At 57.3% G+C, this 230,686-nt stretch carries 198 protein-coding genes and 1 riboswitch (2 of these 199 only partly in view); of the genes, 95 read left to right on the top strand and 103 right to left on the bottom strand.

Annotated features, from left to right (window positions below):
• Together A9Q02_RS07225 and A9Q02_RS07220 are read right to left on the bottom strand one after the other, a co-directional pair.
• Window positions 1-1,764, bottom strand: partial view of an SDR family NAD(P)-dependent oxidoreductase gene (locus tag A9Q02_RS07225; RefSeq protein ID WP_281256876.1) — the 5' end (the start) only. It extends 1,914 nt beyond the left edge of the window; only the first 1,764 of its 3,678 coding nucleotides appear in the window; the start codon lies at window positions 1,762-1,764; its stop codon lies beyond the left edge, outside the window.
• Window positions 1,765-1,906: 142 nt separating this feature from the next.
• Window positions 1,907-3,079 (bottom strand): iron-containing alcohol dehydrogenase, encoded by a 1,173-nt coding sequence (locus A9Q02_RS07220; protein WP_097651660.1) that lies wholly within the window; start codon window positions 3,077-3,079, stop codon window positions 1,907-1,909.
• Window positions 3,080-3,381: 302 nt separating this feature from the next.
• Here A9Q02_RS07220 and A9Q02_RS07215 point away from each other — a divergent pair, with 302 nt between their 5' ends.
• Both A9Q02_RS07215 and A9Q02_RS07210 read left to right on the top strand, forming a co-directional pair.
• Complete coding sequence (locus tag A9Q02_RS07215) at window positions 3,382-3,651, top strand: hypothetical protein (RefSeq protein WP_097651659.1); 270 nt, start codon at window positions 3,382-3,384, stop codon at window positions 3,649-3,651.
• Complete coding sequence (locus A9Q02_RS07210) at window positions 3,648-4,070, top strand: toxin-antitoxin system TumE family protein (protein WP_097651658.1); 423 nt, start codon at window positions 3,648-3,650, stop codon at window positions 4,068-4,070. The genes A9Q02_RS07215 and A9Q02_RS07210 overlap by 4 nt, the downstream gene beginning before the upstream one ends.
• A gap of 112 nt (window positions 4,071-4,182) precedes the next feature.
• Here A9Q02_RS07210 and A9Q02_RS07205 read toward each other — a convergent pair whose 3' ends face one another.
• Together A9Q02_RS07205 and A9Q02_RS24585 are read right to left on the bottom strand one after the other, a co-directional pair.
• Complete coding sequence (locus tag A9Q02_RS07205) at window positions 4,183-4,557, bottom strand: FAD-dependent oxidoreductase (protein ID WP_216361461.1); 375 nt, start codon at window positions 4,555-4,557, stop codon at window positions 4,183-4,185.
• 5 nt (window positions 4,558-4,562) lie between these two features.
• Window positions 4,563-4,688, bottom strand: a complete 126-nt coding sequence (locus A9Q02_RS24585) for a tryptophan 7-halogenase (RefSeq protein ID WP_216361460.1) — start codon at window positions 4,686-4,688, stop codon at window positions 4,563-4,565.
• 528 nt (window positions 4,689-5,216) lie between these two features.
• On the opposite strand from A9Q02_RS24585, the gene A9Q02_RS07200 reads away from it, so the two are divergent.
• Window positions 5,217-7,988 carry a RecQ family ATP-dependent DNA helicase gene (locus A9Q02_RS07200; protein ID WP_141508762.1) on the top strand — a complete coding sequence of 924 codons (2,772 nt, stop codon included), beginning with the start codon at window positions 5,217-5,219 and terminating at the stop codon, window positions 7,986-7,988.
• 188 nt (window positions 7,989-8,176) lie between these two features.
• Here the strand turns inward: A9Q02_RS07200 and A9Q02_RS07195 are convergent, their stop codons facing one another.
• The 4 genes from A9Q02_RS07195 to A9Q02_RS07180 form a co-directional block, all read right to left on the bottom strand.
• Window positions 8,177-9,829, bottom strand: coding sequence for an IS1182 family transposase (locus tag A9Q02_RS07195; protein WP_097651657.1), 1,653 nt, complete (start codon window positions 9,827-9,829; stop codon window positions 8,177-8,179).
• Between the two features lie 415 nt (window positions 9,830-10,244).
• Window positions 10,245-12,437: an HD family phosphohydrolase gene (locus A9Q02_RS07190; protein WP_097651656.1), complete on the bottom strand. Its 2,193-nt coding sequence runs from the start codon at window positions 12,435-12,437 to the stop codon at window positions 10,245-10,247.
• An 84-nt stretch (window positions 12,438-12,521) separates the two neighbouring features.
• Complete coding sequence (locus tag A9Q02_RS07185) at window positions 12,522-13,073, bottom strand: GatB/YqeY domain-containing protein (protein ID WP_097651655.1); 552 nt, start codon at window positions 13,071-13,073, stop codon at window positions 12,522-12,524.
• A gap of 32 nt (window positions 13,074-13,105) precedes the next feature.
• On the bottom strand, window positions 13,106-13,738 hold the full coding sequence (locus A9Q02_RS07180; RefSeq protein WP_097651654.1) for a guanylate kinase: 633 nt from the start codon (window positions 13,736-13,738) through the stop codon (window positions 13,106-13,108).
• Window positions 13,739-13,819: 81 nt separating this feature from the next.
• Between A9Q02_RS07180 and A9Q02_RS07175 the strand changes: the two genes are divergently transcribed.
• From A9Q02_RS07175 to A9Q02_RS07165, 3 genes are read left to right on the top strand one after another with little or no spacing between them, the layout of a single operon-like run.
• Complete coding sequence (locus tag A9Q02_RS07175; RefSeq protein ID WP_097651653.1) at window positions 13,820-15,670, top strand: Rqc2 family fibronectin-binding protein; 1,851 nt, start codon at window positions 13,820-13,822, stop codon at window positions 15,668-15,670.
• Window positions 15,670-15,906, top strand: coding sequence for a hypothetical protein (locus A9Q02_RS07170; protein ID WP_097651652.1), 237 nt, complete (start codon window positions 15,670-15,672; stop codon window positions 15,904-15,906). Before A9Q02_RS07175 ends, A9Q02_RS07170 begins: the two co-directional genes overlap by 1 nt.
• A gap of 6 nt (window positions 15,907-15,912) precedes the next feature.
• Window positions 15,913-16,722, top strand: coding sequence for a hypothetical protein (locus A9Q02_RS07165; RefSeq protein WP_097651651.1), 810 nt, complete (start codon window positions 15,913-15,915; stop codon window positions 16,720-16,722).
• Here the strand turns inward: A9Q02_RS07165 and A9Q02_RS07160 are convergent.
• The 3 genes from A9Q02_RS07160 to A9Q02_RS07150 form a co-directional block, all read right to left on the bottom strand.
• Window positions 16,717-18,186, bottom strand: a complete 1,470-nt coding sequence (locus A9Q02_RS07160) for an NAD-dependent succinate-semialdehyde dehydrogenase (RefSeq protein ID WP_245860432.1) — start codon at window positions 18,184-18,186, stop codon at window positions 16,717-16,719. The genes A9Q02_RS07165 and A9Q02_RS07160 overlap by 6 nt on opposite strands.
• 111 nt (window positions 18,187-18,297) lie before the next feature.
• Complete coding sequence (locus A9Q02_RS07155) at window positions 18,298-18,951, bottom strand: hypothetical protein (RefSeq protein ID WP_097651650.1); 654 nt, start codon at window positions 18,949-18,951, stop codon at window positions 18,298-18,300.
• 129 nt (window positions 18,952-19,080) lie between these two features.
• Window positions 19,081-19,842: an SDR family NAD(P)-dependent oxidoreductase gene (locus A9Q02_RS07150; protein WP_097651649.1), complete on the bottom strand. Its 762-nt coding sequence runs from the start codon at window positions 19,840-19,842 to the stop codon at window positions 19,081-19,083.
• A gap of 295 nt (window positions 19,843-20,137) precedes the next feature.
• On the opposite strand from A9Q02_RS07150, the gene proC reads away from it, so the two are divergent.
• Together proC and A9Q02_RS07140 are read left to right on the top strand one after the other, a co-directional pair.
• Window positions 20,138-20,953 carry a pyrroline-5-carboxylate reductase gene (proC, locus tag A9Q02_RS07145; protein WP_097651648.1) on the top strand — a complete coding sequence of 272 codons (816 nt, stop codon included), beginning with the start codon at window positions 20,138-20,140 and terminating at the stop codon, window positions 20,951-20,953.
• A gap of 130 nt (window positions 20,954-21,083) precedes the next feature.
• Window positions 21,084-22,415, top strand: a complete 1,332-nt coding sequence (locus tag A9Q02_RS07140) for a transposase (RefSeq protein WP_172450748.1) — start codon at window positions 21,084-21,086, stop codon at window positions 22,413-22,415.
• A 92-nt stretch (window positions 22,416-22,507) separates the two neighbouring features.
• On the opposite strand, the gene A9Q02_RS07135 is transcribed toward A9Q02_RS07140, so the two are convergent.
• From A9Q02_RS07135 to A9Q02_RS07110, 6 genes are all read right to left on the bottom strand, one after another.
• Window positions 22,508-23,002 (bottom strand): acyl-CoA carboxylase biotin carboxyl carrier protein subunit, encoded by a 495-nt coding sequence (locus tag A9Q02_RS07135; RefSeq protein WP_097651646.1) that lies wholly within the window; start codon window positions 23,000-23,002, stop codon window positions 22,508-22,510.
• A 12-nt stretch (window positions 23,003-23,014) separates the two neighbouring features.
• The gene (locus tag A9Q02_RS07130) at window positions 23,015-24,496 is read right to left on the bottom strand and encodes an acetyl-CoA carboxylase biotin carboxylase subunit (protein WP_097651645.1); all 1,482 of its coding nucleotides are present in this window, start codon (window positions 24,494-24,496) and stop codon (window positions 23,015-23,017) included.
• A gap of 53 nt (window positions 24,497-24,549) precedes the next feature.
• Window positions 24,550-26,088, bottom strand: a complete 1,539-nt coding sequence (locus A9Q02_RS07125; RefSeq protein ID WP_483862426.1) for an acyl-CoA carboxylase subunit beta — start codon at window positions 26,086-26,088, stop codon at window positions 24,550-24,552.
• 12 nt (window positions 26,089-26,100) lie between these two features.
• Window positions 26,101-26,865 (bottom strand): 4'-phosphopantetheinyl transferase family protein, encoded by a 765-nt coding sequence (locus A9Q02_RS07120; RefSeq protein WP_097651643.1) that lies wholly within the window; start codon window positions 26,863-26,865, stop codon window positions 26,101-26,103.
• Between the two features lie 69 nt (window positions 26,866-26,934).
• Complete coding sequence (locus A9Q02_RS07115; RefSeq protein ID WP_097651642.1) at window positions 26,935-36,525, bottom strand: type I polyketide synthase; 9,591 nt, start codon at window positions 36,523-36,525, stop codon at window positions 26,935-26,937.
• A gap of 42 nt (window positions 36,526-36,567) precedes the next feature.
• A complete protein-coding gene (locus A9Q02_RS07110; RefSeq protein WP_097651641.1) occupies window positions 36,568-38,205 on the bottom strand; it encodes an acyl-CoA dehydrogenase family protein in 1,638 nt (545 codons plus the stop codon).
• A gap of 316 nt (window positions 38,206-38,521) precedes the next feature.
• On the opposite strand from A9Q02_RS07110, the gene A9Q02_RS07105 reads away from it, so the two are divergent.
• The 10 genes from A9Q02_RS07105 to A9Q02_RS07060 all read left to right on the top strand — a co-directional run bounded on the left by A9Q02_RS07105 (window position 38,522) and on the right by A9Q02_RS07060 (window position 50,329).
• Window positions 38,522-39,694 (top strand): Re/Si-specific NAD(P)(+) transhydrogenase subunit alpha, encoded by a 1,173-nt coding sequence (locus A9Q02_RS07105; protein WP_097651640.1) that lies wholly within the window; start codon window positions 38,522-38,524, stop codon window positions 39,692-39,694.
• A gap of 85 nt (window positions 39,695-39,779) precedes the next feature.
• Window positions 39,780-40,061, top strand: a complete 282-nt coding sequence (locus A9Q02_RS07100; RefSeq protein WP_097651639.1) for an NAD(P) transhydrogenase subunit alpha part 2 — start codon at window positions 39,780-39,782, stop codon at window positions 40,059-40,061.
• Between the two features lie 3 nt (window positions 40,062-40,064).
• Window positions 40,065-41,450 (top strand): NAD(P)(+) transhydrogenase (Re/Si-specific) subunit beta, encoded by a 1,386-nt coding sequence (locus tag A9Q02_RS07095; protein ID WP_097651638.1) that lies wholly within the window; start codon window positions 40,065-40,067, stop codon window positions 41,448-41,450.
• Window positions 41,451-41,675: 225 nt separating this feature from the next.
• Window positions 41,676-44,222: an FAD-binding oxidoreductase gene (locus A9Q02_RS07090; RefSeq protein WP_097651637.1), complete on the top strand. Its 2,547-nt coding sequence runs from the start codon at window positions 41,676-41,678 to the stop codon at window positions 44,220-44,222.
• 173 nt (window positions 44,223-44,395) lie between these two features.
• Window positions 44,396-45,100: a LuxR C-terminal-related transcriptional regulator gene (locus A9Q02_RS07085; RefSeq protein WP_172450746.1), complete on the top strand. Its 705-nt coding sequence runs from the start codon at window positions 44,396-44,398 to the stop codon at window positions 45,098-45,100.
• 4 nt (window positions 45,101-45,104) lie between these two features.
• Window positions 45,105-46,112 carry a DUF937 domain-containing protein gene (locus A9Q02_RS07080; RefSeq protein ID WP_097651635.1) on the top strand — a complete coding sequence of 336 codons (1,008 nt, stop codon included), beginning with the start codon at window positions 45,105-45,107 and terminating at the stop codon, window positions 46,110-46,112.
• A gap of 69 nt (window positions 46,113-46,181) precedes the next feature.
• Window positions 46,182-46,670: a DUF1269 domain-containing protein gene (locus A9Q02_RS07075; RefSeq protein WP_097651634.1), complete on the top strand. Its 489-nt coding sequence runs from the start codon at window positions 46,182-46,184 to the stop codon at window positions 46,668-46,670.
• A gap of 147 nt (window positions 46,671-46,817) precedes the next feature.
• Window positions 46,818-47,471, top strand: coding sequence for a hypothetical protein (locus A9Q02_RS07070; protein WP_097651633.1), 654 nt, complete (start codon window positions 46,818-46,820; stop codon window positions 47,469-47,471).
• The gene (locus tag A9Q02_RS07065; protein WP_097651632.1) at window positions 47,471-48,565 is read left to right on the top strand and encodes a hypothetical protein; all 1,095 of its coding nucleotides are present in this window, start codon (window positions 47,471-47,473) and stop codon (window positions 48,563-48,565) included. Before A9Q02_RS07070 ends, A9Q02_RS07065 begins: the two co-directional genes overlap by 1 nt.
• Window positions 48,566-50,329: a hypothetical protein gene (locus A9Q02_RS07060; protein WP_097651631.1), complete on the top strand. Its 1,764-nt coding sequence runs from the start codon at window positions 48,566-48,568 to the stop codon at window positions 50,327-50,329. It abuts the gene before it with no gap.
• Window positions 50,330-50,377: 48 nt separating this feature from the next.
• On the opposite strand, the gene A9Q02_RS07055 is transcribed toward A9Q02_RS07060, so the two are convergent.
• Together A9Q02_RS07055 and A9Q02_RS07050 are read right to left on the bottom strand one after the other, a co-directional pair.
• Window positions 50,378-52,579 (bottom strand): TRAP transporter permease, encoded by a 2,202-nt coding sequence (locus A9Q02_RS07055; RefSeq protein WP_245860430.1) that lies wholly within the window; start codon window positions 52,577-52,579, stop codon window positions 50,378-50,380.
• 109 nt (window positions 52,580-52,688) lie between these two features.
• Window positions 52,689-53,798, bottom strand: a complete 1,110-nt coding sequence (locus tag A9Q02_RS07050) for a TAXI family TRAP transporter solute-binding subunit (protein WP_097651630.1) — start codon at window positions 53,796-53,798, stop codon at window positions 52,689-52,691.
• A 500-nt stretch (window positions 53,799-54,298) separates the two neighbouring features.
• Between A9Q02_RS07050 and A9Q02_RS07045 the strand changes: the two genes are divergently transcribed.
• The 3 genes from A9Q02_RS07045 to metX all read left to right on the top strand — a co-directional run bounded on the left by A9Q02_RS07045 (window position 54,299) and on the right by metX (window position 58,668).
• Window positions 54,299-55,606, top strand: a complete 1,308-nt coding sequence (locus A9Q02_RS07045) for an acyl-CoA dehydrogenase family protein (protein ID WP_097651629.1) — start codon at window positions 54,299-54,301, stop codon at window positions 55,604-55,606.
• A 263-nt stretch (window positions 55,607-55,869) separates the two neighbouring features.
• A riboswitch (SAM riboswitch) is annotated at window positions 55,870-56,037 on the top strand.
• 113 nt (window positions 56,038-56,150) lie between these two features.
• Window positions 56,151-57,437, top strand: a complete 1,287-nt coding sequence (locus tag A9Q02_RS07040; protein ID WP_097651628.1) for a homocysteine synthase — start codon at window positions 56,151-56,153, stop codon at window positions 57,435-57,437.
• A gap of 88 nt (window positions 57,438-57,525) precedes the next feature.
• Entirely contained in the window at window positions 57,526-58,668 is a 1,143-nt protein-coding gene (metX, locus tag A9Q02_RS07035; protein ID WP_097651627.1) for a homoserine O-acetyltransferase MetX, read from the top strand.
• 62 nt (window positions 58,669-58,730) lie between these two features.
• Here metX and A9Q02_RS07030 read toward each other — a convergent pair whose 3' ends face one another.
• Window positions 58,731-59,465 carry an RNA polymerase sigma factor gene (locus tag A9Q02_RS07030; protein WP_097651626.1) on the bottom strand — a complete coding sequence of 245 codons (735 nt, stop codon included), beginning with the start codon at window positions 59,463-59,465 and terminating at the stop codon, window positions 58,731-58,733.
• A 197-nt stretch (window positions 59,466-59,662) separates the two neighbouring features.
• Window positions 59,663-60,622, bottom strand: coding sequence for a glycosyltransferase (locus tag A9Q02_RS07025; RefSeq protein WP_097651625.1), 960 nt, complete (start codon window positions 60,620-60,622; stop codon window positions 59,663-59,665).
• Window positions 60,623-60,720: 98 nt separating this feature from the next.
• On the opposite strand from A9Q02_RS07025, the gene A9Q02_RS07020 reads away from it, so the two are divergent.
• Complete coding sequence (locus A9Q02_RS07020; RefSeq protein ID WP_097651624.1) at window positions 60,721-61,638, top strand: YecA family protein; 918 nt, start codon at window positions 60,721-60,723, stop codon at window positions 61,636-61,638.
• Between the two features lie 69 nt (window positions 61,639-61,707).
• Here A9Q02_RS07020 and A9Q02_RS07015 read toward each other — a convergent pair whose 3' ends face one another.
• From A9Q02_RS07015 to mltG, 3 genes are read right to left on the bottom strand one after another with little or no spacing between them, the layout of a single operon-like run.
• Window positions 61,708-62,466 (bottom strand): prepilin peptidase, encoded by a 759-nt coding sequence (locus A9Q02_RS07015; protein ID WP_097651623.1) that lies wholly within the window; start codon window positions 62,464-62,466, stop codon window positions 61,708-61,710.
• A gap of 2 nt (window positions 62,467-62,468) precedes the next feature.
• On the bottom strand, window positions 62,469-63,320 hold the full coding sequence (aroE, locus tag A9Q02_RS07010; RefSeq protein WP_097651622.1) for a shikimate dehydrogenase: 852 nt from the start codon (window positions 63,318-63,320) through the stop codon (window positions 62,469-62,471).
• Between the two features lie 36 nt (window positions 63,321-63,356).
• Window positions 63,357-64,424, bottom strand: a complete 1,068-nt coding sequence (gene mltG, locus A9Q02_RS07005) for an endolytic transglycosylase MltG (RefSeq protein WP_097651621.1) — start codon at window positions 64,422-64,424, stop codon at window positions 63,357-63,359.
• A 253-nt stretch (window positions 64,425-64,677) separates the two neighbouring features.
• On the opposite strand from mltG, the gene A9Q02_RS07000 reads away from it, so the two are divergent.
• The 10 genes from A9Q02_RS07000 to A9Q02_RS06955 all read left to right on the top strand — a co-directional run bounded on the left by A9Q02_RS07000 (window position 64,678) and on the right by A9Q02_RS06955 (window position 80,070).
• Window positions 64,678-65,340 (top strand): hypothetical protein, encoded by a 663-nt coding sequence (locus tag A9Q02_RS07000; protein WP_097651620.1) that lies wholly within the window; start codon window positions 64,678-64,680, stop codon window positions 65,338-65,340.
• 4 nt (window positions 65,341-65,344) lie between these two features.
• Window positions 65,345-66,706 carry a polysaccharide deacetylase family protein gene (locus A9Q02_RS06995; RefSeq protein ID WP_141508760.1) on the top strand — a complete coding sequence of 454 codons (1,362 nt, stop codon included), beginning with the start codon at window positions 65,345-65,347 and terminating at the stop codon, window positions 66,704-66,706.
• On the top strand, window positions 66,703-68,571 hold the full coding sequence (locus tag A9Q02_RS06990) for an ABC transporter permease (protein WP_097651618.1): 1,869 nt from the start codon (window positions 66,703-66,705) through the stop codon (window positions 68,569-68,571). Before A9Q02_RS06995 ends, A9Q02_RS06990 begins: the two co-directional genes overlap by 4 nt.
• Window positions 68,568-69,818 carry an ABC transporter ATP-binding protein gene (locus tag A9Q02_RS06985; protein WP_097651617.1) on the top strand — a complete coding sequence of 417 codons (1,251 nt, stop codon included), beginning with the start codon at window positions 68,568-68,570 and terminating at the stop codon, window positions 69,816-69,818. Before A9Q02_RS06990 ends, A9Q02_RS06985 begins: the two co-directional genes overlap by 4 nt.
• A gap of 14 nt (window positions 69,819-69,832) precedes the next feature.
• A complete protein-coding gene (locus tag A9Q02_RS06980) occupies window positions 69,833-73,912 on the top strand; it encodes a glycosyltransferase (protein ID WP_097651616.1) in 4,080 nt (1,359 codons plus the stop codon).
• A complete protein-coding gene (locus tag A9Q02_RS06975) occupies window positions 73,909-75,495 on the top strand; it encodes a glycosyltransferase family 4 protein (RefSeq protein ID WP_097651615.1) in 1,587 nt (528 codons plus the stop codon). Before A9Q02_RS06980 ends, A9Q02_RS06975 begins: the two co-directional genes overlap by 4 nt.
• A 5-nt stretch (window positions 75,496-75,500) precedes the next feature.
• Complete coding sequence (locus A9Q02_RS06970; RefSeq protein ID WP_172450744.1) at window positions 75,501-76,502, top strand: glycosyltransferase family 2 protein; 1,002 nt, start codon at window positions 75,501-75,503, stop codon at window positions 76,500-76,502.
• A 142-nt stretch (window positions 76,503-76,644) separates the two neighbouring features.
• Complete coding sequence (locus A9Q02_RS06965; protein WP_141508758.1) at window positions 76,645-78,549, top strand: hypothetical protein; 1,905 nt, start codon at window positions 76,645-76,647, stop codon at window positions 78,547-78,549.
• 61 nt (window positions 78,550-78,610) lie between these two features.
• A complete protein-coding gene (locus A9Q02_RS06960) occupies window positions 78,611-79,000 on the top strand; it encodes a hypothetical protein (RefSeq protein WP_097651612.1) in 390 nt (129 codons plus the stop codon).
• The gene (locus A9Q02_RS06955) at window positions 78,997-80,070 is read left to right on the top strand and encodes a glycosyltransferase (protein ID WP_097651611.1); all 1,074 of its coding nucleotides are present in this window, start codon (window positions 78,997-78,999) and stop codon (window positions 80,068-80,070) included. Before A9Q02_RS06960 ends, A9Q02_RS06955 begins: the two co-directional genes overlap by 4 nt.
• 4 nt (window positions 80,071-80,074) lie before the next feature.
• Here A9Q02_RS06955 and A9Q02_RS06950 read toward each other — a convergent pair whose 3' ends face one another.
• From A9Q02_RS06950 to A9Q02_RS06940, 3 genes are read right to left on the bottom strand one after another with little or no spacing between them, the layout of a single operon-like run.
• Window positions 80,075-81,169, bottom strand: a complete 1,095-nt coding sequence (locus tag A9Q02_RS06950) for a class I SAM-dependent methyltransferase (RefSeq protein ID WP_141508756.1) — start codon at window positions 81,167-81,169, stop codon at window positions 80,075-80,077.
• Window positions 81,166-82,314: an aminotransferase class V-fold PLP-dependent enzyme gene (locus A9Q02_RS06945; protein ID WP_097651610.1), complete on the bottom strand. Its 1,149-nt coding sequence runs from the start codon at window positions 82,312-82,314 to the stop codon at window positions 81,166-81,168. The genes A9Q02_RS06950 and A9Q02_RS06945 overlap by 4 nt, the downstream gene beginning before the upstream one ends.
• A gap of 13 nt (window positions 82,315-82,327) precedes the next feature.
• Window positions 82,328-83,179, bottom strand: a complete 852-nt coding sequence (locus tag A9Q02_RS06940) for an alpha/beta fold hydrolase (RefSeq protein WP_097651609.1) — start codon at window positions 83,177-83,179, stop codon at window positions 82,328-82,330.
• Between the two features lie 225 nt (window positions 83,180-83,404).
• Here A9Q02_RS06940 and A9Q02_RS06935 point away from each other — a divergent pair, with 225 nt between their 5' ends.
• From A9Q02_RS06935 to A9Q02_RS06925, 3 genes are read left to right on the top strand one after another with little or no spacing between them, the layout of a single operon-like run.
• Entirely contained in the window at window positions 83,405-84,472 is a 1,068-nt protein-coding gene (locus A9Q02_RS06935) for a F0F1 ATP synthase subunit B (protein WP_097651608.1), read from the top strand.
• Window positions 84,473-84,486: 14 nt separating this feature from the next.
• Entirely contained in the window at window positions 84,487-85,884 is a 1,398-nt protein-coding gene (locus A9Q02_RS06930; RefSeq protein ID WP_097651607.1) for a hypothetical protein, read from the top strand.
• Window positions 85,865-86,314: a hypothetical protein gene (locus A9Q02_RS06925; RefSeq protein WP_097651606.1), complete on the top strand. Its 450-nt coding sequence runs from the start codon at window positions 85,865-85,867 to the stop codon at window positions 86,312-86,314. The genes A9Q02_RS06930 and A9Q02_RS06925 overlap by 20 nt, the downstream gene beginning before the upstream one ends.
• Window positions 86,315-86,353: 39 nt before the next feature.
• Here the strand turns inward: A9Q02_RS06925 and A9Q02_RS06920 are convergent, their stop codons facing one another.
• A complete protein-coding gene (locus tag A9Q02_RS06920) occupies window positions 86,354-86,827 on the bottom strand; it encodes a hypothetical protein (protein WP_097651605.1) in 474 nt (157 codons plus the stop codon).
• 603 nt (window positions 86,828-87,430) lie between these two features.
• Between A9Q02_RS06920 and glnA the strand changes: the two genes are divergently transcribed.
• Window positions 87,431-88,852 carry a type I glutamate--ammonia ligase gene (glnA, locus tag A9Q02_RS06915; protein WP_097651604.1) on the top strand — a complete coding sequence of 474 codons (1,422 nt, stop codon included), beginning with the start codon at window positions 87,431-87,433 and terminating at the stop codon, window positions 88,850-88,852.
• 81 nt (window positions 88,853-88,933) lie between these two features.
• On the opposite strand, the gene A9Q02_RS06910 is transcribed toward glnA, so the two are convergent.
• Both A9Q02_RS06910 and A9Q02_RS06905 read right to left on the bottom strand, forming a co-directional pair.
• Window positions 88,934-89,212 (bottom strand): hypothetical protein, encoded by a 279-nt coding sequence (locus A9Q02_RS06910; RefSeq protein WP_097651603.1) that lies wholly within the window; start codon window positions 89,210-89,212, stop codon window positions 88,934-88,936.
• Between the two features lie 188 nt (window positions 89,213-89,400).
• Window positions 89,401-90,720: an ammonium transporter gene (locus A9Q02_RS06905; protein WP_097651602.1), complete on the bottom strand. Its 1,320-nt coding sequence runs from the start codon at window positions 90,718-90,720 to the stop codon at window positions 89,401-89,403.
• Window positions 90,721-91,160: 440 nt separating this feature from the next.
• On the opposite strand from A9Q02_RS06905, the gene A9Q02_RS06900 reads away from it, so the two are divergent.
• The 6 genes from A9Q02_RS06900 (at window position 91,161) to A9Q02_RS06875 (ending at window position 97,210) form a co-directional block, all read left to right on the top strand.
• Window positions 91,161-91,721 (top strand): hypothetical protein, encoded by a 561-nt coding sequence (locus tag A9Q02_RS06900; RefSeq protein WP_097651601.1) that lies wholly within the window; start codon window positions 91,161-91,163, stop codon window positions 91,719-91,721.
• A 144-nt stretch (window positions 91,722-91,865) separates the two neighbouring features.
• Window positions 91,866-93,122 carry a glycosyltransferase gene (locus A9Q02_RS06895; RefSeq protein WP_097651600.1) on the top strand — a complete coding sequence of 419 codons (1,257 nt, stop codon included), beginning with the start codon at window positions 91,866-91,868 and terminating at the stop codon, window positions 93,120-93,122.
• Window positions 93,119-95,530, top strand: coding sequence for a transketolase-like TK C-terminal-containing protein (locus A9Q02_RS06890; RefSeq protein WP_097651599.1), 2,412 nt, complete (start codon window positions 93,119-93,121; stop codon window positions 95,528-95,530). The genes A9Q02_RS06895 and A9Q02_RS06890 overlap by 4 nt, the downstream gene beginning before the upstream one ends.
• Before the next feature lie 102 nt (window positions 95,531-95,632).
• Window positions 95,633-96,346, top strand: coding sequence for a sensor histidine kinase (locus A9Q02_RS06885; RefSeq protein WP_097651598.1), 714 nt, complete (start codon window positions 95,633-95,635; stop codon window positions 96,344-96,346).
• The gene (locus A9Q02_RS06880) at window positions 96,321-96,950 is read left to right on the top strand and encodes a response regulator (RefSeq protein WP_097651597.1); all 630 of its coding nucleotides are present in this window, start codon (window positions 96,321-96,323) and stop codon (window positions 96,948-96,950) included. Before A9Q02_RS06885 ends, A9Q02_RS06880 begins: the two co-directional genes overlap by 26 nt.
• A complete protein-coding gene (locus tag A9Q02_RS06875; RefSeq protein ID WP_097651596.1) occupies window positions 96,947-97,210 on the top strand; it encodes a hypothetical protein in 264 nt (87 codons plus the stop codon). The genes A9Q02_RS06880 and A9Q02_RS06875 overlap by 4 nt, the downstream gene beginning before the upstream one ends.
• Before the next feature lie 57 nt (window positions 97,211-97,267).
• Here the strand turns inward: A9Q02_RS06875 and A9Q02_RS06870 are convergent, their stop codons facing one another.
• The 3 genes from A9Q02_RS06870 to A9Q02_RS06860 form a co-directional block, all read right to left on the bottom strand.
• Window positions 97,268-98,623: an MFS transporter gene (locus A9Q02_RS06870; RefSeq protein ID WP_097651595.1), complete on the bottom strand. Its 1,356-nt coding sequence runs from the start codon at window positions 98,621-98,623 to the stop codon at window positions 97,268-97,270.
• Window positions 98,624-98,775: 152 nt separating this feature from the next.
• Window positions 98,776-101,694, bottom strand: coding sequence for an insulinase family protein (locus A9Q02_RS06865; protein WP_097651594.1), 2,919 nt, complete (start codon window positions 101,692-101,694; stop codon window positions 98,776-98,778).
• Between the two features lie 30 nt (window positions 101,695-101,724).
• Window positions 101,725-102,693 carry a DUF2515 family protein gene (locus A9Q02_RS06860; RefSeq protein WP_097651593.1) on the bottom strand — a complete coding sequence of 323 codons (969 nt, stop codon included), beginning with the start codon at window positions 102,691-102,693 and terminating at the stop codon, window positions 101,725-101,727.
• A 116-nt stretch (window positions 102,694-102,809) separates the two neighbouring features.
• Here A9Q02_RS06860 and A9Q02_RS06855 point away from each other — a divergent pair, with 116 nt between their 5' ends.
• From A9Q02_RS06855 to A9Q02_RS06815, 9 genes are all read left to right on the top strand, one after another.
• Entirely contained in the window at window positions 102,810-103,754 is a 945-nt protein-coding gene (locus A9Q02_RS06855) for a hypothetical protein (protein WP_141508754.1), read from the top strand.
• Between the two features lie 66 nt (window positions 103,755-103,820).
• The gene (locus A9Q02_RS06850) at window positions 103,821-105,053 is read left to right on the top strand and encodes a CpXC domain-containing protein (protein ID WP_097651591.1); all 1,233 of its coding nucleotides are present in this window, start codon (window positions 103,821-103,823) and stop codon (window positions 105,051-105,053) included.
• A 15-nt stretch (window positions 105,054-105,068) separates the two neighbouring features.
• A complete protein-coding gene (gcvT, locus tag A9Q02_RS06845; RefSeq protein WP_097651590.1) occupies window positions 105,069-106,166 on the top strand; it encodes a glycine cleavage system aminomethyltransferase GcvT in 1,098 nt (365 codons plus the stop codon).
• Window positions 106,167-106,175: 9 nt separating this feature from the next.
• Entirely contained in the window at window positions 106,176-106,565 is a 390-nt protein-coding gene (gene gcvH / locus A9Q02_RS06840) for a glycine cleavage system protein GcvH (protein ID WP_097651589.1), read from the top strand.
• A gap of 11 nt (window positions 106,566-106,576) precedes the next feature.
• The gene (gcvPA, locus tag A9Q02_RS06835; RefSeq protein WP_172450742.1) at window positions 106,577-107,911 is read left to right on the top strand and encodes an aminomethyl-transferring glycine dehydrogenase subunit GcvPA; all 1,335 of its coding nucleotides are present in this window, start codon (window positions 106,577-106,579) and stop codon (window positions 107,909-107,911) included.
• Window positions 107,912-108,080: 169 nt separating this feature from the next.
• Window positions 108,081-108,623 (top strand): Uma2 family endonuclease, encoded by a 543-nt coding sequence (locus A9Q02_RS06830; RefSeq protein WP_097651587.1) that lies wholly within the window; start codon window positions 108,081-108,083, stop codon window positions 108,621-108,623.
• Between the two features lie 56 nt (window positions 108,624-108,679).
• Complete coding sequence (gene gcvPB, locus A9Q02_RS06825; protein WP_097651586.1) at window positions 108,680-110,155, top strand: aminomethyl-transferring glycine dehydrogenase subunit GcvPB; 1,476 nt, start codon at window positions 108,680-108,682, stop codon at window positions 110,153-110,155.
• Window positions 110,156-110,493: 338 nt separating this feature from the next.
• A complete protein-coding gene (locus A9Q02_RS06820) occupies window positions 110,494-111,189 on the top strand; it encodes a lysophospholipid acyltransferase family protein (protein ID WP_097651585.1) in 696 nt (231 codons plus the stop codon).
• A gap of 18 nt (window positions 111,190-111,207) precedes the next feature.
• Window positions 111,208-111,951: a dihydroxyacetone kinase subunit L gene (locus A9Q02_RS06815; RefSeq protein ID WP_097651584.1), complete on the top strand. Its 744-nt coding sequence runs from the start codon at window positions 111,208-111,210 to the stop codon at window positions 111,949-111,951.
• An 80-nt stretch (window positions 111,952-112,031) separates the two neighbouring features.
• Here the strand turns inward: A9Q02_RS06815 and A9Q02_RS06810 are convergent, their stop codons facing one another.
• The 5 genes from A9Q02_RS06810 to A9Q02_RS06790 all read right to left on the bottom strand — a co-directional run bounded on the left by A9Q02_RS06810 (window position 112,032) and on the right by A9Q02_RS06790 (window position 116,410).
• Window positions 112,032-113,531: a DUF2357 domain-containing protein gene (locus A9Q02_RS06810; protein ID WP_097651583.1), complete on the bottom strand. Its 1,500-nt coding sequence runs from the start codon at window positions 113,529-113,531 to the stop codon at window positions 112,032-112,034.
• Window positions 113,532-113,537: 6 nt separating this feature from the next.
• Window positions 113,538-113,780: a FeoC-like transcriptional regulator gene (locus tag A9Q02_RS06805; protein ID WP_097651582.1), complete on the bottom strand. Its 243-nt coding sequence runs from the start codon at window positions 113,778-113,780 to the stop codon at window positions 113,538-113,540.
• Window positions 113,781-113,889: 109 nt separating this feature from the next.
• Window positions 113,890-115,611, bottom strand: a complete 1,722-nt coding sequence (gene feoB / locus A9Q02_RS06800; protein ID WP_097651581.1) for a ferrous iron transport protein B — start codon at window positions 115,609-115,611, stop codon at window positions 113,890-113,892.
• 11 nt (window positions 115,612-115,622) lie between these two features.
• Window positions 115,623-116,156: a FeoB small GTPase domain-containing protein gene (locus A9Q02_RS06795; protein ID WP_097651580.1), complete on the bottom strand. Its 534-nt coding sequence runs from the start codon at window positions 116,154-116,156 to the stop codon at window positions 115,623-115,625.
• The gene (locus A9Q02_RS06790; protein WP_097651579.1) at window positions 116,156-116,410 is read right to left on the bottom strand and encodes a FeoA family protein; all 255 of its coding nucleotides are present in this window, start codon (window positions 116,408-116,410) and stop codon (window positions 116,156-116,158) included. Before A9Q02_RS06790 ends, A9Q02_RS06795 begins: the two co-directional genes overlap by 1 nt.
• Window positions 116,411-116,812: 402 nt before the next feature.
• Here A9Q02_RS06790 and A9Q02_RS06785 point away from each other — a divergent pair, with 402 nt between their 5' ends.
• Window positions 116,813-117,544 (top strand): metal-dependent transcriptional regulator, encoded by a 732-nt coding sequence (locus A9Q02_RS06785; protein WP_245860429.1) that lies wholly within the window; start codon window positions 116,813-116,815, stop codon window positions 117,542-117,544.
• Here the strand turns inward: A9Q02_RS06785 and A9Q02_RS24845 are convergent.
• The 17 genes from A9Q02_RS24845 to A9Q02_RS06700 all read right to left on the bottom strand — a co-directional run bounded on the left by A9Q02_RS24845 (window position 117,529) and on the right by A9Q02_RS06700 (window position 137,654).
• Window positions 117,529-118,959, bottom strand: coding sequence for a glycosyltransferase family protein (locus A9Q02_RS24845; protein WP_097651577.1), 1,431 nt, complete (start codon window positions 118,957-118,959; stop codon window positions 117,529-117,531). The two genes, A9Q02_RS06785 and A9Q02_RS24845, sit on opposite strands and share 16 nt — an antisense overlap.
• The gene (locus A9Q02_RS06775) at window positions 118,956-119,762 is read right to left on the bottom strand and encodes a glycosyltransferase family 2 protein (protein ID WP_172450740.1); all 807 of its coding nucleotides are present in this window, start codon (window positions 119,760-119,762) and stop codon (window positions 118,956-118,958) included. Before A9Q02_RS06775 ends, A9Q02_RS24845 begins: the two co-directional genes overlap by 4 nt.
• 16 nt (window positions 119,763-119,778) lie before the next feature.
• Window positions 119,779-122,289 carry a YfhO family protein gene (locus tag A9Q02_RS06770; RefSeq protein WP_172450737.1) on the bottom strand — a complete coding sequence of 837 codons (2,511 nt, stop codon included), beginning with the start codon at window positions 122,287-122,289 and terminating at the stop codon, window positions 119,779-119,781.
• Between the two features lie 118 nt (window positions 122,290-122,407).
• Complete coding sequence (locus A9Q02_RS06765; protein ID WP_097651574.1) at window positions 122,408-122,605, bottom strand: glycosyltransferase family 2 protein; 198 nt, start codon at window positions 122,603-122,605, stop codon at window positions 122,408-122,410.
• Entirely contained in the window at window positions 122,598-123,791 is a 1,194-nt protein-coding gene (locus tag A9Q02_RS06760; protein WP_097651573.1) for a glycosyltransferase family 4 protein, read from the bottom strand. Before A9Q02_RS06760 ends, A9Q02_RS06765 begins: the two co-directional genes overlap by 8 nt.
• 9 nt (window positions 123,792-123,800) lie before the next feature.
• Entirely contained in the window at window positions 123,801-124,619 is an 819-nt protein-coding gene (locus tag A9Q02_RS06755) for a class I SAM-dependent methyltransferase (RefSeq protein ID WP_097651572.1), read from the bottom strand.
• 3 nt (window positions 124,620-124,622) lie between these two features.
• Window positions 124,623-125,978 (bottom strand): glycosyltransferase family 4 protein, encoded by a 1,356-nt coding sequence (locus A9Q02_RS23610; RefSeq protein WP_141508750.1) that lies wholly within the window; start codon window positions 125,976-125,978, stop codon window positions 124,623-124,625.
• Between the two features lie 85 nt (window positions 125,979-126,063).
• A complete protein-coding gene (gene wecB / locus A9Q02_RS06745; protein ID WP_216361459.1) occupies window positions 126,064-127,155 on the bottom strand; it encodes a non-hydrolyzing UDP-N-acetylglucosamine 2-epimerase in 1,092 nt (363 codons plus the stop codon).
• A complete protein-coding gene (locus tag A9Q02_RS06740) occupies window positions 127,152-128,546 on the bottom strand; it encodes a flippase (protein ID WP_097651569.1) in 1,395 nt (464 codons plus the stop codon). The genes wecB and A9Q02_RS06740 overlap by 4 nt, the downstream gene beginning before the upstream one ends.
• Window position 128,547: 1 nt before the next feature.
• On the bottom strand, window positions 128,548-129,807 hold the full coding sequence (locus A9Q02_RS06735; RefSeq protein ID WP_097651568.1) for a glycosyltransferase: 1,260 nt from the start codon (window positions 129,805-129,807) through the stop codon (window positions 128,548-128,550).
• Window positions 129,808-129,813: 6 nt separating this feature from the next.
• Complete coding sequence (locus tag A9Q02_RS06730; protein WP_097651567.1) at window positions 129,814-130,488, bottom strand: class I SAM-dependent methyltransferase; 675 nt, start codon at window positions 130,486-130,488, stop codon at window positions 129,814-129,816.
• Window positions 130,489-130,494: 6 nt separating this feature from the next.
• Window positions 130,495-131,619 carry a DegT/DnrJ/EryC1/StrS family aminotransferase gene (locus tag A9Q02_RS06725; protein ID WP_097651566.1) on the bottom strand — a complete coding sequence of 375 codons (1,125 nt, stop codon included), beginning with the start codon at window positions 131,617-131,619 and terminating at the stop codon, window positions 130,495-130,497.
• 81 nt (window positions 131,620-131,700) lie between these two features.
• Entirely contained in the window at window positions 131,701-132,309 is a 609-nt protein-coding gene (locus A9Q02_RS06720) for an acyltransferase (RefSeq protein WP_097651565.1), read from the bottom strand.
• A gap of 70 nt (window positions 132,310-132,379) precedes the next feature.
• Window positions 132,380-133,327 carry a Gfo/Idh/MocA family oxidoreductase gene (locus A9Q02_RS06715; protein WP_097651564.1) on the bottom strand — a complete coding sequence of 316 codons (948 nt, stop codon included), beginning with the start codon at window positions 133,325-133,327 and terminating at the stop codon, window positions 132,380-132,382.
• Window positions 133,320-135,230 carry an asparagine synthase (glutamine-hydrolyzing) gene (gene asnB, locus A9Q02_RS06710; RefSeq protein ID WP_097651563.1) on the bottom strand — a complete coding sequence of 637 codons (1,911 nt, stop codon included), beginning with the start codon at window positions 135,228-135,230 and terminating at the stop codon, window positions 133,320-133,322. The genes A9Q02_RS06715 and asnB overlap by 8 nt, the downstream gene beginning before the upstream one ends.
• Window positions 135,231-135,367: 137 nt before the next feature.
• Entirely contained in the window at window positions 135,368-136,510 is a 1,143-nt protein-coding gene (locus tag A9Q02_RS06705; protein WP_097651562.1) for a glycosyltransferase family 4 protein, read from the bottom strand.
• The gene (locus tag A9Q02_RS06700) at window positions 136,488-137,654 is read right to left on the bottom strand and encodes a glycosyltransferase family 2 protein (RefSeq protein ID WP_097651561.1); all 1,167 of its coding nucleotides are present in this window, start codon (window positions 137,652-137,654) and stop codon (window positions 136,488-136,490) included. The genes A9Q02_RS06705 and A9Q02_RS06700 overlap by 23 nt, the downstream gene beginning before the upstream one ends.
• A 309-nt stretch (window positions 137,655-137,963) precedes the next feature.
• Here A9Q02_RS06700 and rplS point away from each other — a divergent pair, with 309 nt between their 5' ends.
• The 5 genes from rplS to A9Q02_RS06675 are packed head-to-tail and all read left to right on the top strand — an operon-like array spanning window position 137,964 to window position 140,533.
• Window positions 137,964-138,329, top strand: coding sequence for a 50S ribosomal protein L19 (rplS, locus tag A9Q02_RS06695; protein WP_097651560.1), 366 nt, complete (start codon window positions 137,964-137,966; stop codon window positions 138,327-138,329).
• Window positions 138,330-138,333: 4 nt separating this feature from the next.
• The gene (locus tag A9Q02_RS06690; protein WP_245860428.1) at window positions 138,334-139,011 is read left to right on the top strand and encodes a class I SAM-dependent methyltransferase; all 678 of its coding nucleotides are present in this window, start codon (window positions 138,334-138,336) and stop codon (window positions 139,009-139,011) included.
• The gene (locus tag A9Q02_RS06685; RefSeq protein WP_097651559.1) at window positions 138,995-139,627 is read left to right on the top strand and encodes a ribonuclease HII; all 633 of its coding nucleotides are present in this window, start codon (window positions 138,995-138,997) and stop codon (window positions 139,625-139,627) included. The genes A9Q02_RS06690 and A9Q02_RS06685 overlap by 17 nt, the downstream gene beginning before the upstream one ends.
• Window position 139,628: 1 nt before the next feature.
• Window positions 139,629-140,006 (top strand): hypothetical protein, encoded by a 378-nt coding sequence (locus A9Q02_RS06680; protein ID WP_097651558.1) that lies wholly within the window; start codon window positions 139,629-139,631, stop codon window positions 140,004-140,006.
• A gap of 29 nt (window positions 140,007-140,035) precedes the next feature.
• Window positions 140,036-140,533, top strand: a complete 498-nt coding sequence (locus A9Q02_RS06675; RefSeq protein ID WP_097651557.1) for a hypothetical protein — start codon at window positions 140,036-140,038, stop codon at window positions 140,531-140,533.
• A 55-nt stretch (window positions 140,534-140,588) separates the two neighbouring features.
• On the opposite strand, the gene A9Q02_RS06670 is transcribed toward A9Q02_RS06675, so the two are convergent.
• On the bottom strand, window positions 140,589-141,062 hold the full coding sequence (locus A9Q02_RS06670; protein ID WP_097651556.1) for a MarR family winged helix-turn-helix transcriptional regulator: 474 nt from the start codon (window positions 141,060-141,062) through the stop codon (window positions 140,589-140,591).
• Between the two features lie 174 nt (window positions 141,063-141,236).
• On the opposite strand from A9Q02_RS06670, the gene A9Q02_RS06665 reads away from it, so the two are divergent.
• On the top strand, window positions 141,237-142,100 hold the full coding sequence (locus A9Q02_RS06665; RefSeq protein WP_097651555.1) for a DUF5656 family protein: 864 nt from the start codon (window positions 141,237-141,239) through the stop codon (window positions 142,098-142,100).
• Here the strand turns inward: A9Q02_RS06665 and A9Q02_RS06660 are convergent.
• Both A9Q02_RS06660 and A9Q02_RS06655 read right to left on the bottom strand, forming a co-directional pair.
• Complete coding sequence (locus tag A9Q02_RS06660) at window positions 142,089-143,048, bottom strand: CobW family GTP-binding protein (protein WP_097651554.1); 960 nt, start codon at window positions 143,046-143,048, stop codon at window positions 142,089-142,091. The two genes, A9Q02_RS06665 and A9Q02_RS06660, sit on opposite strands and share 12 nt — an antisense overlap.
• 8 nt (window positions 143,049-143,056) lie before the next feature.
• Window positions 143,057-144,202, bottom strand: coding sequence for a lipocalin-like domain-containing protein (locus A9Q02_RS06655; RefSeq protein WP_097651553.1), 1,146 nt, complete (start codon window positions 144,200-144,202; stop codon window positions 143,057-143,059).
• A 65-nt stretch (window positions 144,203-144,267) separates the two neighbouring features.
• On the opposite strand from A9Q02_RS06655, the gene A9Q02_RS06650 reads away from it, so the two are divergent.
• From A9Q02_RS06650 to A9Q02_RS06625, 5 genes are all read left to right on the top strand, one after another.
• Window positions 144,268-144,750 carry a hypothetical protein gene (locus A9Q02_RS06650; RefSeq protein ID WP_097651552.1) on the top strand — a complete coding sequence of 161 codons (483 nt, stop codon included), beginning with the start codon at window positions 144,268-144,270 and terminating at the stop codon, window positions 144,748-144,750.
• A gap of 361 nt (window positions 144,751-145,111) precedes the next feature.
• Window positions 145,112-145,900, top strand: a complete 789-nt coding sequence (gene folE / locus A9Q02_RS06640; protein WP_483862425.1) for a GTP cyclohydrolase I FolE — start codon at window positions 145,112-145,114, stop codon at window positions 145,898-145,900.
• Between the two features lie 243 nt (window positions 145,901-146,143).
• Window positions 146,144-146,989 carry a substrate-binding periplasmic protein gene (locus tag A9Q02_RS06635; RefSeq protein ID WP_097651551.1) on the top strand — a complete coding sequence of 282 codons (846 nt, stop codon included), beginning with the start codon at window positions 146,144-146,146 and terminating at the stop codon, window positions 146,987-146,989.
• Between the two features lie 125 nt (window positions 146,990-147,114).
• The gene (locus tag A9Q02_RS06630; RefSeq protein WP_097651550.1) at window positions 147,115-147,915 is read left to right on the top strand and encodes an amino acid ABC transporter permease; all 801 of its coding nucleotides are present in this window, start codon (window positions 147,115-147,117) and stop codon (window positions 147,913-147,915) included.
• Between the two features lie 4 nt (window positions 147,916-147,919).
• The gene (locus tag A9Q02_RS06625) at window positions 147,920-148,669 is read left to right on the top strand and encodes an amino acid ABC transporter ATP-binding protein (protein WP_097651549.1); all 750 of its coding nucleotides are present in this window, start codon (window positions 147,920-147,922) and stop codon (window positions 148,667-148,669) included.
• Between the two features lie 6 nt (window positions 148,670-148,675).
• Here the strand turns inward: A9Q02_RS06625 and A9Q02_RS06620 are convergent, their stop codons facing one another.
• From A9Q02_RS06620 to A9Q02_RS06555, 14 genes are all read right to left on the bottom strand, one after another.
• On the bottom strand, window positions 148,676-149,401 hold the full coding sequence (locus tag A9Q02_RS06620) for a hypothetical protein (protein WP_097651548.1): 726 nt from the start codon (window positions 149,399-149,401) through the stop codon (window positions 148,676-148,678).
• 61 nt (window positions 149,402-149,462) lie between these two features.
• A complete protein-coding gene (locus A9Q02_RS06615) occupies window positions 149,463-150,380 on the bottom strand; it encodes a bifunctional riboflavin kinase/FAD synthetase (protein ID WP_097651547.1) in 918 nt (305 codons plus the stop codon).
• A 36-nt stretch (window positions 150,381-150,416) separates the two neighbouring features.
• Window positions 150,417-152,942, bottom strand: coding sequence for a PAS domain S-box protein (locus A9Q02_RS06610; protein WP_097651546.1), 2,526 nt, complete (start codon window positions 152,940-152,942; stop codon window positions 150,417-150,419).
• A gap of 24 nt (window positions 152,943-152,966) precedes the next feature.
• Window positions 152,967-153,638, bottom strand: a complete 672-nt coding sequence (locus A9Q02_RS06605; protein ID WP_097651545.1) for a phosphoribosyltransferase family protein — start codon at window positions 153,636-153,638, stop codon at window positions 152,967-152,969.
• Between the two features lie 18 nt (window positions 153,639-153,656).
• A complete protein-coding gene (pyrF, locus tag A9Q02_RS06600) occupies window positions 153,657-154,379 on the bottom strand; it encodes an orotidine-5'-phosphate decarboxylase (protein ID WP_245860427.1) in 723 nt (240 codons plus the stop codon).
• Window positions 154,376-155,434, bottom strand: a complete 1,059-nt coding sequence (locus tag A9Q02_RS06595; protein ID WP_097651543.1) for a quinone-dependent dihydroorotate dehydrogenase — start codon at window positions 155,432-155,434, stop codon at window positions 154,376-154,378. The genes pyrF and A9Q02_RS06595 overlap by 4 nt, the downstream gene beginning before the upstream one ends.
• 4 nt (window positions 155,435-155,438) lie before the next feature.
• Window positions 155,439-155,816 carry a hypothetical protein gene (locus A9Q02_RS06590; protein WP_245860426.1) on the bottom strand — a complete coding sequence of 126 codons (378 nt, stop codon included), beginning with the start codon at window positions 155,814-155,816 and terminating at the stop codon, window positions 155,439-155,441.
• An 11-nt stretch (window positions 155,817-155,827) separates the two neighbouring features.
• On the bottom strand, window positions 155,828-156,898 hold the full coding sequence (locus A9Q02_RS06585) for a phosphotransacetylase family protein (RefSeq protein ID WP_097651542.1): 1,071 nt from the start codon (window positions 156,896-156,898) through the stop codon (window positions 155,828-155,830).
• Window positions 156,899-156,979: 81 nt separating this feature from the next.
• Window positions 156,980-159,070, bottom strand: a complete 2,091-nt coding sequence (gene acs, locus A9Q02_RS06580; protein ID WP_097651541.1) for an acetate--CoA ligase alpha subunit — start codon at window positions 159,068-159,070, stop codon at window positions 156,980-156,982.
• A gap of 133 nt (window positions 159,071-159,203) precedes the next feature.
• Window positions 159,204-159,977 carry a putative photosynthetic complex assembly protein PuhE gene (gene puhE, locus A9Q02_RS06575; RefSeq protein ID WP_097651540.1) on the bottom strand — a complete coding sequence of 258 codons (774 nt, stop codon included), beginning with the start codon at window positions 159,975-159,977 and terminating at the stop codon, window positions 159,204-159,206.
• Window positions 159,978-160,283: 306 nt separating this feature from the next.
• Entirely contained in the window at window positions 160,284-161,549 is a 1,266-nt protein-coding gene (locus A9Q02_RS06570) for an ABC transporter permease (RefSeq protein ID WP_097651539.1), read from the bottom strand.
• A gap of 5 nt (window positions 161,550-161,554) precedes the next feature.
• The gene (locus tag A9Q02_RS06565) at window positions 161,555-162,808 is read right to left on the bottom strand and encodes an ABC transporter permease (protein ID WP_097651538.1); all 1,254 of its coding nucleotides are present in this window, start codon (window positions 162,806-162,808) and stop codon (window positions 161,555-161,557) included.
• Window positions 162,805-163,563: an ABC transporter ATP-binding protein gene (locus A9Q02_RS06560; protein WP_097651537.1), complete on the bottom strand. Its 759-nt coding sequence runs from the start codon at window positions 163,561-163,563 to the stop codon at window positions 162,805-162,807. The genes A9Q02_RS06565 and A9Q02_RS06560 overlap by 4 nt, the downstream gene beginning before the upstream one ends.
• A 121-nt stretch (window positions 163,564-163,684) precedes the next feature.
• Complete coding sequence (locus A9Q02_RS06555; protein WP_097651536.1) at window positions 163,685-165,490, bottom strand: HlyD family efflux transporter periplasmic adaptor subunit; 1,806 nt, start codon at window positions 165,488-165,490, stop codon at window positions 163,685-163,687.
• Window positions 165,491-165,711: 221 nt separating this feature from the next.
• On the opposite strand from A9Q02_RS06555, the gene A9Q02_RS06550 reads away from it, so the two are divergent.
• The 3 genes from A9Q02_RS06550 (at window position 165,712) to serA (ending at window position 169,416) form a co-directional block, all read left to right on the top strand.
• The gene (locus tag A9Q02_RS06550; RefSeq protein ID WP_097651535.1) at window positions 165,712-167,043 is read left to right on the top strand and encodes an Hsp70 family protein; all 1,332 of its coding nucleotides are present in this window, start codon (window positions 165,712-165,714) and stop codon (window positions 167,041-167,043) included.
• A 41-nt stretch (window positions 167,044-167,084) separates the two neighbouring features.
• Entirely contained in the window at window positions 167,085-167,702 is a 618-nt protein-coding gene (locus tag A9Q02_RS06545) for a D-sedoheptulose-7-phosphate isomerase (RefSeq protein WP_245860425.1), read from the top strand.
• 136 nt (window positions 167,703-167,838) lie between these two features.
• The gene (gene serA / locus A9Q02_RS06540; RefSeq protein WP_097651534.1) at window positions 167,839-169,416 is read left to right on the top strand and encodes a phosphoglycerate dehydrogenase; all 1,578 of its coding nucleotides are present in this window, start codon (window positions 167,839-167,841) and stop codon (window positions 169,414-169,416) included.
• Window positions 169,417-169,480: 64 nt separating this feature from the next.
• Here the strand turns inward: serA and A9Q02_RS06535 are convergent, their stop codons facing one another.
• The 3 genes from A9Q02_RS06535 to A9Q02_RS06525 form a co-directional block, all read right to left on the bottom strand.
• On the bottom strand, window positions 169,481-170,287 hold the full coding sequence (locus tag A9Q02_RS06535; protein ID WP_097651533.1) for a LamG domain-containing protein: 807 nt from the start codon (window positions 170,285-170,287) through the stop codon (window positions 169,481-169,483).
• Window positions 170,288-170,330: 43 nt separating this feature from the next.
• A complete protein-coding gene (locus A9Q02_RS06530; RefSeq protein ID WP_097651532.1) occupies window positions 170,331-171,758 on the bottom strand; it encodes a hypothetical protein in 1,428 nt (475 codons plus the stop codon).
• Between the two features lie 107 nt (window positions 171,759-171,865).
• Window positions 171,866-172,903, bottom strand: coding sequence for an inositol monophosphatase (locus A9Q02_RS06525; protein WP_245860424.1), 1,038 nt, complete (start codon window positions 172,901-172,903; stop codon window positions 171,866-171,868).
• 537 nt (window positions 172,904-173,440) lie between these two features.
• Between A9Q02_RS06525 and A9Q02_RS06520 the strand changes: the two genes are divergently transcribed.
• The 6 genes from A9Q02_RS06520 to A9Q02_RS06495 all read left to right on the top strand — a co-directional run bounded on the left by A9Q02_RS06520 (window position 173,441) and on the right by A9Q02_RS06495 (window position 180,591).
• Window positions 173,441-173,953 carry a nuclease A inhibitor family protein gene (locus A9Q02_RS06520; protein WP_172450731.1) on the top strand — a complete coding sequence of 171 codons (513 nt, stop codon included), beginning with the start codon at window positions 173,441-173,443 and terminating at the stop codon, window positions 173,951-173,953.
• 287 nt (window positions 173,954-174,240) lie between these two features.
• Window positions 174,241-175,308 (top strand): deoxyguanosinetriphosphate triphosphohydrolase, encoded by a 1,068-nt coding sequence (locus tag A9Q02_RS06515; protein WP_097651530.1) that lies wholly within the window; start codon window positions 174,241-174,243, stop codon window positions 175,306-175,308.
• A 41-nt stretch (window positions 175,309-175,349) separates the two neighbouring features.
• Window positions 175,350-177,215, top strand: a complete 1,866-nt coding sequence (locus tag A9Q02_RS06510; protein ID WP_097651529.1) for a S8 family peptidase — start codon at window positions 175,350-175,352, stop codon at window positions 177,213-177,215.
• Between the two features lie 390 nt (window positions 177,216-177,605).
• Complete coding sequence (locus A9Q02_RS06505; RefSeq protein ID WP_097651528.1) at window positions 177,606-178,472, top strand: ABC transporter ATP-binding protein; 867 nt, start codon at window positions 177,606-177,608, stop codon at window positions 178,470-178,472.
• Window positions 178,469-179,530, top strand: coding sequence for an ABC transporter permease (locus A9Q02_RS06500; protein WP_097651527.1), 1,062 nt, complete (start codon window positions 178,469-178,471; stop codon window positions 179,528-179,530). The genes A9Q02_RS06505 and A9Q02_RS06500 overlap by 4 nt, the downstream gene beginning before the upstream one ends.
• Entirely contained in the window at window positions 179,527-180,591 is a 1,065-nt protein-coding gene (locus A9Q02_RS06495; RefSeq protein WP_097651526.1) for an ABC transporter permease, read from the top strand. Before A9Q02_RS06500 ends, A9Q02_RS06495 begins: the two co-directional genes overlap by 4 nt.
• Window positions 180,592-180,661: 70 nt before the next feature.
• Here A9Q02_RS06495 and A9Q02_RS06490 read toward each other — a convergent pair whose 3' ends face one another.
• The 11 genes from A9Q02_RS06490 to A9Q02_RS06445 all read right to left on the bottom strand — a co-directional run bounded on the left by A9Q02_RS06490 (window position 180,662) and on the right by A9Q02_RS06445 (window position 191,208).
• Entirely contained in the window at window positions 180,662-181,018 is a 357-nt protein-coding gene (locus tag A9Q02_RS06490; protein ID WP_097651525.1) for a hypothetical protein, read from the bottom strand.
• Between the two features lie 123 nt (window positions 181,019-181,141).
• Window positions 181,142-182,356: a glycosyltransferase gene (locus A9Q02_RS06485; RefSeq protein WP_097651524.1), complete on the bottom strand. Its 1,215-nt coding sequence runs from the start codon at window positions 182,354-182,356 to the stop codon at window positions 181,142-181,144.
• Between the two features lie 16 nt (window positions 182,357-182,372).
• A complete protein-coding gene (gene bchD, locus A9Q02_RS06480; RefSeq protein ID WP_172450728.1) occupies window positions 182,373-184,313 on the bottom strand; it encodes a magnesium chelatase ATPase subunit D in 1,941 nt (646 codons plus the stop codon).
• A 109-nt stretch (window positions 184,314-184,422) separates the two neighbouring features.
• Window positions 184,423-185,532 carry a magnesium chelatase ATPase subunit I gene (gene bchI / locus A9Q02_RS06475; RefSeq protein ID WP_097651523.1) on the bottom strand — a complete coding sequence of 370 codons (1,110 nt, stop codon included), beginning with the start codon at window positions 185,530-185,532 and terminating at the stop codon, window positions 184,423-184,425.
• A gap of 83 nt (window positions 185,533-185,615) precedes the next feature.
• A complete protein-coding gene (locus A9Q02_RS06470; RefSeq protein ID WP_097651522.1) occupies window positions 185,616-185,816 on the bottom strand; it encodes a hypothetical protein in 201 nt (66 codons plus the stop codon).
• A 165-nt stretch (window positions 185,817-185,981) separates the two neighbouring features.
• Complete coding sequence (locus tag A9Q02_RS24140; RefSeq protein ID WP_172450725.1) at window positions 185,982-186,149, bottom strand: hypothetical protein; 168 nt, start codon at window positions 186,147-186,149, stop codon at window positions 185,982-185,984.
• Between the two features lie 15 nt (window positions 186,150-186,164).
• Window positions 186,165-187,391 carry a chlorophyllide a reductase iron protein subunit X gene (locus A9Q02_RS06465; protein ID WP_245860423.1) on the bottom strand — a complete coding sequence of 409 codons (1,227 nt, stop codon included), beginning with the start codon at window positions 187,389-187,391 and terminating at the stop codon, window positions 186,165-186,167.
• A gap of 31 nt (window positions 187,392-187,422) precedes the next feature.
• On the bottom strand, window positions 187,423-188,415 hold the full coding sequence (locus tag A9Q02_RS06460) for a zinc-binding dehydrogenase (RefSeq protein ID WP_097651521.1): 993 nt from the start codon (window positions 188,413-188,415) through the stop codon (window positions 187,423-187,425).
• Between the two features lie 75 nt (window positions 188,416-188,490).
• Complete coding sequence (gene bchF / locus A9Q02_RS06455) at window positions 188,491-188,958, bottom strand: 2-vinyl bacteriochlorophyllide hydratase (protein ID WP_245860422.1); 468 nt, start codon at window positions 188,956-188,958, stop codon at window positions 188,491-188,493.
• A 13-nt stretch (window positions 188,959-188,971) separates the two neighbouring features.
• Window positions 188,972-189,784: a class I SAM-dependent methyltransferase gene (locus A9Q02_RS06450; RefSeq protein WP_097651520.1), complete on the bottom strand. Its 813-nt coding sequence runs from the start codon at window positions 189,782-189,784 to the stop codon at window positions 188,972-188,974.
• A gap of 68 nt (window positions 189,785-189,852) precedes the next feature.
• On the bottom strand, window positions 189,853-191,208 hold the full coding sequence (locus tag A9Q02_RS06445) for a BCD family MFS transporter (RefSeq protein ID WP_097651519.1): 1,356 nt from the start codon (window positions 191,206-191,208) through the stop codon (window positions 189,853-189,855).
• A gap of 379 nt (window positions 191,209-191,587) precedes the next feature.
• Here A9Q02_RS06445 and A9Q02_RS06440 point away from each other — a divergent pair, with 379 nt between their 5' ends.
• The 7 genes from A9Q02_RS06440 (at window position 191,588) to A9Q02_RS06410 (ending at window position 196,911) form a co-directional block, all read left to right on the top strand.
• A complete protein-coding gene (locus tag A9Q02_RS06440) occupies window positions 191,588-192,013 on the top strand; it encodes a hypothetical protein (RefSeq protein WP_097651518.1) in 426 nt (141 codons plus the stop codon).
• Between the two features lie 63 nt (window positions 192,014-192,076).
• Window positions 192,077-193,543 (top strand): response regulator, encoded by a 1,467-nt coding sequence (locus tag A9Q02_RS06435; protein WP_097651517.1) that lies wholly within the window; start codon window positions 192,077-192,079, stop codon window positions 193,541-193,543.
• Between the two features lie 68 nt (window positions 193,544-193,611).
• On the top strand, window positions 193,612-194,445 hold the full coding sequence (gene rfbD, locus A9Q02_RS06430) for a dTDP-4-dehydrorhamnose reductase (protein ID WP_097651516.1): 834 nt from the start codon (window positions 193,612-193,614) through the stop codon (window positions 194,443-194,445).
• 3 nt (window positions 194,446-194,448) lie between these two features.
• Window positions 194,449-195,420: a glycosyltransferase family 2 protein gene (locus A9Q02_RS06425; RefSeq protein ID WP_097651515.1), complete on the top strand. Its 972-nt coding sequence runs from the start codon at window positions 194,449-194,451 to the stop codon at window positions 195,418-195,420.
• Between the two features lie 2 nt (window positions 195,421-195,422).
• Window positions 195,423-196,238, top strand: a complete 816-nt coding sequence (locus A9Q02_RS06420; RefSeq protein ID WP_245860421.1) for a dolichyl-phosphate beta-glucosyltransferase — start codon at window positions 195,423-195,425, stop codon at window positions 196,236-196,238.
• Window positions 196,235-196,549: a ribosome assembly RNA-binding protein YhbY gene (yhbY, locus tag A9Q02_RS06415; protein ID WP_245860420.1), complete on the top strand. Its 315-nt coding sequence runs from the start codon at window positions 196,235-196,237 to the stop codon at window positions 196,547-196,549. Before A9Q02_RS06420 ends, yhbY begins: the two co-directional genes overlap by 4 nt.
• Entirely contained in the window at window positions 196,546-196,911 is a 366-nt protein-coding gene (locus A9Q02_RS06410) for a hypothetical protein (protein WP_097651514.1), read from the top strand. Before yhbY ends, A9Q02_RS06410 begins: the two co-directional genes overlap by 4 nt.
• 103 nt (window positions 196,912-197,014) lie before the next feature.
• Here A9Q02_RS06410 and A9Q02_RS06405 read toward each other — a convergent pair whose 3' ends face one another.
• Window positions 197,015-197,443, bottom strand: coding sequence for a hypothetical protein (locus A9Q02_RS06405; protein ID WP_097651513.1), 429 nt, complete (start codon window positions 197,441-197,443; stop codon window positions 197,015-197,017).
• Between the two features lie 172 nt (window positions 197,444-197,615).
• Here A9Q02_RS06405 and A9Q02_RS06400 point away from each other — a divergent pair, with 172 nt between their 5' ends.
• A complete protein-coding gene (locus A9Q02_RS06400; RefSeq protein WP_097651512.1) occupies window positions 197,616-198,296 on the top strand; it encodes a metal-dependent transcriptional regulator in 681 nt (226 codons plus the stop codon).
• Here the strand turns inward: A9Q02_RS06400 and A9Q02_RS06395 are convergent, their stop codons facing one another.
• The 5 genes from A9Q02_RS06395 to A9Q02_RS06375 form a co-directional block, all read right to left on the bottom strand.
• Window positions 198,297-200,057 carry a M61 family metallopeptidase gene (locus tag A9Q02_RS06395; protein ID WP_097651695.1) on the bottom strand — a complete coding sequence of 587 codons (1,761 nt, stop codon included), beginning with the start codon at window positions 200,055-200,057 and terminating at the stop codon, window positions 198,297-198,299.
• Window positions 200,058-200,062: 5 nt separating this feature from the next.
• Window positions 200,063-201,124 (bottom strand): dipeptidase, encoded by a 1,062-nt coding sequence (locus A9Q02_RS06390; RefSeq protein WP_141508748.1) that lies wholly within the window; start codon window positions 201,122-201,124, stop codon window positions 200,063-200,065.
• 5 nt (window positions 201,125-201,129) lie between these two features.
• Window positions 201,130-202,965 carry a hypothetical protein gene (locus A9Q02_RS06385; protein WP_097651510.1) on the bottom strand — a complete coding sequence of 612 codons (1,836 nt, stop codon included), beginning with the start codon at window positions 202,963-202,965 and terminating at the stop codon, window positions 201,130-201,132.
• A 72-nt stretch (window positions 202,966-203,037) separates the two neighbouring features.
• The gene (gene pyk, locus A9Q02_RS06380) at window positions 203,038-204,465 is read right to left on the bottom strand and encodes a pyruvate kinase (protein WP_097651509.1); all 1,428 of its coding nucleotides are present in this window, start codon (window positions 204,463-204,465) and stop codon (window positions 203,038-203,040) included.
• Window positions 204,466-204,483: 18 nt separating this feature from the next.
• Complete coding sequence (locus tag A9Q02_RS06375) at window positions 204,484-205,137, bottom strand: ComEA family DNA-binding protein (protein WP_172450722.1); 654 nt, start codon at window positions 205,135-205,137, stop codon at window positions 204,484-204,486.
• A 238-nt stretch (window positions 205,138-205,375) separates the two neighbouring features.
• On the opposite strand from A9Q02_RS06375, the gene A9Q02_RS06370 reads away from it, so the two are divergent.
• Window positions 205,376-205,792, top strand: a complete 417-nt coding sequence (locus tag A9Q02_RS06370) for a hypothetical protein (protein ID WP_097651507.1) — start codon at window positions 205,376-205,378, stop codon at window positions 205,790-205,792.
• Here A9Q02_RS06370 and truB read toward each other — a convergent pair.
• The 8 genes from truB to nusA form a co-directional block, all read right to left on the bottom strand.
• Window positions 205,789-206,676, bottom strand: a complete 888-nt coding sequence (truB, locus tag A9Q02_RS06365; RefSeq protein WP_097651506.1) for a tRNA pseudouridine(55) synthase TruB — start codon at window positions 206,674-206,676, stop codon at window positions 205,789-205,791. The genes A9Q02_RS06370 and truB overlap by 4 nt on opposite strands.
• A gap of 8 nt (window positions 206,677-206,684) precedes the next feature.
• Complete coding sequence (locus A9Q02_RS06360) at window positions 206,685-207,686, bottom strand: DHH family phosphoesterase (RefSeq protein ID WP_245860414.1); 1,002 nt, start codon at window positions 207,684-207,686, stop codon at window positions 206,685-206,687.
• Complete coding sequence (locus A9Q02_RS06355) at window positions 207,683-208,273, bottom strand: class I SAM-dependent methyltransferase (RefSeq protein WP_245860412.1); 591 nt, start codon at window positions 208,271-208,273, stop codon at window positions 207,683-207,685. Before A9Q02_RS06355 ends, A9Q02_RS06360 begins: the two co-directional genes overlap by 4 nt.
• Entirely contained in the window at window positions 208,260-208,661 is a 402-nt protein-coding gene (gene rbfA / locus A9Q02_RS06350; protein WP_097651504.1) for a 30S ribosome-binding factor RbfA, read from the bottom strand. The genes A9Q02_RS06355 and rbfA overlap by 14 nt, the downstream gene beginning before the upstream one ends.
• 66 nt (window positions 208,662-208,727) lie before the next feature.
• On the bottom strand, window positions 208,728-210,476 hold the full coding sequence (gene infB / locus A9Q02_RS06345; protein ID WP_216361463.1) for a translation initiation factor IF-2: 1,749 nt from the start codon (window positions 210,474-210,476) through the stop codon (window positions 208,728-208,730).
• Window positions 210,476-211,135, bottom strand: coding sequence for a hypothetical protein (locus tag A9Q02_RS25040; RefSeq protein ID WP_172450719.1), 660 nt, complete (start codon window positions 211,133-211,135; stop codon window positions 210,476-210,478). The genes infB and A9Q02_RS25040 overlap by 1 nt, the downstream gene beginning before the upstream one ends.
• A 132-nt stretch (window positions 211,136-211,267) precedes the next feature.
• The gene (gene rnpM / locus A9Q02_RS06335) at window positions 211,268-211,573 is read right to left on the bottom strand and encodes an RNase P modulator RnpM (RefSeq protein ID WP_097651503.1); all 306 of its coding nucleotides are present in this window, start codon (window positions 211,571-211,573) and stop codon (window positions 211,268-211,270) included.
• 18 nt (window positions 211,574-211,591) lie between these two features.
• Window positions 211,592-212,914, bottom strand: coding sequence for a transcription termination factor NusA (gene nusA, locus A9Q02_RS06330; RefSeq protein WP_097651502.1), 1,323 nt, complete (start codon window positions 212,912-212,914; stop codon window positions 211,592-211,594).
• 425 nt (window positions 212,915-213,339) lie between these two features.
• On the opposite strand from nusA, the gene A9Q02_RS24130 reads away from it, so the two are divergent.
• The 4 genes from A9Q02_RS24130 (at window position 213,340) to A9Q02_RS06315 (ending at window position 218,237) form a co-directional block, all read left to right on the top strand.
• Window positions 213,340-213,480, top strand: coding sequence for a hypothetical protein (locus tag A9Q02_RS24130; protein ID WP_172450716.1), 141 nt, complete (start codon window positions 213,340-213,342; stop codon window positions 213,478-213,480).
• Between the two features lie 284 nt (window positions 213,481-213,764).
• Entirely contained in the window at window positions 213,765-216,185 is a 2,421-nt protein-coding gene (locus A9Q02_RS06325; protein WP_097651501.1) for a hypothetical protein, read from the top strand.
• Entirely contained in the window at window positions 216,182-217,141 is a 960-nt protein-coding gene (locus A9Q02_RS06320) for an ABC transporter ATP-binding protein (RefSeq protein WP_097651500.1), read from the top strand. The genes A9Q02_RS06325 and A9Q02_RS06320 overlap by 4 nt, the downstream gene beginning before the upstream one ends.
• A 43-nt stretch (window positions 217,142-217,184) precedes the next feature.
• Entirely contained in the window at window positions 217,185-218,237 is a 1,053-nt protein-coding gene (locus tag A9Q02_RS06315; RefSeq protein WP_097651499.1) for an ABC transporter permease, read from the top strand.
• 66 nt (window positions 218,238-218,303) lie between these two features.
• On the opposite strand, the gene lexA is transcribed toward A9Q02_RS06315, so the two are convergent.
• Window positions 218,304-218,963 (bottom strand): transcriptional repressor LexA, encoded by a 660-nt coding sequence (lexA, locus tag A9Q02_RS06310; RefSeq protein WP_097651498.1) that lies wholly within the window; start codon window positions 218,961-218,963, stop codon window positions 218,304-218,306.
• Window positions 218,964-219,141: 178 nt separating this feature from the next.
• On the opposite strand from lexA, the gene A9Q02_RS06305 reads away from it, so the two are divergent.
• The 8 genes from A9Q02_RS06305 to A9Q02_RS06270 all read left to right on the top strand — a co-directional run bounded on the left by A9Q02_RS06305 (window position 219,142) and on the right by A9Q02_RS06270 (window position 227,718).
• Window positions 219,142-220,074, top strand: a complete 933-nt coding sequence (locus tag A9Q02_RS06305; RefSeq protein ID WP_097651497.1) for an ROK family protein — start codon at window positions 219,142-219,144, stop codon at window positions 220,072-220,074.
• Between the two features lie 9 nt (window positions 220,075-220,083).
• Window positions 220,084-221,496, top strand: coding sequence for a FecR family protein (locus tag A9Q02_RS06300; protein WP_097651496.1), 1,413 nt, complete (start codon window positions 220,084-220,086; stop codon window positions 221,494-221,496).
• A 3-nt stretch (window positions 221,497-221,499) separates the two neighbouring features.
• The gene (gene acpS / locus A9Q02_RS06295) at window positions 221,500-221,916 is read left to right on the top strand and encodes a holo-ACP synthase (RefSeq protein ID WP_097651495.1); all 417 of its coding nucleotides are present in this window, start codon (window positions 221,500-221,502) and stop codon (window positions 221,914-221,916) included.
• Complete coding sequence (locus A9Q02_RS06290) at window positions 221,913-223,559, top strand: NAD(P)H-hydrate dehydratase (protein ID WP_245860410.1); 1,647 nt, start codon at window positions 221,913-221,915, stop codon at window positions 223,557-223,559. Before acpS ends, A9Q02_RS06290 begins: the two co-directional genes overlap by 4 nt.
• Complete coding sequence (locus tag A9Q02_RS06285) at window positions 223,546-224,850, top strand: pyrimidine-nucleoside phosphorylase (RefSeq protein WP_097651494.1); 1,305 nt, start codon at window positions 223,546-223,548, stop codon at window positions 224,848-224,850. The genes A9Q02_RS06290 and A9Q02_RS06285 overlap by 14 nt, the downstream gene beginning before the upstream one ends.
• Window positions 224,851-224,876: 26 nt before the next feature.
• Window positions 224,877-225,287, top strand: a complete 411-nt coding sequence (locus A9Q02_RS06280) for an FmdB family zinc ribbon protein (RefSeq protein ID WP_097651493.1) — start codon at window positions 224,877-224,879, stop codon at window positions 225,285-225,287.
• 74 nt (window positions 225,288-225,361) lie between these two features.
• Entirely contained in the window at window positions 225,362-226,705 is a 1,344-nt protein-coding gene (locus A9Q02_RS06275) for an acetyl ornithine aminotransferase family protein (RefSeq protein ID WP_097651492.1), read from the top strand.
• Between the two features lie 8 nt (window positions 226,706-226,713).
• Complete coding sequence (locus A9Q02_RS06270) at window positions 226,714-227,718, top strand: ATP-binding protein (RefSeq protein ID WP_097651491.1); 1,005 nt, start codon at window positions 226,714-226,716, stop codon at window positions 227,716-227,718.
• Window positions 227,719-227,732: 14 nt separating this feature from the next.
• On the opposite strand, the gene A9Q02_RS06265 is transcribed toward A9Q02_RS06270, so the two are convergent.
• Window positions 227,733-227,945: a hypothetical protein gene (locus tag A9Q02_RS06265; RefSeq protein WP_097651490.1), complete on the bottom strand. Its 213-nt coding sequence runs from the start codon at window positions 227,943-227,945 to the stop codon at window positions 227,733-227,735.
• A gap of 287 nt (window positions 227,946-228,232) precedes the next feature.
• Here A9Q02_RS06265 and fni point away from each other — a divergent pair, with 287 nt between their 5' ends.
• Window positions 228,233-229,276 (top strand): type 2 isopentenyl-diphosphate Delta-isomerase, encoded by a 1,044-nt coding sequence (gene fni / locus A9Q02_RS06260; protein ID WP_097651489.1) that lies wholly within the window; start codon window positions 228,233-228,235, stop codon window positions 229,274-229,276.
• Between the two features lie 6 nt (window positions 229,277-229,282).
• Complete coding sequence (gene recF / locus A9Q02_RS06255; RefSeq protein WP_097651488.1) at window positions 229,283-230,455, top strand: DNA replication/repair protein RecF; 1,173 nt, start codon at window positions 229,283-229,285, stop codon at window positions 230,453-230,455.
• A gap of 111 nt (window positions 230,456-230,566) precedes the next feature.
• On the opposite strand, the gene malQ is transcribed toward recF, so the two are convergent.
• Window positions 230,567-230,686: the 3' portion of a 4-alpha-glucanotransferase gene (gene malQ / locus A9Q02_RS06250; protein WP_097651487.1), read on the bottom strand. 1,470 nt of this gene lie beyond the right edge of the window; the window shows 120 of its 1,590 coding nt (coding positions 1,471-1,590); its start codon lies beyond the right edge, outside the window; the stop codon is at window positions 230,567-230,569.

Genomic DNA, 230,686 nt, shown 5'->3' with positions numbered 1-230,686 from the left:
CTGCCCGCCGATACCCGCACTGCCACCCGTGATCAGCGCCACCTTGCCCAGATGCAACCCGATCAGGCTCTCGGCCCAGCCAAATGAAGGCCGTCCTGCCCCCGTCGTCGCCGCAATATTGCGCGGCAAATAGAGGCTGATCGCCTCGATCTGCCGGTTGCTCAGAATCAACTGCGCCGTCGCCGCACAGGCAAAGTCAAAGCCATCTTCTTCAATATTGACATAACGAATGATTTGTTTCGCCCAGACAGGGGGTAGGGGGCGGGTTTCGGCCCCAACCTCGGGCTGGCGCTGATCGTGCTGAGCCTCGTGGCGCCAGACACGCACCAGTTCTTCGAGGCCGGCGGTGAGGATCTCGGCGAACACATTGCCCTTGCGGTCATCGCCATTACTCAGATAAACCACGCGAGGCTGATAGAGGTTCGCGCCACCCAGCAGATCGGTCTTCTGCCAGTAGGCCGCGAGGCGCGCACTGAGGGCAATCGTCCCCGCGAGTTCCTCATTGAGGAAGCTTGTCACGGCACTATCATCAGCCGTGATCACCGACACTGCTTTCGTCTTGCCTTGTGCTGGCAGAATAATCGCCCCGTGGGGGCCGCCGGTACTCTCGGCCATCAGGCTCAGTGCGTCATCAATGGTTTCGGGCTCGTGTGGATTGAGATAGACGAGCACCGGTGGCGTGAAATTCGCCCCCGCGAAGCGGCGGCTCTCGGCGAGACTTGCCTCGAGTTCGGCAATCGCTTCACGCGAACGGAAGCCAATCACTACCTCGGCTCCGCACGAGCGCAGCACCCCGGTAAGCCCCATCGCATCTTCGGTCTGGTCGCCGGCGCAGATCAGTACCACGCGTCCCGTGCCATCAACTGCCCGTAGACCAGGGCGCGCCGTAAAGGTGGTCTTGCTTTCATCGCCAACGGCCATCCCATTCGTCACCTCAAGTGACTCGCCGTGGATCGCTGCGGCCTCATCGCTGCCCAGGAAGACCGCTGTATTTGCCACATCAACAGCCGTTGGAAAGTTCATCGCCAACTTGCCATCGCTGCCCGGGCGACTCAGGCGCATCATCGCCTGAACCTCGTTGGCCGTCGTCTTCGCTTTGGCCCCCTTGAGTTCATCCATCCGCTGGAAGACTTCCTGGATCCGTTCGCCCTCGATTGGCCCGGGATAGATCAGGTTCACGCGGATACCCTTTGGCCCCAACTCGCGCGCAGCGGCTTCACTCAGCGCATTGAGGGCCGCCTTGGGCACCACATAGGGAATACGCCCATAATATTCGGCGCGGGAAAAGATCGTGGAAAGATTAATAATGCTGCTCCCAGGGGCCATATAAGGGGCAGCGGCGCGCATAAAATGCCAGGCAATGCCGAGAGTACTGGCGATACTACCCTCCAGCGTCTCTTCGGCCTCGTGCCCACCAGCGGTCAACCCGGTTAGCGGCTGACGTGCCCCTGCGCCCCCGGCATTATTCACTAGGATATCAATCCGGCCCACCTTCTTGGCGACCGCATCAACCCCGGCGCGTACCTCGGCACTCTTGCTGCCATCCATCGTCACCGCAATGACCCGTTCAGCCGCAACCCCCGTCTCACTCACCAGCGTTGTGCGAAACGCCTCCAGCTTCTCGGTATTGCGCCCACTGATGATCACCGTTGCGCCTTCGGCCAGATAGCGTTGGGTAATCACCGCCCCAATCGCGCTTGCACCACCAGTGATCAGGGCGATCTTGCCCTCAAGCCGACCGGCACCTGTAGGTCCACTCATCATCGAGACCCCTCTGTATAGGTAAATGAAGAATCCAACGTCAACGTCTCTCTGTAGGAAAGAAATGCGTATGGTTTCCAGGGCCGAGCCGCTGGAAACCATACCGCCACGTCATAGCTGCTGTGGCCTTGCTCTCAATGTGAGTCTAATCGTCTTCGTCATACGCTAGCGCATACAGCTCGATAATCTCCTGGCGTGTTGGCTTGCGCGGATTATTATTGGGGCTGCCGCTATCAATCGCCGCATCGGCCATCGCTGGGGCGAGTTCCATCAGGCGTTCGCGTTCGACCCCAAGCTGCTTGAGCGATGGGATCTTGATATCCTTGACCAGCCGCCGAATCGCCTTGACCGAGCGATCAGCTGCCTTCATCATCGACAATCCTTCGATTGGCTCGCCCATTGCCCGCGCAACATCTGCATAGCGCACCGGATCGCCGATCAGACTAAACTGCGTCACGACGGCTAGCAACGCGGCATTCGAGACGCCATGGGCAATGTGGAAATTCGCCCCGATCGGGCGCGACATGCCATGCACCAGCGCCACCGACGAGTTGCTAAAGGCGATCCCGGCCTGCATCGCCCCGAGCATCATCTTCTCGCGGGCTTCGATATTATTGCCGTTCGACCAGGCCTGGCGGATATTCTGTGCAATGAGTTCGATCGCCGAGAGACAAAAGATATCGGTCATTGGCTGGCGCTTGACCGAGACATATGCCTCAATCGCATGCACCAGTGCGTCGACACCCGTTGCCGCCGTCACCCCAGGAGGCGACGAAAGCGTCAGCAGCGGATCAACAATCGCCACGGTTGGCATCAGATACGGGCTGCCAATCAGCATCTTCACATCGGTCTTCTGATCGGTAATAACCGTATAGAGCGTTGCTTCACTGCCGGTACCGGCCGTTGTCGGGATGGCCACCAGAGGCACGCCAGGGGTCGTGATCTTGCCGATCCCCTTATACAATTCAATCGAACCAGAGTTGGTAGCCATCACCGCAATCGCCTTGGCCGCATCAATCGGGCTACCGCCGCCCACCGAGACCACGAAATCGCACTCGGCATCCTTGAAAATCTGCAAGCCCTCTTGCACAAATTCAACGACCGGCTCGGTATTGACCCCCGCATAGACAGCGCTGCCAATCTCGCTAGCGGCCAACAACTGCTCGACCCGCGTCACGAGGCCGAGACTCTGCATAATCTTATCCGAGACAATCAACGCCTTGCGCCAACCGCGCTTACGGCACTGCTCTCCCAACTGCTCCAGCGCACCGGAACCGACCACAATCTGCGCGGGCGTGATAAACTCTCGCGGCTGCATGGGCACTATCTCCACAGGCTGTGAAATCTTGAACACACACTATTTAACGCATTGTATCATGGCAGGCACCGTCAAGAAGGGTAGGGTTATGTGGGGGGAATTCCTACCTTGATGGGTAGGACGTTCCTTGACTCCACCAAGTGTGATCTCGAGGTCGGTCGGCACCTTGTCATCATCTACACGATTTCGAGTAGTTTTGCATTGACGCTGACTTTACAGCCGCTTATAATGAACGTAGCTCAATGTAAGCTACCTTGATTGTCGTGTCCCATCGCGACCATATCATCTCAAGGAAAATAACTATGCAGCTAGCTGATCTGCTTACTGATATCCACGCGCTTGAAGAGAGCATCCTGATCTTTGAGCGCAAGTATGGTGTTCGCTCTGAAACCTTCTATGCGGCGTACATTAGTGGTGAAGAACCTGATGATGAACATTGGGTACTTGACTTTAGCGAATGGGCAAGTGTGTATCAGACGTGGCTTGCACGGCAGGCTGCCTATCGGAACGAAGTGCAGCGACTACAACGAGGGACAGCAAGCCTTTCGGGCTTGATCCGAGTGGCCGTATGACGAACCCGCTACGTACAGCAGACGATTATGAGTTGTTTATTTATGCCCTCGAGGATCGTTTTCGCTCCATCCGCCGTTCGACACTCATCTTCGTTCGGACGGGCTCAACGCTAGCTCGCGTCTCCGGTGAGATTATGTTTGATGCTGATATTCGTCTGGTGGTTCGGGAACGTTTGATGTTTGAGCGCTTGCCTGGGGTTATTGATGGGTATGGTTATGAGGTATGGCAAGGTGATGAGAAGTTGTATTGGTACGATCCGCAACCTCATCCCAATGACATGAGTCTAAAAAGTACCCACCCGCATCATAAGCACATACCTCCTGACATCAAACATAATCGGGTTCCCGCACCCGGATTAAGTTTTACAAACCCGAATCTGCCGCTCCTCATCCAGGAAATCGAGTCACGTATCTCCTAGCCGAGGCGTTTACGCCGACGGTGTGGGCATGTGAGGGCGATACGCCAGCCTGGTGGCACGTGCCAAGGCAAGATGCAATTGCCCTGAGTCTCACCCAAGCGCCTCTTGACCTTTACACTTCGGCGCGGTCGCGTACCCGTCGCCGCACAAGATCTTTGTGGATGTTCGAGATGTACTCAAGGGCGGCCCCCTGGCAGGTTGCCCCCGGATGCCCTGTGCCAACGACAAAACGTAGGCGCTCGCCTTTTTCCAGCCGCTGCACTTGCTCCAGGTAGCTGTCACGCGCTTCAATCGCATGATCAAGCGTGCAGATCGAAACGGTGTGGCCCTCGGTATGGCCAAGCCCTGGGGTCGCGGCGAAGTTGAGTTTTGGCCCCGTCGCGATCAGCAGATAGTCGTAGTCGAGCCGCTCCGGTTGCCCCTGCTGGTGCGGTGCGAGGGTGACATACCGCTCGTCCGGGTGGACTTCGGTAACTCTCCCCTGCACAAAGTTCACGTGCATCCGATCATAGACCGGTTGACGACCGTGATCGTGTGCCGTTTGCCGAGTTGCGCCCCTAGATAGAGCGCCGCGGTGTGGCCGGCGAATCCGGCACCAATGATCACAACACGGGCCATCTGACACCTCCTTGTGACAGTCGCTGCAAGTTCTCGCAATACGGCATGTTTCCGCAAGCTCACATGTCTAGTAGGCCTGTGAGGTCTGGTCGAGCGGATTCATTTCTTGAAGACAGTCGTCTGTGAATGAAGTTTCCCGGTCGTGCCGCCGTCCACGAATATTGATAACGAATAAACGAATAGGTTCGTTGCGGTGCGGTATTCGTTTATTCGTGGCCCCACTTCGTGGACGGCGGCGCGACCCCAGAAAACGTAGGTTACCCACTATTCATGCTTACAAACCGTCATGGTAGCGCGGGTTTCCAGCCTGCGTGCGGGCTGGAAGCCCACGCCACCATTGCGCCTGCGTGCGGGCTGGAAGCCCACGCCACCATTACGCCGACATGAACAGTGGTATGAGCAATGCGCCTGGAGGGTAGCTTACTTCTTTTGTTAGATGCACGCTGGTGGCAAAAGGTTACATGATGGTGTCTGAACTATCACCTCGTGGCTAGTCTCAAAGCAGACGGCTGTGGTATCATTAGGCGTATGAAAAGCGTTGAGCATAATCCGTTATTGGTGATCCCTCCTGCGGCTCTCGATCTGGTTGCCGGTGAGGCGCGCAAGCGTCTGGTGAGTTATCTCAATCGCTGGGGCCATTACGATGCGCTGCTCAGCTATTTCGCGACTTGGCTCGAAGTGCAACCGACAGCCGTGATGCTTCGTGAGGGCCGTGCTCGTGTTATGGTTGAGCTGGGGCGCGGTGATGAGGCTCTGGCGATCCTTGATGAGCTTGATGCCGAGCGGGCCGTGAGTCTCAGTCGTCGCCAGTTGCGTCTGCGCGCTTTGTTGACCGCCCGTCGTTTCGCCGATCTCGAGCAACTCCTTGATGAATTGGTGCAGGATGAAGATCACGCTGTCTTTGCCTGGTTAATGCGTGGTGATCTGTTGCGTACCCGTGACGACGCTGAACAAGCTGCCGCTGCCTATGCTCGCGCTGCTGATCTTGATCCCACCGCCATCGCGCCGATCCGTCGGCTCGCTGAACTTGCGCTGGAAGAGGGTGATCCCGAACGGGCGCGCGGTCAGATTGATGCGCTGATGCTCCGCCCTGGGTATGCGTCCGGTATCCCCGATCTCCAGATCCTGCTGCGCGCTGCTCAACTTGCCGAAGATACGCATACTGCGAGTGCGCTGGCCGGTCAACTCGCCGCGATCGAGCAGGCCGAGCGTCTCGCAACCGCCGAGGCCCTTGGCCATCGCCTCGCCATGCGCCCCGAGGCCGAGCGCCTCGCCGAGGTGCCGGTTGAGGCACCCGCTCCCGCGCTCCCCGAAGAGGCCTATCGTGTCTTGCGCGATATCTTTGGTCTCGATGAGTTTCGCCCCAATCAGGCCCGGGTGATCCAGAGTGTGCTCGCTGGTGAGGCGACGCTTGCGGTGATGCCGACGGGGGCCGGTAAGTCTTTGACCTATCAGTTGCCTGCGTTGCTTTTGCCGCAGGCGACCGTTGTAGTCAGCCCACTCATTGCGTTGATGAAAGATCAACTCGATGGCTTGCCCCCGCAGGCGCGCCCTTATGCGACGCTGATCAACTCGTCGCTCAGTACCAGTGAGCTCGCCTCGCGGCTCCGCGGTGTTGCCGCCGGACAATATCGTCTCGTGTATGTCGCCCCTGAACGCTTGCGCCAGCGGGCTTTTCTCCACGCCCTCAAGCGCTGTGGCGTTGCTCGTTTTGTCGTTGACGAGGTTCACTGCCTCAGCCTGTGGGGGCTCAGTTTTCGCCCCGATTACCTCTTTATTGGGCGCGCGCTTGAGGAACTTGAGCGTCCGCCGGTGCTCGCGCTCACCGCGACGGCCTCGCAAGAGACGCAGCACGAGATTGTTCATTCCCTTGGTTCGTGCGAAACGGTTGTGGCTTCGGTCTATCGGCCCAATCTCTATTTTCAGGTGATCCGGGCGGGTAATCGTGACGAGAAGTTGCAAGCCTTGCGCGAGTTGTGTCAGCAGATCGCCGGGCCGATCATTGTCTATGCACGCGCCCGTCAGATGTGCGAAGAACTTGCTGCCGCCCTGCGCCAGATAGGCATTTCGGCCGATCACTACCACGCCCAGATTTCTGACCGCGATGCGACGCAAGAACGGTTTATGCGGGGCAAGACGCGGATCCTCGTGGCGACCGTTGCGTTTGGTATGGGCATTGATAAGGCCGATATTCGCGCCATTATTCACTACAACTTGCCTCAGTCGGTCGAAGCCTATTATCAGGAAGCCGGACGCGCCGGGCGTGATGGCCGTCCCGCCACCTGTGTCTTGCTCTACGCAGGCAGCGATAAGGCGCGGTTGAGTACCTGGCTCGAAGATGAGGCGATCACTCGCGATGATCTGCGGGCACTCTACAAGGCTGTTCGTGGCATGATGCGCGGGAGCTTTGATGCCGTTGATCTCAATCGCTTGCAACGCGCCCTGCCCGGCGATGACGATACCCTTGTCCGGGTTGGCCTGAGTATGCTCGAACGGGTGGGTCTGCTCAAGCGCCACTTTGATACCCCCGAAACGGCAACCCTCACCCTCACCGATATGCCCGCACCTGACCCTCAGGCGACCCTGATCGCCCAGGCTGCCGAGCTTGTTGAAGGCGTTCCGGTTGAAGTGAATCTCCTCGATCTTGCCGAACGCACCGGGTTGAATCCGGCGGAGATCGAGGCGCACGTGCTCGCCTGGCACGACGCAGGCTTCCTCCGTTTCCGCGGGGGCATGCGGCTCCCGTTACTCGAACTGCTCCCCGCCCCGGCAGATGTGGCCGACCGCATCGAGCAGTTGCTCCACGACTATCGAGTACGCCAAGAGCAGCGCATCGAAGCGATGGCGGTGTATGCCCGTTCCTCCGAGTGTCGTCACCGCACGCTTGCGGCCCATTTTGGGCAACGGCTTGCCCCGTGTCGCACTGGCTGCGATATCTGCGCACCGCAAGCCAGCACGGGTGTACGTGTGATCCGCGCTGCCGGGCAAGCGCCGCAACCCCTGCCACCGCGTGACGACGACCCGCGTAGCGACATCCAGCGCCTGCTCGACGGCCTAGCGCACCTCCCCTTTGCCGTTGGGCGGAGCGGCCTCGCCCGCATCCTCAAAGGCAGCCCCAAAAGCCCGATTGGCCCTGACCGCCTCGCTGAACATGGTTCCCTGCGCCACCTGAGTCTCAGCGCGATCGAAGACCTCATCGAACAACTGATCGGCGATGGCCACCTTGCCCGCGACGAACGCGATGAATATCGCCGCCTCAGCCTGACCGAGGTTGGTCAGCAAGCGCGGCGTGTGTCATGATCCTACTCCTCCGTCGCCCAGGTGGCAGGGGGCAGGGGCAGGGGCAAGCCCTGCCCCTACGGTTTCGGATGATAATGTAGGGGCAGGGCTTGCCCCTGCCCTGCCCTACCCTGCCCGGCGCGGCGCGGCCCCGGCCCGGGGTGATGGCTTTTGGGATACTGCTGGTTTATTCCCCACGAGCGGCCCGCTCAGGCACAGGACTCGACAAGACGGGCAAATGCTGACTGGCGGGTGACGGCGCGGGGGATCTCCTGGATCCAGGCGAACACCCGAACGAGATTGATCGCAATCGCAATGAGGATGTGCTGCAGATGCGTCTTCGCTTGCCCTCGATAGCGTGCAGAGCGCAGCCCAAAGGCACGAACCCCTTGCGACAAGGTGCCTTCGATTCCCGACCGGGCCGCATACAACGCCTTGAACGCCTCGGTGACCTGACGCTTCCGCGCGCTTTGCAACGCCTCGTGCTGTTCCTGGGGCCGCAGGCGCATGGTGCGCGGCCCGGTTTTGGCCTGCGTGCAGCGCGGACGCAAGGGGCAGTCGCGGCAATCATCCGGGTCAAACTGCACGGCGATGATGTCTTGGCGCACGCCTTGGGTGTCCACGCCTGGGGTCCAACGCACGCTCACCTTCCCCGCCGGGCAGATCACCTGCTGCGCCTCCCAATTGATGGCAAAACAGCGCAGATCCAAGCCCTCCGGCTGGCGGGCTTGCCAACTGTTGTCGCTCAGCGCGGGGCCGACCAGATCGATGTCCTGCTGCTGGCTGGCGACCAGCACCTCGGACGCCACATAGCCCGTATCCACCAGATGTTCGGTCGGCAGCAGATCCCGCGCCGCCAAATGGGCATGGATCGTCTCGGTCACGCCGACATCATTCGTGGTGGACGGGGTGGTCTCCACGTTGGTCATCAGATGGGGCTGGTCATCGTCACAGGTCTCGCTCAGATGCACCTTGTCGCCGGTCCACGAGGTTTCGCGCTTCGTGGCAAAGCGGGCTTCGGTCTCGTACGGCGAGGTGAGCAGCAGCGCATGGGGCGGCAGATCCTCGCGGCTCCGCCAGCGCACATCGTGCGGGCCGTCGTACTGCTGGAGCCAGATCTGCCGCAGGATCTGCACCGCTGGGCGTTGCCACCGATCCGCAGGGGCATCTGCGGCAAAGACCGCGTCCAACAGGGCGTAGCCATCCTCGCCAATGGCGACCTCCAGGAGTGTCCGGTCTGCGGTCGCTTTGGGCAAGCGGTCTTCCTCGACGCGCACCGCAGAGCGTTCCGCCCAGGCCGGGTCAAGGTGGGCAAGCAACCAGTCGGGGGCGACCTCGGCCAGATCGTTCAGCGCATGGCGCATCGTTTCGCCGACCAGAGCCAGCCGGCTCAGGGTGCGCAACTGGCCGAGGACGTGGGTCGAATCGCTGCGCTGGCGTCCCCGTGCGTGCAGCAAGCCTGCGTCGACCAAGGTATCGAGGACGATGGTCAACAGCCGTTCTTCGGCCCCAGCAGCCAGCAGGCGGGTGCGAACATCGCTCAGGATGCTCGCATCAAAGCCCGGGTCATCAAGGTCAAGGGCGAGGGCATATTTCCAATCCAAGCGGGCACGTACCGCCTCGGCCGCGTCGGCATCGGACAAGCGCTCAAGATGTTGGAAGACCAAAACCAGGGCCAGCCGAGCCGGAGCCTCTGCCGGCCGTCCACGATGGACAGACAAGTCGGCGAAGTCTGGGTTGGTGAAGATCGGCCCCAGCGTCTGGGCAATCGTCAGATAGAGGTTGCCCTTGGGGAAGGCCCGCTCGGCGGCGGTGGCCGTTGCCGCTGGAACAAGATACCACAAGGTCTGGTGGCAAGTCATCGTTCACCTCTCTCTTTCTATCCTGATATGGTGGTTCGTGTTTCATCCTTCGCAGATGGGGCCATGGTACACCACAGGCCCGCGGAGTACGAATAAACCAGCAGTATCCCAAAAGCGGGGTGATGGGGGCAGGGGCAAGCCCTGCCCCTACGGTTTCGACCAATGACGGTGGTTCCGTAGGGGCAACCCTTGCGGTTGCCCTGCCCCTACGGTTTGGACCAATGACGGTGGTTCCGTAGGGGCAACCCTTGCGGTTGCCCTGCCCCTACGGTTTCGGATGATAATGTAGGGGCAGGGCTTGCCCCTGCCCTGCCCGGCCCGGCCCCTGCCCGACCCGGCACGGCCCCTGCCCGGCCCGGCCCGGCCCCTGCCCCGCCCCTGCCCCGCCCCTGCCCCGCCCTCCGCCGAGACGGTGCTACCGCCCCGTCTGCGGCGAATAATCGACGCGGGGATGGTAGATTGACTGCAAACTCGTCACGAACGCCTGCTTGATCAGGGTCAGATCGTGCATCGTCAGCGGGGCCAGATCAAGCTCGCCTTCACGCACCCGTGTCTCGATAATGCTCTTCACCAGTTCGTCCAGGGCCATTGCACCATTCAGTCCCCCCGAGACTTGACCATCAGCAGTTCGTGATGGGGCCAGTTTGCCATTCTGTGCCTTCGAGCGCACTGTTGCCTCGACTGAGTCGGCTAACATCATGATCGCCTGTTCGCGGGTGTGGGGGCGCGGTCCTGGATAACGAAAATCAGCTTCGTTGACGCTATCCTGTTGTTGCAGGGCTTGCTGGTAAAAATGGCGAATCACGCCAGTGCCATGGTGGGTCGCAATGAAATCCACGATCTGCGACGGCAACCCCTCGGCCTGCGCCATCTTCACCCCTTCGCGCACATGATCCACAATGATCTGCGCACTTGTCACCGGATCGAGATCGTTATGCACATTTTCGCGCCCCATCTGATTGTCGGTAAAGAAATAGGGCCTGATCGTCTTGCCGATGTCGTGATAATAGGCCCCCACGCGCAGCAAGAGCGCATCGGCCCCGACCGCCTCGGCGGCCGCTTCGGCCAGGTTGCCAACGGCAACACTGTGGTAGTAGGTGCCCGGTGCCTCCCGGATCAACTTGCGCAACAACGGCCGCGATGGGTGCGCCAGTTCCATCAATTGAAGCGGCGTAACCTGTCCTGCGGCCCGGCTGACCAGGTTGAAGACCCCCAGCGCGAGGATCGTCGAGATGCCGCCATTCATACCGGCAAAGAGCAGCATTGGAATGAGGGCCGTTGCGATTGTTGCGCTCTGGAATGAGGGACTATCCATCAGCCAGAAGGCCAGGGTCATCCCAAAGGCAGTCACGGCAACACTCATACCTGCAACGACGAAGGTCAAGATTCGATCGGCCGAGCGCACCGCCAGCACCGCAACGACGCACGTGGCAATAAGCGTGATCGCCAGCGGCAGCGCATCCTGTTCCATCACCCCGATCACCGCTGCCATCAGCGCCGATGCCGTGATACTGATGCGTCCGCTAAAAACAACCGCGAAGATGATCGCCATGGTTGCGAGGGGAAAATAGTGCGGCCACGCTGGTACCAGCGGCAAGAGCAGGCGTGCGGCGATCAGGGTTGCGTTGATCAAGATGATCAAGACCACCAGCGAGCGTGGCCGCATGGCAAGCGGTGCCTCGTAGATCACCGCGTAGGCCATGAATCCGGCCGCAAGCAGGGCCGCAAAGAGCCCTCGCCCCACAATATCACTCCAACTAAGCGGTCGTGGCATCGCGCCAGTGCGTTGCAGTTTCTCGATAATCTCAGGGGTGATAATTTCGCCGGTGCTTATAATGCGTTCACCCGCCAGCACACGGACAGACTGCGGCGGTACATTGTTGTAGGCCTCTTCGCGGCGTTGCGCTGTGGCGGCCTCGTCGAGGGTACGGTTGACCCGCAGAAACGACTCGGTAAAGAAGGTTGCCAGTTCGCGCTGGGTCGGCGACAGATTCGTTGTGGCGAGCCAGTACGTTAACCAGCGTTCACGCAGTTGCAACAAGGCCCGCTCGTCAATCGCAAAATCGTAACGCTCAATCGCTCGATCATAAAGGGCAAGCGTCTGCGTGCGCAACTGATCCCAGCGCATTTCGTCGAGTGTCAAAATGACATCCGCCTGGGCCTCACTAATCTGCAAGGCCGCATTGGGCAATGCCGCGAGCGTCGCCAGGCGTTGCGCCCGGGTCAGCGACGGGTCTTCACGGACACTCGTGATGGTATCGAGCAAGGCAACGAGATTCTGGCGCTGTTGCACCGGAATCTGCGGATCATACACGTAGATCAGATTGTCGGGGCTGTTGGAGGCCTGCGCCTGACGCTCGGCCGTCAACACCTCACTGACATAACTCACTTCGTTGGGGGCCCAGATGCTGATTGGGCTTGGTACGCCAACCTCAAGTTGCCCATATTGTCCAGGTAAACTCACGGTGAGCGCGGCCCAGATGCCAAGCATCAATAATAACCCTTCAAGCAAGAGGGTTATCCAGAGACGTCTTGGCTCAGCCACGGTCTGACGTTGTGGTCGAACATGGGGAAGGCTGGCAAGCCAGCGTGGTCGCGTAGTATTCATATGCACAGAGCGCCGGCTTGGGGCCGCAGCCTCTTTCCGACGTATGTTGACTTCACGGTGGCGAAGTCGCAGGAGGGGCGTGACTTACCCGTTGACAAGTAATTCACGCGCTACCTGGCTCAAGGCGCGTCCGTCGGCGCGCCCTTTGAAACGCTCCATCAGAGTTGGCATCAGTTTGCCCATTGCCGCCGGGCCACTCAGCCCCAATTCGGCAATCATGGCCGCAACTTCAGGCCGTAACTCTTCAACACTGAGCATACGGGGCAGATATGATTGCAAAATGGCAAGCTCAGCCTCTTCAAGGGCGGCTAATTCCATGCGTCCAGCTTTGCGGTACATCTCGGCCGCTTCATAGCGCCGTTTGACCTCTTTGGAGAGCACGGCTTCTTGTTCTTCGGCGGTCAAGCTCACGCGTCCTTGGGCATCAATCGCGGCTAGGGCCGCTTCACGCGCCGCTGGATCATGGGCATGCTCTGTCTCTATTTCCCGCGCTGCAGCATCAAAACGCTGTTTCGCTGCCTCAAGTTGGGCACTCTGCAAGGCGGCCCGCGCACTGCGAATGGTCTCCACCTTGGTGCGCTCCCCCGCCTTCATCGCAACTTTCAAATCGGCTTCTAACCGCTCACTAATCATCATTGCTGCTTTCCTTTACCCCCAAACCCCCAACCCTACAACGCTACCTGACGCGGAAAAACCCGTTGCTTTTCGGCGATCATAATCGAATGAATCTGATTCACGGCTTCGTCGAGCTGATCTTCACGATTGAGCACGACATAATCAAAGAGCTCAAGCCGCGCCATTTCGTCGGCGGCGACCTCAAGGCGGCGCTCAAGGGCAGCAGGGTCTTCGGTGCGCCGCAGCATCAACCGCCGCCGGAGTTCTTCCGGCGAGCCGGGCGCGAGAAAGATAAAGATCGCTTCGGGCGCAAGCGCTTTGATGGTCGCTGCGCCATCAACATTGATGCGTAACACGACATCGCGCCCGCTTGCCATTGCTTCCCGAATCTCAAAACGCGGGATGCCTTTGTATTGCCCATAGACTTCTGCCCATTCGAGCAGTTCTTCGTTGGCGATCATCTCGCGAAACCGTTCCTCACTCACAAAATGATAATCGTAGCCGTCAAGTTCGCCAGGCCGACGTGCTCGACTCGTGGCCGTAACAACAAAATGGAAGGGTAAACCTAGTTTCCGCATGCGCATCAAGACCGAGTCTTTGCCGACCCCCGATGGCCCCGAGATGACAATGAGCAATGGCTGGGGCTGCGCTCCTGCCAGCAGTGGATTATAATGGTACTCGGTCATGGTTCTGCTCTCATGTTTGTGGTATCCTACTTTTGGGCCTCACGAGGGTTCGGCACGATACAAGAGGAGCCAGGCGTAGCGATGTATTTTGATGCGTTGACCCTTGCCGCAGTCGCCGAAGAGTTGCGGGCGACAATTCTGCATGGTCGTGTTCAACGGGTCTTGCTGACGGGGCCGCTGAGCCTCGGGCTTGAGGTGTATGCCCATGGCCGTCGCTATCAGGTGCTTGCTTCAGCTCACCCGCAATTGGCTCGGGTGCATCTTGTCGAGGGGCGTCTGACCCGTGGTGTTCAGCAAGAGACACCACTCTTGCTCCTCTTGCGCAAGTATGTGCTCGGTGGGCGGATCACGGCTATTGAACAACCACCTCTCGAACGAGTGCTCCTCCTTAGTATAGTCAAAGCTGAGGAGATCCGCAACACTGATTCCGCCCCCGCTAGCCCTGAGCCCTCGGATCGGCCCCCCGACGACGATGCTGATGCGCTACCCGACTTTGATGATGAGACGGGTGAGGACGACGAGTTGGCGGCGTCGCCACGCCCGCGCCCTCGGCGCACCGGCAAGTTGCTGACCTGTGAGTTGATTATTGAGCCGCAGGATCGGCGCAGCAATATTCTTCTGGTTGACGATAATAATCTGATCCTCGACAGCATCAAGCGCGTGACGCCACGGATGAGTAGCCGTGTGGTGATGCCCCGCCGTGTCTACGAGTTGCCACCGCCGCTCGACCGCCGCGATCCGACTCTTGCTACGGCGGCTGGCCTCGCTGCCCTCGCCGAGACCGGTCAGGCGGACCTGGTTCGCGCCCTTGTTGCCGGGTATCGCGGAGTTTCGCCCCAGCTTGCGCGTGAAGTCGTCTTCCGGGCGCTCGGACGTACCCAGGCGCGGCTTGATGAGCCGTTGCCCCACTATTTGCTCGCAGCGCGTTTACGTGAGCTGCTGGGGGAGGAAGCCGCCCCCTCGCTCGCCACTGGCCCCGAAGGGCCGGTTGCCTATGCGCCCTACACGTTGACCCACCTTAACCCGGTTGCGCCTATGCCGTCGATCAGCGCGGCCCTCGAGCAGTTCTACGCCTCTCGTGAGACGGTGACCGGTCATACGCAGCGCCGCGAGGCGCTCGTGCAAGCGCTTGGCACGACCCGTGAACGCCTGGCGCGCCGCTATGACCAGCTTGCAACGGAACTCGAACGTGCCCGCGAGCTCGATCAGTTGCGCTGGGAAGGCGAGATGATCTTTGCGTTTCTCCATAGTCTGCGCCCCGGCCAGACCAGCCTTGAGGTCGAAGGGCAGGTGATTCAGCTTGATCCGCAGCGTTCGCCGGTTGAAGAGGCCCGCGAGCGCTTTCGCCAGTATGAGAAGGCCCGTAGCGCGGTCGCCGGTCTGCCCGAACGCCTTGCCGAAGCGGAAACCCAACTCACTGCACTCGATCAATTGGTGGTGCTGCTTCACCTCAGCGATACGTATGAAGAGGTTGAACAGATCGCCCGCGAAGCCGAAGAATTCGGTTTTATCCGTGAGCATCCCGATCCCACCACGTCCCGGCGACGTCAACGCCCTGCTGCCACCCGCCCCTTGCACCTGGTCTCTCGTGATGGCTTTGATCTCTATATCGGGCGCAGCGCCCGCCAGAATGAGGAGGTGACGTTTCGGATCGGACGAAGTGACGATCTCTGGGTGCATGTACGTACCCTGCATGGATCGCATGTCTTGGTGCGTTCGGGCGGTCGCGAAGTGCCTGAACCTACGTTGCACGAAGCAGCCTGCCTGGCCGCCTATTTCAGCCAGGCCCGCAATGAAGCCGCCGTTGAGGTCGACTTCTGTCGGCGCGCCCTTGTGCGCAAAATACCGGGGGGCCCGCCGGGCCTCGTGACCTATCGCGCTGAACGTACGCTGCGTGTTGCCCCCTGTCCGCCTAGTTTGGAGGCCTCATAATGGAAGCATCGTCTGGTGAAAATCTGTCGCGTTGGCAAAGGGAGATCAATAATATTCTTGAAGTTCAGATCTCACGCTACCCGTTTCTCGTGCAAATGCGGGCCTTGATGCGGCAACTTCAGGATGAACGGGCCAACTGGCCGGTCTTGTTGCCACTGTTGCTCGTCTTCTTTGTGATCGTCTATCGCAATGAACGCAAGAAGGTCAAGCGTCTTCTGCGTCACCTAGCTGAATAAGGTTGTATGCGCTCTCTGATCTTCGTTCTGGGCCTGCTCTTGCTGGTCGCCTGTGGTTCGCCAGGGGCCTCTGCCGAACCGACTCCTACCCCCGCGCCGGTACGTGCCATTGCTAATCAAGGGGCCTATGCCGCCCTGGTCGATGAAGTCTTTAGTATGAACCTGCTGCTCGAGTTCTCGCGCCTCGATGCCTTCGAGCGCGATGCCGTCGAGGCCGTCGAGTTGACTCCGGCTTCACCGTTGGTTGAGATCGTGAATGCTCAGACCTTTTCTCAGGCGATCGGCGGGTTGCGGTCGCGCCGCAATCTCACCCTCGACGTGCGCGCTCTTGCCCCTGGTGAGCATACCTTCACCGGGATGCAGATCCGCACCTCGACCCGTAGCTACGAGGTGCCTGTCGGCGAGTTGCGCGTCGCCATTCTGACAGGTCAGACCCCCGGCTTCTTCACGGTGTTTCAGACCCGTGGTGTCTTTGAAGAGCCGCAGCCACTTGTGACCACCCTGGTGAATCCGACGCGGACGACCTACCAGTTTCGCGGTATTATTCCGCCTAATCCAGCCTTGAGCTATGGCCCCGAGGATCTCAAACAGCTTGCCGCTGATGGAACGGCGACGCCCGTGCCCCGCGAAGGCCTGATCCTAGAACCTGGCGCACGCATCGAGATACGGATTGACTGGACGCTCGATATGCCCGACGATCAGGGGCGTAGTGTGGAACTACGCCCCCTGGCGCTGCTCGAAGGCCCCGACGGGCCGGTCTACATCCCGATGGCGAATCTTGTCTTTCGCAACGCCCAGGCAGTGCGGCGTCTATAAGACCATCGAGACATATTTCTCTTCGAGATACTCGTCAATCCCACTCGGCCCGCCCTCGCGCCCAAGCCCGCTCTGCTTGAATCCGCCAAAAGGGGCTTGGGCGGTCGAGGGGATGGCATCGTTGATGCCGACGATGCCATACTCTAGCCCCTCGGCCATCCGCCAGGCTCGGCTGAGATCGCGGGTGTAGCAGTAGGCTGCCAGGCCAAAGGGTGTTGCATTGGCATACCCGAGCACCTCGGCCTCGTCATCGAAGCCGATCAGTGGCGCTACTGGGCCAAAGGTCTCTTCGCGGGCCACCAGCATGGTTGGGGTCGCATGCGCCAGTACCGTTGGTGTCCAGAACTGCGTCTCGGGCGTAGCAGCGCTACCGCCAGTCAAGATCGAAGCGCCACCAGCCAGCGCATCGGCGACGTGGCGTTCGACTTTGGTGCGCGCCTGCTGATCAATCAGCGGCCCAATCACCGTCGCCGGGTCGAGCCCGTTGCCGACCTGCATCGCCGCCACCCTGACCGTAAAGCGCTCGGCAAACGCCTCATAGATCGAGCGTTGCACAAAGATCCGATTGGCACAGACACAGGTCTGACCAGCATTGCGAAACTTCGACGCAAGCGCCCCGCTCACCGCCGCATCAAGATCCGCATCGGCAAAAACAATGAACGGCGCATTGCCCCCAAGCTCCAGTGAGAGGCGTTTGACGGTGGCGGCTGACTGCTGAATCAGCAGCTTGCCAACCTCGGTTGAGCCGGTGAAACTCACCTTGCGCACCCGCTCATCGTCAAAAATCGTCGTGCTGAAGGGGATCGGATCTTGGCACGTCACGATATTGCAGACCCCATCAGGCAACCCGGCCTGGCGCAAGATTCGCCCCAACTCAAGCGCCGAGAGCGGCGTCTGCTCGGCTGGCTTGATCACCGCTGTGCATCCCGCAGCGAGGGCCGGCCCGAGCTTGCGTGTAATCATCGCACTCGGGAAATTCCAGGGTGTAATCATTGCACAGACCCCAACGGGTTGTCGCAAGACAAGCAAGCGCTTGTTCGCGATACTCGCCGGGATCGTCATGCCATAGATCCGCTCGGCTTCACCAGCAAACCAGGTCAAAAAACTCGCCGCATAGGCAATCTCGCCACGGGCTTCGGCGAGCGGCTTGCCCTGTTCAAGCGTCATCACGGTTGCCAGACGTTCCTGTTCTTCCAGCATCAGCCCCGCCGCCCGACGGAGGATTGCCGCCCGTGCCGGTGCAGGCACAATAGACCAGCTTGGCAGGGCCGTCGCTGCGGCATCAATCGCTGCCTGCACATCAGATGCATCTGCATCAGCCACCTCAGCGAGATGATCACCCGTCGCCGGATTCGTCACCGTAAACCGACCACCACCGGTAGCCGGACGCCATCCTTCACCAATCAACAACCCATATGGTTCGTTCCCAAGCATGGTCTGGGCAAGTATACGTGCATCTGTCATCACTTTTCCTTATGGTATATTCTTGCTTGTGCTGGTGACAACGGCCAGCTTAGCTGCCCGTTGTCACCAGCACAAGCGAGCTTGCTGGGGGCCACCAGGCCCCCAGCAAGCTCACAACGACGCCTCAGGATTGATGCGATAGCTATTGATCATCACATTCGTCACCTCGACATACTCATCAAACCGCTCATCCGGGATCAGGGTCGTCAGAATCGAGATCTTATTGCCCCGTTGCTCAACGAAACTATTGCCCAGCAAGAGAAACTGCTCACCCGAAGCCGCTGTCGCAACATAGGCCCATGCTAACAAGATGCTTCCATCATTCTGCATTTCTGGCGTGTCAGCTTCAAATTCCGGCTGACCACTAAAATTATTACTGAGAAATGCATCAAGAATACTCAATAATTCCTCTTCGTTATAGGCCGTCTCGTCCTCGAAGAGATTAATAATCACGCCACCCTTGCGGGTCGTATCAGTCCAGGTCATAAAGAGCTCATCAGGCCTGCTCTGATCAATCAAGACCCAATTTGCGGGCACATCAATTGAAAAGACGCCCGAGGGATGCTCATAGGGGACAAGTTCGCCAAACTCAACGAAGAGCGGATCAGCTTCGGCCGTTGCGTCAAGGCTTGCTTGCTCAGAGAAGGTCGCGGTCGGCTCTTCAAGTGGGGCGGGAGCCCCGTTCTGCCCAACCGTGCATGCGGTCAGCAGCAGCATCACAAGGAGCGCCGCTGCAAGCGTGAGCCGTCGTAGGAAGTTTGCCATGATCGTTCTTTCTATGCTTGTCTCTTCATGATCATGCTATTTTACCATTGACGATCCACCGCAAGCTTGGGTTCACGCACCAAAAAAGCCAGCTATGCTGGCTTTCTGGTGCGTGACTGAAGATGGGGTTCAACGGGTGCAGAGCATCCCGCCATCAACCACCAGGGTGGTGCCGTGGATGTAGCTTGCTTCGTCGCTGCAAAGGAAGAGGATTGGCCCAGCAATATCTTCGGGTTGCCCAATGCGGCGCTTCGGAATGCGTTCGACAAAATAGCGCTCGCGTTCTTTGTCGCCAAACATGCGCTGGGTCATATTGGTGACCACCATGCCTGGTGCGACCGCATTGACATTAATATTGCGCCCTGCCACATCAACCGCAATGCCCTGGGTCATCAACTTGGCTGCTCCCTTGCTTGCATTGTAGATGCTCTGCCCCATGGCGGCAATCTCGCCCATAATCGACGTGACATTGACAATTTTGCCATAGTCGTGCTCGAGCATAATCGGCAGCACTGCACGGCAGAAGTAGAACGTGCCACGCAGGTTGATATCCATCACGCGGTCATACTCATCATTTGACATCATCGGAAACGGGCTGAATTGCCCGGTACCGGCATTATTGACGAGAATATCAATCGTGCCAAAGCGCTCGCGGGTCTGTTGCACGCAACTCTCGACGGCTGCCTGGCTCCGTACATCAACCTGTAAGGCCAGACACTCGGCCCCGAGGGCCTCAAGCTCTTGACGTGTCTCCTCTAGCCCCTCAACATTGCGATCGGCACAGATTGTCACCTTCGCTCCCTCGCGGGCCAGACCGACTGCCGTTGCTCGCCCGATCCCCGATGATGCGCCCGTTACAATGGCGACTTTGTCTTGAAAGCGCTGTGTCATGCTTTTTCTCCGCAGCCAACCGGGTGTCCGCACATCCCCTGCAAGCTGGCTGTTTGCTGTACATATGAACAGACATCGTTGCTTATAGATAATAACATAGTCTCACTGGTTGTGCTGTGTTGCACTGCACCAGTTGCCATTGCACGTAATCTGCGGTAGACTTCTCGCTGGTGTGATCCAAAGGCGCAGCTTTGCGCCTTTGCGTCAAAAAAGGATTGCTTCTAGGGCCAAAGCGGGCGGGCCGCCCGCGCTCCTGGGTGAGGTTCGGGGGCCACAGGCCCAGTGGAGAGAAAAGATGCTTCATCACCTTCCAATTGCTGTGATCGGGCCTGGTGCGATGGGCGAGGCCGTTATTGGTGGTCTGCTGCGCAAGGAACTGGTCACCCCCGACCAGATTCTGGTCAGCCATCCGCGGGAAGAGCGACGCCGTGAATTGGCCGCTACCTATGGGGTGCATACCAGCCCTGATAATGCCGTGGCGGCACGCTGGGGCCGCATTGTGATTCTTGCGGTCAAACCCCAGCAACTTCAGCGCGTGTTGCCGCCGCTGCAACATACGTTACGCGACGATGATCTGGCCATTTCGGTCGTGGCCGGGGCGACCATCCAGAGTATTGCCGAGGCGCTTGACCATCCGGCGGTGGTGCGCAGTATGCCCAATACTCCCGCAGTGATCGGTGAGGGCATGACGGTCTGGACGGCAGCCCACGAGGTGAGCCTTCAGCAGCGTGAGTGGGCCGAGACCGTGCTCGGGGCGCTGGGTCATGCGTTGTTTGTCGATACCGAGGTGTACCTGGATATGGCGACGGCGATCAATGGTACCGGGCCAGCCTACTTCTTCTTGATGATGGAGGCGATGGTTGATGCCGGGGTTCACCTCGGGTTGTCACGGCGCATTGCCGAAGAACTGGTGCAACAGACGATGCTCGGCTCGGTGCGTTATGCGCAGCAGAGTGGGTTGCACCCGGCGCAACTACGCAATGCGGTGACGTCGCCAGGTGGGACAAGTGCCGCCGCCATTTCTGAACTCGAACGCGGTGGGATGCGTACCGTGCTGTCTGATGCGATCTGGGCGGCCTACCGTCGCTCGGTCGAGCTTGGAAAACGGTAGTGATGGTCTGAGGGAGGGCAAGCCCTATAAGCGCGAACTTAAGCTGAAATCGAACAAATGAGCAAACCGACACGGGAAACTTTCTGTTATGGTAGGTATCAACATAACCACCCTACCCAGGAGGTTCCCTATGTCGGTTCGTTCCCAGGATACCGCGACTACGCCTTCCGCACAACTGCCCGCCATCACGGATGACGCGTGGGCGCAGGAAATCGTGCCTCAGTTGCCCGCCGAACTGTCGGCGCAGGCCCGCACGCTCAAGGCCTTTGTGCGGGCCCGCTGCCTCCCGTCGGCGCTGCACCTCTTGCGCGCCTTGCTGGTGATGGCGCTCAGCGACTACTCGGTACGCGCCCTGGGCACGTGGGGGGTCTTGAGCGACGTGGCGGACATGTCCGAAGCGGCGTGGCGCAAACGCATGGCCCGCAGTTCCGTGTGGCTGGACTGGCTGCTCAGTGCGTTGCTGATGGTCAGCCCGGTGCAGCCTCTGCCGACCACACGCCGCGTGCGCCTCATTGATGCCACCCGCTTGGGTGAGGTTGGTGGGCGCGGCGATGCCTGGCGCGTCCATTGGGAGTATGACTTCACGGCCGGTCAATTGGGCAGTGTCGTGGTGACCGATCGCTCCCAGGGCGAACATTTGGGCCACTTCGTCTTGGCTGAGGGCGACATCATCGTGGCCGATAGCGGCTACGGCTATCGGCGGAGCATCAACCTGCTGCATGCGGCGAAGGCCGATGGGGTGTTGCGCTTTCATCCCCGTACCTGCCCGTTGGAAGATGATGCCGGCATGCCGTGGGACGCCATCGCCTGGTTGCGCACCCCCGGTCCGGCGACCCGCACCTGGGAGGGGTGGGTGCGGGTCAATGGCGAACGCATTGCGGTGCGGGTAGTCGCCGCACCGCTGCCCCCCGAGGCGGCGAAACGCGCTCAGAAGCAGAAGGAGCGGCGGGCCAAGGGCCGCAAGCGCACGCCCGCGGCGAGTACCAAGCTGTTGGCGGGATGGCTGCTGTTGCTGACGACCTTGGAGGCACAGGCATGGCCCGCCGAGGCCGTCACCCGCTTGTATCGCGCCCGGTGGCAAGTGGAACTGGTGTTTAAGCGGCTGAAGCAATTGCTGCGGGTGCGCCCCCTGCGCTGCAAGCGACGGGACATGGCCGAAGCGACCGTGCGCGCGCTCTTGATCGCATGGGTGCTGCAAGAACGGTTGGCCGCAAGCTTGCGTGAGGCGCTGGCGGGCGATGGCCAATGGCCCGTCAGTAGTTGGCGGGTCTGCCAATTGAGCCTGGAATTGATGCGTCAAGAAGTCCTGGGAACCTGGACCCGTGAGCGCGTGCGGGCATGCTTGCCCCGGCTGATCCGCTTCCTCTGCAATAGTCCGCGCGAGCGTATCCAGCAGGAAACGCAGATCCGCACGTGGTTGGCGTCGTTTCCCGGTATGCATGTCAGCCATGAGGCGTCCTAATGCGGAATCGTGTCGTATCATCACGGTAAGTTCGCGCCTATAGGGCAAGCCCTCCCTCAGACCATTAGTTGCCCTATCGGTATGACGCGCTCTCAGCTGATCTCGATTAGCAGTTCGTGCAGTTTGACGCTCTGACCGGGCTGGATGTTGAGCATGCTGATCGTTCCGCTGCGGGGGGCCGTGATCTCGTTCTGCATCTTCATTGCTTCCAGTACCAGCACAGGTTGACCTATTTCGACATGCTGGCCTGGTTCAACCAGGATGCGGGCGATCAGGCCGGGGATGGGGGCTTTGATCCGCCCGTCGCCACTCCGTGGCCGGGCAAGCGCCGTGTCACGGTCACGGATCTGCACACTGTGCCGTCCACGCGATGTCTGGAGCCAGTGCAGATCGTGATCAAGCTGGATCTCGTGCGGTCGATGGTTGACCATTGCCCATGCGCTCTGGTCAGCGGTTGTTGACCAGGGGAGCAGCACGCGCATTGGTTCGCCATTCACTTGCACTTCGATCCACCCTTCTGCTTGGGTGCTCCCCATGACTTCAACTTCAAACTCGATCTCATCAATTGTGACCATGAAACGACGCATAGTTCCTCCTCGTCACTGTGGCAAACGCCGACTATCACGGTGCCAGCCACTCGTGAAGGCTTCGGGGATCGCCGGATGCGCCGCCTGGGTGCGCCGTAGATAGGCGAGCGCCACAATCGCGGCCAGATCGCTCGTGTCATCGCTGACCGGTGGCATCTCCATCAAACGGCGTCGGCTAAATTCGGTTGTATAGGTTCCCGCGATGAAGGCGTGATCATTCAGGATGAGCCGTAGCAGCGCGAGGTTTGTCTGGATACCGGTAATCTGAAATTCTTGCAGTGCCCGATGCACCCGGTTCAGACACTCCTCGCGGGTTGGCCCCCACACAACCAGTTTGGCCAGCAGTGAATCGTAGCGCACAGGGACTTCGGCCCCCGCATAGGCATAGGTGTCGACCCGGACATTTGGGCCGCCTGGGACACGAAAACTAGTGATATGCCCCGGGCTTGGGAGATAGCCACGCCACGGATCTTCGGCGTTGATGCGGCAGAAGATCGCATGCCCACGCAGATGGATCTCTTCTTGCGTAAATTCGAGCGGTAGCCCTGCCGCAATGCGCAACTGTTCACGCACCACATCAATGCGCGTGACCATTTCGCTGACCAGGTGTTCGACCTGGAGGCGCGGCTTGACCTCGGTGAAGAAGTGGCGGCCTTCGCCGTCAAGCACAAACTCGATCGTACATGCACTGCGACACGAAAAGAGCCGTGCTACCTGGAGTGCCGTTGCCCAGATCGCTTCGCGTTGCGCCTGACTCAGGTTTGGCGCTGGGGTCTCCTCGATGACTTTGCGCGTATTGCGCTGGATCGAGCCGTCACGTTCACCCAGATGGATCAGGTTGCCGTGATGATCGCCCAGCATCGGCACCTCGATATAGCGTGAAGGCAGCACCGCCTCTTCGAGGTAAACCTGCGGATCGAGGTAGACCGCCTGCGCCGCCGCTGATGAACGCCGCACCACGTCGAGCAGATCATCCGGGCCGCGCGCCACCGAGGTACCTCGCCCCCGTCCGCCGGCACATGCCTTGACGACCAGGGGATATCCAATCAAATCGGCCTCGTTCAACAGCGCTGCGGTCTCGTCAGGCATAAAGCTCCGGCTTGACGGTCGGGTTGTGGGAATACCGGCGGCTCTGGCGAGGGCCACTGCCCCAACCTTATCACGCACGGTAGCCAGTACGCTGCTCCCTGGCCCGACCACGGCGATCCCAGCCGCTTCACATGCCTGCGCAAACCCTGGATGCTCGGAAATAAGCCCATACCCCGGATGTACCGCGTCAACCTTGCTTGCCCGCGCCACCGCGAGCATTGCTTCAGGGTCACGGTAGCCGAGGGGTGACGTAATAGGATACGCCTCATCGGCCAGGCGCACATGCAGCGCCCCTTCATCGCCAGGCTCATAGACTGCGATCGCCGCTAGGCCCAGGTCGCGACAGGCGCGCACCATGCGTACGGCAATTTCGCCTCGGTTGGCGATCAATACTCGTTTGAACATACAAGCACCTTCGTGCATACCAATGCAACTTGCATTGTCGTGCGAAACTCTTCCTACATCGGTGAAATGCCATGCTTCTTGGGCAGGTGCCGGTCACGTTTCGAGAGCGTCACGTGCAGCGCCCGCACGAGCACACGGCGGCTGTCGCGTGGCTCGATTACGTCGTCAATGAGACCACGTGCCGCCGCAACATAGGGGTTGTTGAACTTCTCTTGATACTCGCTTACCAGTTCCCGACTCCGTGCCTTCGGATCCTCAGCCGCCTTGACCTCGTTGCGGAAGAGGATATTGACTGCCCCTGCCGCCCCCATCACCGCTAGTTCGGCGTTCGGCCAGGCATATAGCAAGTCGCCCCGGAGCCCTTTGCTACTCATGACGCAGTAGGCCCCACCATAGCTCTTGCGCAGGATCAACATCAGTTTGGGCACCGTTGCCTCTGAATAGGCATAAATGAGCCGCGCACCGTTGCGGATGATCCCTCCATATTCCTGACTCGTGCCAGGCAAAAAGCCGGGGACATCTTGCAAAGTGATGATCGGAATATTATAAGCATCACAGATGCGAATAAAGTGCGTCGCTTTGATCGAAGCTTTGATGTCAATCGTGCCTGCGAGATGGATCGGCTGATTCGCTACCAACCCGACCACATATCCATCCAGGCGCGCAAAGCCCACGACCATATTCTGCGCCCAGAGCTCGTGAACCTCCAGGAAACGCCCGTCATCCACGATGCTGGCAATGACTTCCCGCACATCGTAGGGCTTCTGCGGATCGACCGGTACCAGTTCCTCAAGCTCAGGACAGCGGCGCTCGGGGTCATCACGGGGCGGCACATACGGCGGGTCGCTCATATTATTCGAGGGCAGGTAGCTCAGCAATTCCCGCACCTTCAACAGACACTCCTGGTCATCGCGTGAGAGAAAGTGTGCCACCCCACTCTCGGTCGCGTGGATCCGCCCGCCACCCAGTTCTTCCTGGCTGACTTGTTCTTGCATCACCGAGCGCACGACTTCCGGGCCAGTGATGAACATGTAGCTGTTTTCGGTCATGAAAATAAAATCAGTGAGCCCAGGCGAATAGACGGCGCCGCCAGCGCATGGCCCGAGGATCACCGAGAGTTGCGGGATCACCCCCGAGGCTTCACAGTTGGCATCAAAGATCCGGGCATACCCCCCCAGACTATCAACGCCCTCTTGAATGCGTGCCCCACCCGAGTCATTCAGCGCCACAAAAGGACAGCCATAACTCAGGGCCATCCGCATTGCCTTGACGATTTTGTTCGCATGCATCTCGCCGAGTGAGCCGCCCATCACGCTGGCATCCTGAGCCGCCGCAAAGACCTGGCGCCCATTGATCAAGCCAAAGCCAGTGACGACGCCATCACCAAAGCGCGACCCCTTGCCGCCCATATAGCTCTCGTAGCGCGGGGTCACCAGCGTATCAATCTCATTGAAACTATCGGGGTCGAACAATAACTCGATTCGCTCACGTGCCGTCAGGCGACCCTTCTGATGCTGCGCAGCTGCATCTTTTTCTGTGCCAGCCGCAATGGCTTTGCGTTCACGGAGCTTACGAACAAAATCTTCCATCATAAGTCTCGACTCTCATCTTCCATACAGCGGTGACTGGATAACCGGTCTGTTACCCACCTGTTCAGTGACGAGACGTGGGGTAATGGCGGCAATCGTCAGCACAACATTGTGATCCTGGCGCCACCAGCAGCGTACGCCAGCCGGTGGTGCGCCAAGCGACGGATCGCAGTGGGCGAGAAATGGTCGCCAGTCAGCCTCTTGATCGGTTGCGTCGGGCAGGGGTACCAGGCATTCGACAAGACGTGTATCAACCCGTAAGCCGTGTCGTAAGGCTTTCAGTACAGCCTCTTTCGTGCTCCAGATTGCATTGAGTAAGAGGTTGTAGTGGGTGGGCGCTGTGGCTTCGAGCAACGCGATCTCGCCAGGCGTATAGTAGGTTTCGGCAAAGTTGCTATGGCGTGGGGCAATCTGCTCGATATCAGCGCCCACCGGCGCTCCCGCAGGGGCCAGCGCACAAAAGGCCTGCCCCACACTATGGCTGATCGTGAGGCGTACCGTCCCGAGGGCCATCCGCAAGGCGGGATCAAGCGCATGGATTTCGGGTGCGCCATCAGGCGCCGGCAGAATCATCAGTTCAGTCGGGTGGGGCGCGAAGCCAAGCTCGCGTTGTGCCCAGGCCTGGATGAGCCGCCGCGCTGTCCAACGTCCGATCAACCACTCTTCACGTCGTTTTTCCATGCGGAGTGTCCGCATCCGATCACGTTCGGGCACACTTAGCCATAGGTCTGGTGCTACGGCCGGTAGATCGGACCGTTGTTGGATCAGCCAGTCAATCATGTCTTTCCTATGCGCCTGGTTGGCCGTTGGGCAAGCAGGATCTTCCTGCTTGCCCAACGCTATTCTTTCCTACAGGTGCGCCGTCCCCGGCAAGCGTGCTGTTCGATAGCCGTGCAGATCAAGATAGACGTTCCCCAGGTCGTCAACAACCCGTGCGTCAAAGCTCGTGCCGTTCTCGACCGGGGTGACGATGGCGTAGATCTGCGCGTCGCCAGCCTCTTCCAGATGCCGATAGACCTCAAGCGTGTCGAGTGAGGATGGCAAGGCCATCGCCTCGGTCTGGACGATCTCCCACACGCCCGCTGTCTGGAAGCAGAGCTCTAGCAAACGTGGGTCAACCAGGTGTTCGGCGTTGACCGGGGTGCTATCGGGTGGCAGGTCGCCCGCTAGCATGCCAATCGCCATCTTGTCGCTCAGCATGACCTTCTCGAGCACCTGGTACGCCGGGCCGTGGAAGTAGACTTTGTAGATCTCACTTCGTTCGATTACCCGGGCATGCTCGTCCGCAATCGGTCGTTCGGTCTGTGCCGGGGTGATTTCCCCCCGCGTGAGGCGAACCTCGGCTCGGAAGTGTACTGTCTCTTGCGCTGGTGGCGGGGTCTGCCCCGGGGCCACCACCGGTTGAAACATCGAGCTCAATGTGGTCTGGGCCAGCAGATCACCACCAGCGGCAGGCCGAATGACTGCCCGCAGCGTCAGCGTGCGTGGCTGGCTGCGATGGAATTTGACCGGGCTATCGAGCCGTTCATGCTCGATCCGCGCCAGACGGAAGTCAGGGGCAAAGAGTCCCGCCACCTCCGCAAAGCCTTCGGTGCCCATCACACCTGGCAACACCGGTGTCCCTTCGATCTGATGATCGTAGAGGAATGGTTGCTCGTGCGGGTCAAGTGAGGTCTGGGCAATGATGCCACCATACAGCTTGGCTGCTTCGACTGTGCCGACCATCAGGTACGGACGCTCACGTGCAGCCAGCGTTGCTGCGATCTTCGCCGGGTCAAGGCCGCCTGTCGGATCAAACTCTTCGGTGAGTACCCCCAGGCGCAACCCGACGACGATTTCGTCGCGGGTATCGCCCGCCGTCAATTCACGCCTGATCGTCGGGATCCCAACCTCGGGTGGCAGCATATCAATCCCTGCCATCTCCATGATCCGTGGGATCGATCCACGAGTCGCCATCCCAATTCCGCCCCAGGCTGTCCAGTCAATCACAATGGCGCGCGTGTCGGGGCGCCAGCGCCGCATGCTGCTGCTGATTTTGCAGAGCAGGTCGTTGGCCGCGCTGTAGTCGGTCTGGCCACTGTTGCCGAACCGCCCAGCTACGGAACTGAAGGCGACGGTTGCGCCAATCGGCAGGCCCTTGGCCGCTCGCAGCATGTTGAAGAAGCCATCAGCCTTGATGTCAAAGACTCGGCTGAATTCGTCGTGCGTTTTTTCATTCAACGCTCGACTGATCTCGATGCCGCCTGCGTGCAGCAGTACATCAATGTGGCCTTCGCGTTCACGAATGGTGTCAATGACGCCGCTAACCGCCGCTGTATCACGTAGGTCGAGGCTGTAGTAGTTGGCTGTGCCGCCCGCTGCTTCGATCACTTCAATGACCCGCAACGCCGCCTCTGACCGTTCTATCGCCATGATGCCCCGGTCAATCTGCACTGGTGTTGGCCGTTCGCCGCGTGCCTGCGCTTCCGCGATCAGCGCCGCCTTCAGCGCGGCCCGGTCTTGACGGAAGAGCCGAATGTGCTCGTCGGCTGGATCAGGATGCGGCGTCAGATCGAGCAGGTAGAACGTCCCACCCATCCCGGCTGCCGCCAGGTCGCCAATGATCGCACTCGTGATGCCACCCGCTGCCCCGGTCACCAGATAGACCGTCTCGGGCGTCAGCACCATCCCCGAGTTGCCATTGTAGGCGTGGCGCTCTTCCAGGCTTACGCTGAGCCGTAGCCCGTCACTGTAGCCGACTTCAACGATGCCTGGATCGCTCAGTGTTTCGGCGATCAGGCTCTCGGCTGGTTCGACACTCTTGCGCCCAGTCTCGAAGTCGACCGCTTTGACCAGCACCGACGGGTATTCGCGTTTGTAGGCTTTGGCAAACCCGGTCACCGCACCGCCAAGTGGTGCCGCCGCCCCGTCGTCGTCGTAGCCATGCCGCCCGCCCATCCGCGTTCCCACCACGAGGAAGGGAATGCGCTCGGGTTGCGCCCCGACGAGCGTGTGCGTCGCCAGATGCAGATTCTTGACCCGTGTACGGTTCAGTTCGTGCCACTCTTCTAGGTCAAGTTCTTCCAGATCTGGCTCAACATCAAGCGCTGGGAGCCAATAGAGCCCGTCAATTGGCCCTTCGGCAAGCATGCCCTGGATCATCGCGCCAATCGCTCCCTCTTCCGGAGGTACCTCGATCGGGAGCACGCTGACGCCGCGCTTCTCAAGCCGCGTTACCAGTGCTTTGCCGACGCCACTCCGGTCAAGCATGACGATGACGCGGGTTCCTTCGCTGAGTTGCACGTTCGTCGCTTTGCAGAGATCCAGTGGTGGCCGGAGCACTGGTGTGGCGACGCGCCGTGGCGCTCGGTTTGCTTCGCTCAAGTTGTAGGCCCCCGCAGGCACCGCTGTGGTTGTCTGCGTTGACTCAGCCGTTGCCGTCGTGCCTGTCCCTTCGCTTCCCACGGCCGTGCCATTCCTGGTCTCGGGGCGCTGCGTATACACAAAGCCGATCACAGCACGCAGTGTCGGATAGTCACGCAGCTTGAGGTCTTCGATGCGGGGGATGTTGAAGGCTTCGCGCACTGCCGCAAAGGTTTCGGCCTGCTTGACCGTGTCGACGCCCAGGTCAGCCTCAAGGTCGAGGTCGAGATCGAGCATCTCAATCGGGTAGCCGGTCTTGTCAGCGACGAGGTTGAGCACCGTTGTCGTGACGTGATCGCTCGCTGGTGCGAGCCCTTCCTCAGTTGATTGTGCCACTGGGGCGGCACCGTTCGTCCCGGTGGCTGCAGCCGCCGCTGCTGCCGCCAGATCGGGGCGCTGCGTATGGACAAAGCCAATCACGTCGCGTAGTGTCGGATAATCGCGCAGCTTCAGGTCTTCGATGCGGGGGATGTTGAAGGCTTCGCGCACTGCCGCAAAGGTTTCGGCCTGCTTGACCGTGTCGACGCCCAGGTCGGCCTCGAGATCGAGGTCAAGATCGAGCATTTCGGTCGGGTAGCCGGTCTTGTCGGCAACTAGACCAAGCACCGTTTCGGTGATTGGATCGATAGCTGGTTGCGCTACCGGTGTCGCCGCCGGTGCGACTGCCCCCGTCGGTTGCGGGGCCACCGCTGCCGGGGCCGCCACTGGTGCGGCGAGATCGGGCCGCTGCGTGCGCACAAAGCCGATCACATGGCGCATCGTCGGGTAATCGCGCAGCTTGAGGTCTTCGATGCGGGGAATGTTGAAGGCTTCGCGCACTGCCGCAAAAGTCTCGGCCTGCTTGACCGTGTCCACGCCCAGGTCGGCCTCAAGGTCGAGGTCGAGATCGAGCATCTCAATCGGGTAGCCGGTCTTGTCAGCGACCAGGTTGAGCACCGTGTCAGCCACGGGATCGCTCACGGCTGCTGGCGCACTGACGGTGACCGGTTGGGGCGCTGCGGCGACCGGTGCTGTCACCGGGGCCGCCACTGGCGCGGCGAGATCGGGCCGCTGCGTACGCACAAAGCCGATGACGTGCCGCATCGTCGGATAATCGCGCAGCTTCAGGTCTTCGATGCGGGGAATGTTGAAAGCTTCGCGCACCGCCGCAAAGGTCTCGGCCTGCTTGACCGTGTCGACGCCCAGGTCGGCCTCGAGGTCGAGGTCAAGATCGAGCATCTCGCTCGGGTAGCCAGTCTTGTCGGCAACCAGGTTGAGCACCGTGTCAGCCACGGGATCGCTCACGACGGCTGACGCACTGACGGCGACCGGTTGCGGCGCTGTGGCGACGGGCGCTGCCGCCGGGGCCGCCACTGGTGCGGCGAGATCGGGCCGCTGCGTGCGCACAAAGCCGATCACATGGCGCATCGTCGGGTAGTCGCGGAGCTTGAGGTCTTCGATACGGGGGATGTTGAAGGCTTCGCGCACTGCCGCAAAGGTCTCGGCCTGCTTGACCGTGTCCACGCCCAGGTCGGCCTCGAGGTCGAGGTCAAGATCGAGCATCTCGCTCGGGTAGCCGGTCTTGTCGGCGACCAGCGCAAGTACCGTGTCTGCCACCGGATCGCTCACGGTTGCTGGTGCTACTGGCGCAACTGGTTGAGGCGCTGGCGCGACGGGTGTTGCCACCGGGGTCGCCGCGGGTGTGGCGAGATCGGGCCGCTGCTCACGGACAAAGCCGATCACATGGCGCATCGTCGGGTAATCACGCAGCCTCAGGTTCTCGATGCGGGGAATGTTGAAGGCTTCGCGCACTGCCGCAAAGGTCTCGGCCTGCTTGACCGTGTCCACGCCCAGGTCGGCCTCGAGGTCGAGGTCAAGATCGAGCATCTCGCTCGGGTAGCCGGTCTTGTCGGCGACCAGCGCAAGTACCGTGTCAGCCACCGGATCGCTCACCGGTGCTGGAGCCACTGGTGCGACTGGTGCCACCGGTGCTGGAGCCACTGGTGCGACCGGGGCCGCCGGTGCTGGGGCAACCGGGGTTGGCGCAACAACCGGTTTGGGCGCAACTGGTGCGGGTGTTACCGCTTCCACTGGCCTCGTCGCAACCGGGGTTGGCACCGGTGCGACCGGAGCCGGGGTTGCTGGGCGGCTCACCAATGCTGGCGCACTCGAACGCCCATTGCTTGCTGGCGTAACCGTCATGTGATGTCCGGTCACATCAGGCGCAAACGCCGCCCGTTGCACCGGCCCGGTGCCAGGAACCCAGTCACTTGGTGCTGGCACGCGCTTTGGCGCCCCCTGGGCCTTGATCCGCAAGACACGTTTCACCACCTCGGTCTCGGCCCGGTCATAGCCACTCACCTGCGCCAACCAGTAATCATAGCGCTGACGCTGATCAATCCGCTCGATTGACCCTGGAATGCGCCGCAGCAAGGTCAGCGCGATCTGCGAACCAAAGCCTGCCGCCAGGTGGATCGCATAGCGCACTGGGTAACGCCCCCCGCGGCTCAGGTTCAACTGGCCGAGTTCGGGGTCGGGCTCGCGGTAGTTCGGTACCGGCGGCACAATGCCATGCTCCAGGATCTTGACCGCGATCACATCTTCGATGCCCACCCCCATCGGATGGCCGGTGAAGCCCTTGGTGTTGGCGATGACAATGTCGCTTGCCGCTGGCCCAAAGGTGTGCCGCAAGGCGGCGATTTCGGCGGAAGCACTGCCGCCCCGGGCCGGCGTAAAGGTCTCGTGCGAGATAAAGACCGTCTGTGCGGCCATGGTGCGCCGATCCAACCCAAAGCGCTGCTCGGCGGCCCGCACCAGATTGTCAACAATCTGGCTGATGTGTTGCACATCCAGGCGTGTTCCGTGGAAGGCGCTGTTATTCGTCTCACTCGAGAGCACCTCGACAATGCCGCGCATACCACGCTCGCGGACGGCATCCTCGCTCTCGACCAGCAAGGCACACGCGCCCATGCCGAGCAAGGTGCCATGCCGACGCCGATCAAACGGCAACGCAGCCTCTTCGACCGCATCATCAGTTGCCGCTGCCCCTGTTGCGAGGAAGCCGGCCCCGACCCATTCGAGCATATGCTCGCTTGTGACATCGTCGCCGCCCACCACCAGCACCCGCCGACAGCGCCCACTGCGGATCCAGTCTTCGGCAATGGCAACGGCCTGTGCAGTCGAGGCACATGCCGCGTTGACATGCGTATTTGGCCCGCGTGCGCCGATATACTCGGCCAACTGGCTGTGGCCCATCGCCAGGATGCGGAAGATGAAGCGTCGGTCGAACGTGTACGGATTGCGTTCGATCTCGTCGCGTACTTCGTTTATGCGCTGCATCAGGCGCATCAGCGTCGCCTCGTCACTCGTCACGTTGCGCAGCGCTTCCAGTTCTTGCAGCAGCGCCAATCGCCCCTCGTGCTCGTAGTAGCGCTGCAATTCGCCACTCAACTGGTCATAGCCGGGGAAGGCGCTCGCAAAGATGACACCGGTCTCGTCACGCAACGCCTCGGGCAGCATCCAGCGCTCGGGCAAGAAGGTGCCCTTGCTCGTCTTTTTGTAGGTCTGTACCAGCGGAAGGCCGGCCTCACGCAATGCATCAAGCCCTGCCGCCATCGCCAACTGGCTGGTGATGTCCAGCGCCTCCACGAGATTGGCCGCGACGCCGTATTCCGCTGTGAGGTCAAAACTCCCTGAACGCCCCGCCAGCCGGATCACATCGTCGGCGTGATCGATCTCTTGAAAGCTGCCGCCGCCGTCTTCACCCTTGACCACCCGGGTCACATGCTTCTTGACCATCAACCGGCGGAAGCGCTCGGGGATCAGATCAATCAGTTGCTCGCCACGCAGGATGCGCTCGGCATTGTCCGCTGCCATCAGCGGTTTCGCCGCCCCTGGTAGACCCAGGCCGGTGCCGCTGATCACGATTGACCCGGTTGGCGGCACGTTCCGGTCATAGGCTGCCGATTGACCTGCCGGGCTTGTGCCCCCTTGCCGAAGGGCCTGGGTCAACAGGGCACTCAAGGCTTCGAACCCGTTCCCGTTGCCATGCTGCGCTCCGTGATAGTCGCCCTGGTTCATCTCGCGGGTATCCTCAATCGGGCTCGCCTGCCCCATTTCGGCCTCAAGCGCTGGCAAATGCGTGACATTCGTTGTCAAACGATGGGATACCACCGGTGCCTCGTGGGCATAGGCTGCGGCGACCCGTTGGGCGGACGAGACACGTGTCGCGACTGCGACTGGCTCGGCTGCATCCAGGCCCGCTGCATAGAGCCCGCAGAGCGCCTGGTTAAAGCTGGCAATTTCACCCGTTTTGGGATGGTTGGTAAAGAGCGCAACAGCATCGCCTTTGTCACCAAGCACATCATCAACAAAGCCCTTCAACGCTTTCTTGGGGCCGCACTCGATGAAAATCCGGCATCCCTCGCGATAGAGCGTTTCGAGACCCTTCACCCACTGCACGGGCGAGGCAATCTGGCGCTCTAGAATATCCTTGATGCCCTCAACTGTGGTCGGATAGAGTTCGCCGGTCACATTGGCGACCAGCGGCAGTTCTGGCTCACGGATGTGCAGGCGGTCGAGCACCTTGCGCAACGGCCCTGACGCCGGGGCGACAATGCTCGTATGGAAGGCATGACTCACCGGGATGCGCTGGGCCTGGAACCCACGGCTAACAAAGAGGTCGATCGCTTGCTCGACGGCCCGGCTCGCGCCACCGATGACGGCCTGGCTGTAGCTGTTGAGGTTGGCTGCAACCACATAGCCATCAACCTCTTTGAGCGTGCTCTCGATCACCTCAAGCGGGGCCATGACGGCGGCCATCCAGCCATTATCTTCCACGCTCACCCTGGTCATCTCGGCTCCACGGGCGGCGGCCGCCTCGAGCGCCTGGGCAAAGGGCATAATGCCCGCTGCCACCAGTGCTCCATACTCCCCAAGCGAATGGCCCATCACCATATCGGGACGAATGCCATACTCCGAGAGCAGCGTTAGCAGCGCGATATCGAGCGTCAGCATCGCCGGCTGGGTAATCGCCGTCTGCATCAGCGCCCGCTCGGCCTGCTTGATCACCGCCGGATCGTTGCTATCGACAAAGAGATAGCTCGTCAACGGTTGCCCAAGGATCGGCGTCATCACCGCATCGGCCTCGGCAAAGACGGCGGCGACTGCCGCTGACTGCTGGGCAAGCTCACGCCCCATATTGAGGTACTGGCTGCCCTGGCCGGGGAAGAGAAAAGCTACCTTCCCGGAAACCGTTCCACTGCCCCGGAAGACGCCCTGGGCGGCAAGGGGACGCCAGGCAGCCGGATTATTCAACCCCGCAGCGCGCGCTGCTTTGCCCAGTTTCTCGGCCAGATCACTTGCCTCGCCAAAATCAACGACGAGCCGCTCGGGTTGACGCAGTTCGGCCCGATCCGGCGCGGCCAGCGGCGGTGTCCAGCCGCCCTTTACGCGCTCAAGGGTCGCCGTGATCCGCGCTGCCAGTTCAGCGCCCGTCGCTGCGCCGAGCGCCAGCATGCCCCGCAACGGTGGCTTCTGATCCACTTGAGCGGGGGCAGCATAATGTTTGCTCACACTCTTCGCCTCTCCGCCTCCGGCATCACCAGGAACCGCAGCACTCTGATAGCGGCGTGGGCCAGTGGTGATCATCCCGGGCACATATTCTTCAAGCACCAGGTGAAAATTGGTTCCCCCAAACCCATACGCACTCACCCCGGCACGGCGGGGGAAGGCGGCTGACCGTTCCCACTCACGTCCTTCGTGAAGGAGGCTAAACGGCGTTGATGTGAAATCAACACTCGGGTTTGACGGCATCGCATTGAGCGTTGGCGGCAAAATCTTCTCGTGAACCGCGAAGGTCGCCTTGAGCAACCCGGCGGCTCCGGCCCCAGCCTTGAGGTGACCAATATTGCTCTTGGCTGACCCGAGGCCAATGCGCCCGCGTTCTGCGCTCGCAAAGACTTTGCTCAGGCTTTCGACTTCGACGACATCGCCAACCCGGGTACTTGTGCCATGCGCTTCGAGCAACGTACAGGTCGCAGGATCAAGCCCGGCATTCTTCCACGCCCGCTCGATCGCATAGATCTGCCCGATCGGATTGGGTGCCGTAATGCCTTTGCCCTTGCCATCCGACGAAGCCCCAACCCCACGGATCACGGCATAGATCGTATCGCCATCGCGTTCGGCATCCGCCAGACGTTTCAGCAAGAAGGCCGCAGCGCCTTCACCCATCACAAAACCATCGGCTCCATCGCCAAATGGCCGTGTCCCGGTCGCTGAAAGCGCCCCGATCTTGCAGAACTTCACGTAGGTTGAAATGCCCATGTTGCGGTCGACGCCACCGGTGATCACCGCATCAACATGGCCTTCACTCAACATTTCGACCGCAGACGCGACGGCGGCAAAGGTCGAAGCACACGCTGCATCGGTAATGAAGTTTGGCCCGCGCAGGTTAAGCACATTCGCCACCCGCCCGGCGACGATATTTGGCAGTTCACCCGGCATCGAGTCTTCGCTGATGGCGGGCAACTTCCGCCCTACTTCAGCATAAAACTGAGCCAGCATCGCCGCCTGTGCCTCAGCGGGAAGTGCCTTGAAGGCATCGGTACTCGCGAGATAGTTGGCAAAATCGGGGGCCACGATGCGCTGATTGGTCAGATAATGCAACTCGCCGCCCATCGCCGTGCCGAGGATAACCCCGGTATTATCGGTATTGAGCGCACGATCAGGGAAGCCATAATCGGCCAGTGCTTCGGCGGCAACGGTGACCGCCCACTGCTGGCCCTGATCCATCGCATTCGCCACGCGGGGCGGAATACGAAAACGTTGCCAATCAAACTGGAAATCCTGTACCCACCCACCGATCTTGCTATAGGTCTTGTCGGGGGCCGCAGGATCGGGATCGTAATAATCAGCCAGGCTCCAGCGATCAGCCGGTGTCTCGCTGATACTGTAGCGCCTGGAAAGAATATTTTGCCAGAATGCTCGTGCATTGGGAGCATCCGGTAAGATGGCGCCAACGCCCACGATGGCGATGGCGCACGAGGCCGAAGTATCCATGGAAATAGCTCCTCCGGAGCACACCCCCCACGCAGGGGGGCACTACTCTGCCGGGAATGCGGCATTCAGCCGCTCGGCAACGATATTCATATCCTCAATTTGTCCAGCCTGAGCCTGATAAATCGCCGGTAGCCCGAGGCTCCCCGCCAGGTTGGGATCGGTCTGCCCTGCACTGATGCACCAGCGCAGCCCATCGGTGGCGACCTTGAGTGCCGCTTCGCGGGCGTGGATGCGCGCCATGATGCGCAGGGTTTCGGGGCTAAAGGGTACCGCATGGCTTGGATGCGTGGCGGCACGCTCGCTAAAGATCGCGGCCGTTTCGGCCCACGCAATCAACTCACCGAGCCGGAAGAGAATATGTTGGTTGCGGGTCAACCGATCAATTCGGCACCGCTCTAGCACGACCGCCAGCGCACGCAATGCCAGCGCAGTCGTGGCTGCCCCGGTGTCGGGGTTGGCACGGGCCAGTTGCTCGAGTTTCGCCGCCCAATCGTTGTAGTAGGCCCCACGAGTCTTCAGATGCAACTGCCACCGATCACGCGCAATCGTCCACTCCATAATCTCCGAGGTACCCTCGTAGATACAGGTAATGCGCACATCGCGCTTGACCTTCTCGACCATATACTCTTTGGTGTAGCCATAGCCACCGTGGGCCTGGATCGCATCTTCAGCCGCTTTATTGCCGCTCTCGGTGGCGAAATACTTGGCTACGGCCCCCTCGGTCTGCTGCCCGGGGTCGCCCGCATCAATATTCTCCGCAACCCACTCGATATAGGCACGTGCGGCTTCCAGGCGTACCGCATTCGGTACCAGCAGTTTGTGGGTGTAGGCCTGTTTCGTCGCAAGCAGCGCCCCACCTTGAATGCGCGTCTGCCCATACTGAATCGCCCGCTCAAGTGCGCTCCAGCCTCCACCCAACCCAAAGGCCGCGACCATCAGTCGGGTATAGCCAAAGACCGCCTGCGCCTGGGCAAGCCCCTGCCCTTCGACGCCGCCGACCAGGTTTTCGACTGGCACAAAGACCTCATCCAGGAAGAGCGCGGCTGTATTCGAGGCCCGAATGCCATGCTTGTCTTCGGGCTTGCCCCAGCTAAAGCCAGGCGCACCCCGCTCAACGACAAACCAGGTCGGCCCACCCTCGGTATTGGCAAGAATGGTATAGAGCGTCGCTACCCCACCATTCGAGATCCACTGCTTGCGCCCCGAGATCTTGTAACCAGTCAACTGCCCATCTTCATAGACCGGTGTTGCCCGGGTCGTCAGGCTGCCAAGATCACTGCCTGCCTGTGGCTCGGTCGCCCCATAGGCCACCAGCAAACCCTCTTCGGCAATGCGCCCCATCCAGAGCGCCTTTTGCTCGTCGGTGCCGCCCACCACGATCGGATCCGTGCCGAGAAAGGTTGCCAGTACTCCCGTCGCGACCCCAAGGTCAATGCGCGCCATCTGCTCGGAAACCCGGTAAATATCGTAGGCACCCCCACCGAGTCCGCCGAACTCTTCGGGGATGAAAATAAGGTGCAGGCCAAATTTCTCAGGGTCGTAGAGATCCTTCAGCACCTCGTGCGGAAACTCGTCGCGTTCGTCCAACTCCCTCAGAAACTCGGGTTTCAGTTGCCGGTCGGCATAATCCCGCAGCGTCGTCAGTACCATTTCCAGCGTATCGGTATCCAGGGTCGTCATTACCTGATCCTCCGAACTAGACCCGTAACATAAGGGTATGAAACAGGCTCTAGTGTACACTATTGCAACACGCTCGCGCCAATAAGTTGCAGAAGTAATAGATAAGAGATATTTATTATGCGGGAAATTTCGTTCACCGTTATGTTTCTGGGGGTATCAATTTATGTCGTTGCCTTGTCTGTGAAAACATTCTCAATTGTGTCAATTCATGGTATACTAACCCCGGACTGCCCAGGTTTCGCTCAGTGCATGGACGTATGTTGCACAGAATAGGGCAGCCCTGCAGCGCACTCAGGAGTTCCAACAGGGAGAGTGTATGATCGTCGGCATTCCGGCTGAATTGGTGTCGGGTGAAGATCGCGTAGCGATCGTCCCCGCAGATGTGCCAGCCCTGATGAAAATGGGGTTGCAAGTCGTTGTTGAGGCAGGTGCTGGGATGCGTGCCGGGTTTCCTGACGCTGCCTATGTCGAACGTGGGGCGCGTACCGTGGCGTCGCGTACCGAAGTCTATGCGCAGGCTGATATCGTGCTCAAGGTGCGGGCGGCCGGCGCAGATCCAGGTCACGCCGATAAAGAACGGGCGATGTTACGTCCTCAACAGTTGTTGATCGCGTTTCTTGAACCGCTGTGGGAACCAAGGTTGGCGGCGAGTCTGGCTGAGCGAGGCGTGACCGCGATTGCGATGGAGTTGATTCCTCGCATCAGTCGTGCGCAGAGTATGGACGCGCTCTCTTCAATGGCGACGGTGGCCGGCTACAAAGCAGTCCTGATTGCGGCTGCGAGTATGCCGCGGATGTTTCCGATGTTGATGACGGCCGCTGGTACGGTGACGCCCGCTCGGGTCTTTGTCATTGGTGCCGGTGTGGCTGGGCTTCAGGCATGTGCTACCGCCAAACGCCTCGGGGCGCGCGTTGAGGCCTATGATGTCCGCGCTGCGGTCAAAGAACAGGTCGAGAGCGTTGGTGCCAAGTTTGTTGAGTTGCCCCTTGAAGCAGGCAGCAGCGAAGACAAAGGTGGCTATGCTAAAGCGCTTGGCGATGATTTCTATCAGCGGCAGCGCAAGTTGATGGCTGAAGTGGTGGCCCGTAATGATCTTGTTATTACAACGGCGGCCATTCCAGGTAAACCATCACCGGTCTTGATTACGGCTGAGATGGTTGCTGGCATGCAGCCTGGTTCGCTTATTGTCGATCTCGCCGCCGAACGTGGGGGGAATTGTGCCTTGACCCGGTCTGATCAGATTATCGTCGCACATAATGTCACGATCATTGGGCCAGGTAATTTGCCCGCAACGGTGCCTAATCACGCGAGCCAGCTCTATAGCCGTAATCTGATCAATCTGCTCCGCCTGATGGTCAAGGATGGCAAACTGACGGTCAATATGGATGATGAGATTATCCGTGAGTCTACCGTCGTTCACGATGGCAAAGTTGTCAGCGCCCGGATCAATGATCTGATTGGCGCGGGTACGCCTGTTGCTTCATCATAGCCGATCGCTCAATGCATCGAGGCATCGGTTAGACCAGCAGCGGTCGTTCTGATCGCTTGCCCCTGGATAACAAAGGAATCTTCGCATGGAAATGCTCGTGGTCTCCTTGACCGTCTTTGTTTTGGCGCTGTTTGTTGGTGTCGAGATTATCACCAAGGTGCCACCGAATTTACACACGCCTTTGATGTCGGGTTCTAATGCTATTTCAGGTATTACACTTGTGGGCGCGATTCTCTCGGCAGGCTCGCTCGGTCCCCAGGTGGCGACGATCCTGGGTTTTCTGGCGGTGATTTTTGCCACCATTAATGTGGTTGGCGGTTTTATGGTCACCAATCGTATGCTTGGCATGTTTCGCCGGAAGGATTGAGCAATGGGCAGTGCGCTGATTAATCTGGCTTACCTTGCGGCGGCAACCCTCTTTATTCTGGGGATCAAGGGCCTTACCCATCCACGTACCGCCGTGCGTGGCAATCAACTCGGTGCGATCGGGATGCTCATCGCGGTGGTAACCGCTTTGGTCGATCAGCAGGTCGTCAATTATGTCTGGATCATCGCTGGCTTGGTCATTGGTTCGGGCATCGGTGCCCTGATGGCAACCCGCGTCCAGATGACCGATATGCCCCAGATGGTTGCGTTGCTCAATGGCTTCGGTGGCATTGCTTCAACGCTGGTCGCCGGGGCAGCCCTTTTGGATGCTCTCCAGATCGATCTGTCTTTGGTTACGATCCAGTTTGCTATCGCGACCGCTGCCTCTGGCCTCATTGGTACGGTGACGTTCTGGGGCAGTATGGTCGCCTTTGGCAAGCTTCAGGGCATTGTCAAAGATGTTCGCCTCTCGGGGGCGCAAATCATTAATGCGATCTTGCTCGTGATCGCTCTTGCCCTCTCTGGCTGGCTCGTCGTTGATCCAACGGCTACCTGGATCTATTGGGCGATTGTGCTTGTCTCGACCTTGCTCGGGCTCTCGCTTGTCTTCCCAATTGGTGGCGCTGATATGCCGGTGGTGATTTCACTGCTGAATTCATATTCGGGAATCGCTGCTTCCGCCGCTGGTTTTGTACTTAATAATAACGCGCTTATTATTACTGGGTCGCTTGTCGGTGCCTCCGGTATTATTCTGACCAGCATTATGTGTCGGGCGATGAATCGCTCGCTCACCAATGTGCTCTTTGGGATCTGGGTCGCCAGCGATGAGGCCCAGAGCAGCGATGAGGTCTATGGCGGGCGCGTCAAGTCGGCCAATGCTGAAGAACTGGCCATGTTGATGGAGGCAGCGCGCCGGGTGGTGATTGTTCCCGGTTATGGTATGGCTGTCTCGCAGGCTCAGCACGCGGTGCGTGACCTCGTCAATCTCCTCGAAGAACGTGGTGCTGAGGTCGAGTTCGCGATCCATCCGGTTGCTGGTCGTATGCCCGGCCATATGAATGTGTTGCTCGCCGAGGCCGATATTCCCTACGATAAGATGAAGGAGATGGATGAGATCAATCCTTCCTTCGATCAGACTGATGTGGTTATTGTCATTGGGGCTAATGATGTGGTGAATCCGCTCGCTCGTACGGATCCGGGTAGCCCCATCGCCGGGATGCCTATCCTTAATGTCGATAAGGCCCGCAGCATTATTGTGATTAAGCGCAGCCTCAGCCCTGGTTTTGCTGGTATCCCCAACCCGCTCTTTGCGGCCGATAATACGCTGATGCTCTTCGCCGATGCGAAGAAGGGTGCCCTCGATATTATGAATGCCCTCAAAGCGGTGTGAACATGTAGCCTTTACATATGTGTTTCGCTCAATGGAAAAAGCCAGCTTTGCTGGCTTTTTCCATTGAGCAAAGCACGGGCCTGAGGGTCTCCCGGCCTTCAATGGGTTTCTGTGTCGAGATGTACTGTGGCCGAGATGATGTGGTTCTGGTATGATACCCAGAACCGCATTCTCGTCTCTGGCTGTTGTGCTGCTTCCGTCCAATGTTGTATGTCAGGAGCCTCAATGATTGCCCGTGAGCTTGCGCTTACTGCGCTGACAAGTCTGTTGCCGCCTGGACGTGTTGTGACTGATCCCGTCGCGTTGCTGACCTATGAAGGCGATGCGAGCCTCGATCGCGGTCTTCCCGATGCGGTGGTCTTGCCCCAGACGACCGAAGAGGTCGCTCGTCTGGTTGACTGGGCCTCACGTTATCGGATTCCGCTGGTGGCGCGTGGCGCTGGTACTGGTCTCTCGGGTGGCGCTGTCGCTGAACACGGTGGGGTCATTGTTGCCTTTGCCCGCATGGAACGCCTTGTTGACCTCGATCCGGTGGGCCGGAGTGCCGTCGTTGAACCTGGGTTGACCAATCTGTTGCTCGATACCGTTACCCGTGAGCACGGGCTCTATTTTCCTCCTGATCCTTCCAGTGGCCGTGCTTCGACGCTCGGCGGCAATCTCGCTGAGAATGCCGGTGGCCCCCACTGTTTCAAGTATGGGGTTACGTCCAATTATGTGACGGGCCTCGAGGTTGTGTTGCCCGATGGTCGTCCTCTGCACCTCGGTGGCGCGGCCCTCGATTATCCTGAGTATGATCTCGCCGGGTTGCTCGTTGGCAGTGAGGGTACCCTTGGCTTGATTACCAGCGCGACGGTGCGTTTGATGCGCTATCCACCTGCCGTCAAGACGATGATGGCCGCCTTTGACTCGGTTGAGACCGCTGGTGAAGCTGTTTCCGCTGTTATCGCCCGTGGCCTTGTTCCCGCCACGATGGAGATGATGAACCAGGCGATGATGGAGATTATCGAGGCCTTTGTGCCCGCCGGTCTCCCTACTACTGCCGGGGCAGCGCTGATTATCGAGGCTGATGGCTACCCCGAGAGTGTCGGCCCTCAGATTGATGAGATCGCGACGATTCTGCGTGAGTATGGCGGCTTCAATCTCCGCATTGCGCAGAGTTCTGAAGAGCGTGACCGGATCTGGTATGGGCGCAAGAGTGCCGCTGGCGCGATGGCGCGCCTCGCCCCGGCCTTCTATCTCGTGGATGGCACGGTGCCGCGCAGCAAGCTCGCTGCAACGCTCGGTGGCGTCAATGCGATCTGCGCCCGCGCTGGGCTCGAGGTGGCCTATGTCTTCCATGCCGGCGATGGCAACCTTCACCCCTTTATCCCGCTCAAAAATCCTAATGATCCCGCCCTGGTACGCCACGTCATCGAAGTTGGCCGTGAAATCCTTGAACTCTGCGTGGGCTACGGTGGCAGTATCACCGGTGAACACGGCGTCGGCATCGAGAAACGTGATTTTATGCCGATGATGTATACCGCCGATGAACTGGCCGTCATGCGCGAGATCCGCGATCTCTTTGATCCACAGGCAATCTATAACCCAGGCAAGATTTTTCCGCCTGCTTCGCCCACGCCGGCCCCGGTGGTTCCGGTTGACCATCCGGCCCTCACCGCAGCCCCTGAAGATCTTCTTGCCCCCACCACTGCCGCCGATGCCGCCGCAAGCCTGCATGCGTTGACGGCGACTGGGCGTTCGGTGCGCCTGGTCGGTGGTAATGCGCAAGCGTCTTCGCCGGGTTTGGCTGAGGTGACGGTGAGTAGTCGTGGCCTTGCCGGTATTACGACCTATGCTCGTGACGACCTCTATGTTGTCGCCGGTGCCGGAACCACTCTTGCGACCTTGCAGTCCGAGTTGGCACAGGATGGGATGTGGGTGCCCCTCGTGTCGCCCTGGCCTGAGGCAACCCTTGGGGGCATTGTGGCGACCAACTTCAATGCGCCCTTGCGCATGCGTTATGGGGGCGTCCGTGATCTCTTGCTCGCCACGACCGTCGCGTTGCCCGATGGTCGGGTCATCGGCGCTGGGCGTCCAGTCGTCAAAAATGTCGCTGGCTACGATCTCCCCAAGCTCTATGTTGGCTCGCACGGGACACTTGGCATGCTCACCGATGTGACCCTCAAGCTCTCGCCGCGCCCACGTGCCTCGGTGACCCTGCGCGCTCGTTTCGCCAGCCTTGCAGACGCCCTTGCGGCTGGCGCGCGTCTGCTGCCGATCTGTTTGGTGGCATCGTCACTGCTGATCATTGCCGAGCCTGGCTCGACCGCGCTTGTCTATACGGCCGAAGGGTATCCCGAAGATGTACAGGCTGAAAGTGCGCAGGTTCAGGGGTTGCTCGCCGGGGCAACTGCGCTTGAAACACTGACTGAGACGACCGGGTCGGCGCAATGGGCGGCATGGCTCGCCGCTAGCCAGCCAGCCTTGACGCTCCGTCTGGGCCTTCCTTCCCAGCGCCTGCCCGAGGTGACCCGCCTCGTCGCCCCGTCGTCTGCTGGTCTGCTCGCCGATCTTGCCAATGGGTTGCTCTATGTTCGCGATCCGGCGCAACCCCTCGCGCTTGCTCAGGCTGCACGGCAGGCCGGTGGCTATGCTGTTAGCGTGCCAGGTTGTTTGCCTCCCCCCGCTGATCTTGATATCCAGGGCTATGTGTCTGAAGCGCGGGCGATCCAGCAGGCGTTGCGGAACCATTTCGGTGCTGGGGGACTTCTGAACCCCGGTGTATGGTCATAAATACTACATTTTGAGTGATGCTATTGGTGTCTGCTACCAACTATACTAGCAATACACTTGATCGCGACAACAGTGCATTGCTGTATGCCATTTGTGCATGATAAATGACGAGGCGGTACTCTCATGTAGTGCCGCTTTTGGCGGGTAGGTACCATGTCTTTTGTGCAGACACTATGACTATCAAACACCAGATTCGGATAGTGACGGCTGATCCACAGTCAATCTATCGTGCTGGAATACGCCATATCCTTTCGGCACTGCCGAATATTGCTGTTGTGGGTGAGGCGGGCTTTGCCGCCGATGCTTTTATGCTCTGCGAGCGTCATCGTCCTACTCTGTTGCTGCTTGATCTGACGATGCCAGGGGCACTGGATTTGCTGCGTGACCTTCAGCACCATCAGTCGCCTGTGCGTGTGGTTGCCTTGACTGAGCGGGTTGAAGCGATGTTGCTGCCTGCCGCATTGCAGTATGGCATCACCGGGTATCTGCTCAAGCATGTTGAGGCCTTTGAACTGGCTCAGGCTCTGCGCAATGCGGCGAATGGGGTGCTGACCCTGGCTCCCGAAGTTGCCGCCTTGCTTGCTGGCGATGATCAGCAACAAGTTGCTGATCCGGATCGCCTGTCTCAACGCGAACAGGCAGTCTTTTCGCTTTTGTTGTACGGCCTCTCGAATGATGCGATCGCGGAACGCCTGCATATTAGCCGTACAACGGTTAAGTTTCATCTGCGGAATATCTATGGTAAACTTGGTGTACGCACGCGTGTAGAAGCAATCAGCAAGTCCTACCGCCAGTATCACGCTGGTGGGACGTCGCTGCATGATCGGCTGCCTCCTTTGTCCCGCCAGCCGTTAAAGCTCTCGATGAAAGGAATTTGAATCTATGCCATCGGTGATTGACACAATTTCGAATCTGATCAGTCCGGCGGTGATTGAACGTGTCGGTAAGCAGGTGGGCCTTAGTGACGAAATGACTCGCCAGGGTATCGCCTTGACCACTGCTGTCCTGGCTGGTGGTCTTGCTCGTATGGGCAATACGCCTGAGGGTGTCGAGGCCCTTGATAAGATTATTCAGGGGGCCGATACCGGTGTGCTCGGCAATCTCCAGGGTGTGCTCGGTAATATTACCGGTGGAACCCCCGAGGTCGTCCAGCAGATGTTTGGCAATAATCTTGAATTGGTTACGGGCGGGATCAAGAAGGCGAGCAGCATTGATATTACCCCCTTCCTTGCGATCGTTACCCCGGTGTTGATGGGTGTGATCAAGAATATGACGACCCAGCAGGGTATGGATGCCGCCGCCCTTACCAAGACGTTGCAGACTGAACTGCGTGGCCTGAGCCGCCGCGATAGTACTACCAACCAGGTGATCAAAGAGGTCTTCAAGCCGCTCGAGGCGCAGGATAAGCTGCGGGCCAAGTTCACCGATGAAGAATGGGTGGCCTTGCGGCAGGGTCCTGTCTATGCCGCAACGCTGATTATTCTTGCCGATCTTTCGGGCAAGGGTGGCCGCGATAAAGAACTTGATGCGATGTATGCCGCTATTGATGAGGCGGTTACTAGTGCCGGACCCACCGAATTGCTCAACATTCTCTTCAGTGACGATGTGACCGCTGATGAGGTCGAGGCAATGGTCAAGACCCATAAGAAGTCTGAGCAGGCTGAGATCCAGGCGACCCTCCTTCCTCTCGTGCTCGAGTCAGTTGGTGTCGCTCGTGCCAAGGCGCCTCGCTCTGATGCGGTTGCCTATCAGGGTTTGATGCTCGCCGTTGCCCAGCAGGTTGCCGCTGCGGTCAAAGAGGGTGGCTTCCTCGGGATGGGTGGTACTTCGGTGAGCGCCGAAGAGAAGGCCGCCATCGATGCCCTCGCTGCTGCCCTTGCCTCAAGTTAGGCTCTGTTTATTCCTGAGTTTTTTCTCGTTTGCTCGCTTGTGTCGTTTGAAACCTGAGGAGGTTCTTGTATGTCCGCTTTGACCGTGCTGAAGTTCTCGACCGTGGACGGTGCCGAGAAGATGCTCGATACGCTGGATAGTCTGCAGAAGCAGCAGTTGATTACCATTATTGATGCGGCTACCGTCGTCTGGGCTGCCGATAAGAAGAAACCCAAGACCCGCCAGCTCCATAATCTGGCCGGCATGGGTGCCCTCAATGGGATGTTCTGGGGCATGCTCTTTGGCTTGCTCTTCTTCATTCCGTTTGTCGGGGCGGCTATCGGTGCCGCAACCGGCGCCCTCACCGGTACCTTCGCTGATGTCGGCATTGATGATCGCTTCATCAAAGAAGTTCAGGCCAAGGTGACCCCCGGTACCTCTGCCCTCTTCTTGATGAGCACCGGTGCGGTTCTCGACCGGATCAGTGAGGCCGTCAAGGGCCAGGAGTTTGAGTTGATCGCGAGTAACCTCTCGACTGAGCAGGAAGCCCGGCTCAAAGAGTACTTCAGCGAGGAGTAAATTCGTTCGCTGCGGCGTTCTTGATCGCATTGCAACAAGAGCATGCATAGGCTGCGGCCTACGTATGCTCTTGTTTACGTAGCGCCAGTCGTTGCACACAAGCCTAGTTCAGAACTATCAGTTGTCAAACCACAAAAAGGCAGTGCCGTGTTTGAATTTCTTGGCAATGTGCTCCAGGGTATTGGTGAAGCGCTCCGCTTGAATCCTCGGGTCTTTGAAATCGTCGAGCGCTATCCCAATACCAACTGGGTTATTCTGATGATTGCGATCCTTGGTGGCGCCTCGATGCTCGTTGGGCAGAGTGTCATTCTCTTTGTTAATCGGGTGCGCCCTGGGCGTTTTGTCTTGAGCCTGGTGGTCAATGGCATTATTTTTGCGACCTCACTGCTGATCTGGGCCATTGCGATCTGGGCCACCGGTCAGGTGCTCTTTCCGAATGATATTTCGTTCCGTACGGTGATGCGTATGGTTGGCCTCGGTGCTACGCCCTATCTCTTTGGTTTCCTCGTGCTGATCCCTTACCTCGGTACCTTCATTGGTCGTGTCCTCTCGGTCTGGAGCTTTCTGGTCGTGCTCGCTGGCATTACGTTCCTCGCTAATGGGGCCCTCTGGCCCGCCCTTGTCTGTGTTGGCCTCGGCTATCTCCTCGTGACAGTTGGTAGTGCGACCATTGGTCGCCCCATTCTTGCTGTCCGTAACTGGCTCTTCAAGACGGCTGCGGGGACAACCTTTGATCTGGCACTTGATGATGTCCTTGATCACTTTGCCAATGAGAAATCACCCCCCAAAGGAGGTCGCTGATGCTCTCAGTACTCTGGTTGCTCTTCATTGGCGCCATTGTTTTGCTCTTCCTGTCGGCTGCCGTTGCTCCGTTCGAGAGCCTTGGTTGGTGGGCCGGTTGGTTTGGTGAAAGCAAAGCACCTCCCGTCCCCGGTCACGTCACGCCTCAGTTGGCCGATATTCCTGAGAGCAAAGAACCCCATTTTCTCGTCTATCTCTCGGGGATCGGGGCGATTGATGCAGCTGGTATTCCCCAGGAAGAGATCGATTGGGGCAAGATGGCGATCAAGCGCCTTTCGAATACGACGGTGGTGCCTGATGTCTATCCCTATTCGGTCACCAATGCCGGTCTCACCAACGAACGCGCCTTTGCTCGTATGTGGGGATATCTCGAAAAGCGTCGTTTAAAAAATCCGTATGACTTGCTGCAATTTCTTATTAACATTCGCAATATGTTCCAGGTGGCCATTTCGGCTGATCGACGCTATGGGCCGATCTATAACCTGGGGGTTGCCAATGAAATTGTTGAGGCCCTGCAGTTGCGCGGCTATCGCATTGGTAGTGGCAAGCCTGTGACGATTATTGGCTTCTCTGGTGGGGCCCAGATTGCCATTGGGGCCGCGACGTTTCTCAAGCCCTTGCTTCGCCAGGCTCCGATCCGAGTTATCTCGATCGGCGGTGTGATGAGTGATGACATCGGCATTAAAAATCTGACCAAACTCTACCATCTCTGGGGTGACGATGATCCGCTCCACGGTCTCGGTGAGAAACTCTATGCCGGGCGCTGGAAGTGGTTTCCGCAGAGCATCTGGAACCAGGCGCTCTACAATGGGGTCATTGAGTTTGTCCCGATGGGCAAGATGCATCACAATGGTTCGACCAACTATTTCTCGTGGGTGGCTTTTACCCCCGATGGCCGTTCCCACGCCATTGCAACCATTGATGTGATCGGCGATCTGCTGGTGCGCGAGAAGCTCGTTGATGCGACCGATCTCGCTGCCGCCCGTGAGGCAACTGATCCCGAGGCTCGCGCCTATGCCGATGCCCGCGTGGCTGAGGTTGCTGAAGCCAGGGCTGAACGCGAGGCGAAAAAGAAGAAGCAAAAGGTGGCCTAAATGACGACCGTGAGCAATTATCAGCGTTATCAAGCAGCACCCTTCAATCAACCCGCTTTCTATCCGCTTCAGCAACGCCCCAATCCTGTTCGCTACCAACCCCTTGGTGCCTGGCTCGGCCGCTTGATCTTGCCGTCGCTCGCTGAACGTGAATTGGTGCTTGGGTGTTGGATCGAGCTCGAACACGTACCCGCAACCGATCAGGATCTCCTGGGTGCACGGGTGCGCCTGCGCTGGCTCCCCAACCTGACGCTTAATGCGCGTTTTTGGGGGGCCACCCGCAGTGTCCATATGAGCGAAGATTCGCTCAAGGCGATCGCGGCGGGTACGGTGCTTGCCGAACGAGTCAATGGCTGGGAGTATGTTAATCCACTTGAGTCACTCGCTGGGGCGCATCCGTTTGATGATCTCACGGTGCGCCTTGAAGGCGATGTAATCCTCGAACGCCAACCCGCCGATGGCGGCCCGCCAATCATCTTTGTGACGACCGAACCAGTTCAGGTCACCGGTCGTTTCTATGCGTTGGTGCAGTTTCTTGGGCCTTCCGGTGATGGTGATACTTATCGTGTGCGGCACTATGCGTCGGCGACCAGTGACTTCACCGGCCCCGAAGAATTGGTGCGGATGCCCGAGGTTGTGCCCGATAGCTTCGGTGTAACCAATAGTACCGCCTCTGGCATCGAGCACTCGCCCCTCAATGCGCAGGGTTGGTATATCTATGGTGCCCAGGATGCCGAAGGTGCCTTTGTCGTGCGGGCCCTCGCCCCTCGCTTGATGCTGCGTCTCGAACCCCAGAGCTATGCCGATCGTACGTCGGAGTGTATGGAGTATTTGAAGCCTAAACAGTGGAAGCAGACCGCCGTCAAGGGCCAGGCCACAACGGTGTTGCTTGCCGGGGATGGCATTACTCCTCACGCGGCCCGTGATGCCTGGCAAGTCGGGGATCGTGCGCTGCTGATCCATCTCTTTGGCGGCATCGGGGGCGAAAAACGCGAACCCGCCGCCCGCACGCCGCTCTACTGGGGCCACGTGGCTTTTGGCCGTGCGACGGTGATCCTTGAGCCACTCGCGAATGAATTGAGCTTTGATCTGGTCTATAATCAGGTCTATGCGCACAATGTTGATGGCCTGACCGCAGGTTCGATGCACTATAGTCGTTATAGCGGCGATCGCCAGTTTGGCTGGGCCGGCGTGCGCCCGATCCAGGATGTGCTGATCAAGCATCCTGCCATGACTGATCCGTTTGAACTCCGCGGTCAACCTCTCGCCGCGCTCGATCTGATCTTGCGCCAACTAGAGGTGATGACGGCCCGGTATCGCATTGCCGATGGCCGTGGCGGTACCAGTGTCGGGGCGGCCAATAATTGTGCCCAGGACTCGGCCCAGGCGCTTTATGCGGCGATCCGCAATACCGGCCGTCTTTTGCGTGATCGTCCCGATCTCCAGGCCGCTCTTGCCAATACGCCTGAAAATGCCCGGCGCCTCGAAGCGCTCTTGTCGCTCGGCAGTGATGTCCGTGAAGTCCTCACGCCCTGGGGTGCCCGCGAAGATTGGGAATACGACCTGCCTGTTCTTGGCAGCGGTGGTACACCGTTCAAAAGCTTTGGCAAAGCCGTAAAGAGCTGGCGCACGGTTCTGCCGCCAGTCATTGCCCGTGCCCTGATCGAGGTCTTTCTCAAACGCGGTGCGTCGGCCTGGGTCTTGCGTAGCAGCCAAATCGGTGGTTATGACCCAACCATCGAGCCAATTGTCCCGAACGTATAACGAAAAAGCCAGCATTGCTGGCTTTTTCGTTATACGTTCTTCCTCATCTCACGTTGCGGGTTGAGCTGGTGCAACCGACTTGCCACGGCGCTTCACGTCATAGTACTGCCAGAACCAGACCGAAGCGAAAATCGCGATCCCGACCAGATCAGTCGCTAGGTTGGGCCAGAAACAGAGGAAAGCCCCAATGGCGGCAATGATCCACTCCCACCAGGTTGTTTGCCGTACCAGATAGAACATCGAAACCGCCGAGAAGGCGATCGTGCCCATAAAGCCTGAGAAGAAGGCGAGCGCTACTTCCCCCCACATCATCTCTTGCAATGGCTGACCGCTGTGCCCAATCAGCAGAATCGCCGGGCTGAAGGCAAAGAGGAACGGCATCACATAGAGTAACTTGGCAAACTTAAAGGCTGTCCATCCTGTCTTCCAGGGATCCGCCCCGGCAATCGCCGCACCGGCATAGGCCGCCACACACACCGGGGGCGTAATGTTGCTGTCCTGGCTAAACCAGTAGACAATCATATGCGCCGCGATCAGGGCGATCCCAAGATCGGTCAGCGCAGGTACCATAATCACCGCCGTGATCAGGTAAGCCGCCGTCACCGGCACGCCCATGCCCAGCACCAGTGAGGCTAGCCCAATCAGCATGATGGCCAGCACCACGTTGCCGCCCGCTAGGTCGGTAATAATTTTGGCAAAACGCCCACCGATACCAGTGGCATAAATGGTACCGACAATCATCCCGATCACACCCACCGTGGCCCCGATCACCAGGGTATCACGCACACCCTCTTCCATTGCCTCAATCACACTGCGCACGACGCGTACCGTACTCCGTCCAGCCGCTTGCAGCAGATTGCCGCCCAGCGCCGCTGGATTCTTGAAGTCAGCGGCATTGTTGGGCATCGTGTACATCAGCGCCACACACGAGAGGATCGACCAGAAGGCCGAATATCCTGGCGAGAAACCCGACATCATCATAATGACCAGCACCAGCAGCGGCACCGACATATACCATTCTTTACGGATGATATCCATCGCGCTGACCCCGGTCTCAATCCCACGCAGGTTGTACTTCTTGGCCTCAAAGTGAACCATGGTCAGCACCGAGAGGAAGTAGAGAATCGCGGGAAAGATCGAAATAAGCACAATCGTCGGATAGGGGATCGCGGTCAATTCGGCCATCAGGAAGGCACCCGCCCCCATCACCGGGGGCATAAAAGCACCACCGATCGAGGCCGAAGGTTCAATCGCACCAGCCACATGGGGGCGAAAGCCCGAGCGCTTCATCAAAGGGATCGTAAACGAGCCAGTACTTACCGTATTGGCAATCGCACTTCCAGAGATCGAGCCAAAGAGAGCCGAAGAGATCACCGACACTTTCGCTGGACCACCCGTTGAACGTCCTGCCAGCGCGAGCGGCAAATCAATAAAGAAGCGACTGGCCCCCGACTTACGCAGGAAAGCCCCAAAAAAGATGAAGAGAATAACATACGAGACCAGGACGTTGGCCATGATGCCAAAGACGCCCTCTTGGTCAAAGAAGAGCGTGGTTGCTGCACGTTCGGCTGAGCGGCCACGATGGGCAAACGTGTTCAGAATTGGCACATCATAGAGCACACTGCCAAAGCGTAGGTAGAGAATGAACATTCCGCCGATGATCGTCATTGACCAACCAAGCACACGACGGGCAATCTCAAGCGAGATCAGCAACCCGATGGAACCAACAATATAGTCGTTATAGTTGTAAGCCCCGGCGCGAAATTGGAGGGCGCGGAAATCACGGATGTAATAGCTAACCACCCCCACCGTCAGGGCAATGAGGATCAGGTCGATCAGGCTAGGCCCAGATTTGGGTGCAAGTACCATCCGCAGCCAACCGGGCAGACGCTCAAGGATGTTCTCCATCCAGGGGCGAACACTGCTTTTACGCGGAATGGCAGGATAGAGCAGCAGGATCAAAATATAGGTCAGCATGACATAGAGGCCACGCTGCCATTGCACCGGTGCAGGGAGGGTTCCCGCAGTATAAATATAAAAACCAGCCATTCCAACCGAGATGGTCGAGACGACCATTGCCCAGAATCGATTGAGTTGACGCGTGGCGGGCTCTTCTTTCTCGACAATCGCACGCAGTTTTTCCTCTTCCGCCGCATCCATGGCCCCCGGAGTGCTCAAAGCATCCAGCATTGCTTGCGGGTCTTCGTCAGGTTTTTTCTTCTCAGGGTTGGGGGTGGACTCTCCTGCCATCACTCCTCCTCATCGAGTTGGCCATTAGATTGCGCAATGGTGTTATCCACTCATCTTTGTGGATAACACCATTGCGCTGTTTACACGAAGATACCTGCGACCGTGCGTACTACTTCAATTCATCCGGGATGGTCACACCCTGCTCTTCCCAGAAGCGTACCGCTCCGGGATGCAACCGGCTGCCGATGCCGGTAATGCCATTTTCAAGGGCGACTTCACTGGCCGAGGGGTGAGCGGCTCGCAGGCGGCTCATGCCTTCATCGCCAAACACCGTCTTCAGTGCATTGTAGACAACATCATCCGGCACATCGACATTGGTAACCCACAGCGCTGTGTCCTGGAAGCTTGGCACATCCTCATCAACACCGGTGTACGCTCCCCCAACCAGACTGCGCGCCGAGTAGAAGGGGTAGGCCTCGAAGAAGCCACCCTCAACGCCAGGATTGTAGACATCAATCAGGCGAATGCTGGTGATGGTCGTTGCCTCAGTCACCGAGGCATTGGGGAAGCCAGCCAAGATCCAGAAGCCATCAAGCTGGCCGTCGCCCATCGCCGACGCAGCCTGCGAGTAGCCCAGATACTCAACCTGCACCTGATCAATCAGACCCATATGGGTAAAGTAGCGCTCGGCAGAGAGCGCCGCACCCGAACCCGCGTTGCCCAGCGCAATGCGCTTGCCAGGCAGATCGGCCACACTCTGAATGCCACTGCGCTCAGAGACGACCAGGTGAATGACACCACCATAAAGGGGGGCTACCGCCAGGACGTTCGTGTACTGCGTCGGATCCTGAGGCAATTCGCCAGCCGCACCAAGGGCAACGTCGCCAGCATAGACAATGCCAAACTGGAAGTCACCCGAGTTGGTGCTGCGCAGGTTCTCGGCTGAACCACCTGTACCTTCAGCCGTGATCTCCAGGTTAGGATCAGCATCGGCGACAATAATCGCCAGCGTGTCGGCATACACCTGGAAGACGCCACCGACTGGCCCACCACCAAACGAAAGCCGCAATCGCTCGGTTGAAACTGGTGGCGCTTCAGTTGGTGTCGTCTCGGCTGGGGCCGTCTCCTCGGTTGCTTCTGTGGGAACATCTGTCGCTTCAGGGGCGGGGGCAGCCGTTGGGGCAGCGGCTGGGGTTGAACCACAGGCCGCGAGCACCAGGGCCATGACCATCATCAAAACAAGAACCATCAACCCACGTGGCGAACGAAAGCTTCTCATCTACACTACCTCCTTGTCAAATTCCTACGACCGCGTCACTGCGATAACGAGTTGGGCCGGTCTGAGCGCGAATCGATCAGACCCGATGAGAAAAAGCTGTTTTGCTTGGGAGGGGCTTATCAAAACAATTGATTATAGAGACTTTGTGAGTGTGTGCGGAGTATAACCCGCATCAAGTTCGCTTGTCAAGCGATGACATAATGTTGGGTGCTTGCTGGAGGTGTCAGCCCTCCCAAGAACCTTGGTTGTACTGGCAAAAACGGCTAGCGAAGCTAGCCGTTTTTGCCAGTACAACCAAGAATTGTCGGGCGTCAGCCCTGGCCATATAATTCCTCTCATTGACAGTTGTTATGCCGGTGTGCTATAACATGTATAACGCATTGCGTTAAATGTGTTGTCGACGCGTGATCGGCGCCTCCCAGTTTATGGCGGAGCGACGATGATCCGCCGACCGACGACAGTGTTGTCGCCGGCGGCACGCTACTTATCGGAGGAGATCTATGGCTCCCGTCACGCTACCCTTTGCTGGTCTCTCACGTCTGTTTCAACAAGTGAAATTCCCTGGTGGAGTCAGTCCGCAGGAGATCGGCCTGCTGCTCAAGAGCATTACGAGTAAACGTCGTCCAAAACATTTGCCGCCGGTCAATGGTGACTTCTACGATATTCTTGATGTGCTGTCCGATGAAGAACGTGCGATCCAGTTGGCAATCCGTACGTATATGGATGAGCGAGTTCGCCCGGTGATTGGTTCCTATTGGGAACGGGGTGATTTTCCGCACGAACTCGTGCCTTCGTTTGCCGCGATGATCCAGAATACCTTTGGCTCGCGCCCCTATTCGCTTGATGCCCTCGGCCCGGTCTTGACTGGCATTGCTGCGATGGAACTCGCACGGGTCGATCCTTCGATGTACACCTTCTGGGGTGTCCATTGGGGCCTCTCGATGGGCTCGATCTGGATGTTTGGCTCGGATGAGCAAAAACAGCGCTGGCTGCCCGCGATGGAACGCTTTGAAAAGATTGGGACTTGGTCGCTCACCGAGCCCGAGGTTGGCTCGGCGACGGCTGCCGGTCTGCTGACGACGGCCCGTCGCGAAGATGATGTCTGGATTATCAATGGTGCCAAAAAGTGGTGCGGCAATGCACCGATCGCTGATCTGAATGTGGTCTTTGCCCGTGATGTGGCTGATAATCAGGTCAAGGGCTTTGTGGTCGAACGTGGCACGCCCGGCTACCATGTCGAGAAACTTGAAGGCAAAATTGCGCTCCGGGTGGTGCAGAATGCGAATATTCAGCTCCAGAATGTGCGCGTTCCCGAGGCCAACCGGCTCCCCGGGGTCACTGCGTTCCGCGATGTTGCCCGTCAGTTGGCAATGGCCCGTGCTATTGTCGCTTGGGCAATGACTGGTACCGCCATGGGTGCGTATGAACGTACCCTTGCCTATGCCAATGAGCGCATTCAGTTTGGCCGCCCGATCACCGGTTTCCAACTCGTGCAGAGTGGCCTCGTTTCGATGCTCGGCAACCTGACCGCGATGCAGTCGCTCTGTCTGCGCCTCAGTCAGATCGCTGCCCGCGATGGCAAGCTTAGCCACGAACGGGCCTCGCTCGCCAAGGCCTTCTGTGGCGAAAAGATGCGCGAAGTTGTCGCCACTGGTCGGGGTCTGCTCGGTGGCAATGGCATTTTGCTCGAACACGATGTCGCCCGCTATTTCGCCGACGCCGAGGCACTCTATTCCTACGAGGGTACCCACGAAATGAATACCCTCATCGTTGGTCGGGCTATTACCGGCATGAGTGCCTTTATTTAGGCGCGGAGCTCTGTGCGCGGGGCTCGGTCGCTAGACCGAGCCCCGCCAAGGCACCCGCAAGGGCACCCGCAAGGGGTGCCCCTACACCGGATGCGGCCTCGCCCCGGTACGGGCACCCCTTGCGGGTGCCCCGCCCCGGTACGGGTGCCCCGTTGTATCCGCTTTCGTATGATGCAATCGCCCTATCCCACAAAAAATTCCCTCTTGACAATCTCGCGTCAAACTGTTATATTTGAACCCAGCACACAAACAACTAGACGCGCGGCTCATCCAGAGCGGTGGAGGGAACGGCCCTATGAAACCGCGGCAACCACCTGGAAGTCTGACGCTTGGTAGACGCTCACTTGCCTATAGCAGGTAGCGTATGATATCCAAAGCGTTCTGCCCAGGCTCGGTGCCAATTCCGACAGAAAACATCTGGAAGATGAGCGGCACGCTGCGCCGATCTTCTACCTGAATCGCGAGTGTCTGCCCTCATCGAATACCGATGAGGGTTTTTTTGTGTGTTGTTTTGTTCGCAATCTATGCTATAAGGGGGCTTCCTATGGCCGATGATCAGCAGTTTACCGGTTTTGAGACGCTGGCTTTGCATGGCGGGCAGGTTCCTGATCCGACAACGGGCGCACGCGCAGTGCCGATTTATCAGACGACATCGTATCAGTTCCAGGATACCGATCACGCTGCTCGCCTCTTTGGTCTGCAAGAGTTTGGTAATATCTATACCCGGATTATGAACCCAACGACCGATGTCTTCGAGAAGCGTCTCGCGCTCCTCGAGGGTGGCGTCGGTGCCCTTGCCCTCGCTTCCGGTCAGGCTGCTGAAACCCTCGCGATCCTTAATCTCGCCGGGACTGGTGATAATCTTGTTGCGTCAACCGATCTGTATGGTGGTACCTATAATCTCTTCCGCCATACCTTGCCCAAACTTGGCATTACAACCCGTTTTGTTGATGGCCGTGATTATGAGGGTTTTCGTCAGGCGATTGATGGGCGTACCAAAGCCTTCTTTCTCGAACTCGTCGGTAATCCGAAGCTCGATGTGCTCGATCTCGAGCGCATTGCCGCCATTGCCCACGAGGCCGGCGTTGCGGTGATTGTTGATGCGACCACCGTAACCCCCTATCTCTGGAAGCCGATCGAACACGGGGCCGATATTGTGATCCATTCGGCTACCAAGTTTATTGGCGGCCACGGTACGAGCATCGGTGGGGTGATCGTTGATAGCGGCAAGTTCGATTGGGCCAATGGCCGCTATCCCGAGTTTACCGAACCCGATCCTAGCTACCACGGGCTTGTCTATACCCAGGCCCTCGGCAATCTCGCCTATATCATCAAGGCTCGCGTCCAGGGTCTCCGTGATCTCGGTGCGGCGATCAGTCCCTTCAATGCCTTCCTCTTGCTCCAGGGCCTCGAGACGTTGCCCCTCCGTATGGAGCGCCATAGCCAGAATGCGCTCGGTGTCGCCCGTTGGCTCGGCGAGCACCAGAAAGTGGCTTGGGTCAACTACCCTGGCCTCCCCACCCATCCGAGCTATGAACTGACCCGTAAGTATCTGCCGAAAGGTCAGAGTGGCATTCTTGGCTTTGGTATCAAAGGCGGGCGCGAGGCAGGCCGGACTTTCATCAATAACCTGCGCCTCTTCTCGCATCTGGCGAATATCGGTGATGCCCGTAGCCTCGCCATTCATCCCGCCAGTACCACCCATAGTCAACTTACCGCTGAAGAGCAACAACTGACCGGCGTCACGGATGACTATATTCGTCTTTCGATTGGCATCGAGACCCTGGATGATATCCTCGCCGATCTCGACCAGGCGCTCGCCAAGGTGTAGGTGGAATTGGGGGAACCAGTGGCGACCGACAGGCCACTGGTTTCCCCTTCAAGCAAGTAGTGTAAGCCAGTATCGTTGAGGTGTCTCTATGACTGCTGTGGCAACTGAGCGTGTCTTTGATGGTGTTGGTCTTGTCCAACGGCAATATTTTACCTGGACTGAGCCGCTCACGCTCGAGAGTGGCAAGATGCTTGGGCCTGTAACGCTTGCCTATGAGACCTATGGACAGCTCAATGCTGAGCGCAGCAATGCGATTCTCTTGCTCCATGCCCTTTCAGGTGATGCGCACGCCGCCGGTTTTTATGCTCCTGCTGAACGCAAGCCGGGTTGGTGGGACATGATGGTCGGCCCGGGCCGCCCCTTTGATACTGATCGTTACTATATTATTTGCTCGAATGTCATTGGTGGTTGCATGGGCTCGACTGGCCCTTCTAGCCGTGATCCGCGTACGGGTCGTCCTTATGCGACTCGTTTTCCTGTGATTACCATTGGCGATATGGTGCGCGCCCAGGCCCGCCTGATCGATGCGCTCGGTATCGATCAGTTGATGGCCGTCGCCGGTGGCTCGATGGGTGGCTTTCAGGCGCTCGAGTGGATGACTAGTAACCCTGAGCGCGTTCGTAGCGCGATCTTGATTGCTACCGCTGCGCGCTCAGGTACCCAGACCATCGCCTGGAATAGCATTGCCCGCCGGGCTATTATGAGCGATCCACGCTGGCGCAATGGCGACTATTACGGCTACGAGTCTCCCGTGGATGGTCTTGCCCTCGCCCGTATGCTTGGCCATGTCACGTACCTGAGTGAACCCGCGCTTGAGCAGAAGTTTGGGCGCCGTCTGCAGCATAATGATGATCTTGCTTTTAGTCTCGAACGCGAATTTGCGGTCGAAAGCTATCTCGATTATCAGGGTGAAGCTTTTAATCAGCGTTTTGATGCCAATTCATACCTCTATATCACCAAAGCGATGGATTACTGGGACTTGCCGGGACGCTATGGCAACCTCGATGTCGCTTTCAATCGGGTGACTGGCAGCACGCTGCTCATCTCGTTCAGTAGTGACTGGCTCTATCCTACCGCTGAGTCACAGGCGATTGCCGATGCCCTCACCCGCCGTGGCCGTTTCGTCGAACACGTTGACCTCCCCGGGATTGCCGGCCACGATGCCTTTTTGCTTGATGCTGAAGCGCAGGAGCCGATCATCAACGCGTTTCTTGATGATGTTGGTTGTTAGAGATACATAGCACAAACGGCGAGCGAAGCTCGCCGTTTGTGCATGCATGTGGGAGATCCTTGCTAGTAGAGTTCACGGAGCATCGCGTGCCGCCGCAGGCGGTTCAGTACCACGCGCTTGATCGCGTAGATCTCGTGAACATCACTGAAAAGGTTTTGCCAGCGTTCGTAGATGTCACCCGGTTTCATCCCGAGTTGGTACGAACAACGCACGACTAGGCGCTCGGTTTCACTGGTGAGTTGAGCCTCGATTAGTTGCCAGAATTCTTCTCGCCCCACGCGTTCGGTGGCCTCTTCATCGGCGTGCGCCATGCGCTGATCGTTCCAGTTCACCGCTTCTTCGGGTAGCAAATCGGCATACGCCTGGCTTCGCGCTGCATCAATCACCACACACGAGGCACACCGGCGGAGATAGTTGAGCAGCGCCGCAAGATTTGGAAAGGCCTCAAACCGTTCGGCTGGAATGGCCCGCCAGAAACGGGTAAAAGCTTCGCTGACAAAAAAATCACTCGTCTCGCCACTGACGGTGAAGGCTCCGGTACGACGCACCCAGTGCTCGACCAGGGGGGCATAATGTTCAAAGAGAAATGTCCATGCCAGTTCATCACGCTCGACCAGGGCGCGTCGGAAGAGTTCATAGGCAAAGCGTGCATCATACTCTTCGTGGTTGTAAAAACGTCGCCCTTCCGTCTGGGCGCGGCGGGCGAGACTCGTCAAATCCATCTGCCGTGGGTCACTTGCCACGGTTGAAGGCGGGCTATACGTTGCGTTTGTGGTTGGTATCAGCTGCGCGTTCATTCCTGGCCTCCTCTTCGGCATTCCTGCGTGTGAGTTCTAAGACCAGTGTAGTTTGTTGGCGCAGCGATGTAGAGGTCGAAAGCCTCCTGTTTACCTGACGAAAAAGGGGGGAAGCCTACGTTTATTCCCCCTTGGACTATTCAGAGCTCACAGGTCTTCAAGATCAGTGAGCTCTGATGGCCGCATCTGCAATCGTACTAGCGTTTGAGCCTTCGCCTCCTCAGTCGCCCTACCGGGTAGCCCACCATTTTGGCGATGTCGCCAACCACCCGTATCACTGGCACCAGGGCCAGGGCCGCCACCTGTTCGAGCCCTGGTCGTCCCTTCACGCGCCTGATCAGCCGACGGTACGGACTATACGTGTACGCACCGAGCCCCAGGGCCACCAGTGCTGCGCTCGGCCCGCGGAGCCTAGGCACGTAGCGGGCCGCCGTGAGCATCAGGGCAGTGCTGCTATAGACCAGGTAGCGGATCGCGTGGCGTTTGGGCCAGAGCTCCGCCATGCCGTCGCCGCGCGCATAGAAGTAGTATTGGCGGGCAAAGGCGCCCAGCGAACTACGCGGGCGAAAATAGACCAGCGCCGAAGGTGCAAAGGAGCGCCTGAACCCTGCTTGCTCGGCAGATTGGGCAAAGACCAGGTCTTCGCAGTGACTCAGCCATTCGGGAAAGCCGCCAATGTGCTCCCACATGCTCCGGCGAAAGGCCATTGATTTGCCAAAGGGCATAAAACGGGCTGGATCGATCTCGTTCAGATCACGATAATTGACGGCCCCTAGGGTCAACTCAAAGAGCGATTGCGGATCGGCCTGAAAGAATCCGCCGACAAGGTCTGCTTCATCGCGCTCGATTGGTGCTACAATCGCCTCAAGCCAGCCAGGATCGAGGCGTAGGCCGGCGTCGGTGCAGGCAATGATCGTGCCACGGGCCTCGCGGATGGCATGATTGCGTCCTGATGAAATCGAATTTCCGCCTGCCACCAGGCGGATGCGTGGCTCGCGGGCGGCATAGGCACGGACAATTTCTGGCGTTGGGTCACGACTCAGGCAATCATTGATCACGATCTCATCCGGAAGACGGTGTTGTGCCAGCATCGAGTCGATCAAGGCACCGATCGTTTCTGCTTCGTCACGTACGGTACAAATGAGTGAGATAGACATAACGTATTGCTCCGTGCGAGGGCCACAGCCCTCAAGTTTCTTTCTTTGGCTGGTACTAACCAGCTATGCTGGTTGGTACCAGCGCAAAAGGAGATGGTATGAGCAACCAACCAAAGCGCAAAGCCGCTAAACTTGGTCGCAATGATCCGTGTCATTGTGGCAGTGGCAAGAAGTACAAAGATTGCCACCTACCGCTTGAGCAAGTCGAACGGACTGAGCAGATGCGTTTGCATCAGGCGCAGGATACCCTCTTGCCACGCATTATCGAAGCGGCGCAGGCGTTGCCGATGCAGTTTCCCTCGGCGCTTGAGCGTTTCTGGCAGGGCAAATATCAGGTCGAGCAACTCGACGAGCTCGATACGCTGGAAGATCGGGGCGCCGAGCGCTTTCTGACCTGGTTTGCCTTTGATCTGCGCCAGGAAGATGGCCGTACCCTGGTTGAACAACTCGTGGCTGATGAGGCATTTGAGCTTGACCCTTATGAGCGCCGTCTCTTGCAGACATGGACAACCGTCCGCTTACGTCCGTATCTTATCGAAATGATCAAGAAGGGCAAAGGCGTCATCGCCCGCGACCTATTGAGTGACGCGACCTACGAACTTGCTGATCACAAAGCCTCGCGCCGCCTGGAGAGTGGCGAAGTTCTCGTTGGCCACCTGGTGCCCGTGGAAACCCCCGTTGGGGCTGAAGCGCCCAACTACTACCTGGCCGGTGCTGCGGCGCAACTCACCGATGATACCGCTGCAACGCTGGTGGCCTTTGCCGAATTGCACCTGGCCGACCTCCGTCGGACGCTCCCCGATGCTGGCTGGGCCGACCTGATCAAGGAACGGAGCGAAATCTTCAACCACTTTGTCACCGCCCTACCGACCGAAGAGCGCGATCCAACCATCTTCGACCGTATCATCAGCGACGGCCAGATTGCCCTCAAACTGACTGCCGCCAGTCTTGCCGAACTCCTCGGACGCAAACCACCCGACGAAGAAGAAGAAGCTGACTCCTCACCCTCCTCCTAACGGGGGTTTGCGTATGCTGACAAACATGGCTAGCGAAGCTAGCCATGTTTGTCAGCATACGCATGAACTTTAGGGCGTCAGCCCTGCCCCCATGCCGCCGGAGGCAATAAAGAGAATCACCCCCAGACAAAGATAACTCCCGTAGGCAATGTAGGTTGGCGTTGGCCGCCCGGTTGCCCGCACGACCAGAATGCCCGCCGAGACGATGCCTGCCAGGATCATCCCTGCAAACAGCGCTGCACCAAGGTGCAAGAAGCCGACGGCGGTGCCAATAAAGATTGCCAGATAGACATCACCAAGGCCAAAGGGCACGCCTGCCGAGGGAAAGAGCATGCGAGCAAGGAGATAGAAGAGGAGGAAGACGAAGCCGCCCGCCAGCGCACCGAGGATCATTAGACGCCAATCGATCATGCCCGTCACCAGGCTGAAAAGAAACGCGACGATGACCCCGCCAAAGATTACCGCAGTATAAATATACCGGTAGAGCCAGTCAATTGCCCCGGTGACAAGCAGAATCGTGCACACAAAGGTCAGATAATAAAACGCTGGCCCCAGCCCATAGAGTTGATAGAGCCGCAAGAGCATTACGCCACAGACGATCTCAACAAATGGGTAGATCCAGTGCAGTGGTTGCCCGTTGCGTGCGCGACCACGCTGCAGCACCCAGCCCACAACCGGGATGAACTGCCACCATGTCAGCGCTTCACCGGTGCGTGTACAGCGCGGCCATCCGAGCAGCCTGCCTTCGCGTGGAATGCGCACAATCAGCACATTCAACAGGCCACCCAGAATCAGCCCACTTAGCATGACCAGGAGTGGGGTGCCCATACCTAACGCAACGCCGCCCACATAACCTCCAACGGTGCCTCACGTCCCGTCCAGAGGGTAAAGCCGATCGTGCCCTGATGTACCAGCATGCCCAACCCATCACGGATCTGGGCTCCACGGGTTGCCGCTTCTTGCAGCAAACATGTCTGACGATAGACCATATCATAGACAAGGGTGTGCGTCCCAACAGGCGGATCGGGCAACGGTGTTTCGTCACCATGCCAGCCCTGTGAGGTGGCATTGAGCAGCAGATCGCAGGTGCTCAGGTATTCGGTTAACTCGGAATCGTCTAGACCCAAGGCGATCAGCGAGGGGGGCGGTTCACCGGTTGCCGTCAGGCCTTCATCATCGGTGATCGTCAGTAACAGATCAGCCAACAATTCTTCGGCGCGCTCGGGCGTACGGTTCGCGACCACGAGCGTCTCTACGCGGGCTTCTGCGAGACCGAAGGCTGCCGCACGGGCGGCCCCGCTGGCCCCCAGGATGACCGCTATGCGCCCCTCGGGTGCAAACCCGGCCTCGGCGAGATCGGCCATCAGCCCGGGGGCGTCGGTATTTGTGCCGATCAACTCACCGGCTGAACTCTTATAAATCGTATTGACCGCCCCGATCTGCGCCGCGAGTTCATCAATCCCGTCTAGGAAAGGTATCACCGCCTGTTTGTGGGGCAGCGTAATATTCGCCCCGAGGTACTCAGCGCCCCGGAGGGCCGCAATCCGGGCGGCAAGCTCGGCGGCAGGCGTATGCACCGCCTCATAGCGCATCGCGAGGCCCAGGTGCGTCAGGGCTGCATTGTGCATCAGATGGGAGCGACTGTGCGCGACCGGGTCGCCAATTAAGATAATTTTCTGCATTCTCGATCCTTTGCCCTGAACAGAAGCCGGACAGGGCTACTGACAGGCCAACCACTCGGCCTCGTACTGCAAGAATTCTGTGAATGAGGCCGCAAAATTGTGTGAACCATCAAGTTCGCAACTGGCGACAAAAAAGAGATAACCATTTGCATCATCGGGTTGCGCGGTTGCTCGTAGCGCATCAAGCCCCGGTGAGGCAATCGGGCCTGGCGGGAGACCGGGGCGCAACCGTGTATTGTACGGACTCTCAATCTGCAGGTCGGTCATCGTCAGATTTTTGCGCCACCACGTTTGTTCAACGGTACTATAGCCTACCGCATATTGGATCGTTGCATCAGCCCCAAGTAACCCGCCACCGACAATCGGTGCATTCTCGGGCTTGAGCCGGTTCCAGAAGACCCCGGCGATCAACGGCATCTCATCAACCAGGGCCGACTCGCGCTGCACAATCGAAGCCATCGTAACCAGTTGATGCACATTCACATTAGGCACCTGGACACTGCGCTCGATCGTTGCATACTGCTCGACAAAACGATTGAGCATGCGGCGGATCACGTCATTGGGATTTGCCTGTTGCGGAAAACGATAGGTATCAGGGAAGAGATACCCTTCAAGGCTCGCCCCATCAGGCAAGCTATTCAGCAAGAAGAATTCGTTACGAAAGCGAGCGCCATCACGGGCCGCTTCCAGAAAAGCGGTCGCTTCGACTATTTCCGCCGCTTCGAGCGTGTCGGCGATCTCTTCGAGGCGCATCCCTTCGACGAACGTTACCTGCACATCCTCGATTCGTGCGGTTTGCAAGGCAATGGTGATCTGACTCATCGTCATCGTCGGACTCAGCACATAACGCCCAGCCTGCAGGCGCCCATCGAGATCCTGGCTACGACTGAGCCATGTAAACAGTATCGGCTGGCGGATCAGCCCTTGACTCCGCAACTGGGTAGCTATTTCCGATGTACTTGCTCCTGGCCTGATCACAAATTCAACCGGTTCACCACGCGGGTCAGCCGGGGCACGTAGTTCATTCAACGCGGCGTAGCCAACGCCAGCCACTACGAGCGCGATCAGGGCGACGCCCAGCATAAGGGCGCGCACGTGTCGCATCACAATAGATCCTCCTCATACCTGTCTTGTTCGCTTTCACCACGTCATTATACCACTGACGTTTAGGGCTGATACCTTTCAAGCGAGTTTCTTGGGGGCCGCAGGTTCCCTGCGTAAACCCTACGCACAGGCAAGCGATGCCAGCAAAGCTGGCATCGCTTGCCTGTCCTACAAACTATGCTACAATCACGTGTTGGCACTTGATCCTTAGCGATATGCCGTGCGTCGGTGGATGCCGATGCCGGAAAGAGTGATGGTTTCACGACGACTCCTGCTTGGCGCGACAATCTTTTGCCTCGCAGTTGGTGCGCTGGGTGCGCTGCTCTATCTTCAGCAACGGGTCGCTCGTTGCAACCCGCTTGTTGCCCGTGAGTTGTTGCCTAATGCTGACTTTGCCCTTGTGAGTCTGCCTGGTACACTCCCTGATGGCTGGAACCGCCGTGCCGGTGGCGTCGAGTTGCGTGGCCCGGCGGTTGATGGTCAGGGCTTTGATCTTGATGGCGATGGCCGTGCGATGCAGTTGATCGGCATTGGCAATTATCTCCAGACACCCGCTGTGCCGGTGCAACCCGGGGTGCGCTACTGTGTGTCGGGGTTTGCCCTGACCGATTCGATCCAGCGCTCGCCGACCCGCCTGCGCGTTGCGTTTCACTGGTACGATGAGGCCGACCAGCCTATCCAGACCGACCGCACCTTCTGGCAGTCGGTGGTGCTCTGGACCCCTGAACAACCTCCACGGGCTTGGTCGCCGATCCTGGGGAGTTTTGAGGCCCCTGCTGAGGCAGCGAGCCTGACCATCCGATTTGCGCCAGCCTCAGATGATCGCATCTACCTTGATCGCGTGCGTGTTCGGCAGGGCGGGGTTGCCCTGGCGCAATTGGTTGCCACGCCCGATCCGCGCTGTTGTGACCAGTAAGCCTATGAAACAAACCAGACCAGACCAGCAAGGAGGGATCCTCTCACGGCGTCGCTTTTTGCGGCTCGCCGGGGCACTCGCTGGCGGCTCCTTGCTGGCTGCCTGTGCCTCACGTCTGCCTCCTGCGCCCACCGAGACCTCCGTCCTCCCTCGGCTTGCAACCTGGCCGGCAGGCCGCCGAGCGGCTGTTGCTTTTACCTTCGATTGGGAAACGGCGATGGGGGGCCTGGTACATTCGCGTTCGATTGGCGACCCAAATGTCGATCAAGACTATTTGCTGCGCGCCCGGCGGATGCGCGAGGGCCTTGCGACAACTATGGCCGTCTTTGCCCCACTCGCGATCCGGGCGACCTATTATGCGACGGGCTACAATTTTTTGCTCGGCAATCGCGAGCAGCGTCAGTTCCTTGGCAATCCGATCTTTCCCTGGGCGACCCAGGCCAATGGCTGGACTTCGGATCGGTGGACGACAACGCCCTGGTTTGCCGATGACCCTTTTGGTACGGTTGAGTCCCATCCCGAGTGGTATTTTGGGGATCTGATTGAGCCGTTGCGTGAAGCCGGACATACGATTGAGAGTCATACCTTTAGTCATTTCCACGGCGGCCTCGTTGATCCAGTTACCTGGCGCCTCGATCTCCAGACCTGGAATAACCTCGCGGCAGAACGGGGGGTGCCCCCCGCTCGTTCGCTCGCGTTTCCCTGGAGTAGTAGCGCAGGTATGAGCGATGCTTCGTGGGATGAATTGGAATTGGCAGGTATCACCAGTGTGACTCGTCTCAGTAACCAGGCCCAGTATAGTCTCTGGGAGGTTGATCAAGACGGGGTTGTCCTCTATCCGCGTCCATGTTGGTTACCTGGACGCGAGGGTCGCATGATGGCGTGCCCCGATTTTTACCTGACGGTACCGCGTACAAGCCTCGCCCTGGTACAAATTGAACGAGCCGTCGAGACTGGTGGTATGATAGACTTCTGGGCGCATACCGAAGAGGTGGTTAGTCCTGAACAGATTGCCTCCTGGCAACGGGTCGCTGCCCGCGTGGCGAATGATATCCGCCTCTGGGTTGCTCCATTAGATGAGCTTACGACATGGTATGCGGCGATTGCTGAGGTGCGCGTTGAAGCTGATGCCCTTGATGCGCAGCGTGGCGAACTTCATCTGCAACTCACCAATCCAACGCGTACCGCTTTACCTGGCCTGACGCTGCATGTGCCAGCGGCAACGCGACAGGTTTTTCTAGAAGATGTCGAGCTTGAAACTTTGCGTGGGCGGTTGTCGTGGCGTACGGCCTGGTGGCCTGCCGTAGCTCTGGTAACCCTTGATCTTCCTGCTGAAACAGCACTACGTATGCGGATAGTAATGTGAATTTCTTTGATCGTCTTGCTCTGCTCAATCGAGTTGTCCTGGGCTTGCGGCTCTATCAATGGTTCTGGGTGCTGTTGTCTGTTGTGGGCGCTCTTGCCATTGCCGTGCCGCGGGTACTCGCTCAGCCGGTTGTCTATTATGCGACGGCGCAGACCCATTTTGATCTCGAGCGCTATGGCGCGATCTATAATCCGGTTGGCCCGAATGTGACTGGCCTGAGCATTGCGATCGGCGATGCGACTGAGGTCTTGCGTCAGCGTTCCTTCGCCCGTGGTGATGTGCGCTTTGGGCTTCCCAATTATCGGGTTGATTTCATTCCTGATGAGCCTGGCGTGGTGCTGGTGCGTGGCGTTGCTTCAACCGCAGGTGAGGCACAAGCGCTTGCGCATGCTGGGGCCGAAGAACTGGTGCGCCAGATCCGTGCCGCAGGTGGCCGCGAGGTTCTGCGCAATATGCTGGGTTGGGAGCTCTGGTTGTCTACCTCGCCTGAGGCTACACCTAGTCAGCCTGATGCGTTTGCGCAATTCCTGCGCCAGATCATTCGCTCTCAGGCCTTCCCGATGTCACGCGAGCTTGAACCGGTTGCCACGCCCCGCGATCTTGCGACCCTCCCTGAAGAGGAACTCCAGGATGTGGCCCGTGCGCTCGAAGCCCGCTACGATCTCTGGCGTTTTGCGATCAATACGCGCAATGCGACCCTCGATGCCCTCTGTGATACCGTCGGGATCAATGTCACTGAGGCTCGCGAAACAGCGTTGGTGACCTGTGCAGCAACGAATCCCGCCGCCGCCGCTGAACTCGCCGAGCGAGATCGCGCCATTGTGCGCCTGCGTATCATTGAGGCGACGCTCAACTATGTCGTCGTGACCTATGATGTCCGGTTTGATCCAACGCCCCCCGCTAGTGTCTGGGCTGTTCCGGCTCCCCTGCCAGCAGCCGCTGAGCCGCGGTATGTCCCCCACTTGATCGCCCTTGCCACGGTCTTTGGCCTTACTTTTGGATTCACAGGGGTTGCTTTTGAGCGGAGTGCCGGGATTACCACCAAAGCTGTTGAACTCTGGAGCTATCGTGAACTGATCCGTAACCTTGCCCTCCGTGATCTTCGCACGCGCTATAAAGGCAGTGCACTTGGCTATCTGTGGACGCAACTGGCTCCCCTAGGCATGATGCTGGTCTATGTGATTGTCTTTAGCCTGCTGTTGCCGAGTGGCATCGCTATGTTTCCAGTCTTTATTATTGTTGCGCTTTTGCCCTGGAACTATACCGCCGAGTCGATTATTGGCGGTACCCGCAGCATTATTGACAACGCTGCGCTGATCAAGAAGGTCTATTTTCCTCGTGAGGTTTTGCCGCTGGTGACAGTCTTTTCGAGCCTGATCAACTTTGTGCTCTCGTTGCCGATGATGTTTGTGGTGATGGCGGTGGTGCAGTTGACGACGATCGGGCGACTCAATTTTTCCTGGTCGTTTGCCTATTTGCCCGTACTAATGCTGATCCAGACGATCATGCTTGCGGGTTTTGCCATGCTGCTCGGCTCAGCAGCGGTCTTCTATCGTGATGTTGTCCATCTCATTGGCATCATTATGAATATCTGGTTCTTCCTGACCCCGATTATCTATCCGCTTGGGGTTTTTGGCGAAGGATTGACTGTGCGTCTGGTGCGCTGGTTCAATCCGATGGCGTCATTGATTGAATTTTATCGTGAAATCCTCTATGGTAATGTCGTTGCGGTCGGGCAGATCCCGACGCCCGCGTTGCCCGCGTTGAGCAGCGTGCTACGCGTCAGTGTCACGGCACTCGTTATCCTGGTCGTTGGCTATTGGGTGTTTCAGCGCGTCAGCCGCAATTTTGGGGAAGAAATTTGAGCCCTGTCATTGAATTCAACCAGGTTAGCAAGCGCTTTGTCTTGCATAAAGATCAGCGCAAGACGGTGCAAGAGCGGGTGATTGGTCTGGTGCGCCCGCGCCCACCCGGTGATGTCTTCTGGGCCTTGCGCGATGTCGATTTTACGGTGGAAGAAGGACAGTCGTTGGGCCTGGTTGGGCATAATGGGGCCGGTAAGAGTACGGCGCTTAAGTTGATTACCCGTATCCTTGAGCCCACAAGTGGGCGCGTGCGTACCCGTGGGCGCATTGCGGCGCTGCTTGAATTGGGTAGTGGCTTCCATCCCGAGTTGAATGGGCGCGAAAATGTCTTCCTCTACGGGTCGTTGATGGGGATCGGGCGGCGCGAGATGGAACGCAAGCTCGAAGAGATTGTTGATTTTGCTGATATCGGCCCCTTCATTGATACCGAGATCAAGCACTATTCTTCGGGCATGTATACGCGCCTGGCTTTTGCCGTTGCGACCGCAGTTGATCCTGATATCCTCATCACCGACGAGGTGCTGGCCGTGGGCGACGAGGCGTTCCAGCGCAAATGCATGGAACGCATTTATGGTTTTCGCCGGGCTGGCAAGACGATCATCTTTGTCTCGCATGCCCTCGAAGTCGTGCGTTCGCTCTGCGATGTGGCCGTCTGGCTTGACCACGGCCAACAGCGCGCCGATGGCCCCGCAGGCACAGTCATTGATGCCTATCTCGCTGAGGTCAACCGGAAAGAAAAAATTCGCCTCGAAAACGAACGAACGCGTGAGGGTGAGGAGAGCGAGGATGCTTCACCAGCGACCGAGAGCCTCTTTCGGCGGGGAACACGCGAAGTTGAGGTTGTCCGCGTTCAATTGCTTGACGAGACCGGTGAAGAACGGGCGGTCTTTCACACCGGAAAATCTCTGACAATACGTATACATTACGAGGCCCACGAGCCGATCACCGAGCCGGTGTTTGGGGTGGGTATCTACCACGAGAGCGGCATCTGGATCAGTGGCCCCAATACCGGGTTTGACAGTGTTGCAATCCCACGTATCATGGGCCAGGGTTTTCTTGATTATACCGTCAACGATCTACCGCTCCTGACAGGGCGCTATAGCCTTAGTGTTGCGGTGGTGGATAGTACCCAGTTGCATGTCTTTGACCTGCATGACCGGCTCTATCAGATTGTTGTGCATAATGATGCCGGACGTGAGCGTTATGGGATGCTGGCGTTGCGCGGCACCTGGCGTTGTGATGCGTGAGAAGGAGCAGCGGGATGGCGGAACATAATCCGCAGAGCCTGTACGATAAGTTCTATTTTGCGACAGGCTGCGGAAGACCGTATGAGCGTGATGAGCACTGGACGCGTTTTTTTGGCGGGATTGCCGACGAAATCGTTGCCACGATTGCCCCCAGCGATGCTCTCGATGCAGGCTGTGCCCTCGGGTTGCTGGTGGAACAATTGCGTGAGCGTGGGGTCGCCGCCGAGGGAATTGATATTTCGGAGTTTGCGATTGCCAATGCTCCCGAAGCAGTCAAGTCTTATGTTCGGGTTGGTTCGGTGGCTGATCCCTTTGACCGTAGCTATGATCTGATCATCTGCATCGAAGTCCTCGAGCATATGCCAAAAGAAGCGTCCGAGCGTGCGGTAGCGAATTTCTGCGCCCACAGCGACGATATCCTCTTCTCCTCTTCGCCGTTTGATTATAAAGAGGTCACTCACTTCAACGTCAATCCCCCTGAATACTGGGCTTCCCTCTTTGCGCGGCACGGTTTCTACCGCGACGTCGATTTTGATGCGTCCTTCATTACGCCCTGGGCGGTACGCTTCCGCCGTCGCAATGAACCGACAGCACGCATTGTGCGTGATTATGAGCGCCGTTTCTGGGAATTGTGGAAAGAGACTTCCGACCTGCGGGCGTTAAGCCTGGAGCAGCGCGATCTCGCTCAGCGTCACCAGCAGGCCGAGCAGCGCTTGGCCGAAGAACACCAGCAGCATCTCTTGACCCACCAACGCTATGCTGAAGAGCAGCAGCAGATGCTCCAGCAAACCCAACAATTTTATGAGCAGCAAACCCTTGCGTTGCAGCAGCAGATAGACGCCCTGACCCATACCACTAGGGTTGTTCAACAACAACGCGATCTGGTTCGTGATCTTGCTCGCCGTGACGCCGCTGATCTGTTGTCCGGTTCGATGCTTGCTGAGACGCAGACATATGCTCGCCACCTTGAAACAGAACTTGCGCATCGCGATGAACATATTGCCTGGCTCGAAAGCGTTATTCGTGCTTTTGAGCGGGGCCGTTTGATGTCTCTGGCCCGACGCATCCAACGGAGTGGCACGATCCTTCCACCGCTGCAGCCTCCTGATGCTCCTGTTCCCGTGACTCCTGCTGTACTTGCTTTGCCCTCTGATCCTGCCTCGGTCTATGCACGCTGGATCGCGGCCAATGAGCCAGATGCAGCCGCGTTGATCGCTCAGCGTCGGCAGGTGTCTCAGTTGGCCGAGCGTCCATTGCTTAGCATTGTTACCCCAGTCTACAATCCCGCACCAGCGGCTCTCAAGGCGATGCTGGCATCGCTTTTTGTGCAGACCTATGATCACTGGGAGTTGTGTGTCGCTGATGCTTCGACCGAGCCAGAGGTGACCGCGTTGCTCCAGCGCGTTGCTTCGACTGATTCCCGCGTGCGCCTGACGATCCTTGAACAGAATGAGGGCATTAGTGCCAATTCGAACGCCGCCCTTGCGCTCGCGACAGGTGAGTTTATCCTGCTCCTCGATCACGATGATACCCTGGCCCCCGAGGCGCTCTTTCAGGTTGTTCAGACGCTCAAGGCCCATCCAGAGGCTGATATCGTCTACTATGATGAAGATAAGTTGAGTGAGGACGCAACAACACGCCATAGTCCCTGGTTCAAACCGTCGGCCTGGTCGCCGGATCTGTTGCTCTCGACCAACTATTTGATGCACGGCGTCTTCCGGCGGCGTCTCGTTGAAGCGGCAGGGTGCTTCAATCCGGCCACCGACGGTGCCCAGGATTGGGATCTGGCGTTGCGTTGCAGCGAGCGTACCAGGGCGATCTACCATATTCCGCGGGTGCTCTACCACTGGCGTCAGATGCCTGGTTCAGCTTCGCGTGATGCCAATGCCAAGCCGTGGGCGCTGGCCGGCCAGGAACGTGCGCTGCGCGATCATCTCGCACGTGGCCTCGGTTCTTCCGCCGAGGTGGTGCGGCTCAATGCGAGTGACCTGCGGGTGGTCTGGCCGGTGTCAGATAAACTTGTTTCGATCATTATTCCGAATCGCAATCGCTACGAGTTGCTCCACGCCTGTCTCAGTTCACTCTTTGCCACCACAACCTATCCCAACTATGAGGTGATCATTGTTGATAATGGCTCGGTTGATGCGCGCACGCTGGCCTATTATGAGCAACTCAAGGCCGATGCTCGGGTGCGCGTTGTTCCATTCGCGGAACCATTCAACTGGTCGCGGGCCAACAATCTTGGTGTAGCCGAGGCGCGTGGCGAGTTGCTGCTCTTCCTCAATAATGATACCGAGATACGTACCGGTGATTGGTTGCACGAACTGGTTGGTTGGGCCGAGCGCCCCGAGGTTGGGGTGGTTGGCTGTAAATTGGTGCGCCCTGATGGTACGACGCAGCACGCCGGTGTCGCCATTGGCGTCGAAGGCCACGGGAGCCACCTCTTTGATGGGGATGTGACCCCGACCTATGGCCCCTTTGGTTCCTCCGAGTGGTATCGTGATCTGCTGGCACTTACGGGTGCCTGTATGATGATGCGCCGCGAGGTCTTTACAGCCATTGGGGGCTTTGATGAACGCTATCGTGTGGGGTATAGTGATCTGACCTTCTGCCTGGCGGCTCATCAGCACGGTTTGCGGGTTGTCTATACACCCTACGCAACGCTGCTTCACCATGAAGGTGGTTCGCGTGGTTATACGTTGCCTCCTGCTGATGTCTTGCGTGCAACGATCGAGATGCTGCCCCAGATGATGGCGGGCGATCCCTATTTTAGTCCCCACCTTTCGCCAGTGCATCGTCGCCCTACGATTGCTGATCCTGCCGGGGAAAGCTTGCTTGAGCGGATGGCTTCGATCATGGCGGGCTTTAAGCTTACTGAAGCGTATGCTCCTCAACAGATGGCAGAAATGGCTGCCCTTCTGCTCAAGCCACGACCACGTCGTGCGCCTGTGCCCGATCGTCAGCCCCGTGTGTTGCTCTGCGCCCACGAGCTTTCGCTCACAGGGGCACCGTTGATGTTGGTGCAATTGGCAAGCTCTCTGTTGGCGCGGGGCTATGCCGTAACGATTGCTTCGCCTTCGGCAGGTCCGCTTGAACCAATGATTGAAGCTGCTGGTATTGGTCTCCGTTTGATTGATGACCTCTATGCTGATGCGTTGCTGGCGGCAACCATTGTTCGCGATTACGATCTCGTGCTTGTCAATACCATCCTCGGGCGTCGTGTGGTGCTTGCCGCCCACGTGATGAGTGTTCCATGTGCCTGGTGGCTCCACGAGTCGCGGTTTGGGCGCGAGTTGATCCAGAGCGAAGTAGTTGCCCACGAAGCTTTGGTTGTTGCTGATCGGTTGATCTTTCCTGCTGCCGCAACGGTTGCGCTCTATGCGGATCTTGTGCCACGCCAAATGCCTGCCCCAATTCCCTATGGGATTCAAGCCCCTGCTTTGATCCCGAGCTTGCCTAAAACGCAAGACCGTCCGCTTGCCGTGGTGGTGATGGCCAGTATCGAGCCGCGTAAAGGCCAGGATTTGGTTGCCAAAGCATTGCTTGCTTTGCCGGGCGCTTTGCGTAGTCAATTTGAGCTCTATTTCGTGGGAAGTGTGTTGGATCGGGTGTTTTATCGTCAGCTTCGTGCCGAACTTGCTTCGGTCGATAATATCTATTTTACTGGTCTGGTCTCCCATGCTGAGGCACTGACCTATCTCGCCCAGGCTGATATTTTTGTCTTGCCGTCGCGTGATGAGGTCTTGCCGGTATCTATTCTTGAGGCCATGGCCTATGGCAAGGCGATCCTGGTAACGGATGTTGGAGGTGTGACCGAAGCTGTACGCCATGGACAGGAGGGCTTGGTTGTTCCGGCTGATGATGCCGAGACGCTTGCTTCGGATCTCGCGATGTTGGTGACGACACCCAGATTGCGCCAGCGTCTAGGGGTTGCTGCGCGTGCTCGTTATGAGGCCTGTTTTACTGCCGATGCGTTCGGTACGGCTATGGAACAACTTCTCCATGAGTTGTTACCTCCAGAGCTTGTGCGCTCACTGCAGGATCATGACGATCAATCTCTTTCGCCAGAGCCTCCGTCAGGATCGCTCTCATGAGCATAGATGCGCCGCATCTGTTGATCGTTTGCCACGATGTGGTTGGTTCGCGCATGGCTGGGCCGGGTATCCGCGCTTGGGAGCTTGCCCGTGCCCTGGCAGGCCATGTGCCAACGACTCTGGTTGCCCCCAATCAGATTGATCTGCCCCCACCGCCTGGTTTGCAACTCGGTTCCTATACACCGGGCAAGCCAGCTAGTTTTGCTCCCTGGCTTGCTGGTACGACCGTTGTGTTGCTCAACGGGCATCTGCTTGAGGCGCATCCTGAACTGGCTGAGCTCGATGTGCCTTTGCTCATCGATCTCTACGATCCCACCATGCTTGAAAATCTTGAGCTCTTCCGCACTGCCTCTGCGGCGGAACGCTCATTGCGCCACCAGCGTGATGTGGCGCTTTTCCAGTGTCAGTTAGCCGCTGGAGACGGTTTTCTCTGCGCTACCGAGCGTCAACGGGACCTCTATATCGGTGCTTTGCTCCTCGCTGGCCGGGTGACGCCCACCTTGACTGACCACGATCCCGATCTTCGTCGTCTTATTGATGTGGTGCCGTTTGGTCTTCCTGCGGCTCCTCCTGTTCGCCAGGGGCCAGGGTTGCGCGGTGTGGTGCCTGGCATTGGCCCGGATGATCTGCTCGTGCTCTGGAGTGGTGGCTTGTGGGATTGGCTGGATCCGCAGACGTTAGTAGCGGCGATGCCGGCGGTTGTCGAGGCCCTGCCTCAGGTGCGGTTGGTCTTTCTGGCAGGGCGGCACCCTGGACATGCGCTGCCGATGCAGGCCGGGGCGCAGGCCCGTACGCTTGCCGCAAGCTTTGGTCTGCTTGATCGCCACGTCTTTTTCTACGACGAATGGGTGCCCTATGCCCAACGCGCCGATCTGCTGCTTGAGGCCGATCTCTTTGTTTCGTTGCATCGTGACCACCTCGAGACCCGTTATGCGGCGGTGCGTTCGCGGGTGCTTGATCATTTCTGGGTGGGCCGCCCGAGTCTCTTGAGCGACGGCGATCCAGCGGCAGAGTTGATCCGTGCCGAAGGCGTTGGTCTGGTTGTTCCCCCTGAAGATCCGACTGCCGTCAGTGCGGCACTTGTACAGTTGCTTGAGGATGCTGAACTGCGGTCACAACAGGCGCTCCGGGCGCGCGCCCTGGCGTCACGGTTGCAATGGGCGCACCTGATTGAGCCGATCCTGCGTTTTGTCCGTGAGCCTCTGCGTACCCGATCCCTCGCTCCCCTTCTCCGTGAGCCTGTACGCCCAACGCAGCCATCGCCAGTTGCGCAACGCAATGAAGCGGTGCGGTTGCTGGAAGAACGCTGGCATCAGCTTCAGAAGCCCGCCCCGGATACACCGTTGTTGGCGCAACTCGGCAGACGTTTGGCTCACCTGCTGGTGCGCCCCGTCATGCCTCTGCTCGCCGCGCATATTCAGGTTGTCTATGCCCAGGCTGAAGTAACTGATCACATGGCTCGCATTGGCAAAACCCAGATCGAGGCTTTTGCGATGCAGTTACAAGGGCTCGAAGATGCTGTGTTGCGCCTGGAGGTGCGGCAACGCGGCGAGGTGCCAGTTCCTCCGTCCAGCAAGGAGTAATGCCGGTGCGCGTGGCTGTCATTGTCTTGAGTTGGAATGCTGCCGATGCGCTGCTTCCTTGTCTTGCTGCCGTGTTGCGCCAGAGCCGCCCGTCCGACAAACTCCTTGTTGTGGATAATGCCTCTGCCGATGCGAGCATCGCTCAGGTTGCCGCCACCTTGCCCGAGGTCGAAATTCTGGCCAATTCGCGCAATCTTGGTTTTGCCGGGGGGATGAATGTGGGCCTGCGCCATATCATCGCTGCCTCGCCTTCGTTTGATGTTGCCGTCCTGCTCAACCAGGATACGCTGGTTGATCCAGGCTGGTTGGCCGGTTTGCTGGCTCAGTTCGACGAGCCTCAGGTTGCGGCCGTTGGCAGCAAGATCCGTTACCCTGACGGACGCCTTCAGCATGCCGGGGCGCGGCTGGAATGGCCGTTGGGCCTGGTGCGCCATGTAGGTTGGGGCGAGACTGATCAGGGCCAATATGAGTCGCCGCGTGACTATGCGTTGCTAACCGGCGCGGCGTTGGCGCTGCGCCTGGCGGCCCTTGTTGAGGTTGGTCTGTTTGATGAAGGCTTCTGGCCCGCGTATTACGAAGACGTCGATCTCTGCTGGCGACTCGTCCGGGCGGGCTATCGACTGGTGTATGCACCAGCGGCAACCCTCGCCCATCAAGAGTCCCACTCGACACGTGACGAAGTTACCCGCATGGCTTACTATCATCAAGGCCGTTTGCGCTATCTGCTCAAGCGCTTGAGTCTGACCGAACTGAGCGAGGCGTTTGCTCCTGCTGAGGCTTCGTATTGTGCAGCGCGTCGTGCAACCCCCGAGGAACGTGCCTTGCGTTGGGCTTATGCACAAACGCTGGCTCACATGCATGATATCGTGGCTGCTCGTATGCCTCTTCACCTGAATGAGGATGCTGCCCATGCCCACATTGTCTCAGTGTTGCATCGCCTGCAGCAAGTGCCTGGACAAACCCATTACCACGCGGCGCTGACCTCTGCCCAGCAGTTGCTTGGTTAACAGAAAAGCCGCCAGACCTGTTACAATATGCCCACTGACAACGGTTTGCCGGTACACGCATGTCAGATCTTGGAGAAAGGGTTGGATCATGCGCTCTGCTCTACGCCTTCTGCTTCCCATCTTAGGCACACTTGCTGTTGTTATGATCCTCATTACCCCCGGTACTGCTCAGACAATCCAACAATCTGGGGTTCAAGTGCCAACGAATCTCATTGCCGAGAGCCTTGACTATGCGACCCATCTTTTCGGCAATCCATGGGATATGGATCAGTATGGCGATATTTCTCACTATCTTAACGAATCAGGTCAGCGTCGTCTCATCAGAGATCCGCAAGTCAGCAATGGTGTCTTTCGAGGTTCCTCGTATAGCGATGCGATCAGTGGTGATGGCAATGCGGCTTTCTTTCCTCTTTTTCCTGGTTATATTCGCGAGTCGGCGAGTGATCTCCTTGTCTTACCGATCAATGATCTGGTTGGGGCGAATGCACCGATTCCTAGCAACCTGCGCTGCCTCTACGTTGCCTTGCGGAGTGAGTCGCCGGCGGCAAATCGCCTTGGCCCTGACGTGATGCGGATCTTCTGGTTTGCTGATCGTTATCTGAATCGTCCCGAAGGGGCGTTTGGCATGACCTATATGCAGCTCTATCCGGAAGCTTTTGCCAATCTTCCAACTCCACGCTGGCAAGTGATTCAGGTCGATCTTGCCAATCCACCCAACGGGGTTACCGTCGGTGAAGCCTGGACCTCACGTGGTCAGTGGCAAGGGTTGCGGATTGATCCGACTGCGATTGCCGCCAATGTAGGTTTTGAAGTGGATTGGATTCGCTTGACTGATTGTACGCCTTCTGAGCATACAATTACCTGGGCACCTGATGCCGCCGTGCAGGCACTGTGGCTCCGTCCTGTGGGAACAACCCGCGATATCCGTTTGACGCCAGTGAATGGCATCAATGGGCGCGCCTCGGTTGATCTGCAAGGTGTGCCGCCTGGTCGTTATCAGGTGGGGGTTGGCACGCTGACCACCTGTTGTTCGCAGCGCAGTGACCAGGCTCTTCAGATCAATCAGACGCCAATTGGTACGTTTGCTGTGCCATCGCCTGCGAGCGGCAATGATTATGCGACCCTCGCTGGCAATGCGTGGGATTTTCGTCCTGGTGATGGCGATGCCACTGTGATACATTTTCAATTGGAAAGCCCACCTCCAACCGCGACCTATGATGGCGATGGTATGCTGCTCGTAACACCTTCTGGTCCGTTGCCTGCCGGTATTGATGTAGCCATCAAATTGAATACACCGCTTCCCCTTGATCCAAATGTCTATCGCTATCTTACCATTGACATGGAGACGAGTTGGCTTGTTCCGTGGTCTAATATTCCACATGGCATGATTGGCCGTTGGATCTGGTCGATTCAGGGGACGAGTGGCCGCCCTGGTTTTCGTTGCACCATAGTTGGCCCCGATATCCCCTATGACATTGGCCGCCAGCAGATCATGATTGATCTGTGGGATCCTGAAAGTGGCATGGCTGAGGAATGGCAAGGCGAGTGCCCCACTGGGCCGTTGAATTGGCGAACGGCACCAATTCTTGAGCTACGTTTTGATCCCAATGAGAATATCACCGAGGTGGCGGATCGCATCACAGGCGGTGGCCCCTTCACCCAACGGATCCGCTCGATTCGTTTGACCAATAGCAATACGGTTGCTGCCGGTACGCCCTACAAAGTCATTATGAGTCTGAATAAAGCACCAGCGGCAGTCCAGGCAACCTTCTATTACACGACTGATCGCGCCAATCCGCGCCAGAATCTGGCTGCTCGTGTTGGTGGAGGTGCCGTTCCGCTTCCAGATCCAACGAAGTCCCAGGTCTTTCTGCCGGTTCTGTCACGACCGTCAACGTCGTCACCGCCGATCCCTGTCGAGAATCAGCTTGACTTCACCTGGGATACGACAGGAGTCAATCGTGGTACCTACTACCTGTGTGCTGATCTCTTCGATGCAACGAATGGGAGTGTCCAGTGTAGTCTGGTGCCTGTTATTGTTCAATAAAGAACCGAAGGCGTAATACAGGGAGCGGCTTTTCCCTGCTTCCTGGCCCAACGTGACTGATATGTCTGAGCTAAACTCACTCTTTGTGGTTCCTGTTGGTGATGATGAGCCCCTGCTCGCCGCTGTTGAACGTGCTTTGCACGCTGATCACCCTGCGCTCGCGTCGTTGCCGACGCTGACTGAGCTTGCACTGCGCGATCCGTTTCTTGCCCGTGAGTTGATTACGCTGCGTGAGCAGTACGAGCTCCGCCCGCCTCCGGCGCACGGTTTTGTTGCCCGCCTCCGTACCCGTCTGGCCTGGTGGTTGCTTGGCCCCGAGTTGGCCCAGACGAGTGCGTTTCATGCTTCGCTGGTGCGGGTTGTTGATAGTTTGACGTCTCATCTTGATGAAGAACGGGCCGCCCGGGCGCGCCTCGAGGCGCGTGTGCAGGCATTGGAGCGTGAGGCGTGACTGAATTCGTCTGGCATTCGTCGTTTACGTCGCTCACCGGCTATAGTGGCTCGTCCCGGGCACTTGTGCTTGCACTACGTGATCAGGGGCGGGCCGTGCGCCCGCTCTATCTCTTCGACTCTGATGACCGCGAGGCCACCCTCTTTGGGGTCGGTGATCCGCAGATTACGGCCCTGCAGGCGCTGCCTCTGCGCCTCGATGTCCCCCAGGTTGTCTATGGACGCGGTGATCTCTTTGCCAAAAATAGTGGCCGCTATCGCATTGGCTTCACGATGCTTGAGGTTGATCGCTTGCCGTCAACCTGGGTGGCCCAGGCCAATCTGATGGACGAGGTCTGGACGCCGACGGCGTGGGGGGCGGCAATGTTTCGCGAGAGTGGCGTGACGCGCCCGGTACATGTCGTGCCGCTCGGTGTCGATCTGGCGACGTTTCGCCCCGGGCCTGCTCGTGAACGTCTTGCCGAGCGTACAATCTTTCTTTCCGTCTTCGAGTGGGGGCGGCGCAAGGGGTGGGATCTCCTCTTGTCGGCCTATCGGGCGGCCTTTCGCCCTGATGATCCGGTGCTGTTGCTCCTGAAACTTGACTGTCGCACACCCGCGACCAATCCCCTCCGTGAGTTACACGCTGCCTTGCCCGCGCCTGCTCCGCCTGTAGGTATTCTTTACAACCGTGCCATGACTGTGCCGCAACTCGTTGAACTCTATCAGAGTGCCGATTGTTTTGTGCTGCCGAGTCGCGGCGAGGGCTGGTGCATGCCTGCCCTTGAAGCAATGGCCTGTGGGGTGCCCGCGATCGTCACCGACTGGAGCGGCTCGACTGCCTTTCTCACGGAGACCTGTGGTTATCCACTCGCCGTGCGTCGCCTGGTGCCTGCTGATCCACACGAGCCACTCTATCGTGGTGCGCAGTGGGCCGAGCCGGACCATGACCACCTAGTCGCCCTCTTGCGCCACGTCCATACGCATCGCGAAGAAGCCCGCGCCAGAGGGAGCGCTGCTGCCAGTGAAGCGCAACGCTGGAGCTGGGACGCAGCGGCCAAGCGCATTGGAGCAAGAATACACTCCGCTTAGCAGTTCATTGATTGCGGCGCAATGCCTTCATCAAGCGCATGATGCGCCCATTTTCAAGTCGCTCAACATGTTTCTTCAGTTCACGAATATGACGCTCTTTGTTTTGCACCACCTGCTCAAGATGGATGATATAGGTTTGTTGCTCGTTTAGCAGCTGTTGCATTGCTTCTATCTGAACGCTGACAATGTTCTCGGTTTCGGGTTGCCGTATTTCAGGCTGTATTATTTCAGGTTCGTGCGCCTCTTTCGCAAGCAAATGTTCAGCAATTGTATATTCCAATACGGTGGCGCTATAAGACGATGGTCGGATACTGTTGGGCGTGCGGGTTGCCGCAATCGCAAAGCTTGGCCCTCCATGGTGATCATCAGTCGTCTCGAAGCTGATTTCCAACTGGTCGAACCCAAAGTATTCGAGACATGCAATAATATCCGATCGACTTAGCCAGTAGCTAAATGGAGCACTCCCACCGCAAAAACCTTCCCAATTTAGTGTCGTCTGATATTCTTGTCGATATAGTGTGTGCTTGAATCCTGCGAATTCTGCTTCACCAGAACCCTGAAACCTCTCACGCAAGTGCTCTCTCGGATGAATTAACGCCTCATCATAATAGTGTGTCCATATAAATAACCTATCACTTACTTGTGAGAGCAGATAAAGCAATTCAACAGGGCGCTTCATGTGATACAAAACCCCACTAGCAAACGCCACATCGTACTGATCCTGCGTCTCTTTAAGGTAAGAGACGAAATCACCACATAAAAGTTCCAATCCCTTTATGTTATAGAGTTCTTTTACTAAGAGACACTTTAAATAGGAAATCGTATTGGCTTCGATCGCGACTATTCTTGCTGCACCTTGCTTTTCTAATAGATATGACTGTGCAGACTCAAGAGGGCCTAACTCTAGAATTGTTTTATTGGTAAATCCTCCTAGTTTTTCTGCAGCCCAGGCTACGCGAGCGTCAGTAAAACATGGGATGGTACCAGCCTCGAGGTGTTCGTATGGGTGAATAAAGCTTGCTGACCAGGCATGCTCAAAAATATTCACCGCATTTTGTGCGCTAGGGGCCGTTGTGATATATTGGTCGAGAATGTTCATAATAGAAATTCCTTATCCCCCAGAACTTCGCCGACCTTCAGCACCTCTTCAGTCGTATTGTAGAAGTGGGGCGCAAAGCGCAGCCCGCCTCGTACCGTCGCAATCACCCCGGCTTCATCGAGGCGCTTGCTGGCTGCATCGGGGTCGGGCAGGTTGTTAATGACCACAATGCCACTGCGATGCGCTGGCGATGGATCGGCGGCAAAGGTATACCCGCGCTCGCTCAAGTCGTTGATCAGCGTATCCACATGGGTCAGCACCTGGCGCTGAATCCGCTCGATGCCAACCTCTTGCAGCAACATCACTGACTCGCGCAGTGCCACGGCCCCGTAAATATTCGGTGTGCCAAGCGTAAAGCGGTCTGCGCTGGCCGGGAAGGTTAGGTTGTAATCGAGGTAGTTCATCGCGTCAACCACACTCGATGCCCCCACATACGCCCCTGGCTCAAGCTCATCAAGCAGTTCTTGACGGACATAGAGAAAGCCCGCCCCCGGTGCCGAGAGCATCCACTTTTGCGAGCCAGCCGCCAGGAAATCAATGTTGCATGCCTGCACATCCATCGGGAACGCCCCCAGCGTCTGGATGCCATCAACGACAAAATAGATCCCCCGCTCTTTGCAGAGCTTGCCAACCGCCTCGATATCATTGCGAAACCCGGTGGCAAACATTGCGGTGCTCAGGGCGATGACACGTGTGTGGCGATCAATCCGGGCGGCGAGCATATCGAGATCGAGGCCACCCTTGTGCTGCGGCACAACTTTCGTCAGAACGCCCTTGTAGGCCAGTTGTTGCCACGGGTAGACATTCGCCGGATAATCGCCTTCGAGAATCAAGACATTATCGCCGCGCCGCAACGGCAGACTCACCGCCGCCGTATTGAGCCCCATCGCCGTATTGGGCATCAACACCACTTCAGAGGCCTCGCGGGCATTGATCAGCGTCGCCAGGCGCTGGCGCAGATCGCCCATAAGTTGAAAGACCTGCCCCAGAAAACGCATCGGCGGTTCAGTCGAGGCGAGCTGATTGTGGGCGGCAACGGCCTGCACAATCCGCGTATTGAGTGGCGAGACAGCCGCATGGCTCAAAAAAGCATACTTCTCCGTAATCGGAAATTCGGCTCGGTAACGTACGAGATCTTCGCTCATTCCATCCTCTTGCTCAATCAAGAAACTCACGCAACACGCGATGATAGACCTTCGGGCGCTCGATCATCGGCAAATGCCCACACCGCTCCATCCAGACGAGTCGGCTATCGGGGATCAGCCGTGCCACCTCGGGGGTGCCTGGGGGCGGCATAATATTATCCTGGCGCGCCCCGAGCACCAAGGTTGGATTGCGTACTGACGCCATGGCTGGATTGATGGCCGGATGCCCGGCACTCGACGCGGTTTCAAGGGCTGTACGCTGATCCATCTTCATAAAATCAATGAAACTCTCGTAGAGAACCTGATCATCACTGGGCGTTCGGTAAAAAAACCGTGATGCAACTGTACGATAGAAGGGGCGAACCCGTCCCATCCACGGTCGTCGCAACGCCATCCAGAGCGCCAGGATATGATGTACTTGCTCGACAATGCGCCGTTCGCCCTCGCTTCGAAACGTACTCACACAGGTGAGTACTAGGCGACGTACGCGGTGCGGATACCGTACCGCGAGATGGACGGCGACACTTGCACAGAATGAGTGCCCGTTAAGGTCAAACTGTTCCAGCCCCATCGTATCGGCAAACGCAATCACCATCTCAGCCAGATTCTCGGCGGTAGCAGTCCCCTTGAGTGGTGGCGACTCACCGAACCCAGGCAAATCAGGGGCGATCACCATACGATCGTTGCCCAGATCAGCCATCGTGGGCCGCCAGTAGCGTGACGATCCGCCCCATCCGTGCAAGAGCAAGAGGGGTGGGTGAACTGCTGGCTCCCCACACGTTTCACGGTAAAAGACAGGCCCATCCCAGATCTGAACCGGCCCACGGAGTGGATACTCATCAACGGGCAGGACGTTTGCCTGCATAAGGCCTCCGCGAACTAAACCGACCACATAATGCGTGCTATTATACACCACGCTTGACAATCATCAGCGCAATGCGCTATACTTCCCCCGAAAGCGGTGCGTAAAATTGCGCAGTCTGATGCCGCAAATGTGCCTAAGCAATCTTGTTCATAGTGCTGTTCAGCGTCTCTCCTCCCCGGTGTTTGTACAGCATGCACCAGTTTGCACAACCACGAGGTTTGTCCTATGGCTCAAGGCTCTGCCTGGCCTCCTGAACCTGATCTCCCGCCGTCTTCAGCCCAGGAAAGTTCGTTTGATGACGAGCAGCGCTTCAGTGAGTGGATTCAGAAGCGTTTAGCGATCTATCAAACACTTGAGCAGCAAATCCAAACGAGTATTCAGCAGACGGTGGAGTTTGGTGGTGAGTTTACCCGTCAGCTTGAGCAGGAGACCGAGCGCTTCATTGCGCGCTATCGGCGTCAGCGTCAGGAGCAAATCCAGATGCGCGATGCTCTGCGCCAGGAACTTGCCGATCTCCGCGTGGCGCTCGCTGAGGAACGTCGCCAGCACGACCAGGCTCTGAACCAGGCTCGTCATCAGGCCGAGCAAGAGCGCGCCCAGACACGCCAACAGGTGGCCGCCGAGGTTGCCCAGCAACGCGCTGCCGCTAAAGCTGATTGCGAACGCATGATCCGTGAGGCCCAGGCCGAGCGTGAGCAGATCCTTGCTGAAACGCAGCAGATGTCGGCCCAGTTGATGGATCTCCAGCGCTCGCTCAGCAATATGCTGAAGCCAATGTCTTCGGTCGGTTTACCCCCGTCATCCACCTCTGAAGCAAAAAAAAACGTTGAGTTAGCTGAACGCTCCTATGCGCGTGTCAGTGAGTCACCGTCGACTGGCGCTCTTCCCCCTGTTCAGGCGAATTGGCCCGAGCCATCGGTGCGTCCGTTTGCGCCCGATGCTCCTCCGTCCCAGCCAGATCCTGAGTCTCAGCGGATGGTCGAAGCGACAGTGCCCGGTGAGCCTGCGGTGGTGGTTGAATCTGCGCCACCCGCCGAACCTGCACCGCCCGCTGCCCACCCTGAACAAACCGAATATACGGTGCATTTCAAAGATGTGCAGAGTTTTATCATTGCCTCGGATCTGCTTGATCGCATCGGTAACCTCAACGGGATTGAAAGTACGCGTCTGGTAGAGTACGAGCATCAGCAGCTCTCGGTTGCGGTAAGCTACCGAGGTGCCATTCCTCTTGAGCGTATGCTCAAAGAACGCCTGTCAGAAGTCGCCGTAGTGGTTGACGTAGTTGGTCAGTAGCCTTCGCAACGCTGATGACACGTCACCCTCAGCCATCAGACGCCTTTCTTATTGATGTTGCCAGTGATGGTCAGCCATTTCTTGTTGAGACTCTCACCAGTGTTGGCTATCAGGTGACATTGCTCACCCATGATCAGGTGCCGTTCCATCCTCTGGTGGAAATGGCTGCGCTGGTTGTGGTTGGCAGTGCCGGTGGCGATACGAATGTCCTGATCAGCTATCGCCATTTTCATCATCATCCCCCGCTGATCATTGTTGATCCCGATCAGGTGCGCTTGGCCGTCGGCTTCGAACCTCTTTCTCCCGGGCCACATCCCCTTGCCACGTTGCCTGCGTTGCTCCGTCAACATCGTGGCCTCCCTGAGCTTGAGCCTGCGCTTTTCGCCGGGGTTGGTGGTGATGCTCCTCGTTCTGAGGAGTTCGTGGGGCCGGAAGCGCCGTCTGCGCCCGCCGAGGTAGTGGCCGAAGCGCCGCCCACGTCCACCGAGGTGGCAGAGGAGGATGCTGAAGCGCCGCCCACGCCCGCCGGGGTGGCTGAGGTTGATGATGGAGAGCCTCTCGTTGGCCCGGGAAGTGAAGCCCCGCCCGTGTCCGAAGAAGACCCGCGAGCTTCCTGGGAGCATCAGCCTCGCCAGTCCCCGTTCCGCAGTCCGCTCGAAGAGGCTCTTGGTACATATGGCAAGCCCACTGCTTCTTCGCCCGTAACACCTGATGAGGGGGCTGAGGAAGAACGTTCTGGCCCGGTTCTATGGGTCTGGTTGCTCTTTTTGCTTGGTGTGGTGATGTTGGTCGTCTTTGTGGTGGGCAACCTCATTGCGCGTCAAGACCCGCTTGCTGGGCAAACACCGGTGGCGACCGCTGTTCCAACGTTGCCGACCAGCATGGCCGAGGCTACTGTCCCTCCTTTGCCACTTGAGCCATCGATGACCGTCAATCCTCCGACCCGCGTTGTGCCACCGACGCCGACCTCGGTGTCTGCTATGGCGCAGATCGAGATCGCGATCGTTGCCGTCACGCCTTCACAACCGCAGGTTGGTGAAAACGTCAATATTCTCGTTCAGGTGCGCAATGTTGGTACCAGGCCAATCAATCAACCCTTCTGGGTGGATCTCTATATTGCGCCTGTTTTGCCGCCGGCGCTGGCCGTTGCCTGGCCCGAGATTGCCGAGTATGGCTCAACCTGGCGGGTTGATCGACTGGCACCGGGTGAAGTCCGCGATCTTAATACCCTCAATGCCGACCCCGAGCGCTCGAACTTCCTTGCGTTCTCCATAGCCCAGGAGTACGAGATCTATGCACTGGCCGACACATTTGATGAGTTGTCAACTGACCCCTCCTTTGATCAAGGTGATCTGTTGCCCCTAGCAATGATCACCGTGAACGTGGTAGAGAATGTCTCAACACAGCCGTAGTCTCTTCCTCCCCCTTCTGCTGATCCTCCTGGTATTGATGATCGCCTCGGGAGGATACGCTGATGCAACAGGGGTCGTGCAGGCATATGTCAGTCCGCCTCGCGAGGCATATGGCGCCATGGTTAGCCTCCGCCCGACGCTTGATCCGACCCGGAAGCCGCTCACTACGCAGCCAGTTGAGACGATTCGCGCCGAATTGACGGCTACCGCACTGGCTCCTTCGCCGACTCCGTCACCGACTCCTACTGCAATGCGACCAACCGTCACACGCACGCCTAGTGCCATTGCCACGGTCACCCCGACCAGTCCCCACGTTCCCCATGTAGGGGCCTCGCGTTCGCCTGGAGGCTCGCTCTCTTTGCTCTGGATCGGGTTGTTCTTCTGTGCCGTAGGGCTTGTCTTCAAGTGGCTCAGCTCACAGCGTTCGTAGCACGAGGCGCGTGCTGTGTAGCAGGCTGAAGCGCAGCGGTCAATGCGAAGATACGTGCGCAGCAAGTTCGGTACTTGTGGCCGTAGGTTCAGCCGACGTTTTAGCGTGCGAAGAGATACTTGATTGGCGCAGGGACTCTTGTGATCGCTTATAGGGCACGGCCAGTGGCCACTTGCCCCAGATCAGCAATGAGTCGAGGCCAGCAGCATTTTTGTTTGCCGAACGTCGCCAGCGATAGCCACGCCCATTAAAAGCTGTCAGGTTCTCTTCACCCCAGACGATAACGCACACACGGCCATTCATCCGCAGTTCATGAAAAAGCCTCAAAATGTGCGTATCAGAATGGCTAAGGGGCAGAATAACATAATCAGACATCTTTTCTGTCACCTGATAATAGGCATCTTTACTGTTTTCTATGATCTTGAACTCAACCAGAACATGTACAGCCTCAAGTAATGATCTGTCATCATTGCTTAATTCACCAACAAAAATAGCTGTGTAGGCACTGTTCATCAAGATACTCTTTTGCTTTCTTCTGTCACCCACATACGTATTATAGCATATGATATTCCGAGAAAAGAAGCTTTTTGCGTTGGTCAAGTATGAGGGTTCTCGGGAAACCTCCTCGCCTCCCTAGCGATAGAAGCGCCTCTAGGGAGGCTTACTCGGTCGCGGACGTAGCCTGCAACCGAGTCAGGCGGGCATTTGTTTATTTTATACAATCAGGCCGTGCTGACATTGGATCTTCTCACTCTGGCACGAGGGTCAAGAGTCGCTTATGATGGAATGTAATGTGCATGGGCAAATTGCTTGTCCAGACCCGCGCAAGGAGAGATCGACATCGTGGTGCGCCAGGTACGCGTGATAGTTGTCGACATTGCAATGGCGCAGACAGTCGCAATCAACGGTTCAGCCCTTTCTGTATCTCGGAAGATATACAGAGTCCCCGGGGTTGACGTTTTCTCGTATCTTCTCCCGTCCATCGCCCATCAGGGCTTTTCGTCAGTGCATTCGCGCCGTGTCGCGCCCCAGTATTGTCGCGCCGCCGCGTTGCGCAGGTTGGATCGCGTCCGCAGGACCCTGTCCGTTCTGTAGCTACACAAGGAGATTGGCTGTATGAGTATGACCGCTAAGGACGTTCTCAAACTGATTAAAGACCATGACATCAAGATTGTCGACACCCGTTTTACCGATCTTTTCGGCGGATGGCAGCACTATTCACTGCCTGCCTCGCGGTTGACCGAAGACATGATGGAAGAGGGTCTGGGCTTTGACGGTTCTTCCATCAAGGGTTTTCAGGTGATCAACGAGAGCGATATGCTCATGGTGCCTGATCCCAGTTCGGCCTTTGTTGATACGACGCTCGGGGTGCCGACGCTGGTGCTAATCTGTGACATTATTGATCCGATTGTCCGCGAACCCTATTCGCGTGACCCGCGTAATGTTGCGAAGAAGGCCGAAGCTTATCTCAAGAGTACTGGCCTTGCTGATACGGCCTACTTTGGCCCCGAGGCTGAGTTTTTCCTCTTTAGCGATGTGCGCTTTAGCCAGGCGGCGAATCACGGCTACTACTTCGTGGATAGCCCCGAGGCGGTGTGGAATACCGGCGCAGAGGTTCCTGGCGGTAATAAGGGCTATCGCATTCGCCACAAAGAGGGTTATTTCCCCGTGCCGCCCACCGATACCCTTCAGGATATTCGTTCCAAGATGATCTTGAAGATGATGGAGTTTGGGATCGATATCGAACTGCACCATCACGAAGTGGCGACAGCCGGGCAGTGCGAAATTGATATGCGCTTTGATACGCTGGTTAAGATGGCTGACCAGTTGCAGAAATACAAGTATGTGGTGCGTCAGATCGCACGTGATCATGGCTATAGCGCGACCTTTATGCCCAAACCCCTCTTTGGCGACAATGGCTCGGGCATGCATTGTCACCAGAGTCTCTGGAAAGATGGTGAGCCGCTCTTCTTTGATGAGACGCAGTATGCGCTGCTTTCGAAGATGGCCCAGTATTACATTGGTGGCATTCTCAAGCACGCCCCGGCCCTGTTGGCAATCTGTGCACCTTCAACCAACAGCTACCGGCGGTTGGTTCCAGGCTTCGAGGCCCCGATTAACCTGGTCTACTCAGTGCGCAACCGTTCGGCGGCCATTCGTATCCCGACCTATTCGTCGTCGCCCAAGTCGCGCCGCATCGAGTTCCGTGCCCCCGATGCGATGTGCAACCCCTATCTGGCCTTTGCTGCGATGATGATGGCTGGCGTGGATGGCATTATGAACAAGATCGAGCCGCCTGCGCCGCTTGATGTTGATATCTACGAGCTGTCGCCCGAAGAGAAGGCCGATATCCGTGGCACGCCTGGTTCACTGGGTGAAGCACTGGATGCCCTTGAGGCTGACTACGAGTTCTTGCTGCAGGGTGGCGTCTTTACACCTGACCTGCTCGAGGCGTACATTGATGCCAAGCGCCGTGAGGCCGTCTCCATTGCCCTGCGCCCGCATCCTTATGAGTTCTCGATGTACTACGACTCATAAGCCTTGGTGACAGACGAACACAAAAAAGGCCAGCATTGCTGGCCTTTTTTGTGTTCGTCTGTCACCGAGATTTATCTTACTTCAAGAGCGGGTGTGTGTCCGACGCGACACGCCAATCACCATAATCACGCCAAGGGCAAGCGTCGTGATGCATACATACAGCACGGCGGTGTAGGTGGTGAGCAAGCCTTGTAACACCAAGGCCCCAAATGCGGGGATCATCCAGATCGTCCAGCTAAAGACACTCATCACTCGACGGTCGGTAACGGTCAAGCGTGATGCATTCTCAAGCATCAACGTGGTGGCTGCCCAGCCGATCAACCCGATCAGGATACTTTGCAGGTCAGATATAATTTCCATGGTTGAACCTCCGCTGCATCGTTGCAGTTTCTTTTCCTGTTCAATCATACCAGACCAACTGGATCATTTCAACAAATACAAGCCCCATGAAGTGTACAAAATGCACAACTTAATGATCCTCTAAACAACGCGTGAGGCGACAGGCTTGAGCCTGTCGCCTCACGCGTTGTTTAGATGGTGAAGAAAGGTTACTTGGCTGGAGCGCGGCTGACACCACCGGAAGGGGGCGCAGGCGGGGCCATACCCGGGGTCGGGGTCGGGATAAAGTCAGGATAGGCTGCGACACCGTGCTCGCCAAGGTCGAGGCCGAGTTCCTCTTCCTCTTTGCTGACGCGCAGACCGATGGTGGCCTTGAGTGCATAGAACAGCGCACCCGAGAGCACCACCGTCCAGACGCCAACCGCGACCACCCCAATCGCCTGGGCGATCAGAAGGGCCATGCCACCACCGTAGAAGAGGCCAAGCGTGCCGGTGTTGCCCTCGATGGCGGCAAAGAGACCAAGTGCCAGGGTGCCCCAGACACCATTGACCAGGTGGGCAGGCACTGCGCCGACCGGGTCGTCAATCTTCAGCGACTCAAGCCACGAGGTCGAGAAGACCAGGAGCGGGCCAGCGACCAGGCCGATAATCACGGCGCCCACCGGGGTGACAAAGGCACATGGGGCAGTAATCGCCACCAGACCACCGATGACACTGTTGAGGGTCAGATTGGGATCAGGCTTGCCCGTACGAATCCAGGTGAAGATAATGGTTGCAACAGCAGCAGCAGCGGCCGCAAGGGTTGTATTGACGGCAACCAGTGCTACCGCATTGGCATCAGCCTGTGACGAGAGTGCCAGCTGGCTCCCAGGATTGAAGCCGAACCAGCCGAGCCAGAGAATGAAGACACCAAGACCGACCAGCGAGATGTTGTGTCCAGGAATCGGCTGGGATTTGCCATCCTTCGAGAAGCGACCGATGCGTGCGCCGAGCACAATCGCACCCATCAAGGCAGCCCACCCGCCGACGCTGTGAACGACCGTACTGCCGGCGAAATCGGTGAACCCAAGATCACTCAGCCAGCCTGCGCCACTCCAGACCCAGTGAACCACCACCGGATAGATGAGCACGGCCATCACCGCGCTGACAATCAGGTAGGACGAGAACTTTGTGCGCTCGGCCAGGGCCCCAGAGACAATCGTTGCCGCAGTGCCAGCAAAGACCACCTGGAAGAGCCAGCTTGCCAGGATTGGTACGCCACCAGCCTCAGCTGCATCATAACCGAGGAAGAACTGATCGACACCGATAAAACCACCTGCTGAGGCACCATAGGCAAAACCCCAGCCGATCATCCAGAAGGTCAGCGCTGCGATGCAGAAGTCCATCAAGTTTTTCATCAAAATGTTGACAGCATTTTTTGAGCGCGTCGCCCCGGCTTCCAGCAAGGCAAACCCGGCCTGCATGAAGAAGACAAGGAACGCTGCCAACAACAACCACATCGTATCAAGCGCAACTACCATCTCTTCCATTCTGAACACTCCTTAACAACATATGCAGCTTGTGACCAGTTCGGATGCGTGAAACTTATGAGACATACGAGAGAAATCCATCCGGTCGACTTCGGAAGTACGCTACTCAGCGATAGTTGTGTCTCGTTAGAGCAGCTCACCCCCGGCGCTGCGACGTTGCAGAGCGGGTAGCGAACGTAGTACTCACCCCCTTACGCATGTTGGCGCACATGGCCTGAAATATCTGTCTTGTTTGGTTGCTAGATAATAACTATGTTAACAGAATGCCCTGTTGTATCAAGAGTCAAGGCATCCAAAATCATTCGAACGAAAGCTGGATCTTTTGTACAAGTCGTTCATGTTGGCTGCACACAACCGTATCCAGACGCGGTACAATAGAGGCAATGGTGGCGAGCTACGTCTGCTTGCCGGCAAGCCCGTATGGGCAAGGAGCACGTGCCATGGCAATGGTGATGGCAACCTTTACTGACCAGGCGCAAGCCCAACTGGCGGCGTCCCGTTTGCGAGAGGCTGGTTTTGGTGAGGTGACGGTCGGGATGAGTGACGATGGTGCTGGTGCGTACCTTGGTCTTGGCGAGACAGTTGAATGGTTTCGCATCAAGACCATTCTGGTCTCGACCCTGGGTGGGATGGTGACCATCGGTGCGCTCGGTGGTTTGCTTGGGTTGATTTATGGGGTCTTTCCCGAAAACCGGAATATGGGTATGCTGGCAAACTTTCCGACGACCCTTGCTGTCGCGCTGACCTGGCTCGGGGTTGCCCTGGTCATTGGCATTGTCCTCGGTTTTCTGGCTGGCATTCCGGTTGCGTATCTGCTGGGCAGTGCGGCTGAGAAGGCCGCTGCGCGTGGTGAAATTCAGCGCCGACCGCAGGTGTCGACCAGTGCGTCGACCCCCGCAGCCGTTGATACGGCGTTTGCTATCATCAAAACCTGCAGTCCTTTTGAAATTGCTCGGGTCGATCCTCCGGCTGGTCTGCGTCGGATGACTGCACGAGCGTAGGCTCCCAGGGGGCTGTTTTAAGTTGGTCAAAAACGCCAGCGTAGCTGGCGTTTTTGACCAACTTGAATCTCCCCTGTTTGGGCAATCACGCTAGCTATGGTATGATCATGCTGGTTCCGGCTGACCCCAGACAGAAGGGTAGCGATGAAGATTTTACTGCTTGCCCCGTATCCTCCTTTCCCGCCGCGTAGTGGTGGGGCCTTGCGGGTTTTTCATCTGGCCCGCGGTCTTGCGATGCATCATGATCTGACCTTGTTGACGTTTGCCCCCAATGCGGCTGCGGCTGCGGCACTGGCACCGTTGCGCGAACGTTATAGTGTGGTGACCGTGCATGGCCCGCCCCCGCGCTCGATGCTGCGTCGTGCTGTGACTACGCTGGCTGCGCCGTTGCCCGATATGGCCCTACGGAATCGTAGCCAGCCGTATGCAGAGGCGCTGAGCCGGTTGCTGGCGGCGGAACATTATGATGTGGTGCAGGCCGAGAGTATCGAGATGGCTCATTATGCGCTGATGGCACGCGATCTGACGCAGCGGATCGTGCTTGATCAGTTCAATGCTGAATATTTGTTGCAGCGCCGCGCTGCGCTTGCTGATTTGAAGGGTGGTTTCGCGCTTCCACCTGGCAGGCTCGTTGCGGGGATCTATTCGTTGGTGCAGTGGCGTAAGTTGTCGCGCTATGAACGACGCCTGCTGCGGGCGTTTGACCATGTGCTTGTTGTCTCAGAGCAGGATCGTGCTGCGTTGCAACGCCTGGTGCCTGCGGCTGCGTCGAAACTGGCGGTTGTGCCCAATGGCGTTGATACGGCGCGCATCCGTCCTGGGGCTGTACGGGGCGATCTCGGTTCCTCGACTATGGTCTTTGTGGGTGCGCTTGACTATCGACCAAATCTTGATGCCCTGCGCTGGTTTACGGCTGAAGTTCTGCCTCTGCTGCGGCAGAAACGCCGCGGGGTGCGCCTTCTGGTTGTTGGCCGCGCCCCAGGGCGCGTTGTGCAGACGCTGGCAAGCGATGAGGTGGAATTAATTGGTGAGGTGCCCAGTGTCGCCCCTTATATTGATGGGGCTGCGGTCTTTGTTGTCCCGATGCGCATTGGCGGCGGCTCGCGTCTCAAGTTGCTCGAGGCACTGTCTATGGAGGCTCCGGTGGTGGCGACCTCTATGGCGGTCGAGGGCATTGCCGGGCTGCGCAATGGCAAGCATCTCTTGATTGCGGATCGACCCCAGGCCTTTGCCGAGGCGGTGATCCGCTTGATGCACGATCCCGAACTGGGACGGACACTCGGGGCCGCCGGGCGGGCTCATGTGGTCGATCACTATGATTGGGACGCAAGCATTGCCTCGCTCAATCAATTGTATCAGCAGGTGAGTGAACCAGTAGCCAACGAACGGAAACGACGATGACAACTTCCAGGCAGCGCCGCCCGGCAGATGCGGTGTCAGTGGATACGCCACTGGCTCCGGTTGTATCCGCAGATGAGCTTGCGACCCTTGAACGGGTGCAGCAACGGATTCTCTGGTTGTCTACGTGCATTGTCCATCATGCCAATTATGTACGCCCAAATCATGATGGCACCAAGGTTGGTGGTCATCAGGCTTCCTCAGCTTCGATGATTTCGATCTTGACGGCACTCTATTTCCACTATTTGCGTCCTGGTGATCGGGTGGCGGTCAAGCCCCATGCTTCACCGGTCTTTCATGCGATCCAGTATCTGCTTGGTCAGTTGCCCGAACACTATCTGCCGACGCTGCGCTCTTTCGGTGGGTTACAGGCCTATCCATCGCGGACCAAAGATCCTGACCACGTCGATTTTTCAACGGGTTCGGTTGGGCTTGGTGCGGTCGCGCCTGCATTTGCGGCCCTCGCTGGGCGCTATGCGGCCGCCCATTTTGGCGCACCTGATACCCGTCGTTTTGTGGCCCTTGTTGGTGATGCGGAACTCGATGAGGGCAATGTCTGGGAAGCGATTCTTGATCCGGCCCTCGCCGGTCTTGAGCATTTGCTCTGGATCGTTGATCTCAATCGACAGAGCCTCGATCGGGTTGTGCCCGGGATTCGGGCGGCTCATCTCAAACGTCTCTTTGCCGAGAGTGGCTGGCGTGTGCTCGAGGCGAAGTATGGACGTCGCTTGCAGGCGCTCTTTGCCCGTGAGGGTGGCGCGGCGCTTCGGCAACGCATTGATGAGATGCGCAATGAGGAGTATCAGGCGCTGATTCGCTTGCCGGGGGCGGAACTTCGCCCGCGTTTGCTTGGCGATGATCCGGCGCTGGCGACGTTGCTGGCTGATATTCCTGATGCTGAATTGCCGCAGATTCTGGCGAATCTGGGCGGTCACGATCTCGAAGAACTGCTGGCAACACTGGCCCAGGCTGATGAAGCACCGCGTCGCCCGACGATCATTTTTGCCTATACGATCAAGGGGTGGGGGTTGCCGATTGCCGGGCATCCGTTGAATCACTCGCAGTTGCTGACAACTGAGCAGATCGAGACGCTTCGTGAAGACCTTGGCATCAAGGCTGAGGCGCTCTGGGCCGGTTTTGAGCCTGCTAGCCCCGAAGGGCAGTTGTGTGCTGCCGTTGCGCAGCGTCTGTATGGGCCACACGCGGCGTCTTCGGGGGCGCGTGAGCGGCTGACAGCCGTTGCGGCAACAATTCCTGATGATCTTGAGGTGCTGGCGACTGGACAGACAAGTACGCAGGAGAGTTTTGGGCGTGCGTTAATGCGTCTGAGCGAGGTGCCAGGGCTGCGTGAACGCATTGTGACGACCTCGCCGGATGTCTCGGTGTCAACGAATCTTTCGGGTTGGATCAATAAGACCGGGGTCTATGCGCCCACCGAAGAACCTGATTTCGAGAGCGCCGAGGTTTATCGGTTGCTCCGCTGGAAACGTGGCCCTTCGGGTCAGCACATTGAACTGGGCATCTCCGAGATGAACCTGTTTATGCTGCTAGGCATGTTTGGCTTGAGCCACGAGTTGCTTGACGAGATCCTGTTGCCGATTGGTACCGTCTATGACCCATTTGTGTGTCGGGGGCTTGATGCCTTGATTTACGGGCTCTATACGGGGGCAAAGTTTGTCGTGGCCGGCACCCCCTCGGGCATTACGCTTGCCCCCGAGGGTGGTGCGCACCAGTCAACCGTCACGCCTTCGCTCGGCATCGAGTTGCCCAATTTGCATAGTTTTGAGCCTTGCTTTGCGGTCGAGTTGGTCTGGACGCTGCTGGAAGGACTCAAGCAGTGTTGTGATCGCGAGCAGGGTCGGGCGACCTATTTACGTCTTTCGACGCGACCACTTGATCAGGGGTTGCTTGAACCAGCGCTACAACGGCTTGGGCGAGCCGAGTTGCGGCGTCAGGTGCTGGCGGGCGGGTATCGACTGATTGACCGCCGTGATCATGCGGATCACCCTGAGGCCCCGGTCTTGCAACTGGCGGCAGCGGGCGCGGTGATGCCCGAAGTGGTGGCTGCAGCTGACTACCTGCGTCGCGAGGGCGTTGCGGTCAATGTGCTCAACCTGCCGAGTCCGCGGCGGCTCTATGAAGCCTGGCGTGCTGGAGATGACCTGACCTGGCTGATTCCGCCCGATGAAGCGACGGCACCGTTTGTGACTGTGCATGATGCTGCGTCACACGCACTGGCCTGGCTCGGTAGCATCTATGGTGCGCCGGTGCTTGCGCTGGGCGTGGATGCCTTTGGTCAGTCGGGTACACGTGATGAACTCTATCGAGCGTTTGGGCTTGATGTCGAAGGCATTATCAAGGCGGGGTTTGCGGCCGTTGATCGTATGCTGGTGCCCACAGCAGGGTGGTAGCCATTTCTCAACACCCTGTAGAGCGCATGAAACCATTTTCTTGATCGTGGCTGTGACTGCCGGGTGTATACTACATGGCATCCAGTGAAAGGCAGTGCGGCCATGAGCATTGATCACTATCCTAATCGCATTCAGGAACCATCGGGGCGCTTTCTCGAAATTGCCGAGCGTGAGGTAGGCCGGATCATTCTTGACATTCATGATGGCCCGGTGCAAAATATTTTTGCCGCGCTCTCACAACTCTATGTTGTGCAACGCCGGATGGTGCAAAGCCCTGATCCCGCTTTAGATGAACTCGAACGGATCAGGCGCAGTGTTACTCTGCTTGAGAATGCGCTCAATGAGATCCGTACCTTTATGGGTGCGTTTCGTCCGCCTGAATTTGAACGCCGTGACCTGGTTGCCATCCTTGAAGGGTTAGTGATCCAGCACGAGGAATTGACGGGTAATCCAGTCTGTCTTAAGCTTGAGGGTGAACTGCCTGCGGTACCTTTGCCCGTAAAGATCAGCTTCTATCGTATCTTGCAAGAGGCGCTTTCGAATGCGGTACGCCATGGCGAAGCCGATCATCATACGGTGAGTCTGCGTTGCAAGGGTCACAATGTGATCATGGAAGTACGCGACAATGGCTGTGGCTTTGATGCTTCGTCGGTGTTGCAGCAGGCGCTTACTGGTCATTTTGGGCTGCAAGGGATGCGTGAACGGGTGAGTCTGCTCGGGGGTACCTTTATGATCGAGAGTAGCCCTGGTCTTGGGACGTGTGTGCGGGTTATCGTGCCATGTGGTGACAATGATCAAAGTCTTTCTTGCGGATGACCATGCGCTTGTCCTTGAAGGTCTGCGTTCGCTGATCGAGAGTGAAGGCGACATGGAGGTTGTGGGGACGGCCAGTGACGGCGATCAGGTGCTCGAACGAGTTCGTGCGCTTGCGCCGGATGTGGTGGTGCTCGATCTTCAGATGCCGACCGTTGGTGGGATTGCGTGTCTGCAGAGTATCCGGGCGGCGAATGTGCCTGCGAAGGTGTTGATTCTCTCGGCCTTCTATGACGGCGATACGATGCAATCGGCACTTGAGGCCGAAGCCGATGGCTTTGCGCTCAAAACCGAGGCCCCACAACAGACCTTGGCCTGTATTCGTCAGGTCTACCAGGGTCAGCTTGTCTTTCCGCAGGCAGCCAAGCGCTGGTTACGGCAACACCGCCAGCGCCCGAGCCCGGCCTCTGATCTCTCCGATCGCGAAGCCGAGGTCTTGAACCTGGTGGCTCAGGGGTTGACGAATACGCAGATCGCCCAGCGCCTGCAGGTCAGCGATAATACGGTCAAATTCCATCTGCAGAATATCTACCAGAAGCTGGGTGTGAGCAATCGCACCGAAGCAGCCGGGATCTTCTTCAAGCTGCGTCAGGAAGGTCGGCGGTGAGTGCGTATGTGTTCTTCTTCGGTGCTGCCGTGTTGCTCATCGGCCTGATTGGCCTCGTCTGGTATGCCTGGTTCACGTTTGTGCGCCGGAGCCCTGCTGAGCAAGAGCATGAGCGGGCGCTGGCGTCGCTCAATGATGCCCAGGCCAACCGGTTCAGTGATGAGCAACTGACGCAGGTTCCCGACACGGATACCGCCTGGCAGACGATGGTGCAACGAGGGAACGCACCGCCACGTCGCACCAAACGACGACGGCGTTGAGTTCATTCTTCGTGCCCCCCAAACCCGCGCAGCGGGTTTGGGGGGCACGAAAGATTCTTACACCAGGGCTGGGGCTTCATTGCCCACTTCTTCGATCGCACGACGGACATTGACAAAGAAGAGCAAGACAATGCCGGCAATGAAGAAGACCATCAGCGAGATGAGCGCAATGCGGTAACTGCCCGTCATTTGGAAGGCGAGGCCAAACAAGAGCGGGGCGAGCCAGCTCGTGCCACGTTCGCTGATCTCGTAAATGCTGAAATATTCGGCTTCCTGCCCCTTCGGGATCATGAGCGAAAAGAGCGAACGACTGAGCGCCTGACTGCCCCCGAGAACGACGGCAATCGCTGCGGCAAGCAAGAAAAATTGAGCTGGCACCCCTGCGGGCATCACATAACTATAGGTGACCACCACCGTCCAGATTACAAGACTGAGCATAATCGCCCTCTTGGTGCCGATCCGCTGCGCCAGCCAGCCAAAAGCGAGGGCACCAAAAAAGGCGACAAACTGCACCATCAGGATCGCCTGAATGATCACGCCCTGGGGCATACCGAGCTCTTCGGCTCCAAAGAGGGCAGCCAGCGCAATGACGGCCTGAATGCCATCGTTATAGAGCAGGTAGGCCAGCAAAAAGAGCAGTGTCTGGCGATAGTGCCGCATCTGGCTAAACGTATGGGCCAGTTGCTTGAAGCCAATCGTCAGGTAGCGCTCGCCCGGGGGCAGGCGCTTGATGGCACCCCGGGTACGCAAGCGAATCAGAGGCAAAATCGTAAAGATAGCCCACCAGAGACCTGCGGAGGTGATACAGATGCGGACTGCTGTGCCTTCATCGATACCCAGAGCCGCGGCATTGGTAAAGAGGATCAGATTCAGGAACAAGAGCAAGCCGCCGCCAAGGTAGCCCATGGCCCAACCCCGTGACGAGGCCCGGTCGCGGTTATCGGGGCTAGCAATTTCGGGCAAGAAGGCATTGTAGAAGACAATGGAAGCACCAAAAGCGAGATTGGCGATCAAAAAGAGCGAGCCGCCAAGGATATAGCGTTCGCCCTGAAGAAAAAACATGCCCATCGTGGCAAAGGCCCCGATATAGGCAAAGATCCCGAGCATGAGCTTTTTGGCACGCGAGTAGTCAGCAATAGCCCCGAGGATGGGCAGGAAGAAGACCTGGAGGAGCACTGAGAGCGAGACGATATAGGCGAAATAGGAACCTGCTGCGACTGGAATACCGAGCGGATAGATCATTCCATCGGCATCGGCTGCGGCCCGAGCAATCGAGGTAAGATAGGGGCCAAGAAAGACTGTCACCACCGTGGTCGAAAAGGTCGAGTTGGCCCAGTCATAAAAATACCAGCCAACCAGTTCACGTCGATCATCAATGGGATACTCGGTTGTGGCCGTTTGCTCGGCACTCATAGCGACTCTTTCTGCTCAGATGCATGAACCCCCAGCACGAGCGACATCCTTGGGAGGCTACGACCCCATCATGTTTCTGGCGCAAGATGCCAGCAACGTTGGCATCTTGCGCCAGATCTTTCCGCGGGGCCGCAGGACCCCAGAAAGCACCCCTAGCCCATCACGTTCACCGGATTGAGTAATCCGGGGTGCTCGCGGTTAGCGGTGGCGATCGCCTCGGCGGAACCAACGACGGCAATGATACCATGATCTCGCACGGTGTCGAGGATCTCGGCGAAGGCACGGAAGTCGGCTTCGGTCGCGTCGAGGATCTGTTCGCGCAGATTTTGACGGTAGGCGTCGGTAATGCCGTTGAGGTGGCGCATCATAGCGGTGTAGCCTTTGGCGTCGGGCAGTTGGTAGCCGTCGATGTCGCCAATGGTTCCGATGATGCTGCGTTCGATCGCCGTTGCATCCATTGCTACCGTGCGCAGATAGTCGCCGGCCCGGTCATAGACGGCAAGGGTTTTGAGCAGATGCGGGTCACGATATGAGACAGCCCCGAAGATGCCCGTACTCCGTTCAAAACTGGCTCCGACCCCATAGGCACCGCCTTGAACACGCACTTTTTCGAGGTAGTAGCCGATATTCAAGAAGCGGGTGATGGCACTTGCGGCCCCACTAACCTTGAGACCCAACGGGTAGAGGCTTGCAGCTTTGGCGACATAATTGACTTTCGCGGGGACGATCAGGCCTTCACCGGGGCCTGGCTCGGTGATCGGCCACGGGGATGGTTCGTACGGGGTGGAAGGCAATGCGCCGAGGAAGGCGGCGAGGGCCGGTGCCACCTGGCGCTGATTGGCTTCGTCGAGCGTCAGATTCGCCACCATCGTGCTGCGATTGATCAGGCTGGTGCGGATCAGTTCGAGATCGGCGAGGACACCCGGCCAGTCCTCGTCGATGCGTTGCACCAGTTGACGGACAAAGAAGAGGGCGCTGATGCCACCGAGTTGCTCGTCGGCCCATTCGGCGGGGGCGAGTCGAGCGAGGATGCGCTTGCGGGCGAAGGCATTGCCACTTGGCACAAGGGCTGATTCACGCATAGCCCGGCTGCGGGTGGCGATCTGGCGGAACCGCTCACGGTCATTGAGGTTGACGGTCAGCAGGATGTCGCGCATCAGGGCGAGCATCGCCTCGGTCTGGGCGACGGTCGCCTTGCCCCGGATCACGAAGTGCCCCAGTGGTTCGCCGGTCTGGAGATGGGTGGAGGTGCTTGTTGAGGCATAGATGCCACCGGTGTCGCGCCCGATGCGCTGCACAAGGCGCACAAAATCCTCGTTGGCGGTGCCCATCTCGGTCAGGGCGCGGGCGAAGAGCGGAACATAGCCGAGCAGGTGCGCCGGAACGGCCCGCAGATCAAAGACGAGATCGAGATAGACGATGCCGTTGGTAAAGAGATCGTGATAGAGCAGGGGCACTTCACCGCTGATCAGTTGTACCGTTGGAAGTGTCTTGCCCTGACGATCGAGGTCGCCCAGGGTCAGCGTAGGAATCCGGGCGAGATCTTCGGGGCGATCCGGGGTCTCTTGCATGATCTTCAAGGCCTGGGTGTCGGCAATAATTTGTTCAAGCTCCTGGTCGTTCAGGGTCGCTTGGACGGCATCGAGCCGAGCGCGTTCTTCGGCCGCATCGCGGGCTGCCTGTTCGGGATCGGGGCGCAGCATCACGCGTACCCGGTGCGTATTTTCGAGCAGGGTGCGCCGGATCAGATCTTCGAAAATTCGTTCGCCGTTGGTCAGGGCAGCCTTGATCGTTGCCAGCGGTGTCTCGAAGCGCAGCGGGGCCAGCGGGTCGCCATCGTAGAGCCAGGTATCGAGCGCCCGGAGCATGATGCTCAGCCCGCGAGGGAAGCCGCCGGTATTATTCTCACGCAGCGAAAACTCGACCGTGTTGAGTGCAGAGGCCAATTGGTCGGCATCAAAGCCTTCGTCGGCCAGGCGCTGCAACGTGGTCAGAACGAGATCCTCGATGGCCGGTGCATCGGTCGGATCAATGCCTTTGAGCCCCACCGAAAAGGTGTGTTGCCGTAGCCCATCGTTATAGCCGCCGCCGGTCAGGCTATCACCGAGGCCCGAGTCAGTTAGCGCCTTGTAGAGCGGTGCGGCTGGCGTGCCGAGCAACAGATAGCTCAGGATTGCCATCGCGAGGACACGGGTTTCGTCGTCTTCTTCACCGATCATCCAGTTGATCGTCACCATCCCCTTCTTGCCACTCTCTTCAGAGGGCGCCGTATAGGTCTCTTCGACAATGCGAGGCTCGGGGAAGCGAGGTTGCAGGGCCACGTCGGATGGGATCGGCAGAGCGTCGAACTGCGCGAGGTACTCGTCAAGCAGTTCGAGGCGGCGCTCGGGATCGTCATCACCATAAAAATAGATCCGTGCATTGGAAGGATGGTAGAGCGTCGTGTGGAAGTTTTGGAATGCCTCAAAGGTGAGATCGGGAATGTATTTTGGATCGCCTCCCGAGGCCATGCCATAGGTTGTCGCGGGGAAGAGCGCGGCCTGACTGGTGCGATAGAGCAGATAATCAGGTGACGAATACTGCCCCTTCATCTCGTTAAAGACCACCCCGTGGAAAGAGAGCGGCTCATCTTTGCGGGTCAGTTCGTAGTGCCAACCCTCCTGCTTGAGCACTTCGGGCGTGATGCGCGGGAAAAAGACCGCATCAAGATAGACATCAACGAGATGATAAAAATCGGCAAGATTCGTTGATGCGACGGGATAGGTCGTCTTATCCGGGTAGGTCATCGCATTGAGGAAGGTCTTGACTGAACTCTTGATTAACTCAAAGAAGGGCTTCTTGACGGGATACTTGCGTGAGCCACAGAGCACAGAATGTTCGAGGATATGGGCAATGCCGGTATGATCGGAGGGCGGCGTACGAAAGGTGATACCAAAACATTTATTTTCATCATCGCACTCGAGCGAGAGCAGTTCGGCCCCGGTGCGCGTGTGGCGATACAGCCGGGCGCGGGTATTCAGTTCGGTGATCTGCTCATCGCGGAGCAATTCAAAATCGTGGCTACGCGTCATTGCAACCTCCATCAAACACAAGAATCAGTTTCACGCGACTGGTGACGATGCTTGTAACGTGAGCGCCGGATAGAACCGGTTCATCAAGCCAGCCGTCTGCTGGAGCATGGTCGGGGTTTCGTGGGCAAGGCTGATCAGGCGGTTGTGCATCGGTGTGCCTTCGTCATAGGTCGCATTAACCTTGGCCCATTTAGGCAAGACATCCTGCTCGATCCACTGCCAGCGGTCGGCGGCATTGGTGACACTGCGTGTTCCGGTGAGCACCGCGAGCGGCCCATAATAGAACGTGAACGAGGCCTGGCTTTCCAGACTGGTGCCGCCTTCAAAGTCGAGCCACGAACCAAGTGAAGCAATGCGTCGCCCCAGATCCGACATCTTTTCCATATACCGGGGCAAGACGGTCATTTGCTCGTGGCGCAGCATTGTCACCGCCGCCTGGTTGATCAGGGCGAGGCCTGCCTGATACTCCTCTGGTTTGCAGAGCAAGTGAACCCCTGCATCGAGCATCCGGAACGCCTCGCGCAACCCGGATTGATCACTTGACGTAAGATTCGCCTCCACGGTATCCAGGCCCCCGTAGAGATAGGCCAGGTGGGCCCAGCCAATATCGTTGAAGATGGCGTCGTTAGCCTGCTTGACCAGTTCGAGGTCAGCGAGCAGCAGGGGGCGGGTGGCGGCATCGTGGAGAGCCAGCGGAAGTGAGAGCATCAGCTTGAAGACCCGTGCTGCCATCTCGTTATTGGCTCCTGACTGGCCGCTCGCGAGCGCCTCTTCGACGCGCACAGCCTTGTGTGGGGCAAGGAGCAACTCGACCATTGCGAGGCCGACACCTACCTGGAAGGAGGCAAACGCTGCCATACCAGCCCATTTGAAGAGCCACGGCTCTTGCAGATACCACCCGGCATAACAGGCAGTAATGGCTCGATTACGGGCAATATAGGTTGATTGCGGAGGAAGTTCGTGCTCGAGAATGGCATTCCACTCATCGCGTGTAGGCATAGTATGGATCTCCAGACAAAGACGATCAGCAGGGCAGAACGACACCGAAGCTGTCATCGATACAGAATGTTATAATTCATTATACGTCAGTTCAGATAGGCTTGGATATCATTTTGATGCAACAATTCCTGCGGCTACAACAGCATATTACCCCTCTTCTTGAGTTGCTTGACGCGGGGTTGCGGCTCTACCGGCGTCATTTGACGCGGTTTCTCTTGCTGGTTGGCATGCTTGCTTTGCCCCTGGGGGCGGCGCTGTTTGGCCTGTTCTTGTTAGCGGATCGCGTGAGTGAGTCGGTTGTCGTGTTGCTCATTCTTGGCGGCCTTCTTCTCACCCTCCCGCTGAGCTTTTATATTATGGGGGCCCTGAGTCGTGCGGCGGTGATGGCGGTTGCAGGTGAGCCGGTACGTCTGCGTGCTGCGCTGACGATTAAGCCGCGGCATCTGGCCGGGATGGGCTGTTATGGCACGCTTTTTCTGGTGGTCGCGAGTACGATGATGAGCATTGCAAGCCTGGCGTGCATCTTTCTTGCCTACCTTGTCGTCTTTGTTGGCATTATCGCGGCGACGGCCTTGCCGCTTGGCGGGGGAGCTATTGAGCAGGCGACGGCTGGGTTGCTAGTGATTGTGGTTGTGCTCATCTTTATCGCCAGTTATGTGGTGAGCCTCGTTGCGAACGGGGCGGTCTATAGCAGTGCGATCTATGCCTTGCAGCCGTTTGTGCAGGATCAGATTGGGGTACGTGCCGCGATGCAGCGGAGCCTCGATCTGGTGACCTATCGGTTGGGGCAGAACCTGTTGATGTTTTTCTGTGCGAGCTTGGTCTTTGGGGCGGCCGCGTTGGCGACCACCCTGGCGATCGGGGTGTTGGTTCCCTTGCCGACCTTCTTTTTACTGGGCGAAGAGTCGGCGGTGGCCCAGGCGATCACGGCGGCGGCCTGGGTCACGGGTCTGGCGGCGGCGATGCCGCTGTTGCCGATCTGGATGGCCCTCTTTTACCAGCAGCGGCGCATTGCGCGACGTGGCGAAGACCTCGCTGCTCAGCTTAACAGAGTCGTCTGAGTGATGGTACAATAGAACATCATACAGGCGTGCTCCAGTTGTTCTATGTGTTTAGCGTAGAGTTCTATGCCCATTGCTTATCAAGAGCCTGAAGCGTTTGTGTGCCCCGACTGTGGTGCCGATTTCGAGGCACCAGTCTGGCTCATCCTAGATGCGCAGGAAGAGCCCGCAGCGGTCGAGGCGTTGCTTGAGGGTACCCTCAATCTGGTGACCTGTCCGGCGTGCCAGCGGCGTGGTCCGGCCGGTGCGCCGTTACTTTTTCACGATGGTCTGGCGCGCCGCGTAATCTTTGCGCCTGCACCGGGCTTGCCCGAGCATGCTTGGGGTGAGCAGGCACGTGAGTTGCATGCGGTGCTTGTTGGCTCGATGCCTGAAGAAGCGCGCCGCCCCTATCTGGCGGATGTTGATATTGCTCAGGATCTGGCCGGTATTGCCCACCTGTTGCGCCGGATGCAGCGTCGTCCGGTTAGGCCAGCGCCCGCAGATTCAGATGTGCCTGCGGCACCTGTTGTGCCGTCTGTGCATGAACCTGTTGAGGCGGCGCAGGTTCGCCCGCCAGCCGATGAGGAAGAAGTTCCTCCGTTGTTAATGGCGGTCGAGGCGTTGTTGGGGGCTAATAGCGCCGAAGAACTTGAGCAGGTCGTGGCACAGTACCCCATCCTCTTTGAGCCGACAACTGATGCGGTGCTCAACGAACTTGCTGAGGTCGCCGTCAATCAACGCGCCTTCGAAATCGCCGAGAGCCTGCGTGAAGCGCGGGCTTTGCTCGCCCGGATGAGTCAGCGCCTCAGCGTTGCTCCGCCGCCTTCTCTGGTTGCCGGTGAGCCTGTCCTCCCTGCTCTGCTCACCTACGTGCCTGATGAGGTGCTCCAGGCGTTATTGCAAACCCAGAGTGCCGCAGAAGTTGCGCAGGTTGCCGCGCAGTATCCGCTGTTGTTGCAGCCAGAGGTTGATCAATTGCTGGCAGAGCGAGTAGAGCAGGCCCTTGATGATCAGCACGAGCGCCTGGCGCAGCTGCTCGAAGATCGTCGTGAGGCGCTTGCCCAGGTGCGTGAGCAGGCTGCTGGTGGATCCGGAGAGCTTGATGAAGCGCTGGAAGCACTCTTGCTGGCCGATGGGGCTGACGGTCTTTCGCAGGTACTGGATCGCTACCCGATTTTGCTCGAAGAGATTGCGTTGCAGGCGCTCTGGCAATTTGCCGCCGAGGCGCGTGCCGTTGATGATCAAGACCTGGCCCGTTATGCCGTCGAGTGTCGTGAGATGTTGCTTCGTGTTCGTAAGGGACTGAATTCGTCGTAAGCAAGGAAAGATGCCATGCTCAAACGCACGCCGCTTTTTGCAACCCATGTTGGCATGGGCGCCCGCATGGTCGAGTTTGGCGGCTGGGAGATGCCGGTACAGTATAGCGGGATTATTGATGAACATAGGGCAGTACGTCAGGGGGCGGGTCTCTTTGATATCAGCCATATGGGGCGTTTTATGGTGCGCGGGCCGCAGGCCGAGGCCTTTTTGCAATATGTGGCGACGTGCAATGTCGCCGCGATTACGCTGGGCCAGGCCAATTATGGCTTGCTCTGTCAGCCCGACGGTGGCATTGTCGATGATATTTTCATCTACCACCTGCTTGACGAATATATGGTGGTGGTGAATGCGTCGAACCGCGACAAGGATTGGGCCTGGTTGCAGCAGCATAGTGCCGGGTTTGATGTTGAGCTTGAAGATCGTTCCGAGCGCTGGGCGATGCTCGCGCTGCAGGGGCCTGCCGCCGAGCAGTTGCTTGCTCAGGCTGAAGACTCAACCACCCACGATCTGACCCATCTGCCGTTTCACGGGGTGGCGCTGACGACGGTCTTTGGTCAGACGGCGCTGATTGCGCGTACCGGTTATACGGGTGAAGATGGCTTCGAACTCTTTTTTGCGGCGGGTGCAGCGCCTGAGATGTGGCAGCGCCTGCTGGCCCTTGGTGACGTCAAGCCGTGTGGCCTTGGGTCGCGTGATAGCCTGCGTTTTGAGCCGTGTCTTGCGCTCTATGGGCACGAGATTAGCGCGACGATCAACCCGTACGAGGCCCGCCTTGGTTGGGTCGTCAAGCTTGATAAGGGTGATTTTGTGGGGCGTGAGGCGCTGGCCGCGATCAAGCAAGCCGGACCATCTCGTCGTTTAACCGGGTTTGAGCTTGTTGGCAAGGGCATTGCCCGTGGTGACTATGCCGTGCATTCGGTGGAAGGGGAACCTGTCGGTGTTGTGACCACTGGCATGCCTTCACCAACGCTCGGCAAGCCATTGGGCATCGCTCTGGTGCCGACAGCGCTCAGCAGTGAAGGTAGTGCCTTCGAGGTTATTATTCGCGACCGACCGGTTCGTGCGCGTGCCGTGAAAATGCCGTTCTATAAGCCGCGCTATAAGAAATAAGAGGAGTCCATGAGCATCAGTATCCCAGGCGATCTTCGCTACAGCACGTCTGACGAGTGGGTGCGCACCGAGGGTGAGGAAGTGGTGATTGGGATCACCGATTATGCCCAGGATGCGCTTGGCGATGTGGTCTATATCGAACTGCCTGCTGTAGGTACGGTATTGACCCCGGGGGAATCGTTTGGTGTCATCGAGTCGGTCAAAGCCAGTTCTGATCTCTATGCGCCAATCGGCGGTGAGGTTGTGGCGGTGAATAGTGACCTTGAAGCCAATCAAGAGCCGATTAATCAGGATCCCTATGGTGCCGGATGGCTGTTGCGCATCCGCCCGTCAGGTGAAGAAGAGCCGTTGATGGATGCGACGGCCTATGCCGCCTATTGTGAAGAACGAGCCCACTAGTGGAGCAGAGCATGTCCCATTATATTTCGATTACCGCGACGGAACGCGCCGAGATGCTCAAGGCGATCGGAATTGCGTCAACTGATGATATGTTTGTTGATGTGCCGGAAGCATGGCGCTTCCCGGCCCTTGATCTACCCGCGCCAATGTCTGAACCAGAATTGGTACGGGCGTTGCTCGAGCGGAGTAATAAGAATGCGCATGCCCATACCCACAGCATCTTTCTGGGGGCCGGGGCGTACAACCATTTTGTGCCGACGGCGGTTGACCAGATCCTGCGTCGTGGTGAATATTACACCTCGTATACCCCCTATCAACCTGAAATTAGTCAGGGAACGCTCCAGGCGATTTTTGAGTACCAGAGCATGATCTGCTCGCTGACCGGGATGGAGATTGCCAATGCGTCGCACTACGATGGTGCGACGGCGCTGGCCGAGGCGGCGATCATGGCGCTTAACGTGACCCGCAATCGGCGCAAGATCGTCGTGGCTCGTGGTGTCAATCCGCAGTACCGGGCGGTGTTGCGTACGTACCTGCAGGGGCTTGAGATTGAGGTTGTCGGTGATGAGACGCCGGGCAGCAGTATCGACGATGCGCTGGCGCTCGTGGATAACCAGACGGCCCTGTTGATCGTGCAGAGTCCTGATTTCCTTGGGCGGATGCATGATCTGCGTGGTCTGGCCGACAAAGTCCAGGCTCATGGTGCCCTGCTGTGTGTCCATTTCGACCCGCTTGCGTTGGGGCTCTTTCAGACGCCCGCTGAAGTGGGGGCCGATATCGCGACCGCTGAAGGGCAACCGCTGGGTCTTGGGCTGAATTTTGGTGGGCCGTACCTCGGGATCTTTACCACGCGCCAGAAGCATGTCCATAAGATTGCCGGACGCATTGTTGGTGTTACCAAAGATGTTGATGGGCAACTGGCCTATGTGTTGACCCTGCGCGCGCGTGAGCAGGATATTCGGCGTGAGCGGGCGACGAGCAATATCTGTACCAACCAGGGCCTGATGGCGCTTGCCGCGACGGTCTATATGAGCCTGATGGGGCGCCAGGGGATGCGCAAAGTGGCCGAGCTTTGTTATCATCGGGCGCACTATGCTGCCGAGGCGATTGCCCGCTTGCCCGGGTATCAGGTTGAGCCGGGGACGTTCTTCAAGGAGTTTGTGGTGCATTGCCCACGACCGGTGGCCGAGATTAATGCGGCGTTGCGTGAGCATCAGATGATTGGCGGCTATGATCTGGCTGAGGATGAACCGACGCTTGGCAACGCGATGCTGCTCGCCGTAACTGAGATGAATAGCAAAGCTGAGATTGATCGCCTGGTGGAACTGCTTGGTCAGTTTGATTGATGCCGACGAACGTTGGGTGTCTGGACAGGCCTCATGCTTGTGCACAGAGGCCGAACTCAGGTCAATCGTTGCCCATGCCTTGCCGGGGGCAGGGCTGCTGAGCACGCAGCCCTTTGGTGAGCGAACCCACTCTTGCGATGGCACTACTGAGAGGTGAAGAGGTGACACGATGAGTACGCTCACGCGCTTACTGACAGCTGAAACCTTTGCCCTTGTACCTGGTTCACGACATCAGGAACTTGTAGCTGGAGAGGTTATTGATCATGTGCCGCCTGGTGGTGTGCATGGGGTTGTGGCCGCTATGCTTGCGGCCCTTTTGATCCAGTGGAACAGGCAAACGAACCAGGGTTTTATTGGCGTTGAGTCGGGGTTTGTGCTTGCGCACGATCCGGACACGGTGCGCAGCCCTGATGTCTATTACGTTCGTGCCGAGCGACTGCCCAAGAATGGCCTTCCCGAGGGCTTCTGGCCTTTTGCGCCTGACCTTGCCGTCGAGATTGTGTCACCTCATGATACAGCCGATGAAGTACAAGCCAAAGTGGGTGCATACCTGCACGCTGGTACGCTTGCCGTCTGGATGGTCTATCCGACCACGCGCCTGCTGGTGGTACATACGCCAGATGGTCTGGCGCGTACCTATGGCCTTGAGGCAACGCTAGAGTCCGTTGCGTTTTTGCCGGGTTTTGTGTTGCCGATTAAAGATTTGTTTTAACGGGGCATGTATCGAGGGCTTTGCGGCAACGATACGTGTGAAATAAGGAGAGCTACGTGGATACGTACGAACCACATATTTATGAACTTTCGGCTCCGGGCAAGCATGGCACCAACCTGCCGCGCCTGGATGTTCCGGAAGCAGCGTTGCCGACCGCATTGCTGCGGCAGGACGGGATGAATGACTTTCCCGAACTGACCGAGCCTGAGGTCATGCGTCACTACACGCGGATCAGCCAGCGCAATGCTTCACCAGATACGATGATGTATCCGCTGGGCTCGTGTACGATGAAAGCGACGCCCAAGCTGCACGAGGAAGTGGCCCGTTATGCCGGGTTTGCGGCGGTACACCCGTTGCAAGACGAGAGCCTAAGCCAGGGTGCGTTGCAATTGATGTACGAATTGCAAGACTACCTTGGTGAAATCTCGGGGTTCGAGGCCGTCTCGTTGCAACCGGCGGCGGGCGCACAGGGTGAGCTTACGGGCATTCTGGCGTTTCGGGCGTATCACCTCGATCGCGGCGACCCTGATCGCACCGAAGTGCTGGTGCCCAACGCTGCGCACGGAACCAACCCTGCGACGGCGGCGATGGTCGGGCTGAAGGTTGTCGAGTTGAAGAGTGACGCCCGGGGCAACGTGGATATGGACGATCTGCGGGCGAAACTTTCGCCACGTACGGCTGGTATGATGCTGACAAACCCCAATACGCTCGGGCTCTTTGAAGACCAGATTGTCGAGATCTGTCAGCTTGTCCACGAGGCGGGTGGCTTGATGTACGGGGATGGTGCTAATTTCAACGCAATTCTTGGTATTGCAAAACCAGGTAAGCTTGGTTTTGATTTTATGCACTATAACTTGCACAAGACCTTTACGACCCCGCACGGTGGCGGTGGTCCTGGCTCAGGGGCCGTCGGTTGCACGGCAGAACTTGCGCCCTTTTTACCCGGGCCGCGGGTACGCCAGACGGCGAGTGGCAGCTACGAACTCTTTACCCCCGAGAAGAGCATCGGGCGCATGAAAGCCTTTCATGGTAACTTTGCGATGCTGGTGCGGGCGTGGACCTATATTCGCACCCTAGGGGCGGCAGGGTTGCGCGAAGTGAGTGAAATCGCCGTCCTCAACGCCAACTACGTTCGGGTCAAACTGAAAGACCTCTACCCGCAGGCTATTGACCGGATCTGCATGCACGAGACCGTGCTCAGAGGGCAGATTGCCGGTGCGCAGGGCATTCGCACGCTCGACATCGCCAAGCGGTTGATTGACTACGGGTTTCACCCACCAACGGTCTACTTCCCCCTGATCGTGCCCGAAGCACTAATGATCGAGCCGACCGAAACGGAAGGCAAACGCACCCTGGACATTTTCATTCAGGCCATGCGCGACATTGCCCGCGAAGCCGTTGAGACTCCCGACGTCCTGCATGACGCTCCGACGACCGCACCAGTGCGTCGGCTCGACGAAGTGCGGGCCGCTCGTCAGCCAATTTTGCGCTACAACGCCGAAGCCTTTGCGCAGATCCTCAACGAGCGGTAGTGAATGTAGGTGCAAGCGTGCCTGGACACGGGGCTCTATGCCCCGTGCCCAGGCACTTGCCTTTGTAGGCAAAAAGGGTTTGGGGACCGTAGGCCCCCAAGCATCGCGCTTATGCTGGTACAAACGGCCAGCGAAGCTGGCCGTTTGCACCAGCATAAGCCTGGGCGTTAGGGCGATCGCCCTAACGCCCCCCATCCCCCACTTTCTCAACTTAGCGGTATAATAACTCAAGCGTATCTGGACGATGAGTTCTCCCGGCAGATACCATTCATGCCAGAAACAAAGTTGAGCCAGGGATTAGCCGTGATTCACCTGATGAACGGCGTGCGGAGCACGCGATGAGCCTCTATCGGAGCCGCCATGCTGCGGCGCGTTTTCTGCCCGGCATGTTTGTGCGTTTTGTACAAATGTATGTGCGGCCGCGCATCAGTGGGCTTGAATATCTTCCTCACGAGGGTGGGTTTGTCATTGCTGCCAACCACCAGAGTCACGCCGATACGGCTGTCATCTTTGCAAGTCTTCCCCTCGCTATTCGCGACCATTTTGTGGCGGCAGCGGCTCAGGACTATTTTTTTCAGGGGGGGCCGCAGCAATATTTTTCCCGTGTCTTGTTTAATGCAATTCCAATTGCCCGCGATCGCCGCGGTGGGCAAGATCCACTGCGCCATGCGGCGCGGGCGCTGCGCGAAGGGTATGCGCTCTTGCTCTTTCCCGAAGGGACGCGCAGCAAGGATGGCTCGCTGGGGCCGTTTCGGGCAGGCATTGGCAAGTTGCTAGCTGATTTTCCTCAGATTCCAGTGATCCCAACCTGGATCGGCGGTACAACGAGGGTGATGCCCAAGGGCAAGTTTGTGCCCCGCCCGGTGCAGGTGACGGTTCGGTTTGGTGAACCGCTGCACGTCGAGGCGCATCCACGGATGCGGCGTTCGTGGCAGACTGCTGCTGACCAGATTCGCAATGCGATCCTTGCGCTGGGTGAGTATCCGCCCGAAACGCCCGATCAAACCGATGATTTTGTCCAGGATGATGAATAAGCGAGAGGAGTTTGCAGTATGGCTGATGCAAAAAGTTTGGTTGCCCTATTTGAGGCGATGACCGAGAATCTTGAGCGCGATCGCCCCGATCTCAACCAGCTTGATCGCGATGATGGCGATAGCGGCGACAATATGGTCAATAATTTTCGTCTCGTCACGAATGCCTTGCAGCAACAGATCAATACTGGCGCTGGCAGTGACCTCGGTGCCGCGCTGGCTCAGGCGGCTCAGGTCTTGCGTGACAATGGCAAAGGGGCGACGGCACCGATCTATGCTCAAGGGCTTGATCAGGCCGCATCGAATCTGTCCGGGCGCTCGGATTTTAGTCTCAATGATCTCCAACCGATGCTTGAAGGTCTCCTGGGTGGTGCTCAGCAGTCGAGTGGTGCGGCTCCCGGCCAGGGTACCCTGCTTGATGTCTTGTTGCCCGCGATTGGGGCCTTCAGTCAGGCGAAGAAGAAGGGCGATGGCGATCTCGATGCGATCCTCACGGCGCTGCTCGAGGCGCGCCGGGCGGCGAATCATACGGCTCAGTCATCCCAGGGGCATGGGCGTGGTTCGGGTCGCAATACCCAGGGCGAAATCGATCCAGGTGCTGCTGGTGCGGCCTCGTTGCTCGAAGGGCTCTTTGGGGCTTTGCTCAAAGGTGCCCTGAATCAGGGCGGCAATGCGGCAGGCTCCAATGAACCTGCCGCACAGCCTGCTGCGAGCGGCAACCCGATTTTTGAGATGATTGGCAGCCTTTTTCGTCCGAAGGGATGATTTTGGGGCTGCGCCGCCATACCCAACCTCTTGCCGTGAAAAAAGCCAGCGCAGCTGGCTTTTTTTACGGCAAGAGAGGCTCATCCTGCATATGCAAGCCATGCCCGCAGTGCATCATCATTTCCTGGCAAGAGCGGTAGAGCGGCGATGCCACTGGCATAGTGTTCCGCTTTGCCGTGCCCTGGATAGAGCAACGCGACGCGTTCGACGAGGCGTCGCCCTGCGCTGTTCCCGATGGCGCCCAGATAGCTGTATCCGTCGGCCAGGGCGTCGGCAGGCACTCCGCCACTGGGATCAAGGCGATATTTGGCGTCGAGCAGGCTGATCCGCGGCGAGCCGTCAGGCGGGAGCATTTCAAGCGCAAGATCGGGGATGCGTGTGTGCCGGTCGAGTGAGCGCACGTTGTCACCGTCAGGTGGGTAGCGGGGATGATAGCGCAAGGTCAAGATGCTCCCATCTTCGTGCGTCAGACCAAGGAGCGCCGTTCCCTCCGTCAACGTCAGTCCCTGCTCGGCGGCGTCGTCGTTCCACAGTGCCTGGCTGATCAGCGTATACCCTGGCCTTTCAAGCAAGGTGAGGGCGACACGCACAGCGCACCAGCGCTCGTAGAGGCGGGGTAACTGGCTGATGGGCAAGGTCAGGGTCGCGGCGTCCCAGGTGATCAGTGGGTGTCGCCGGAGCCATTGCCAGACCCGGGCGACAATGCGGTAGTCGGGGTCGCGCTGCATACGCGATGTGATGCCGCGATAGGCTTGCAGCGGAGGCACCTCGGTAAGCAGGGGTAGTGACCTCAGTTCGCGCAGGCGCTGCCGGGTTGCCTCCAGTTCTGGCGTCGGGTTGGTCAGGTTCGCCAGTTGCCCAAGGCGATGCAGCAGCACTTCGATGAGTCGTCGCAACAGACGTGCCTCATAGCTATCATAGCTGGCCTCGGTTGTCTCTTCCGGTATGCTACTCAAGGACGCTGGCGACGGATGCTCCGATTCAGGCGACGGCGCTGGTGATAGATTGATCAACTCGCCCCGGTGAAGGGCCGGTCGCTGCGCTGTGCCTGGATCGACCGCGATGGTACGCGTCTGTAGGCGCTCGGGGGGGCGTTGGGCGAGGCGTTCCACTGCCGCCACGAGGCGCGGGATTTCGTCGCGACAGAGGGCGTCGAGCATCGCGGTGGCATGCGCACTCGGTGAAGCTGGATCAGGTTTTACCCCGTGCCGTCCACCAGTGAGCGCAAAGACCAAGCGGGGGGCCACTGCTTGCAGATCCTCAAGGAGCAGCGCATAGTGTTCAACATCGAGCTTACGTGGCGCAACCACGATCTGCGTACGCACCTCCTCGGTGCGACCATCAGGCCAGTGGGTGCTCAGCACCACCTCGTACGCACCTGTACTTGCTGGAGCAGGCCAGTGCCAGCGCCAGGCCGGATCGCCAGGCCGCAAAAATGGCTCTAGAGGTACCCCGTTGATGAACAGGCTAAGGGAAGCGGCCCCGGTTGGTGGCACCGCGTGCAACTCAACTGATGTTCCCTCAACGACGGAAGAGGGTTCAGGGTACAACTGTCCATCAAGCAACAGATCGATCGGCATACGGCTTCAGGTGAGGGTAATCGATCGTGGTCTACCGCGGTCAAACGTACAGCCTTGCGCACCGGGGTTGCAATTTCCGCATCCTCCGGCACATGCAGCTAGGCGGCTATCTTTCAGTTTGCCTTTGCGCACCCAGAAATCAATCATTCCCTCGAGTACCCCCACATCAAGCTCAAGTTGGCGACTCAACTCATCAAGTGACACCGGGCCTTGCGTCTCTTCGAGGGCTTGTAAGACTTTTTGAAGCATGTGATTCTTTTCTTTCTTTGCCTGGCATAAACGGTTCGTTTCGCTGGAAAAAAGCCAGCTACGCTGGCTTTTTTCCAGCGAAGGAAGCCGGGTTTGGGGGCCGCAGGCCCTACAAAAAGAAACGTCCCCCCTGGAAGACGATCAACGCCGCGAGCCAGGCAATCACAAACTGGCCGATAATGCTGACCCACATCCAGCGCGAGCCAAATTCCTGGCGGGCAGCCGCGACGGCGACCATACAGGGCGTATAAAGCAAGACAAAGACCAGGAAGGCGAGCGCCGCGAGCGCCCCGTGCCCACCGCTACTGGCGTCAAAACCCTGGCGAATCGCCCCGGTGAGGCCATCTGGGGCTTGCTCGTCCTCTTCTGCAGCGAGATTGATCCCGATGATCGAGGGAAGTGCTTTGAGTGCGTCGCCGGTGGCGCTGAGAAAACCGCCGCCGATTGCCAGCAGATCTTCGCCAATGGTTGTTGCCCCAACCTCTTCTTCCTCTGCCCCAGGCACATTATAGACCTGGATCATCGTGCTCACCACGACTTCTTTGGCGACAAAGCCGGTCAACAGCGCCCCACTCGTCTCCCAACTACCAAAGCCAAGGGGGGCAAAGACGGGCGTCATAACCCCTGAAACGGCTGCGAAGGCACTCTGGTCAACGTCAGTGTCAGCGAAACTGCCTTCGCCGCTGACGGGAAGTGCGAGCAGCAGCCAGACGACCATACTGGTACCCAGAATAATTGTCCAGGCATGCTGGAGAAAAGCCGAAGTTCGTTCCCACATTTGGTGCCAGATATTGCGCAAGGTTGGCAGGCGGTACGGTGGCAACTCGATCACAAACGGTGTCGGTAGTTCATTGCCAAAAAGGGTACGCTTGAGCAGCATCCCCAGGCCGATCGCCACCAGGATCCCCGTTAGATAAAGCCCGAAGATGACCAGGCCCGCCATCGTTGGAAAAAAGATCGCCGCAACGAGGACATACACCGGCAAACGAGCACTACAACTCATAAAGGGCACCAACAACCCTGTCAGGATGCGGTCACGTTCATTTTCGAGCGTACGGGTGGCATAGATCGCAGGAACCGAACAACCAAAACCCACAACCATCGGCAAGAAACTCTTGCCATGCAGCCCGAGGCGATGCATCAAGCGATCCATCACAAAGGCTGAGCGGGCCATATAGCCTGAGTCCTCAAGGATCGCCAACGCAAAATAGAGGGAAAAGAGCACAGGAATAAAGACGAGCACCCCGCCCACACCGGCGATAACACCATCAATGAGGAGCGATTCGAGCCAACCTCCGCTGAGCCCGGTGATTGACAACAAGCTGGTAATCCAGTGGCTGACTGGCCCGGTCAAAACTGCATCAATCCAGTCAACAAAGGGTGCGGCAACATCAGTGGTCAGTTTGAAAACCACCCACATGAGCCCGAGAAAGATCGGAATGCCTAACCAGCGATTGGTGACAATGCGATCAACGCGGTCGGACATGGTCAGGGAGGGTGTCTTGGGGCGGGTCAGGGCCTGTGCGGCAAGATCGTGGACAAAGCGATAGCGCTGGTCAACCATGGCAACATCAAGATCCTCGCCATAGTGTGTTTCCAGGCGCATCCGACTCGCTGCGAGCGCCTCGCTTGCCACTGATCCCCCAAGGCGTTCAACCTCGGCCTGCAGCAACGTATCACCTTCCAGCAACTGGATCGCCAGCCAGCGCATCGGATACCGCGCAACAAGGTCTGGGCAATGCCCGAGGGCTTCACTCAACCTGGTCAGTTCAACTTCAATCGGTGACGCATAGGTCATCCGCAGTGACGGCGTGAGCGCAAAACTCGTCATTGCCTCGCCTCCTATGCACATACCGAGCTACCAAGCATCGCCTCACGAGGGGTACGTGCGATGGTTGCCAGCAAGCGTTTCAGTTCACCCAAGCCCTGTCCGCGACTAGCGGCCATCGTAATGACTGGAATCCCAAGCCGTGTACTGAGCACTTCGGGATGGATCTGGAGGCCACGTGCCGTTGCCACATCGGTCATATTGAGGACAAGGATCATAGGTACCCCAGTTTCAAGAATCTGGGCGGAGAGATAGAGATTGCGCTCAAGATTTGCCGCATCGAGGACATTGACCACTGCATCGGGGCGTCCACAGACAATGAAATTGCGGGCGATCTCTTCCTCAGGCGAATGCGCTGAAAGGCTGTAGGTTCCTGGCAGATCGATGATCGTCAGGTGTTTTCCCTCAATCATCAGCTTGCCCTCTTGTTTGGCGACCGTCTTCCCCGGCCAGTTCCCTACATGTTGGTGTCTGCCAGTCAGGGCATTAAAGAGGGTACTTTTGCCCACATTGGGATTGCCGGCAAGGGCAATGGTTAGATCAGCCATTACTGCTTCCTCTCCAGGAACGTTACCAGTACCTTATGCGCCAGGCCACGCCCAAGAGCTAAGCGTGTATCCCCAATTCCGATGACCATCCCGCCGCCATGGGTAGTAATGATCGTCAGTTCTGTGCCAGGAATCACCCCAAGTTCTGCCAACCGATGAGCGCTACGCATCCCACCATTGAACCGAACGATACGGACATACGCACCGACCTCGACAAGCGAGAGTGGGAGCGTTGTTTCATCTGCGATGTGCATTGCTAGCCTTTGCCCTGGGCCTCTCTCTTGATGACACTGGTCGTTCCCGGAGGGTATAGTATGCATGGGACTCTTTCATTGTTGATGTGGCACCTCCCTTGCGATCACAATGAGAGCGGATCGGCCGGCGATCTTTGGGCGTGCCTGTACATTAGAGGTATATCACTTTGGGTAAGGCTGAACAAGTAGTGGCAACACAACTACCAGGAGAGAAAAATTCACTATCTACCCTCCCGAAAGTACGGTATACTACTTTTGTCTCACTCGATAGTATAGGTTTACCTTATTTTTCTTCTACTGGTGGAAAATGTCAGTGGAACTGACATTTTCCACCAGTAGAAGAGCGGATGTTGAACGCCTTGCTGCAGAGATATCGTATAGCATGCTCCAGGGTAGGAGTGGATGATGAGTGAAAGTATTGAGATGTACCTGGTGATGACGGCGCTGCTCCGCAGCGAGCCGCAGCAGCCAGTACCAGTATCGTTATTGGCGAATAAGCTTGGCGTCTCGCAGGTCTCGGCCAACGAGATGTGTCACAAACTCGATGAGCGCGGCCTTCTTGCCTATCAACCCTACAAAGGGGTGACATTGACCGAACATGGCGAGACGCAGGCCCAGCAGATCCTTTCGCGTCGCCGTCTCTGGGTGATGTTTTTGGTCGAAAATCTGGGGATTGAACCGGAAGAGGCCGATGACCTCGCCTGTCAGCTTGAACATATTACGTCGGAACGGCTGGTGACGGCGCTTAAGGCCTTTCTCGAGCACGCGCCCGGTGCGGGGCAGCGTGAGTTTGAGGCAGTGCCGACCCAGGAACTTGCCCATTGCACAGCGGGAACCCGTGGCATCGTGGCGTCGGTCGCCACCGAGCCGATGGTGGCTGCGTTTCTGCGTGCCCAGGGGGTCGTACCTGGTACGATGGTCGAGGTGCTCGCGATCAGCGCCGAAGGTGCTGTTCTCGTCGGACTTGGCGACCGCCACGTTGCCCTTGCCCCTTCGATGGCGACGCAGATTGTGCTTGCCCCACCTTCAACTGATCAGAGCTCACGTCATCGTGCCTGGGCCCGTTGCAGTGCCTACTGGTCGTGTCCACACAGTGACGCTTGTGATTGCGTCCTCGACTACCAGGTGCAATGATAGATCTGGAGCGGGGTGGCAAACCGTGGATCGGGCAGGGCGGCAACTTCTTCACATGCTGCAGCCAGCGTAGGATCATGTGTGATTAGTGGGAAGGCTTCTTCGTGGTTGACGACGTACGCTGGCCGGTGGTGCCCAAGGGCAGCGAGCGCCGCGTCGCGGTAGCCGCCCCCCTCGCGAAAGATCGCGTTCACCTCGGGCTGGATCAGTCCGGCGAAATCAATCATGGGGCGTTGACTATAGTAGCCAATGACCCCGATTTCGAGGGTGCCAACACGGGCGTCGGGCTCGGTATTGGCGGCGAGCCACTCGCCAGCCTCACGGTATGCCGGGATACGGAGATCCGGGTTGCGAGCCGCAAAGGTGACGATGCTGCCATAGCCAGCCAGGGCGAGCACGATCAACCCCGTTGCCACGCTCAGCCCCGCTCTTCGCCCGCCGACACGCTCCCCAAGATCAGCCAGCAACTGGATGCCCAGCGCCCCCAGGATGGTCAGGCCGGTCATCACCGGCCCAAAGTACCAGAAATAGTCGGTCACCCCCAGCAGACTATAGGCCAGCGCGTGAGCCAGTGACCATCCGGCAACCAGCGCCAACGGGCCACGTTTCCAGAGTGCCTGGACGCACCCGATGACGATGAGGACGGCAAAAGGACGCCACGGTATCCAGTTCCAGAGGTTGCCCAGGCGCAACACCAGGCCCGCCAGATAGCTGCGCCCACCTGGAATATCGGCCTGGCTCTGCTTAGCCCCCAGCGTCACCGGCAAAGGCGAGCCAAAATACCACCAGGCCGCCGCCACAAAAGGCAGGGCGGTCAGCGCCACAACCGCCCCAAAAGTCAGCGCCGGACGCAAACCATTGCGTTTGAGCAAGAGCAGACCGGCCATCACCACGGCCAACCCCGCATCGGCGCGAGTCAGCGTGGCTGCTGCGAGCAGCACCCCGGCGAGCCAGGGCCGTTCGTGCCAGGCCGCCTCGAACCCCCAGAACACCAGGGCCAGAAAGAGCATCGTTTCAGCCCCGAGCGTATTGATCAGCAGCGGCGTCAACGGAAAGAGCAGTGCTGCCGCTGCACCGGCGACGGGCATCCCCCCCATCCGGCCCATCCGCCAGAGCGCCACCGAACCTGCGCCGAGACTCATTGTGCCGATCAGATTGCTCACGAGCGGCAGATCTGCCCCGACCATTGCAAACGGCACCAGCAGCAACGCATAGAGCGGCGCTGTTGTACTGAGCACCCGTTCACCAGGATTATAGACAAACCCGTTGCCGTTCGCGAGATTGACCGCGTAGCGATAGGTAATGAAAGGATCATCAAAGCCGGTATCGCGGAAGAGCACAAAGAGCACCGCAGCGCTTAGGATCGCCCAGGCGAGGATCAGCCGATCAGGGAAGGTAGACTTCACAGTGCTCATGGCAACGCTTTCATCCGCTGATAGATCATCAAACCGAGCACGAGCCACAGCCGGAACGACGGTGGATAATGCCGTCCATAAAAGGAGCGCAGGCTTTCATAATACACGTCTTGCGCCGCCGGATTCTGTTGCAAACTCTGCCCACCGAGATGGGTAATTGCAACGGTAGGCACATAACAGATCTTCCAGCCATGATGCCTGATCCGCCGACAGAGATCAACATCCTCAAAATACATAAAAAACGCCTCATCGAAACCCTTGACCCTGGCCAGGGCCTCGCGCCGGAGCATTAGACAGGTTCCGGCAACCCAAGCCACTTCAAGCACCTGCGCGACACCCCAGTCATGGAGCGGGCGCTTCAAGAGCAAGCGCCACAGACCGCGACGCAGCAGATAGGCAGGCGTTGGATCATCACCGAACGCAAACGCCTGAGGCTGACCCTCAGCGGTCAACAGACGCGGACTGCAAGCCCCCACCGCTGGATGCGTATCCATAAAATGCAGCAACCCCTCGATTGCCCCGGGCGGCACGAGCGTATCAGTATTGAGCAAGAGCAGATAGCGCCCCTGGGCAACTGTGAGCGCCTGATTATTTGCACGGGCAAACCCCACATTCTGCGCATTCTGGATCAGCGTCACCTCCGGAAAATCAGCGGCCACCATCGCCGCGCTCCCATCCTCTGACGCATTATCAACAACAATGATCTCAGCCTGATCCTGTTGAAGATGTGGCACAAGCGTAGTCAAAAGCGCGTGCAGCAGGGCGTGGGTATTCCAGTTGACGATAATGATGGAGAGTATCATGTTGATAACCGCCATCTTAGTGCAAGATTCGCTTCAGCGTCTTCTCATTGCGAGACACGAAGAGTGTTGCAGCTAGAAGCACCAATACGCCTAAGGAAGAAATAGTAATCAAAAAACCTATCTTAAAACTGATTGGATTATAGATAAATATTACGTTATGAACACCAGCAGAAACAGGAACTCCTCGAAATGCATAGTTTGTACGCAGGATGGGTGTTTCTACACCATCTACCAAAGCTCGCCAACCTGGAAAGTAGGCATCGGACAACACCAATAAGGCTGGTGCTGATGTCTCCACAGCTATCTCTACTTTATCAGGTTGGTAGTCGATGATCTGCGCCGTACCAACAGTGAGCCTGGTTGTAACCAGTGGAAATGGCGGTGGTTCTTCGAGCAACACCCGCTGACCAGCAGCCACATCTTCGGCCAATAGAGCGTTTAGCAGCGCCTCGTCATCGTTGAACACGCTTGCAGACGAAACAAGATAGGCTCTTGGCAGGGGGGTTGTACGTTCATAGACTTTGATCTCTCCATCGTAAACCAGCGTCATCTTAGTATTTGCTTCCACTGCACCGGTAGTAAGCAGGTAGCGTACCCCAACCAGATCAAAAAACCGATCATTGCGTTCCGACCACACAACCCCGAGTGGTTCTCGATCCAATGCGTCCAGGATTTGCGTGTACCGTCCAATGGTCACATCATAGCCCCTCGCATCAGGCAGGTTGTAGGGCATAAGTGTGTTAGGTGGGAGGAGATTACTCAATGCCAAGATCCGCGAATAATTTGGATCTTTGGCCATCGCTTCGTTTAGAAACGATAGCGCTGGCGTTGGTGGAAAGACCTTGGTTGCGGGGATGACCGGGTTGAAGCCTGCACCAAAAGCCCACAGATCGACAAAAACCAGCAATCCAATCAACCTTTGGACACTGATTGTGCTCACCTTGCCTTTGTTCCAGCCCCATAGCAACACGGCAATCGTCAATGCGACCAGCACCGGCGCATATAACCAGACCTGCAGGGGATCCAAGTTTGCTGTTATTTGCTGATAGCGGGTTTCCAACTGATCAAGGTAGTATGGCAACGGAAAGGGATGCGGGGGATGACTGACGACTCGCTCCTCGACATAGATTCGTCCCAGGTTTAGAAAGAAGTCTTTAAAAAGGCGTAGCATCGCATAAAACACGAGCAATCCACCACCGGTGAGAAGCCCAAAGATCAGAAGTGCGCGTCTCAGGGTTCGAATCTGGCTATTTCCAGTGGTTAATCCAAAGACTGCATCGAATCCATAGCCAGCCAGAATGGCAAGCGATGCACTGAAGACAACAATACTCATTGCTGCAATATTGAACAGAGGTAGATGTTGCAGCAGATCTAGAATCGGTAGACGCATGAGAACACCCAGCCAGATCAGACCAAAAATTGTGAAGAAACGAACTCGCCATTCCACCTCCGTTCGTCGTATCTCTAGTGCTGCTATTCCAGCGAGGAAGAGAGGCGCAATCCCCATATATAAAACTTGTGTATAATTTCCAAATCCAGTTCCAATCCACCAACCACTGCGGGTAGGGTTGCCGAAAAAGTCGGGAAGGAAAAGGGTGATAGCCATCGCCACATTGCGCCAGAAACCCGTATATAGCCACGGGTGCGTCTCAGTTGCTGCTGAACGAGCGAGATAATAGTTGGTGAGGGGTAATAATTCCAGAAAAGGGATGAGTTGAACTGCTGCAATGCCAGAGCCAATGAGGAATGAAATGGCTAACATTGCAAATCGGCTGATCTGCCCTTCAAGTGAATGCTCTGAAACAATAAGCGCAGCGAGACTATAGATTCCCCACAACATCAGACTAAAAAAGGAGGTCTCTGCATGGCCCCCCAAGAATTGGACGCTGATGACCACTGCTCCCCAGCCAACCCAGCGCCAGGGGTGCGCCGAGAAAACGACCTTATCAGCAGTGAGCAGCATCCAGGGGAGCCATACACCTACGTTGGTGTGGGGATGACCGAGTAGCGGCATCGTGAAGGCTCCCAGTGCAAAGCTCATCCCGCCAACAAAGCTTGCGGGAGGTGTCTGTTTCCAGTGGCGTAATAAGATGTACATTCCGCCGAAGGCTGTCCATAGCCGGAACAGCGCACTCCATCCTGATACCATATGTGGCGGCATCCAGGCGAGAAGAAGGTTTATGGGATAGAAGACAGCGGATTGATCATTAGCCACGAGAGGTGTGCCTGCGTAGATCAGCGGATTCCAGAGAGGCCAACGTCCGGCATGTAACTCATCTATAGCCAAGAGGCGCCATGGGTAAAACTGAAAGACCTGATCCACCAGAAGATTGTTGCCAGGCGTATGAAAGCTCGTTGGGGCAACCGCTTGCCAAGGAGATTGATCGAACAACAAATCTGCAGGTAACAATGCATTATCTGGCAATAGAGATGGGAGCATGAGCACCAAGATCAACAAAATACCTAGCAGGGCGAACATATTCCTGCGCACACGGCCAAACTCTCTTGAAACGAGCGACTTTGGCATTGCACTTTCTTCCATTCTTCAATAAGCCTCGCTGTCGGTTAACAGGGTGTCTCCCATTTGACCTTTTATCGTATGTTTTTGAAAAGAATTTGGGCTTTTTTTGAGTTAAATTTCGTCGCTAAAAAAGATGTCGTTTTTTCTGAAAACCAGCGGCCACCATCGCCCCACTGCCATCATCTGACGCATTATCAACAACAATGATCTCAGCCTGATCCTGTTGAAGATGTGGCACAAGCGTAGTCAAAAGCGCGTGCAGCAGGGAGCGGGTATTCCAGTTGACGATAATGATGGAGAGTTGAGGCATGGCATCAGGCACGATCGCAGACCTTCTGGTAGATCGATTCGAGAGTTGCAATCGTTGAGGGCCAGGCATGGTCACGCAGCACACGTTCTCGACCTGCGCGGGCTAATTGCAGCCACAACAGATCATCGTGCAGCAAGCGTACTACCGCACGCCCAAAGGCTGCGGCATCGTCAGCAACAAGCACTTCTTGTTCGTCGCGTACCGCAATGCCTTCCACCCCAATGCTTGTCGTAACGATTGGACATCCGGCTGCCAGCGCATCAATTGCCTTCTTGATAATGCCGCCCCCAACAAAAAGAGGGACGATGGCGAGCCGCGATGAAGCATAAAAGCCCTCGATTCGTTCAACTGAACCTGTCACAACAACACCTGGATCCTTTGTCAGGCTTGTAATGGTATGCGGAGGATCTGCGCCGACCACCAATAAACGGGCCTCAGGCACCTGCTGGCGTACATACGGAAAGACCTGGTGATAAAACCATAAAACAGAACTTACATTGAATGGCCGTTGCATATGGCCAACAAACACAATATCTTTGGATTGATGCAACTGGAGTGACAGTTGCAGAAGGGCCTCATCAACACCAGGCAGCAAGGCACTTGCTTGCACATGACGCATATGGGTCATCAGATAGTTGTGATCTTTCTGCGACAGCGTGATGATATGGTCTATCTGAGGATAGATCTTATTTTCATAGCGCTTGGCATCCTTGGCATACCAATATAGCCAGAGCTTACGCACAAAATTCTTCTCGTTGACACAGTCCCGTTCAAGCGTCGTCGACAATACATCAATTGCACATAACACCGTCGCACTTTTTCGCTTGAATAAGCCTACGTACTGGCCCAGTTCACTCCAATTAAGTTGCACAACGTCAAAGGTTTCCTGATTCATCAGGTTTTGCAAGACCATTGCCAGCTTCGGATGCCAGCCTGGAAAGGTTGCCGGAGCGAGCACGTGGCGTGGCAAATACTGCACCGCATGGCGCCAGTGCGGATCGGTAGGAATCGAAACAACACGGCTACAGATCGCCTTCATTGCTGCCAGATGGCATGCTTCGGCCTCAGTAACAAGGGAAAGCAAGGCAACGTGATGACCACGTTCGGTCAATCCCTTGATCATCTGAAACACATACACGCCACCTGCATGGGCCACCGTTGGATAGGGAAAATAGGGTGTAACAAAAAGGATCTTCACAGCAATGGGCTATTTTCTACCGACAATAATGATTTGACTGCCGATTGATGTGTAATGCAGGAAGCGATCATACAACGGTCGCAGTCCTTGTCCCAGCAGAGGCATCTGTGTTATTGCTACGACCATGCGATGAACCCAATGCTGGGGTTGTCCACGCACAATTGGCTTGACCGCAATCTTGCGCAGACCAGCCTTCCGCAGGGTCTGCACATACTCAGACTCGAGATAACTATGTTCATTTACCCCAAACGGAACGGCGGGATGGCGTTGACGAAACTGTTCATCGCTACTCCACCATGGGCGACGATGATCGCCGTAGGCGTAGAATGTCCCACCATATTTTAATGTTTGAGTCAGATTTATTACGAGTTTTCCGAGATCAAATGCATGGTGGAGCGCTTCACGACAGTAGACAATATCGAAAGTGTTACTTGCAAGTGGAAGGTATTCACCGTCGGTAACAACAGCGTGAATTCTATCTCTGTACGGTTCAAATGCCCGAGACGTATGCAGCAGACCAAGTCCCACGTCTTCACTCGAGTTGATGTCAATGGCCGTGACTTGGCATCCCTCTTTGGCAAAGGCAGCCGAAGCAAGGCAACGCCCTGCTCCATAGTCAAGAACTTTCATTCCTGATTTTACTTTCAATTCAGCCAAGGTGTTGTGCCATTCCTGACTCTGGCAGAACTGCTCAAGCGCAAGGTCAACATCCTCATAAAGGAAATTTTCTGTGATTATGCTTTCCCCATTCGGCAAAGACCGCAGAAATGCAATAGCATCACCGTAGCCACTTCGTTCGTTTTGTTTTACCTGAAGCTCATGGTTCATAGTTTACTCCCTATCCAGTATCTTTTGGGCACACACCTCGTCTAGGATATTGGCCAATTCCCTTGTGAGATTTTTTCTGTTGTAATTAGGATAAGTCCCCAGTACGATATCACGGTGTGGATTATGCTCAAAACGATTAAAGAGATCAACTATGCCATAGCATATCTCGTTAGGATTATCGGGATCTACTACAATCCCTGCCCTCTCTTGCCGAATCAGTTGCGCAGCTTCACCGTCTATAGGGGCAATAGCCAAAATTGGTTTGCCACTACCTAGATACTCGAACAATTTATTGGAATGGTTTAATTTCAACTCAAATAGATTTGACTCAATAAGGATAACCACATCAGCGTTAAGCACTTCAGATAGCGCTTCTCGATGTGTTACTTGAGGTCGAAACACTATAAAACCAGTGTCAGCAAGAGGTGCTAATTGTTTCTGAATATCTGCAGAAATATTGCCCACAAATCTAAACTGGATACGTTGTAAAAAGTTAGAATTGGTGGCTAATTGATATAGTGCAGAGATAAACGAATTTTCACTGCGCGCCTTATACCATGATCCTATAAATGTTAGTGTGAATTTTTTGTTGATAAATTTAACTTTAATATCACGAAAATCATCAACGTCGTAGCCATTGGTTAGTGTGAATACCTTGTCTTCTCGCAATTCCGGAAACTTTTTCAAGGTCAATCTGCGAATACCCTCGGTCACAACTAAGGTCTTGTCTGCGGAGCGTAGATACTCCTGCTCTTGGAGATATGTTTTGTTGTACGAAGACGTACCAACAATCAAGTGACTCTGGCTCCACAGATCCCGCAAATCCATGATCCAGGGTAGATGTGGGTATCGTTTTGCCAATCGATATCCAACAGATTGAAGCAAATGAGGAGGAGAGGTGGTAAAAATCGCGTTGATCTTACCTTGTTCAATCACCGAACATGCTTTGTGGTATGCAGAAAAACGCCAAGACCTAACATTAACCTCTAGGTTAATTATATTTTGTATGGATGGTTTTATTCCAGAAATGAGTAATCTTTTGATAACTGAAATCAATTCTGAAGATGTGGATATTTTCTGGATATTATTTAGATTACTTGAAGATCGTCCAAATATTTTAATGATACCTAGTCTGCTCAAGGTTAAATATAGGTCATAAGTGCGATAAATCTCTAGATTTTTATTCAAATCATGCAGCAACCCCCAATCATAGTGGGAAATAAATGAAGTGGTGATTACGACTGGTTCCCAACCATATTCCTGCAAGTATTTACAGAATTTTGCCACTCGAAGAGTGCCTGAACCTCCTTGCGGCGGGAAATAGTAAGCCAAGATCAAAACCTTTCGCATTTCACTCATTTATGATTCCTATATTGTCTACAGTTTGCTTTTCGGATCTGAAAATTTTTCGTTCTTGAAATGAGATTAACTTCTGAATATATATCTAGTGCGATCTGTTATGTTGATCCTCAAGGGTTTCCATTATCTTTCTACTCGCATTGCCTGCCCCGTAATAGCCAAATGAGTATTCAGCCGGCAGACTACGAGTAAGCGCTTCCAATACTTTCTCTGTATGTGCCCCAACCACCACATTCCACCCCGCCTCGACCGTCTCCACCCACTCTGTCTCTGGCCGCAGGGTCACACATGGTACCGCAAAAAAATAGGCTTCCTTTTGCATCCCACCCGAATCGGTCAGGATCATTCGAGCGTTCTGCTCTAGCATCAACATATCCAGGTAGCCCACCGGCTCGATCAATCGAACCTGCGGTGAATCTTTGAGCATCTCCATCACGTCAGCCTCTACCATCCGCGCCTGTGTGCGCGGGTGCACCGGAAAAATCACCGTTTCGCCGCATGTGACAAAGGCCGATATGATGGAGCGTAGATTCTCTGGGTTATCGGTGTTGTAGGGCCGATGCGCGGTCGCCAGCAGATACTGTTTGGGCGTCAGGTCAAGAGTTTCCAGGATGCGCGAGCGATGGCGGGCAAGCTCGCCGAACTGCAAGACAGCGTCATACATCGTATCACCGACCAAGTGAACACCCTGGGTGATCCCTTCCCGTGCCAGGTTATCCACCGCAGTCTGGGTGGGGCAGAAGAGCAGGTCGGCGCAGTGGTCGGTCAAGATTCGATTGTGCTCCTCGGGCATCGTGCGGTTGAAAGAGCGCAGCCCGGACTCTACGTGGGCGACGGGCACGTGCAATTTGATCGCAGCCAGTGCGCCAGCCAGCGTGGAATTTGTATCGCCATAGACGAGCACCCAATCCGGCCGTTGCTCAAGGATCACCTCTTCCAGCCGCATCAGCATCGCGCCGGTCTGTTTGCCATGCCCACCCGAACCAACCCCCAGGTTGACGTCCGGCTGCGGAATGCCAAGCTCATCAAAGAAGATCTGTGACATCGCGTGGTCGTAGTGCTGACCGGTATGCACCAGGTATTCATGGTGACCGGCCTCGCGCAGCGCCTTGCTGACGGGCGCGGCTTTGATGAATTGCGGGCGAGCGCCGAGGACGGTGAGGATATGCATAATCATGGATTCACTGATTTCGGGCGGGTGATTTTAGCTAAGACAAGGTGTAATTGATGAATAATCTGTGCATCATATGCATTGAAAAGGAAAACTTCATACCAAGAGTTTTTACTCACCTGTGCATACATCGAAACTTGAATAACACAAGCTACAAGATATGCAATAGTCGTCGCAAGGGCGGCACCTGTGATGCCCATGCGTGGTATCAAAACAATGTTTCCTACGATATTAATCACCACAACAACTGCCATATTGTACATATTTAATTCAGGGCGTCCACGTGATGCCAGGTCATTCGCTAAAATCCGCACGAGACTCCAACTTACAATGCCCGGTAGTAAAAAAAGAAGAGGCTTGAGGGTTTCTCTATAGGCTGGGCCAAATAAGATCATAATCAAAGATGGGGCGATAATGGCAAGCACAATAGCTCCTGCGGTTGTGAAGATGAGCGTCCAACGGGCAATTAAGGGGGTTAGTTGCTTGCGAATCTCGTCATCATGATGTAGTTCTGCTAGGCGCGGGAGCAGGACAGTGCTGATCGACTGTGAAAGAAACCATAACTTTTCACTGAGCGATATTGCAATCACATAAATACCCGCTGTAGCTGGATTTAGGATTAAATTAACCAGGAATAGGTCTGCTCGGTAATTGATAAAAGTCAAAATTCCACTTCCGTGGGCTTTTATGCCATACTTTGCGGCTTGGATTGTATATTGTTTATGATTGATGTCTTGTTCTGTCTTCAGCATCTCATTTACATCAGATCTCAGATGATGGCGAACTAACAGATAATGGATGATGACGTTGACAATCTGAACAAGCACGAGAGCAACCATAACGGAGGTAATCCCTCCCCCGATGACAAAGAGTAATGATACGACGCCAAACATCATGGCAGGTAAGGAAATGGTTGCGAGATTATAACGACGAAAATCTTGTACTGCTTGCAGCAAACTGCCAAGATAAAATTGTAGTAGTCCTGATGGGAAGGAGAGGATGGCTAACCAGAGGAGTAGGGTTGGCATCCCAGGAAAGAGGATATCAGCATAGAATATGACTGATAAACTCCCAAGAAGCATACCAATACATGTAAGGCCTATCCATATATAGAGACTAGCCTTAAAAGCAGTATGCAGTCTTACTACTTGACCACCTACATAATACACATTTGCTGCCCCAATGCCTAATTCTAACATGGTCAAGAGAAATGTTGGGAGGAGCAGAGCAATGGCATACTGTCCATTGCCTTCAGGACCAAGTACCCGGGCTATAACGACAACGGTTCCAAGACCAAACAGAAAGCCAAGCAATTGACGCCCAAGAGTATGCCCAATATTTGTCGCTATTTTGCTCAGACCCAGTTGACGTGGTGGCTTGTCGTCCTTGGAACCCATGTTATTCTTTCCCCGCCACCGGTTTCATATCATCAATAACCTGCTGTACGAATGATGTGTAATTGCTCTCGGCGTTGAAGTGTTTGATGATCCATTGTTTTGCTGCCTGACGTGTCTGGTTATCTTTATAGTGATCATAGGCACACACGGCGCAAGCTATCTCTTCTATTGAGGGTTGCGCTGATAATAACCATCCATGTTCCGGTCGTACCAGTTCTGGAATACCACCTACAGCCGGTGCAATGCTTGGAATGCCGTGCGCCATTGCTTCCATAATTGAAACAGGTATACCTTCAGACTCACTTGTATTGATTAGCACATCAATAGAATGTGTTTTGAGGTAACGTAAGACTTCTTGATTTTCAAGATGACCCATAAATGTAAACCTGACTTTGCTGCGTTTTCCAAGAATCTTTTGGGCATATGTCCTCAGTTCATCCTGAAGATCTCCACCCCCAAGATGCACCCAATCTATATCTATTTCTTGTCCGATCTGTTCTGATGCAAAAGCAAGCGCATCAATGATGCGATCAATTCGTTTGATAGGTGTACAGAAGGCAATGGATGCAATCGCCACCTTGCCATCTGGTGATGGTGGCGTTAGCTCCTGCGCAATGCGAACACCAAGCCGCGCAATGGTAAGCCGATCCTGGGATATAGCATATTCCTTGTGCAGATAATCGTAACTTGCTTGCGAAATGGCGAAAATCTTATCAACTTTATCTCTGAATTGTCTTTTAAGAGCCATATAATGCTCTTTTTGACGCTCTTGATACACATCTGAACTGTGTGCTCGTGTGACAACTTTTTGTAATAAATTTTGCTGTTTTAACAACGCAGATCCATACGTTGCAATGTCAAACCAGTAGCTATAACAAACTACGGACTCGGCGTCTGTTTTTTTGCGCTTGTGCTTTAAGCTTGTATATATGCGTATGACTGTTGCTGTCATGCGCCAGGCAAGCAAGATACTATGGAGCGAGCAAGCTCTGTTTTGTTGTAACCAGATAACTTCACGTAGAAAGATTACAGAAAATAGCGCTTGAAAAAGTGAAAGAATTTTTGTTGAGGGATTGTTGTGAGCAATGCAGCGATCGATTGAGATATTTGTTGGAACCGGTCGTATCTCCCCCTTCGCAAGTATTGGAAGACAAGTGACTTTAACTCCCTCTAATTGACACCAATATCCAATCTCTGTCTCTAAGAATTGTTCGCCGGATCCATAAGGAAATGAACTCGTCAGAATCCAGATCTCTTTCATAGGTCGTTAAGCCTGTTTCGTTGCAATGATGAGCAGGCCATCCTGAAGTAAAGGATATTTTTTGAGGAGTACGTTGCGGTATAATCTAAATTTTGATGGGTAATCGGTGAATTCGATCGCTTCGACTTGGTATTGTGCGTCTGTTACTGCTTTTGCTAACGTAAAAGGCGAAAACCAGTACCGATGATCGGTGTTGATGATTTCTGCTTTGTATTGTCTTCGGTTTATTCTTCGGTAGGCATTCGGGGTTGTAATAATCAGTCTGTCAAAGTTGTATCGTTTCAGATCGGTCAAAAAAACATTGACATTTGGTACATGTTCAATGACATCAGCAGCAATGAGAAGATCGTATTTTCCTTCTGGTACCATTGAGGGATGGTAAATATGTGGAAAACCTAGCTTTTGCATCACCTCTATACCTTCAGGATTTATATCTACTCCTACGAGTTTGCTGCTGCTATGTTGTAATAACTCATGCAGGTACGTGCCCTCTTTGATTTTGCGCTGAATTAAAATGGTATGATCAGCACATCCGATGTGAAGAACGGATTTGTTCTGGGCAAGCTCAACCAGACGCTTGTTGCGCGAAACGATGCGCTGTTGCTTGGGTATCGCAAGCGACCATCCGTTTGAAAAATGCTCTCCACGAAGGTACTTGTGCGCTTCTTCAGAAATCAACATGATTTTTTAGATCCAGGTATGAATGGTATCGACAATCCTGGCTTGTCGCTCCTCCCCCAGTTCCGGATACACCGGGATCGCTAGGGTCTCCTCGGCCGCGTCTTCGCTCGCCGGGAAGTTGCCTACTTCGTAGCCTAGCCTGCTAAAGCATTCTTGTAGGTGGATCGGTACCGGGTAGTAGATTTCACATCCGATCTGGTGTGCCTTTAGGTGGGCCATGAGGTCGTCGCGGCGCTCGCTCCGAATCACAAACTGGTTGTAGATGTGGCGCCCGTAGCCCGCATCCTCTGGTAGCCCGATGTTCGCTCCGGCTGCGCTGAAGAGTTGGCGGTAGCGCTCGGCGTTCTGCTGTCGCGCTGCTGTCCACTCGTCGAGATAGGTGAGCTTGACCCGCAAGACGGCCGCTTGCAGCGCGTCGAGCCGGAAGTTGCCGCCGATGATGCGGTGGTAGTATTTTGGGTGCGCACCATGGCCGCGTAGCAGTCTGATCCGTTCGGCGAGTTTGGGGTCGTTCGTTGTTACCATGCCCCCGTCGCCAAAGCCGCCTAGGTTTTTTGAGGGGAAGAAGCTGAAACAGCCCATGTGCCCAATCGATCCGGCTCGCCGCCCGCGGTATTCCGCGCCGATCGCCTGCGCTGCATCCTCGATGACATAGAGGCCGTGATATTCTGCGAGGCCCATGATCGGTTCCATGTCGGCCATTTGCCCAAAGAGATGCACCGGCATGATCGCTCTGGTGCGCGAGGTGATCGCTGCCTCGATGCCCGCCGGGTCGATGTTGTAGGTTATGGGGTCAATGTCAACAAAGACTGGGTGCCCGCCGAGACGCGCGATCGAGCCGGCTGTGGCAAAGAAGGTGTACGGCGTGGTGATGATTTCGTCGCCCGGTTGCAAGTCAATTGCCATCAGGGCAACCAGCAGCGCGTCGGTGCCCGAAGAGACGCCAATGCCATAGGTACACTGGCTGTACGCAGCGACTTCCTGTTCGAAGGCTTCAACCTCTGGCCCCAGGATGAACTGTTGACTCGCAACGACCCGTTCGATCGCTGCCGCGATCTCTTCACGCAGTGTTGCATACTGGGCCTTCAGGTCGAGCAGTGGGATTGGCTCTTGATGTGATCCTGTTGTCATGGGCTTGTTCCTGGTTTCAGCCGCAGGCAGCGGTTGGGGCGTGTGTGGACACCTGACTGCGATGCGCACACGCCTGGTTCTTTATCCCGTCAGGGCCTGGTCTTCGGGCCAGTCGAGGCAGCGTACGAGGCTCGGTTGTTCTTCACGATAACGCCAACCGCTTATCTGGCACGTCATGATACCATTCTCGTCTGGCAGTGGCAAGCGTTGCCCGTGGCGACTCATCCAGCCTCGTTGTTTGCCAGGGACGCCGACGATCAGGGCATAGTCGGGGACGTTGCCACGTATGACGGCTCCTGCACCTATGAAGGCGTAACGCCCGATGGTCGCTCCGCAGACGATCGTCGCGTTGGCTCCGATGGTGGCCCCGCGCCGGACAAGCGTTGGCTGGTACTCGCGCTGGCGGTTGATCTGTGCACGTGGGTTGACCACGTTGGTGAAGACACACGATGGCCCGCAAAAGACGTCGTCTTCGAGTTCGACGCCGGTGTAGAGGCTGACGTTGTTCTGGATTTTGACGTTGTTGCCAATTTGTACGTGTGACGCAACCATGACATTTTGCCCCAGGGTGCAGTGTGCGCCGATGCTTGCGTGGGGCATGATGTGGCAGAAATGCCAGATTTTTGTGCCTTCCCCTATCGTGCAGGGTTGATCAAGATAGGCACTTTCGTGGGCGAAATATAGAGTCATATGGTTTTCTTCTTTGCTGGAACAAGCCAGCTACGCTGGCTTGTTCCAGCAAAGAAAAGCCAGCTCCCTGTCACGGTAACAATGGATGCCGCAGTGGTGGTTCGTCGGTGACGATCGGGGCGTTACGTAGTTGATGCACCAGTTCAATCGATGGTCGCACCTCGTCAATGCCAAAGCCCCCGCCAGCCAGGATGTCTTCGTAGACGCGGGTGTGCAGGTCGGTAAATCCTGCGGTGAATTCAACCTCTTGTTCGTCAATGGTGATCGAGCGGTAGGTTGTTTTGCTTCCGGCCTGGGCCGTAAAGGGCAGGTCGCGATGATCCACCGAGAGAAACCAGCGCACGCGGGCGCGTTCGAGTTCGAGGATGCCCCCCATTCGCTGTGGATCGTTGTGATGCACCCGCTGCTCAAGCACATCGCCAAAAAGCCAGATCAGCAGATCAAAGAAGTGGATGCCAATGTTGGTGGCGATCCCCCCCGATTTTTCGCTGATCCCTTTCCATGAGATGTGGTACCAGAAGCCGCGTGCGGTAATGTAGGTGAGTACCACGTCGTGACGGTGACCTCGTGGTGCTTGCTGTAGCTGTTCACGCAGGGCGATGAGCCGTGGATGGAGCCGAAGCTGCAGGATCGTGTAGATGCGTTTGCCGCTCTCTTGCTCAAGTTCTTGCAGTGGATCAAGGTTCCACGGGTTGATCACCAGCGGTTTTTCGCAGATGGCGTCGGCACCAATGCGCAGTGCCGCCCGGCAGTGCGCGTCGTGCAGGTAGTTTGGTGCGCAGATGCTTAGGTAGTGAACCCGTTGCTCTGCCGGGCCGCGCCGTAGTTTTTCGAGGTGACGATCAAAACGCTCAAATTCAGTAAAGAATCTGACATCAAAAGCATATTGATCAAGAATGCCAACCGCATCATTCGGGTCGATCGCCGCCACCAGGCGGTTACCCGTCTCTTTGATGGCCTTGAGGTGACGTGGGGCAATGTACCCCGCCACGCCCGTCATGGCGAAGTTTTTAGGCATGGACACCTCCCTGCATGCGTTGTTCGGCCCAGAGTCCGAACATCAAGAGCGCCCAGAGCTTTTTGCCGTGGTTGGCCCGCCCTGCGCAGTGGTCTTCAAAGAGGGTCTGGACGGCCATCGGTTGAAACCATTCGTCAAGCGCTGGATTGCCAAGTAGTCGTTCGCGGGCCCAGGTGCAGAGATCGTTGCGTAGCCAGTGACTGATTGGTACGCCAAAGCCCTGTTTGCCGCGGGCAGCAATTGCCGGTGGTAGTGTAGCGCCAAAAGCGGCTTTGAGCAACCATTTGGTGGTGCCTCCACGGATTTTGTAGCGCCTCGGTAACTGCGCCGTCCAGGTGACCCAGTCCACATCCAGAAACGGTGCGCGTGCTTCGATCGAGTGCGCCATCGTCATGCGGTCAGTTTTGGGGAGAAGGTCGCCCGCGAGATAGGTGGCATGATCTGCGGCCAGGGTGCGGTCGAGTTGGCTGCGTGCCTGCGCCGCATCATACGCTGCCGCCAGCCAAGCCGCGCTGTCGCGTGCGCCCGGCTCTTCCCGCCATCGTTCGTGGTACAAGGCCAGTTTTTCGGCGTGGTTGAAGTACGAGCCCCAGCGTACCAACGAGGCTTTGTGGGTGACAGAAGCGAAATGACCAAGACGCTTCAAGCCCGTGATCGGGTTGCGATCTTCTGGGAGCCACGCGGGTTCTGGGATCATTGCGGCCATCCCAGGTATTGCCTGCTGGGTAATCCAGTTTGGAAGGGCGGCATAAGGCCGCAGCCACCCGTCAAGCAGGTAGCGCCGGTACCCGGCAAGGGTTTCGTCGCCGCCGTCGCCACTCAGGGCAACCGTGACATGCTGGCTGGTCTGACGGGCCAACTCGTAGAGCGGCAGGGCGGCCGGGTCGGCAAAAGGCTCGTCAGCGGCAGCGGCCACACCTTCAATCACGCGCACGAGATCCTCGGGCCGAAAGATAAATTCGTAGTGATGGGTGCCGTACCGTTCGGCCAATTGGCGCGCATAGCCGACCTCGGAAAAGTGGCGTTCGACAAAGCCAATCGAAAAGGTGCGCACTGGCTCGCGGGTGCGTTCGGCCATCAGTGCGACAATGATCGACGAGTCGATCCCGCCACTGAGAAACGCCCCGAGCGGTACTTCGCTGATCAACTGACGCTCGACTGCCGCAGTCAACAATGCACGTGCTTGCTCAATCGCGTCGGCGTCGCTCAGTTCCTCTTTTGGCTCAAACTGGAGTTGCCACCAGCGCTCGATTCGCGGCGGTTTGCCATCTTCTACCACTAATTTGTGTGCCGCCGGCAATTGCTTGATATCGGCGTAAATCGTCAGCGGGTCAGGGGTGTACTGCAAACTCAAATAGTGATGCAGCGCCACCGGGTCAATGCGCCGTTCCACCCAGGGCGCCGCCAGCACCGCCTTGGCCTCAGAACCCCAGACGAGGCCGTGGTCGCTGTCGTGCCAATAGAGCGGCTTTTCGCCCATACGGTCACGCGCCAGCAGTAATCTGCGCCGCCGCCCATCCCAGAGCGCAACCGCAAACATGCCCTTGAGTCGCAGCAGCATCGCGTCGCCCCACTCTTCATAGGCATGCACGATCACCTCGGTATCGCTGTCGCTCGCAAAACGATGCCCACAAGTGCGCAATGCTTCACGTAACTCCTGAAAATTGTAGATCTCGCCGTTAAAGACCAGCGCAATGGTGCCATCCTCATTGAAGACCGGCTGGTGCCCACCGCGTACATCAATGATCGCCAGGCGCCGCATCGCCATGCCCAGCGCCCCTTGCACCAGGAAACCAGCGCTATCAGGGCCACGATGGTTCAGCGTCGCATTGAGTCGCTCGAGCAACGCCTGCTCGACAGGGCGTTCAGGATCACGATAGAGCACGCCGCAAATTCCACACATGCGTTTCTCCACCCCAGATAAGCTTCGTAGGCACTTGACAGTTTGCTGCCCTACGTAGTGCCGACTTTAGTCGGCCTCAGCCGACTGAAGTCGGCACTACAAAGGTCACGCTCAAAGGCTCTTTCTGCAACCTTGGCTTAGCGTGACAGTCCTCGCTCAAAGATCGCCAGATAGCGTGCCGCCGCATGTTCCCAGGTAAAAGCGCGGGCACGCATCCGGGCAGCGTCCCCCATCTGGCGCGCCAGGGTGCGGTCGTTCGCAAAATGGCGCAAGTACTCAGTCAGGGCCTCAAGATCCGCCCAGGCGAACCGGAAACCCGAAACACCGTCGTCAATCAATTCGTCAGTCCCACTCGTCTTTGTCACCACAGCGGGCAAGCCAGCCGCCATCGACTCAAGCGTCGCAACGCTCATCCCCTCGTTGAACGACGCAAGCACAAAGACATGCGCCGCTGCATAGCGCCCAGGAATCGCTTCACGCGGCACATAACCAGCAAATTGAACGCGCTGACTCACCCCGGCCTGCTCTGCCTGCTCGCGCAGCGCTGGTTCGGCATCGCCGGTACCAACGAGTTCCAGGACAACATCATACCCTTCGGCGACCAGACGGCGCACGGCTTCAATGAGATGGTGCTGGCCTTTCCGCTCAATGAGCCGCGCCACGCTTAGCAGGTGCAGCGGGCCATCATCATGGATCGGGGCCTGGGGGAACTGGGCCAGATCAACCCCATTGGGAATCAGATCAATCGTCAGCCCAGGCGCAACCGCCAGCATCATTTCAGCCTCGCCCTGACATTTAGCCACCAGATGCGACGCCCCAAGCCAGATCGCCTTGATCACCGGCGTCAGCACCGGATAGAGTGGCCCATACCGTCGTTCGAAACCAGGAATATCGGGGCCACAGACCCGCACCAGGTACGGTAAACCCGTAAGTTTACGCAGGGCCAGCGCGACCCCCCCGGCAGGCACGGCACTCCACGCAAAAACGGCATCGTAGGGATGCCTGCGCTGCAAACGCAACGCCAGGGGCAGCGCACGTGCCGCATACGTCAGCAACTCGCGGTTACTGGAATGGTGCAAATTCCGGTTTCTCACCGGCACCTTATAGATCCGCACGCGTTCGGCAAACTGCTCATGCTCAACCGCTCGCCCGAGCGCCGACGTCACCAGGTCAATCTGCAACCCTGGCACATCCGCCAGGCGCGCCAGAATCGCCCGGTTCACCGTCCCCGTCCCCCCACCCAACGGAGGGAACTCATTATTGAGCATGAGAATGCGCATAATTTCGAAATACTTTTCTAACAACGTAGAGTGGCCGGTGCTTCACTTCTTCAAAGATACGCCCGACGTATTCACCGATGACGCCGATGGTGATGAGTTGGATGCCGGCAAAGAAGAAGACGGCGACGACGAGCGTGGCAAAGCCGGGTGGCGAGAGGCCGATGGTGAGGCGTTGGATGGCGTAGCCAATGGCGATGAGGATCGAGAGCAGCGAGACGATGAGGCCGGCGACTGAGATCATGCGCAACGGAATGTAACTGAATGAGACGAGGCCATCGAGGGCGAGGTAGATCAGTTTGCTGATCGTATATTTGGGCTTGCCAGCATAACGAGCGTGCCGTTCATAGGCGAGTCCGGTTTGCCGAAAGCCAACCCAGCTCCGGATGCCGCGAACAAACCGGTTGCGTTCGGGCATCCCGTTGAGGATGTCAACGACCCGGCGATCCATCACGCAGAAGTCGCCCGCATCAAGGGGGATGTCAATTTGGGCGATGCGCTTCAGGATGCGGTAAAAACTCAGGTAGGCGAGTTGCTTGAGCATGCATTCTTTGCGTTGTTCGCGGATGGCATAGACCACCTCGTAGCCTTCGCGCCATTTGGCGATAAAAGCCGGCAATATCTCGGGTGGATCTTGCAGATCAGCGTCCATAATGGCGACTGCCTGCCCATGACTATAGTCCATCCCGGCACTGATGGCCACCTGATGCCCAAAGTTACGAGCCAGATCAACGACTAATACACGCTCATCCTGGCGGGCCAGATCTTGCAATAGCGCGAGCGTCTGGTCGCGGCTGCCATCGTTGACAAAGATGATCTCGTAGCTAAGATCCAGCGGGTCAAGGGCTGCGATGATCCGTTGATAGAGCGTTGGCAGATTCTGTGCTTCGTTGAAGGCCGGGATCACCAGCGAGAGTTCAACGGTTGGTGGTCGTCGCGGGGGCAATTGAGGGGCAAGAATGCTTGTTTGCGCCAGCCCTATGCTCGAGTTGTTGGCCCCTGTCAAAGCTGCCAGGGTGCGGCAAAAGTGGAGAGCCGCTTCTGGATCATCAGTCGGAATAGGTGCAAAGGCGAGTGGGGCTTCGGAGCCTGGTGATGTTGGTCTCCTCGTGGCAGTTTCATTGACCGTTGCGGTTTTGCTCGCCATATCCCATTTCCTTCCAGGTCTTTTCTCTCTTTGCCTTGTTCTATTATACGTACCTGGAAGAACCAGGGTTGTACCAGAATGCTACCCGTGCTTGTGCTGGCCGTTTGCCCCAGCACAAGCACGGGTTTTTAGGGCGACAGCCTCTAAGGCTAAAAAGTTGTCTTGGATGAAACCCTATGGTATACTGAACGCTTGTGAACTGCACTGGCAGCGTCTTATGCTGCTCTGCTTGCTTATTCTGTTGCCTCATCAGTCCCGCGTTGGTGCGGGCGCCTGGTGGAGGTTGATGCTGAAAGGAACGACATCGTCATGTCGCAGCAAACCCTGGACGATTTGGCCCAACGCTATCTCAAGCCTGCTCTTCCTGAGTTTCAGGTTGGTGATACGGTTCGCGTTGGGGTGAAGGTGGTTGAAGGAACTCGTGAGCGTGTGCAGGATTTTGAGGGTGTGGTGATTCGCCGCCGCAGTGGTGGCTTGAATGAGAATTTTACGGTGCGCCGCATTGCTTCCCACGGGATCGGTGTTGAGCGTACCTTTTTGGTGCATGCTCCTCGGGTTGATTCGATCAAGGTGATTCGGCGTGGTAAGGTGCGTCGGGCCAAGCTCTACTATCTGCGTGGGCGTTCGGGCAAAGCGGCGCGGATCAAAGAGCGTCGCGATACGGTGCGTCGCTAATCTGGTGTTGTTCTATCGCCAGGTGGTGCGCTGGGCCTTTCATATGCTCTACCACGAGTTTGCGTGGAGTTATGATGCTGTAGCGGCGCTGGTGTCACGTGGGTATTGGCAGCGCTGGACAGCAGCAGCGCTGCCAGAGTTGCAGGGTGTTACGCTTGAGCTTGGTGTGGGGCCGGGCCACATGCAACTGGCTCTGTCCAACCGCGTCGCGACTTTTGGGTTGGATCGCTCGCCCACGATGCTTGCCCTTGCTGCCAGACGTCTGCGTCGGGCAGGGATACCCCCCCGTTTGATGCGTGCTGATGCCGCTGCGCTGCCTGTGTGCTCGGCGGCTTGTGCAACGGTTTTTGCCACCTTTCCCTCGGAATATATCGTTGATCCCGCAACGCAGGCTGAAATTCGCCGCGTGTTGATGCCCGGCGGACGGTTGGTGCTGGTGCCGTTTGCCGAACTGGATGCCGGTTGGTATCAACGGTTGATGGCGCTGGCGTACCGCCTGACGCTTCAGTTCCGCCCGCGTGCCGATCACCAATCCGACCAGGAATCCTCCTTGACTGGGACGCCCGAGCGCCTCGAACTGGCCGGGATCGTGCTTCATGGCCGCTGGGTGAGGGTCGGGGCGAGTCGGGTGATGGTGATGGTTGGTACTCACGGTCAGGAGGCATATGGCACCGACCTGTGAATACGAACGCGATCTCGTGGCGCAGGGCTATCAGGTGATTGCTGGTCTTGACGAGGCCGGTCGTGGGTGCTGGGCCGGGCCGGTCGTGGCGGCTGCGGTCGTCTTTCCGCGTGATCTGTTGATGAACTCGGAGACTCTGCGCGGCATTGACGACTCCAAGCAACTCTCTGCTCTTGCGCGTGAGCAGGGCTATGCGCAGGTGCGGCGATGGGCCTCAGGTGTTGGCGTTGGCATTGTCCCGGCCTACCTGATTGATGCCTATGGCATCATTGCTGCGACGAGGCTGGCAATGACAGTTGCGTTGTTGCAGTTGCCCTGTCAACCTCATGCCCTTTTGCTTGATGCCCTGGTCTTGCCAACGCTCCGCGTGCCACAGCAGCCGTTGATCAAAGGTGACGCCCGCTCACTCTCGATTGCTGCTGCCTCGCTGGTCGCCAAAGTGACCCGCGATCGCCTGATGCAGACTGCGGATCGGGCCTTTCCGGTGTACGGTTTTGCCGCGCACAAAGGCTATGGCACGGCTCGCCATCAACGCATGCTGGATCAGCACGGCGCATGTGTGTTGCATCGGCGTACCTTTGCCCCGTTGCTTGCCCTGCACGCCGAGGGAGCCTGACATGCGCTTTCGTACCCACCTGATCACTTCGTTGCTTCTCGGTGCGGTCTGCTATCCTCGGCAGCCTGTTCAATTTGCGTCTGTCGTGGTTGGGGGGACGTTGATTGATCTTGATCATCTGGTGATCTATGCGCTGCGTACTGGTGATTGGAGCATCGTTGGGGCACTGCGGTATGATCGCTATCGTCACCTACCGTTGCAGCCAGGTGATCATCGCCCGCGCTATGGCTTTTTGCGTTCGTGGTTGCATCGCCCCCTCTTGAGCCTGCCCCTCTGCTGGGGGCTCGCCTGGCGGTATCCTGCCTTGCGCCCAGTGGCCCTGGGAGTGACCCTCCATTTGATCCTTGATCGTCGCTGGAAGGGTTCTGTGGTACACTGAAGATCAAGCAATCAAGAAGGGAGGCCAGGATGGATGAATTCCTTGATCCGCTGGATTCCCAGCAGGAAGATCCCAGTGGTGAATTAGAGCGGCTTGCTCGTGAAGCACTGGAGGCACAAGCAGAGACGAATGATCCTATTGCGACCCGCCAACGTTGCCAGCGTGTCATTGATCTCTATGCTGGTGGCTGGGTTCAGAATGAACGTGACAATTTTCATGCCGCATGGGTGATGATCTGCGGTGAAAGTCAGGGTCATTTTAGCCTGGCGCAACTCTTTGCGCGCCGGTCGGCTGAACTTGGTGAAGATCGGGCCTGGACGTTGTGGGCGATGGCGTGGGATCGCTGGCTGGTAGCCGGAGGGAAACCACAACGCTTTGGTACCCAAATTATTAAACAGCACGGACGTTGGTCACTCGGGGTTGTTGATCCGGCTATTAGTGATCTCGAGCGTGCCCTATTTGCTGTGCCCCCACTTTATGTGCAACTTCAGCGCGCCGAACAGTTGCAGCGCCAGGAGAATAACTGAATCGCCAAAAGGCTGCTCGGACTTCTGTCCAGCAGCGTTTTGGCGGGCCATCAGGTCAGACGGTATCAGGAGGCACTTCCTGGAGACCGGTGAAGAGTTGTTGCAAAAGATTACGCAATTCCTGAACCTGTGGCTGCGAGAGAGTTCGCATGCGCCGATGCACACCCGCATGATGGCGTGGTCGGATATGGCGGAGCTTTTCCGCCCCAGCTTCGGTGAGACAGATCAGGCTCACCCGACGATCCTGCGGGTCGGGACGACGTTCAACGAACCCTTTGCTGATCAGGCGGTCGACGATGCCAGTCAAATTGCTGTTGTCACAGAGCATGCGACTGCTGATTTCGCTCAGCGGAACCCCCTGGGCGTTGGCGTAGGTCAAAATCATGAACTGAGGTACCGTCAGAGCCTCGCTACGTAAATCGTACCGATTGTAGGTCTCCATCATCGAACTAATCTGGCGGATCAGAGTGTACGCCTCAAGTTCAGGAGTGAGCAGTTCTGGTGAGGGTAGCTCAGAAGGCAGACTCATAACATGACTTTCGTGTACTGTTTCGAATGAGACAATTTGGGGATCACTCTTTTGATAGCTCAAACTATAACATGTTTTACCGCACAATGTCAATAAGTCATACATGTTTTGCACAGCAAACCTGTGCAAAATGTGGGACAAGCATGAAACCTTTCCGGGGTGAGGAGGACGTGTATGCTCTCGGCGAGTTCACCAGTGCCGCGTTTTGATCGCATTGTTTCGCTGATCTTTGTGATCTTGATCGGCCTGGGGGTGATTTTTCTTATTGATGGGAATCCTGACACCCTGCGGATTGTGCCGGGAGGTGATCTGCCAACGATTACCCTGTCGTGGTTTCTGGTTGCGTTGCTGACCATCATTACGAGTGCTGCTGCCGATCTGTTGGCTCGGGCGCATCCACAGTTGCAGACACGTACGCTGCCCGAGGTCAACCTTGGCTTTGTGCGTTTTGAAGTGGTGCCCAACTTCTGGGTGTTGCCCTCGTTGAGTGTGGTTGGTTCGTTTGCGTTTTTCAGGCTCTTTAGCAATGCCTTCGAGGGCCTGGCTTTTGTGCTGGCCCTGGTTGCTGCTGGCAGTTCGCTTTTGATTGTCTTGCTTGCCCAGCATTATGTGCTTGATCGTACGCCCAGGGTCAGTCAGCTTGCGCAGGTGGTCTTGCAAGCGGTGGGCTATCTGCTGGCGTTTGGTATCTTTAGTGCAGTGAGTTATACGGGCTATCGTACGCTCTATTCAGCCTCGATGATTGGGTTGACTGGTGCGCTGCTTGCCTATGCGTTGCTGGCGTATCATCCGCGTACGAGTACGGTGCTCCTCGCGCTGCTGGTTGGTCTCGTGCTTGCTGAAGCGACGTGGGCGCTGAATTACTGGGCTACCTCTTTTTTGATCGCCGGAACAGTGCTCCTGGTGCTCTTTTATGTGGTGGTCAGTCTGTTGCAACATCAGGCTGCCGGTCGCCTGCAGCGCCGGATGTTGCTGGAGTACGGCGTGCTGGGCGGGGCTCTTTTTGTGACGATTGCCTATGTTGCGTTATTGATCTAGCAGTTCGTCGTGCCGCTGGCGCCAATGGCTGGCCCGCTCGGTCGTGTCCGCACAGCGATCCAGGTTGGCAACGATGTGCGGGGCAAGCGTTTCGAGGTCAGGCCCAATCAGGATGAGCCGGTTGAGCGGTTGCTGGTGTCTTTGTGGCCGTACGCTCGTGAGGCTGTGCCGTCCAAAGACGTGGTGGACTTCGTTGGGCCAAGGGGCATCAGTGCAGTGGACGAGGCCCTTCGCTCGGTAGACCCGATCGGGCAGGCTCGCTAGGGTTTGCTCGAATGCACTGCGTATCAAGGGCGTGTCGTTGCTCCAGGTGAGCGCACTGAACCCGTCTTGCGTGCGGTGCCCGGGGTACGCGGGCGGGTCTTCCCCTTCCATCTGAAGGCTAAAGAGCAGATCAGCAGGAACGTGGCCCTGGATCGTTGCGACAAGCGCGGCACGGGCATTGATGCGTTGCACCTCTTCGCTGACCTGTTTGCATCTTTCTGTAGAAATAAGGTCGGTTTTGTTGAGGATGATCAGATCGGCTGCCCGCAGTTGCCAGGCAGTGACTGGCGAGGCGGCGAGCGCCGCTGCCAGATTGGCGGCATCAACCACCGTCACAATCGCATCGAGAGGCAGTTCGGCGGCTCGGATGCGGCGCACCAGGCCCCCTGGTTCAGCGAGGCCACTGGTTTCGACCAGAATTTGCTCGGGATGGTAGTCAAGCAACTCTTCGACGGCCAGCAGGAAATCCGAGCCTGCTTCGCAACAGACGCAGCCTCCGGCGAGTTCAACGATCGGGGCGTGACCGCTGCGGGCGAGCGTTGCGCCATCCAGGCCGATCTGGCCAAATTCGTTGACAATTACGCCCAGCCGCCGACGCGGGCTTCCCTCTGCCACCAGTCTGCGCACGAGCGTTGTTTTGCCACTGCCCAGAAAGCCTGTCACGAGTGTCAAAGGTGTTTGCATAGTTCAACCTACCAGCGACAATCAACCGAACGACAATCGTCGCCTGCATAGCCGGTCAATTCGACATAGCCGCGCCCGCTAAGGGGTTGCCCGCCCTGTGAACCGCGAACATCCACTGCGCCTTCCCAGTAGATGATCGTGACGGGTAACTCCTGGTCACGCAACACGGGTTGGATGGTGAGTTCGAGGTCAAGCTCAGGAAGGGTCATACGCCAGCCCGATGGGTAGACGGCCCCGCTACGCGGGCTACGCCAGGTGTCGAGAACCTCGAGCGTCACTGGGGCTTGATCCAGGATGCGTATCGTGCCGTCCGCCTCGACGAGTGAGCCGAGGCGGTAGCTGATGGCATCGGCGGTTCGCACCTGTGCGTACATTATTTCGCGTCCATCATCAAGCTGAATGCTGAACCAGTCCCACCCGACGGCCCCATCTTCAAGGGCACTGGTGCCCCATTCGTGGTCCATCCAACTGAACCCGGTGACCGCATACTGTGCGTCACCGATGCGCACGGTGCCGTTTGTCTCCATCCGGGTCAGCGAATAGTAGAACGACGCATTGCCGAGGGTCGAACCCTTCTGGCTCAAGCCTTGGTCGCCCTGAAGCGCCGGAGCTTTGCGGCTCACGAGGGTCAAATCGAGAGCAACATCCGCTTCGGCGGCGCGGAGGCGCATTGTCATTCCCTCGGGGCCACTTCCCTCGGCTGACCAATCTTCGAGGAAGACCCGAAACGGCTCACCCGACGCCCCGGCGAGGCCGACTGCATCGCGGCTGAAGCGTTCGAAGGCATAAAAGCGCCCATTCGCCACATCACTGAGCGCCAGATGAGCCATATAGATCGCACTGGTTCCCCAGGGCGAAGCCCGTTCGGGCGGCTCAGGCGTCAGCGCACTACGAAAAAAAGTCAACTGATAACCGAAATGGCGCTCACCGGCGTCAAGGTTGCCTGTATAGTACCACCATTCAATCGCATACTCAGGGTGAGGGCCGTGATCCTGTGGGAAGACAAAGGGACGTGGTTCGAGCACCCGGGCAAACCCACTGTCACTTCCACGGTTGATGGCCTCAACCGCATCGAGGCGCGCCGTAATTGAGGGTGGCGGAGCGGTGCAGCCTGTGATCAGCAGGATACCAATCAAAATGAGCCAATAGGGCATATCTTTCACGCTCTTCTAGCGGTATATGATTGTGTCAACCTAATTCATTGTACCTGGATTTTGTTATGCTTGACGACCAACCTGAAGATCAGGCGCGTGTGCTTGTGGTCATTGTGCCACAGCCACGTGATCTGGCGCTTGCTCGTGACGAGGGCTGGTATCGTGTGCCCTTGGCCCATACACCGGCGCAGTTTGCCGCCGACTACCTGGCCTTTTACCAGACGGCGGCCTTTGGCGACGAGCGCTGGTCAGTTCGCTTCTATGCCGAAGTCTTGCGCTACACGATCCAGACGCGGCGCGAATTGTTACCCGACGAACCGGAGCACCCGCGGGCCAACGAGCGCTACTATCGTGTCACCCTGGGGCCGTTGCGCGAACTGCCGTTGCCCATTCCATCGGCGCGCCTGCGTCGGGTCGTCTTTATTGCGACCACCTTTGGGCAACTACGTCGGGCAAGCGATCTGCGTGACCTCTATCACCCGGATGAAGATGACCTGCCTGATGATGATCTTTGGGGGGCAGGCTTGGCAGGCCGAACCTTGCGTTAAAGAGATGCAATCATTCTCTTTAATCCTGTGCAAGTACTTGACAAATTCTGTGCAAGTGGTATTGTTAATACCAGCGCTGTGATAAAAGAATGGTTTGTGGCACCGCATTTTAGCGCCGGGACTGGCGCAAAGATCCTGTAGAGAAAGAAGAGACTATGGTTCAGGCGACGCGTCGTTTTGATTTTTCCTCTGCGCACCGGTACTGGTATAATGATGGGAGTGCTGAAGAGAATAAGTGTGTTTTTGGGGCTTCCACGAGTACGTATGGGCATGAGGAGTTCGCCCCCCTTTCGAAGGCCGTTTGCGCCACCTGAAACTGTGGGAGACGCGCAAGAATATCTTTGAGTACGCTGTTGCGTAAATGACTGAAGTAATTGCTGGCAATGGTTGCCAGGATATCGCCGCGAAGATTGAAGAGGAAACAAACCTAATGGGCATGCATAACGGAAATGGACACAACGGGAACGGACACAATGGCAATGGGCAACATCATCAGAGTGTTGCTGAACTTGATGGACACGACTATGATTTGTTGATTGTGCCGGGGCGTGGCAAGCTTGAGGGTGTGACCTACACCTCTGACCCGCAGATCGAGGGGGCAGTGCGCGAAATCCTCGACGGGATCGGTGAGCAGCCGGATCGTGAGGGTCTGCTCAAGACGCCTTCGCGGGTCGCCAAGATGTATGCCGAGTTGACCGCTGGCTATCACATCGATCCTGCCGCGTTAATCAACGACGCGATCTTTACGGTTGGCTATGACGAGATGGTGGTGGTCAAGAATATTGATTTCTACAGCCTGTGTGAGCACCACATGCTGCCGTTTATGGGTCAGGTGCATGTTGCCTACATTCCCAATGGCAAAGTGGTTGGCTTGAGCAAGATTCCGCGCATTGTCGAAATGTTTGCCCGGCGTTTGCAGGTGCAAGAGCGGATGACCGTGCAGATCGCTGACTTCATCAACGAGCACCTCGAGCCGCAGGGTGTCGCGGTGGTCGCCGAAGGGGTGCATATGTGCTCGGTAATGCGTGGCGTCAAGAAGGCCAACGCGAGCATGGTCACCTCGGCGATGCGCGGCGTCTTCCGCGATGACTCCAAGACCCGCGGAGAATTCATGGCTCACGTTGGGCGTTCGCGTTCATTTGAAGCGTAATGTACTCTATCGGCCACGTTGTTGGCCGCCTCTAAAACCTCTCCATCAGCTTCCTGAAATTGACCTTCCTGGGGCCGCAGGCCTCAGGAAGGTTTCCCGCACCTTAAATTCGGGATGACTCATGTTGCAACAAATCCCCTCATCAACCAAGATCAAATATGTTATCCTATGCACATGCCAGCGAATCGTAGCCTGTGGCAGGGTTCGGTGGTTCGTTTCAGGTTAGTGTAAGGAGAATGACCTATGCGACGGTTGGCGGTGGTGGCTCTTGTGAGCCTGTTGCTTGTGCTGGTTGCGGCGTGTGGTGGGCAAGCTCCCGCTGCTCAAGTGCCGACAAGTGTGCCAGAAACAGATTCCTCTACTCAGACGGAAGGTGGCTTGCCCGATCTCGGGGGCCGCAGTGTGACGGTTGCAGTTGAAAATGCGTATCCTCCCTTCAACTATATCAATCCCCAGACGGGGCAGGGTGAAGGGTGGGATTACGATGCCTGGAATGAGATCTGCCGCCTTTTGAACTGTACGCCAGTGTATCAAGAGGCCTCATGGGAGGGGATGATCCAGGCGGTTAGCAACGGGCAGTTTGATGCGGCTGCCGATGGCATTACGATCACGGAAGATCGTGCGCAGCAGGTCGATTTCTCGGATGGCTACATTCAGATCAGCCAGCGCTTGCTTGCCCTGGTTGGCGAGGATCGCTTTGCGAGCATGGATGATTTCATTGCTAATGAGAGCCTCTTGCTCGGGACGCAGACTGGCACGACCAACTATGAGACGGCGCGGAACCTGTTGCCCGAGAATCGCATCCAGGCCTTTGAGCAGTTCCCCTTTGCGGTTGCCGCGCTGCTCAATGGCGATGTTGCTGCCGTCATTATGGACGAAACCGCCGGGCAGGGCTACGTTGGCACCAATGCCGAGCGCCTCGAGTTGATCGGCCCGTCGATCTCGAGTGATGAGCTCGGTTTCATCTTCCCCAGGGGCAGCGATCTCGTTGAGCCAGTCAATTTGGCCCTCGCCGAGATGCGCAGCAGTGGCAAGCTCGATGAGTTGGCGGCGCGCTACTTTAGCGATGACTTCAAGTTGCCCGAGTAGGGTCTTTCTGGTGACGCGCAGCATGTAGTTGATGGTTGGTCAGCGTCGGGAACCCATGCATGGTTTCCGACGCTGACGATAGTCACCACTCGCAACACATGCTCTTGAGACAGAGGAAATGCTGTATGGCGGTTGACCACGAGCGTCCCGAGATCCAGCCCCGTCCGCGTGACCTGCGTGCTCATTTGAATGAGTTTCCCTGGTGGTTGCTGATCATTCTGTCGGTCATTGGGTATATGGTGGTTCGGATTATTGTTGATCCGATTTATCGTAATATTTTCAACACGATCCTCCAGGGCCTCTCCACGACCCTCTACGTAACGGCTGTCTCGTTTGTCTTTGCCCTTGTCTTTGGCCTCTTTCTTGGGCTTGGCCGGGTCTCGACAAACGTGATTTTGCGCAACCTCTCGATTACCTATATTGAGTTCATTCGCGGCGTGCCAATGCTCGTGCTGATCTTTACGATCTCGTATGCCGTTGTGCCGCTCCTCGCACGTACCTTTGGTTTGCCCAATAATGCCATCTCGTTGACGGCGCGAGCGATTATTGCGCTGGTCTTGATCTATGGGGCCTATATCGCCGAGGTCTTTCGGGCCGGGATCGAGGCAATTGGGCGTGGGCAGATGGAGGCTGGTCGCTCGCTTGGGATGTCGCGCTGGCAGACGATGCTCTATGTCATTTTGCCTCAGGCGACACGTAATATGTTGCCAGCCCTTGGCAATGATCTGATTGCCTTGCTCAAAGACACGTCCCTGGTCTCGGTGCTTGGTGTCCGCGAAATTACGCAGGTCTCGCGGCTCTCAGTCAGTACGTCGTTTCGTTATGAAGAGACCTATTTCATTTTGACGCTCTTTTATCTGAGCATGACGCTCATCCTCTCGTTGCTGCTCCAGTGGATCCAGCGTCGCGCTAAAATCAAAAGGTAGTGTAATGGTAGCAACTTCAGCCGACCCGATGATCAGGATCGAGAACGTCTCGAAGTTTTATGGTCATTTTCGGGCGCTTGACCAGGTCAGTCTTGATGTGCAGGCGGGTGAGGTGTTGATGATTGTTGGCCCGTCGGGGTCAGGTAAATCAACGCTGTTACGCTGTATCAATCACCTCGAGGTTCCCGACGCTGGACGCATTGTGGTTGATGGTATTCTGGTCGATAATGATGAGAAGCATATCAATGCGGTTCGCGCCGAGGTGGGCATGGTTTTTCAGCGCTTCGAACTCTTTCCCCACCTCACGGTTATCGAGAATATTTGTTTGGCGCAGCAGAAGGTACGTCGTCGCTCACGGGCCGAGAGTCAGACGATTGCGCGTACCTTGCTCGAAAAGGTTGGCATTCCCGAACAGGCGCAGAAGTATCCCGAGCAGCTCTCGGGTGGTCAACAGCAGCGTGTAGCGATTGCGAGGGCGCTGGCGATGCAGCCCAAGATTATGCTCTTTGATGAGCCGACGTCGGCCCTTGATCCCGAGATGATCAAAGAGGTTCTTGATGTGATGCTTGCCCTCGCCCACGAGGGGATGACGATGGTTGTCGTTTCGCACGAGATGGGGTTTGCCCGCAATGCGGCACACCGGGTCGCTTTTATGGATCAGGGCCGGATTGTTGAACAGGGCCCCCCCGACAAGATTTTTAGCACGCCGCAACACGATCGCACGCAACTCTTTTTGTCACGTATTTTGCACTGAGGTCTGCTACCGTACCTCGATGATGAGCGGGTAGAGGGTTGTGTTGCGCCAGATGCCGAGGATTTCGACTGAGCCAAAGACGATGCGTCCGTCGTTGCTGGTGGCGAGTTGCTGTTGTACCGCGTCGTCGCGCAAGGGGGCGCTTAGTTTGATCTGGCGTGTGTTGTCGGCAGGAACGCCACCTGGTCCGAGCCGCTCGACCAGCAGGGCGCTTTGCGGCGAGGCGAGCAGTTCGCCACTGAGACGTACTGATTGTCCACTATAGAGCGCACTGTTGCGCAAGAGCAGATCGATGGTGAGATCGCGTGATGAACGTGAGATCAGAGTTGGTGAGGTCAGGCGGTACGCATATGCCCCCGCAGGCCCGAAGGCGCCCGGGCCTTCGAGGATACCGCGAGCTTCAACGACCAGATAGCTGATTGCGCCAAGCGCCACTGGAGTTGGTTCGGGGGGCAACGGCGGAACCTCCTCAAGCCAGATCACTGCGGAGCCAACTGGCTGCGGTGTTGCCCCACTGATACTCAGTCCGTCGGTGAGTAGCGCCCCTTCTGCGCTCAGCACAAGCAAGCCAATGGTCTGGATCGCCCCTGGTTGTGGCTGAGCCAGGATTTCGCCAACGACGGGCACTGTTGGCGCTGGCAGTATCGTTGGGGCCGGTGTAGGCTCGCTGCTGCAGGCAGCGAGCAGAAGCAGTAGCCCACAGAACAACAAAGACGCGAGTCGTGCAAGCATAGCTCAGAAAGATAGCGGGATCGCCATCTGCTAATCTGCGGTGTTCCACGGGGAGGCCTGGTTACCCAAGGAGGGCGCGCGTGCGTGCTACATCTTGGGCAATCTGGGTTACCAGGGCCTCAATGCCACTGAACTTCTGCTCGCCGCGCAGATAGTGGCGAAATTCAAGGCGTAACGTCTGCCCATAGAGATCTCCACTCCAGTCGAGCAGGTGGGCCTCGATGGTGCGTCGCACGCCATCAAAGGTTGGACGCAACCCGATGTTGGTTACGGCAGGCCACCGCATCTGCTCGGTGATCACGTGGCAGGCATAGACCCCATCGGCAGGCAGCATGCGCCCTTCCGCAAGTTGCAAGTTGGCGGTAGGAAAACCGATCGTGCGGCCACGTTGATCACCCTGGATCACCGTTCCCCGTAGTGCAAAGGGCCGCCCTAGCAATTGACCAGCTATGCCTACCTCGCCCTGGTCAAGCAGTTCACGTATGCGTGAGGCACTGACTGGGGTTCCCTCGATCACGAGTTGACGAACAGTGCCCACGGCAAACCCCAGATTGGCCCCGATCTGCATCAGACTGGCTATGTCACCACTGCGCCCGCGGCCCATCGCAAAACCTTCACCCACCCAGAGCTCGCGCAGTTGCACCGCTTCAGCAATGGTTCCCATATATATCTCGGCACTGGTACGCCGGGTCTCTTCGGTAAAAGGGGCGATAATGAGCAGATCGGGTGCATACTGTTCAATCAGGGCGATCTTTTCATCAAGGGTGGTAAGCAAACGAACCGGTTGATCCGGGCGGAGCACCGTGTTCGGGTGGGGTTCCCAGGTCAACACGGCACTACAAAAATCGAGGCTTCTGGCTCGTTCGACCGTGGTTTTGATCAGTTGCTGGTGGCCCAGATGCAACCCATCAAACTTGCCCATCGTAAGAATTGTTGAACGCCTGGTAAGGCCAGGTTTGAGCGTACGGACAACTTCCACAGTGATGCTCCGGACCAGGAACGACTTACAATCATCTTAGTGTACCATAACTGGTGCCCCGGCTTGATCAAGCATCGCCAGGAAGGTCTTGACGATCCACGGATCAAATATGCTGCCTGCCTGAGCTTCAATATACTCACGGGCTGCCTCGTGGCTTAAGGCTGCACGATAGGGTCGATCCGACGTGAGGGCGTCCCAGACATCAACAATGGTAAAGATCCGTGCGGCCAGGGGGATCTCGTCACCCTTTAGCCCTCGTGGATAGCCGCTGCCGTCCCAGTGTTCGTGATGGCAGTAGGGAATCGCGAGGGCGGGCCTCAGAAAAGCGATTGGTTGCAAGAGTTGATAGGCATATTCAGGGTGGCGGCGCATGATCCGCCATTCGTGGTCGGTCAGTGGCCCGGGTTTGTGCAGGATGGCATCGGGAATGCCAATCTTGCCAATATCGTGCAAGAGCGCCCCGCGTCGCACATGCTCTAATTCGTCTTCATTGAAACCGAGTACCCGGGCAAGTTGGAGGGTCAACAGGGTCACGCGACTGCTATGGCCTTCGGTCTCGCGGTCACGGAGGTCGAGCGCCTGTGACCAGCCTGCCAGCGTGCTATCGTATGATGCGATCAAGGCATCGTGAGCAGTACGCAACGCCGCCTCTGCTTCTTTGCGTTCGGTGATATCCTGCTTGATGGCTACAAAATGGGTGATACCATTGCCATGCATCTGCACTGGGGTAATGACCTGCTCTTCGGTATAGATCGTGCCGTCACGCCGCCGATTGATTGTTTCACCCTGCCAGACCTTGCCGTCGACAATCGTTGCCCAGAGTTGGGCATAGTAGTGGCGATCCTGATGGCCTGACGCGAAGATTCTGGGATTCTGGCCCAACACTTCTTCGGCGGGGTAGCCGGTCAGCGTTGTAAAAGCCGGGTTCACCCATTGGATGATTCCCTTCGTATCGGTAATCACAATCGCGTTGGCGACCGCTGCCAGCACTTCGCCCTGAAGCCGGATCTGGGCTTCAGCGGCGCGACGTTGACTCAGATCACGAATGACGCTGAGCAGCACCGATTCGCCTCCGTATCTCATGCTCGTGGTGCTCACCTCGACGGGAAAGGTTGAACCATCAGAGCGCTGATGCTCTGTTTCAAAGATGAGCCCACCTGAGGCGGCGGCGGCCAACTGGCCTCCAATGGTTGGACGCGTACTCGGAGCACGCAGGTCGTCGAGGGTGCATTGCAGCAACCTCGTGCGACTGTAGCCATACACTTCTTCGGCGGCTGCATTGGCTTCGATGATCCGTCGGTCGGCTTTGCGCACAAAGAGCACAATGTCGTGCATGTTTTCCGAGAGCAGCCGATAGCGCTCGAGGATCGCCTGGGCTTCGATGCGGGCGGTGATGTCGCGGGCGACGCCTTCAAGCGCCACGAAATGTCCTTGCTTATCGTAGATCCGTGTATGATGCTGTTCGATCCAGATGATTGCGCCATTTTTGTGCAACCAGCGCAAGGTCAGTGGGCCATCTGTGCGCGCCTGACTATTCAGCAGGGCCTCGAAGTGGGGGCGGTCGTCGGGATGCACAATGTCGATGCAGAGGTTCGGGTCGCGGTAATAGTCTTCTGGTGCATAGCCGGTGATGCTCGTGATGGCAGGGCTGATGTATTCGGTGAAGCGGTGAGGATGCAGGCCAAGGCGATAGATGGCGTCAGGTGCATATTCGGCCAGGGTGCGGAAGCGCCGCTCACTCCTTTCCAGGGCGTCGACGGCATTACGTCGCTCGCGCTCGCGGTAGGCTGACTCGATGGCAAAGGCTAGGTCATCGGTAAAGGCCGTGAGTAGGCTTATTTCCTCTGGGCTAAAGGTGCGTGGTTGGTCGGCATAACAGCAGAAGGCCCCGACGATCTTCTCCTCGATCCATAATGGAAAGGCGGCTGATGACCGTAGCCCCTGGGCTTCGTACCGCGTTCGCCAGATCGCCATGTAGTCGGCTGTTTGCACATCAACACAGATGCGAGGTTCACCACTGCGTAACGCCGTCCCAAGGGGGCTGGTCATATGTGCATCATCGGTTGTGTCAAGGACGAGGTGATCGAGAAACGCTGTCCGCCCCCAGGCCGCCAGTGGGTAGATGCGGCTGGTTTCACCATCGATCAGCGCCACCCAGGCGAGTTGAAAGCCGCCCCGTTCGGCGGCAATGCGACATGCTTGCTGCGCAATCGTGGTCGGATTGCGTTCGTAGATGATCGCCCGGTTGACCGCAAAGAGTAGTTCGTAGAGCCGCGTGGTCTGTTTGATCGTTCTGGTAAGGCGTAGAGCGAGAAAAGTGATCAGAATGGTGGTGACGCTAATGAAGCCGAGCCCTTTGAACATGCTGACCTGGATTAGAGTCTGTTCGTTTAGTACCAAACGGAGCAGGATCCAGTCTGAGAGGATGATCCAGGCAAAGGAGAGCAGAAAGTAGATGCCTCCTATCCAGAGGGCTTGATGCCAGAGTGGCGGCCCCCGGTCTTGATCGAAGCGATGATGTTCATGTGCTTCCTGGGTTGGCTTTTCTTTTCTACCCGCCATAGCTTTTATCCATCTGTGCCTGTGTTATTCAACCCTAAGACGTTCTGGTTTCTCAACGTTTGCTACGTGCTGGTTGGCAAGGAAAGCGGCACCTTTGCCGAGGCGTGTATTGATGGGCTGGCCTGCTGCGCAGAGCGGGCATGCCTCAGCGTCAAAACTCTCAAGTGGTACGCTCGTTAGGCAAAAAAGGTCGGGTGCATCGATGGCGGCGGCGGTGATGCCCCCGCGATTGCAAAGTGCTCCAACGCCTACGACGCTGCCTCCGACGGCCCTGACTGCTTCGATCACCATGCGTACCGAACCGCCAGTTGTCAGGATATCTTCGACGACCAGTACCCGCTGAGCGCGAATGAGCTCGGCGTACCCCCGCCGAAAAATTCGTTGTTTGCTCCCTCCGCTCACTTCTTCTTCGGCATAAACCGCCAGGATATCGCGGTTGTTTAGCTTGCTCAGATGATGCGCCGTCCACTGGGCCATAATGACGCCACCAACGGTTGGCCCGGCCACCACATCAATCGCTGCGTCCGCAAAATGGTGTGCTAGCCGCGCACATACTGCGCTCGTTGCCCCCGTATGCGGATAGAGTGCGTCTTTGTTGACATAACTGCTGCCGTGGCGGCCCGAGGTATAGACCAGGTGGTCATTGGTGATCAAGGCACCGACATCGGCGAGGGTGACGAGAAGATCCTGTTCCATGAGCTATCGTTTCTTTGTTCAACGGGCGAGTTCAGCGACGATACGGGCGGCAGCGGCGACAGGATCATCTGCTGCCGTGATTGGTCGTCCCACCACGAGATAGTCAGCTCCGGCTGCAATGGCCTCGGTAGGCGTCATGATCCGACGCTGGTCATCCCGTGCAGCCCAGGTCGGGCGTACTCCTGGGGTCACAATCAGTAACTCGGGGCCACAGGCTGCGCGAATGGCTGCGACTTCGTGCGGTGAAGCGACGACGCCGTCGAGACCACACGCTTGCGCGAGGCGGGCCAGGTGGACAACATGGGCTTCGAGGTCGGCCCCAACGCCGAGTTCATTGTGGAGGGCCTCTCCATCGATGCTCGTCAGCACCGTGACGCCAAGCAAGAGCGGGCGTTGGGGCGCGGTGTGGGCCGCAGCGACGGCGGCGCGCAGCATAGCGGCCCCGCCCTGGCAATGCAAGGTCAACATGCGCACGGCTGAGCCCAGTTCACAGACGGCGCGCACACTTGCTGCCACGGTGTTTGGGATATCGTGGAGTTTCAGATCAAGAAAGAGGTTGCCCCCCGCCTGTCCCACGGCTTCGACCACTTGCGGGGTGCCCATCGCAGTGCAGAGTTCGAGGCCCACCTTGAAACCGCCAACATATGGTTGAAGCAGGCCGACCAGAGCGAGGGCCGTTTCGATCGTCGCTACATCCAGCGCTACAAGGATGGGTTGTTCAATGCTGCGCACACTCATCATACTCTCCTCGCGAGGGTCTGTTTGATCTGGCGGGGCAATCCCGGACCCTGATAGACGAGTCCCGTGTAGACCTGGACGAGGCTTGCTCCGGCCTCAAGCATGCGGAGGGCATCCTCGCCACATGCAATACCCCCTACCCCGATAATCGGCAGTGCGCCCCCGGTTTCACGGGCAATAAAGCGCACGACCGCGAGCGCCTTTGCGGCGAGTGGTCGCCCACTCAGCCCCCCGGTTTCACCTCGCAGCGAAGCATCTTGCTCAGACAGGCCCTCGCGACTCAGCGTGGTATTCGTGGCAATGACGCCACTGATCGCGTGGGTTGTGCAGACGTCCAGCACTTCACCCAGGGCCGACTCACTCAGATCTGGTGCGATCTTGACCAGGATTGGCCGGGGTTGGCTGGCCTCACGTGCGGCCAGTTGGCGATTCTCGTCCGTGAGCGTGGCGAGCAACGCATCCAGCTGCGCGCGATCCTGCAGGCTCCGTAGTCCGGGTGTATTGGGTGAACTGACGTTGACCGCAACATAGCTTGCATAGGGAAAGAGCGTCGTGAAAGAGGCGACATAATCTTCAATCGCGTGCTCAAGCGGGGTCTGTTTCGACTTGCCAATGCTAATACCAAGCGGAATAGAGAGCGTACCGACTTGCTTGAGGCGCAGGGCGAGTGCATCGGCCCCGTGATTATTGAACCCCATCCGATTAATAATGGCTTCATCTTTGATAAGACGGAAGAGCCGCGGACGTGGATTACCGGGTTGGGCCTGGTGCGTGACGGTTCCGATCTCAACAAAACCAAAACCGAGCGCATCCCAGGCAGGCAACGCAACCCCATCTTTATCCATACCGGCAGCGAGGCCGACAGGGTTGGGAAACCGCACCCCGAAAAGCGTACGGGCCAATGATGGGGGTTGATCGGCATACAAACGCCGCATCAGGTGCAGAAGCATCCGCCGACGCGCAACCATTGCCAGCAATGCAAGCGTTCGTTCGTGCGCGCCTTCGGCATCACCGCGATACAGGCGAAAGAGAGCCGGACGTAACACATACTGATACATAAGGTCAGAAAGGCTCAACACCTGCCTCTGAGAGACTATCAGCCAGGCGCTCGAGGTCGCCGATAGTCCGTACGCGCCCAATACGGTCAAGCAGCCGTGAGCGCATCGCATCTTCCGCGATAACCGCCCGTTCGAGATACTGGCGCAAATAGATCTGGATCAACTCAAGTTGCGCTGGTGCGAGTTTCTCACCGCGCATATAGACTTCAATGGCAGCCGCCAGTGCCCCGGTTGTCTCCTCCATCCAGAAGCGAGGTGGCTGTTCCACCGCAAAAGGATAAGGATACTCAAGATTTTCCACAAAGACCAGCGGCCCAATCTGTTCTTCCATACGCTCAAAGACCCCACAACTTGTATAGAGCGCCGACCAAAGCCCGTCCACGCAGGCTTTCCTCAGCGCAATCTCATTCCCATCGCATCATACAAACGGTCAAAATCAAAACTTGCCTCCAACAACTCGGCAAACCGTTGCAGCTTGGCGGCCTGATGAAAGCGCACGCGCCCAAAGAGCCGTTCGGCCCGGTCGACGGTTGTCAGGGTATCGTCAGGGACAAGCACAATGGGCACCTGCCGCTCGTTGGCGCGGTCGAGCACCTGGGGACTGGGGCGGAAATTCCCTGTCAACACGAGGGCCGTCGTACTTGTCTCAAGTGCAGCGAGTTGCAGGTCACTGCGATCACCGCCGGTAATCACGGCCTTATTGGCGCGGCGGCGGAAAAACGAAATACTCGCATCTGCCCCCATCGCCCCGATCATCAGCGCCTCGATCGTACGGGCACACCATGCTGGTTGCCCAATCAACTGCCCCCCGAGATGTTCGAGCAGTTCATTGACCGTCACACCGCCGAGGGTTGAATCGCGTGGCATCAAGCCAAAGACAGGGATGCCGCGTCGTTCGAGAAAGGGCATCACGCGACTCTGCACAAAGTCGAGATGCGGCTCTTCAATCTGATTGATCAACACACCGAGCAGGCGATCACCGACATACCGTTGCACCGACAGGATCGTATCAACATTGAGGGTCGAGCGATAGCGCGTCACCAGGAGTGTTGGGGCCTGCAACAGATCGGTCACCTGGTCAGAGGTCAAATCAACCAGGGCTCCTTCCGACCAGGTATTGGTGCCTTCAAGCACCACGATATCTTTATCGCGAGCAATTGTCAGATACGCATCACGGAGTGTGCGCGCATAGGTTGCCGACTGCCCACGCAAAATCGACTCGACCACACCTGGTGTAATCAAGACAGGCGCGATATGTTCCAGGGAGGCTTCCAACCCGAGGGTACCGCGAATAAAGGCAGCATCCTCATCGATTGCTGCCTCGCGGGTATGCGCTACCGCGACGCTGACCGGCTTCATATACCCAATTCTGAAGCCATCCTGCTGCATCCGGCGCAGTAACCCGATACAGACAGCGCTTTTGCCCACAAACGTCTCTGTTGAGGCGACATAGAGCGTTGCCATACAAACCTCCGCAGGAGAGATGTCGTTCCTCCTGCTATTATAGACCCTCTTTTCACTTTTCGGGAGGGGCAAAGAGGGCGCTTATTGGATCAAGATCCGTGCATCAAGCACCACGGCACCTTCGCCTTCGTGGTGGATCACGAGCGGATTAATATCGAGTTCAACAATTTCGGTAAAATCGGTCACGAGTTGACTAATCCTGAGTACACAATCTTCGACGGCGAGCACATCAACCGGTGGATTGCCACCGGCCCCACGTAGCAGCGGATAAGCGCGGAGCGAACGGATCTGGTCGCGAACATCCTGTTCGCTGATCGGGGCGAGCCGATACGCGACATCCTTCATGACTTCGACATACATCCCGCCGAGTCCAATGGCAACGAGGGGGCCAAACTGCGGATCGCGATGGACGGTGATCAAAAACTCTTGACCGGGTTTAATCATCTCCTGGACAAAGACCCCATGCACGCGCGCTTCGGGCCAATATTTGCGAGTGCGATACTCGATCAACTCAAAGCTATCGCGGGCGGCTTCTTCACCGGTAATGCCCAATTTTACCCCACCGATCTCGGTCTTGAGCAGAATATCGGGGCTGGCGATCTTCATCACGACCGGAAAACCTAGCATAGCAGCTTGTTGCACCGCTTCCTCGGTTGACAGGGCGAGATGACTCTCGGGGAGGCGCAGGCCATAGGCAGAGAGAACCGCACGGACTTCGCCTTCACTCAATTCAACGCGCCCAGAAGCGTGTGCATCGGCAAAAATCTGGCGCACCTGCTCCTGGTCAGCCTCAAAGGTTCGATAGATCCGTTGAGGGCGACGGCGACGCTCATAATAGTGGTGCATGCCGGCAATGGATTGCACCGCTCGTTCGGGGAACGTATAGTTGGGAATATGGGCGCGACTCAAGGCCGCCAAGGCCGGCCCGAGGCTATAACCACCCATAAAACATGTCACAACTGGCTTCTTGTACGATGCAACTGTCTCTCCAATCGTCTCGGCAATCTCAACGAGGGCACTCTGTGCCTGTGGGGTTAACATAATAATCAGGCCATCAACCCCCGGATCTTCAAGCACGGCGGTAATGGCTGTCTGATAGCGATTGCTCCGCGCATCGCCGAGGATATCAACAGGATTATAGACACTTGCCGAAGGGGGCAGATCATGATTCAGCCGCTCGATCGTTGCTGGCGCAAAGAGGGCCATCGCCAGGCCACTGCGTTCAACAGCATCGGCGGCAATAATGCCCATCCCGCCTGAATTGGTCACCACGGCAACGCGATTACCCTGAATCAAGGGCTGATACGAAAAGATCAAAGCCAGATCAAAGAGCTCGCTCACCGTGCGGGCACGCAGAATGCCACTCTGCGCAAAGGCGGCTTCGTAGGCTTGTTCCGAGCCCGCGAGGGAACCTGTATGTGATGATGCAGCGCGTGAACCGGCTGCCGTTGTGCCACTCTTAATCGCAATCACGGGAACCTGACGAGTCACCTCGCGTGCCGTCGCGATAAATGACGCCCCATCGCTAATATCTTCGAGATAGGCCAGAATCACCTTGCTTTCGGGATCGCTACCCCATGCCCGCAGCAGCGTGACCTCATTAATATCGGTCTTATTGCCGAGTGACACAAACCGTGAAAAGCCAATGCCGCGATTCTTGCTCCAGTCAAGAATCGCCGCGCAGATAGCCCCCGACTGCGACATCAGGGCAATATTGCCCTGATTGGGCATGACTCCGGCAAACGAAGCATTAAGTTTGCTGAACGTGTCAATCACGCCGAGGCTATTTGGCCCGATCATATCCATACCATAGCTACGCACCAGGGCCAACAATTTGCGTTCAAGCTCGTTGCCTTCACTGCCAGCCTCTTTGAAGCCAGCGGTGATGACAACCAGACCGCGCACGCCCTTCTGCCCGCATTGTTCAACCACAGGCAAGACCTGACCGATGGGAACCACCAGCACAGCCAGTTCAATGGGATCAGGCACATCCAGCACGCTTGCATATGCTTGACACCCCAGAATCTCGGGGATGTGTGGATTGATTGGGTAGACCGCACCAGGATATCCATTGTCCAGGATATTCTTGAGCACGGCATAACCTACGCGTTCAGGATTGGGCGACGCCCCAATCACTGCGACTGACTCTGGCGTAAAGATCGCCTCGAACATCCCTCCCTCCTTGCGCTGCGCCTTTCATCATACTCCAATGCGCCTGTCTGCGCAAAAAGTGAAAGCCAGGCCAGCATAGCAAGCCCGGTTACAGCCTCTTCTTGTATGTTGTGAGCCCATCTGGTCGCACCAGTTAATCAACGCTGGAAGCAACGGCCACTGTGCGTCGTGCGGGCAAGGCGAGCATCCAGTGCTCGATCGCTCCGAGGGTCACCAGTGAGGCGAGCAAGGCGAGTCGTACGCCTGATGGATCGAGGCGGTGGGCCCATGTTGCGAGCCACAGCATGATGGCAAGCATGGTTGCAATCGAGACCGAGGGAATGAAGAATCCGCTTGGCATCCGCGGTGCCCAGTAACTCCCCAGGTAACGCAGATGTGGCGGAAAGAGTTCGACATTCAACCGTGGTACCCCAAGCAAGACATTGAGTTTGGCGCTATGTTGCATTGCCCAGCTTAAAGCAAAGACCAGAAGCCCAAGGGTATTTGTTCCACCACCTAGCAGCCACAGCATCAACACAACTTCGGCAAGGACGGCCAGTTCGTGATAAAGATGGGTGCCAAGTGCATAGCCAAAGCGTTTGATGCCTCGTGCCTCGGGTGGGCAGGGCTTGCGCCATGGCCCAGTTAAGACCCCGCTATAAAAAGCTAGTTCGTGCCATGCCCAGATAAACGTCCCCGCCACAAAGGCGCGGTAGGCTCCGGCAATGCTTGCATCGTGTGCCACGACCCAGAGTTCGTGGTGGGCCATTGCCAGCAAGGGCAGCACCGCAACGAGCGCAACCCTGCCCGGCCATGGGCTGCGTCGGTTCAAACTGCCCACGATCACCGTCAAGCCAACCCAGAGCAGCATCGCCGCGAGCAGTGGGTAGAGCAAAACATCGGGCCAAGCGGGCAATGGGCTGAGCATGGTGCCTACTTTGTCAGCTTATCTGAGAGTGGATAAACTGATGACAATTTCTTTGGGTGACATGGATGTCACATTCTCATATATGCGATGGTAGCATACATGCTCTTGCCGAGTCAACTCTGGAGGGGCCTTGGAAGAGGGCGATGGCATCATACGAAATCGGATACAACGGGGCACCCGCAAGGGGTGCCCGTACCGGGGCGGGGCCGCATCCGGTGTAGGGGCACCCCTTGCGGGTGCCCGTGCGGGTGCATACACGGAAGATGCCATCGCCCTAGGCCTTGGAAGAGGGCGATGGCATCTTCTTCACTCATTGCGCAGGGCACGGATTGGGTCAAGCCGCGCCGCACGGATCGCTGGGAAAAGTCCGAAAAAGATCCCGATGCTCGCCGAGATGGAAGTCGCCAGGATGATCGAGAAGAGCGAGACACTGGCACGGATATTGGGGTCTTGCGAAATCGCGTAGAGTACAAAGGTTCCCCCGAACGAGAGCAGATACCCCAGGCCGATCCCGATTGCGCCACCGGCGAGGCAGAGTACCAGGGCTTCGATCAAGAATTGGAGCAGGATATCACGTCGTTTGGCCCCGACTGCCTTGCGCAGGCCGATTTCGCGGGTGCGCTGGGCGACACTGACGAGCATAATATTCATGATGCCAATGCCTCCAACAAGCAGCGAGATCCCCCCGATGGTGCCCAGAAAAGCACTGAAGCCCACGGTGATCGCTTGAAACTGCGCCGAGAGTTGCGCGGGATTGGTGATTCGAAAATCGTTGGCCTGGTAGGTCAGCCGATGCTCTTCGCGCAACACTTCGGTCACCTGCCGGATCGCTTCATCAATCAGATCGACATCACGTGCGCGTACCGTCAGGCTCGAGACATCAACCCGTGTTGTGACGTCGTTGCGGAAGAGCCGGTCACGGGCGGTGCGATATGGCAGATAGACCTGCTCACCTGGGTCACTGAACCGTCCGAACGCGCCAGAGATCTGGCTCTGTTGCGCGACCGAGACCCCGATGACCTCGAATTGTACCCCGTTGACGGTGATGCGTTGGCCGACCGACCCTTCAATGCCTCCAAAGAGCGTGGTGGCGACATTTTGCCCGATGACGGCAACTCGTGCGCTAGCGAGATCTTCCTCGTCGGTAAAGTAACGCCCATCACCAAGTTCTTGGGCACCGATGGTAAAGAATCCGGGTGTCACCCCTTTGACCCCAAAGAGGAAGCGTTCACCTCCCGCACTCACAACCCCGTTCCGGTTCAGTTCGATTACCACCAGATCGATCGCTGGTGCTCGTCCCGGCTCCATCAGCGCCGCAGCGTTGGCCGCGGTCAACTGTGGCCTCAGCGTCTCGTCGTCGGCGTCGCGGTCGACTGATGGATTGACATAAAATGTGCCAACCCCAAGCGAATTGAACTCGGCATCAATGTAGCGAGCGTAGCCTTCGCCAATCGCGAGCATGCCGACTACTGCTCCGACACCGATAATGATGCCAAGCATCGTCAACAACGAACGTAGTTTGTGGGTAAGCATTGCGCCCCAGGCAATGCGAAAGGATTCTAAAAGCGCCATAGTCTCTATTCGGTACGAAGGGCTTCAATCGGGTTCAGACGGGAGGCCTGGAGAGCCGGAAAGAAGCCAAAGATAATGCCGATGATGGCTGCAATGCTGCTTGCCAGCATGATATTGCTCATATTGACCGTAGCTTCAGCGCCTTCGGCATTGAACAGACTAACCAGGACAAAGGTTCCGATGAACGAGAGCCCATAGCCTAAGACTGTGCCTATTGCTGCTCCGATCAGACAAAGCACCAACGCCTCGATCAAAAATTGCCAAAGAATATCACGCTGTTTCGCTCCAACAGCACGACGAAGCCCAATCTCACGCGTGCGTTCAGTCACACTGACGAGCATGATATTCATAATCCCAATACCCCCAACGACGAGCGAAATACCGGCCACGAGCCCGAGAAAAGAGTTGAAGGCTCCGATCACGCTATTGAGTTGGGCGGCGATCTGTTCGGGGTTGATGATCGAAAAATCATTATCTTGATAGGTCAGACGGTGCTGCTCGCGCAGAATCGCGGTCACCTGACGAATCGCCTCATCAACCTCATTCACACTCCGGGCTTTGATCGTGATAATTGAAACGTCAATACGATCATTGACCTGATTCCGATAGAGTCGGGCGACCCCAGTATGATAGGGAATGAAGATCGCTTCGGCAGGATCGGCCCCGATACTGAAGGTGCCTTCAGGGGTCGTCAAAACACCGATCACATCGAAGCCGACGCCATTGAGATCGAGCCGCTGACCAACCGCACTATTGATATCACCAAACATGCGTTCAGCCACAATGCTGCCAAGCACGGCGACCCGTGCGCGATCCTGGTTCTCGTCGCTCGTGAAGAGACGGCCCGGCCCGAGATCCTGAGGGGTCACTTCGAACCACTCGGGGTTGACCGCTCGCACGCTGTAGGTGCGCCGCTGACCGCCGGCACTTACCTGGGCGTTACCACTGAACTCGATCGCAACCTGGCTGACTGCCGGGGCGCGGCCTGGTTGCATGATGGCCCGTGCATCACTCGCCGTCAAGCGTGCCGAGGTGAGCACATCAATCCGGTTGCTATCAATAAAGGGGGCTACATAGAAGTTACCCGCCCCAAGTTGCGCAAACTGACTATTCAGAAAGCCCTGAAACCCGTTGCCCATCGCCAACATGCCAATGACAGCCCCAACGCCAATAATGATGCCGAGCATCGTCAACAAGGCCCGGAGTTTGTTGCTGAGCAGAGCCTGCAGGGCGATGCGAAAGGATTCGATCAGATTCACGATGCGACCTCATCCATTGCTTCGGCCTCGGTTCCAATCGCAGCGACCGGGGTCCCTGCGAGAATGCGACCTTGTACGGGTTCGTCGCCGGCAATAACCCCGTCGCGCACGCTAATAATGCGTGCGGCGTGTTGGGCAACATCGTGTTCATGGGTGACGAGGATCACCGTAATGCCCTGATCGCGGTTGAGTTTTTGAAAAATGCCCATAATCTCTTCGCCGGTGCGGGTGTCGAGGGCCCCTGTGGGTTCGTCGGCCATGATAATGCGCGGTTCGTTGACGAGGGCACGGGCAATTGCCACACGTTGCTGTTGCCCACCCGAGAGCTCGTTGGGTTTGTGGTGCATGCGTTCGTCCATGCCGACGGCTGCCAGGGCCGCCATGGCGCGTTCGTGGCGACTGCCCCCTTTGCCGCCATAGAGCATCGGCAGTTCAACGTTGCGCAGCGCGGTTGTGCGTTGTAGCAGCATATACTGCTGAAAGACAAAGCCGATCTTCTGGTTGCGGATCTCGGCTAACTGGTTGTCGTTGAGATCTGCCACGCTGACCCCGTCGAGGTAGTATTCGCCATCGCTCGGCTGGTCAAGGCAGCCAATGATATTCATCAGGGTACTTTTGCCACTGCCCGATGGCCCCATAATGGCGACCATCTCACCCTCACGAATGGTCAGTGAAACCCCACGCAGGGCGTGAACCTCGACATCACCCATACGGTACACTTTGGTGAGGTTCTTGACGACAATCAAATCAGTCATGGCATCGCTTCCTGTTGACTCTTGTTGCCAGCAAGCACAAGAGTCAGGATAATTCGTAGGTTGTGAACGAAGTTTGTTGACCTCCTGAGCACGCGAGCGGCCCGCCCGCGCGCTCAGCGACTTAATTCGGCGGGCCAGCTGGATTGAAGGTGCTCACCACATCCTGTACCAGGACGCGCTCTCCCGGGGTAATCCCCTCAACGATTTCAACAAACTCACTGCTGCTTAGGCCAATGGTCACCGGTCGGCGATCACCAGGTAGCGCTGCAGGTTGCCCCGGTATCGCTGGTTGCGGCACAAGCGCAGGATTGGGCACCAGGACAAAGCTCTGCCCGCCCTCGGCACGCACCGCACGTCGTGGCACAAGGACAACATCCTCTTTTTCCTCGGTAATGATCGCGACGACCGCCGTCATCCCAGACCGTACGCCCGGGCTCTCCTCGTCAAAGGTGACCGTGACTTCGTAGGTCGTGGTTCCCGTTTCGCTACGTGTGGCGAGCGGGGCAATCGCCGTTACAACGCCGCCGAGCCGTGCACCAGGTAGGGCATCGAGTTCAATCGTTGCCCGCTGCTCAAGCTGCACTTCGGCGATATCGAGTTCATCGACGGGCAAATCGACGTGAAAGCTGCTCAGATCGGCTAGGGCAATCACGGCTGATGCGTCGGCAGGTTCACCTACGCGCATATCAACGCGGGCAACCGTCGCCGCAAAGGGGGCCACCAGGGTGCCTTGACCCAGGTCACGCTGGGCACTCTTGAGGGCCACTTCGGCGCGGATCAATCCGGCTTCGCGAGCGGTGAGGGCGGCGCTGCTCGGCTCGGCAAGCAGACGATCGAGTGACGCCTGCGCAATTTCGATACCCGATTGTTGGGTCGCGAGCTCACTCTGGCGTTGCGCCCCGGTCAATTGATCAAGGCGAGCGCGGGCACGTTGCACGGCGGCGCGAGCCTCGGCGATGGTCTCGGTTTCAGTGCCACGGAGCAGGCGATCACGCGCTGCGATGGCACTGTTCAACTCGGCTTCGCGGGCGGCAAGGCTGTTAATCTCTTCTTGTTGCGCCTGTTCGTAGGCCGTCTGGGCATTGCGCAAGGCTGTTTCGGCATCAGTCACATTGCGTGCCGCTTGCTCTTCGCGATCGCGCCGCTCTTGGGGGAGATCCGTTGGCAAGCGTTCAAGTTCACGGTTTTCCCAGTAGATCCGGCTATACTCATCCTGGACGTTGCGCAAGGCGTTGGCGCGTGTTTCCAGATCGTTGCGGGCGCGTTCTTTTGCTGCACTCAGATTTGTGCGTGCGTTGGCGAGATTCGTCTGGGCACTCTGCACCCGTTCGTTGGCGCTTGCCAGTTCGTCGGTCGCGGGGCCTGCTTCCAGCCGGGCCAGCCGGGCCTGAGCACTCTCAAGCTCGGCACGGGCTGCGCTCACGTCAGCTGCACTGACACTTCCTGCCGCTTGGGCATACTGGCGCCGTGCCTGCTCGACGCGTGCGTTTGCCTCGGCAAGTTCTTCTTCCGTCGAACCCGCCAGCAGGGCTTCAAGATCCGCCTGGGCCTGCGTAAGATCCGCCTGGGCCTGCTGTACGCGCAACTCAAGCGTAGTCGTGTCAATGCGGGCAAGGGGCTGACCGGCTTCAATAACGTCACCAGGTTGCACCATGATTTCGGTGACGGTGCCACTGGTTTCAAACCGTACCTGCGCCTCGGCCTGTGGCTCGACATTTCCTGTGGCGCGTACCGACGATGTGATGCTTCCGCTGGTAACTTCGACTTCCTGCCAACCCGCAGGCAAGGTGCCGGGTGTGGCCCCTTGATTCAGGAAGGTCATGACCACGCCAGTTAGCGCAGCAATGCCCAACACGATGACGACGAGTCCAATGATCCAGCGCCGTCCATTGCGGTTGCGTTTCTGAGGTGTGGCTGTTGCAGCCATCGTTGATAACTCCTTGCGTTGTAGGGCCTTGCCCTACCCACCCACATGAATCTTGTCGCGGTTGCTATGTGCAAACTTTTCTCATTATGCCTGATCTGACGTTCGTTTGCATCAGTCTGTTGCAGGATATGCACTCGTACTTCAGTCGATCGTCGCATTGACACCCTCTTTCCTGTCAGGTATCCTTCGTCTGGTACCCCTCGCATGATGAGGAGAATGCAATGCGTATCGGGCTGGATTTTGGGACAACAAATTCGAGCGCAGCCATCTATGATGGCAGTCAGGTTCGGCTCTTGCCACTTGATCCGGTGAATGCCAATCCAGGCATTCTGCGCTCAACGCTCTTTATGACTCGCGAAGGGGCTGCCTATCTTGGTCGTGAGGCGATCAATCGGTTTACCGAGGGCAATGTTGGGCGCGAAGTTGAGTATGAATGGAAGTATATTGGCGATGCCGAGGTAACCTTCGCTGATTTTGGGACGATTCAACAGGCCCTGTATGTGAAAGTTGATGCGAATGCACCGGGGCGGCTCTTTCAATCGCTCAAGACAGGGCTGCGCGACCGCAGTTTTTCGCGTACCAATGTGTTTGGTACCTTGTATACGCTCGAGGAATTGATCGCGATTGCCCTACGGATGATCCTTGAACGGGCCGAGGCTGCGCTGGGTACCCAGGTGACCAGCATGGTGATTGGGCGTCCGGTCTTCTATAGCCTCGATCCGGCTAGCAATGAACTTGCGTTTCAACGTATGCAGGCTGCCTGCAAGCTCGCCGGTTTGCCCGAGGTGACCTTTCTCGAAGAACCGACGGCTGCGGCCCTGGCGTATGCCCGTACTGTCCGACGCGCCGAGCATGTGCTTGTCTTTGACTTTGGCGGCGGTACGCTTGATGTCACGGTGATGCGCCTCGATGGTTCCGGTAGTCGGCAGATTCTGGCGATCGATGGGGTGCCCGTGGGCGGCGATCTGCTTGATCAGCGCCTGGTGATGGGTCGCCTCTTGCCCCATTTTGGCGAAGGTGCCACCCTCGGTTCTCGTCGCTTGCCCTTCCCGACCCATGTGCTCGATCATCTCTGCGAGTGGCAGCAGATCATCGATCTCACTCAACCCCACTATCTTGAGATTATTGATGAGGCCATTGCAATTGGCGACCGCCCACGCGAATTGCGTGCGCTCCGCTCGCTTGTGCGCCAGAATTATGGTTTGCCCCTCTACGAGGCCGTCGAAGCTGCCAAGGTGCGGCTCAGTGAGGCCCGCGAGACGGTGCTCGGTATGCACATGGGCGAGATTGCCTTTGATGAAGTGATTCCACGCTGGGATTTTGACCGCCTGATTGGCCCTGATGTGCGGGCTGTTGAGCAGTGCATTGATCGGGCGCTTGCCGCTGCCGATCTCTTGCCCGACGATATTGATGTCGTCTTGCGTACCGGCGGCTCGTCACGCGTGCCGCGCTTTGTCAAAATGCTTGCCAACAAATTCGGGGCCGACCGTCTCCAGGAGATGGATGTTTTTACGGGCGTAGCTTCGGGGTTGGCGCTTGCTGCGGCCGACTGAAGTTGGCACTACTATCGTGGCTGGCTTGAACGTATGCTACAATGCCAAAGATTTTGCCGCCGTATAGTATGGTTACTCTTGTGATGCATAGCTCTTTTACTGATCAATGCGATGAACTCGTTGCCGTGCTCCAGCGTTTTGCGGCGCAGTCAGCGGCGGTCGATGCGTTCGTTGAGCGCATTGCCGAGGCGGTGTTGGCCGGGCAGACGCTCTTTACGTGTGGCAATGGTGGCAGTGCCGCTGATGCGATCCATCTTGCCGAGGAACTGGTCGGGCGCTATCGGAGCGATCGCCGCCCGCTCGCTGGGATTTGCCTCAATACCGATGTTGGGGCGCTGACCTGCATCGCCAATGATTTTGGTTACGAACAGGTCTTTGCCCGTCAGATCCAGGCGCTTGGCCGGCCCGGCGATCTGCTGGTTATCTTCAGTACCTCTGGTGGTTCGCCCAATCTTCTGGCCGCGCTACATGCGGCCCGTGAGGCGGGTCTCATCACGTTTGCCCTGCTTGGCAAAGATGGCGGTTTGGCACTGAACCTCGCCGATCATAGCCTCGTGGTGCCGAGCGACAACAGCGCCCGCATCCAGGAAGTCCACGGTCTGCTCCTTCACGCGATCTGCGAAGAGCTTGAACAGCGCTTGCATCGTGCGCAGGGCTAACCTTGGCATGCCCGCGCACGCGGGCATCCAGCGGTATTACTCTGCTTGAAACTCGCTCTGGTATGATAAAGTGTGGGCTGATTTGCGCATCGGCCTCTTTCGTGTTGGCTGATGTCTATAGCTGGAGAATGTTTTCATGGATCGGATTCTTGTCACAGAGAAGATTGCGGCTGAGGGCCTCGACGTTCTCAGGCGGGCGGGCGCGGTTGATGTTAAGCTCGATCTTGATAAGGCAGCGCTGCTTGCGCAGGTTGCCGAGTATGATGCCCTGGTCGTGCGTTCGGCCACCAAAGTGACCGCCGAGGTCATTGCGGCAGGCAAGCAGTTGAAGGTGATCGGGCGCGCTGGAACCGGTGTCGATAACATTGATGTTGAGGCGGCTACCCGCAATGGCATTATTGTCGTCAATGCGCCTGCCTCCAATAATGTTGCCGTGGCCGAGCTTGCGATAGGCTTGCTCATCAGCCTTGCCCGCTCGATTCCTCAGGCCCACGCTTCTCTCCAGAGTGGCAAGTGGGAGCGGACGAAGTTCGTCGGTTGGGAAGTTCGGGGCAAGACGCTTGGCCTCGTTGGCCTCGGGCGGATCGGTTCCGAAGTCGCCATCCGTGCCCGTGCCCTCGAGATGACGATTCTTGCCTATGATCCGGTGGTCTCGCTTGACCGCGCTGAGCAGATCGGGGTCGAGTTGGTTTCGATGGACGATCTGCTCGCCCGGAGTGATGTTGTTTCGTTGCATATTCCTCTTGTTGAGGGAACCCGCAATCTCTTTGATGCCAGCCGTATTGCGCGCATGAAGCGTGGGGCGTGTTTGATCAATGCTAGCCGTGGTGGCATTGTTGATGAGGCAGCTTTGATGGAAGCGCTTGATAGCGGCCAGTTGACCGCTGCTGCGCTTGATGTGTTTAGTCAAGAGCCGCCCGCGCCTGATGCGCTGGTGACCCATCACCCCAAGATCATTACGGTGCCCCATATTGGTGCGTCAACCGCCGAAGCCCAGATCTCTGCCGGAAGCGAGGTCGCCGAGGGTGTTGCGGCTGCGCTTGGCGGCGAAACGCCACGTTATGCCGTCAATGCACCGTTTGTGGCCCCTGAATCGTGGGGTGTCTTGCAGCCCTATATGACCCTTGGTCGTCAACTCGGGCGCCTGATCTCCCAGATGATTGTTGATCCGGTGCGTAGCTATGACCTCGAATTTCGCGGTGAACTGGCCGAAGTAGATACCCACCCGGTGCGCCTCGCGGTGCTGCAAGGTCTGCTTGAAGCCAATAGCCCCATGCGCATTACGCCTGTCAATGCGCCGCTCATCGCCCGCGAGCGCGGTGTGCGTCTCACCGAGCGTACTGATCCTGATGCGCAGAGCTATACTGGCCTGCTGGTTGTCAATGTCCAGACGGCAGAGAATCTCCATTGTTTCAGTGGCAGTGTCTTGCGCGGCGAGTCACATATCATTCAGGCTGATGGCTATTTTGTTGACTTTGTGCCCAACGGTCCGCTGCTCTTTACCTATCACCGTGACCGCCCCGGTATGATCGGCCGTGTCGGTACGTTGCTCGGTACCAGTGACGTCAATATCTCGGGTATGTATGTCGGTCGCCTTGCGCCCCGCGAGCAGGCGATGATGGTCTTGACCCTCGATGAGCCAGCCTCAGCCGAGGTGCTGGCGAAGATCGAAGAGGAAGAAGATATTCAGCGGGCCATTGGCGTGGTGTTGTAAGGTTGCGCATGGTTCCTTCGCCGCAAGGCCAGTTATGCTGGTTTTCTAGCGAAGGAACCTACACTTACTCCGGCAAGCTCCAGATCGCAAAGCGATCCAACCAGACTTCGACCTTGTCAACGTCGCTGTATGAGTTGGTCGAGACGCCAACTTTGCCGCCAGGGTAGGTGTTATCGTTGACCCTGGCAAGCATGACGTTGTTCAGTTCAATTTGGATGCGGGTGCCTTCACGGATGATGCGTAGCTGGTTGAGTTCCCCAGGTGCGCTGATCACCGATGACGGATCGCCTTCGGCCAGGATCCCTGGCTCAGCATTGCTCTGAATGATGAAGAGCCTGTAGTAATCCTCAAAGAGCTCGTATTTGTAAAACCCCAACTCACCCTGATGCCCAAAAACGAGGCTGCAGCTCCCCTTGCGATCACCTTCGTGAATGCGGCAGTCGAGTTCAGCAATGAAATTATTGAGCTCGCGTACCTCATAGAGTTCGTACGAGGCCCCTGAGGCTGTCCAGGCTATTTTGAAAAAGCCATCCTCGATGGTATTTGTTTCAACCTCATTGAACACCCCGGTAAACCAGGCGTTGCGATTATCGACAAAATCGTCACGAAAGACCTGTTGCGCAACCTCTTGCCGCTGCGCCGCAAGGGTGGTTGCCTCTATCCGGGCTTCTTCAGCCTGGGTGGTTGCCATCAGTTCACGTGCTGTTGGCGTTGGTGTCCCGACGATCGTTGGGGTCATCATAATCATCGTTGGCGTCAGCGTTGCCTCGAAGGTAGGTAGCGCGGTGATGCTTGGCTGATCCGTCGCATGGTTGCTGCATCCAGTGGTTAGCAGACTTATCAGCAGAATGACCATCAAGCGTGGCATCATCTCTTTACCTCACACGAAATTTCGTTGCAGATGTTGCAGGCTATCACACCTCGCGTACCCCGGATGCGTGCGCTCCCGATGATGTGCCGCCAGTTATTCGCATATGCAATCCCGACTCCTGGACAACCTTGTCAACGAGGGTTTGTAGCGCAGCTTCGGCATCGTTATGGCCCAGCACGACCAGGCTTGCCCCCGACGCCGCTGCGGTTGCCCGTGCCCCATAGAGACCGAGGCTGCCCCCGTCGAGGGCAATGACTTCGACGAGCCGGTCGGCCCGCGGATCGCCCAAGCCTGCGGCACGCTGGCCGCCGTGTGAGCGCGCCAGTAATTCGCCGACTAGATGCAGATCTTCGTCGCGCTGAGCTTTGCTTGCCGCCGCCCGTAATAGCGCCGCGATCATGCGTGCGCGTAGATGTTCTTCAACGGCGAGGGCTGCGGCTGCTCGCACCGGATAGGATACCGCAGGATCAATAGATATGCCGGCAGGTACGTCTGCGCGTTCCAGAAACGCGGCCCCACTCAGGCTCACCGGCAACGTGGCACGCACCCGTGCTTCATAGCGGGCTGTTCCAAGGTTGCTCAGATACCCGCGCCAGTAGCTGTTTGCGTCGTTTGGCGCTGTCGCGGTCACCTCAGCGACGAGATGGTAGGCCATCGCCGTTGCCACCTGCAATTGATGCTGGGGTTCTATCGGCGGTCCATCTCCGATCGCCACCGCCCACAGTGCGGTGCCCGGCGGGAGATGCAATTCGCCCCAGAGCCAGGCTGGTTGTTGATGCACGAGCAGCAGTGACCCAGCGTGGCTACAGACACTGACGAGTGGCCCAAGCACGCCCGGATTCGTGCCACTGCTCCGATGCAGTGCCGTCTGAACCAGCAGACCCAGTTCACGCGGGGCCAGCTGTACCTGAAACGCCGCGACAAGTGCCTGCGCTATGGCCGCCCCAAGGCCCATTGTTGCGCCAGGGCCGCTGTTCGGCTGCACCAGCACCCTCACCCCGCCTGGAAAACGCACAAACTCTTCACGCATCAGGGCGAGCCAGATCCCACCGACGATCTGCACCATCGCCGGGAATTCGCTCAGCACCTTTCTCCCCTCGCCATAGCTGGATGGTGTACCATCGAGGGTCGCTAATTGATGACACTGCACCCTGTATGACGCAACGTCGGCAAGAGGAGTGCGATTCTTGTCTCTTTGGCGTTGTCCCGAGCGAGGGTGAACCTCCCCAGTTGCGTGTGGGTCAGGCAGGATACGTATCTCGATCACGGGTTCGCTCTGTGGTTGCACAGCCACAAATGTCCCGGTTCCAAGTGGCCAGCCTAGCGCAAGTGTGCCGCCATCAAAAGCCGCGCCGCCAACCAGATCAACCCAACCTGGCCCACGACTCGCGTAGATAGAACCCTCGGTATGCCCAAAAAAATCTCGTTCCGCCCGGACAACCTGCAGAAAACGCTCAAACTCATGTGGCACGTAGGGACTCCTCTGCGGAACGATGCCAACGAAGTTGGCATCGTTCCGCAGAACATGAAGGGCTGAAGGTTATTAAAGCTTGAATTGGGTGTACCGGAGTGCCGACTTCAGTTGGCACTCCCTGATTTCAACCGCCTGCGTAACTCAGCCAGGAGCACAGGCTCGATCTGGCTCCGAATGGCTGCATTCGCATAGCCAATCCAGCCCACGTCAGCATCAAGTGTGAAAGGAGCATCGAATGGGTTGCCATACTCATCCGTGAGGAGCACCCCGGCTTGTTCGGCCAGCAGTGCCGTACAGAGATCATACGGATGACAACAGATTCCCAGGGCTTCGCCGCGGGCTGCCATATATTGGTCAAGCAGCGGGCGTAGGTCAGCGACAAACCGGTCGTGCCCAGCGATCAACTCGTAGAGTTGGCCTCCCGAGCAGATATACTGATCCTCAAAACAGTGGGCCTTGCCCGCCTGGGGTGGGCCGAGTACCGCCCGTACCATCGCTTCATCAATCGCCGCGAGTTCTTCCCGTGCCCCCGGAAAGAAGCGGCTGATCATGGCAAAGCCGTGGGCAATCGTGGTCGCTCGTGATGGACGCAGTGTGATCGGCCACCGTTCACCACTCAGTCGATTGAGTCGTTCCGCGTGCAGCGGCCCGCCAGCCACCGCCCAGAGCGTATCGCAGAGATGCTGCTTGACCAGAGGAATCTCGGTCTGCACCGCCAGCACAATGTCACGCAGGCGGGTTGCCGGGCCATGATTGGGGGCCACGCCGGTCAGTATCCAGGCCGGGCGTTTCTGATACATCAAGCCGCGGGTGCCGTCAATCGGATCAACGAGCACACGGATCACGGCTTTGTCAGGTGGCATCCCCACCGGCAGCGTGATACCATCGGGCGGCAATCCCTCAGCGAACAACACCAGCGGCCAGCGTGGGGCCACATGCTCACCAAAAAAATCCACGAGCAGCGCCTCACTTACCCGGTCGATTGCATAGATCGTATCGCCGGCCTGCCCATCTTCGGCCACGCCAGCCAGTTCTTCGACTGCCGACTGTTCGCAGGCTGTCACCACTGCATCACGAATCTGCTCGTGCAGTACGCGCAGCAACGCTAATAACGCTTCAGGATGATCGATTGGAATCTGCATAGAGATGATCGGGGTTGTCTCAAACAGCAACTACATCGATGACAAGGATACTCTGGTGTCAGCCGCAACAGTGGCGACCCTCGGTCCGGATGTTTGGAAACGCCAGCATACCACAGAAAGAATCTCATCACAAGCGCATAATCAAGCGTATCCTTTGCCGCCTCTCAACGGTCTATTAGGCGTAAGCCTCTCCCCCCGCTGGGTTGAGGAGCCGGATGCCTCCCTCGCAGGTGAGGGTTGGCTCAATGGGTTTCACTTGTCCTATGCAAGGGTGCCTGATGAAGCCTCCCACCGCAGTAGTGTGTGCCACGCCGTGGTTGGCGCAGGCTGGCCCAAACCTGGGTTCCCGCGTGCGTGGGAACGACAGGGCGGGGCGCACCCATGTCATGCCCGCGCACGCGGGCATCCAGCGGATGGTCGCCGGTGTCCAGGCTGTTCCGTGGGTGTACGTGGGGAGAAACCCTTTGACGGGAGGGTTGATGTGGCGGCGAGGGGCTTATGTGGCACGTATTAGTCCTACACCACAGAGAGGTTGTTATGCGTGTTCTTGTATGGATGGTTGTTGTGTTGACCTGTACGCTCGCTTTCGCACATCCACCAGTCGGTGCTCGTCCGAGTTCTGCCCCCAGCCAGGTCTTTCTCCCGTTGATCCGCCGTCCCTATCCGCATCCTGATCTTGCTGCGCTTGCCCAGGCCGCCGAAGGCTTGCTCTATCCCAGTGAAATTGATGCACCCCTCGATCCTTTTGTGCCCCCTGCATACTCCGGTCTGACCCCCTCGCAGGTTTGCCACACCCTTGCCGATGGTGCTCCAATGCGCATGCTTGACGCCGATGCCTTCCTGGCGGCCCCTGCTCGTGCCGAGCCTTGGATGTCGCCAGAGCAACGTGCTCAGGCGGCCCGCTTTGCGACGCTGCGCGAGGTCTTTCGGCAGCGTCTTGCCAATCCGGTTGCCTGTCGCATCGGCGGCTATCAGGCCGATGTCTTTCTGCTGGGGATCTCATCAACAGGCCAGATTGTGGGCCTGCATACCGTTGTGGTCGAAACATGATCCGTCGAATGCGCTCTGGTGATAACGAAAGCGGCCTGTGCTGGGGGACAGCACAGGCCGCTTTGACCATAGAGGATGTGAGAGAGAGGTATCAGATGTGGCGGTTGCTCCGCCTGCACCATCATTCTAGCACTGGAATGATCATTATTGAGAAAAGATTCGTTTGCGTAGTGAGGTAAAATAATAACGGAAGGACTGCACGAAAAACTGCCCTTATCGCAAGGCCTGGTCTGCTGGCACGAGGTGCTAGCGTAACTGGCATCGCGTGCCACCAGAATGGAAGGCGTATGGTCTCTGCACATGTACGTGAGTATCAAGAAGAACTTGAACGCCGGACGCTTTCGCCTCTGGCGGCTTTTAGCGCCGATGCGGTGCGTGAACATCCTGAACCTCCCTGTCCCATCCGTCCGGCGTTTCAACGTGATCGCGATCGTATTTTGCACTCGAAGCCATTTCGCCGTTTGAAGCATAAAACCCAGGTTTTTATTGCGCCCCTTGGCGATCACTATCGTACCCGCCTGACTCATACCCTCGAGGTGACGCAGGTCTCGCGGACGGTGGCGCGGGCCTTGCATCTCAATGAGGATCTGACCGAGGCGATTGGTTTGGGCCACGATCTCGGCCATGCTCCGTTTGGTCACGCCGGTGAGACGGCCCTCACCCGCATCTTCCCTGACCACTTCCGCCATAATGAACAGTCGCGTCGGATCATCGAGGTGCTCGAACGCGATGGCCGTGGTCTCAATCTCACTTATGACGTTCGCGAGGGTATTTATCTCCACTCTAAAGCGCGCCGTGATATCATGATGACAGCCTGGGGTACCGCCCATACCCTGGAGGGGCAGATCATTAAGATCTGTGATAGCGTCGCCTATATCAATCACGATATTGATGATGCTCTTCGTGCTGGTGTTTTGCATAAAGAGGATTTGCCCGCCGATCTGCTCGATCGGCTCGGTCATACTCACGGTGAACGCCTCAATACGATGGTTGGTGACCTGATTACCCATAACTGGTGGGCCACCGGTGAAGGAACGCCCCCCGATCCTCCCTTGATTGCGATGAGCGCTCCTATTCTCGAGGCCACCAACCGACTGCGCGAGTTTATGTATCGCGAGGTCTATTTGAACCGGAAGGCGAAGGCTGATGATGAGAAGGTTCGCTTTGTGATCGAGACGCTCTATGCCTACTTTGTCAAATATCCTGAACAACTTCCCCCTGATTTGCTACGCATTAACCGGGAACGCGATGAACCGATCGAACGGGCCGTCGTGGATTATATCGCGGGCATGACTGATCGCTATGCCCTCGAAATCTTTAAGCGGATCTTTGTGCCGCGTACCTGGGGGGCTTGATGCCATAAGCGGATCTTTGTGCCGCGTACCTGGGGGATCTGATGCCATGTTTTTCATCGTTAGTACCGTTGCCGCGCCGTCGCCGCTATGCTGTGCATGCGCTGGTTCTCTTTGTATTGCTGCTGCTCACGCTTGTTCAGTTTCCCACTGGTGATGCTGCCCAGGCCCGTTTTGCTGAGCAGTCTGGTTCACATGCCGCCCATGTTGCCTCGCAGCGCGATCCTGACTTTGTCAAGCGTCTCGCTGAATTGAGCAGAGTCGCCCAGGCAGATGGCAGTGTACAGGTTATCGTGACGCTTGGTGTTCCCACGGTTCCCGAAGGCTCGTTGACGACTGCGACTGACGTCGCTGACCAGCGCGGCCGCATTGAACAGGCGCAGGATGCCGTCCAGTCTCGGCTTGCTGGGCACGTTGCCACCATTCGCCATCGCTATACTCTGACCCCGGCTATGGCCCTCGACGTTGATGCTGCCGCGCTCCAGGTACTCGCTGCCTCCCCCGAGGTGGTGCGCCTTCAGTCTGATCTGATGTTGCAAGCTAACCTCCACGAGAGTACCGCACTGATCGGTGCAACGACGGCCTGGGCGCAAGGCTTTACTGGTGATGGGTACGTGGTCGCCGTGCTCGATACGGGTGTCCAGACAACGCATCCCTTTCTTGCCGGTCAGACGGTCGCCGAAGCCTGTTTCTCTTCCAATACTTCGAGTACAACAAGCCTCTGTCCCGGTGGGGTCAGTTCCTCAACGCAACCTGGTTCAGGTCAGGCATGTGATGCCTCAATTACGGGATGTGCGCACGGGACGCACGTGGCTGGCATTGTGGCCGGCAAGCCGATCACTCTCTCGATCGGTGGCGTGCCCCAGACGGTCGCCGGGGTTGCCCCTGAGGCTGGTCTGATTGCGGTGCAGGTCTTTTCCCGCGTTGCGTGTGGCTCTTCATATTGTGTGACGGCTTGGTCAAGCGATCTTATGGCGGCACTTGAGCATGTCTATGGCCTACGCGATACCTATGCGCTGGCTGCTGTGAATATGAGTCTCGGCGGTGGTCGCTATACGACGACGTGTGATAATGATCCGATGAAGCAAATTATCGACTCGTTGCGCAGTGTTGGCATTGCGACCGTCGTTGCTTCAGGCAATACAAGCTATAGTGACGCAATCTCGTTTCCGGCCTGTATCTCGACGGCAATCAGCGTTGGTGCAACGACGACCAGTTCCTCGGGCCTGCCCGTTGATCAGGTGGCAAGTTTCTCGAATAGTGCCTCGTTTCTGAGTTTACTTGCTCCAGGTCATTTTACCCTCTCGTCCGTCCCAGCTACTACCTATGCCTGGTATTCGGGCACCTCAATGGCGGCACCTCATGTCGCCGGGGCCTGGGCCGTCTTGAAGCAGGCTGCTCCTACCGCAAGCGTTACCTTGCTCTTGAACACCCTGCAAATCACCGGCAAACCAATCGCTGCGCAACGCTCCGGTTTTCCTACCATTATCAAGCCGCGCATGCAACTTGATGCGGCCCTGACTGCACTGAGCGCCAACAACCCAACGGCTACGGCTACCCCTGCCCCGCCAACCGCTTCACCAACACGCACCGCCACGGCGACGCGCACCGCCACGCCGACGCCCACCGGCACCACCACGGCGACGCCGACGCGCACCGTCACGCCGACGCCCACTGGCACGGCAACGGGCACCGCGACGTCAACGCCCACCGGTACGGCGACGGGTACGGCAACGGGCACCGCGACGTCAACGCCCACCGGTACGGCGACGGGTACGGCGACGCCCACCGGCACGCTAACAGCCACACCGACCGGCACGGCCACCGTAACACGTATGCCCACGATCACACCGACCACCACACCGCTTGCGCCGCTGTCGCGGGTCTACTTGCCCCTCATACGCCATTAAATTCTTTGCCACCTTGCCTTGCTCAGTTGACGCAAAGCCGCAGAGGCGCAAAGCTGCGCATGTACAATCATCAAACCTCCGCGCCTTTGCGCCGTTGCGTCACACAACCCGAATGGTCTTGCCGCAATGCATCTGCTCAATCCCGCGGGCAGGCCTCGCTTCACCGCGCCGAGGTGTTTGCACCCACGCTCAGGGCGCGCATGGGGTGATCAGTAGGTTGGTCCTACGACCATAGACCTATTGACACCCAACGTACAATCAAGGTAATTTAGATAAGGTTCACAGTGACTGAACCGCACACCGACACACATTGCATCCTTGATGTTCTCACCCTACGCTCTCCCTTCCCTTTTCATCTTTCATCTTTCATCTTTCCCTACGAGGCTTCTGATGCCTATTCCTTCAATTATTGCCGAGCAGTTGGTCTATCGTTATGGCTCGTTGCTTGCTGTTGACCAGATCAGTTTCCAGGTTGCTTCCGGCGAGATCTTTGGGTTCCTTGGCCCCAATGGTGCTGGCAAATCGACAACGGTGAAGATGCTCACTGGCCAGTTGCGTCCGCAGGCCGGCCAGATTAAGATCCTGGGCATTGACGTTGCCCGTCATCCCAAACAGGTACAAGCGCGGATCGGGGTCTGTTTCGAGTTGACGAATCTCTACGAGACGATGAGTGGTGTCGAAAATCTGCATCTCTTTGCCCGTCTCTTCGGGGTGCGCGGTTTTGATGCCGATGCACTGTTGCGTCGGGTTGGCCTCGATGGCCGCGGCAAAGATAAGGTTGAAGGCTATTCCAAAGGGATGAAGCAGCGTCTGATGGTTGCACGTGCCCTCGTCAATCAACCCGATGTGCTCTTTCTCGACGAACCAACCGAGGGCCTTGATCCGACGTCGGCGCAGGCGATTCGTCATGTGATCCGTGAGGAACAGGCCCGCGGGGCGACGATTTTTTTGACGACCCATGATATGCACGAGGCCGATCTGCTCTGTGATCGGGTTGCCTTTCTTGATCGCGGTACCATCGTCGCCCTCGATACGCCGCATACGCTCAAGCAGCAGTATGGCGAGCGTATGGTGTACGTCGAAGTGCTCGCCCCCGATGGCACTCTGCAGCGCCGTGAGGTTATGCTCGATCGCGCTGATACCCCCGCCGAGGTCGCTGCCTTGCTCCAGGGTGAACAGGTCGTCACCTTGCATAGCGCCGAGGCGACCCTTGAAGATATCTTCATTCGCATTACTGGCCGGGGGCTTGCGTCATGACCACGATGATGCTGACCGCGCTCATTGCCAAGGATTTCAAGGGCTATTTTGCCAATCGCTTCTTTGCCCTTGTGACCGTTTTGTCGCTGGTGGCTTTTACCGGCCTCTACTTTCTTCTTCCCAAAACGGTTGATGAGACGCTTGCGCTCGGGTTGGTGCTCGCCGAGGCTCCTCCTGCGCTTGAGGCTGAGTTGAGCAGTGCTGATGAGGTGCGCATCGCTCGTTTTGCTACCTCAGAAGAGTTACAGGCTGCCATCCTTGCCGGCGATCTTCCCGTTGGCTTTGTCTTTCCTGATGATCTCGCCGCTCAGTTGCAGGCTGGTACGCAACCTCAGGTGACCCTCTTCCTTGCCCCCGATGTTCCCCCCGAGTTTGTGTCCATCTACCAGGTGGCGTTGCAAGAGTTTGTCTTTCTCATTCTTGGACAGGAATTGCCAATTGAGGTCACCGAGACGGTGCTTGGCCCTGATATGGCCGGGGCGCAGATTGCCCCTCGCCAGCGCATGCTGCCACTACTGGTGGTCTTTATCTTGATGGTGGAATGCCTCGGTCTCGCCAGTCTGATTGCGAGTGAGGTCGAGGGTGGTACCATCCGGGCGTTGCTGGTGACCCCTTTGACGATGCGCGGGCTCTTTCTTGCGAAAGGGATCTTTGGGTCGCTCTTTGCTTTTGCGCAGGCTGCGTTGCTCTTGCTGGTTACCGGGGGCCTCACGGCTCAGCCCTTGTTGAATTTGCTCGCCCTTCTCGCTGGGGCGGCCATGGTGACCGGGGTGGCGTTCCTGATTGCTTCCGTCGGGCGCGATTTGATGTCGGTGATGGGTTGGGGCATCCTCGCGATGCTCTTGCTCGCGTTGCCGACGCTGAGCCTCTTGATCCCCGGTCTGACTTCCAACTGGATGCGGCTGATCCCGTCGTATTATCTCGTTGATACCCTCTTTCGTACCCTTAATTTTGCGGCCGGCTGGCGCGAGGTTGGTGCCAATCTGCTGGTCTTGCTGGCGTATGCAGCGGTACTGATGACCATTGGTACGCTGACGCTGCAAAGGAGATTCCGATGAGTCTCTATCGAGTGGGGGTTTTGCTCTATCGTGAATTGGTGCAGGGCCCCAAGAATATTATTTTTATCTTTGCTGTGGTGGTTCCTCTTGTCCTCAGCCTCGCCCTTGCGCTGCTCTTTGGGACGCTCTTTAGTGGCAAGCCCCGCCTTGGTATCGTTGATGAGGGATCCTCGCGGTTGAGCCAATCAGCCGCTGCGATGACCTCGATCCGGCTGACGATCTTTGCTACGCAGGTTGAACTCGAGGCAGCAACTCGTCGGGGGGCCATTGATATGGGCGTGGTCGTACCGGCAGATTTTGATGCGCAGCTTGCCGCAGGCCAACCAACAACGATGATCGCTTATGTCTGGGGCGAGAGTCTGCTGAAGGATCGCGCTCTGCTCAGTACAGCCCTTGTTGCCTGGACGCGTCAGATCGCGGGACAGGAGCTACCTGTAACTTTGACGACCACGATACTTGGCGATACCGTCGCCTTGCCTTGGCAAGATCGCATCTTGCCGCTGCTCATCTTGATGAGTGTCGTCTTTGGGGCAATGATGCTCCCTGCTTCATCGCTGGTCAGCGAAAAACAGCACCGGACGCTGACGGCGTTGGCGATCACGCCGGCGACCACCGCTGATGTGTACCTTGCCAAGGGCTTGCTTGGCGTTGGCTTGAGTACCGTCATGGCGCTGGTTGTGCTTGCGCTCAATGGTGCCCTTAACGAGCGCACTGGCCTTGTCGCGGGGGTCTTGCTCTTGGGGGCGATCTTCTCCGCCGAACTGGGGATTGTGATGGGAGTGCTTGTCAAGGATGTCAATTCGCTCTTTGCCACGATCAAGGCCATCGGTTTGCTTTTGTATGCGCCCGCCTTGATTGCCCTCTTTCCCGACATTCCGCAGTGGATCGCACGTATCTTTCCAACCTACTATCTTGTGCAACCCGTCATCGAGATCGTTCAGCACAATGCGCGTCTCGCTGATATTGCCGGTTTGCTCGGTGTCCTGCTTGCGCTGATTGCCGTGACCGGCGCTATCCTTGCTGGCTTGACCCGCCGTAATTATCGCCTTGGGACAGTCTAGGTGCTGTGTGCTGGCACGCAAAAAAAGGCCAGTGTCGCTGGCCTTTTTTTGCCCCAGCATCGGTTTCCCGCTAATCCTCCAACAACTTCATGCCTGTCATCCGCTCCACGGCCCAGAAGCCAAGTGGTAGTACGCTGAAGAAGGCCATGATGAGGTTCGAGAAGGTTGCCGCATTCAGGCCGACCCCGCCTGCCCCAGCCAGACGCCCGACATTGGCGAGCGCCGCAATGGTCCCCAGCGCTGCGATCCCCAACGCGATGAGCGTCATTAGCCTGGTACGCGCTGGATTGCGTGCCAGCCAGCCTAAAACGATCAGAACTAGCCCAAAGAGGGCCGGAATAAAGGCGGTTGTGGCAGTGGTGGCAATGCCTCCCCCCACACCGAGGACAACCAGACCGACGCCCGCCCAGATGATAATGGTGATCATACGTGACTCCTGGTGGTTTACAGGTACTTGCTCGCCTGCAAACTCGCAAACGTCTGCATGGAGAGGCGACCAATTCTGCCTCTCCATGACGTATGGTACACGCTTTTAGCACATTGCGTCAAATCAGGGCTCGTTGTTCTTGATGCGGTTCACAACCGCGAGAATGCGTTCGGCGCGTTTGCCATAGGTGTGTTCGGCCGCGATTACCCGGCGTGCCATCGCCCGCCTCCTATCCGGTGCCCGTGCCAGCGCGTCCCCCAAGGCCTTCGTCAGACCTGCTTGATCGCGTCGGGCAAAGGTGTGACTCAGGTGCAGGGGCACAATCTCTTGCAATGCAGGCAAGATGGGCAGTACAATCGGTTGACCCAGGGCAAGATATTCAAAGAGTTTCAGCGGCGAGGCTGTAATGTCTGTTACCGTGTCTGGTATCGCCAGGACATCGGCTGCCTGCAGGTAGGTGACAATCTCGGTCTGGGGCCGTGGTGGGATGAGCAGGCAGACGCCCTGTCCTTGCTGCTGCCCACCATCACCAAAACCAAGATCATAGGCCTGCTTGCGCAAAGCCTCGCGTTCGTGATCCCGCCCGCCTGCCAGGATGAGCACCAGATCTGGGCATTTTTGCCGCAGTTCCGCGCACGCGGCCAGCAGACCCTCAAGCCACCGATGCGCGAACGTCATGCCTGCGTACGCGATGATCGGTGCTTCGGCGGGGAGCCCCAGGGTTTGCCGGGCTTCCTGCCGATTCCCTTGCGCAAAAATCTGCTCGTCATAGGCGTCGGGAACGACAAATACTTCGTCCAGGTTGCGCCAGCCAAGCGTTGCCAGCAACTGCCGAAAATCGTCGGTCAGCGACACAACCGCCGAAGACTGCGTCAGTGCGATGCGATCAATCAGGTGCAAAAGTCCCTCGGCCCACGGTTCCCGTGCCCGCGATGGATTCCTCGCCTCCAGGTCGTGTGCCTCGTAGATCACTGGTATCCCCAGGCGTGGCCCGAGCACGCCGGCCCACCAGGCGGCACAGATCACCTGCCGTACGTAGACAGCTTCAACCTCGTGTCGTCGTGGTGCGATCAGTGCCGCTGTCATAAACGCAAAGGCTGTGTGCTCAAGGTAGTAGAGCAACGTTGATTTGTAGAGACGTGAGAGCTTCCCAATCGCCGGGCGGGGCAGATGCACGGCCCCTACCTCCTCAAACCGACTCGCTTCGCGCCCCCAGCGTGGGATCAATGCCAGCGTGTCAGGTCGACGAACCCGCAGTTCACGCAGGGTGGTATACGTTTGCAACGCATTGGCCGACTGCAACGTCAGACTGGTGGGGTAAGCAATGTAGACCAGCATAGATGTACACCACTGCTCAACTTTCCGTGCTGGCATCGAGCACAGCCTGGGCGATCTGTTCACCACGACCTTGCGGTAGATAGACATAACGCCCGCCCAGCCAGGCAGCCAGTTGTTGCGCTTCGCCTCGACTGATAAAGCTGCGTTGGGTATCAATCACCACGGCACCGATCCCGGCTGCGTGCAAACGCGCACTCAGGGTCTGGACTTCCCGGCGCGCAACTTCCAGACGAGTCTGCTTATCATGGCTCGGGTCGGGGCGTAATGGCACATTGGGCCGCCCATCGGTAATAATCACCATGGTGGTTCGATGAATACCCCGTGCACGGGCCTGCTCGGCGACCTGATAGGCCGCGAGCAACGCCGCCGCCAGGGGTGTTCCACCGCCTGTGGGCAGCACATCAAGGGCTCGTTTCGCCAGTTCGACACTCTGCGACGGTGGCAAGAGCACTTCGGCCTCTTCCCCACGAAACGCCAGCAGCGCCACCTGGTCCCGATGCACATACGCCTGTTGCAACAGCGCATTGACGGCCCCTTTTGCCTGACGCATTCGGTGCAGCGCCATCGATCCACTGGCATCTACCAGAAAGCAGAAGAGTGTCCCCGCTTTGCTGCGATATTTCTTGATATGGAGATCGTCGGCTTTGAGCCGAATGTGGCGTTTGTGTACCTCAGCGCGTGGTCGTTGAATGGCTTCTTCGTGCCGTACCCGTTGCCACGGTGCCGCCGCGCGCAGCGTTGCCACAACATCCAGCCGCCCCTGTGAGGGAAGACCGGGGATCGAGCGAATATGCCGCCCACGCAAGCCAGAGGTTGTCCCACGTGACCCACTCCGCCCGTTGCGGCGCACCGTAAAGGGTGTCTCTAGCACATCAGGCGGGATCTCGCTATCGAGAGCCGCCAGGATCAGATCTTCCACTGTCAATTCTTCAGGCGGGGGCGGGGGCTTCTCTTCTTCATCTTCATTATTCTCTTCGCTCTGCGAGGGCGGTGGCGGCTCCTCGGGCGGTGGGGGTTCTTCGGGTGGCGGCGGTGGTGCCTCCATCTGTGGGGTACGGGTGGCACGTGGCAACAGCACAAAACGCACGGCGCGCTCTAGATCCTCATCAGCGACCTTTTCGCGTCCAGCGAGTGCTGCCGAGGCCAGGGCCACACGGGTCGCAAAAATATCAGCCCGATGACCTTCGACGCCGAGCGCCAGCGCGGCCTGAATTAGCTGCGTAACTTGAGGCTCATCGATCGTGACTTCTTTCAGCGCTTCGCGTGCTGCCATCACCATCGCCTGCAAGAGCGCATCTTCATCTTCGAAATCGCCACTGAGGCCTTCGAGGAGCAAAGAGGTCTTCTTTGACCGTTTCAGGGTCACCAGACGTTCACGGTCAAGCGTGAGATTACGGCGCACGACCTCGGCGCGGGCAGGTGCCGGGGCCTGGGAAATCGGGGCGGCAATCAAGCCAATGCGATCCATCAGGTGACGCCGGGGCGGGCCTTCATCGGGATCATAGGTCGCGATCAACGCAAATCGTGAGGGTTCAACCACACTCAACCCTTCGCGTTCTACGCGCACCACCCCGCTATCGAGCGCAGCGAGCAGATGGTTAATCGTGCTATCGTCAAGCAGATTCACCCCATCGGCATAGAGTAGGCCACCGTGAGCACGGGCTAGCACCCCACTACGATGCACCCGTTCGCCACGGGCAAGCGTGGCCTCGAGATCGAGGCCACCTAGCAAACGATCTTCTGTCACCCCGACGGGCAGTTCTACAAAAATCTGCTCATCAATCAGTTGCGCAAACGCACGTACCAGCGTGCTTTTGCCCGTGCCAACCCCGGCGGCAATGACCGCCCCACCAAGACCGGGATCGACGGCGAGGAGGAGCAGCGCCTGGCGCGCCGCATCAAGCCCGACGAGAGCCGAGAAGGGCATCCCACGTTGGGCAACCGTAACCAGAGGCATAGCGTTCACCTTACGCACCTAGAGCAGGAACAGACGAGCGCTCACGCCCATAGTCAGCGGGCAGCGCCTGAGCCGGCGCTGCCGATGGTCTGTCTGCTGCAAGCGTCAACTACGTCAGCACCTCTTCGACCGCACGTTCAATGCGCACCGAGTCGTCTTGGGTCTCGAGGGGGTCTTTGCGGAGGCGATGACGCAGCGCAAGATTGGCAATGCGCCGGACATCCTCCATGCGCACCTCGTTATGACCCTCAAATGCCGCCAGTGAACTGGCTGCCCGGCTCAATGTCAACTCACCCCGATGCCCATCAATTTCGAGTTTGACACAGAGTTCAGCGATCTTGTAAAGAATCGGGTCAGGCAACGTGACTTCAGGCAACCGTTTCTGGGCACCCTTGATTTTACGCTGCACTTTGGCCGTCTCTTTCGCCCACTCCTCGACAAAGGCAAAGGGATCGGTATCATAGGCACGACGGCGCTTCACAATTTCGACACGCTCTTCGACACACGTGATCGTTGTGATGCGCGCGTGCAAGCCAAAGCGGTCAAGCAACTGCGGTCGCAGATCACCTTCTTCAGGGTTGCCGCTACCTACCAGGACAAAACGTGCCGGGTGACGGATACTGATGCCTTCACGCTCAACCACATTGGTACCACTGGCAGCCACGTCGAGCAACACATCCACGAGGTGATCCTCGAGCAGGTTTACCTCGTCGATGTAGAGGAAGCCACGATTGGCGCGGGCCAGCAACCCTGGGGCAAACGCCTGCACACCCTGCGTCAGAGCGCGTTCAATATCAAGCGTACCACAGACGCGGTCTTCAGTCGCGCCCAATGGGAGATCGACCACTGGCACTGCAATGGTCACTGCTGATGGATGCCGCGCTGCTTTCCTTCCCCCAGGCTCATTATGCGTTGTACAGCGCTCACATAGCCCAGCCGTACGATCAGGGGAACATGAATACGGACAACCAGGCACAGCCTTGATTGGTGGCAACATCGCCGCCAGCGCACGGACAGCTGTTGATTTGGCGGTACCGCGATGGCCCATCACCATCACCCCGCCAATCGTTGGATTCACAACACAAAGCAGCAGAGCTAGTTTGAGCTCGGCCTGACCAACAATTGCAGCGAACGGGTACGGAGGAACAGGTGCAGAAGATGGGGGGACAGCACCATTAGACAGCGTCTGAGGAAGCTCAGGCTCAGTAGCCGTGGGCACAGTTTTCACCTCATTGAAATGCGAAGTGCAACATGTAGCGAGCACACCTTGCACTTCGCATCACACACGTTACCGAAATGACGTCAGCGTTCGGAGCGTTTCACCACCGAACCGGCCGTAGGAACACGCTGGCCATTGCGCGCACGCCGTGCAAAGGCCGTGATATTGGTCCAGAAAAAGGTCAAACCGAGTGCAAGTACCGTAATAATCAAACTTGCCCAGCACATGAGCGCCGGGGTGATCGGGCCAATCATTTGCGTGGCCTCACCAAGACCTGCTGGCATACCCCTACTCCTATCATTTGTCGCGTACGGTTTGACGCGAAGAATGGCACCATGGAACTGTAGCTATGAGCTTCCGAAGGACTGTCCTTCATGTTCTATTGTACCATATTGCTGCAAGTATGCTTCATCACCAAGGTGCCATATAACCCGTTATGATGAGCTATCTTACCGACGCCACAGGGGATTGGCCTGTTCTGGCGATGTCACATGGTGGGCTTCAAAACCCTGGCACCAGCTCCAAAAGAACCCACAGGCCCACCAGCGTAGGCGCAAATGCCAGGGTGCCAACACGTACTCGGTCAAGGCGACTTTCGAAGGGGTTTCTAGCTTCATCGGGCCTTCCTTCGCTTAACGATACAACGGGCTTGCCGGTCTTCTCAGGTCAACATAACGGTAGGGTTCCCCTGAGCGTTGCAAAGCGATCAAGATCGCCAGTTTGCTCTCAAGTTCATCCTCGTTGCCAAAGCAAATGGTTGTATTGCCATCAATCGTGAGGGTCATGCCCTTTTTCGGATCCTGGTTGGCTTCGGTCACATACATGCCAAGATCGGTGAGCAATCTGCCGACAACCCGGCGTGTCGCCGGATCAAGTTCAGGCTGATCGCCAACCGCCTGTTGCATCAAGCCCAGTTCGAAGGTCGGAATAGCCCTGGCCTCACGCCCGCCCATTAGTTCTTCGACCCCTGCCCCTTCGGGCACCAGATCGGGCTCGATGGCCCCGAAGACCTTCAAAAACTCGGCATACTCAAGGGGATGCACATCTTCCATGGCGACTTCGGGGATACTCCGGGTCATAATCTGGCGTGCCAGGCGGTCAAAGATAACCTCAAAACGTGGTTCGGTGAGCGCCAGTTGGCATGCGTCGGCGAGTTCGCGCACGCCACGGTCAAGCGGAAGACTTGCCAGTACCGGCAGATTGATCCGCTCGGCAAAGCGCTCGGCGACACCGCTCCCATCATCCCGATTGACAATTAACCCAATCAGGCGTGTGCGCCCACCCATCTGGGCAAAATAGCGGGCCGCACTCGCAATATTATTGGCCGCATAGAGGCTCTGGCGGTCATTGCCACAGAGGATGATCACCTCTTCGGCCAGTGAACGTGAGAGCGGCGTGGCAAAGCCTCCACAGACCACATCACCCAGGAAATCCATCACAATATAATCAAGTGCCCACTGGCTCATCCCGAACTTTTCGAGCAGATCAAAGCCAAAGGTAATGCCACGCCCACCACAGCCGCGCCCGACCTCGGGGCCACCAATCTCGCACCCATAGACGGTTGCCTGATCCATTACCCGTGTCTTGAAGATAACATCCTCGGCGCGCAGCTGGTCTTCACGCCCAGCCTCTTTCAACTCACGCCAGACATCGCCGAGCGTCGGCAGGCTGACCCCGCCAAACAGGGCATTGCAGCTGTCGTGCTTGGGATCGCAGCCGAGTTGCATGACTCGATTGCCCAGCAGGGCCAGTTTGCTTACCAGATTTGTCGTGAAAAAGGACTTGCCCATGCCACCTTTGCCATAGACGGCCAGCATCCGGGCATGGTTCGTTCCATTTTGTCGCATCTTCGCAGGCATGAACGCCTCTCTTTGCGCGTCTGACTTTGAGTCAGACTTCGCTCGTTGCTTCGTCCTGCGGCCATTCCACGACGACTTTGAGACAACTCGGATCTTCAAGAGCGAGCCGATAGGCAGCCTGAATACGATCAAGGGGCACCCGGTGCGTTAGCAGGCCATTGACATTCAGATCCCCCGAGGCGAGCATATCGCGCACGCGGGGCAGGTCGCCATCGGCCCCAAATTGCCATTCGCGGGCCACCAGAATCTGCGCCTCACGCATAAAGACCGGGGCATACGGAATATTGATATGGTCATAATAGCCGAGCAGCAAAACGCGCCCATGGTTGGCGAGCAGCGGCAGTGCCCCGACAAGTGCAGGCATCGAGCCAGTTGCCTCAATGATGACATTGATATTGGCTTCGCCGAGGGCTTCGTCCAGTGACTCGCGGGTAATATCAATGACCTGATCCGCCTCGGCCACGGCCAGACGTACGCCCACCCGGTCGGCGACTGCCACATGCTGTGCCCCCTGAATACGAGCGAGGCGGGCGGCCAGTTGCCCAACGATCCCCTGTCCAAGTACTAGTACGCGGTCAGTCTTACGGATCTGGGCGATATTGAGCCCATGCAGCGCGGTTGCAGCAAGGGCGAGCACTACCCCGGTCGCCGGGTCAATCGAACCGAGCGGCACGACGCGGTCGGCCTCGGCACTAATATACTCGCTCTGCCCACCCCAGGCCGGGTTGACCCCACGGAAACAGCGTGCGCCACCAACATATACCCATTGCCCCAGCAATTCCTGAGGGGCTTTGGCTCCCACCTTCACGACCTGGCCTACCGTTTCATAGCCGGGTACTACCGGAAAGAGCAGTGCGGGATGCGGCATACGGCCATCAAGCAGCATCCGCTCTGTTCCAGCGCTAATCGAGGTAAAGGCAGTGCGGAGTAGCACATCACCCGCTTGTGGTTCAAGGACTTGAACCGTGCGCAATTCAATGGTATTGCGGCGAGGGATGACTACGGCGCGAGATTTGATCGGCATGTGGGCCATCGCTTTCTAGCGAATGTCGAAAAAAGGGATCCGCAACTGGTGCAGATCATCAGGCCTCCAGGCACACTACATTTGTGAGGCTGCCTGGCGGAGCGAACGGCGTTGGCGAGCTGAATTCACTCCTCGTACCACAAATTGAACCGCGTTAAAGAGGTAGGTGACATAGGCAAAGACCATCACCCACATCACGGTGCGCGTGTCGGCCCCCATCCATTGCGCTACAAAGTAGAGGTTATGCGTGATAATCGCAATCAGATTGCCGACATCTTCCCAGAAAAACTCTTTTGCCATGAAATAATGATCAAACATATCATATTCCCAGAGCATTCCGGTAATGGTGAGCGCCCAGATCAAGGCGATTTTGAGCCAGATGCTGATGGTCGTAATCAAGTAACCTTCGCCAGTGGCAAGATACCGCAGTACCAGGGCAAAACTGATCAAAAAGACCACAAACTGGATCGGGGCCAGAATAATTTGCACTTTTGTCCAGCGTGAGCGTTCACGACGGCGTAGTTGGTCTTCAGTATACATCATAACAATCACCAGGTTAGCTATGCATCACTTCCGGTTCAGCGGTGCCAAGGTGCGTAACATTCAAGATAAACCGGTGTTCTACCATTTCGGGTTCGGTCAGATCTGACCACGTTGCTTCCGCCCAGGCATGCACGCGCTCCATAACGGTAGCGAGCATCGCATCGCTGAGTACCCATGTTTCGGCATCAAAGCGTGCCGCCATGCTAGCCAGGACGTCGGCTGGGCTAACCGAGGTTACCCACGTCGCTGCGACGAATGGTTCGCTCGTCGTGCCGCCAGAGCGCGCCAGGGCTTGCGCAAGCGCTGCTCCCGCTCCCGGTGGGCGGCTTCCAGGCATGGACTCGATAGCGGCTAGGCGCAGTTGCGTCCGCAGGCGTCCGACACACGAATCAGGATCACGCCAATCACTGCCTTGCACAAAGAGACCACCCGGTTTGAGGACACGTACGATTTCGCTCAGGGCTGAGCGCCAATCAGACAAGAGGTGCAACACATGTACCGCGAGCACGGCCTCAAAGCTCTGATCCGGAAATGGTAATTGCTGGGCGTCACCACAAATCAGCGCAAGCTCTACGTCGGTAGCTTTGGCTCGTTGTGCTGCCAGAGCCAACATCTCGGCTGAAATATCCAGTCCGACCACCAACCCACCGGCCTGAGCTGTCGGCACCGCAATGCGCCCCGTGCCTACCCCCAGTTCGAGCAGCGAAGCACACGAACCGCTCAGACCTACAATCGCCTGACCGATCTGTGCTGCTGCCTCGGGTGGATGGGCTCGTTGCGCATCATAGACCGAAGCTATATTCTCAAAACTAAACGCAAGCGCCATAACAATCTTCTCCGCAGCGAGCGTCTATCTGCATCTGCTCGCTGCGGCATTCCCTCTAGCTCAACGGACTAGCTCGCGGTATCCATCGCCAGCACCGTTCCGATATCCTGCTTGGTCAGGCCCTTGAACTCTTGCACACTCACATTGCGCAGGATGCCAATGGCGACGACCATCACGATGGCCTCGAAGCCAAAGATGAGTGAGTACCCGAGGGTCGGGCTGAACAAACCCGTGCCAATCATCGCCGTGACGAGACCGCCACTAAAGACGTTGGCAAACCCATTGCCCAGACCCTGAGCCATACCCCAGATCCCCATATAGAGGCCCGTCTGCCCTTCGATCGTCATTTCCATCATCATCGAGAGCGCACCGACGTTGAAGAAGCCGATCCCAACCCCCATGACCAGCAGCGCCGGATAGACCAGACCAGGCTGATACGTGATGGAAGAGAACGCAATCGTTGCCAACGCAGCGGCAATGCCGAGCCCACCCAGGCTCGCGATGAATTTCTTGGAAATCGGGAAGATCGAGGAGATCACCCCAATCGAAAACATCCCGAGCAGCGCTCCGGCTCCCCAGGCCTGCTGATAGGCGGCAGTCTCGGCCTGAGTTTTTCCGAAGACCTGAGCACCAAATGGTTCAAGGATCGCATCTTGCAGGAAGATGCCCATAATGGCCAGTAGGACAAAGAAGAAGAAGGCACGCACGTGGGTATTGGTTCCCATCAGTTGACGAGCCACGCGGAAGGTACCCAGGGGCGAAACGCTCTCTTGCGGCTGGGCAGCCAGCAGGGCTGCATGCTCTTCTTTGGTGATCCGGCGCTCCATCCCGACCGCGCCGAGCAGAATTGTCACGACGGCAATGATCGGCGTCAGGTTGTAGAGTTGCCGCATAGCCTCATGTGAGTATTCGGGCATAATCACCCGCGAGACCCCTGCCGAGACAATGCCGCTGATGATGATCGCAGCCCAGATCACGGCTACCACGCCGCCACGCTCTTTGGGGGTGGTGACTTCTGCAACCAGCGAGTTTGATGCACTGCCGTTCATCGCCATAAAGACACCAAACACAGCCATCAAGAGGAAGGCTTCAACGGTTGCAACCAGATCCCGCGAACCAAGCCCGACCGCAATATAGGGCAGAAACAGAAAAATCAGTGAGGCTCCAACACCACTAATGAAGATATAGGGGGTGCGGCGATAGCCAAAAATGGGATAACGATCAGCAAAGCGCCCCCAGTAGACCTGGAAGAACGAGATGAAGTGGTGCATCCCGATCAGCGAGGTGACAATGACGGCGATGGCCCCGAGATCGGCAATCGCAACTCGATTGAAGTTAAACGTCACGAGGGCGAACATCCAGCCAATGCCCAGGCGCATTGTCGCCAAGCGGAGTGTTTTAATGACGAGACGCAGGAAACCCATGCGACTTGCCCCTTTCCGGATCTAGAAAAGCGAATACTGTATAAAGTACTACAGACTTAGAACTACATTATTAGGTGGGTATGCAGGATACGATAGAAACCTCTACATAGTTGGTTAGTGAAGAGGCGCGATCCCGCTGATATACTTGGTTGTGGCTACTCTCCTAATCCAGTTCAGCTAGATCAGTTGTAGAAAGGACGGGGCCAAAAGACGCCTAGAGGGCATATTCTTAATGAGCGAAAGTATAGCATATGCTCAAAAAGGTTGCAATATGTGCAAAATTATGGCAAAACCTAGACATTTTGTTTGTGACATTTATTCAAAAATTTGACTTGTTGTGCTATACTAGAACAACAACAAATTATTTGAGGTTACACATATGTATGTACGCTGGGTGGTCAGGCGCCACAAAAACGCCACGATCGCGGATACCAGCTTTTATGATGCGTATCTCGTTGCCAGTTATCGTGACGAGCGGGGTGTTCCGCGTCAGCGCACCATTTGCTATCTGGGCAACATTCGTCAGATCGCTGACGAGTTTCCTATGATTGAGCGCGAGTTGTTTCTCCTCCGTGCCGAACGCATCCTTCTCTCGATTGAGGAATTGGGAGAAGTTGACCGTGAAGAAGCTCTCGATGCGCTTCGTCAGAAGGTGCCTCCGCTGACCCGTGAGGAAGTGATGACGGCCTTTGTCGAGAATTTACGCTGGTATCGTCGGTGGTGGGAACAGAATGGTGGTGGCCCGACCGATGATGAGTTGATCAAGATTGTCCAGTTAGCTCGTGGGCGTCTCGGGCCTGTTTGATGGCGCGGTGGCGTTGTTTCACTCTTTACAGGTTCGGCCCATATCTGTTATGATCAGAGGGCTATGGAAAACGGGACAATTCTTGCTATTGACGATAATCCACAGATGTTGAGTATCCTGGCGGATCTCTTGCAGCCGCTCGGCCATACAGTGGTGTGTGCTGCCAATGGGCCTGATGCGCTGGCTCTGGCGGCGGCGAATCCCCCGGATCTGGTGCTGCTTGATGTGATGATGCCAGGGATGGACGGGTTTGAGGTCTGTCGCCATATGCGCGCCGATCCTGCGCTGGCTCACGTGCCTGTTGTGCTCGTGACGGCACTTGATGATCGTGAATCACGGGTTGAAGGCTTTCAGGCTGGCGCTGATGAGTTTGTGACCAAGCCGTTTGACTATGTCGAGTTGCGGGCTCGTGTGACGACGATCCTGCGCCTGAATCGCTATCGAACCCTTGTTGAACAGCAACGCCGTACGGCAACGGAACGAGCGCGGTTTGTTTGGGCCGTGGAACATAGTGATGACGGTATTTTGCTCCTCGATGAGGCTGATCAAGTTCACTATGCCAATCCGCACGCGCGCACGATCCTGGCGCTTGCCCCCGATGCGCCTCTCGATCATATGTTTTTGCCCCTCGCTCTCCAGCAGTATCGGTTGACCCCACCTGAAGCATGGGCCGATTGGCCCCATGTCCCCGCTCAGGATGATCAACCTCGTTTCTTGGTCAGCCCAGAACGTGCGAGTAGTCTCGAACGCTGGCTCCGCGTTGACTTGTTGCCGCCCGCTGAGAATGATGTGACCCGCGTTTTGCGGCTGCGTGATGTGACCGAACAGATGATTACGCAGCGCGAGATGTGGACGTTTCATACCATGCTGGCGCACAAGCTCCGTACGCCGCTCGTAGGCATTCTCGGTGGATTGAATATTTTGAGTGGTGGCGGCGCGACGATGGATCGCGAGAGTATCGTCCGTATTGCTGAGGTGGCCCTTGCCGGTGCACGACGTTTGCGCTCGGAAATCGAGGACATTCTGCATTATCTGCGCTCACCCTCTGATGTCTATGGGCTCGATAGCATTATTGTTTCGGAGGTTCCGCTATTGCTCGATCAGATTGCCCGTGATCTCGAGCTCAAGCGGGTGACGATCGAAGCTTTGTCCCCCGAGTCAGCCAATGATCGCATTGCGCTGACGCAGCATAGCCTTGAAGTGCTGCTGCGTGAAGTGCTGGAAAATTGTGTCAAATTCCATCCTCAGCGTGACCCCGCGGTTCAGATCAAGCTTTCATTGCTGGAACCTAAGATGCTGCGGCTGGAGATTATTGATGATGGCCCTGGGATGAGTAGTGAACAACGTCAGCGGGCGTGGTATCCGTATTATCAGGGTGAACGCAATTTTACTGGTCAGGTTGAGGGTATGGGGCTTGGGTTGGCGCTGGTTGCTCGTATTGTTCATGCCGTCGGTGGCCGGTGTGCGCTTGCCAATCGCACTGATAGCCATGGAACTATCGTGACGCTTACGCTTCCACTTGTGAGTTGACGTTGCTAGCGGCTTCTGCTACCATCCACCCGGGGTGAAGATTGCTGCGTACGCACGGGAAGGCTTGCATGAAGGTGGCGATTACTGGGGCACGTGGGCAACTCGGCAGTGAGTTGTGTGCGGTGCTGGGTGCTGAACATACGATTATTCCGCTTGACCATACCAACCTCGAACTTGGTTCGCCCGAGGCTGTCGCGCAGGTTGTCGCTACGGGGGCCGATCTGGTGGTGCATCCAGCGGCGTTTACTAATGTTGATGCCTGTGCCCGTGATCCCGAGATGGCCTATCGGATCAATGGGCTAGGTACGCGCTTTGTTGCGCTTGCCTGTCGCAAGCTCAAGGTGCCCCTCGTCTATATCAGTACCAATGAGGTCTTTGCCGGTGATGCGTTGACCCCGTACTACGAGTACGATCAGCCTCGCCCCGTCAATGCCTATGGTCGCTCGAAGCTAGCCGGGGAATTGGCGGTGCGTGAGTTGCTTGATGCTTTCTATATTGTGCGGGTGGCGTGGCTCTTTGGTGGGACACGCAATTTTGTCCGTACGGTCCTTCGTCTTGCTGAGCAGTCACCTTCTGGGGGCTTGCGGATGGTTGATGATGAGTTTGGTAGCCCGACCTATACCTTTGATGTGGCCCTCGCGCTGCGTGAGCTTATTACCAGTGAGCAGTATGGGACATACCACATGGTCAATGGTGGGGTTGCTTCACGCTATAGCTTTGCAACGACGATCTTGCGTCTTGCTGGTTACGAAGATGTGGTGCTGACGCCGATCAAACTGGCTGATTTTGTGCGTGATAGTACCCCGCCCCCGTATACGCCGCTTGCCAATCTGGCTGGTGCTGCGTTGGGCTTGTCCTTGCGCCCCTGGGAAGATGCCGTGGCCGCTTTTTTGCAACGCTAGACGATGATTGATATTATTATTCCCAATTATAATGGCGCTGATCTGCTGCCGACTTGCCTTGATGCGCTGCGTGCCCAGACTCGGCGTGATTGGCTTGTGACCGTCGTTGATGATGGCAGTACCGATCATTCGCTGGCCTTGCTTGCCACAGCCTATCCCGAGGTTCACGTCGTTGCCCTTGAACGTAATCGTGGCCTCGCCGCCGCCGTCAATGCTGGGCTCGCTGCAACAAATGCTCCGTATGTGGTGCTGTTGAATAATGATACCGAGGCCACGCCGCACTGGCTTGCCGAGTTGATTGGAGCGCTTGAACGCTATCCGGCCTATGGTTTTGCCGCGAGCAAGTTGCGCCTCTTTGATCGCCGCGATATGCTCCATTCGGCTGGTGATTATTATCAGTTTGATGGTGAACCAGGGAGCCGTGGCGTCTGGGAACGTGATCGCGGGCAGTATGATGCCCTCACCGAAGTCTTTGGCCCTTGCGCCGGTGCTGCGGCCTATCGTCGTGCGATCCTTGAAACGCTGGCGCAGTCAGGCCGGGTCTTTGATGAAGATCTTGTGATGTATTGTGAAGATGTTGACCTGAATTTACGCGCCAGACATCATGGTGTGCGCACGCTCTTTGTGCCTACCGCTGTTGTCTACCATCGGCTTAGTGCTACCGGTGGTGGTGTCCTGGCAAGTTATTACTGTGGACGTAATTTTTTGCTGGTCTGGATCAAAAATATGCCGCTGCCACTGGTTCGCCGTCATTGGGGCGCGCTGTGTGTTTCCCAGTTGCGCTTTGTCTTCGCTAGCCTGCGGCATCTCCGCGAGCCTGCCGCCCGCGCTCGCCTCAGAGGGCAGTGGGCGGCTCTCCGTGCCTTGCCTCTCTTTGTCGGTAAACGTCGGCAGCAGTCACATTTGACTGACACAACCCTCGCTGGCTTTGCGACCGCACTGAACCTCGGTCTTACCGCGAAAGCGAGGATGTAGTCGTGTCTGATACGATGCCCTGGCTTTCGATTGTGATTCCGGCTTATAATGAGGCAGGCCGGTTGCCGCACACCTTGACCGTGATCCAGCGCTATTTGGCGACCCAGCCATTTACGAGTGAAGTGCTGGTGGTTGATGATGGAAGCTCTGATGCAACGGCCGATCTTGCTGCCGCGATGCCGGGTGTAGAGGTCTTGCGGCTTGACCATCGGGGCAAGGGGTTTGCGGTACGTGCCGGTGCGCTCGCTGCACGCGGGCACTATGTTCTCTTGTCTGATGCTGATCTCGCAGTGCCGGTTGAAGAGTGGGTGCGCCTCGAACAGATGCTGCAGGATGGCTATGAAGTTGTCATTGGCTCACGTGAGGGTGTCGGCGCAACGCGTGATGGTGAACCCTGGTATCGCCATGTGATGGGGCGTGTCTTCAATGGCTTGATTGCCTTGATTGCCCTGCGTGGGATTAATGATACGCAGTGTGGTTTCAAAGCTATGCCTCGTCACGTGGCCCATGATCTGTTTCGGCGGGTGCGTATTTATGGCGATGATGCGCCGGTGCTTCAGGGGGCTGCCGTGACGGCGTATGATGTTGAATTGCTCTTTCTCGCCCGGAAAATGGGCTATCGCATCGCCGAAGTTCCCGTGCGCTGGCACTATGGTACCGAGACGAAAGTCAATCCTCTCCGTGATTCGTGGCGTAATTTGCGTGATGTGGTGACGGTTCGGCTTAATGATCTGCGTGGGCGCTATCGTGCCGCCCCAATAACGCTTGACTCTTCCGAAGAGGGTTGGCGTGATACGGTTCCTCCAAAAAACTTATGACACAACTGACAAATGCCCAACGTGCCTTTCTGCGCAAAATGGCGCATCCACTCAAGCCCACGGTGATGCTTGGCAAGCAAGGGTTGACGGAACAACTGTTTGCTAAGCTTGACCAGGAGTTGAATGCACACGAGTTGATCAAGGTGCGTTTGATCGATGGCAAAGACCAGAAGCACGAACTTGCCGAGACGATAGTGGCCGCAACCGAAGCTACACTGGTCAGCATGGTTGGCTATGTGCTGGTGCTTTATCGTGAGCAAGCTGACCCTGAACGGCGTACGATCATCTTGCCCCTAGGAGCAGACGGGTGAGCCTTGATGCGTTTGTGATGCGCTGCTGGTTCCTCTGGTGGGGGAGCGTGGCCCTTGTGCTGGCCCGTAAGAGTTTGGTGCCTGCACGCATCATCGGGGTTGACTGGGAGTATCTGTGTGGCGGTAACCCTGCACTCCTGCATGTTCGCTGGATCTATAGTGAAGGTGTGCGCCCGCGTAGTGTAATTGTTGACTTGGTACACTCGGGAGGGCGAGCCAGTGCCACGGTGGGCTATGGGATATGCGCCGCAGTGCTGCCGCTGGCTACCCCGCTTGAAGGCACTTGCGAGGTGTCTTTGAGCGCGACCTATCGCAGCGTTGGGCCTGCGTATACCCTGATTACCCGTGTCAGCATGATTTGACGCAACGGCGCAACGGCGCAATGCTGCGTATGCAGATCCATCAAACCTTGGCGCCTCTGCGGCTTTGCATCAAATACCCCGACGTGTGTGCAAGGTATTGTCCCTAAGCCGAGGACGCCTGGTGGAGCGCAGCGATCTGAGCACGAACTTGCCGTGCAAGCCGTTCCAGTTCGCGGTTGACGACATATTGCCATTCTTCGGCCTCTTTGTCATCGAGGGCTCCCCCTCCATAACGTAGCTCCATCGCCAGATGCCAGCCTTTACGGGCGGCAAATTGCTCAAGTTCTTGCTGGCGGCTCGGCAACCAGCGGCGTTTGATAAACGCACGAAATGCACGCTCCATACGGTGTGAGCCATCGGGGTTGAGTGATGGCAGGGCGAAAAACGGTTCGGCATCACGTGGATCTGGATCGGTTGCTTTGCTAAAATAGAGGGTTTGATGGGGAATAGAGTAGCGCCATTCGCCATCACCGTCATAGTGGGACGGATTATTCGCAATGGCACCAGTGAGCATACGGTCAGTAATTGTCATAATAGCTATCCTCAAGAGTACGACAATGCCTCTACGGGGCGCATGATCGCGCTGCTTCTGCCAGGATAGCATGCTCTGGCGTTGCTGGCAATGTCGGCTTACTGGCGTTTGAGCGAGCTTTATGATACATTGTACGTGCATGTCTGGCCTTGCGGGAAAGGAGCGGAAAGGAATGGCAGAACAGGAAGATCACACCCGTATTACTCCCGCAGTGGAAGACTATCTGAAGTCTATTTATCATCTACAACAGCATCAACCAGTGGTTACGACGTCGTTGCTTGGTGAAGAGCGCGGCTCTCGCCCCGGCTCGGTGACGGGCATGATCAAGAAACTGGCCGAGATGAACCTGGTGCAGCATACACCCTATCAGGGGGTTCAGTTGACCCCGGCTGGTGAGCGGATTGCGCTTGAGGTGATCCGACATCATCGTCTCCTTGAACTCTATCTGGTGGAAGCCCTGGGCTATAGCTGGGACGAGGTACATGAAGAGGCTGAAAAGCTTGAGCATCACATCAGCGAGAAGCTTGAGGCGCGGATTGCTGCTCACCTTGGTCATCCCACCCTCGATCCCCATGGCGATCCCATCCCAAGCCTCGAAGGTACCTTGCCGACGAGTCTCGATCTGCGTCTCGCTGATATGAAAGTGGAAGAGTGCGCTCGGGTGATCCGTATGCGTGATCAGAGCGCTGAACGCCTGCGTTATCTGGCCGACCTGGGCTTGGTGCCCGGTGCATTGGTTGAGATTACCGCAAGTGCTCCCTTCGACGGACCAATTACGGTACGCCTGGGGGCGGTGGTCTATGCCCTTGATCGCCGTATGGCTCGTACGATCGAAGTTGAACGGGTCGAATAATCAGGCCTCTAGCCCAAGCCAGTTGCGGTAGGCTTGCTGTTGCGCTGAACTTTGCTCTTTCATTGGCACGAGTTCCAGCCCGTCGGGTGGGGCCTCGGCCAGGGTGAGTGGCAGGTCGATGAGTTGGTCACCACGGAAAAGCGTGAACCGGACGACCTGACCTGGCTGATGTTCGGCGAGCCGGGCTTGCAGTTTTGTTTCGTTGATCCGCCAACCGTTGATCGCGAGTAGTTCATCGTCGGGGTAGATCCCGGCTGCATACCCTGGGCTATCACTGCGTACGGTTGCCACGATCGTGCGTTGTCCCTCAGACCGCAGCGTTAAGCCTGTCCAGGCGCGTGGGCCATGACGTTTCCACACCAGCACCAGGCCAACCACCGCCAGCGCCGCATGATAGTCGAGCTCGCTTGTCCCAGCAATCGCGTTGGCAAAAAAATCGCGGAAGCGCCCATCGCATCCTCCCGCCACCTCTTCGACCGCAGCAAGGATCGCCCCATCCTCGGGAAGCCCCGTTCCATTGAGGGGATACCGCGCAAAGAGAAGCCGCATAACGTCATCAAATGAGGCCTCTCCGTGGGTTACTTCACGTATCGCAAGATCGAGCAAGAGGCAGACGAGGCTCCCCTTCAGGTAGTATGAAATACTGGAATTGGCGCTGTTTTCATCAGGCCGGTAGAGCTTGATCCAGGCATCGAAGCTACTTGCTTCGAGACTCTGCACATGACGCCCCGGCTGGCTCTGGAGATTGAAGATAGTTTCGCTGAGGCGGGCAAGGTAGCGTTCTGGTTTTATCAGGCCAGCACGCACCAGCAGCAAGTGGTCATAGTAGCTTGTCGCACCTTCAACAAACCAGAGGAGCCGCGTATAATTTTCGGTCTGATAGTCAAATGGGCCAAGTGCGGCTGGTCGCAGGCGCTTCACATTCCAGACGTGAAACAACTCGTGGCTAGTCAGCGCCAGGTAGCGCTCGTAGCTGCGTTCTGGTTGAAATGTCCAGCGATCAACCTGATTGCTCACACTATTGCGGTGTTCGAGCCCACCCCCGCGCCCGTCGGTCAGGTGCAAAATAAACGTATAGCTGGTGTAGGGCAGGTGCCCAAAAAAATCACGCTGAATTTCGACAATACGGCGGGTATCTGCGATCAGGCGGGGCTCTTGTTCATTGCCCTGACCCCAGAGCGCAATCTGATGCGGGATGCCGTCCACGTCAAAAGTCAGGAGCCGGTGTGTGCCACATTCGATGGGACAATCAACTAATTCGTCGTAGTCATTTGCCGTGTAGAGATTGATTTTGGGGCGAGGATCAGGCATCAGGGCATCGCCAACCAGGGGGCGCAGCCCTGTCGTGACGAGCCAACCACTAGGGACATCAATGAGTACCCGCAATTGTTCATTGGTACGCTCGGGGACATACATAAAGACGGTCGCCCCATTGATGTACCCGTGGCTCGCATCGAGATGACTGGTGCGTACGGTGAGCTCATGCGCATACACCTGATAGCGGGCAATGACCTTTGAGGAAGCCTCGGTTGCAATGCGCCAGGTTGATTTGGTTACTTTCTGCCAGGTGAGGGGCTGACCATGATCCGTAGACGCCGAAAAAGACTGGACATGGCGGGCATACTCACGGATCATATATGACCCGGGTGTCCAGACTGGTAATTTCAGGTCTACATAATCATCGGTTACATTGTCAACTTCAACTGACACATGGAACAGATGCGTATGCGGCGCGGGCATCGCAATGGTATAGGTCAACATAGACATCACTCCGGGAGCGCCTGTGCCAGCATCCGCAGCCAGTTATCACCCATGATCAACTGAATATCGGCATCGGCAAAACCGGCACGACTGAGGGCTTCGGCGACACGTGGGAGATCAGCGATGGTGTCAATTTCACGGGGGATCTGCTGACGGCCCAGTCCTCCATCGAGATCGGTTCCAAGGCCTGTGTGGCGGGCATTACCGGCGAGTTGACACACATGGTCAATATGGCGCACGACGAGATCAAGCCCATAGCGTTCTTTCGGCGTACCGCGCTGGTAGTCACGAGCAAGAAAGCCATTGAAAAAGACCGTCCCAATCACGGCACCGTGGGTGATCAACTCTTTGATCATAGCATCGCTGAGGTGACGGTCGGCGTTGAACTGAGGGGCGAGTGAGCGACAGTTGCTGTGTGATGCGATGACCGGGCCATCCCAGCGATCCATTGCCTGCCAGAAACTCTCCTCGGCCATATGGCTCACATCGAGCACGATCTGATTGCGGGCGAGTTCAGGCAAGAGCGCTCGTCCGAGGGGAGTCAGCGGACCTGGCTGTTTCGTACCACCGCAATAGCGTGTGGCTTGCCAGGCTGGTCCGACAAGGCGTACACCCTGTTCTGCCCACCAGGCGCTCTCGGCGGGTTCAGTAATCGGATCGGCATTCTCCATCAACAGCACCAGTCCTAGGGGACTGGTGGCCTGCTTCCAGGTCGCCTGATGGCGGGCGAGATCGGTCTTGGTACGTATAATGCGCACCAGGTCACGCGCTTCGAGTTCTTGATAATACGCGAGTTGGGCCCGGGCCAGCGCGTGGGCTTCGGCAGGCGTCGCATAACTCGCTTCCTGGGCGAGGTCAGTCTCAAGCGCTGAGGCAGGTAGGGTGAAGAGCGTGGCAAAGACCAACCCAACCCCACCGGTACGTAATTCAGGCAACGCAACCGTTGCCTCGCCCTGAGTTTGTGAAGGCGGCTGTTCGTGGGTACGGATTGCCGCAACACCTGCCAAAAGATCACGCTCAAACGTGAGCGCGTTATAGGCGAGATCGAGATGCCCATCAACCAGCATATTGTTCACTCGATATAAGGAAAAAAGAGGTTGGTAACCAGCACTTCGCTTCCTGGCGAGTCATCTGGAATGCGTTCATAAAGGGCAATGACCCTCGCCGCCTGGTCACGTCGTCGCCAGAGGGCTTCCGCGAAACGATTATCAAAGATGACGCCGCGTTCTTTGAGAAAGGCATACAATTGCTTGATCGCGGTACAAAGCTCACGTACCTGTCGTTCTGAGGTATGCGCACTCGATTGAGGATAGTAGAAAAAGAGGCACTCATCCAGGGTGGCATAATCGCCTTCGGCGAGCGTACGTCCATAGAAAGTAGCCAGAAATTCGGCATACACATAGAGCGCCCGGCTGCGCACGCGCGCTGTGGTATCGCGCTTGCCCATCTCACGCAGGTAGTCATAGAATTGACCAATCAGATCGCTACTCTGATCGAGAGCCGCAAGCGTTGTCTGATCTTCAAACTCATCATCTGGATCGTCATAGAGATCCGATTCTTCGTCATCGGCATCATCATCCCAGGCCTCATGCCAATCCTCATCATCATCAAACGCGGTAACGGCGTGATCGACATAATCCACGGGTGCGATGTGATCGATGCGCGGAAAGAGCTCGGGTGCTTGTACGAGCAGCCTATTGAGGTGGCTTGCCACAATAACCTCGGCCTCTTCTGGGCGTGCCTCGCGGAGTCGTTCAACATCACGCGGTGGGAGGATCGCAAAGAGCCGTTCCTGGATTTCTTCGAGTGTATAGGTGTGCGTGTCGACCAAGCGGGCTGGATCTGGCTCATACTCTTCACCCAGCCAGGGATCGTCTAGTTCCCATATACCATCATACAGCGCATCATCGAGCCCCCCAAGGAGGCCATGTTGCCCTGGTTCAGTGTGCTCGAACCGTCCGAAACGGGCCGAAGCGCGCTGGATTTGTCCACTCCAGAGTCCCGCTTCAGCATCGTGTTGACGTGCGTAGCGTAATTCTTTCTGAAGTGCGTCAATTTCGGCGAGTAAGGCGGCATCAACGGCGTGCAGGGCCTGTTCGCTTTGCGGAGGTGCTTCAAAGACCTCATCATGCCCAAAGAGTGACAATACGGGCAAATGCTGAGTTGTCAGAAAGATATCATCGACCAGGTGGAGGCGTCGGTCATTCAGTACGAGGTACTGCCATGGCGTACCAGGATACGTTGTGCGCCACGAGGCCGTCGCAAAAATGGGCAGCACAATCTCATCACAAGGTACGAGCGCCACCTGTGAGCGCCGTACACGTTCAACGATGGCGTCGATTAATTCAGTATCCTGGGCCTGCACTGCGTCATTGCGCAAGGCTGTACAGGGTTCATGCTCAAGGCGCATCGTCACTGGTTGTGCCCTGATCACAGTGACAATGATACTATCACCGGGGCTGAAACCCGTCCGCTCATACCATGCACGGAGATCAACGGCAGGCAAAGAGGGATGGCGAAATTCCTCTTGTTCAATCCCAAGCAACGGAAGCAACTCGCCATCCGTATCTTGCACCAGGCAATCATAGGCGCGCAGACCGGCAAATGGTTGCAGATGCACAACTGGTAGTAATCCGTCCATCAGATCACAGTCACGGGGCTGACAACGAAACGTCAGATCCTGCAAGGCAATGCGGAGAGGGATCAACTGGGTACGGCTGAGCCGTAACCATCCCAACGTCAAGCCATCCCAGCGCAGGCGATCACGAATGGTTGCATATGGATTCTTGGCACTACTTGGACGCCGAGTTAGTACCTGATCAAGCAGGGTGCGTTCATCCACGGAACCCTGGTGCTCTTCAGCAAGGAGACGTAGAATGCTTGCAATTGTAGGCTCGTGGTAGGTCATAAGCCGACTCCATACGTGTGATCACCCCCACGGTTACAGGGTAGCATCAGGTGATGGGGGTGTCAAGCCGTTTTACTGTAACACCAGCACCTTCAGAAAATTAGTTGGCCCAAAGCGGTAGATTGGATGGCCGCCGGTCAGAATCAAAAGATCGCCGTGTTGCACCATCCCGCGCTCGTAGAGTTCTTGCTGGATCCGCTGTTCCAGTTCATCAAGGCGATCTGCCGCCTGAATAAACAGCGGGGTGACGCCCCAGTAGAGGGCTGTACGCCGTGCTATCTCATCACCGGGGCAAATCGCAATAATTGGCACGTGCGGGCGGTAGTGTGAGACCAGGCGTGCGCTGGAGCCTGTCTGGGTCAGGACGGCAATGCCGCGCACAGGCTGACCGCGCGCAATCGTGCATGCTGCATCGGCAATGGCGCGTGGGATCGAAGGCGTCTGCGCAATGGCCCAGCGTGGAATGGCAAGGTCACTTCCGTGATAGGCCGTGCTCCCCTCGATCGAGTCGGCGATCAGCGCCATCATCTGGACGGCTTCGATTGGATAGGCTCCCGCCGCGGTTTCACCACTGAGCATCACCGCATCCGAGCCGTCAAGAATCGCATTCGCAATATCGCTGGCCTCGGCGCGGGTGGGACGTGGATTGGTAATCATCGACTCAAGCATCTGGGTCGCGGTAATGACCGGGATCAAGGCCCGGTTGGCTGCATCAATGATCTGTTTCTGCACCAGGGGAACCCGTTCAGGTGGCATTTCAACCCCAAGGTCTCCCCGTGCAACCATCACCCCATCGGCGACACTCAAGATAGCTGGCAGGACATCGAGGGCTTCAGGCCGCTCGATTTTCGCAATGACGGGCGTGGTTTTGCCAGCCTGCTGAATGATCTCTTTGATCTTGACCACATCAGCGGCGTGACGTACAAAGGAGAGGGCGACATAATCGACCCCGTGCGCAAGCCCAAACTGGAGGTCTTCGAGATCCTTGGCGGTTGCGGCAGGCGCACTGACCCGAACATTAGGCAGATTGATGCCCTGTTTCTCTTTGAGCCGTCCGCCATGCACAACTCGTGTAATGACCTCGGTGGTGCTGTGATCGACGACAACCAGTTCGATCAAACCATCTGAGAGCAAGATACGATCTCGTGGACGAACATCTTGAGGCATGAGTTCATACGTGGTTGTTACACGGGCTGCATTGCCTTCAATGGGCTCGGTGGTAAGGGTGAAGGTCTGACCTGCAACAAGTTCCACGGGGCGACCGCCTTCAAGTTTGCCGGTACGGATCTTGGGTCCCTGAAGATCTTGCAAAATCGCGATATGCTTCCCGGTTTGGGCTGCGGCCTGACGTACCATTGCAATGTGGGCGGCGTGTTCTTCGTGGGTTCCGTGTGAAAAGTTGAGCCGTGCAACATTCATCCCGGCGCGGATAAGCCCCGTAATTCGTTCAGGGGTACTGCTTGATGGCCCCAGTGTCGCGACAATTTTTGTCCGCCGCATTGACTCTCCTATCCTCAATTAGCGTCCCACTGTGACGAGCGCTTCAAGTTGCCCAAAGAGTTTGTCGCCAATCCCAGTCACATCACGCAGTTGTTCAACGGAGGTATATGGTCCCTGCTCTGTTCGGCGTCCGACGATACGTTGAGCCAGAACGGGTCCAACGCCAGGTAACGTTTCGAGTTCGGCAGAGGTGGCTCGATTCAGGTCGATCAGATGTGTCCCTCCTGCCGTATGCGTCGTCTCACCTGGATCTGCACGAGAAGCCTGCCCATCATGTTGATAGGGCACATGAATATGATCTGCATCGAGGAGGGGTTGGGCCAGATTGATAGCTTCGGTAGCCGCATCGGGTGTAAAGCCGCCAGCGGCCATCACCACATCTTTGATCCGCGCCTCGGCAGGAAGGCGGTAGACATCAGGTCTGAGGACGGCTCCTGAGATATAGATCACGAGTTCGACTGGTTCAGCCGCTTCTAGGGCTTCAACCGGCGCATCAAGCGGGACAACATCAGCGAAGAGATCGGATGGTTGACTCAAGCTCGATGTGAACGCTACCGGTTGCGGTTGCGACCAGCGATTGCCAAGGCCTACTCCTGCCACAATGATCCCCAGCGCAAAACAGACGACAGCTGCAATCAGGCGAGGTTGACGTAACCAAAATTCACGATCCATGCGGTATGGTTCCATTTTCAGTCATCGTTCTTTCAGCGAGTCAACCGTGTGTCTGAGGTCAGGCGTGGGGTAGACTCACCTATTTATACCGTTTGTGACTGGAAAATGGTGCGTGTGTGGTTTTATTATACCAAACCACTCCGTGGTTGTTGTTCAGAAGCCGCAGGCCCCCCAAATCCTTGTCAGAAATGGTACAATGAGTATACTGCTCGTCGCTACCACAGAGTATGGAACAATTATGCATAAACCAGACCAACCGGATCCTGATATGCAGTTATCAGACCAACCAGATCCCACGCATGAATCTGAGTTACCGACCTATCAGATCGATCTTGATCCCAGCCTGATCGGGCAGATTCTTGCCTCGTATAATCTCCTCGGGGTTGCCTATGGCGAAGCTGATGCTCAGACCATCGCTGAAAATCGTTTTGCCGGTTATAACTTCCGTGTTGATCTTATGCACGAGCCGCCACAGTGGTCGCTGGTGGTGAAGGTTCAGCCGCTCCTTGACGCAGGAGTTCGGCTTCGCTTGCCTGATCGGATGCTTCGGGGTATGTTTGACCATCAGGGTCTCATCGTCTTTCGTGATCTGCCCGTTGAGGGCTTGAAAGAGCACGTTGAACTTACGGTTGAGTTCGAGGCGGGCTCTAACTAGTCTGGGCCTGGGCGAAAGACTTTGACCGGCTGCCATACGTGGTGATCAGCTTCCTGCCGTTTCAACAGGGCCAACAAGCTCTGATCAGAGCAATGAGCACGTAGATACATATCAGGCATTGGCGGCAAGGTGACTGGCATGCCATGCGCGATCCGTTGGGCCTGTTCATCTTCTACGATGATGGCTGTCCAGTCGGCAAGCGCTGTTTCTGGGGGCAGCAAGGCAGCGGTCAGGAGATCAGGGTTGTCGCGCAACTTGCTCAGCGGAACGGCGTTGGCAAGGGTGAAATGACCGACAAATGTTCGCTCGAGGTTGGCGAGATGTGCGCCACACCCGAGGGACGCCCCAAGGTCACGGGCAAGTGCACGAATATAGGTTCCCTTGCCGCATGTCACCTCCAGACTGAGGGTATCTTCACGCGAGCGATGCCAGGCCAAGTGATGAATCATCACTGGACGTGGCGGCAAGGTTACCGTCTCACCCGCTCGTGCCAGATCATAGAGGCGTCGTCCCTGATGATGAAGCGCCGAATAGTGTGGTGGTACTTGCATAATAGCCCCGCGAAGGGGCGCGACTGCGGCCTCAATCTCTGTATCGGTGAGAGGTGGTACGGGTTGCTGGCTAAGTATGTCGCCCTCAGCATCGTCGGTTGTTGTCGTTATCCCCAGGCGCACCAACCCGCGGTAGCCCTTGTGCGCATCACTCAGGTACTCGATCAGCCGGGTTGCCTGTCCGAGGGCGATCGGTAACACTCCTGTTGCTGCTGGATCGAGCGTACCTGCGTGGCCCACCTTGATGCCTCGGCCAACCATTCGGCGAACGCTGGCGACAACATCATGAGACGTCATTCCCGTCGGCTTATTTAGATTCAAAAAGCCATGCATTGGGATGTTCACTGTGCCTGCTCAATGGCTGCCCGTAGCAGGGGTAACACCGTGGCCTGAGCCTCCTCAAGCTTCATTGGCAAGGTGGCCCCGGCAGCCTGTTTGTGTCCACCTCCACCCCAGGTACGGGCAATGGCGGCTACATCAATCCCTGGTATCGAACGAAGACTGAGCTTGACCGTGCCATCAAAGCGTTCTTTGAAGAGGGCCGCAATCTGCATGCCCTCGACGCGTTGCAATTGCCTGATCGCATCGTCGGGGGCCTCGTCACCTGCCCGCGTGCTTGCCATCTGCTGTTGCGTCACCGTTGTCCAGATCAACCCGTCTTCACGTTGCATGCCACTGAGCGTCAGGGCACTGAGGCGCACTACACTTTCGGGGACGCTGAAGTAGATCGCCGAGATGACGGTGCGTTGATCAGCGCCTGCTTCGAGCATATCTGCTGCAATGCGCAGCGAACGAGGTGACGTACTACTTGTTTGGAAACTCTGCGTATCAGTTGTCAGGCCAAGCAGCATGCTCGTGGCCGCAGCTGGTCGGATGGGCAACTCCATCGCCTGGAGCAACCGGAAGAGCAATTCGGCAGTTGAAGCCGCAGAAGGATCGATCAAATTGACGACCCCGCCGCCGTCATTGGTGACATGGTGATCGGTAATGATCAATGGTCGTGCGGCAAGGGCAGCTTCGTGATCGTCAAATACTGCCCCAACCCGACTCAGGGCTGCGGTATCAAGCATCCAGATCAAATCGACCTCAGGGAAGGCGCTGCCCCGCTGATAGATCTGCACCTCATCGATCCCTGCGAGGCACCTGGTATAGTCGGGGATCGCCGATGACGCCAGGGCCGTCACCTGTTTACCAACATCGCGCAGCGCGTGGAAAGCACCGAGCATCGAACCAATCGCATCGCCATCAGGATTGACGTGCGTGAGCAAGAGAATATGCTGTGCCTGATCGATCTGGGCGCGAAAGGCTGGCGCGGCACGTGTAGGGTCAGAATAGATCATCATAGTGATAGCGAAGGATAGATGCGATAAACAGTATAACCAGAGCGCTTCTTCATCTCTTTCAGGCGCAACTGATGGCGTGGCCCGAGCCGAGGGATCAGGTGATTCAAGCCGCTCACTACCACAAACCAGTAAACACCATCGGGAGCGAGGAGGGTCAGCGGTTTGAGGATAAACTCCTCTTCAATGGCCGCATCACCGATCTTCGCGGGAATGTTCGAGACGATCAGATCGTAGGGGCCAGGTGGCACCTGTTCGAGCCCAACACTCCCGATCACGGTCGCATTGGTTACGGCATTAAGGGTCAGATTATGGCGGGCATAACGCACCGCGAGCAGATCCTTATCGGCCATCACCACCTCGGCATCGGGGAAGCGCCGGGCCAGGGTAATCCCGATCACCCCACAACCACAGCCCAGATCGAGAATCCGGGTTGGCGGGTTGGGCATAGCAATCGTACGGAGCAGCAAATCGGTGCCATCGTCAACCTGAAACGACGAAAAGAGCGTATGGCCCACATCAAACGCAAAAGGCTGATGGTGGAGGGTATAGGTAATGCGCTTTTTATAATAAGCGTCAGGCCCGTCCATGATCCTCGGGTTCATCATCAAGTTTTGGCGGATTAGCCTTGCGTTCAGCTTCTACTTCATGCAGCACTTCGTCGATACGCATGGTATAGGCAAGCGATGTATCGTGTACCAGACGTAATTCAGGCACAAAGCGCATATGGTTCATCTCTTCGGCGACACGCTTGCGCAAAAAGCCACGTGCGCGTTGCAAGCCTTCCATGGTTGCGGCTTGTTCATCGGGCTCGCCCATCACCGAGACACGCACCGTGGCGCGTTGCAGATCGGCACTCACCTCGACACCCGTAACCGTGGCAAAACCGACGCGTGGGTCTTTCAACTCGTACTGGATCACCTGACCGAGGATCTGCTGCATCGTATCGGCGACCTGTTGTAAGCGTTGTTTGGACATACATGTTCCGACTTGTTGTGCAGTCTGGAGTGGTGAAAACCACTCCAGACCTCATCACGAACGGATCTAGAGCGTTGCCTCGACCCGTTCTTCGCGATAGAACTCCATATTATCGCCGACCTGAACATCGCCGAAGCCATCAACAATCAAGCCACACTCATAGCCTGAGGTCACCTCACGGACATCGTCCTTAAAGCGCTTGAGGCTACTAATGCGCCCATCGTGGATAACCGCGCCATTGCGGAGGACGCGCACCTTCTGGCCTGTGCGCGTGATCTTGCCATCAGTCACATAGAGACCAGCGACGACCTCACGCGAGGGCAAGCGGAACGTATTGCGCACATCAGCGAAGCCTTCGACAACCTCCTTAAAGGTTGGCGCGAGCATACCCACCATCGCCTTTTTGATATCATCGGTCAGTTGATAGATGATATTGTAGAACCGAATATCAATGCCTTGATGTTCGGCTGCCCGGCGGGCAGCGGGGTCAGGGCGGACATTAAAACCAATAATGATCGCCTGCGATGCCATTGCGAGGTTCACATCGCCCTCACTGATGGCACCGGTGGCGCGATGGATCACCCGGATCTGCACCTCATCTTGCGACTCACTGAGTTGCTTGAACTGGTGCTCGATCGCTCCGAGCGAGCCTTGCACATCAGCTTTCAAGATCACATTCAGATCTTTGACCTGTCCCTGTTGTACTTTACTGAAGAGATCCTCGAGAGTCGTACCTCGTGTTGATGCAATAGCCTCCATCCGGGTCTGGCGTGTTCGTTGGAGGGCTACCTCGCGGGCGATGCTGAGGTCATCAATGACCTGGAGAATATCGCCGGCCTGGGGTACGCCTTCAAGCCCAAGGATTTCCACAGGGGTGGAAGGCTCAGCGTGACGGAGGCGTTTGCCACTATCGCTAAACATCGACTTGATCTTGCCCGAGACCCCACCGACGAGCACATTATCTTCGGGGCGGAGCGTGCCATTCTGGATCAAGACAGTTGCAACCGACCCTCGATTCTTATCGAGTTCGGCTTCAATAATTGTCCCGATAGCAGGTGCATCAGGATTCGCTTTAAACTCTTCGATATCGGCCACGAGCAAAATCATCTCGAGAAGGCCGTCGATATTCAAGCGAGACTTTGCCGAGACTTCTACCGAGGGCACCTCACCGCCATAGGCCTCAACCACCACATCGTGGGCAGCGAGTTGTTGCTTGATACGATCAATATTTGCGGTTGGCAGATCGATCTTATTAATCGCGACAATCATCGGCACGCCGGCTGCTTTCACGTGACTAATAGCTTCAAGCGTCTGAGGCATCACACCATCATCGGCTGCGACGACCAGCACAACAATATCGGTGGCCTGGGCTCCACGCGCACGCATCGCGGTAAAGGCTTCGTGGCCAGGCGTATCGAGAAACGTGATCTTGCGATGATTGACCTCGATCTGATACGCACCGATATGTTGGGTGATACCGCCGGCTTCACCTTCGGCAACGCGAGCGGAGCGGATCGCATCAAGCAATTTTGTCTTGCCGTGATCGACGTGGCCCATAATGGTCACCACTGGTGGCCGTGGGCGAAGTTCACCTGGTGCCTGGGCATTGAGCACATCTTTAACATTATCCACAATGCCTATCAGTTGTTCGGGCACTTTCTCGGTGGTTTCGATGGTGAAGTCTGCCGCAATCAACGCAGCGGTCTCGTAATCAATTTGCTGATTAATGGTTGCCAGCACCCCACCTTTCATCAGCGCCTTCAGGATTTCAGATGCTCCGATCCCGGTGGCCTCAGAAAGCTCACGTACTGTCATCACACTCGGCAATTCAACGGGGCCACGCGGGCGCGCTGGCACGACAGGCCCTGTACGTCCCCCAGGCCCAGGCCGTCCAGAGGGGCGGCCACGACCACCGCCGAAATTACCCTCACGTTCATCACTGCCAGGCCGACTGCCACTCGGTCGACCACCGCGGCTCCCGCCAGTGCCGCCTCCTGGTCGACTATTGCGATTTGCATTTCCGCCGGGGCCACGATTACTGCCGCCGCCGGGGCCACCGGGGCCGCCAGGGCCACGGCTACCGCCGCCGGGGCCACCGGGGCCACGATTACTGCCGCCGCCGGGGCCACCGGGGCCACGGCTACTACCGCCGGGGCCACCGGGGCCACGGCTACTGCCGCCGGGGCCACCGGGGCCACGATTACTGCCGCCGCCGGGGCCACCGGGGCCACCGGGGCCACGGCTACCGCCGCCGGGGCCGCCAGGGCCACGGCTACTCCCGCCACCGGGGCCACGCCCCCCGGAGCCACCAGGCCCTCCGGAGCCACCAGGCCCTCCAGAGCCACGGTTACTCGGGCCACCGGGGCCACGTCCACCGGAGTCACCGGGGCCACGCCCTCCGCCACTACCAGATCCGCGGTTGCCACCACCTGGCCCACCCGAGTCACGACTGCCAGTAGCAGAAAGATCGGCATCACGGGAAGAGACGCCTGTAGTAGGTTTCATTTCTTGTTATCCTTTCACTTCCCTGAGCCGTTCAGGTGGCCGAATGCCACCCCAACCGACCAATGGAGCTAATTTTTGTCTGTACTTACATTATCAGCGCTTCATATCTTCGTTGTTTCTAGATCGCGCACATATGCCAGTAACAGAGCACTCACGTCAGGTTCAATACTTGCCACTCGTAGGGCTCGTTCGAGGTGATGCCGCTTGAGGGCGACCTCCCAGCAGGTTATCTCAGGGCAGAGATAGGCCCCACGTCCATTGAGGCGGCCCGTTGGATCAACCACTACCTGCCCCTCAGCGTTACGCACGACGCGAACAAGGCCTTGTTTTGCGTCGGTACGTCGACAGGCAACGCAGGTACGTTGAGGAACGGGCCTAGTTTTACGTAATCCTGACGGATGTGCCATCTTCACCTCACGGGCAAGCTATTCTTCTTCTTCGCTATCACCCTCACCTTCAATCAGGATATAGGATGCGATCAAGCGATCACGGTCATAGATATACAACTTTTGTGATGTTGTGCGAAGTTGTACAGTCTCACCGAGCAGTTCATTCCCGAGCGGTCCATAGCGATGGTTTTGATACATCACGGTACCATCAGGCCGCACCTTGCGATTTTCAACCCGAGCGTGTGAAAGCTCAGCTTCGGTTTGCATCTGTTCAGCCTCGGCAAAGCCGCGCGCTTCTGAGGATGCCCGTTCTTCTTCCAAGAGGGTAGTTGCGCTCTTGATATCAATACGCCAGCCGGTTAATTTTGCGGCGAGGCGAACATTCTGCCCCTCTTTGCCAATTGCCAGGGAGAGTTGCTTATCGGGGACGATCACGAGGGCTGCGTGTTCATCTTCATTCAGATGAACCTCAACCACTTGAGCTGGTGAAAGGGCATTGGCGATGAAATCTTTGGGATCAACTGACCATTGCACCACGTCAATTTTTTCGCCGTTCAGCTCATTGACAATATTCTGAATACGGATACCCCGCATTCCAACGCACGAGCCTACGGGATCAATCCCTTCTTGACGGGCGGCCACGGCCACCTTCGTGCGTAAACCTGGCTCACGGGCAATTGACTTAATCTCCACCGTGCCATTGTAAATTTCAGGCACTTCCATCTCAAAGAGGCGCATGATCAACTGTTTGTGCGTACGTGAAGCAATCAGACGAGGGCCACGATCCTCACGTCGGATCTCCATCAAGTAGACTTTCAGGCGTTGACCGTGATAATAGCGGTCGTTATCCACCTGCTCTTTCGGTGGGAGGATGGCCTCGGCTTTGCCCATTTCGAGGATGACATTGCCTTTGGCCATACGTTGAACTGTCGCAGTGATCAGTTCCCCCTCACGATCCATATATTCGCCATAGATATACTCACGCTCAACTTCTTTGATTCCCTGGAGCACAACCTGTTTCGCCGTTTGTGCGGCGATGCGCCCGAAGTCATGCGGCGTACTCTCTACCATGATCGTTTCGCCGAGTTGTGCATCTGCCTTGACTTTCTGGGCATCGGCGATATCTATTTCAAAGCGCTCATCGAGTACATCATCAACAACCTGTTTTTCGGCATAGACCACGGCCGCCCCGGATTGTGGGTCAAGGCGGACCGTAACCTCCATAGGGGGGAGGTTTGTTCCCAGGGTGCGCTTATAGGCTGTGATGAGGGCTTTTTCCATCACGTCTAAAATTGCCTCTTTGGGAATGCCCCGTTCTGCCGCAATCTGTGAAATCGCTGTATAAAAATCGCTCTTCATTGGTTTACTTCTCGCCTACAATTAAGAAAAGTGGGGGCTACCCACTTTTCCAGAACCTCACAACTCAGGCCGCAATGCTAATAGATTGGCACGCGCAACCACTTCTGGTTGGGCGATACCTTTGCCTGGACGCAAACTCAGCGATACTTCATCGCAGTGTTCCTGAACGGGCTAATGCGGCGTGACCGAACGGTTTTTTGAAATAACATGCACAGCAAGGCAGCAAGATGCTGCGCACGCAACCGTGTCGCGGTGACAGTATAACATCTCTAGATCGCTTTGGCAAACCTGTGGTTTGCCAAAATTGTGAGTAAAAACTCACAATTTTGGTATGGACGTGGTGCCTAATCTTAGGTATACTTATTACATAGACAACCACGTCGCCTGGCGACGATGGTAGTGTCATAGTCGAAAGGATTGCTGCTATGGCTCTTTTCTTCATGCTGGTTGTGATGGCCGCCCTCTTGGCGCTGCTCTTCGTAGTCTCCTTCGTGTCTTTGCAGCGTGAGCCTGTGCTGCTTCCGATTGAGCGTTCATCTCGTCATGTACGACGTCGCGATATGTAGGTCGATCCTGGCAAGGTACGAGAAGGTTTGACGAATACCGTCAAGCTTTCCGCGTGCCTTGCCAACTTCTCTCTTCTTGCCACCTTCGGCTGGTTGCCCCGTCTGCCCTTCCGAGTGTTTGCCTAGTTTGCATGTAGTTTTTTGCGTTATAGCGCTTGCTATCACGCTTTTTTCAGTTTGCTCCTGGCAGTTCAGTATTATACTGTGGGCGGTAGTGGTTGAGAGGTCACTCCCGCCTTGTTGCGTTGGCCCCGGTAGGTTTGCTTGTCTGAAGGCACGCATCTATGAAGTCGCGCTCACTGCACTGGTTGCCTGTGCTGCTGGCATTGGTGGTGCTCGTTGCACCTATGCCAGCGCTTCGTGCTGCTCAAGTCGAGACGTTGTCGTTGCAAGCCAGGCCGTTGTTTGGCGATCTCTTTCGCACGGCGACCTGGTTTCCTGTGGTTGTTGAGGTCGAAAACCGTGGTGTCGATCGCACGGTGCAAGTGCAGGTTGGTACGCGTGACGGGGCACAGTATGCAGTATTGCTTGAGTTGCCTCGTGAGGCACGCAAGGCGGTGACGCTCTATGCATATATGACTCCTTCGTCACGGCGTCTTTTTGTCCGCGTGCTGGAAGACGGGCGCGAACTGGCAACCCAGCCACTGCAGTTGATGCCAGCGAATGCACGGGCGCATGTGATTGGTGTTGTTTCTGATCGTGATCGTCCGCTGCGCTTGCCCGAGCGGTTACCTGATGGTCAACCTTTGCTGGTTATGCCGGTCATATCTGCCGATCTCCCTTCCCATCCCCTTGGTCTGACGATGTTTCATACGCTCCTCCTCGATGAGATCACGGCTAACGAGTTGCGCGACGACCAACAGATGGCTTTGCATGAATGGGTTGTGCGGGGGGGGCGCCTGATGATTGGTGGCGGCGATCAGCTTCCGGGTTTGCTTGCCAGCCTCTCCGCTTCGCTTCGTGCAGCGCACGTGGTTGAAGTGAGGCCGTTGTCGGCGGCAGCATTGGTGGGTACGCCAGGGGTTGCCGTTGCGGATGTGCCGTTTGCGCGGCTTGAGCCGGTTGCAGATCAAGCGGGTCGCTTGTCCTATCGCTTGCCACTCACATTGCCAGGAATTGATGATTCCATTGCTGTGGAACAGACGCTGGGGCAGGGTTTAATTACCGTCCTTGCCGTGCCGCCCGGTCACCCGACCTTGCTCGCCTGGGATGGGTGGAGTTTCTTTTGGGGTGAGTTGTTGCGCTCGGCTAGTCCGCTTCCTCCGGGTTTTGTACCGGAACAGACGAGTGTGGATAGTTTTCTCGAGAGCAATATGGCGGCGAGTCTGACCAGTTTGCCTGCCCTCGAGTTTCCTCCACTTGGTTTGTTGATGGTGCTGGTGGCGACCTATATTCTGCTGGTTGGGCCGGGTACCTTTCTGCTGCTGCGTCATCTCGACCGTCAGGCGCTTGGTTGGATCGTGGTTCCGCTGATTACCCTGGTCTTTGCAGGCTTGACCTATGGGGTCGGGTTCTGGCAGCGGGGCAATGCGGTACTTTTCAATCAGGTGACCCTGATTGAACCGGCTGCAGGGAGTGGGGGTGTTGCGCGCGCCCGTTCGTTTCTCGGGATTTTTTCGCCCCAACGTGAGGAGTACACCCTCCCTGTCCAGACTGTTGTCTCGTCGCGTGTCCCACCGCTGATGCGCCCGATCTCGATCCAGGGGCCCTGGGATATGACCCTGCCGAGCGGCGGGATTTACCATCAAGATGACCGTTTTAGCGCCGTACGTGATCTGACGATTGCGCAGTGGTCGATGCGCGCCTTGATGACCGATACGTCGATTCCGCTGGAAGGGTTGCAGTCAAGGCTAATCTTTCATGGTGAGCGTCTTGAAGGCGAAGTGACGAATAACACCCCGCTCATCCTGCGTGAGGCGCATCTGATGCAGGGTAATCAGGTCTTGCGCCTTGGCGATCTGGCTCCTGGTGCGACAGCGAGCGGCGTCTTGCAGGTGGTGCAACAGGATCAGATGTTTGGCACGGTCTTTGTGCCGGTTAGCTATCTTATGTATGGCGAGGAACTGCAGCAGCAGGGCCTCCCCGGTGGTCAACCACTTGGTCCCGATCTTCAACAACGGGTACGGATTCTTGATGCACGGTTTAGTTATGGGCCAGGACAGCATCAGAGCGAACCGTTGCTGGTGGCCTGGGCTGATACGGCTGCGGTGCGTTTTGGTGACGAGCAATTGCGGGTGGATCGCCAGGAACTGGCCTTGATTACGGCGGTTCCGCGCATCGAAGTCAGCGTCACCGAGGTGAACCTGAGCGAGCAATGGATGCAGGTTCAGTTTGAGCCGAGTGCAACCAATTTCTGCTATGGGGGCCAGGGCAATGGCCTCGCGCTGATGCCGCAGCCGCAGGTCTTGCAGTTGCGGCTGCCGCGTGATCTGTATGGGTTGCGCCCAACGGCGTTGACGTTGTTGACCAGCGGCGATGGGGGGTGGCCTGACGGTACCAACGTAGCCCTCTATGATTGGGTGACGGGCAATTGGGTTGTCCAGTCGGTTGGTTCGAGTATGGCTGATCGCTCTTTTGCTGTGGCCCAACCTGAGCGCTTTCTGAGCAGCAATGGGACGGTACGGATGCAGGTGAGCAATGAGTTGCCACAGGTCGCTTTTAGTTGTGTTTACCTTGGAATCAGTGTCAGAGGAGCCTTGCCGTGATCCCTGCGATTGAGACGATCAATTTAAGCCGCCGTTATGGGCGTATGATCGCGCTTGACCAACTCAATTTACGGGTTGAGCGTGGCAGTATTTATGGCTTTATCGGGCCGAATGGGGCGGGTAAAACGACGACCTTGCGCTTGCTTGCCGGTCTTCTCGAGCCGTCGAGTGGTGAAATTCGGCTTTCGGGACAACGGTTAGTACCGGGAAGTGGTCAGCGTCTCGTCGGGTATATGCCTGATTTTTTTGGCGTCTATGATGATCTGCGGGTCTGGGAGTATCTCGATTTTTTTGCCCGTTGTTATGGTATTCCATCGGATCGTCGTAGTCGTACGGTTGATGAGTTGTTGAGTCTGGTTGATCTCAGCAGCAAACGCACCGCGTATGTGCAGACGCTCTCGCGGGGGATGCAGCAACGACTGTGTCTGGCACATGCGCTGGTGCATAATCCACCGGTACTGTTGCTAGACGAGCCAGCCAGTGGTCTTGATCCGCGGGCGCGCGTTGAACTGCGTGAGTTGTTGCGTACCTTGCGTGAAATGGACAAAACCGTGGTGCTGAGTTCACATATTCTCAGCGAACTGGCCGAAATCTGTACCGAAATTGGGATCATCGAAAGTGGCAAAATGGTGATCAGTGGGCCTGTTGACGAAGTTCGGCGCCAGTTGCAAGGCGGGGCGCAGTTGCGGATCCGCGTGCTGCACAGTGTTGAACAGGCCGAAATTGTTTTGCGCGGACTCGTTGGCACGGCAAGCGAAACGTTGCCACATCTGCGGAAGGTGCGGCTTGCGCCAACCGAAGAACGAACCCTGATTATCGAACTTGACGAAGCGGATGAGACGTTGCAGATGCGCCTGCTGCACTATTTGATTGGTCAGGGTCTGGCGATCAGTGAATTCCGTGCTCAGGCCGAGAATCTGGAAGAACTCTTTTTACGGCTGACGGCGGGTGAGTAGTGGGCAAGGTACGTGGGTACAGGTCTTGAGAGATGAGGCGCGGATGCGAGCATGGCATTTTCAACTGAACCCGATCATTGTCAAAGAGGTGCGCACCCGGATGCGGGGCATGCGTCCGTATCTGATCTTGACGGGATTTCTGGTGTTGCTGGCGCTGACTGGGTTGGGCATCTATCAACTGATGTTGCAGCAAGCGCGTTTTGGGGGGACAGTGCTGAGTGCGCAGGTTGGCCAGGCGCTCTTCCGTGGGCTCAGTTTTGTGGAATTGCTCTTGATTATTATGCTGGCCCCAGCCTTGACGAGCGCGACGATCAGCAGTGAGCGAGAGCAACTTACCTACGATATGCTCATGGCTACCCCGCTGCGTCCTGGGCAACTCCTCTGGGGCAAGTTGTTTGCCGCCTTGAGTTACCTCTTTTTGCTCATTTTTGCGTCGCTGCCAGTCTTTAGCATTGTACTGGTCTTTGGCGGAGTAGAACCCAAGGCGCTAGTCAAGACGGTGGTGCTCTTGCTGGTGACGACGGTTGCCTTTGGCGCGATCGGGCTCTTTTGTTCGAGCCTTTTTCGGCGTACGGCCCGGGCAACGACGGTTGCCTATCTGCTGGTCGTGCTCTTGATTGGTGTTCCGCTGCTCATCGGGGCCGTGTGGGGCCAGTTCAGTAACCCACCGGGGCAACCACCGCCCCCAATGCTCTACTATCTAAACCCACTCAGTGCGCTCTTTGCGGTGACAACGATTGAGCCAGGGGTGATCGAAGGTGGCTTTGATCCAGGGATGATGCCGTTTATTGCTTTTGACTTTTCGACCGGGGGCCTGCCCTTTTTGCACCTCTTGAGCTCGGGGGTAATCTTTTACGGCCCGGCTGGCGTGGTCGTCATACCGATCTATCGGGCGACCCTGATTGGGTATAGCCTGATGACGGTGTTGCTCTGCTGGATGAGTGCGCATCTTGTCTTGCCGCATCGCCGTTGGCATCTGCGCTGGACTGATCTTGGTTTTGCTTTGCTGCTGATCGGGCTTGGGGCGGTTGCGTACTTCACCCATGCATGGTGGTATCTTGTGCCGCCACCGCTAGTGATGGGGCCAGCGGGATGAAGAGACCTGAGGGAGGAAAGAACGCCAGCTTAGCTGGCGTTCTTTCCTCCCTCAGGCCTCTGTGGTCTATTCAACGCTACGGATCACACCGACCACGCGCCCCTGAATATGCAGATTATCAGGCGTCGTAAAGATCGGCTCCATCGTCACATTGGCTGGTTGCAAGCGGATGCGTTCACCCTCGTGGTAGAACTTTTTGAGAGTGACTGCATTTTCGTCAACAAGGCGAGCAACGACGGTCTGCCCATTATCGGCGGTCTCTTGATAGCGCAAGAGCACGATATCACCGTCGCCGATCAGCGCATCAACCATTGAATACCCACGTACCTTTAGGGCATAGACATCACGCAATTTGTCGGCTGAACCCAGTTCAGCGGGCACCTCGATCTGTTCCGCATCCTCGACATTGATCGCTTCAGGGTCGGGCAAGGGTGAACCAGCGGTAATCATCCCGAGCATTGGTACCGTAAAGCCGTGTGACGTTACCACGGTCTGATCAAGAGTCATCCCTGGAATGCTGATGCCGCGGGAAATTTTGCCATCGCGGGAAATTTTGCCTTTCTCTTCCAGGATGCGCAGATTGTAGGCGACAACCGACGTTGAACTGATGCCGAGGTCATTCTGAATATCACGAATGGCTGGCGGATAGTTGTTCTTTTTGAGAAAGTCCCTGATGTAGTTCAGAATCTTCTCCTGGCGTACGGAAAGCCCATTTGAAGACCGCATATGCCCTGTCCTTTCTTCAGGCCGTAGCCCAGACAGGGGCCAACGGCAGATGGATGCATTGTTCAATCGCCGACCTTGACACGATAGAACGTATGTAGGATGTATTATAGCAAGCAAACACTTGTGCTGTCAAGCGTTTTCTTCACAGAGAGTCAATCAGCGTGCTATAATCGAGGGTATGGACTACGTTATTGCAGTTGACATTGGGGGAACCCAACTCCGTGCCGCGCTTGTGACGCTCACGGGTGAGCTCGTTGTGTCTGAGCGTACCGCGACGCTGGTGCATGAAGGTGCCGAGGCGGTTCTGGGGCGTGTCCTGAAGTTGATTGAACTGGTGCGAGCCGTAGTTTTGCCCAATGATCGGTTGTTGGGTCTGGGCATTGGTGCACCGGGACCGCTTGATCCGGTCACCGGGATGATCTATTCGCCGCCGAACATGCCGGGGTGGGATGCCTTCCCGTTGCGTGATCGGGTCGCCACAGCGACGGGCTTGCCCGTCACCCTTGGGAACGATGCCAATGCGGCTGCCCTGGGCGAGTGGCGGTTTGGGCGTGGCCAAGGGCTACGCCACCTAGTTTATCTGACGGTGAGTACAGGGATAGGTGGCGGCGTTATCGTTGATGGTCAATTGCTACTTGGGCGCCTAGGAGCTGCTGGGGAACCAGGTTTTTTGATTGTGGATCATGCGACTGGGGCGATCTGGGAAGATCTCGCTTCGGGAACCGCGCTTGGCCGTGAGGCGGCCAAGCAGATGCCCCACTATCCTGATAGTGCCCTGCACACATTGGCGACACCGACGACGGTCACGGCAGCCGAGGTGTCCTTGGCGGCGCAGCAAGGCGATCGGTTGGCCCGACAGTTAATGGAGCGTGAAGCGCGTCTGTTGGGTATGGGTTTTGCCTCGATGCTGCATCTCTTTAGTCCTGAAATTCTTCTCGTAGGGGGAAGTGTCATCCTGCACAATCCAGCCTTGTTGGAGGCCGCTCGGGAAGTGGCGTATGCCAATGTACGGGTGCCACTCTATCGTGAGGTGCCCATTCTTGCGGCTTCCTTAGGCGATCATGTTGGTTTGCTTGGTGCCGCAGCCCTTGCGTTGCAGTGCATAGAGTAGATATAAATTATGCAAACAGCTGATTCAGGTGTTGCTTTACGCCAGGCGGCTCAACAGCGGACGTTGAGCATTGCCTGGGCAAGCCTGCTCTTCTTTTTTGCCCTTTTTGTCGGGTTGCTGACATGGGCAGGGTTGACCGTACGGAATGTGTATCAAGAGGCAACGCTCACCGGTGAAGCGACGCTGATTGTGCGTGGCCCGGCTGAGTCGTTGAGTTGGCGCCCGGCGCAGCGGACGATCTATCAGGGTGCGCCTGATGGTTTGGTTCTGGTTGAGGGCGATAGTGTGCGTACGACGGCGACGGCTGGTTATGGTCAGGTGGCGACGATCAAGCTCTTTGATGCGAGCCAATTTGATCTGTGGGCGGGAACCGAACTGACGCTTGAAACCATGGAGGTTAGTCGGTGGAACCAGGATCATTTTCGGGTGGTGATGAGGCAAAACAGGGGATACATCCGGTACGATCTGGCGGAAGCTCAGCCTTATGACCAGGTGCAATTCCAGGTTCTTGTTGGTGATGCGGTGATCGAGTTGACGCCGGGTGGCAGTTACAGTGTCGAGTTACGGTCCCCGGCACGCTCGGTGTTGCGGGTTGATGACGTTCTTGCGCAGGAAGTTGACGTTGCGGTGCGGAGTGGTTCGGCCACGGTTATCGGGGTGGATGGGGAAGCGGTAAGCCTCGGTTCGCGTGAACGGGTGACGATTGATGCGGCTGGTTCCCCGGGGCTTGTGGTTCCGGCACGCTGGGATCTGGTGCGTGATGGTGGGTTTAGCCAGTTTACCGAGGTGGAATACAACAATACCACGGTGGCTGATCCCACACGACCACGTTCCGAGTACTGGCACGTCTATTCAGGGCCAGATCTGCCGCGTGAGAACCAGGGCTTCTTTCGGCTTGCGCAGACCTGTCGGCCCCCGATTGTCAACAACTTCTGTGCCCCCAACGAGCGACGGGTTGCCGCCTGGTTTTATCGTGCGGGTGGGCAGACAAGTAGTTTCACCACCGGCATCAAGCAGGAACTGGGGGCGCAGGGGTTGGGGGTGGATATCTCGGAGTTTCCCAGTTTGCACCTCTCACTCTGGGTGCGGGTGCTCTATCAATCCTTGCCCGACACGGGTGATCGTGGGGTCGAATGCCCAGTGATGGTGCGGCTCATCGCGAAGCGGACGACCCCGGCTGATCCTGAAGAGCAGCGTGACTATTGTATCTTTGTTGATGAAGATGCGGTTGCGCCGATGGTGCGTGAGCCAGGGGTGACGTATTATCCGGTGCCATTAGCCGAGTGGGCTTTGATTAGTTTTGATCTGCGTGAGCAAGATAAACTACCCGATTTTCGTTATTTGCGGAGCATCCAGATCTTTGCGCAGGGCCATGACTATGATTCACGGGTTACCGAGGTTTCACTTGTTGGCGAGCAATAGTTGATGATTTATCATGGCATTGATCTTGTCGAAGTCGGGCGTGTACGTGAAGCGGTCGAACAGTGGGGCGAGCGTTTCACGCAGCGGGTCTTTACGCCACGGGAACTAGAAGATTGTGGCCTCGCGACGCGAGCGCCACGCTTTGATTCGTTGGCAGCGCGCTGGGCGGCCAAAGAAGCCACAGTGAAGGCGCTTGGGCGTGGTCTGAGTGGCCTCGGGGCTGCCGAGGCGACGGTGCCGCTGCTGCACCTGCACGAGATCGAGGTTCGACGGGCTGATGATGGTCGGCCTCAGCTTGTGTTGCATGGTGCGGCAGCAGAGGCTGCGGCGGCCCTTGGTCTGGACGAGTTGTCACTGAGCCTGACGCATACACGCGAGTATGCGATGGCGAGTGTGGTTGGATTGGCAGGCTTGCCGTGAAAATTGTTGCTACAGCCGAGATGCGGCGTTTGGAACAGGCTGCGGTTGAGGCCGGCGCTACGTGGGAAGGTTTGATGGAGCATGCAGGCCTCGGGGTGGCCCGTGAAGCGTTGCGTTCCCTGGGCGCGCCGGTTGGCCGTCGGGTAGTGGTGCTGGTTGGTCCTGGCAATAATGGTGGCGATGGCTTGGTGGTCGCTCGTCATTTGCACGATGCAGGCGCTGTCGTTGCGCTCTATCTCTGGCGGCGCCAGGGCGCTGAGGATGATGCCAACTGGCAGCAGTGCCGTCAACGGGGCATCATTGAGCACGAGGCGGCGCACGATCCTGATCTGCATTGGCTCACGGCAACCCTGGAGGGTACCGCTCTGGTGGTTGATGCGCTGCTTGGCATGGGCGCTTCGCGGCACCTGGATCCGAGCCTGGCAGCGATTGTTGCGCGCGTCAATGCGGTGCGGCGCCGGGCCAGGGTGACGGCTGACTCGCATCCGTTGGTTGTTGCGGTTGATCTGCCCACGGGCGTGCAAGCGGAGAGTGGTGCCGTGCTCGGAACGGCACTCTATGCTGATCTCACGGTCGCGACCGGCTTGCCCAAACCAGGGCTTTTTGCTTATCCCGGACGAATGTATCGAGGGCACCTTGCCCTGGCCGAGCTTGAAATTCCTACGCATGATTTGGAGGCGCTTATGAGCGATCTGCTGACCGCAGCCTATGCTCGATCGTTGTTACCGGAACGGCCACTTGACGCACACAAGGGGAGCTTTGGCAAGGTCATGGTGGTGGCTGGCTCACTTCGGTATCCTGGGGCGGCTTTTCTCGCCTGTGCTGGAGCGGCGCGTGCGGGGGCCGGGTTGGTGACCCTTGCCGGTGCTCGTACGGTGCTGGGAATGGCGGCGCGGCTTCCTGAGGTGACGGTGTTGCCGCTGGCTGAGGGTGATTGGGGGGCGTTGGGCCCTGCTGCGCTCGAAGAGTTTGGCAAAGAGGTAACTGGTTATAAGGCTCTGGTGCTTGGCCCTGGCCTTGGTCAGGCCGACTCGACCCGGGCCTTTGTGGAACGGGCCTTTGGCCTAGATACACCAAAAACAAAACCACGAGTTGGTTTTTTCTCCAGTAGTGCTGAAGAACAGCCTTCGACCTCATCAGCCGTACCGTCCTTGCCCTTGACGGTGCTTGATGCCGATGGCCTTAATCTGCTGGCGACGATTGACGACTGGAGTGAGCGCCTGCCGAAAGAGTGTTTTGTTTTTACCCCGCACCCCGGAGAATTGCGTCGTTTGTTGAAGGTAGAGAGTTTGCCCGAAGATCGCTTGGCTGTGGTGCGTGAGGCTGCCGAGCGTTGGGGGCAGGTTGTGGTGCTCAAGGGGGCCACCACGCTGATTGCAGCCCCGGATGGACGGCTACTTGTGCATGACGGGGCCAACCCGGCTCTCGCAACGGCGGGCACGGGCGATGTATTGGCGGGGGTGATTGGTGGCCTGCTCGCGCAGGGGTTGGCTCTGTATGATGCCGCTGCGTTGGGGGTCTATCTGCACGGGGCAGCCGGGGCACGGGTGCGGGACGATATGGGTGAGATGGGCACGTTGGCCGGCGATCTGTTGCCCGAGTTGCCACGAACGATCAAGGATCTACGTTATGCGCATGGTTGATCTGATTGCCAGGAAGCGCGATGGCCTGGCCCTGACCCGGGAAGAGATCGACTGGCTAATCGCTGGCTACAGTGATGGAACCATCCCTGATTACCAGATGAGCGCATGGGCGATGGCGGTATTGCTGCGTGGCATGGATGATCGCGAGACAGCCGATCTTACGCTAGCAATGGCGCAGAGCGGCGATATGCTCGATCTCCACGATCTGGCCCCAATCACGGTGGACAAACATTCGACCGGCGGTATTGGCGACAAGACGACCCTGGTACTTGGGCCAATGGTGGCGGCCCTCGGGTTACCTGTTGCCAAGATGAGTGGACGTGGACTTGGGTTTAGTGGCGGCACGATTGACAAGCTCGAAAGCATTCCCGGTTTTCAGACGACCCTTGATGGTGCTACCTTCCGCCGCCTGGTACGCGAGGTTGGCCTTGCGGTCGTAGCCCAAAGTGGCGACCTGGCTCCTGCCGATAAACGACTCTATGCCTTACGCGATGTGACGGCAACCGTTGAGTCGATGCCCTTGATCGCCGCGAGTGTGATGAGCAAGAAACTGGCGGCTGGCGCTGATTGCATCGTGCTTGATGTAAAATATGGGAGCGGTGCGTTTATGCGCACCCTCGGGGAGGCCCGTCACCTGGCACAGATCATGGTGAAGATCGGGCAATTTGCGGGTCGACGTATTGCGGCAGTGCTGAGTTCGATGCAACAACCGCTTGGCCAAGCGGTTGGCAACGCGTTGGAGGTACGTGAAGCGATTGCCGTGTTGCGAGGAGGTGGGCCGTCTGACCTCGTTGAGCTTTGCCTGGTGCTGGGAACCGAGCTTGTATTATTGGCAGGGCTGACACAGGAGCCGGATGAGGCGCGGGCGATGTTGCAAGCGACGTTAGCCAACGGTTCAGCCTGGGCGAAGTTTCATGCGATGGTCAGCCATCAGGGTGGCGAGGTGCGTACCATAGAGCAACCAGAGCGCTTGCCGGTCGCCCCGGTGCAGCAGCCACTCGTTGCGTCTAGTACGGGTTATGTTGCCGCAATTGATGGTATGGCGCTGGGGCTAGCGGTGAATGCTCTTGGGGGTGGTCGCTCACGGAAAGAAGATCAGATTGATCCAGCGGTTGGCTTGATGATCCAGGCCCATGTGGGGGATCTGGTTGAGGCCGGGCAACCGTTGCTAACGATCCATGCTGCTACCGAGTCTGCTGCCGCCCAGGTTGCGCCTGCTTTGTTGGCTGCCTACCGTTTCAGTGACCAGCCGGTTGCGCCTCCTGCGCTTGTTGAAGCCATCTTACGCTAGACTTCGGAAAGGGAAATACGCTACCTATGCCAATTTACGAATATCTCTGTCCAACGTGCAACGGTACCTTTCAGAAACTGGTACGGGGTTTTCAAGATCCCGAGGGTCTGAGTTGCCCGCGTTGCGGCAATAGCGAGGTACAGCGAGCCGTTTCGCGGTTTGCCACCTTGAAATCAGAAGAGGCACGGATGGAAGCCCTGGCCGATCCTTCGACCCTCGCTGGACTCGACGAGAGCGATCCGCGTTCAATTGCACGTTGGGCCAAACGTCTTGGCAAAGAATTGGGTGAGGAGGCTGGCGAAGACTGGGACGAGATGGTTGAGCAGATGCTCGATGAAGAGCTTGCTGGTGAAGGCAACACAGGTGAAGATGACGAGGGTGAAGGCAAACCCGCCCCTGCGCGGGCCAAACCACACGATCTCGGGTGGGGTGATTAAGGGGCCTGGTGGGCTGAAGAGCGCGATGCGCCGATGGTCATATGGTATGCTTGCAGCGATAAAGGAGTAGAAAGATGAGTACGTCACAAACAGTTGAGCTTAGTGAGCGGCCTGCCGAGCTACCGGGGCCAAAGGCGCGTCATTTTGTTGAGCGTGATCAGCGGGTCATGGCTCCGATGGGCCGCGTGTATCCGCTGGTGATTGATCATGCGTTGGGGTGCGAGGTCTGGGATGTTGATGGGCATCGTTATCTCGACATGACGTCGGGCATTGCGGTGCTGGCCGCAGGGCATTGCCACCCGCGGTTGGTCAAGACGATTCAGGACCAAGTTACGCGCTTTACGCATATGGCGGGGACGGATTTTTACAATGAGCCGATGATCAAGGCGGCAGAAAAGCTTGTGTCGTTGATGCCAGGGGGCGCAGGCTGGCAAGTGTTTTATACCAATAGCGGTACCGAGGCGATTGAGGCAAGTATCAAATTGGCGCGATATGTGACAGGTCGTCAAAATATTATTGGTTTTTATGGTGCTTTTCATGGTCGTTCATATGGAAGTCTCTCCGTGACGGCCTCGAAGCCGCGTCAGCGTGAGGGCTTCTTTCCGCTCTTGCCAGGAACCTTTCACACCTATTACCCCAACTGTTACCGTTGCCCGATCAATCTCACACATCCTGCGTGTGGCATTGCCTGCCTCGATCTCATTGAAGAGACGCTCTTTCGGACAACAACACCCCCTTCGGAGGTAGCCGCGATTGTCGTTGAGCCGATCCAGGGCGAGGGAGGCTATCTGGTGCCGCCGGAGGGGGCGCTGGTCAAATTGCGCGAGATTTGTGATCGTCATGGCATTCTCTTGATCTGTGATGAAGTCCAGAGTGGCATTGGGCGAACGGGTAAGATGTGGGCCTTTGAGCATGAAGGCATTGTGCCTGATATCGTTGCGTCGGCCAAGGGGCTTGGCGGTGGTTTGCCGATCGGGGCCATGATCGCCCGTGCAGAACTAGCGCAGCGCTGGCTTCCCGGGGCGCATGGCAATACCTATGGCGGCAACGGCCTGACCTGTGCCGTGATGCACGACGTGCTGAGCCTGGTCGAAGAGGAGTTGATGGCTAATGCCGCGACGGTTGGTGCGCATCTGCTGGCTGGGCTTCAAGCCCTGCAGGCTGAATTTCCGCAGATCGGAGTCGTGCGGGGCCGTGGCTTGATGATCGGAGTTGAGTTTATCGAACCGACCTCTGGGGTACCTGACCATGATCTTGCTGAAGCGATTATGCAGGAAGCCTTTCTCAACAATCTGCTGGTACTGACCTGTGGAGCCTCAACCATCCGTTTCTGTCCGCCGCTCGTGTTGACCCATGCTGAGGCTGACGAAGCGATTGAACGCCTTCGCCAGGTGCTCACGATTTGCGTGAGGAGCTAACCGCGACGATGCGTGCATTTGTCGAACAGTACTATGCGCTTGCCCCGCTGGATCTGCCATCGTATCGCACCTTGCGGTACGATGGCGGCGATATGAGTGTCGACCTGGCGGCGTTTCCCCATGCCGATCAGCGGTTGTTGGGGCGTCTGTATCAGGTGCTAACCGATATCTTTGAACTGTTGCGCGTCCATCGTCATAACCCTGTCGTGGCCCTGCCCCATCTGCGTACGCTCTATCACCAGGGTGGTTGGGCGGCCCTGGTGTATGATGTGCGGGCTTTAGGTGAGACGTTACCTGTTGAAACGACCTCGCAACGGGTTTATCAGGTGATTCATGACTTGCGAGGCGGCGCGTTTCAGGCGCTGGCGATGCATTTGCAACTGCTCACCCTTGAGATGGAAGAGCTTGCCAACCTGCACCGCATGTTTTTTCTTGCCCGCGATCAACTCAAAATTATGCGCAATGCCCTGCCTGCGATTGATCCTGTCGGGTTGGCGCGTGATCAGAACGGGGCCGTGCATGCGGTTGAACTACTGGTTGAGAAGTGGCAAGAGAGTAGCCAGTATTATGGGGGGCACGAAGCCGTGATCACGGTTGAGGCGCACTATACTGGTGCCATTGCCGAGCGTTGTCTGGAATTCTCGGCGCTTGATCGGGTGATCTACAATCTTATTAACAATGCGGTCAGGCACAGTGCGACCCAGGCGATCACGTTGACCATCCTGCCCCTCGGAGCGGAACCGGCAGACCTGCGTTTTGTGGTGACCAATCCGCTGACCGTAGCGCAGCAGCGCATCCTCGAAAACCGGTTCCCTGAGGGAGTTGGTGGGCTCTTTCATGGGGGCTTTACGACTGATGGGAGTGGCCTGGGGTTGCGGATCTGTGCTGATTTTGTCTGCAATGCCTATGGGCTCAATGATGTCGCTCAGGGCTTGGCCGAAGGGCATTTTGGGATTGTGCTTGCGCACAACCACTTTGTCGCCTGGTTTCACTGGCCGGTCGCGGCTGACTAAGTTGGCCTGCTGCCTCACGCCAGAACCGTAGGCGCATACCCTGCCTGGTTGAGCGCATCAATAATGTGCGACAGGCTGGCCTGTTGATCGCGTTCGAAGCGAAGCGTACGGTCGGCAAGATTTGCGATGGGGTGATAGAGGCCTGGTTGCTCGGCAACGAGGCTAAGGATCACCCGACGGTCGCGTTCGGTGCGCATCTGCTCGATCCGCAAGATTTCGAGAGTCATGGCTGAACCTTTGCTTGTGTGAGGATGTGCTTCATTCAGTGTAGCCTAGGTTGCCCTATGGGGCAAATGCTTGCGCAATGATCTGGGCTACGCCCCAGACCTGGATGCTTCCCTAGAAAAAGCCAGCTACGCTGGCTTTTTCTAGGGAAGCAATAAGGCTTCTTAGGGGCTGTTGCCCCCAAACCTCCTGCCGGACGCAGGAAGGAGGTTTGACGCTCCTTCTCTTTGCTGGTATGATCCGCAGAGAGCATATTACATGCCTTGTTCATAGCAATAAGGAGTGGGTGATGCCTGATTCAGGCCAGACCGAAGGGCGGAAGGTTGACCATATCAGGATTGTGCTTGGCGAAGATGTTGCCGCCAAAGGTGTTGCGACCGGGTTTGCGGCGTATCGCTTGCCTCATACAGCTCTGCCTGAGCTCGATCTGGCCCAGATTGATACACGGACAACGTTTCTTGGCAAAATGATTCAAGCGCCTCTGCTGATCAGTTCGATGACGGGCGGGGCGAATGTGGCTGAGCGGCTCAATCTGGCGCTTGCCGAGGCTGCCGAGCACCTCGGTTTACCGATGGGGGTGGGTTCGCAGCGGGCGGCGGTCCTTGATACACGCCTTGCCTCGACCTATCAGGTGCGTCGGGTTGCCCCGCGGATTCCCCTGCTGGCGAACCTGGGTGCCGTGCAGTTGAATTATGGCTTTGGGCTTGACCATTGCCAGCGAGCCGTTGACATGATCGAGGCTGATGCACTTATTCTGCATCTCAATCCATTGCAAGAGGCAGTGCAACCTGAGGGTGACACCAACTTTGCCGGGTTACTGCGCAAGATCGAGCAGGTCTGTCGTGCGCTTGAGGTGCCAGTTGTCGTCAAAGAGGTTGGGAATGGCATCGGGGCCCACGATGCGCGCCGCCTCGCTGAGTGTGGTGTCCAGGTGATTGATGTGGCTGGTGCCGGTGGTACGAGTTGGAGTGAAGTCGAACGGTTTCGTCAGCCGACTGAACAAGGCCGCCGGGTGGCCGGAGCTTTTGCTGATTGGGGGCTTGCCACAACCGAATGTATTCGCCAGGTGCGTGCTGCGTTGCCCGAGGTCGGTCTGATTGCTTCAGGGGGCATCCGGAGTGGGGTTGATGTCGCCAAGGCGCTTGCGCTGGGGGCTGACCTCGCTGGGACGGCCCGTCCCGCCCTGGTCAATGCCGTTGATGAACGCGGTACCGAGGCTGTCGTGGAGGGTCTGACCTCGTTCATGCGTGAACTGCGGGTTGCGATGTTCTGTGCGGGGTGTGGTGATCTCAAGGCGTTGCGTTCGGTGACGCTGACCGAGTTGCGCGGCTGATGACGCATGGAAGTTACCCGGCTGAGCCTGCGCGATTTCCGCAATTATCAACACCTCGATCTCCCGTTATCACCTGAGATTACGTTGCTCTATGGGCCGAATGCCGCTGGCAAAACCAGTGTGCTCGAGGCCCTTTTTTATCTTGCGACGACGCGGTCGCCCAGGGTTGGGGCCGACCGCGAACTGGTGCGTTGGGAGGCCGAGGCCGAGGCGGGAGTGCCACCGTTTGCGCGGGTGTTTGCTGAGATCCAGCGCTTAACCGGGCACATGCGGCTCGAAGTGATTGTGCAGCGACGTACTGACGAAGATGGACAGTTGACGAATACGGCGAGCAAGCTCGTCCGCATTGATCGACGCCCGGCACGTGCGCTTGACCTCGTTGGTCAGTTGCGCGTGGTTCTTTTTACGCCCGCCGATCTTGTGCTGGTTGATGGCCCTCCTGCTGAGCGACGGCGCTACCTTGATATTACGCTTTCGCAGCTTGACCCTCACTATGTTCGGACGCTCGCGCATTATCAGAAGATTGTGCAACAACGGAATAGCCTTTTGCGGGCTTGGCGTGAGCGACGCCGTTCACCGCGGGCAGTTGACGATGAACTTGGCTATTGGGATCAAGAGATGACAGCGGCAGCGGGCTATTTGCTGGCTGAACGTCTGCGGGCTGTCGGTGAACTAAACGCGCTCGTTGGCCCGCTCTTTCAGGCGATCAGTGGTGGGACAACCCCGCTGAGCATTGACTATCTGCCGAGTTTGGCTTTGCACGAGGCGCGCGATGCGGGCAGCCTTGCCCATCGGTTAATGCAGGAATTGCGCAACCATCGTCGTGATGAACTGGCGCGAGGCCAGACGTTGCTGGGGCCGCATCGTGATGATCTGAGTTTTACGGTGGGCGCAGTCAACCTGGGGCGGTATGGTTCGCGTGGGCAGCAACGCAGTGTGGCGCTGACCCTCAAGCTCGGGGAGGCTGCGCTGATGCGTCAGCGCGCCGGTGATGCGCCGGTTCTGTTGCTCGACGATATGCTGAGCGAGCTCGATGCCCAGCGTCGGGCGCATCTGCTGGAAGCGGTTAGTTTGCCTGGGCAACAAACGCTGCTCACGGCGACTGATCTCGCCGACTTTCGGCCTGAATTTCTGACCAAGATTACCCGCCTGCGGGTCGAAGAGGGGCGTATCTATTAGGTTCGCTACGGGGCATCGCCCCGCAGCGAAGCGTGGGGGCGTATTTAAGCTCTGGCCACAAGGTCGAAATCGCTCTGGGGCATCGCCCCGCAGCGAACCGTGGGTCCGTATTTAAGCGGTGGCCGCAAGATCGACGGGATCGTAGACGAGTTCATCTTCGGTTGCGGTATCTTCGGCTGGTTCGTCGGGTTCGGGTGATGGTGGTAGGCGCCCATAGATCTCGGTAAAGAA

It is taken from the genome of Candidatus Chloroploca asiatica (genome assembly GCF_002532075.1).
GTDB classification, from domain to species: domain Bacteria; phylum Chloroflexota; class Chloroflexia; order Chloroflexales; family Chloroflexaceae; genus Chloroploca; species Chloroploca asiatica.
This window is presented reverse-complemented; position numbering and strand designations above follow the sequence as displayed.

Excerpts from the sequence above, each read along its gene's own strand:
- A9Q02_RS06925 (WP_097651606.1), top strand. The coding sequence starts at position 85,865 with ATGTCTCAACACAGCCGTAGTCTCTTCCTCCCCCTTCTGCTGATCCTC.
- A9Q02_RS06795 (WP_097651580.1), bottom strand. The coding sequence starts at position 116,156 with ATGGCTGATCTAACCATTGCCCTTGCCGGCAATCCCAATGTGGGCAAA.
- A9Q02_RS07075 (WP_097651634.1), top strand. The coding sequence starts at position 46,182 with ATGTCCGCTTTGACCGTGCTGAAGTTCTCGACCGTGGACGGTGCCGAG.
- A9Q02_RS06755 (WP_097651572.1), bottom strand. The coding sequence starts at position 124,619 with ATGAACCATGAGCTTCAGGTAAAACAAAACGAACGAAGTGGCTACGGT.
- A9Q02_RS06560 (WP_097651537.1), bottom strand. The coding sequence starts at position 163,563 with ATGACTGATTTGATTGTCGTCAAGAACCTCACCAAAGTGTACCGTATG.
- A9Q02_RS07195 (WP_097651657.1), bottom strand. The coding sequence starts at position 9,829 with ATGACTTGCCACCAGACCTTGTGGTATCTTGTTCCAGCGGCAACGGCC.
- A9Q02_RS06605 (WP_097651545.1), bottom strand. The coding sequence starts at position 153,638 with ATGGAACAGGATCTTCTCGTCACCCTCGCCGATGTCGGTGCCTTGATC.
- bchD (WP_172450728.1), bottom strand. The coding sequence starts at position 184,313 with ATGCCTCTGGTTACGGTTGCCCAACGTGGGATGCCCTTCTCGGCTCTC.
- A9Q02_RS06450 (WP_097651520.1), bottom strand. The coding sequence starts at position 189,784 with ATGGCGCTTGCGTTTAGTTTTGAGAATATAGCTTCGGTCTATGATGCG.
- A9Q02_RS06770 (WP_172450737.1), bottom strand. The coding sequence starts at position 122,289 with ATGCCAAAGTCGCTCGTTTCAAGAGAGTTTGGCCGTGTGCGCAGGAAT.
- A9Q02_RS06535 (WP_097651533.1), bottom strand. The coding sequence starts at position 170,287 with ATGATGCCACGCTTGATGGTCATTCTGCTGATAAGTCTGCTAACCACT.
- A9Q02_RS07135 (WP_097651646.1), bottom strand. The coding sequence starts at position 23,002 with ATGCGTCGTTTCATGGTCACAATTGATGAGATCGAGTTTGAAGTTGAA.
- nusA (WP_097651502.1), bottom strand. The coding sequence starts at position 212,914 with ATGAAGAGCGATTTTTATACAGCGATTTCACAGATTGCGGCAGAACGG.
- A9Q02_RS07150 (WP_097651649.1), bottom strand. The coding sequence starts at position 19,842 with ATGACACAGCGCTTTCAAGACAAAGTCGCCATTGTAACGGGCGCATCA.
- A9Q02_RS07015 (WP_097651623.1), bottom strand. The coding sequence starts at position 62,466 with ATGGGCACCCCACTCCTGGTCATGCTAAGTGGGCTGATTCTGGGTGGC.
- A9Q02_RS06725 (WP_097651566.1), bottom strand. The coding sequence starts at position 131,619 with ATGACAACAGGATCACATCAAGAGCCAATCCCACTGCTCGACCTGAAG.
- A9Q02_RS06880 (WP_097651597.1), top strand. The coding sequence starts at position 96,321 with ATGATCAAAGTCTTTCTTGCGGATGACCATGCGCTTGTCCTTGAAGGT.
- A9Q02_RS06505 (WP_097651528.1), top strand. The coding sequence starts at position 177,606 with ATGCCTATTCCTTCAATTATTGCCGAGCAGTTGGTCTATCGTTATGGC.
- wecB (WP_216361459.1), bottom strand. The coding sequence starts at position 127,155 with ATGATTATGCATATCCTCACCGTCCTCGGCGCTCGCCCGCAATTCATC.
- A9Q02_RS06940 (WP_097651609.1), bottom strand. The coding sequence starts at position 83,179 with ATGCAGGCAAACGTCCTGCCCGTTGATGAGTATCCACTCCGTGGGCCG.
- A9Q02_RS06390 (WP_141508748.1), bottom strand. The coding sequence starts at position 201,124 with ATGCTGGTTGATGGGCATCTCGATCTCGCCTATAACGCGCTCACGTTT.
- A9Q02_RS06960 (WP_097651612.1), top strand. The coding sequence starts at position 78,611 with ATGTCTGAGCTAAACTCACTCTTTGTGGTTCCTGTTGGTGATGATGAG.
- A9Q02_RS06675 (WP_097651557.1), top strand. The coding sequence starts at position 140,036 with ATGGATGAATTCCTTGATCCGCTGGATTCCCAGCAGGAAGATCCCAGT.
- A9Q02_RS06905 (WP_097651602.1), bottom strand. The coding sequence starts at position 90,720 with ATGGAAGAGATGGTAGTTGCGCTTGATACGATGTGGTTGTTGTTGGCA.
- A9Q02_RS07060 (WP_097651631.1), top strand. The coding sequence starts at position 48,566 with ATGACGACCGTGAGCAATTATCAGCGTTATCAAGCAGCACCCTTCAAT.
- A9Q02_RS06510 (WP_097651529.1), top strand. The coding sequence starts at position 175,350 with ATGCCATGTTTTTCATCGTTAGTACCGTTGCCGCGCCGTCGCCGCTAT.
- asnB (WP_097651563.1), bottom strand. The coding sequence starts at position 135,230 with ATGTGTGGAATTTGCGGCGTGCTCTATCGTGATCCTGAACGCCCTGTC.
- A9Q02_RS07180 (WP_097651654.1), bottom strand. The coding sequence starts at position 13,738 with ATGACCGAGTACCATTATAATCCACTGCTGGCAGGAGCGCAGCCCCAG.
- A9Q02_RS06635 (WP_097651551.1), top strand. The coding sequence starts at position 146,144 with ATGCGACGGTTGGCGGTGGTGGCTCTTGTGAGCCTGTTGCTTGTGCTG.
- serA (WP_097651534.1), top strand. The coding sequence starts at position 167,839 with ATGGATCGGATTCTTGTCACAGAGAAGATTGCGGCTGAGGGCCTCGAC.
- A9Q02_RS07120 (WP_097651643.1), bottom strand. The coding sequence starts at position 26,865 with ATGATTGACTGGCTGATCCAACAACGGTCCGATCTACCGGCCGTAGCA.
- A9Q02_RS07215 (WP_097651659.1), top strand. The coding sequence starts at position 3,382 with ATGCAGCTAGCTGATCTGCTTACTGATATCCACGCGCTTGAAGAGAGC.
- A9Q02_RS06950 (WP_141508756.1), bottom strand. The coding sequence starts at position 81,169 with ATGAACATTCTCGACCAATATATCACAACGGCCCCTAGCGCACAAAAT.
- A9Q02_RS06485 (WP_097651524.1), bottom strand. The coding sequence starts at position 182,356 with ATGCTGGTCTACATTGCTTACCCCACCAGTCTGACGTTGCAGTCGGCC.
- A9Q02_RS06735 (WP_097651568.1), bottom strand. The coding sequence starts at position 129,807 with ATGAAAGAGATCTGGATTCTGACGAGTTCATTTCCTTATGGATCCGGC.
- gcvT (WP_097651590.1), top strand. The coding sequence starts at position 105,069 with ATGCTCAAACGCACGCCGCTTTTTGCAACCCATGTTGGCATGGGCGCC.
- A9Q02_RS06650 (WP_097651552.1), top strand. The coding sequence starts at position 144,268 with ATGCTTGACGACCAACCTGAAGATCAGGCGCGTGTGCTTGTGGTCATT.
- A9Q02_RS06570 (WP_097651539.1), bottom strand. The coding sequence starts at position 161,549 with ATGGCGCTTTTAGAATCCTTTCGCATTGCCTGGGGCGCAATGCTTACC.
- A9Q02_RS06460 (WP_097651521.1), bottom strand. The coding sequence starts at position 188,415 with ATGCCGATCAAATCTCGCGCCGTAGTCATCCCTCGCCGCAATACCATT.
- A9Q02_RS06375 (WP_172450722.1), bottom strand. The coding sequence starts at position 205,137 with ATGGATCGTGAATTTTGGTTACGTCAACCTCGCCTGATTGCAGCTGTC.
- A9Q02_RS07185 (WP_097651655.1), bottom strand. The coding sequence starts at position 13,073 with ATGATGATTAGTGAGCGGTTAGAAGCCGATTTGAAAGTTGCGATGAAG.
- rnpM (WP_097651503.1), bottom strand. The coding sequence starts at position 211,573 with ATGGCACATCCGTCAGGATTACGTAAAACTAGGCCCGTTCCTCAACGT.
- A9Q02_RS06665 (WP_097651555.1), top strand. The coding sequence starts at position 141,237 with ATGCTCTCGGCGAGTTCACCAGTGCCGCGTTTTGATCGCATTGTTTCG.
- A9Q02_RS06555 (WP_097651536.1), bottom strand. The coding sequence starts at position 165,490 with ATGGCTGCAACAGCCACACCTCAGAAACGCAACCGCAATGGACGGCGC.
- A9Q02_RS06705 (WP_097651562.1), bottom strand. The coding sequence starts at position 136,510 with ATGCGCATTCTCATGCTCAATAATGAGTTCCCTCCGTTGGGTGGGGGG.
- A9Q02_RS06525 (WP_245860424.1), bottom strand. The coding sequence starts at position 172,903 with ATGCAGATTCCAATCGATCATCCTGAAGCGTTATTAGCGTTGCTGCGC.
- gcvH (WP_097651589.1), top strand. The coding sequence starts at position 106,176 with ATGAGCATCAGTATCCCAGGCGATCTTCGCTACAGCACGTCTGACGAG.
- glnA (WP_097651604.1), top strand. The coding sequence starts at position 87,431 with ATGAGTATGACCGCTAAGGACGTTCTCAAACTGATTAAAGACCATGAC.
- A9Q02_RS06975 (WP_097651615.1), top strand. The coding sequence starts at position 73,909 with ATGAGCATAGATGCGCCGCATCTGTTGATCGTTTGCCACGATGTGGTT.
- A9Q02_RS06980 (WP_097651616.1), top strand. The coding sequence starts at position 69,833 with ATGGCGGAACATAATCCGCAGAGCCTGTACGATAAGTTCTATTTTGCG.
- A9Q02_RS06300 (WP_097651496.1), top strand. The coding sequence starts at position 220,084 with ATGCAAACAGCTGATTCAGGTGTTGCTTTACGCCAGGCGGCTCAACAG.
- A9Q02_RS07000 (WP_097651620.1), top strand. The coding sequence starts at position 64,678 with ATGGTTTCACGACGACTCCTGCTTGGCGCGACAATCTTTTGCCTCGCA.
- puhE (WP_097651540.1), bottom strand. The coding sequence starts at position 159,977 with ATGCTCAGCCCATTGCCCGCTTGGCCCGATGTTTTGCTCTACCCACTG.
- acs (WP_097651541.1), bottom strand. The coding sequence starts at position 159,070 with ATGTTCGAGGCGATCTTTACGCCAGAGTCAGTCGCAGTGATTGGGGCG.
- A9Q02_RS06360 (WP_245860414.1), bottom strand. The coding sequence starts at position 207,686 with ATGATGATCTATTCTGACCCTACACGTGCCGCGCCAGCCTTTCGCGCC.
- A9Q02_RS06655 (WP_097651553.1), bottom strand. The coding sequence starts at position 144,202 with ATGCCCTATTGGCTCATTTTGATTGGTATCCTGCTGATCACAGGCTGC.
- A9Q02_RS07160 (WP_245860432.1), bottom strand. The coding sequence starts at position 18,186 with ATGACAGATGCACGTATACTTGCCCAGACCATGCTTGGGAACGAACCA.
- A9Q02_RS06830 (WP_097651587.1), top strand. The coding sequence starts at position 108,081 with ATGAGTACGCTCACGCGCTTACTGACAGCTGAAACCTTTGCCCTTGTA.
- A9Q02_RS06545 (WP_245860425.1), top strand. The coding sequence starts at position 167,085 with ATGCCAAAGATTTTGCCGCCGTATAGTATGGTTACTCTTGTGATGCAT.
- A9Q02_RS06495 (WP_097651526.1), top strand. The coding sequence starts at position 179,527 with ATGAGTCTCTATCGAGTGGGGGTTTTGCTCTATCGTGAATTGGTGCAG.
- A9Q02_RS06855 (WP_141508754.1), top strand. The coding sequence starts at position 102,810 with ATGCAACAATTCCTGCGGCTACAACAGCATATTACCCCTCTTCTTGAG.
- A9Q02_RS07210 (WP_097651658.1), top strand. The coding sequence starts at position 3,648 with ATGACGAACCCGCTACGTACAGCAGACGATTATGAGTTGTTTATTTAT.
- A9Q02_RS07045 (WP_097651629.1), top strand. The coding sequence starts at position 54,299 with ATGGCTCCCGTCACGCTACCCTTTGCTGGTCTCTCACGTCTGTTTCAA.
- A9Q02_RS06315 (WP_097651499.1), top strand. The coding sequence starts at position 217,185 with ATGCGAGCATGGCATTTTCAACTGAACCCGATCATTGTCAAAGAGGTG.
- A9Q02_RS06820 (WP_097651585.1), top strand. The coding sequence starts at position 110,494 with ATGAGCCTCTATCGGAGCCGCCATGCTGCGGCGCGTTTTCTGCCCGGC.
- A9Q02_RS07050 (WP_097651630.1), bottom strand. The coding sequence starts at position 53,798 with ATGAGAAGCTTTCGTTCGCCACGTGGGTTGATGGTTCTTGTTTTGATG.
- fni (WP_097651489.1), top strand. The coding sequence starts at position 228,233 with ATGCCTGATTCAGGCCAGACCGAAGGGCGGAAGGTTGACCATATCAGG.
- A9Q02_RS07100 (WP_097651639.1), top strand. The coding sequence starts at position 39,780 with ATGGAAATGCTCGTGGTCTCCTTGACCGTCTTTGTTTTGGCGCTGTTT.
- A9Q02_RS06850 (WP_097651591.1), top strand. The coding sequence starts at position 103,821 with ATGCCCATTGCTTATCAAGAGCCTGAAGCGTTTGTGTGCCCCGACTGT.
- A9Q02_RS06520 (WP_172450731.1), top strand. The coding sequence starts at position 173,441 with ATGCGTGTTCTTGTATGGATGGTTGTTGTGTTGACCTGTACGCTCGCT.
- A9Q02_RS06490 (WP_097651525.1), bottom strand. The coding sequence starts at position 181,018 with ATGATCACCATTATCATCTGGGCGGGCGTCGGTCTGGTTGTCCTCGGT.
- folE (WP_483862425.1), top strand. The coding sequence starts at position 145,112 with ATGACTGAAGTAATTGCTGGCAATGGTTGCCAGGATATCGCCGCGAAG.
- A9Q02_RS06405 (WP_097651513.1), bottom strand. The coding sequence starts at position 197,443 with ATGACAATTACTGACCGTATGCTCACTGGTGCCATTGCGAATAATCCG.
- proC (WP_097651648.1), top strand. The coding sequence starts at position 20,138 with ATGCTTCATCACCTTCCAATTGCTGTGATCGGGCCTGGTGCGATGGGC.
- A9Q02_RS06625 (WP_097651549.1), top strand. The coding sequence starts at position 147,920 with ATGGTAGCAACTTCAGCCGACCCGATGATCAGGATCGAGAACGTCTCG.
- A9Q02_RS07105 (WP_097651640.1), top strand. The coding sequence starts at position 38,522 with ATGATCGTCGGCATTCCGGCTGAATTGGTGTCGGGTGAAGATCGCGTA.
- yhbY (WP_245860420.1), top strand. The coding sequence starts at position 196,235 with ATGACACAACTGACAAATGCCCAACGTGCCTTTCTGCGCAAAATGGCG.
- A9Q02_RS06685 (WP_097651559.1), top strand. The coding sequence starts at position 138,995 with ATGGCACCGACCTGTGAATACGAACGCGATCTCGTGGCGCAGGGCTAT.
- A9Q02_RS06550 (WP_097651535.1), top strand. The coding sequence starts at position 165,712 with ATGCGTATCGGGCTGGATTTTGGGACAACAAATTCGAGCGCAGCCATC.
- A9Q02_RS06715 (WP_097651564.1), bottom strand. The coding sequence starts at position 133,327 with ATGCCTAAAAACTTCGCCATGACGGGCGTGGCGGGGTACATTGCCCCA.
- A9Q02_RS06995 (WP_141508760.1), top strand. The coding sequence starts at position 65,345 with ATGAAACAAACCAGACCAGACCAGCAAGGAGGGATCCTCTCACGGCGT.
- A9Q02_RS06465 (WP_245860423.1), bottom strand. The coding sequence starts at position 187,391 with ATGCCTGCGAAGATGCGACAAAATGGAACGAACCATGCCCGGATGCTG.
- A9Q02_RS06895 (WP_097651600.1), top strand. The coding sequence starts at position 91,866 with ATGAAGATTTTACTGCTTGCCCCGTATCCTCCTTTCCCGCCGCGTAGT.
- A9Q02_RS25040 (WP_172450719.1), bottom strand. The coding sequence starts at position 211,135 with ATGCCGATCTTTCTGCTACTGGCAGTCGTGACTCGGGTGGGCCAGGTG.
- A9Q02_RS06865 (WP_097651594.1), bottom strand. The coding sequence starts at position 101,694 with ATGACGCGTAGCCACGATTTTGAATTGCTCCGCGATGAGCAGATCACC.
- A9Q02_RS06860 (WP_097651593.1), bottom strand. The coding sequence starts at position 102,693 with ATGCCTACACGCGATGAGTGGAATGCCATTCTCGAGCACGAACTTCCT.
- A9Q02_RS07085 (WP_172450746.1), top strand. The coding sequence starts at position 44,396 with ATGACTATCAAACACCAGATTCGGATAGTGACGGCTGATCCACAGTCA.
- A9Q02_RS06445 (WP_097651519.1), bottom strand. The coding sequence starts at position 191,208 with ATGGGTTTCCTGCGTCTCGTCATTAAAACACTCCGCTTGGCGACAATG.
- A9Q02_RS06790 (WP_097651579.1), bottom strand. The coding sequence starts at position 116,410 with ATGCACATCGCAGATGAAACAACGCTCCCACTCTCGCTTGTCGAGGTC.
- A9Q02_RS07200 (WP_141508762.1), top strand. The coding sequence starts at position 5,217 with ATGAAAAGCGTTGAGCATAATCCGTTATTGGTGATCCCTCCTGCGGCT.
- mltG (WP_097651621.1), bottom strand. The coding sequence starts at position 64,424 with ATGCGACACGTGCGCGCCCTTATGCTGGGCGTCGCCCTGATCGCGCTC.
- metX (WP_097651627.1), top strand. The coding sequence starts at position 57,526 with ATGACTGCTGTGGCAACTGAGCGTGTCTTTGATGGTGTTGGTCTTGTC.
- A9Q02_RS07220 (WP_097651660.1), bottom strand. The coding sequence starts at position 3,079 with ATGCAGCCGCGAGAGTTTATCACGCCCGCGCAGATTGTGGTCGGTTCC.
- A9Q02_RS07130 (WP_097651645.1), bottom strand. The coding sequence starts at position 24,496 with ATGTTCAAACGAGTATTGATCGCCAACCGAGGCGAAATTGCCGTACGC.
- A9Q02_RS24585 (WP_216361460.1), bottom strand. The coding sequence starts at position 4,688 with ATGGCCCGTGTTGTGATCATTGGTGCCGGATTCGCCGGCCACACCGCG.
- A9Q02_RS07055 (WP_245860430.1), bottom strand. The coding sequence starts at position 52,579 with ATGGCAGGAGAGTCCACCCCCAACCCTGAGAAGAAAAAACCTGACGAA.
- A9Q02_RS06500 (WP_097651527.1), top strand. The coding sequence starts at position 178,469 with ATGACCACGATGATGCTGACCGCGCTCATTGCCAAGGATTTCAAGGGC.
- A9Q02_RS24130 (WP_172450716.1), top strand. The coding sequence starts at position 213,340 with ATGGCTCTTTTCTTCATGCTGGTTGTGATGGCCGCCCTCTTGGCGCTG.
- A9Q02_RS06265 (WP_097651490.1), bottom strand. The coding sequence starts at position 227,945 with ATGACTCTCGAAATCTTGCGGATCGAGCAGATGCGCACCGAACGCGAC.
- rbfA (WP_097651504.1), bottom strand. The coding sequence starts at position 208,661 with ATGTCCAAACAACGCTTACAACAGGTCGCCGATACGATGCAGCAGATC.
- A9Q02_RS06900 (WP_097651601.1), top strand. The coding sequence starts at position 91,161 with ATGGCAATGGTGATGGCAACCTTTACTGACCAGGCGCAAGCCCAACTG.
- A9Q02_RS06910 (WP_097651603.1), bottom strand. The coding sequence starts at position 89,212 with ATGGAAATTATATCTGACCTGCAAAGTATCCTGATCGGGTTGATCGGC.
- A9Q02_RS06270 (WP_097651491.1), top strand. The coding sequence starts at position 226,714 with ATGCGTGCATTTGTCGAACAGTACTATGCGCTTGCCCCGCTGGATCTG.
- acpS (WP_097651495.1), top strand. The coding sequence starts at position 221,500 with ATGATTTATCATGGCATTGATCTTGTCGAAGTCGGGCGTGTACGTGAA.
- A9Q02_RS07140 (WP_172450748.1), top strand. The coding sequence starts at position 21,084 with ATGTCGGTTCGTTCCCAGGATACCGCGACTACGCCTTCCGCACAACTG.
- A9Q02_RS06965 (WP_141508758.1), top strand. The coding sequence starts at position 76,645 with ATGATCCTCATTACCCCCGGTACTGCTCAGACAATCCAACAATCTGGG.
- rplS (WP_097651560.1), top strand. The coding sequence starts at position 137,964 with ATGTCGCAGCAAACCCTGGACGATTTGGCCCAACGCTATCTCAAGCCT.
- A9Q02_RS06775 (WP_172450740.1), bottom strand. The coding sequence starts at position 119,762 with ATGATACTCTCCATCATTATCGTCAACTGGAATACCCACGCCCTGCTG.
- A9Q02_RS06885 (WP_097651598.1), top strand. The coding sequence starts at position 95,633 with ATGAGCATTGATCACTATCCTAATCGCATTCAGGAACCATCGGGGCGC.
- A9Q02_RS24140 (WP_172450725.1), bottom strand. The coding sequence starts at position 186,149 with ATGAAGCTAGAAACCCCTTCGAAAGTCGCCTTGACCGAGTACGTGTTG.
- A9Q02_RS06890 (WP_097651599.1), top strand. The coding sequence starts at position 93,119 with ATGACAACTTCCAGGCAGCGCCGCCCGGCAGATGCGGTGTCAGTGGAT.
- A9Q02_RS06720 (WP_097651565.1), bottom strand. The coding sequence starts at position 132,309 with ATGACTCTATATTTCGCCCACGAAAGTGCCTATCTTGATCAACCCTGC.
- A9Q02_RS06935 (WP_097651608.1), top strand. The coding sequence starts at position 83,405 with ATGGCTCAAGGCTCTGCCTGGCCTCCTGAACCTGATCTCCCGCCGTCT.
- A9Q02_RS06515 (WP_097651530.1), top strand. The coding sequence starts at position 174,241 with ATGGTCTCTGCACATGTACGTGAGTATCAAGAAGAACTTGAACGCCGG.
- gcvPA (WP_172450742.1), top strand. The coding sequence starts at position 106,577 with ATGTCCCATTATATTTCGATTACCGCGACGGAACGCGCCGAGATGCTC.
- A9Q02_RS06595 (WP_097651543.1), bottom strand. The coding sequence starts at position 155,434 with ATGTATCAGTATGTGTTACGTCCGGCTCTCTTTCGCCTGTATCGCGGT.
- A9Q02_RS06285 (WP_097651494.1), top strand. The coding sequence starts at position 223,546 with ATGCGCATGGTTGATCTGATTGCCAGGAAGCGCGATGGCCTGGCCCTG.
- A9Q02_RS06280 (WP_097651493.1), top strand. The coding sequence starts at position 224,877 with ATGCCAATTTACGAATATCTCTGTCCAACGTGCAACGGTACCTTTCAG.
- A9Q02_RS06355 (WP_245860412.1), bottom strand. The coding sequence starts at position 208,273 with ATGGACGGGCCTGACGCTTATTATAAAAAGCGCATTACCTATACCCTC.
- A9Q02_RS06740 (WP_097651569.1), bottom strand. The coding sequence starts at position 128,546 with ATGGGTTCCAAGGACGACAAGCCACCACGTCAACTGGGTCTGAGCAAA.
- A9Q02_RS07090 (WP_097651637.1), top strand. The coding sequence starts at position 41,676 with ATGATTGCCCGTGAGCTTGCGCTTACTGCGCTGACAAGTCTGTTGCCG.
- truB (WP_097651506.1), bottom strand. The coding sequence starts at position 206,676 with ATGCATGGCTTTTTGAATCTAAATAAGCCGACGGGAATGACGTCTCAT.
- A9Q02_RS06395 (WP_097651695.1), bottom strand. The coding sequence starts at position 200,057 with ATGTTGACCTATACCATTGCGATGCCCGCGCCGCATACGCATCTGTTC.
- A9Q02_RS06815 (WP_097651584.1), top strand. The coding sequence starts at position 111,208 with ATGGCTGATGCAAAAAGTTTGGTTGCCCTATTTGAGGCGATGACCGAG.
- A9Q02_RS06810 (WP_097651583.1), bottom strand. The coding sequence starts at position 113,531 with ATGCCGATCGATCTGTTGCTTGATGGACAGTTGTACCCTGAACCCTCT.
- A9Q02_RS06325 (WP_097651501.1), top strand. The coding sequence starts at position 213,765 with ATGAAGTCGCGCTCACTGCACTGGTTGCCTGTGCTGCTGGCATTGGTG.
- A9Q02_RS07040 (WP_097651628.1), top strand. The coding sequence starts at position 56,151 with ATGGCCGATGATCAGCAGTTTACCGGTTTTGAGACGCTGGCTTTGCAT.
- rfbD (WP_097651516.1), top strand. The coding sequence starts at position 193,612 with ATGAAGGTGGCGATTACTGGGGCACGTGGGCAACTCGGCAGTGAGTTG.
- A9Q02_RS07065 (WP_097651632.1), top strand. The coding sequence starts at position 47,471 with ATGCTCTCAGTACTCTGGTTGCTCTTCATTGGCGCCATTGTTTTGCTC.
- A9Q02_RS06385 (WP_097651510.1), bottom strand. The coding sequence starts at position 202,965 with ATGACCTACCACGAGCCTACAATTGCAAGCATTCTACGTCTCCTTGCT.
- A9Q02_RS06400 (WP_097651512.1), top strand. The coding sequence starts at position 197,616 with ATGGCAGAACAGGAAGATCACACCCGTATTACTCCCGCAGTGGAAGAC.
- A9Q02_RS07155 (WP_097651650.1), bottom strand. The coding sequence starts at position 18,951 with ATGGCAAACTTCCTACGACGGCTCACGCTTGCAGCGGCGCTCCTTGTG.
- A9Q02_RS06945 (WP_097651610.1), bottom strand. The coding sequence starts at position 82,314 with ATGAGCGAAGATCTCGTACGTTACCGAGCCGAATTTCCGATTACGGAG.
- A9Q02_RS06370 (WP_097651507.1), top strand. The coding sequence starts at position 205,376 with ATGCATAAACCAGACCAACCGGATCCTGATATGCAGTTATCAGACCAA.
- A9Q02_RS07165 (WP_097651651.1), top strand. The coding sequence starts at position 15,913 with ATGCGCTCTCTGATCTTCGTTCTGGGCCTGCTCTTGCTGGTCGCCTGT.
- bchF (WP_245860422.1), bottom strand. The coding sequence starts at position 188,958 with ATGATGTATACTGAAGACCAACTACGCCGTCGTGAACGCTCACGCTGG.
- A9Q02_RS24845 (WP_097651577.1), bottom strand. The coding sequence starts at position 118,959 with ATGAGCACTGTGAAGTCTACCTTCCCTGATCGGCTGATCCTCGCCTGG.
- A9Q02_RS07080 (WP_097651635.1), top strand. The coding sequence starts at position 45,105 with ATGCCATCGGTGATTGACACAATTTCGAATCTGATCAGTCCGGCGGTG.
- A9Q02_RS07175 (WP_097651653.1), top strand. The coding sequence starts at position 13,820 with ATGTATTTTGATGCGTTGACCCTTGCCGCAGTCGCCGAAGAGTTGCGG.
- A9Q02_RS07190 (WP_097651656.1), bottom strand. The coding sequence starts at position 12,437 with ATGAATACTACGCGACCACGCTGGCTTGCCAGCCTTCCCCATGTTCGA.
- A9Q02_RS06680 (WP_097651558.1), top strand. The coding sequence starts at position 139,629 with ATGCGCTTTCGTACCCACCTGATCACTTCGTTGCTTCTCGGTGCGGTC.
- A9Q02_RS06275 (WP_097651492.1), top strand. The coding sequence starts at position 225,362 with ATGAGTACGTCACAAACAGTTGAGCTTAGTGAGCGGCCTGCCGAGCTA.
- A9Q02_RS07030 (WP_097651626.1), bottom strand. The coding sequence starts at position 59,465 with ATGAACGCGCAGCTGATACCAACCACAAACGCAACGTATAGCCCGCCT.
- A9Q02_RS06470 (WP_097651522.1), bottom strand. The coding sequence starts at position 185,816 with ATGCCAGCAGGTCTTGGTGAGGCCACGCAAATGATTGGCCCGATCACC.
- A9Q02_RS06610 (WP_097651546.1), bottom strand. The coding sequence starts at position 152,942 with ATGGCGGGTAGAAAAGAAAAGCCAACCCAGGAAGCACATGAACATCAT.
- recF (WP_097651488.1), top strand. The coding sequence starts at position 229,283 with ATGGAAGTTACCCGGCTGAGCCTGCGCGATTTCCGCAATTATCAACAC.
- A9Q02_RS06630 (WP_097651550.1), top strand. The coding sequence starts at position 147,115 with ATGGCGGTTGACCACGAGCGTCCCGAGATCCAGCCCCGTCCGCGTGAC.
- A9Q02_RS07025 (WP_097651625.1), bottom strand. The coding sequence starts at position 60,622 with ATGTCTATCTCACTCATTTGTACCGTACGTGACGAAGCAGAAACGATC.
- aroE (WP_097651622.1), bottom strand. The coding sequence starts at position 63,320 with ATGCAGAAAATTATCTTAATTGGCGACCCGGTCGCGCACAGTCGCTCC.
- A9Q02_RS06700 (WP_097651561.1), bottom strand. The coding sequence starts at position 137,654 with ATGGCGAGCAAAACCGCAACGGTCAATGAAACTGCCACGAGGAGACCA.
- A9Q02_RS06920 (WP_097651605.1), bottom strand. The coding sequence starts at position 86,827 with ATGAACAGTGCCTACACAGCTATTTTTGTTGGTGAATTAAGCAATGAT.
- A9Q02_RS07115 (WP_097651642.1), bottom strand. The coding sequence starts at position 36,525 with ATGGATACTTCGGCCTCGTGCGCCATCGCCATCGTGGGCGTTGGCGCC.
- A9Q02_RS06805 (WP_097651582.1), bottom strand. The coding sequence starts at position 113,780 with ATGCTTCAAAAAGTCTTACAAGCCCTCGAAGAGACGCAAGGCCCGGTG.
- A9Q02_RS07110 (WP_097651641.1), bottom strand. The coding sequence starts at position 38,205 with ATGACGACCCTGGATACCGATACGCTGGAAATGGTACTGACGACGCTG.
- lexA (WP_097651498.1), bottom strand. The coding sequence starts at position 218,963 with ATGCGGTCTTCAAATGGGCTTTCCGTACGCCAGGAGAAGATTCTGAAC.
- A9Q02_RS06585 (WP_097651542.1), bottom strand. The coding sequence starts at position 156,898 with ATGGCAACGCTCTATGTCGCCTCAACAGAGACGTTTGTGGGCAAAAGC.
- A9Q02_RS23610 (WP_141508750.1), bottom strand. The coding sequence starts at position 125,978 with ATGAGTGAAATGCGAAAGGTTTTGATCTTGGCTTACTATTTCCCGCCG.
- A9Q02_RS07125 (WP_483862426.1), bottom strand. The coding sequence starts at position 26,088 with ATGATGGAAGATTTTGTTCGTAAGCTCCGTGAACGCAAAGCCATTGCG.
- feoB (WP_097651581.1), bottom strand. The coding sequence starts at position 115,611 with ATGACGAGTTTTGCGCTCACGCCGTCACTGCGGATGACCTATGCGTCA.
- A9Q02_RS06660 (WP_097651554.1), bottom strand. The coding sequence starts at position 143,048 with ATGCAAACACCTTTGACACTCGTGACAGGCTTTCTGGGCAGTGGCAAA.
- pyrF (WP_245860427.1), bottom strand. The coding sequence starts at position 154,379 with ATGATGAGTGTGCGCAGCATTGAACAACCCATCCTTGTAGCGCTGGAT.
- A9Q02_RS06730 (WP_097651567.1), bottom strand. The coding sequence starts at position 130,488 with ATGTTGATTTCTGAAGAAGCGCACAAGTACCTTCGTGGAGAGCATTTT.
- A9Q02_RS07095 (WP_097651638.1), top strand. The coding sequence starts at position 40,065 with ATGGGCAGTGCGCTGATTAATCTGGCTTACCTTGCGGCGGCAACCCTC.
- A9Q02_RS07020 (WP_097651624.1), top strand. The coding sequence starts at position 60,721 with ATGAGCAACCAACCAAAGCGCAAAGCCGCTAAACTTGGTCGCAATGAT.
- pyk (WP_097651509.1), bottom strand. The coding sequence starts at position 204,465 with ATGCGGCGGACAAAAATTGTCGCGACACTGGGGCCATCAAGCAGTACC.
- A9Q02_RS07170 (WP_097651652.1), top strand. The coding sequence starts at position 15,670 with ATGGAAGCATCGTCTGGTGAAAATCTGTCGCGTTGGCAAAGGGAGATC.
- A9Q02_RS06435 (WP_097651517.1), top strand. The coding sequence starts at position 192,077 with ATGGAAAACGGGACAATTCTTGCTATTGACGATAATCCACAGATGTTG.
- infB (WP_216361463.1), bottom strand. The coding sequence starts at position 210,476 with ATGACAGTACGTGAGCTTTCTGAGGCCACCGGGATCGGAGCATCTGAA.
- A9Q02_RS06785 (WP_245860429.1), top strand. The coding sequence starts at position 116,813 with ATGATGAGTGAAAGTATTGAGATGTACCTGGTGATGACGGCGCTGCTC.
- A9Q02_RS06620 (WP_097651548.1), bottom strand. The coding sequence starts at position 149,401 with ATGCTTGCACGACTCGCGTCTTTGTTGTTCTGTGGGCTACTGCTTCTG.
- A9Q02_RS06440 (WP_097651518.1), top strand. The coding sequence starts at position 191,588 with ATGTATGTACGCTGGGTGGTCAGGCGCCACAAAAACGCCACGATCGCG.
- A9Q02_RS06930 (WP_097651607.1), top strand. The coding sequence starts at position 84,487 with ATGACACGTCACCCTCAGCCATCAGACGCCTTTCTTATTGATGTTGCC.
- A9Q02_RS06870 (WP_097651595.1), bottom strand. The coding sequence starts at position 98,623 with ATGAGTGCCGAGCAAACGGCCACAACCGAGTATCCCATTGATGATCGA.
- A9Q02_RS06425 (WP_097651515.1), top strand. The coding sequence starts at position 194,449 with ATGATTGATATTATTATTCCCAATTATAATGGCGCTGATCTGCTGCCG.
- A9Q02_RS06670 (WP_097651556.1), bottom strand. The coding sequence starts at position 141,062 with ATGAGTCTGCCTTCTGAGCTACCCTCACCAGAACTGCTCACTCCTGAA.
- A9Q02_RS06305 (WP_097651497.1), top strand. The coding sequence starts at position 219,142 with ATGGACTACGTTATTGCAGTTGACATTGGGGGAACCCAACTCCGTGCC.